Annotated in this window: 219 protein-coding genes, 27 pseudogenes and 1 other annotated feature (1 of these 247 cut by a window edge); of the genes and pseudogenes, 21 read left to right on the forward strand and 225 right to left on the reverse strand. The window is 30.2% G+C overall.

The window, feature by feature from the left end:
* Window positions 1-117: 117 nt before the first annotated feature.
* Window positions 118-474, forward strand: a complete 357-nt coding sequence (gene arsD, locus AGR56_RS01950; RefSeq protein WP_053240929.1) for an arsenite efflux transporter metallochaperone ArsD — start codon at window positions 118-120, stop codon at window positions 472-474.
* Between the two features lie 14 nt (window positions 475-488).
* Entirely contained in the window at window positions 489-2,240 is a 1,752-nt protein-coding gene (gene arsA / locus AGR56_RS01955; protein WP_053240930.1) for an arsenical pump-driving ATPase, read from the forward strand.
* Window positions 2,241-2,387: 147 nt separating this feature from the next.
* Here arsA and AGR56_RS01960 read toward each other — a convergent pair whose 3' ends face one another.
* The 24 genes and pseudogenes from AGR56_RS01960 to AGR56_RS21135 all read right to left on the reverse strand — a co-directional run bounded on the left by AGR56_RS01960 (window position 2,388) and on the right by AGR56_RS21135 (window position 18,949).
* Complete coding sequence (locus AGR56_RS01960; protein WP_053240931.1) at window positions 2,388-2,579, reverse strand: hypothetical protein; 192 nt, start codon at window positions 2,577-2,579, stop codon at window positions 2,388-2,390.
* Complete coding sequence (locus tag AGR56_RS01965) at window positions 2,536-2,838, reverse strand: GNAT family N-acetyltransferase (protein WP_053240932.1); 303 nt, start codon at window positions 2,836-2,838, stop codon at window positions 2,536-2,538. Before AGR56_RS01965 ends, AGR56_RS01960 begins: the two co-directional genes overlap by 44 nt.
* Before the next feature lie 57 nt (window positions 2,839-2,895).
* On the reverse strand, window positions 2,896-3,372 hold the full coding sequence (locus AGR56_RS01970; RefSeq protein WP_053240933.1) for a DUF3189 family protein: 477 nt from the start codon (window positions 3,370-3,372) through the stop codon (window positions 2,896-2,898).
* 82 nt (window positions 3,373-3,454) lie between these two features.
* Window positions 3,455-3,841 (reverse strand): hypothetical protein, encoded by a 387-nt coding sequence (locus tag AGR56_RS21075; protein WP_242851243.1) that lies wholly within the window; start codon window positions 3,839-3,841, stop codon window positions 3,455-3,457.
* 119 nt (window positions 3,842-3,960) lie between these two features.
* Window positions 3,961-4,749, reverse strand: a complete 789-nt coding sequence (locus AGR56_RS21080) for an FtsX-like permease family protein (RefSeq protein ID WP_242851244.1) — start codon at window positions 4,747-4,749, stop codon at window positions 3,961-3,963.
* Window positions 4,739-5,505: pseudogene (locus AGR56_RS01980) on the reverse strand (ABC transporter ATP-binding protein). Before AGR56_RS01980 ends, AGR56_RS21080 begins: the two are co-directional and overlap by 11 nt.
* Before the next feature lie 105 nt (window positions 5,506-5,610).
* Complete coding sequence (locus tag AGR56_RS21085; protein WP_242851245.1) at window positions 5,611-5,760, reverse strand: ATP-binding protein; 150 nt, start codon at window positions 5,758-5,760, stop codon at window positions 5,611-5,613.
* Window positions 5,699-6,358 (reverse strand): sensor histidine kinase, encoded by a 660-nt coding sequence (locus AGR56_RS01985; protein ID WP_242851246.1) that lies wholly within the window; start codon window positions 6,356-6,358, stop codon window positions 5,699-5,701. Before AGR56_RS01985 ends, AGR56_RS21085 begins: the two co-directional genes overlap by 62 nt.
* Window positions 6,359-6,654: 296 nt before the next feature.
* Window positions 6,655-7,336: pseudogene (locus AGR56_RS01990) on the reverse strand (response regulator transcription factor).
* 178 nt (window positions 7,337-7,514) lie between these two features.
* The gene (locus tag AGR56_RS01995) at window positions 7,515-10,910 is read right to left on the reverse strand and encodes an efflux RND transporter permease subunit (protein ID WP_242851248.1); all 3,396 of its coding nucleotides are present in this window, start codon (window positions 10,908-10,910) and stop codon (window positions 7,515-7,517) included.
* A gap of 220 nt (window positions 10,911-11,130) precedes the next feature.
* The gene (locus tag AGR56_RS02000) at window positions 11,131-12,531 is read right to left on the reverse strand and encodes an LTA synthase family protein (RefSeq protein WP_242851249.1); all 1,401 of its coding nucleotides are present in this window, start codon (window positions 12,529-12,531) and stop codon (window positions 11,131-11,133) included.
* On the reverse strand, window positions 12,524-13,030 hold the full coding sequence (locus AGR56_RS21090) for a hypothetical protein (protein ID WP_242851250.1): 507 nt from the start codon (window positions 13,028-13,030) through the stop codon (window positions 12,524-12,526). Before AGR56_RS21090 ends, AGR56_RS02000 begins: the two co-directional genes overlap by 8 nt.
* Before the next feature lie 932 nt (window positions 13,031-13,962).
* A complete protein-coding gene (locus tag AGR56_RS21095; RefSeq protein ID WP_231017411.1) occupies window positions 13,963-14,268 on the reverse strand; it encodes a hypothetical protein in 306 nt (101 codons plus the stop codon).
* 21 nt (window positions 14,269-14,289) lie between these two features.
* Window positions 14,290-14,565 carry a hypothetical protein gene (locus tag AGR56_RS21100; protein ID WP_242851251.1) on the reverse strand — a complete coding sequence of 92 codons (276 nt, stop codon included), beginning with the start codon at window positions 14,563-14,565 and terminating at the stop codon, window positions 14,290-14,292.
* Window positions 14,566-14,593: 28 nt separating this feature from the next.
* A complete protein-coding gene (locus AGR56_RS02010) occupies window positions 14,594-15,112 on the reverse strand; it encodes a GNAT family N-acetyltransferase (protein WP_053240934.1) in 519 nt (172 codons plus the stop codon).
* Window positions 15,113-15,132: 20 nt separating this feature from the next.
* Window positions 15,133-15,753 (reverse strand): O-methyltransferase, encoded by a 621-nt coding sequence (locus AGR56_RS02015; protein ID WP_053240935.1) that lies wholly within the window; start codon window positions 15,751-15,753, stop codon window positions 15,133-15,135.
* Between the two features lie 10 nt (window positions 15,754-15,763).
* A complete protein-coding gene (locus AGR56_RS21105; RefSeq protein ID WP_231017409.1) occupies window positions 15,764-16,036 on the reverse strand; it encodes a GNAT family N-acetyltransferase in 273 nt (90 codons plus the stop codon).
* Between the two features lie 13 nt (window positions 16,037-16,049).
* On the reverse strand, window positions 16,050-16,223 hold the full coding sequence (locus tag AGR56_RS21110; RefSeq protein WP_231017408.1) for a hypothetical protein: 174 nt from the start codon (window positions 16,221-16,223) through the stop codon (window positions 16,050-16,052).
* 23 nt (window positions 16,224-16,246) lie between these two features.
* Window positions 16,247-16,864 (reverse strand): NUDIX domain-containing protein, encoded by a 618-nt coding sequence (locus AGR56_RS02025; RefSeq protein WP_053240936.1) that lies wholly within the window; start codon window positions 16,862-16,864, stop codon window positions 16,247-16,249.
* 352 nt (window positions 16,865-17,216) lie between these two features.
* Window positions 17,217-17,582: a hypothetical protein gene (locus AGR56_RS21115; protein ID WP_242851253.1), complete on the reverse strand. Its 366-nt coding sequence runs from the start codon at window positions 17,580-17,582 to the stop codon at window positions 17,217-17,219.
* A gap of 29 nt (window positions 17,583-17,611) precedes the next feature.
* Complete coding sequence (locus tag AGR56_RS21120) at window positions 17,612-17,764, reverse strand: hypothetical protein (RefSeq protein WP_231017405.1); 153 nt, start codon at window positions 17,762-17,764, stop codon at window positions 17,612-17,614.
* An 8-nt stretch (window positions 17,765-17,772) separates the two neighbouring features.
* Window positions 17,773-18,183 (reverse strand): MFS transporter, encoded by a 411-nt coding sequence (locus AGR56_RS21125; protein ID WP_053240938.1) that lies wholly within the window; start codon window positions 18,181-18,183, stop codon window positions 17,773-17,775.
* The gene (locus AGR56_RS21130) at window positions 18,183-18,638 is read right to left on the reverse strand and encodes a DUF2087 domain-containing protein (protein ID WP_242851254.1); all 456 of its coding nucleotides are present in this window, start codon (window positions 18,636-18,638) and stop codon (window positions 18,183-18,185) included. The genes AGR56_RS21125 and AGR56_RS21130 overlap by 1 nt, the downstream gene beginning before the upstream one ends.
* Window positions 18,614-18,949, reverse strand: coding sequence for a hypothetical protein (locus AGR56_RS21135; protein WP_242851255.1), 336 nt, complete (start codon window positions 18,947-18,949; stop codon window positions 18,614-18,616). Before AGR56_RS21135 ends, AGR56_RS21130 begins: the two co-directional genes overlap by 25 nt.
* Window positions 18,950-19,453: 504 nt before the next feature.
* Window positions 19,454-19,514: a sequence feature (sodium ion sensor (DUF1646 type); this cis-regulatory element may regulate processes involved in with the transportation of sodium ions), on the forward strand.
* A gap of 59 nt (window positions 19,515-19,573) precedes the next feature.
* On the opposite strand from AGR56_RS21135, the gene AGR56_RS02045 reads away from it, so the two are divergent.
* From AGR56_RS02045 to AGR56_RS20620, 3 genes are all read left to right on the forward strand, one after another.
* A complete protein-coding gene (locus AGR56_RS02045; RefSeq protein ID WP_053243258.1) occupies window positions 19,574-20,749 on the forward strand; it encodes a cation:proton antiporter in 1,176 nt (391 codons plus the stop codon).
* A gap of 123 nt (window positions 20,750-20,872) precedes the next feature.
* Window positions 20,873-22,162 carry a chloride channel protein gene (locus AGR56_RS02050; RefSeq protein ID WP_242851256.1) on the forward strand — a complete coding sequence of 430 codons (1,290 nt, stop codon included), beginning with the start codon at window positions 20,873-20,875 and terminating at the stop codon, window positions 22,160-22,162.
* Between the two features lie 141 nt (window positions 22,163-22,303).
* Window positions 22,304-22,975 (forward strand): BON domain-containing protein, encoded by a 672-nt coding sequence (locus AGR56_RS20620; protein ID WP_198149901.1) that lies wholly within the window; start codon window positions 22,304-22,306, stop codon window positions 22,973-22,975.
* A gap of 161 nt (window positions 22,976-23,136) precedes the next feature.
* Here AGR56_RS20620 and AGR56_RS02060 read toward each other — a convergent pair whose 3' ends face one another.
* A complete protein-coding gene (locus AGR56_RS02060; protein ID WP_053240939.1) occupies window positions 23,137-23,427 on the reverse strand; it encodes a hypothetical protein in 291 nt (96 codons plus the stop codon).
* A gap of 118 nt (window positions 23,428-23,545) precedes the next feature.
* Window positions 23,546-24,424, reverse strand: a complete 879-nt coding sequence (locus AGR56_RS02065) for a DegV family protein (protein WP_053240940.1) — start codon at window positions 24,422-24,424, stop codon at window positions 23,546-23,548.
* 261 nt (window positions 24,425-24,685) lie between these two features.
* Between AGR56_RS02065 and AGR56_RS02070 the strand changes: the two genes are divergently transcribed.
* Complete coding sequence (locus AGR56_RS02070; RefSeq protein ID WP_053240941.1) at window positions 24,686-24,928, forward strand: hypothetical protein; 243 nt, start codon at window positions 24,686-24,688, stop codon at window positions 24,926-24,928.
* Between the two features lie 503 nt (window positions 24,929-25,431).
* On the opposite strand, the gene AGR56_RS02075 is transcribed toward AGR56_RS02070, so the two are convergent.
* The 86 genes and pseudogenes from AGR56_RS02075 to AGR56_RS02475 all read right to left on the reverse strand — a co-directional run bounded on the left by AGR56_RS02075 (window position 25,432) and on the right by AGR56_RS02475 (window position 102,591).
* Entirely contained in the window at window positions 25,432-26,139 is a 708-nt protein-coding gene (locus tag AGR56_RS02075; RefSeq protein WP_242851257.1) for a phosphatase PAP2 family protein, read from the reverse strand.
* A 505-nt stretch (window positions 26,140-26,644) separates the two neighbouring features.
* Window positions 26,645-27,309, reverse strand: a pseudogene (locus AGR56_RS02080) (NAD(P)H-dependent oxidoreductase).
* Between the two features lie 92 nt (window positions 27,310-27,401).
* Complete coding sequence (locus tag AGR56_RS02085; protein ID WP_053240942.1) at window positions 27,402-28,109, reverse strand: flavodoxin family protein; 708 nt, start codon at window positions 28,107-28,109, stop codon at window positions 27,402-27,404.
* Window positions 28,110-28,544: 435 nt separating this feature from the next.
* Window positions 28,545-30,197, reverse strand: a complete 1,653-nt coding sequence (locus AGR56_RS02090) for a peptide ABC transporter substrate-binding protein (RefSeq protein ID WP_053240943.1) — start codon at window positions 30,195-30,197, stop codon at window positions 28,545-28,547.
* Window positions 30,198-30,695: 498 nt separating this feature from the next.
* A complete protein-coding gene (locus tag AGR56_RS02095) occupies window positions 30,696-30,929 on the reverse strand; it encodes a hypothetical protein (protein WP_053240944.1) in 234 nt (77 codons plus the stop codon).
* Between the two features lie 13 nt (window positions 30,930-30,942).
* Window positions 30,943-31,668, reverse strand: coding sequence for a FliA/WhiG family RNA polymerase sigma factor (locus tag AGR56_RS02100; protein WP_053240945.1), 726 nt, complete (start codon window positions 31,666-31,668; stop codon window positions 30,943-30,945).
* 11 nt (window positions 31,669-31,679) lie between these two features.
* Entirely contained in the window at window positions 31,680-32,342 is a 663-nt protein-coding gene (locus AGR56_RS02105) for a flagellar brake domain-containing protein (protein WP_053240946.1), read from the reverse strand.
* Window positions 32,343-32,354: 12 nt separating this feature from the next.
* Window positions 32,355-33,218, reverse strand: a complete 864-nt coding sequence (locus AGR56_RS02110; RefSeq protein ID WP_053240947.1) for a MinD/ParA family protein — start codon at window positions 33,216-33,218, stop codon at window positions 32,355-32,357.
* Entirely contained in the window at window positions 33,215-34,369 is a 1,155-nt protein-coding gene (gene flhF / locus AGR56_RS02115) for a flagellar biosynthesis protein FlhF (protein WP_053240948.1), read from the reverse strand. Before flhF ends, AGR56_RS02110 begins: the two co-directional genes overlap by 4 nt.
* Window positions 34,366-36,432, reverse strand: coding sequence for a flagellar biosynthesis protein FlhA (gene flhA, locus AGR56_RS02120; protein ID WP_053240949.1), 2,067 nt, complete (start codon window positions 36,430-36,432; stop codon window positions 34,366-34,368). Before flhA ends, flhF begins: the two co-directional genes overlap by 4 nt.
* A 10-nt stretch (window positions 36,433-36,442) precedes the next feature.
* A complete protein-coding gene (locus AGR56_RS02125) occupies window positions 36,443-38,275 on the reverse strand; it encodes a fused FliR family export protein/FlhB family type III secretion system protein (protein WP_198149905.1) in 1,833 nt (610 codons plus the stop codon).
* A gap of 9 nt (window positions 38,276-38,284) precedes the next feature.
* Complete coding sequence (gene fliQ / locus AGR56_RS02130) at window positions 38,285-38,554, reverse strand: flagellar biosynthesis protein FliQ (RefSeq protein WP_053240950.1); 270 nt, start codon at window positions 38,552-38,554, stop codon at window positions 38,285-38,287.
* A gap of 5 nt (window positions 38,555-38,559) precedes the next feature.
* On the reverse strand, window positions 38,560-39,339 hold the full coding sequence (gene fliP / locus AGR56_RS02135) for a flagellar type III secretion system pore protein FliP (RefSeq protein ID WP_053240951.1): 780 nt from the start codon (window positions 39,337-39,339) through the stop codon (window positions 38,560-38,562).
* Window positions 39,340-39,394: 55 nt separating this feature from the next.
* On the reverse strand, window positions 39,395-39,697 hold the full coding sequence (locus AGR56_RS02140) for a flagellar biosynthetic protein FliO (RefSeq protein ID WP_242851258.1): 303 nt from the start codon (window positions 39,695-39,697) through the stop codon (window positions 39,395-39,397).
* A 21-nt stretch (window positions 39,698-39,718) separates the two neighbouring features.
* Window positions 39,719-40,261, reverse strand: a complete 543-nt coding sequence (locus AGR56_RS02145; protein WP_053240952.1) for a flagellar basal body-associated FliL family protein — start codon at window positions 40,259-40,261, stop codon at window positions 39,719-39,721.
* A gap of 55 nt (window positions 40,262-40,316) precedes the next feature.
* The gene (locus AGR56_RS02150; protein WP_053240953.1) at window positions 40,317-40,511 is read right to left on the reverse strand and encodes a flagellar FlbD family protein; all 195 of its coding nucleotides are present in this window, start codon (window positions 40,509-40,511) and stop codon (window positions 40,317-40,319) included.
* Between the two features lie 176 nt (window positions 40,512-40,687).
* Complete coding sequence (locus tag AGR56_RS02155) at window positions 40,688-41,929, reverse strand: flagellar hook-basal body complex protein (RefSeq protein WP_053240954.1); 1,242 nt, start codon at window positions 41,927-41,929, stop codon at window positions 40,688-40,690.
* A 108-nt stretch (window positions 41,930-42,037) separates the two neighbouring features.
* A complete protein-coding gene (locus AGR56_RS02160; protein ID WP_053240955.1) occupies window positions 42,038-42,430 on the reverse strand; it encodes a TIGR02530 family flagellar biosynthesis protein in 393 nt (130 codons plus the stop codon).
* Window positions 42,431-42,457: 27 nt separating this feature from the next.
* The gene (locus AGR56_RS02165) at window positions 42,458-43,093 is read right to left on the reverse strand and encodes a flagellar hook capping FlgD N-terminal domain-containing protein (RefSeq protein WP_053240956.1); all 636 of its coding nucleotides are present in this window, start codon (window positions 43,091-43,093) and stop codon (window positions 42,458-42,460) included.
* Between the two features lie 11 nt (window positions 43,094-43,104).
* Window positions 43,105-43,263, reverse strand: coding sequence for a hypothetical protein (locus AGR56_RS19975; RefSeq protein WP_157055641.1), 159 nt, complete (start codon window positions 43,261-43,263; stop codon window positions 43,105-43,107).
* Window positions 43,223-44,464: a flagellar hook-length control protein FliK gene (locus AGR56_RS02170; protein ID WP_053240957.1), complete on the reverse strand. Its 1,242-nt coding sequence runs from the start codon at window positions 44,462-44,464 to the stop codon at window positions 43,223-43,225. The genes AGR56_RS19975 and AGR56_RS02170 overlap by 41 nt, the downstream gene beginning before the upstream one ends.
* 111 nt (window positions 44,465-44,575) lie before the next feature.
* Entirely contained in the window at window positions 44,576-45,013 is a 438-nt protein-coding gene (gene fliJ, locus AGR56_RS02175) for a flagellar export protein FliJ (protein ID WP_053240958.1), read from the reverse strand.
* A 21-nt stretch (window positions 45,014-45,034) separates the two neighbouring features.
* Complete coding sequence (gene fliI, locus AGR56_RS02180; RefSeq protein WP_053240959.1) at window positions 45,035-46,345, reverse strand: flagellar protein export ATPase FliI; 1,311 nt, start codon at window positions 46,343-46,345, stop codon at window positions 45,035-45,037.
* Window positions 46,346-46,358: 13 nt separating this feature from the next.
* Window positions 46,359-46,871: a FliH/SctL family protein gene (locus AGR56_RS19280; RefSeq protein ID WP_242851259.1), complete on the reverse strand. Its 513-nt coding sequence runs from the start codon at window positions 46,869-46,871 to the stop codon at window positions 46,359-46,361.
* Window positions 46,831-47,133 (reverse strand): hypothetical protein, encoded by a 303-nt coding sequence (locus AGR56_RS21140; protein WP_053240961.1) that lies wholly within the window; start codon window positions 47,131-47,133, stop codon window positions 46,831-46,833. Before AGR56_RS21140 ends, AGR56_RS19280 begins: the two co-directional genes overlap by 41 nt.
* A pseudogene (fliG, locus tag AGR56_RS02195) lies at window positions 47,117-48,134 on the reverse strand (flagellar motor switch protein FliG). The gene AGR56_RS21140 and the pseudogene fliG overlap by 17 nt, the downstream one beginning before the upstream one ends.
* A gap of 5 nt (window positions 48,135-48,139) precedes the next feature.
* On the reverse strand, window positions 48,140-49,765 hold the full coding sequence (fliF, locus tag AGR56_RS02200) for a flagellar basal-body MS-ring/collar protein FliF (RefSeq protein ID WP_053243260.1): 1,626 nt from the start codon (window positions 49,763-49,765) through the stop codon (window positions 48,140-48,142).
* Between the two features lie 17 nt (window positions 49,766-49,782).
* A complete protein-coding gene (fliE, locus tag AGR56_RS02205) occupies window positions 49,783-50,109 on the reverse strand; it encodes a flagellar hook-basal body complex protein FliE (protein WP_053240962.1) in 327 nt (108 codons plus the stop codon).
* Between the two features lie 13 nt (window positions 50,110-50,122).
* Window positions 50,123-50,555, reverse strand: a pseudogene (gene flgC, locus AGR56_RS02210) (flagellar basal body rod protein FlgC).
* 27 nt (window positions 50,556-50,582) lie between these two features.
* Window positions 50,583-50,969 carry a flagellar basal body rod protein FlgB gene (gene flgB, locus AGR56_RS02215; protein WP_084757112.1) on the reverse strand — a complete coding sequence of 129 codons (387 nt, stop codon included), beginning with the start codon at window positions 50,967-50,969 and terminating at the stop codon, window positions 50,583-50,585.
* A 210-nt stretch (window positions 50,970-51,179) separates the two neighbouring features.
* A complete protein-coding gene (locus tag AGR56_RS02220; protein ID WP_053240964.1) occupies window positions 51,180-52,187 on the reverse strand; it encodes a GDP-mannose 4,6-dehydratase in 1,008 nt (335 codons plus the stop codon).
* Between the two features lie 38 nt (window positions 52,188-52,225).
* Window positions 52,226-52,534 (reverse strand): hypothetical protein, encoded by a 309-nt coding sequence (locus tag AGR56_RS02225; RefSeq protein ID WP_053240965.1) that lies wholly within the window; start codon window positions 52,532-52,534, stop codon window positions 52,226-52,228.
* Entirely contained in the window at window positions 52,535-54,301 is a 1,767-nt protein-coding gene (locus tag AGR56_RS02230) for a 6-hydroxymethylpterin diphosphokinase MptE-like protein (protein ID WP_053240966.1), read from the reverse strand. It abuts the gene before it with no gap.
* A gap of 27 nt (window positions 54,302-54,328) precedes the next feature.
* Window positions 54,329-55,342 carry an SDR family NAD(P)-dependent oxidoreductase gene (locus AGR56_RS02235; protein ID WP_053240967.1) on the reverse strand — a complete coding sequence of 338 codons (1,014 nt, stop codon included), beginning with the start codon at window positions 55,340-55,342 and terminating at the stop codon, window positions 54,329-54,331.
* A gap of 143 nt (window positions 55,343-55,485) precedes the next feature.
* On the reverse strand, window positions 55,486-56,553 hold the full coding sequence (locus tag AGR56_RS02240; RefSeq protein WP_242851260.1) for a glycosyltransferase family 2 protein: 1,068 nt from the start codon (window positions 56,551-56,553) through the stop codon (window positions 55,486-55,488).
* Between the two features lie 16 nt (window positions 56,554-56,569).
* Window positions 56,570-58,039, reverse strand: coding sequence for a glycosyltransferase (locus tag AGR56_RS02245; RefSeq protein WP_053240968.1), 1,470 nt, complete (start codon window positions 58,037-58,039; stop codon window positions 56,570-56,572).
* A gap of 28 nt (window positions 58,040-58,067) precedes the next feature.
* Window positions 58,068-59,078 carry a glycosyltransferase gene (locus AGR56_RS02250; protein WP_053240969.1) on the reverse strand — a complete coding sequence of 337 codons (1,011 nt, stop codon included), beginning with the start codon at window positions 59,076-59,078 and terminating at the stop codon, window positions 58,068-58,070.
* A 20-nt stretch (window positions 59,079-59,098) separates the two neighbouring features.
* Window positions 59,099-60,871, reverse strand: a complete 1,773-nt coding sequence (locus AGR56_RS02255) for a glycosyltransferase (RefSeq protein ID WP_053240970.1) — start codon at window positions 60,869-60,871, stop codon at window positions 59,099-59,101.
* 191 nt (window positions 60,872-61,062) lie between these two features.
* The gene (gene pseG, locus AGR56_RS02260) at window positions 61,063-62,055 is read right to left on the reverse strand and encodes a UDP-2,4-diacetamido-2,4,6-trideoxy-beta-L-altropyranose hydrolase (protein ID WP_053240971.1); all 993 of its coding nucleotides are present in this window, start codon (window positions 62,053-62,055) and stop codon (window positions 61,063-61,065) included.
* 353 nt (window positions 62,056-62,408) lie between these two features.
* A complete protein-coding gene (locus AGR56_RS02265) occupies window positions 62,409-62,777 on the reverse strand; it encodes a four helix bundle protein (protein ID WP_053240972.1) in 369 nt (122 codons plus the stop codon).
* Window positions 62,778-62,943: 166 nt separating this feature from the next.
* Window positions 62,944-63,996 (reverse strand): pseudaminic acid synthase, encoded by a 1,053-nt coding sequence (pseI, locus tag AGR56_RS02270; protein ID WP_053240973.1) that lies wholly within the window; start codon window positions 63,994-63,996, stop codon window positions 62,944-62,946.
* A 19-nt stretch (window positions 63,997-64,015) separates the two neighbouring features.
* On the reverse strand, window positions 64,016-64,957 hold the full coding sequence (locus AGR56_RS02275; protein ID WP_053240974.1) for an ATP-grasp domain-containing protein: 942 nt from the start codon (window positions 64,955-64,957) through the stop codon (window positions 64,016-64,018).
* A 430-nt stretch (window positions 64,958-65,387) separates the two neighbouring features.
* A complete protein-coding gene (locus AGR56_RS02280; protein ID WP_053243261.1) occupies window positions 65,388-66,155 on the reverse strand; it encodes a glycosyltransferase family protein in 768 nt (255 codons plus the stop codon).
* Window positions 66,156-66,297: 142 nt separating this feature from the next.
* Window positions 66,298-67,854: an AAA family ATPase gene (locus AGR56_RS02285; protein ID WP_053240975.1), complete on the reverse strand. Its 1,557-nt coding sequence runs from the start codon at window positions 67,852-67,854 to the stop codon at window positions 66,298-66,300.
* Between the two features lie 160 nt (window positions 67,855-68,014).
* Entirely contained in the window at window positions 68,015-68,698 is a 684-nt protein-coding gene (locus tag AGR56_RS02290) for an HAD-IA family hydrolase (protein WP_053240976.1), read from the reverse strand.
* 405 nt (window positions 68,699-69,103) lie between these two features.
* A complete protein-coding gene (locus tag AGR56_RS02295; protein ID WP_053240977.1) occupies window positions 69,104-69,943 on the reverse strand; it encodes a flagellin in 840 nt (279 codons plus the stop codon).
* A gap of 153 nt (window positions 69,944-70,096) precedes the next feature.
* On the reverse strand, window positions 70,097-70,381 hold the full coding sequence (locus tag AGR56_RS02300; protein ID WP_053240978.1) for a hypothetical protein: 285 nt from the start codon (window positions 70,379-70,381) through the stop codon (window positions 70,097-70,099).
* 32 nt (window positions 70,382-70,413) lie between these two features.
* The gene (locus AGR56_RS02305; protein WP_053240979.1) at window positions 70,414-71,085 is read right to left on the reverse strand and encodes a glycosyltransferase; all 672 of its coding nucleotides are present in this window, start codon (window positions 71,083-71,085) and stop codon (window positions 70,414-70,416) included.
* A gap of 59 nt (window positions 71,086-71,144) precedes the next feature.
* Window positions 71,145-71,339, reverse strand: coding sequence for a glycosyltransferase (locus AGR56_RS19285; RefSeq protein WP_242851525.1), 195 nt, complete (start codon window positions 71,337-71,339; stop codon window positions 71,145-71,147).
* Window positions 71,340-71,550: 211 nt separating this feature from the next.
* The gene (locus AGR56_RS23190) at window positions 71,551-71,871 is read right to left on the reverse strand and encodes a hypothetical protein (protein ID WP_347460372.1); all 321 of its coding nucleotides are present in this window, start codon (window positions 71,869-71,871) and stop codon (window positions 71,551-71,553) included.
* An 87-nt stretch (window positions 71,872-71,958) separates the two neighbouring features.
* Window positions 71,959-72,606: a glycosyltransferase family 2 protein gene (locus AGR56_RS23195; protein ID WP_347460373.1), complete on the reverse strand. Its 648-nt coding sequence runs from the start codon at window positions 72,604-72,606 to the stop codon at window positions 71,959-71,961.
* 95 nt (window positions 72,607-72,701) lie between these two features.
* Window positions 72,702-72,941: a hypothetical protein gene (locus AGR56_RS02315; protein WP_157055642.1), complete on the reverse strand. Its 240-nt coding sequence runs from the start codon at window positions 72,939-72,941 to the stop codon at window positions 72,702-72,704.
* 13 nt (window positions 72,942-72,954) lie between these two features.
* On the reverse strand, window positions 72,955-73,863 hold the full coding sequence (locus AGR56_RS02320; RefSeq protein ID WP_053240981.1) for a glycosyltransferase family 2 protein: 909 nt from the start codon (window positions 73,861-73,863) through the stop codon (window positions 72,955-72,957).
* A 130-nt stretch (window positions 73,864-73,993) separates the two neighbouring features.
* Window positions 73,994-74,758, reverse strand: a complete 765-nt coding sequence (locus AGR56_RS02325; protein ID WP_053240982.1) for a hypothetical protein — start codon at window positions 74,756-74,758, stop codon at window positions 73,994-73,996.
* Window positions 74,759-74,904: 146 nt separating this feature from the next.
* Window positions 74,905-75,462: a hypothetical protein gene (locus AGR56_RS02330; protein WP_053240983.1), complete on the reverse strand. Its 558-nt coding sequence runs from the start codon at window positions 75,460-75,462 to the stop codon at window positions 74,905-74,907.
* 122 nt (window positions 75,463-75,584) lie between these two features.
* Window positions 75,585-76,406 (reverse strand): flagellin, encoded by an 822-nt coding sequence (locus AGR56_RS02335; protein ID WP_053240984.1) that lies wholly within the window; start codon window positions 76,404-76,406, stop codon window positions 75,585-75,587.
* Window positions 76,407-76,536: 130 nt separating this feature from the next.
* The gene (locus tag AGR56_RS02340) at window positions 76,537-76,716 is read right to left on the reverse strand and encodes a hypothetical protein (RefSeq protein WP_053240985.1); all 180 of its coding nucleotides are present in this window, start codon (window positions 76,714-76,716) and stop codon (window positions 76,537-76,539) included.
* A gap of 234 nt (window positions 76,717-76,950) precedes the next feature.
* Window positions 76,951-77,667 (reverse strand): flagellar filament capping protein FliD, encoded by a 717-nt coding sequence (gene fliD / locus AGR56_RS02345; RefSeq protein WP_053240986.1) that lies wholly within the window; start codon window positions 77,665-77,667, stop codon window positions 76,951-76,953.
* Entirely contained in the window at window positions 77,642-79,477 is a 1,836-nt protein-coding gene (gene fliD, locus AGR56_RS02350) for a flagellar filament capping protein FliD (RefSeq protein WP_053240987.1), read from the reverse strand. The genes fliD (AGR56_RS02345) and fliD (AGR56_RS02350) overlap by 26 nt, the downstream gene beginning before the upstream one ends.
* A gap of 15 nt (window positions 79,478-79,492) precedes the next feature.
* Window positions 79,493-79,879 carry a flagellar export chaperone FliS gene (gene fliS, locus AGR56_RS02355; RefSeq protein ID WP_053240988.1) on the reverse strand — a complete coding sequence of 129 codons (387 nt, stop codon included), beginning with the start codon at window positions 79,877-79,879 and terminating at the stop codon, window positions 79,493-79,495.
* 10 nt (window positions 79,880-79,889) lie between these two features.
* Window positions 79,890-80,213: a hypothetical protein gene (locus tag AGR56_RS02360; RefSeq protein ID WP_053240989.1), complete on the reverse strand. Its 324-nt coding sequence runs from the start codon at window positions 80,211-80,213 to the stop codon at window positions 79,890-79,892.
* A gap of 22 nt (window positions 80,214-80,235) precedes the next feature.
* Entirely contained in the window at window positions 80,236-80,601 is a 366-nt protein-coding gene (locus AGR56_RS02365) for a flagellar protein FlaG (protein WP_053240990.1), read from the reverse strand.
* A gap of 13 nt (window positions 80,602-80,614) precedes the next feature.
* On the reverse strand, window positions 80,615-80,833 hold the full coding sequence (csrA, locus tag AGR56_RS02370; RefSeq protein WP_053240991.1) for a carbon storage regulator CsrA: 219 nt from the start codon (window positions 80,831-80,833) through the stop codon (window positions 80,615-80,617).
* Complete coding sequence (gene fliW, locus AGR56_RS02375) at window positions 80,805-81,263, reverse strand: flagellar assembly protein FliW (protein ID WP_053240992.1); 459 nt, start codon at window positions 81,261-81,263, stop codon at window positions 80,805-80,807. Before fliW ends, csrA begins: the two co-directional genes overlap by 29 nt.
* Window positions 81,264-81,277: 14 nt before the next feature.
* Window positions 81,278-82,264, reverse strand: a complete 987-nt coding sequence (gene flgL, locus AGR56_RS02380) for a flagellar hook-associated protein FlgL (RefSeq protein WP_053240993.1) — start codon at window positions 82,262-82,264, stop codon at window positions 81,278-81,280.
* A 27-nt stretch (window positions 82,265-82,291) separates the two neighbouring features.
* Window positions 82,292-84,178, reverse strand: a complete 1,887-nt coding sequence (gene flgK, locus AGR56_RS02385) for a flagellar hook-associated protein FlgK (protein ID WP_053240994.1) — start codon at window positions 84,176-84,178, stop codon at window positions 82,292-82,294.
* Between the two features lie 14 nt (window positions 84,179-84,192).
* The gene (locus AGR56_RS02390; RefSeq protein WP_053240995.1) at window positions 84,193-84,603 is read right to left on the reverse strand and encodes a flagellar protein FlgN; all 411 of its coding nucleotides are present in this window, start codon (window positions 84,601-84,603) and stop codon (window positions 84,193-84,195) included.
* A 2-nt stretch (window positions 84,604-84,605) separates the two neighbouring features.
* On the reverse strand, window positions 84,606-84,884 hold the full coding sequence (locus AGR56_RS02395; RefSeq protein ID WP_053240996.1) for a flagellar biosynthesis anti-sigma factor FlgM: 279 nt from the start codon (window positions 84,882-84,884) through the stop codon (window positions 84,606-84,608).
* Between the two features lie 188 nt (window positions 84,885-85,072).
* Window positions 85,073-86,365, reverse strand: coding sequence for a flagellar motor switch phosphatase FliY (fliY, locus tag AGR56_RS02400; RefSeq protein ID WP_053240997.1), 1,293 nt, complete (start codon window positions 86,363-86,365; stop codon window positions 85,073-85,075).
* Window positions 86,358-87,353: a flagellar motor switch protein FliM gene (gene fliM, locus AGR56_RS02405; RefSeq protein WP_053240998.1), complete on the reverse strand. Its 996-nt coding sequence runs from the start codon at window positions 87,351-87,353 to the stop codon at window positions 86,358-86,360. Before fliM ends, fliY begins: the two co-directional genes overlap by 8 nt.
* A gap of 25 nt (window positions 87,354-87,378) precedes the next feature.
* On the reverse strand, window positions 87,379-87,780 hold the full coding sequence (locus AGR56_RS02410) for a chemotaxis protein CheW (RefSeq protein WP_053240999.1): 402 nt from the start codon (window positions 87,778-87,780) through the stop codon (window positions 87,379-87,381).
* 39 nt (window positions 87,781-87,819) lie between these two features.
* A complete protein-coding gene (locus AGR56_RS02415) occupies window positions 87,820-88,179 on the reverse strand; it encodes a response regulator (RefSeq protein ID WP_053241000.1) in 360 nt (119 codons plus the stop codon).
* A gap of 16 nt (window positions 88,180-88,195) precedes the next feature.
* Window positions 88,196-88,799 (reverse strand): annotated as a pseudogene (locus tag AGR56_RS02420) (chemotaxis protein CheC).
* Window positions 88,800-88,811: 12 nt separating this feature from the next.
* Window positions 88,812-90,851, reverse strand: coding sequence for a chemotaxis protein CheA (locus AGR56_RS02425; RefSeq protein ID WP_053241001.1), 2,040 nt, complete (start codon window positions 90,849-90,851; stop codon window positions 88,812-88,814).
* Window positions 90,852-90,863: 12 nt separating this feature from the next.
* Window positions 90,864-91,627: pseudogene (locus AGR56_RS02430) on the reverse strand (protein-glutamate O-methyltransferase CheR).
* Between the two features lie 5 nt (window positions 91,628-91,632).
* A complete protein-coding gene (locus tag AGR56_RS02435) occupies window positions 91,633-92,676 on the reverse strand; it encodes a chemotaxis response regulator protein-glutamate methylesterase (protein WP_053241002.1) in 1,044 nt (347 codons plus the stop codon).
* Between the two features lie 11 nt (window positions 92,677-92,687).
* Window positions 92,688-93,179 (reverse strand): chemotaxis protein CheD, encoded by a 492-nt coding sequence (locus AGR56_RS02440; protein ID WP_053243262.1) that lies wholly within the window; start codon window positions 93,177-93,179, stop codon window positions 92,688-92,690.
* An 18-nt stretch (window positions 93,180-93,197) separates the two neighbouring features.
* Window positions 93,198-93,644 (reverse strand): chemotaxis protein CheW, encoded by a 447-nt coding sequence (locus AGR56_RS02445; RefSeq protein ID WP_053241003.1) that lies wholly within the window; start codon window positions 93,642-93,644, stop codon window positions 93,198-93,200.
* A gap of 14 nt (window positions 93,645-93,658) precedes the next feature.
* The gene (locus AGR56_RS21145; RefSeq protein WP_242851261.1) at window positions 93,659-94,057 is read right to left on the reverse strand and encodes a hypothetical protein; all 399 of its coding nucleotides are present in this window, start codon (window positions 94,055-94,057) and stop codon (window positions 93,659-93,661) included.
* 205 nt (window positions 94,058-94,262) lie between these two features.
* Window positions 94,263-95,102 carry a FapA family protein gene (locus AGR56_RS21150; RefSeq protein WP_242851262.1) on the reverse strand — a complete coding sequence of 280 codons (840 nt, stop codon included), beginning with the start codon at window positions 95,100-95,102 and terminating at the stop codon, window positions 94,263-94,265.
* Entirely contained in the window at window positions 95,044-95,574 is a 531-nt protein-coding gene (locus tag AGR56_RS21155) for a Jag N-terminal domain-containing protein (protein WP_242851263.1), read from the reverse strand. Before AGR56_RS21155 ends, AGR56_RS21150 begins: the two co-directional genes overlap by 59 nt.
* A 285-nt stretch (window positions 95,575-95,859) precedes the next feature.
* Entirely contained in the window at window positions 95,860-96,684 is an 825-nt protein-coding gene (locus tag AGR56_RS02455) for an aminotransferase class IV (protein WP_053241004.1), read from the reverse strand.
* Between the two features lie 21 nt (window positions 96,685-96,705).
* Window positions 96,706-97,347 (reverse strand): HAD-IB family hydrolase, encoded by a 642-nt coding sequence (locus AGR56_RS02460; RefSeq protein WP_053241005.1) that lies wholly within the window; start codon window positions 97,345-97,347, stop codon window positions 96,706-96,708.
* A 162-nt stretch (window positions 97,348-97,509) separates the two neighbouring features.
* Window positions 97,510-97,845 (reverse strand): DUF1292 domain-containing protein, encoded by a 336-nt coding sequence (locus AGR56_RS02465; RefSeq protein ID WP_053241006.1) that lies wholly within the window; start codon window positions 97,843-97,845, stop codon window positions 97,510-97,512.
* 210 nt (window positions 97,846-98,055) lie between these two features.
* Window positions 98,056-101,573: pseudogene (nifJ, locus tag AGR56_RS02470) on the reverse strand (pyruvate:ferredoxin (flavodoxin) oxidoreductase).
* 385 nt (window positions 101,574-101,958) lie between these two features.
* Entirely contained in the window at window positions 101,959-102,591 is a 633-nt protein-coding gene (locus tag AGR56_RS02475) for a CAP domain-containing protein (protein ID WP_053241007.1), read from the reverse strand.
* A gap of 127 nt (window positions 102,592-102,718) precedes the next feature.
* On the opposite strand from AGR56_RS02475, the gene rbr reads away from it, so the two are divergent.
* Window positions 102,719-103,306 (forward strand): rubrerythrin, encoded by a 588-nt coding sequence (gene rbr / locus AGR56_RS02480; protein ID WP_053241008.1) that lies wholly within the window; start codon window positions 102,719-102,721, stop codon window positions 103,304-103,306.
* A gap of 586 nt (window positions 103,307-103,892) precedes the next feature.
* On the opposite strand, the gene AGR56_RS02485 is transcribed toward rbr, so the two are convergent.
* Window positions 103,893-104,963, reverse strand: coding sequence for an undecaprenyldiphospho-muramoylpentapeptide beta-N-acetylglucosaminyltransferase (locus AGR56_RS02485; protein WP_053241009.1), 1,071 nt, complete (start codon window positions 104,961-104,963; stop codon window positions 103,893-103,895).
* A gap of 232 nt (window positions 104,964-105,195) precedes the next feature.
* On the opposite strand from AGR56_RS02485, the gene AGR56_RS02490 reads away from it, so the two are divergent.
* The gene (locus AGR56_RS02490) at window positions 105,196-105,381 is read left to right on the forward strand and encodes an alpha/beta-type small acid-soluble spore protein (protein WP_053241010.1); all 186 of its coding nucleotides are present in this window, start codon (window positions 105,196-105,198) and stop codon (window positions 105,379-105,381) included.
* A 22-nt stretch (window positions 105,382-105,403) separates the two neighbouring features.
* Here the strand turns inward: AGR56_RS02490 and recJ are convergent, their stop codons facing one another.
* From recJ to AGR56_RS02515, 5 genes and pseudogenes are all read right to left on the reverse strand, one after another.
* Window positions 105,404-107,158, reverse strand: coding sequence for a single-stranded-DNA-specific exonuclease RecJ (recJ, locus tag AGR56_RS02495; protein WP_053241011.1), 1,755 nt, complete (start codon window positions 107,156-107,158; stop codon window positions 105,404-105,406).
* 72 nt (window positions 107,159-107,230) lie between these two features.
* Window positions 107,231-108,306, reverse strand: a pseudogene (mnmA, locus tag AGR56_RS02500) (tRNA 2-thiouridine(34) synthase MnmA).
* A gap of 111 nt (window positions 108,307-108,417) precedes the next feature.
* Window positions 108,418-109,530, reverse strand: a complete 1,113-nt coding sequence (locus AGR56_RS02505) for a cysteine desulfurase family protein (RefSeq protein ID WP_053241012.1) — start codon at window positions 109,528-109,530, stop codon at window positions 108,418-108,420.
* Between the two features lie 109 nt (window positions 109,531-109,639).
* The gene (gene cysK / locus AGR56_RS02510; protein WP_053241013.1) at window positions 109,640-110,569 is read right to left on the reverse strand and encodes a cysteine synthase A; all 930 of its coding nucleotides are present in this window, start codon (window positions 110,567-110,569) and stop codon (window positions 109,640-109,642) included.
* A 100-nt stretch (window positions 110,570-110,669) separates the two neighbouring features.
* Window positions 110,670-111,113, reverse strand: a complete 444-nt coding sequence (locus tag AGR56_RS02515) for an Rrf2 family transcriptional regulator (protein WP_053241014.1) — start codon at window positions 111,111-111,113, stop codon at window positions 110,670-110,672.
* A gap of 292 nt (window positions 111,114-111,405) precedes the next feature.
* Here AGR56_RS02515 and AGR56_RS02520 point away from each other — a divergent pair, with 292 nt between their 5' ends.
* The 4 genes and pseudogenes from AGR56_RS02520 (at window position 111,406) to AGR56_RS02535 (ending at window position 115,795) form a co-directional block, all read left to right on the forward strand.
* Window positions 111,406-112,545, forward strand: a complete 1,140-nt coding sequence (locus AGR56_RS02520) for a glucose-1-phosphate adenylyltransferase (RefSeq protein WP_053241015.1) — start codon at window positions 111,406-111,408, stop codon at window positions 112,543-112,545.
* Window positions 112,546-112,561: 16 nt separating this feature from the next.
* Window positions 112,562-113,673: pseudogene (gene glgD / locus AGR56_RS02525) on the forward strand (glucose-1-phosphate adenylyltransferase subunit GlgD).
* A gap of 41 nt (window positions 113,674-113,714) precedes the next feature.
* Window positions 113,715-115,151, forward strand: a complete 1,437-nt coding sequence (glgA, locus tag AGR56_RS02530) for a glycogen synthase GlgA (RefSeq protein WP_053241016.1) — start codon at window positions 113,715-113,717, stop codon at window positions 115,149-115,151.
* Window positions 115,152-115,381: 230 nt separating this feature from the next.
* Window positions 115,382-115,795, forward strand: coding sequence for a CBM20 domain-containing protein (locus AGR56_RS02535; protein ID WP_053241017.1), 414 nt, complete (start codon window positions 115,382-115,384; stop codon window positions 115,793-115,795).
* Between the two features lie 413 nt (window positions 115,796-116,208).
* Here AGR56_RS02535 and AGR56_RS02540 read toward each other — a convergent pair whose 3' ends face one another.
* Together AGR56_RS02540 and AGR56_RS02545 are read right to left on the reverse strand one after the other, a co-directional pair.
* Window positions 116,209-118,329 (reverse strand): heavy metal translocating P-type ATPase, encoded by a 2,121-nt coding sequence (locus tag AGR56_RS02540; protein ID WP_053241018.1) that lies wholly within the window; start codon window positions 118,327-118,329, stop codon window positions 116,209-116,211.
* 20 nt (window positions 118,330-118,349) lie between these two features.
* Entirely contained in the window at window positions 118,350-118,715 is a 366-nt protein-coding gene (locus AGR56_RS02545; RefSeq protein WP_053241019.1) for a metalloregulator ArsR/SmtB family transcription factor, read from the reverse strand.
* A gap of 191 nt (window positions 118,716-118,906) precedes the next feature.
* Between AGR56_RS02545 and asnB the strand changes: the two are divergent.
* Window positions 118,907-120,746, forward strand: a pseudogene (asnB, locus tag AGR56_RS02550) (asparagine synthase (glutamine-hydrolyzing)).
* Window positions 120,747-120,970: 224 nt separating this feature from the next.
* Here the strand turns inward: asnB and AGR56_RS21160 are convergent.
* The 3 genes from AGR56_RS21160 to AGR56_RS21170 form a co-directional block, all read right to left on the reverse strand.
* On the reverse strand, window positions 120,971-121,621 hold the full coding sequence (locus AGR56_RS21160) for a penicillin-binding transpeptidase domain-containing protein (RefSeq protein WP_242851265.1): 651 nt from the start codon (window positions 121,619-121,621) through the stop codon (window positions 120,971-120,973).
* A gap of 98 nt (window positions 121,622-121,719) precedes the next feature.
* The gene (locus tag AGR56_RS21165) at window positions 121,720-123,162 is read right to left on the reverse strand and encodes a penicillin-binding transpeptidase domain-containing protein (RefSeq protein ID WP_242851266.1); all 1,443 of its coding nucleotides are present in this window, start codon (window positions 123,160-123,162) and stop codon (window positions 121,720-121,722) included.
* Window positions 123,163-123,223: 61 nt separating this feature from the next.
* Window positions 123,224-123,694: a hypothetical protein gene (locus tag AGR56_RS21170; RefSeq protein WP_242851267.1), complete on the reverse strand. Its 471-nt coding sequence runs from the start codon at window positions 123,692-123,694 to the stop codon at window positions 123,224-123,226.
* 158 nt (window positions 123,695-123,852) lie between these two features.
* Between AGR56_RS21170 and AGR56_RS02560 the strand changes: the two genes are divergently transcribed.
* From AGR56_RS02560 to AGR56_RS02570, 3 genes are read left to right on the forward strand one after another with little or no spacing between them, the layout of a single operon-like run.
* Window positions 123,853-125,058, forward strand: a complete 1,206-nt coding sequence (locus tag AGR56_RS02560) for a methyltransferase domain-containing protein (protein ID WP_053241020.1) — start codon at window positions 123,853-123,855, stop codon at window positions 125,056-125,058.
* A gap of 21 nt (window positions 125,059-125,079) precedes the next feature.
* Complete coding sequence (locus AGR56_RS02565; RefSeq protein WP_053241021.1) at window positions 125,080-126,258, forward strand: DegT/DnrJ/EryC1/StrS aminotransferase family protein; 1,179 nt, start codon at window positions 125,080-125,082, stop codon at window positions 126,256-126,258.
* Window positions 126,259-126,279: 21 nt separating this feature from the next.
* The gene (locus AGR56_RS02570; RefSeq protein WP_053241022.1) at window positions 126,280-127,401 is read left to right on the forward strand and encodes a DegT/DnrJ/EryC1/StrS family aminotransferase; all 1,122 of its coding nucleotides are present in this window, start codon (window positions 126,280-126,282) and stop codon (window positions 127,399-127,401) included.
* Window positions 127,402-127,706: 305 nt separating this feature from the next.
* Here the strand turns inward: AGR56_RS02570 and AGR56_RS02580 are convergent.
* From AGR56_RS02580 to glyA, 4 genes and pseudogenes are all read right to left on the reverse strand, one after another.
* Window positions 127,707-128,683: pseudogene (locus AGR56_RS02580) on the reverse strand (HD domain-containing protein).
* Between the two features lie 8 nt (window positions 128,684-128,691).
* Window positions 128,692-132,432: pseudogene (gene addA, locus AGR56_RS02585) on the reverse strand (helicase-exonuclease AddAB subunit AddA).
* Window positions 132,425-135,860: pseudogene (gene addB, locus AGR56_RS02590) on the reverse strand (helicase-exonuclease AddAB subunit AddB). The pseudogenes addA and addB overlap by 8 nt, the downstream one beginning before the upstream one ends.
* A gap of 246 nt (window positions 135,861-136,106) precedes the next feature.
* Entirely contained in the window at window positions 136,107-137,342 is a 1,236-nt protein-coding gene (gene glyA, locus AGR56_RS02595) for a serine hydroxymethyltransferase (protein WP_053241024.1), read from the reverse strand.
* A 146-nt stretch (window positions 137,343-137,488) separates the two neighbouring features.
* On the opposite strand from glyA, the pseudogene AGR56_RS02600 reads away from it, so the two are divergent.
* Both AGR56_RS02600 and AGR56_RS02605 read left to right on the forward strand, forming a co-directional pair.
* Window positions 137,489-138,261: pseudogene (locus AGR56_RS02600) on the forward strand (threonine/serine exporter family protein).
* Window positions 138,258-138,809 carry a threonine/serine exporter family protein gene (locus AGR56_RS02605; protein ID WP_053241025.1) on the forward strand — a complete coding sequence of 184 codons (552 nt, stop codon included), beginning with the start codon at window positions 138,258-138,260 and terminating at the stop codon, window positions 138,807-138,809. Before AGR56_RS02600 ends, AGR56_RS02605 begins: the two are co-directional and overlap by 4 nt.
* On the opposite strand, the gene AGR56_RS02610 is transcribed toward AGR56_RS02605, so the two are convergent.
* The 29 genes and pseudogenes from AGR56_RS02610 to yunB form a co-directional block, all read right to left on the reverse strand.
* Window positions 138,701-138,988, reverse strand: coding sequence for a metal-sensitive transcriptional regulator (locus AGR56_RS02610; protein ID WP_053241026.1), 288 nt, complete (start codon window positions 138,986-138,988; stop codon window positions 138,701-138,703). The genes AGR56_RS02605 and AGR56_RS02610 overlap by 109 nt on opposite strands.
* Before the next feature lie 180 nt (window positions 138,989-139,168).
* Window positions 139,169-140,959, reverse strand: coding sequence for an aspartate--tRNA ligase (gene aspS, locus AGR56_RS02615; protein ID WP_053241027.1), 1,791 nt, complete (start codon window positions 140,957-140,959; stop codon window positions 139,169-139,171).
* A 170-nt stretch (window positions 140,960-141,129) separates the two neighbouring features.
* A pseudogene (locus tag AGR56_RS02620) lies at window positions 141,130-142,568 on the reverse strand (coproporphyrinogen III oxidase).
* Between the two features lie 12 nt (window positions 142,569-142,580).
* Window positions 142,581-143,181 (reverse strand): annotated as a pseudogene (locus tag AGR56_RS02625) (MBL fold metallo-hydrolase).
* Between the two features lie 13 nt (window positions 143,182-143,194).
* Window positions 143,195-143,644: a D-aminoacyl-tRNA deacylase gene (dtd, locus tag AGR56_RS02630; RefSeq protein ID WP_053241028.1), complete on the reverse strand. Its 450-nt coding sequence runs from the start codon at window positions 143,642-143,644 to the stop codon at window positions 143,195-143,197.
* Between the two features lie 17 nt (window positions 143,645-143,661).
* Complete coding sequence (locus AGR56_RS02635; protein WP_053241029.1) at window positions 143,662-145,887, reverse strand: bifunctional (p)ppGpp synthetase/guanosine-3',5'-bis(diphosphate) 3'-pyrophosphohydrolase; 2,226 nt, start codon at window positions 145,885-145,887, stop codon at window positions 143,662-143,664.
* 117 nt (window positions 145,888-146,004) lie between these two features.
* A complete protein-coding gene (locus AGR56_RS02640) occupies window positions 146,005-146,523 on the reverse strand; it encodes an adenine phosphoribosyltransferase (RefSeq protein ID WP_053241030.1) in 519 nt (172 codons plus the stop codon).
* A 102-nt stretch (window positions 146,524-146,625) separates the two neighbouring features.
* Complete coding sequence (locus AGR56_RS02645; RefSeq protein ID WP_053241031.1) at window positions 146,626-147,504, reverse strand: DHH family phosphoesterase; 879 nt, start codon at window positions 147,502-147,504, stop codon at window positions 146,626-146,628.
* Between the two features lie 173 nt (window positions 147,505-147,677).
* Window positions 147,678-148,583, reverse strand: coding sequence for a protein translocase subunit SecF (gene secF, locus AGR56_RS02650; protein ID WP_053241032.1), 906 nt, complete (start codon window positions 148,581-148,583; stop codon window positions 147,678-147,680).
* Window positions 148,576-149,827, reverse strand: a pseudogene (gene secD / locus AGR56_RS02655) (protein translocase subunit SecD). Before secD ends, secF begins: the two are co-directional and overlap by 8 nt.
* Before the next feature lie 129 nt (window positions 149,828-149,956).
* Window positions 149,957-151,330 carry a thioether cross-link-forming SCIFF peptide maturase gene (scfB, locus tag AGR56_RS02660; protein ID WP_053241033.1) on the reverse strand — a complete coding sequence of 458 codons (1,374 nt, stop codon included), beginning with the start codon at window positions 151,328-151,330 and terminating at the stop codon, window positions 149,957-149,959.
* Between the two features lie 333 nt (window positions 151,331-151,663).
* Window positions 151,664-151,804 (reverse strand): six-cysteine ranthipeptide SCIFF, encoded by a 141-nt coding sequence (scfA, locus tag AGR56_RS02665; RefSeq protein WP_053241034.1) that lies wholly within the window; start codon window positions 151,802-151,804, stop codon window positions 151,664-151,666.
* A 90-nt stretch (window positions 151,805-151,894) separates the two neighbouring features.
* Window positions 151,895-152,263 (reverse strand): TIGR04086 family membrane protein, encoded by a 369-nt coding sequence (locus AGR56_RS02670; RefSeq protein ID WP_053241035.1) that lies wholly within the window; start codon window positions 152,261-152,263, stop codon window positions 151,895-151,897.
* A 138-nt stretch (window positions 152,264-152,401) separates the two neighbouring features.
* The gene (yajC, locus tag AGR56_RS02675; protein ID WP_053241036.1) at window positions 152,402-152,686 is read right to left on the reverse strand and encodes a preprotein translocase subunit YajC; all 285 of its coding nucleotides are present in this window, start codon (window positions 152,684-152,686) and stop codon (window positions 152,402-152,404) included.
* 206 nt (window positions 152,687-152,892) lie between these two features.
* The gene (gene tgt / locus AGR56_RS02680; RefSeq protein WP_053241037.1) at window positions 152,893-154,023 is read right to left on the reverse strand and encodes a tRNA guanosine(34) transglycosylase Tgt; all 1,131 of its coding nucleotides are present in this window, start codon (window positions 154,021-154,023) and stop codon (window positions 152,893-152,895) included.
* Window positions 154,024-154,042: 19 nt separating this feature from the next.
* Window positions 154,043-155,069, reverse strand: a pseudogene (gene queA, locus AGR56_RS02685) (tRNA preQ1(34) S-adenosylmethionine ribosyltransferase-isomerase QueA).
* A gap of 129 nt (window positions 155,070-155,198) precedes the next feature.
* Window positions 155,199-156,239, reverse strand: coding sequence for a Holliday junction branch migration DNA helicase RuvB (ruvB, locus tag AGR56_RS02690; RefSeq protein ID WP_053241038.1), 1,041 nt, complete (start codon window positions 156,237-156,239; stop codon window positions 155,199-155,201).
* 12 nt (window positions 156,240-156,251) lie between these two features.
* The gene (gene ruvA / locus AGR56_RS02695) at window positions 156,252-156,863 is read right to left on the reverse strand and encodes a Holliday junction branch migration protein RuvA (RefSeq protein ID WP_053241039.1); all 612 of its coding nucleotides are present in this window, start codon (window positions 156,861-156,863) and stop codon (window positions 156,252-156,254) included.
* Between the two features lie 88 nt (window positions 156,864-156,951).
* On the reverse strand, window positions 156,952-157,503 hold the full coding sequence (locus AGR56_RS02700; protein WP_242851268.1) for a hypothetical protein: 552 nt from the start codon (window positions 157,501-157,503) through the stop codon (window positions 156,952-156,954).
* Window positions 157,504-157,852: 349 nt separating this feature from the next.
* On the reverse strand, window positions 157,853-159,205 hold the full coding sequence (locus tag AGR56_RS02705) for an acyl-CoA reductase (RefSeq protein ID WP_053241040.1): 1,353 nt from the start codon (window positions 159,203-159,205) through the stop codon (window positions 157,853-157,855).
* 2 nt (window positions 159,206-159,207) lie between these two features.
* Complete coding sequence (locus AGR56_RS02710; protein ID WP_053241041.1) at window positions 159,208-160,356, reverse strand: acyl-protein synthetase; 1,149 nt, start codon at window positions 160,354-160,356, stop codon at window positions 159,208-159,210.
* A gap of 129 nt (window positions 160,357-160,485) precedes the next feature.
* Window positions 160,486-161,157: a DMT family transporter gene (locus AGR56_RS02715; RefSeq protein WP_242851269.1), complete on the reverse strand. Its 672-nt coding sequence runs from the start codon at window positions 161,155-161,157 to the stop codon at window positions 160,486-160,488.
* An 11-nt stretch (window positions 161,158-161,168) separates the two neighbouring features.
* Window positions 161,169-161,396, reverse strand: a complete 228-nt coding sequence (locus tag AGR56_RS21175; protein ID WP_242851270.1) for a DMT family transporter — start codon at window positions 161,394-161,396, stop codon at window positions 161,169-161,171.
* A gap of 158 nt (window positions 161,397-161,554) precedes the next feature.
* Window positions 161,555-162,297: pseudogene (locus AGR56_RS02720) on the reverse strand (YebC/PmpR family DNA-binding transcriptional regulator).
* A 98-nt stretch (window positions 162,298-162,395) separates the two neighbouring features.
* Window positions 162,396-163,040, reverse strand: coding sequence for a YigZ family protein (locus AGR56_RS02725; protein ID WP_053241042.1), 645 nt, complete (start codon window positions 163,038-163,040; stop codon window positions 162,396-162,398).
* A 16-nt stretch (window positions 163,041-163,056) separates the two neighbouring features.
* Window positions 163,057-164,459 (reverse strand): annotated as a pseudogene (locus tag AGR56_RS02730) (PLP-dependent aminotransferase family protein).
* An 8-nt stretch (window positions 164,460-164,467) separates the two neighbouring features.
* Entirely contained in the window at window positions 164,468-165,364 is an 897-nt protein-coding gene (locus AGR56_RS02735; RefSeq protein WP_053241043.1) for a nucleotidyltransferase domain-containing protein, read from the reverse strand.
* A gap of 15 nt (window positions 165,365-165,379) precedes the next feature.
* Window positions 165,380-167,175, reverse strand: a pseudogene (hflX, locus tag AGR56_RS02740) (GTPase HflX).
* Window positions 167,176-167,258: 83 nt separating this feature from the next.
* Window positions 167,259-167,924 carry a sporulation protein YunB gene (yunB, locus tag AGR56_RS02745; RefSeq protein ID WP_053241044.1) on the reverse strand — a complete coding sequence of 222 codons (666 nt, stop codon included), beginning with the start codon at window positions 167,922-167,924 and terminating at the stop codon, window positions 167,259-167,261.
* A gap of 192 nt (window positions 167,925-168,116) precedes the next feature.
* On the opposite strand from yunB, the gene AGR56_RS02750 reads away from it, so the two are divergent.
* Window positions 168,117-170,450, forward strand: coding sequence for a PBP1A family penicillin-binding protein (locus AGR56_RS02750; RefSeq protein ID WP_053241045.1), 2,334 nt, complete (start codon window positions 168,117-168,119; stop codon window positions 170,448-170,450).
* 59 nt (window positions 170,451-170,509) lie between these two features.
* Here the strand turns inward: AGR56_RS02750 and AGR56_RS02755 are convergent, their stop codons facing one another.
* The 33 genes and pseudogenes from AGR56_RS02755 to AGR56_RS02895 all read right to left on the reverse strand — a co-directional run bounded on the left by AGR56_RS02755 (window position 170,510) and on the right by AGR56_RS02895 (window position 193,990).
* Complete coding sequence (locus AGR56_RS02755; RefSeq protein WP_053241046.1) at window positions 170,510-171,085, reverse strand: stage V sporulation protein AE; 576 nt, start codon at window positions 171,083-171,085, stop codon at window positions 170,510-170,512.
* A gap of 7 nt (window positions 171,086-171,092) precedes the next feature.
* Window positions 171,093-171,452 carry a stage V sporulation protein AE gene (gene spoVAE / locus AGR56_RS02760; protein ID WP_053241047.1) on the reverse strand — a complete coding sequence of 120 codons (360 nt, stop codon included), beginning with the start codon at window positions 171,450-171,452 and terminating at the stop codon, window positions 171,093-171,095.
* Window positions 171,445-172,474, reverse strand: a pseudogene (gene spoVAD, locus AGR56_RS02765) (stage V sporulation protein AD). Before spoVAD ends, spoVAE begins: the two are co-directional and overlap by 8 nt.
* A gap of 16 nt (window positions 172,475-172,490) precedes the next feature.
* Window positions 172,491-172,937 (reverse strand): stage V sporulation protein AC, encoded by a 447-nt coding sequence (spoVAC, locus tag AGR56_RS02770; protein WP_053241048.1) that lies wholly within the window; start codon window positions 172,935-172,937, stop codon window positions 172,491-172,493.
* Between the two features lie 260 nt (window positions 172,938-173,197).
* The gene (gene sigF, locus AGR56_RS02775; protein ID WP_053241049.1) at window positions 173,198-173,956 is read right to left on the reverse strand and encodes an RNA polymerase sporulation sigma factor SigF; all 759 of its coding nucleotides are present in this window, start codon (window positions 173,954-173,956) and stop codon (window positions 173,198-173,200) included.
* Window positions 173,957-174,017: 61 nt separating this feature from the next.
* Entirely contained in the window at window positions 174,018-174,452 is a 435-nt protein-coding gene (gene spoIIAB / locus AGR56_RS02780; RefSeq protein ID WP_053241050.1) for an anti-sigma F factor, read from the reverse strand.
* 13 nt (window positions 174,453-174,465) lie between these two features.
* The gene (spoIIAA, locus tag AGR56_RS02785; RefSeq protein WP_053241051.1) at window positions 174,466-174,801 is read right to left on the reverse strand and encodes an anti-sigma F factor antagonist; all 336 of its coding nucleotides are present in this window, start codon (window positions 174,799-174,801) and stop codon (window positions 174,466-174,468) included.
* 224 nt (window positions 174,802-175,025) lie between these two features.
* Complete coding sequence (locus AGR56_RS23200; protein WP_347460375.1) at window positions 175,026-175,151, reverse strand: hypothetical protein; 126 nt, start codon at window positions 175,149-175,151, stop codon at window positions 175,026-175,028.
* Window positions 175,152-175,202: 51 nt separating this feature from the next.
* A pseudogene (locus AGR56_RS23205) lies at window positions 175,203-175,967 on the reverse strand (TaqI-like C-terminal specificity domain-containing protein); the annotation flags it as partial.
* On the reverse strand, window positions 175,895-176,269 hold the full coding sequence (locus AGR56_RS23210) for an N-6 DNA methylase (protein ID WP_347460376.1): 375 nt from the start codon (window positions 176,267-176,269) through the stop codon (window positions 175,895-175,897). The gene AGR56_RS23210 and the pseudogene AGR56_RS23205, both read right to left, overlap by 73 nt.
* The gene (locus AGR56_RS23215; protein ID WP_347460377.1) at window positions 176,266-176,784 is read right to left on the reverse strand and encodes a DNA methyltransferase; all 519 of its coding nucleotides are present in this window, start codon (window positions 176,782-176,784) and stop codon (window positions 176,266-176,268) included. Before AGR56_RS23215 ends, AGR56_RS23210 begins: the two co-directional genes overlap by 4 nt.
* Window positions 176,785-176,810: 26 nt before the next feature.
* A complete protein-coding gene (locus AGR56_RS02795; RefSeq protein ID WP_053241052.1) occupies window positions 176,811-177,446 on the reverse strand; it encodes a cyclodeaminase/cyclohydrolase family protein in 636 nt (211 codons plus the stop codon).
* Window positions 177,447-177,700: 254 nt separating this feature from the next.
* Window positions 177,701-178,267 (reverse strand): nitroreductase family protein, encoded by a 567-nt coding sequence (locus tag AGR56_RS02800; protein WP_053241053.1) that lies wholly within the window; start codon window positions 178,265-178,267, stop codon window positions 177,701-177,703.
* A 107-nt stretch (window positions 178,268-178,374) separates the two neighbouring features.
* On the reverse strand, window positions 178,375-179,283 hold the full coding sequence (locus AGR56_RS02805) for a glycosyltransferase family 2 protein (RefSeq protein ID WP_053241054.1): 909 nt from the start codon (window positions 179,281-179,283) through the stop codon (window positions 178,375-178,377).
* Window positions 179,276-180,412 carry a glycosyltransferase gene (locus tag AGR56_RS02810; RefSeq protein ID WP_331000621.1) on the reverse strand — a complete coding sequence of 379 codons (1,137 nt, stop codon included), beginning with the start codon at window positions 180,410-180,412 and terminating at the stop codon, window positions 179,276-179,278. The genes AGR56_RS02805 and AGR56_RS02810 overlap by 8 nt, the downstream gene beginning before the upstream one ends.
* Window positions 180,409-181,839, reverse strand: a complete 1,431-nt coding sequence (locus AGR56_RS02815; protein WP_053241055.1) for a flippase — start codon at window positions 181,837-181,839, stop codon at window positions 180,409-180,411. The genes AGR56_RS02810 and AGR56_RS02815 overlap by 4 nt, the downstream gene beginning before the upstream one ends.
* Before the next feature lie 44 nt (window positions 181,840-181,883).
* A complete protein-coding gene (locus AGR56_RS02820; RefSeq protein ID WP_053241056.1) occupies window positions 181,884-182,591 on the reverse strand; it encodes a WecB/TagA/CpsF family glycosyltransferase in 708 nt (235 codons plus the stop codon).
* A 39-nt stretch (window positions 182,592-182,630) separates the two neighbouring features.
* Entirely contained in the window at window positions 182,631-182,885 is a 255-nt protein-coding gene (locus AGR56_RS22530; RefSeq protein WP_278279561.1) for an acyltransferase, read from the reverse strand.
* Window positions 182,878-183,198 (reverse strand): hypothetical protein, encoded by a 321-nt coding sequence (locus AGR56_RS02830; RefSeq protein WP_053241058.1) that lies wholly within the window; start codon window positions 183,196-183,198, stop codon window positions 182,878-182,880. Before AGR56_RS02830 ends, AGR56_RS22530 begins: the two co-directional genes overlap by 8 nt.
* 21 nt (window positions 183,199-183,219) lie before the next feature.
* The gene (locus tag AGR56_RS02835; RefSeq protein WP_053241059.1) at window positions 183,220-183,870 is read right to left on the reverse strand and encodes a sugar transferase; all 651 of its coding nucleotides are present in this window, start codon (window positions 183,868-183,870) and stop codon (window positions 183,220-183,222) included.
* Between the two features lie 21 nt (window positions 183,871-183,891).
* Window positions 183,892-184,200, reverse strand: a complete 309-nt coding sequence (locus tag AGR56_RS02840; RefSeq protein WP_053241060.1) for a hypothetical protein — start codon at window positions 184,198-184,200, stop codon at window positions 183,892-183,894.
* Window positions 184,201-184,214: 14 nt separating this feature from the next.
* Window positions 184,215-184,433, reverse strand: coding sequence for an O-antigen ligase family protein (locus tag AGR56_RS02845; protein WP_053241061.1), 219 nt, complete (start codon window positions 184,431-184,433; stop codon window positions 184,215-184,217).
* Window positions 184,434-184,473: 40 nt separating this feature from the next.
* The gene (locus AGR56_RS02850) at window positions 184,474-184,812 is read right to left on the reverse strand and encodes a hypothetical protein (RefSeq protein WP_053241062.1); all 339 of its coding nucleotides are present in this window, start codon (window positions 184,810-184,812) and stop codon (window positions 184,474-184,476) included.
* A complete protein-coding gene (locus tag AGR56_RS02855) occupies window positions 184,809-185,114 on the reverse strand; it encodes a hypothetical protein (RefSeq protein ID WP_053241063.1) in 306 nt (101 codons plus the stop codon). Before AGR56_RS02855 ends, AGR56_RS02850 begins: the two co-directional genes overlap by 4 nt.
* 114 nt (window positions 185,115-185,228) lie before the next feature.
* A complete protein-coding gene (locus AGR56_RS02860; RefSeq protein WP_053241064.1) occupies window positions 185,229-186,452 on the reverse strand; it encodes a glycosyltransferase family 4 protein in 1,224 nt (407 codons plus the stop codon).
* A gap of 16 nt (window positions 186,453-186,468) precedes the next feature.
* A pseudogene (wecB, locus tag AGR56_RS02865) lies at window positions 186,469-187,523 on the reverse strand (UDP-N-acetylglucosamine 2-epimerase (non-hydrolyzing)).
* 14 nt (window positions 187,524-187,537) lie between these two features.
* Window positions 187,538-188,065 (reverse strand): glycosyltransferase, encoded by a 528-nt coding sequence (locus AGR56_RS20625; RefSeq protein WP_198149907.1) that lies wholly within the window; start codon window positions 188,063-188,065, stop codon window positions 187,538-187,540.
* Window positions 188,043-188,741 carry a hypothetical protein gene (locus AGR56_RS20630; RefSeq protein WP_198149908.1) on the reverse strand — a complete coding sequence of 233 codons (699 nt, stop codon included), beginning with the start codon at window positions 188,739-188,741 and terminating at the stop codon, window positions 188,043-188,045. Before AGR56_RS20630 ends, AGR56_RS20625 begins: the two co-directional genes overlap by 23 nt.
* On the reverse strand, window positions 188,742-188,915 hold the full coding sequence (locus tag AGR56_RS20635; protein WP_198149910.1) for a hypothetical protein: 174 nt from the start codon (window positions 188,913-188,915) through the stop codon (window positions 188,742-188,744).
* Window positions 188,916-188,973: 58 nt separating this feature from the next.
* A complete protein-coding gene (gene murJ / locus AGR56_RS02880; protein WP_053241066.1) occupies window positions 188,974-190,311 on the reverse strand; it encodes a murein biosynthesis integral membrane protein MurJ in 1,338 nt (445 codons plus the stop codon).
* Window positions 190,312-190,333: 22 nt separating this feature from the next.
* Window positions 190,334-191,920, reverse strand: a complete 1,587-nt coding sequence (locus AGR56_RS02885) for an O-antigen ligase family protein (protein ID WP_053241067.1) — start codon at window positions 191,918-191,920, stop codon at window positions 190,334-190,336.
* A 33-nt stretch (window positions 191,921-191,953) separates the two neighbouring features.
* Complete coding sequence (locus tag AGR56_RS02890) at window positions 191,954-192,694, reverse strand: acyltransferase (protein ID WP_053241068.1); 741 nt, start codon at window positions 192,692-192,694, stop codon at window positions 191,954-191,956.
* A 210-nt stretch (window positions 192,695-192,904) separates the two neighbouring features.
* Window positions 192,905-193,990: a Gfo/Idh/MocA family oxidoreductase gene (locus tag AGR56_RS02895; RefSeq protein WP_053241069.1), complete on the reverse strand. Its 1,086-nt coding sequence runs from the start codon at window positions 193,988-193,990 to the stop codon at window positions 192,905-192,907.
* A gap of 191 nt (window positions 193,991-194,181) precedes the next feature.
* Between AGR56_RS02895 and AGR56_RS02900 the strand changes: the two genes are divergently transcribed.
* On the forward strand, window positions 194,182-195,420 hold the full coding sequence (locus AGR56_RS02900; RefSeq protein WP_053241070.1) for a right-handed parallel beta-helix repeat-containing protein: 1,239 nt from the start codon (window positions 194,182-194,184) through the stop codon (window positions 195,418-195,420).
* Window positions 195,421-195,674: 254 nt separating this feature from the next.
* Entirely contained in the window at window positions 195,675-196,739 is a 1,065-nt protein-coding gene (locus AGR56_RS02905) for a glycosyltransferase family 4 protein (protein WP_053241071.1), read from the forward strand.
* Window positions 196,740-196,853: 114 nt separating this feature from the next.
* Here AGR56_RS02905 and AGR56_RS02910 read toward each other — a convergent pair whose 3' ends face one another.
* The 36 genes and pseudogenes from AGR56_RS02910 to pheT form a co-directional block, all read right to left on the reverse strand.
* Window positions 196,854-197,249, reverse strand: coding sequence for a polysaccharide biosynthesis C-terminal domain-containing protein (locus AGR56_RS02910; protein ID WP_053241072.1), 396 nt, complete (start codon window positions 197,247-197,249; stop codon window positions 196,854-196,856).
* Entirely contained in the window at window positions 197,242-198,123 is an 882-nt protein-coding gene (locus tag AGR56_RS02915) for a lipid II flippase MurJ (protein ID WP_084756843.1), read from the reverse strand. Before AGR56_RS02915 ends, AGR56_RS02910 begins: the two co-directional genes overlap by 8 nt.
* A complete protein-coding gene (locus tag AGR56_RS02920) occupies window positions 198,117-198,389 on the reverse strand; it encodes an oligosaccharide flippase family protein (protein WP_053241074.1) in 273 nt (90 codons plus the stop codon). Before AGR56_RS02920 ends, AGR56_RS02915 begins: the two co-directional genes overlap by 7 nt.
* Window positions 198,390-199,106 (reverse strand): glycosyltransferase, encoded by a 717-nt coding sequence (locus AGR56_RS02925; protein WP_053241075.1) that lies wholly within the window; start codon window positions 199,104-199,106, stop codon window positions 198,390-198,392.
* Window positions 199,087-199,329 carry a hypothetical protein gene (locus tag AGR56_RS02930; protein WP_053241076.1) on the reverse strand — a complete coding sequence of 81 codons (243 nt, stop codon included), beginning with the start codon at window positions 199,327-199,329 and terminating at the stop codon, window positions 199,087-199,089. The genes AGR56_RS02925 and AGR56_RS02930 overlap by 20 nt, the downstream gene beginning before the upstream one ends.
* A gap of 312 nt (window positions 199,330-199,641) precedes the next feature.
* Window positions 199,642-200,958, reverse strand: a complete 1,317-nt coding sequence (locus AGR56_RS02935) for a nucleotide sugar dehydrogenase (RefSeq protein WP_053241077.1) — start codon at window positions 200,956-200,958, stop codon at window positions 199,642-199,644.
* A gap of 154 nt (window positions 200,959-201,112) precedes the next feature.
* A complete protein-coding gene (locus tag AGR56_RS02940; RefSeq protein ID WP_053241078.1) occupies window positions 201,113-202,969 on the reverse strand; it encodes a nucleoside-diphosphate sugar epimerase/dehydratase in 1,857 nt (618 codons plus the stop codon).
* A gap of 130 nt (window positions 202,970-203,099) precedes the next feature.
* Entirely contained in the window at window positions 203,100-205,256 is a 2,157-nt protein-coding gene (locus AGR56_RS02945; RefSeq protein WP_053241079.1) for an N-acetylglucosaminidase, read from the reverse strand.
* Window positions 205,257-205,487: 231 nt separating this feature from the next.
* Window positions 205,488-206,389: pseudogene (galU, locus tag AGR56_RS02950) on the reverse strand (UTP--glucose-1-phosphate uridylyltransferase GalU).
* A gap of 109 nt (window positions 206,390-206,498) precedes the next feature.
* Entirely contained in the window at window positions 206,499-207,569 is a 1,071-nt protein-coding gene (locus AGR56_RS02955; protein ID WP_053241080.1) for a tetratricopeptide repeat protein, read from the reverse strand.
* Window positions 207,570-207,660: 91 nt separating this feature from the next.
* Window positions 207,661-209,391, reverse strand: a complete 1,731-nt coding sequence (locus AGR56_RS02960; protein ID WP_053241081.1) for a phospho-sugar mutase — start codon at window positions 209,389-209,391, stop codon at window positions 207,661-207,663.
* A gap of 167 nt (window positions 209,392-209,558) precedes the next feature.
* The gene (locus tag AGR56_RS02965; RefSeq protein WP_053241082.1) at window positions 209,559-210,152 is read right to left on the reverse strand and encodes a 50S ribosomal protein L25; all 594 of its coding nucleotides are present in this window, start codon (window positions 210,150-210,152) and stop codon (window positions 209,559-209,561) included.
* Between the two features lie 107 nt (window positions 210,153-210,259).
* Window positions 210,260-210,712 carry a DUF523 domain-containing protein gene (locus AGR56_RS02970; RefSeq protein ID WP_053243264.1) on the reverse strand — a complete coding sequence of 151 codons (453 nt, stop codon included), beginning with the start codon at window positions 210,710-210,712 and terminating at the stop codon, window positions 210,260-210,262.
* 25 nt (window positions 210,713-210,737) lie between these two features.
* Entirely contained in the window at window positions 210,738-213,101 is a 2,364-nt protein-coding gene (locus tag AGR56_RS02975; protein ID WP_053241083.1) for an endonuclease MutS2, read from the reverse strand.
* A 1-nt stretch (window position 213,102) separates the two neighbouring features.
* Window positions 213,103-215,455, reverse strand: a pseudogene (locus tag AGR56_RS02980) (DUF3656 domain-containing protein).
* A 138-nt stretch (window positions 215,456-215,593) separates the two neighbouring features.
* Complete coding sequence (locus AGR56_RS02985) at window positions 215,594-216,382, reverse strand: hypothetical protein (RefSeq protein ID WP_053241084.1); 789 nt, start codon at window positions 216,380-216,382, stop codon at window positions 215,594-215,596.
* Window positions 216,383-216,520: 138 nt separating this feature from the next.
* A complete protein-coding gene (locus tag AGR56_RS21185; protein ID WP_347460378.1) occupies window positions 216,521-216,859 on the reverse strand; it encodes a hypothetical protein in 339 nt (112 codons plus the stop codon).
* 56 nt (window positions 216,860-216,915) lie between these two features.
* Entirely contained in the window at window positions 216,916-217,047 is a 132-nt protein-coding gene (locus AGR56_RS22535) for a hypothetical protein (protein ID WP_278279562.1), read from the reverse strand.
* Window positions 217,048-217,096: 49 nt separating this feature from the next.
* Window positions 217,097-218,233 carry a glycosyltransferase family 4 protein gene (locus AGR56_RS02995; protein WP_242851271.1) on the reverse strand — a complete coding sequence of 379 codons (1,137 nt, stop codon included), beginning with the start codon at window positions 218,231-218,233 and terminating at the stop codon, window positions 217,097-217,099.
* Window positions 218,217-218,747 (reverse strand): LPS biosynthesis protein, encoded by a 531-nt coding sequence (locus tag AGR56_RS03000; protein ID WP_053241085.1) that lies wholly within the window; start codon window positions 218,745-218,747, stop codon window positions 218,217-218,219. The genes AGR56_RS02995 and AGR56_RS03000 overlap by 17 nt, the downstream gene beginning before the upstream one ends.
* A 114-nt stretch (window positions 218,748-218,861) precedes the next feature.
* A complete protein-coding gene (locus AGR56_RS03005; protein WP_242851272.1) occupies window positions 218,862-219,653 on the reverse strand; it encodes a glycosyltransferase in 792 nt (263 codons plus the stop codon).
* Between the two features lie 32 nt (window positions 219,654-219,685).
* The gene (locus tag AGR56_RS21190; protein ID WP_242851273.1) at window positions 219,686-220,021 is read right to left on the reverse strand and encodes a hypothetical protein; all 336 of its coding nucleotides are present in this window, start codon (window positions 220,019-220,021) and stop codon (window positions 219,686-219,688) included.
* Between the two features lie 98 nt (window positions 220,022-220,119).
* The gene (locus AGR56_RS21195; RefSeq protein WP_242851274.1) at window positions 220,120-220,572 is read right to left on the reverse strand and encodes a glycosyltransferase family 2 protein; all 453 of its coding nucleotides are present in this window, start codon (window positions 220,570-220,572) and stop codon (window positions 220,120-220,122) included.
* 138 nt (window positions 220,573-220,710) lie between these two features.
* Window positions 220,711-221,529, reverse strand: coding sequence for a glycosyltransferase (locus tag AGR56_RS03015; protein ID WP_053241087.1), 819 nt, complete (start codon window positions 221,527-221,529; stop codon window positions 220,711-220,713).
* A complete protein-coding gene (locus AGR56_RS03020; RefSeq protein WP_053241088.1) occupies window positions 221,522-222,319 on the reverse strand; it encodes a hypothetical protein in 798 nt (265 codons plus the stop codon). The genes AGR56_RS03015 and AGR56_RS03020 overlap by 8 nt, the downstream gene beginning before the upstream one ends.
* A 51-nt stretch (window positions 222,320-222,370) precedes the next feature.
* The gene (locus AGR56_RS03025; RefSeq protein ID WP_053241089.1) at window positions 222,371-223,444 is read right to left on the reverse strand and encodes a DegT/DnrJ/EryC1/StrS family aminotransferase; all 1,074 of its coding nucleotides are present in this window, start codon (window positions 223,442-223,444) and stop codon (window positions 222,371-222,373) included.
* Between the two features lie 89 nt (window positions 223,445-223,533).
* Entirely contained in the window at window positions 223,534-224,106 is a 573-nt protein-coding gene (locus tag AGR56_RS03030) for a glycosyltransferase family 2 protein (RefSeq protein WP_278279563.1), read from the reverse strand.
* A 1-nt stretch (window position 224,107) separates the two neighbouring features.
* On the reverse strand, window positions 224,108-224,254 hold the full coding sequence (locus tag AGR56_RS22540; RefSeq protein WP_278279564.1) for a glycosyltransferase: 147 nt from the start codon (window positions 224,252-224,254) through the stop codon (window positions 224,108-224,110).
* 12 nt (window positions 224,255-224,266) lie between these two features.
* Window positions 224,267-225,022: a glycosyltransferase family A protein gene (locus AGR56_RS03035; protein WP_053241090.1), complete on the reverse strand. Its 756-nt coding sequence runs from the start codon at window positions 225,020-225,022 to the stop codon at window positions 224,267-224,269.
* 109 nt (window positions 225,023-225,131) lie between these two features.
* Complete coding sequence (locus tag AGR56_RS03040; protein ID WP_053241091.1) at window positions 225,132-225,410, reverse strand: DUF3343 domain-containing protein; 279 nt, start codon at window positions 225,408-225,410, stop codon at window positions 225,132-225,134.
* Between the two features lie 18 nt (window positions 225,411-225,428).
* On the reverse strand, window positions 225,429-225,617 hold the full coding sequence (locus tag AGR56_RS03045; protein WP_157055646.1) for a hypothetical protein: 189 nt from the start codon (window positions 225,615-225,617) through the stop codon (window positions 225,429-225,431).
* A gap of 7 nt (window positions 225,618-225,624) precedes the next feature.
* Entirely contained in the window at window positions 225,625-226,524 is a 900-nt protein-coding gene (locus AGR56_RS03050; RefSeq protein ID WP_053241093.1) for a hypothetical protein, read from the reverse strand.
* 1 nt (window position 226,525) lies between these two features.
* Window positions 226,526-227,668, reverse strand: a complete 1,143-nt coding sequence (locus AGR56_RS03055) for an aminotransferase class V-fold PLP-dependent enzyme (RefSeq protein ID WP_053241094.1) — start codon at window positions 227,666-227,668, stop codon at window positions 226,526-226,528.
* 98 nt (window positions 227,669-227,766) lie between these two features.
* On the reverse strand, window positions 227,767-227,958 hold the full coding sequence (locus AGR56_RS19985; protein ID WP_157055647.1) for a hypothetical protein: 192 nt from the start codon (window positions 227,956-227,958) through the stop codon (window positions 227,767-227,769).
* A 47-nt stretch (window positions 227,959-228,005) separates the two neighbouring features.
* Window positions 228,006-228,410 (reverse strand): cell division protein ZapA, encoded by a 405-nt coding sequence (locus AGR56_RS19990; RefSeq protein WP_157055648.1) that lies wholly within the window; start codon window positions 228,408-228,410, stop codon window positions 228,006-228,008.
* A gap of 170 nt (window positions 228,411-228,580) precedes the next feature.
* Window positions 228,581-230,686, reverse strand: partial view of a phenylalanine--tRNA ligase subunit beta gene (gene pheT / locus AGR56_RS03065; RefSeq protein ID WP_053241095.1) — the 3' portion only. It continues 273 nt past the right edge of the window; only the last 2,106 of its 2,379 coding nucleotides appear in the window; the start codon falls outside the window, past its right edge; its stop codon occupies window positions 228,581-228,583.

Genomic DNA, 230,686 nt, shown 5'->3' on the forward strand with positions numbered 1-230,686 from the left:
TAGTGAAGCCATTTTAACTTCCAAAACCAACTTGTACCATAATGCTCAAAGAAAAGCATTTTGGTACAAATTAATTTTCAAATTTCAAGTGTTTTATCTTTATAAGGAGCGATAAAAATGAGTAAAATAGAAATTTTTGACCCAGCCATGTGCTGCTCTACAGGAGTATGCGGTCCTAGCATAAACAAGGAGCTTTTAAGGGTTGCTACAGTTATTAACAATATGCTTAAAAAAGGAGTTAAAGTTACTAGGCACAATCTTTCTAGTGAACCTCAGGCTTTTATAGATAACCAAAAAATAAATGAATGTTTAATGGATAAAGGTGCAGATATGCTTCCAATAACTCTTGTCGATGGTGAAATAGTAAAAGTTAAGGAATACCCAACAAATGATGAATTTGCCTCATGGTCAGGATTATCTAAGCGTGATATATCTCATTTAAGTATCAAAAAACCCAAGAAAAACTGCTGTTAGAAAGAAGGTTCATAATGTACAATTTATTTAACCCAGAAGGCATAAAACTAACTAAATATATATTTTTCACTGGAAAAGGAGGCGTTGGAAAAACCTCAACAGCTTGTGCAACAGCAGTCACACTTGCGGAACATGGCAAGAATATTCTTTTAATAAGTACAGATCCAGCTTCTAATCTACAGGATGTATTTGGTGTTGAACTTAATAATAAGGGAACAGCTATAAAAGATGTTCCTAATCTTATAGTAGTAAATCTTAATCCAGAAGAAGCAGCAAGGGAATATAGAGAAGCCGTTTTAGCTCCTTATAAAGGAAAACTTCCTGAATCTGTAATAAATAATATGGAAGAACAGCTTTCTGGCTCCTGTACTGTTGAAATAGCTGCGTTTAATGAATTTTCTACTTTTATAACTGATAAAAAAATAAATAAAAAATATGATCATGTTATATTTGATACAGCGCCAACTGGTCATACCTTAAGGATGCTGCAATTACCATCAGCCTGGAGTAATTTTATAAGTGAAAGCACACATGGAGCTTCTTGCTTAGGTCAATTATCCGGTTTGGAAGGCAAAAAAGAAATGTACAAAAATGCTGTTAAAATCCTATCAAATAGTAAAACAACTACATTAATACTAGTTTCAAGACCTGAATATTCTCCACTTAAGGAGGCTGAAAGAGCTTCTCTTGAATTAAAAGGTATAGGTATCAATAATCAACTTTTAGTCATTAATGGCGTAATGCCAACGGAAGCTAATGTTGATGAAATATCAAATAGCTTATATAACAGACAACAGCTTGCCCTTAAAAATATCTCAGAAAACTTAAAGGGTATGACCACTTATGAAATACCTTTAAGATCTTACAATGTTACAGGAATTGATAATGTAAGAATGATGCTAAAAAAGGACACTGTCGAACAAAGCAGTAATAGGCTTGATACCAAAAACTTAAAAGGTATAAAAAGTCTTATTGATGATTTGTATTCAAATAAAAAGAAAGTTATTTTTACCATGGGAAAAGGGGGTGTTGGTAAAACTACTTTAGCTGCAGCCATAGCAATTGGGCTTTCAGAAAAAGGATTAAAAGTTCACTTAGCTACAACAGATCCAGCAGCTCATTTAAAATTTGTCATAAGTGAAAGTGTTAATATAAAATCAAGTAAAATAGATGAGAAAGAGGAACTTAGGAAGTATAAAAAAGAAGTATTATCAAAGGCTAGAGAAACTATAAGTGAGGAAGATATTGCATATATAGAAGAAGATTTGCGCTCACCTTGCACACAAGAAATTGCAGTATTTAGGGCCTTTGCGAATATAGTTGATAAAGCAGAGAATGAAGTGGTGGTTATAGATACAGCACCTACCGGGCACACCTTACTACTTTTGGATTCTACTCAAAACTACAATAAAGAAATACAAAGATCCGAGGGCGATATTCCAAAATCAGTTTTAAAGCTTCTTCCTAGGCTAAGAAATAAAAATGAAACTGAAGTAGTGATAATAACCCTTCCCGAAGCAACTCCTGTATATGAGGCAGAGAGATTACAAAAAGATTTAAAAAGAGCAGGAATTAATAATAAGTGGTGGATAATAAATTCAAGCTTATTTTTTTCTAATACAAAAAGTGATTTTTTAAAGACAAAAGCTAAAAGTGAAATTAAGTGGATAAATAAAGTAAATGAAATTTCTTCTGGTAATTTTGCAGTTGTTGCTTGGAACAAAGAGGAACTTAAGGACAACAATCTAAAAAAGTTGATAAAATAATCTAATGCTTGACTTCTTCCATCATTTCACCATAAAAGATATGTAATATAATCAAATTTTTTCTATGGTGAAATGAAGGAAATTTAACTACTATTGTGAATTGTACGCTTTAGAAATACTTTGGTAGTTGATTTGCATCCAAAACAACTATTTTATTCCATACTTCTTTGCTGCAATATGCCATATATACGCTTTTGCCATATTTCTGAAATTTATCAGGCAATACTTTAAAACCGTACTTTTCATAAAAAGAAGCTCTAAATCACTGTGGAGAAAAATTACACTTTGATTTTCTTTATATACAGTTCCAATAGTTTTTTGCAAAAAGTGCTTGTCCATATCCTTTACCTCTAAACTTTTCCGGAGTAACAAATGATCCTATTCCATATGCACTGATACCTTCAATTGGCTTAAATTTAAGCAATATTATAGACGTTACTATTTCACCATTTTCCTCCAAGGCATATCTTGTCCCAAATTCGTCTTCCTTACCATTATCTAAACAATACTTTTCAAAGGTTCTATTTTTGCTCCAAACCTTATATCCAAGCTTAAAAATATAGTCTAATTCTTCCTTTTTTACTGTCCTAAAAATCATGAATTGACCCCCTAATTTATTAAATTTTTTATATTATATCACTAACCTATATAATAATTAAGAATTACTTTTTATATAATTCTTCAAATTATTTTTTACCCCTTTGACTATATTGACTATATCCATATAAGCCTGCTGAGTTCCCTTAACTACAATAGGTCTTCCAAAGCTAACCCAGTGTAGTCTTCTAGAACTAAAACCTCCTATTTTCATGAGTAAATTTACAGTTGGCATAGTATCAACTATCATAAGCTCATCCATATTAGGTTCCAAAATAGAGTACATATCCTTAATTGCTGGTATCACCAAGTCTGGTTTATACTGTCTTGCTAGTGTGTATACTTTATTTTTATGTTCATCATCACCAATATAAATAAGGTGCCCCATATCCGTTTTTGTTATCTTGTCAAAGGTAGGCATTTTTAATAGTTCCTCCTTTGTAGGGATCCTATCCATTGGTAATTTATTTATATGCATATTGGCCGCTGCGGCTGTTGAATGTGCTCCCCCAACGTCATGGTAAACAACTATCATATCTTCCACCTGCTCTATTTAAGTATTTTTTAACATAATTCTTAATATAAATAGTGTCTTACCAAACTCAAAAAATATTCGCTTACTTAAAAATTTCCTCTTCATATTTTCTTTTAGCAGCTAAGCACCCCATTAAAAGCATCAAAAAGTATAATATATAAATAAGCATTGTCTTAAAAGAAAAAACAAACTTTAAATTTGAAATTTCAATATATACTACACTCATAAGCAAGCTCAACACAAGCGGCCCAAAAAAAGCAGCACATAATTTAACTGCTATGAGCTTTTTAAACTCATTTTGGGTAATTCCTATTTTAAACAGTTTATCATATAACTTTTTCACCATGCGTATCCCAAAGGATGCCTTATAAAAAATTATAGTTGAAAAAATAATAAAGCATAAAATCACAGTAAAAGTATATGTGAAGGATATAAAATCCACTCTATTAGCCATTAGTAAAGTATCCATATTTCTATATTGTAAATTATATATGTAATTAATTCTAACATAGGATATAACCATAAAACTTAAAAATGCAAGCAAAAATGTAAGACTGCGACCCGTATCAAATATACTCTTAATACTTTTTATTTGTATATAATTTTTAAACTTGTTTTTTTAATTGCCTTATTTACAAGCCATATAAATGGATTAAAAGATAAATAAACTACAAGCATACTTATAAAAACATTTGTAACATAAAACTCCATACTTTTAGAAAATTGTGCCGACATTTTTTTATAAAGTACACATGCTATTAGTATTGCTATAAGTATTTCTAGCTTTCTATTTTTACTTTTCATTGGTATAGGCTTATTTTTATACCTTAAAATTTCTTTAGCATCAAGAAGTCTAGAAATTCTACAGACCTTATGAACTATCAATATAAATATCCAAAAAAATAATATAAGCACATTAATATAGTTTTTATATGTAATTTCGAAAGGTACATTTTTAAGTCCGCACAGCTTAATTATTGAAAGAAAAAATATTTTAGAAAATATTCTACCAAAAGAAGTGCCCCAAATAAGGGCTGTAGTAAGTAATATAGTGCTTTCTATTAAAAGCAGCCTTTCTAATTCAACTTTAGTTATTCCAAGCAAGATAAATGTTTTAAATTCACTTGTTCTCCATTTCATATAGCTATCATAGGAATATACAATAAATATGGAGATACACATCATTATGTATATGATAGAAAGCCTTACTATATCGTTTATAAAGATACTTTCATTATTTTTTAAAATATAACTATTTAAAATTACCGCAGAATATATAAAATTTATCATTATAGCAAAACCTACAGATAATATAAAACTTACATATCTAAAAAAATTAATCTTTAAACTTTTAAATAAAACCTTTTTATATTTCATCTACTTCACCACAGATTATGGCAAGACAATCTAATATTCTATTAAAAAAATCCTTTTTTCCTTCTTTTCTATAAATTTCCGTATACATTTTTCCATCCTTTATAAAAAGCACCCTTTTACAAAAACTTGCTGCATAAGAATCATGAGTTACCATTATTATAGTGCTGTTTCTATTTTCATTTACCATCTGCATATACTGCATAAATTTTGTAGCAGCCTTTGAATCCAGATTTCCTGTGGCTCATCTGCCATTATTATTTTAGGATTTGTAATAAGTGCTCTGCAAGCCGCTGCTCTCTGCTGCTGACCTCCAGATACATTATAAGGGTATTTATCTTTTTCCTCCCATATATTAAAAAACTTAAAAAGCTGCTCTACTTTATTCCTTATACCTTCTTCATCAACATTGTCTCTTATAAAAAGAGGTAAAATGGCATTTTCCTCTAAAGTCAAATCATCAATCAAGTTAAAGTCTTGAGATATTATGCCTAAGTTTTCCCTTCTAAAAATAGCCATATCATCTCTTGTAATATTGGTTATATCCTTACCCATTATCTTTACATTTCCAAGGGTTGCTTCATCTATACCACTTAATATATTTAAAAGAGTTGTTTTTCCGCTTCCTGAAGGACCCATAATTGCAGTAAACTCTCCTTCTTCAATATTTAAACTTATTCCATTTAAGGCATTATTTAAATTAATTTCAAGCCTTCCACCGTAAACCTTTGTTATATTTTCTGCTTGAAGTACGTACAAAAATTTCACATCCTTTACATAAAAAATATTATAGATATATTATAAAAAAGTTATTTAATATAACAAATCTTTTTATATTAATATTGACTTACATTTTTGTAAGTATTAAAGAATTTCCTTGGAAATATACGTGATTTTAACAGAAGTACCTTCACCAACCTCTGATTCAACTGATATTTCGTGTCCAAGATTATCAGCTATCTTTTTGCAGATATAAAGTCCTATTCCAGTTAGAATTTTCAAATTTTCTTCCATTTTCTCCTGTAAAGAATGGTTCAAAAATTCTCTTTAAGTCATATTGAGGTATTCCAACACCCTCATCTCTTATAATCATATGTGTCTTATTATCATCCCTAATTATATTAAAAAAAATATATCCTATCCTATTTATCTTAGAATATTTTATTGAATTTGAAACCACTTGATCTATTATGAAACTGCTCCATTTTTTATCTGTAAGTACTAAAGCTTTATCCATATTAAATTCAATTTTAGGGAATACATTTCCATATATAAACTGATTTTTTCTTGAATTGATTATCCTTTTAACAAGCACAACAAGATCAACTACCTCTGGCTCATAGTCTCTTGAAAATTGATCCAATCTTATTACATTCAGTACTTGATCCAAACCATTTTTTATTTTGTAATTTTCTTCTTGAAGATTTTTTATAACTTCTTTATCTACATTATCTTTTTCTCTTTGAATTATTAAATTTATTACAGAAACAGGTGTTTTCATGTTGTGAATACACTGAGAAATGAAATACTTTATATCAGAATTTCTATAATCTATTTTGCTTATTTCTTCTGCATACTTTTTATGTATCTTAAAAATGACCTCTTGGGCCATCCTTTGTTCTGGAGTCGCTGCCTCAAGATTATAATATTCTCTCTCTACTCCTCTAGTTAAATTAACATTAAATCTATAATATTTAAACCACTCCTCAGTTATAAAAATAATATATATAGAAAATACGAGAAGAAGTGGATAAAAAAGTCTGTTATATTCCTAGAAACATAAAAATAAAAAAGTATTATTCCTGAGCTTAAAAAAAAGCTTATACTATAAAAAATATTCTCCTTTAAAAAGTTTTTAATGATTTTTTTGTACATTTAAAAACTCCTAACATAATGTAATATTTACTTCTAAAAAGTTATGTAGTATCCAATGCCTCTTTTATTTTTAACAGCATTTTCTATACCTATTTCACTAAGTTTATTTTTCACCCTTGTTACATTTACAGTAAGTGTGTTATCATCTACAAAGGAAGATTCATCCCATAACTCTTCCAGTAGTTCTTCTCTAGTAACAACTTTATCTACGTTTTTTAAAAGCTTACTTATAAGCTTAAGTTCGTTTTTAGTGATATCTATAGATTTATTTTTATAGCTCATTTTAAACGTATTTTTATCTAAAGTTATACCATTAACCGTAAAAACCTGCAAACTATCCTCTGAATACTCACCATATGTCCTTCTAATGGATGCCTGAACCTTTGCAAGCAGCAGTTCAAAGCTAAATGGCTTTGTTATATAATCATCCGCCCCAATTTCAAGTCCTCTTATTTGCTCACCTTCACTGTCTCTAGCAGACATAAATATTATTGGAGCTTTTGATTCTCTTCTAAATATTCTGCACAAATTAAATCCATCATAGTAAGGCAAATTAACATCAAGAAGTACAAGATCTGGTTTTATCTTTTCAAATTCTTCCTCAACTTTTTTTGAAATCATTTATATTAAAAACTTCATAATTATACCTTGTAAGATATTCCTCTGTAAATTTACAAAGCTTTTTGTCATCCTCTATTACTAAAATTTTATACATAACTTCCTCCAATCTTGCAAACCACATTATATGCATAGTGTTTAAAATTACTAACGTCATATAATTAATATCATTTTAATTTATGTAATAAAAATTATTATATCATTAAACATAAAAAATAAGTGTATTGATAAAATACCAAATACACTTAAAAACACAATAATCATTAAATTTTATATTAATCTTTTTCAAGAATGCTATACATTACAGGAACTATTATAAGTGTAAGCATTGTAGATATCACAAGACCTCCTATAACAACTATACCAAGTCCCTGAGAAATTACCGCTCCTTCTGAAAAACCTGCTGCAAGTGGCATAAGTGCCATTATCGTTGCAATTGCTGTCATAAATATAGGTCTTATCCTTATAGAACCCGCTTCAAGCAGAGCTTCTCTTACCTTCATTCCTTTTTTCCTGTTGCTCTGCACCCTATCTAAAAGAACTATAGCATTAGTTACAACTATTCCTATAAGCATGAGCATTCCTATAAGTCCCGGAATACTTAGTGGCTCTCTTGTTATAAGTAAGGCGAATATGGCTCCTACTGCTGCAAATGGCAGTGAAAATAGTATTGCAAACGGTGCTTTAGGTTCTCCAAAGGCAAGCACCATTACTATATAAACCATGAATATTGCTACAAGCATTGCCATACCCATTTGAGAGAAGCTATCACTTATACTTTTAGAACTTCCATTTTGAGTGAAGGTAACTCCATTTGGCATTCCTTTAACTGCCTTAATTGTATCCATAGCTTTTTTAGAAGCCTCTTGAGTATCTTTTACATTTATATCCGCTGTAACTGAGGCATACTGGTTTCCATTGAGCTCAGCTACACTTACAGGTCCATCTGCTATCTTAACCTCTGCTATATCGCTTAAATTAAAATTTCCCGATGCTCCCTGAAGCTGAATTGATTTCACCTTATCTAAAGAGTTAATATCTTTAGTATCATATCCCAAGTACACATTTATATTATTTTTTCCTGATTGTATTGTAGTAACACTGTTGTAATTCATAATGCTTTGGACCATTCCAGCTGCTATCATTGGTGAAAGGCCTTCATTAGCGGCCTTAACACTATCTATAGCCACAGAAATTTCTGGTTTTTTAGCCGAAAGAGTATTGCTTACATTTGTAAGTTCCTTCACTCCTTTAAGTGCTTCTGTAGCCTTATTTGCAGCTTTTGTTATATCGTTTATGTTGTTTCCGTTTACTAGTATTTCAACATTATCCTTACCGCCACTAGTTAGACTTTGAGCAGCAACAGAAATCTTAACATCTTTATTGGACATTTCTGAAGCTTCTTTTATGATTTCATTTGCCACTTTATCATTTTTAACTCCATCCTTAAGAACTATAGTCAGTTTACCTGCATTACTCCCTTGAATAGACCCAGCTGAAGATGAACTTGAACTATTGTCTCCAATAGAACTCACTACAGTTTTAACATCTTTTCTCCCTACTAAATACTTTTCAAATTCCAAAGCTTCTTCATTGGTCTTTTCTGAGGAAGTTCCTGGAGCCATGGTTATTGTTCCATTTAGCACATTGGATGTATCAGATGGCAGGAATTGAACTCCAACACCCTTAATGAGAAAAAGTGATAACGCAAATATAATTATTGAAATCCCCATAACTGCTGCTCTATGGTTAAGTGCTCCGCTAAGCACCTTCTTATATAATCCTACTGCAGCTCCTTCTTTCTTTTCTGACTTTGGTTTTTCATTCAATATCATAAGCCTGCTCATTACAGGAACAACTGTTAATGCAACCAAAAGAGATGCTAGAATACATATTACAACTGTTAATGCGAATGGAACAAATATCTTTCCTACTATTCCGCTTATCATAGCCAGTGGTAAGAATACTGCTACGGTAGTTATTGTAGAAGAAGTTATTGCAGAGGAAACTTCATCCGTTGCTACTTGAACTACCTTGTCTTTCGGCACATCATCCTTTAAAATTCGCCTGTGAATATTCTCAATGACAACAATAGAATCATCAACTATACGTCCTACTGCTACCGCCATTCCAGAAAGAGACATTATATTTAAGGTTATTCCAAGCCTAGGAAGAAGTATTAATGCTATAAGTATTGAAAGTGGTATGGAAACTACAGCTATTATAGTTGCTCTTATATTTTTAAGGAATATAGCTATAACAACTATTGCAAAGACAGCTCCTAGAACACCTTCTCTAACCATTCCATTTACAGAATCCTTAACATACTTTGAAGAATCATTTATCTTGTTAAATTTAATTCCGCTGTTTGATTTTTGTAAATCATCAAGAGAGCTTTCTACATCCTTAGCAATATTTACGGTATTTCCATCATCAGTTTTATAAACATTCATTATTATACTATTTTTTGTATTGGATCTTATAAAATAGGTTTCATCAGCATTTCCTCTAGTTACTGTTGCTACATCTTTAAGGTAAATAACCTTAACCTGCATAGAAGAGCTTGAACTATTAGAAGCGCCACTATTTGAGCTTGAACTACTGCTTGCCTGCATTGATGTTGAAGGCGTTGAAGATGATGAACCCTTTGCTTCGCTAGTTAGTGCTTTACCATTTTGCACCTGTTCACTCATAAGCTTATCAAGCTGCTCCTGAACCTTTTGAAGTGCAGTTTGTGCACCTGATATTGTTGCCTGTGCTACTGCTTTGTCTTTAACCGATGAATTTGGATTACTTAAAATTGCCTGCTCAGATATTATTTGAGCCTGTGCTTTTTGCATTTGACTCAATATTGCAATGGCCTCTGTATTTCCTCCAACCATCTGTCCCATTTGTCCCATGCCTTGTCCAAGCTGTCCTACTGCCTGACCTAATTGTCCCATACCATGACCAAGTTGGCCAACAGCCTGTCCTAATTGAGTCATTCCACCTTGAACTTTTTGGAAAGCTTCTCCCACAACTTTTGTTTGGTTTGGAAGCACTGCTATAGGCATAGCTTTTACATCATCAACTGTATAAAGTTTTTTAGTCATTTGTATAGGAAGTGTACTATTCCCTATGTTTACATTACCTGCAGGAAAAGATATATTATTTCCCTGCAATGCAGTCTTTACATCCGAAATTGTCAGTCCATTTTCCTTAAGCTTATCATTATCTAATTTTATGTATATATCATCTTTAGAAGTTCCTTGTACATCTACACTTGATACTCCCGAAATCCCACTAAGCTTTGGTTCGATTTTATCATTAACTACTTTGGTAAGTTCATCTATATTTTTGCTGCTCTCTATAGAATATGTCATCACAGGAGCGCTTCCCATACTTATTCTCGAAATTGTTGGTTTCTTAGCGTTATCAGGAAATTTAACTTTATTGACAGCATCCTCCACATTTTTTTCTGCTTTATCCATATCAGTAGAATAATCAAATTGAGCTATTACTATAGATACATTTTCATTTGATGTAGCTCTTACATCCTGTATTCCTTTTATACCTGAAACTGATTTTTGAATTGGCCTTGATATATCATTTGCAACATCCTCTGGTGATGCTCCTGGATATATAGTTACAGCTGTTACAACCGGTATATTTATATTAGGCATAGATTCCATGTTTATAGTCTTTGCGGAATAAAGCCTCCAGCTGCAATAAGTACTATTATAAGAAATATAACAAAAATATTTTTAAGAGAAAATTTAGTTAATCTGTTCAATATTATATCCTCCATTCACATAAAACTCGTAATATATACAATTTTATATGGTTAAGAAGATTTATTAAATTTATTATGCTTAAAAAAAAGCTTACAAAGTTGTAAGCTTAAAAATAATATCAATTCTCAATATTATACTTAGGATACTCTTTAAAATAATCACTTCTTATAATTTCATCTGCTATGTCCAAGCCCTTTAAAGCCTCATTTTTCTTATCTTCACTTTCAGTACTTCCTATAAATTCACCGTTAGACCACACTGCATAACTTTCTTTCGTATTAAGCAAATTACGTCCCATAGCTGTATTTATATATTCTTTCTTATCAGCACCCATGAGATATAAAATTGTTGGCATCAAATCAACCTCTCCACCAGTCGTCTTTATTTCTTTTCCCTTTATGGAATTATCACTGCTATATATAATGAGAGGTACTTCCTTATGGTTGTCAATCATCCAGCTTTCAGCACCTTTTGTATTTTCGACCTCACTCTGATAATACTTATGAATTCCACAATGATCTCCATATATTACTACTGCAGTGTTTTCCAAAGCTCCACTCTTTTTTAAATCATCAAGAAATATACCTATTTGTTTATCTTCATAATGTACACTTTGGAGATATCCACCAAGATGTGAGCTATCAAGATCACTGCTTAGCTTAAGCTCTCTATACTGCTTAGGTAACTCAAAAGGAGCATGTCCAGACATTGTTATAACAAAATTATAATATGGATTTTCACTATTTTTAATCCTTGATTCAGACTGCTTTAAAAAACTTCCGTCGCTAAGCCCTAAGCCTATAGTTTCATTTTGATTATACTGTGAGGAATCAATACAGTTCTGGAAGCCTATAGCCTGTAATGCCGGTTTCCAATTCCAATATGAAGCTTTATCTGCATGCAGTGCTTGAGTATAATATCCTTCTCTTTTTAATATATTAGGCAGTGAATTATAGTATTTATTATCAGGATACCTAAAAAATGTACTTCCTGAAGCTACAGGATAAATTGACGTATTTGTCATAAGTTCAGCATCAGAAGTTGTTCCCTGGTTTACTTCTTCATTATAATTATTAAAATATAAACTATTTCCTAATAATTTATTTAAATTGGGAGTTATCTCCTGACCATTTACTTTTCTATTTATGACAAAGTTCTCTAGAGATTCAACTTGTATAACAAGCAGATTTTTTCCTTTAAAAATTCCACTATACTGATTATCCGGTAAATTACTTGCATTTTTCTTTTCAAACCAAGTCTTAATCTCTTGCTTATTATCATTTGTCAATTTTAATCGTTTAGAATTTTTAAAGTAATTATACGCATCTAAGTATTGATAACCTACAGGAGATAAATTACAAATTGTTATACTTGGTTTCCACTTTGCTTCAAAGAAAGTCTGTTCCTTATCATATAATTTCAAAGTATTAACCTTATAAGGAATATAAATAGTAAACCGTGCTGCAACAATAAATAATACAATGAACAATGCAATATTTCTTGGATACTCCTTATACATTTTTTTTCCTCATAATACAGTATGGTATCAATATAAAAACATCTAAAATAAACAAAATATCAGATTTATGTATTAAGGAAAAAACAGTAGAAGAAAGGTTGTCCAAATTGCCAGTTTCTCTTAAAGAATATAATGTTGGAAATGAATTGAATCCTCTGTAGTACCACACATCTATCACAAACAAAATAGATAGAACTACATTCATCACTAATAAAAACCACATATGCCCTCTATTTTTAAATAAATAAGAAAATGATACAAGTATCAATATAAAACATAAATATATGTATAAATGTGGAATTTGCATGTAAGATGTTATAATATCTTCAAAAGTTGGTCTCTCATACGACACATTTCCTATAACTAAAAGTGACTTTATAATCAATGCAATGATTGTATAATATACAAACTTACTTTTAGGCAAAAAATCAACTATTTTTTTTAATACTTTTATTAAATTTTCTTTCTTGTTAATTTGTTTAACGGTATCAATATACACTAAATCACCTCGTAGTAAACTTATCCATTGATAATTATTACAATTATATTACAAAGAGGTTACAAAAGTATTGCAAGATTGTTTCTATTGTGTTACATTTTCAAAATATAGATGAGCAACTTGAAATATTAAAATTATCACTATTAAATTCATCCTGACAAACTGGAATTTGTGAAGTAACAATGCTTCGTGGCGTTAAAAAAATCCTATAAATCTAAGGTTCAAAAATCATAAAATACTAAGATATTTCAATAACTCGCTATTGCTCAGACAGATTGAAATATCTAAGTATTTTACAATTTTTGAGCCAAGATTTATTAGAATTTTTTTAAATCGTTCCTTCAGCATTGTTACTTCACTCTCACAGTAGTGCAAGGAAAAAATTCCTCCGTACCTACGGAATTTTAGCATAAATCTTTGTAATACATTATTTAATCAGTTTATAATCATTTTCATTGTTAACAGTGTATTTTTCGTAGAGAATCGGATTATAGAATGTACATAATATTTCGTTTAAGAAGGATAATGGGCAAAGCCCAAACCTCGTATATGTGTATATTCCTTGCTTTTTCGATCTAAGTGAAGTGATGTTGACTTGGGATGGTTTAAATAAAGCTTTATAAATCTTAGATGATAAATCGTAAAAGTCTTAGAGAATTTAATCTGTTTGAGAGTATGCGAGTTATTAAATTCTCTTAGATTTTTAGGATTTATCGTCTTAGATTTATTAGCTTTATTTAATATTCCAAATCAATATCACCTCGCTAAATTCCAATTTTTCTTTCTAATTTACACCAAATTCACTTACTAATTTTTGGAACAATCCTTCAATGTTCTCCTTAAACCACCTGCAAAGCATTGTAGACCAATTAGCATACTTGCAAAGCACAGTTTTATTAGAGTTTTCTGATTCATAATACTGACTAAAATAATCAGATACAGCAGGCAGATGTAAAATCAATTACTGCATTAATAGAATCTTCTCCGCATAAAATTTGACTTATAAAATAATCGCCATGAGTATTCTTATATGTAAATTTATCAATATTAAGTTTAATATCTTTTACCTTATCTAAAAGCTTAATCCTATATTCTAAATCAATGATATTCTGCTCACTTAATGGTGAAATCCCCTCTAAAGCTTTGTGAATTTTGCCAAGTATAACCGCACTTTCTTCCATAAACCACTGGGGCGCCGTATTCATTTCTAGAACCTTACCTTTTTCAAAACTTTGCAAGTGAAAAGTATGTCCTAAATATTATCCTAAATACTTACCATCCTTAGTTTTATAAAATTTTGACACTGGAATTCCATTTTTCAATAAAACCTCATTGATTAATGGCTCTTTATCAGGATGATTCATAAATATCATTTCTATATCCTTAAATAGATACTCCTCACTTTTAGAAATAATCTTAAAACACTCTGAAGAAGCCTCTTCTAAAATAGGTTTTATCTCCTTAATCTCACCAATACCGTAATTATTATCAATTATTTTTCTTATTTCTATCATATTAAAAATTTTATTCTTCATTTTACTTTCTCCATACTTAAACTTTATATCAGTTAATCTTAAGCTCCATGCTATAAACAATATGTTTTTTCAAATTAAACTGCATTTCAATCTCATTAACCTTTTTGTATTCTAAACTTGTCCAAAATTTAATTGCTTTATGATTTTCTTTTATAACACCTATTCTTAACACTTTTGCTCCTAAATTTCTTAGCCAATTAACCAACTCTTTATGTGTTTCACTCCCCAAACCATTACCTCTTTCTTTAGGTTCAATAAGCATAAGCCCAATTATCCATGTACTTTCTATCGGAAAATTTCTTACAATGTCTATAATTCCTATAAGTTCATTTATATTATTGAATATTCCTAATACAAACTTATCTTCATGCTCTTTACCTGGTGGTAGTGCTGTGAATATTTCTTTTGCATCATCCTCTGCTGGAAGTTCGCCGCCACTAAGGATGTAATAGTCCGAACATTTTAAACACAAATCTTTAACCTTATTAGTTTCAGTTATATAAATTCTTTTAACTTCATAGTCATTTTTTAATTTTAATCTCTCCATATTAAACCTCCAATTTTATCTTAATCACAAAGCTTAGTACTTATAGCGACCCCATCCCCTATTGGAAGTATAGTTGTATAAAGTCTGTTATCTGAAAATACCTCTTTAACATATTCATCCATAGGTGTACTAAATATTTCTGGTATTCCCATGGGCTTAAAAAGAACATCATCGGCAATTATGAGCCCATTTTTACAAGTTAACTCTATGCACTTTTCTAGCATTGGTACATACAAAGCTTTATCAGAATCCTGCAAAATTATATCAAAAGGTCCCTCAACCTCATTAATTATTTTACTTGCATCACCTAATCTTAAATCCACAATATTTGATAATCCAGCTAGCTCAACATTTTTCTTAGTAGTCTCATAAAGTCCCTTGTCATACTCAATCGATATAAGCCTCCCACCTGTCTCCCTTAAGGCCTGCGCTATCCAAATAGTAGAATATCCAAGACATGTACCAAATTCCATTACTTTTTTAGCCTGCATTGATCTAATTAATAAGCCCAAAAATCTACCAGTTTCCAAGCCTATAGATGGCCTAATATCATTTCTTTTTTCTTCCTGCTTACAAATTTCCTCTAATTGTTTATTATCAAAATCAATAAAACTATCAATATATTCTGTTATCTTATTCATAAAATCACCTTCATATTTCTTTTTTCATAATAACCGCTGGAAGTTCCTTTCCTTCCCAATTTAACTTAATATCTTTAAACTTAACAAAGCCATTTGAACTCCAAAATTTAAGCACATTAGCATCATAATTTATAACTACATCTATCCTCATAGTTTCACTTTCAAGTGATTTTGCATACTTTTCTAAAGCCCCATATATCAGCTTGCCAATTCCTTTACTTTTATAATCACTTTTTAATATTAATATAGACAAATACGTTTCTTTTTCAACTTTAAAATCCAATGCTCCAGCTACTTTATTTGATTTTTTTCATATCTTCTAATTCTTTAACAACCCAATTACTATCTATTTTATCTTTTCCAATATGGTTTATTAAGAATTTTTTATTAGAGTTATATACCTGTGCAATTTCATAAACATCTTCAGTATGAGTTAACTCAACTTTAAATTTCTCTGTCTCAAAAATCATGCATTGTTCACTCACCTTCTTATCTAATATTTTTGCGCCTCTTCAAACACTCTCCTATAGTACTCCTCACCATGAGGGACAAACTGATTCTTAAAAAGTTTTTTATGAATATCGCTTCTACTTCCAGTACTATCAACTTCGAAGCCATCAGCTTGTACGCTTTCTACTTCATCATTAAGTAATTTTATAAGTTCTTTAAGCTCTATTTGAACAAGTCCTACAACCTCATCAAGCTGTAAAATATAATTTTCAAGCTTTTCATTACTCATATAAAAATAAATGTGACAATGTTCTCTGTCCATATATGTTTTGCCATCATACTCTTCTTTATAAACTACAGCAGGAATAAGCTTGCTGAATTTCACATCAATTCCAAGTTCCTCCTTAAGCTCTCTTACTCCATCCTCTAAGCTTTCTCCACTTACAAGATGCCCTGCTGAACTTGTATCATACAAATTAGGCGAAGTGTCTTTTAACGGATGTCTTTTTTGAAACAAAAGAAATTTCTTATCATTTTCTTTTTTTATAACAAAACATTGAAAAGTTCTGTGCCAATATCCATTTTTGTGAACATTCTTTCTCAAAGCTTTTCCAATTAATTTTTCATTTTCATCAAATACATCTAAATATTCATCCACTATGTAATTACCCCCTTAAATTATAGATAAACAACATGAAACTTTAAAATTGCAAGTTCCATGTTTATCCTGACAAACTGGAAGTTGATTCAGAGCACAGAGTACAAAGTGCAGAGTACAGTGAAGGTGGATTTACCTTTCGTTTCTCTCAGGTAAATCTTAGAACTTAATAGTGTCAGCTACGCTGAGCACTATATTTTAAGCGCTTTGCGTGCATTAAGTTTAAGATTTTTTGTAGCGACAGCGGAGAAAAATCATCCTTCACTGAACTCTGTCCTCTGTACTTTGTACTCTGAGTTAAATTCCAGTTTATCGAGATGAATTTAGTATTAGTCCTCTCAACCTTTCAGCTTGTTTACCTATATATGCTTTCTGGTTCATAAGCTTCCTTTACTGCCTTAATTATGAATACTCCTGTTACTAAAGCATTTAACATAACAATTATAAACAGTATGTAATAATACTTAAATTTATCTAGGAGAACTCCATATAAAATTGATCCTAATGGTATTGCCCCTTGTGATAACATTCCAAGCAGTGAAAAAAATCTTGAACGCATGCTATTTGGAACCAGCTTCTGAAGATTTGTACTAATTGGCGTATTTACAAAAGCATTAAACATTCCTATAGCCGAAAATGTGCATATAAGAATGCAAAACAGTAAAAGAGAACGTCCTCCAACTAATTTAATTGCCTTAGGAAAAACTACAATTGATAACATAACTAACACTGTTGTTTCTCCTATTAAACCTAGTTACTTATAAACTTAATAACAGATATATTATCACGTGCAAATGTCTTTAAGGTTATTTTCTCATTTTTACGATTCTTGCACTTATAAATCATAAACATAGACAATACACCAGATATAACAAACGATGCTCCATTTATTAAAAACACCATTTTTATACCTAAAAGCCCATAAATAATTCATCTTCCTCAAGTAATTCACCTATAATTGCGCTAGAAGCTGCTCCAAATACACTGTCCATAATTGATACGAATATTTGAACAAAAAATAAAATATAAATACTCATATTTCCGCTTAAAGCCAAAGATGCCAGCAAACATATTAAAATGCCTCTTCCAAAATCAGACACAATCATTATCTTCCTTCTGTCTTTCCTATCTCCAAGTATTCCTGCAAAAGGCGATATTACGAGATTCGGCACTAATACAAACACTGAAAATATTCCCATAAGCATGCCAGAATGAGTCAAATCAAGAATAAAAAGAGGAAGGGCTATCTGCTGCACCCCAGTTCCTATGAGCGATATAAATCTTCCACCCAAATATAATGTAAAATTTCTTTTATTACTCATTAATCCTTCACCCAATATTCACTACAGTCATCTTTTCTGTCCATAAAACCATATTCTATAAGCGCTCTTCTAATAGAAACATAATCATCATATATTCTTTTAAGTACCAGATTAACTTGCTTTTCATTATATTTCTCTCCGCTTTTAAAATTCTGTAAAATATATCTTAATACTACTATTTTCTTCTTTTCTTTAGATGGGAATTCCTTAAGATGACCTTCCTTATCAAAATAGTTTTTAATAATTTTATCCTCTTCACTTTCAGTTATAGCAAAACGTTCGTCTGTCATATTTGCAGTCTTGTGCACGGTTATCAATTCCTCCTTTTTATCCTGTTTTAGATTTTCTTTTTCATCTTTAATAATACCCATAATTGCTAAAAACACCTTTGCTTGCTTTTCTTTTTCCCTAAGTTTAAACCTATAGTTTCTTATAGTTGACTGACTTCCACCCATTTTTTCTGATATTTCTTTATCAGAAAATTATTTTTATAGTAAGCTAAATATTCACTTTGTATATCAGTAAGCCCTGTATAAGCTTTATTCATATTTATAAGATAGTCAAAAACTGAACCATGTTCTTTTACTATATGAAGTTTCATATATTTTTCAGCCTCATAAAAATCATCACCACTTTTGTAAATCACTCCCTTTTCAAAACTCTCTCCACATATAATGCATGTATAAATTTCCTTTTTGTCATCATAAATGTAGCCTCTTTTAATATCCTCTATAGGTGAATTCCAAAACACTTCTGAAACATCCACAAACTGTTCCTCCTTAATTTCAAATTATTACTATGTAAACATTATATCTTTTTGTTTATGTATAAGTCAACGCTTTTTATTTTTGTTTATTTTTTAAAGTACAACACAAAGTATATTGAATGATAAATTGTTTAAATAATGCACTATAAAGATTCACGCCAAAATTCCGTAGGAACGGAGGAATTTTTTCCTTGCACTACCGTGGGAGTGAAGTAAGAATGCTGAAGGAACGATTTAAAAAAATTCTAATAAATCTTGGTTCAAAAATTGTAAAATACTTAGATATTTCAATCTGTCTGAACGTATGCGAGTATAAACATACGCGGGGTTTGGGCTTTGCCCATTATCCTTCTAGAACCCAAAGCAACCACTTTTTTTAAATAATCACTTAGATTTATAGGATTTTTTTAACGTGACGAAGCATTGTTACTTCACTTTTTGTTGATATTTTACGATTAATCTGTTAATATAATAATAAAATCAATATTTTTTCACTGATTTTTCGGTTGGGCAAATTTACTTTTTATTTGCTTTCAAGAGAATTGAATTTCTGGGGTGGGAAATTCCAAAAAGGAATTTCCTGCCCTTTTTGCATACAAAAATTTAAAGGAGGATGATTTGTTTATGGAAAAGATCTATCTCGATATAGCTCTAATCTTAATCTTTACTAAAATAGGCTCTATAATAAGCTTGCATTTCAAAATGCCTGGTGTGCTTGGTGAACTTATAGCAGGTGTACTTTTGGGACCATTTGTTTTAAACCTTATTCAACCAAACAGCAGCATAACACTTTTATCTAATTTGGGAGTTATAATGCTAATGTTTCTCGCAGGATTAGAAACAAATCTTGAAGAATTAAAAAAAGCTGGAAAAAGCTCTTTTGTAATTGCATGTCTTGGAGTGCTGGTTCCTCTAATACTCGGAACTGCATCAGCTTACGCATTCTTTAATAACTTTTGGGAAAACCTATTTGTTGGGGTAATATTAACAGCAACCAGCGTAAGTATTTCAGTTCAAACCCTCACTGAACTTGGAAAACTTAATACAAGATCCGGTATAAATATACTTGGTGCTGCTGTGATAGATGATGTTTTAGGTCTTATTTTAATATCTGTAATACTTGCAACAGCGGACTCATCGGGAGGAGGAAACACATCTCTTATAGCTACCTTTGTGAAAATAGCAATATTCTGCATAGCATGTATTTTATCGCTAGTATTTTTGCCAAAATATATAGACAAAATCACTCAAAAGTTTAAACCTCAAAGTGGATTGGCTCTTATAGCTATTGCATTTGCTCTCATATGCGCCTTTGCAGCAGAGGAACTTGGAATAGCAGCTATAACTGGTGCATATATATTTGGCTTAGTATTATCTCCTATAAGACATAAAGAATATATAGAAAAAAGAATAAAAGTAATTTCAGGATCATTTTTATCCCCTATCTTCTTTGCTTCTGTTGGTATATCTGCGAGTATAAAAGGGGTAAATACAGAAGTAATACTTATAACATTAGTTATGTTTATAATTGCAGTTATAGGAAAAGTACTCGGCTGTGGTCTTGGAGCAAGGCTTTTTAAAATGTCACGAAGCGAAGCTATTCAAGTTGGTGTTGGCATGATTTCAAGAGGTGAAGTTGCAATCATAACTGCAAATATAGGACTTAATAAGCATATAATATCCGAGGAAATATTTCTTCCAACAATTGTTGTTGTAATACTCTCAACTATAGTAACTCCAATACTTCTTAAAATATCTTACTCACGAAAAACAGACAAGTTAATTGACAAAGCAGTTTGACAAATGAATACTTTCATTTCATAATTTAAAGTAATAACACTTAACCAAAGAGGTGATTACTTTTATGAAATCTTTAAAAAGGCTTACTATTTACGAGTCAATTTTTGTTGGAAGTGCTTTAAAATGGACATTGCTTTCAATAATCATAGGCCTAATAGTAGGCTCTTTTACTACTATATTTATAAAACTGATAAATATAGCGTTAAATTTACAAGCCAATTTCAATATTACTATCTATTTTTACCATTAGCTCTCTTTTTAAGCAGCTTTATAATAATAAAATTAGCTCCTGACGCCAAAGGTCATGGAACTGAAAAAGCAATTGAAAGTGTCAATCGTAACAAAGGAAATATGAAGATTGCTGTAGTACCAGTAAAACTTTTAACCACATTTATAACAATAATTTTTGGAGGTTCTGTTGGTCTTGAAGGCCCTGCCACTCAAATTGGAGGTGCTATATCATCTTTTTTAGGCAACATCACAAAAATGGACATAATGGATAAAAGAAGACTTGTGGTATGCGGAATAAGTTCAGGTTTTGTATCCGTATTTAATGCTCCTGTTGGTGCTGCTATATTTGCCTGCGAAGTTTTATACATAGGCAAATTATCTTATATATCGCTTTTACCCTCCCTTATATCGTCCTTTGTAAGCTACTACGTTGGCTTGTATATGGGAAATAAGCCTTTAATTTTCAGAATAAAGTATGTACCTAAAAATCAGATTAATTCTTTCATAAACATATGTATATTTGGAATAGCAACTGGATTTTTAGCTATATTATTTATTAAAATCGTTAAATATATAGAACATATTTTTAAAAAAATAAAAATTTATTCACCATTAAAAGGTATTATAGGCGGTATCATAATAATATCAATGGTTTATATAACAAATTCCTTTACCTCTCTTGGAATAGGAGATGAAACTATAAGTAAAATCGTGTTAGGAACAAAAACTGGTAATTTTTCATTTATAACCAAATCTCTAACAACAGCTTTAACTTTAGGCTCCGGAGGCAGCGGCGGCATTCTTACCCCTATGCTTTTCATAGGTTCCTCATTTGGCAATACTTGGGCTCAAATATTGGGCTTAAATATAGCTTTCTATTCTGCAATAGGTATGGCTGCATTTTTAGCTGCATGTTCAAATGTACCCATAGCATCTATAATAATCGCTATGGAGTTATTTGGAAATGATGTTGGAATATATGCAGCAATAGCAATTGGAATAAGTTATATAGTTGTTGGACACCAAAGTATTTATCCAACTCAATTTGTTATGTCATCAAAAACTCCTTCACTTAAAATAAAGACAAATATTGAAGTAAAAGATGTTAGTGAAACAAATTTAATTTCAAAAAAGCATATAATGTCTTCACTTCTTAAAAAGAAAAATAATTTTTTCCATTAGTTTATTATTTTTACATATTCTTAATTATTTTAGATTTATAATTTTATATTCCATATAAGAATTACTTTAAATAATATAATATTTTAAATTATGTACAAACTAATAGTAACAAAATAATTTAATTGAAAGAAGGCGTTTTTGATGACTTCTTATGATGATTCAATATCTACTTCAATTAAGAATAATATTATAAAAGAAATGGAAGATACCGCAAATGATATTCATGTAACAACAAGAAATGGTTGTGTAATTTTAACAGGAGTTGCTAATGTATTGTATGAAAAATTAAAATGTGAAGAAATTGCAAAAAAAGTTCAAGGAGTTAAAAAAATAGAAAATGACATTGCAATAACTACAGATGGAACTGTTACAGATAAAGAACTTACTCAAGAATTAAATAGCAATTTAAAAAACGTCCCTAATAGTAATAAGTTTCTAGGTATAACAGGAAAAGTAAACGGTGGATCAGCGATGTTAATAGGTGAAATAGAAAACGAAAAATACAAAAAGGAAGCATTAATGGTTGCTTGTAAAACTTACGGAATAAAAGACGTTGTCAATAATATCGATGTTAGTGGAACTAGTGAAGATATAAACCTGAACAATACTATCTATCAAAAACTAGTAGAAAATAGAATCAATATATCAGACATAGTCTATACTGTAAAAAGAAATAATGTTATCTTAAATGGTTTTGCAACAAACGAAAGAGAGATAGCTTATATAGTTGACCTTATTGAAAGCATTGAAACAGTAAAACACGTTGAAAATCACTTAAAACCTCGCCCATGGAAAACTGGAATTAAAGACTAAAACAATTATAGAGTAAAGAGTATAGTTATAGATAATTTTCTGTTATCACAGAAAACCTAAAAATAAATGCAAATTTTAATAATATTACAGTATTTTTTTACTTTCAAAGACTTATTTGATACAAGCAAGATAAATCTTTGCTCTGCTCTTTACTCTAATTTTTATCTGCATTCTAAAGCTTTTGGCACAATAAAAATATGATATTTAACAAGCGAGTTTTTTACAAACGCATTTTTATTTTGTGTTACATCATTTACTTCTTTTAAATTTTTAGCTGCGAAAAATATAGTTCCACCTTTTCTATTATATACTCCTCCACCAATCATATATTTTTGAGAAGAAATATTACAATTTCTAACTTTAGTTTTTATACTACTTTTTTCAGATTCACTATTTTTATTTTCGTCCTTACCCTTATAGCTTAATCTAACAAATATATTATTTTCATCCATATTAATTCCTCCATTTATAGTAAGACCGCTATTAACTTACCTATTTTACAAATAAAAAGAACAAATGTTCCCTATATTTGTATTATAGTGAACATTTGTTCGATAGTCAATATATTTTTTATATTATTTTCCTTCCCTTATTTGAAAAAAAACAAAGTGAAAGCATTCCAGGACCAACATGAGAACCAATTACAGGACCAACATGATTTATAATTACCTCTTTTATTCCAAGTTCACTTTTAATAATATCCTTTAGATACTCTGCATCAGAAAGGCAATCTCCATGGCTTATTCCAACCACCATATTTTCAAAATCATTTCCTCTTTCCTTAAGTTTATCTTCCAAGAACCTAATAGCTTTCTTTCTGCCTCTAATATTAACAGTATTTATAAGTTCACCATTTTCATTTATGAAAACTATAGGTTTTATGTTAAGCAAAGTTCCAACAACAGCTTTTGACATAGATAACCTTCCTCCTCTTCTTAGATGGAAAAGATTCTCTACTACAAACCAATGATTCATATTATTACAATTCTCTTTTGCCCAACTTATTATATCCGCACCAGTTTTACCACTCTTCAAAGCTTTCCAAGCATAATAATTTACTAATCCTTCACCAATACTTGCACATTTAGTATCAATTATTTTTATACTTGCATTAGGATATTCATCTAAAATCTGCATTCTTGCTATTTCTGCACTATTAAATGTACCACTCAAAGTAGAATCAAATGCCAAATATACAATTTCCTTATTTTTTTCAACAAGTTTCTTAAACTTTTCATAAAACCTATATGAATTTATCTGAGATGTGGAAGGTTTTTCACCTTTTCTCATAGCATCATAAAATTCTTCGTATTTAAGTGTTTTTCCAAAGTCATCTTCATATTCATTACCTTTAAAATGACACATGAGCCCAATAGCTTCAACCTCGCTTTTTTCAATGAACTCTAAAGGCAAATCACAACTTGAATCAACCAAAAGTACTGTTTCCATAAAACACTCTCCCTTAAATTAAGTGACTTCAATATAATATCATAAATCACATTATATCACATTAGAAGCCATATATAGTTAAATCGTATAGAATTTTTATTTTTAAATTATTACATAAAAATGTATTTTATGTAAACTTAGTATTAGGTAAATATTCTTCAACATACATAAAATACTTATATCATTTTTGTTAAATTTGATTTATACTATTGTTAGTTAATATGGACAAGTATTGTGCTAATTATTGGAGGGTGCTAAAATATGAATTCAAAAGACGTGATGAAATACATAGAAAGTGAATATTTAATAATAAATACTACAAATTGTGAAGTTTGTGGTGGTGAATATAGAGCTGTTGGACAAGGTATAGCTTTTATAGATAATGAGCCTTATGATATTTGTGAATGTGAATGTTCAAATTGTGGTCATAAAAAAACTTTCGAGTTTCCTGCTCCTTTTTTAATTGATAAATACGATAAATCTAAAAATAATTCTTTAAATTAAGCGTACTGTACCAAAATAAAAAACTATTTAGTGCTATTTTGAGTATCTTTTATCTTCCCTTAAAAGGAGCCGTTGCACTAAATATAAATATTGTGAAGAAAAATAAGTGAAAGGTTTTAACTCGTCTTGTTCGCTAAAAGACTAACTTTTTCACTAATGAATATAAAATATTACTTGTAAAACTTTGGAGCTTACATTTTCAAGTTTCAGAGTGATTTATCTTTATATAGTGAAACCACTGCAAAACTTAAACTATATATGTTCCAAAATACCAATTTTTAAGGGATTATGGTACATATATAGTTTGTAGTTGAGCTGGTTTCACTATATATAATCCAGCAGCTAAAAGTAAACATACGCGAGGTTTGGACTTTAGCCCATTATCCTTCTTTAACTTAAAGTTTTTGAAATTTTTGACTAAGATTTATAAAATATATTTGTTTTCTACAAATATATCTTAAATCTCTTAATGATATATGTTGTTCCGATTGTCACCCATAGTATTATAATGAAATATCTAAAAATTCAAATACTTTTAAATTAGGTAATATTGCTTTTAAACCTAATTCTAAAATTAAACCTCCTATTGATGCAATAAAAACTTTTATTACATTCTGAATATATGATGCTTTTTCCCTAAATCTTACAAATTTACTTTCTATCAAATATCCTACAAAAAATCCAGTAATTGAGCCAAACTGCTTGTATAAATCTAAATTTCCGTAATTTATTGTAATTATGCATACTATAACTACTAATACTAATAGGCCATAAATATTTCCAGCACCATCTTTAAAATCAAAAATTCTATTTACTACCGCCATGGATAAAAATCCAATTACAAAACCAAAAAACACATCAACAGGTCTATGCACTCCTAAATAAAGTCTAGATAAGGCTACACCGAGTATCATTATAGTTCCAACAATATAAATCCAACGTTTCTGTATATTTTTCATAAGATTTGTCCAAAAAACAGATGCATTCTGTGTATGTCCACTTGGAAATGAATATCCTCCTGCAGTTTCAAGCCTCAATGATCTTATGCCGCTTGTCCCTATTGGTCTTGGAACTTTAAATATATTTTTTACAAGCCCATTAATTGAATTACTAAAAAGACTTGCAAAACCAAGTTTGTATCCTAAATTTTTATTAATGCATAAGTAAATAATTAATATTGCTCCGATAGAAAAATATTGCTCTCCTGTCATTGTTATTAGTTCTGCAAGTTTGTCTAAAAATGGATTAGAAACTGCTGTAAAAATTTTATTATTATTATATTAAAATTCGCTGTTAAAATGTTTGCTATCAAATATTAATCCTCCTAATTTTAGAATCAATATTATTATAATACTTTATGGTTAATATTTATAGATAGACAACTTGAAAGGTTAAAATAACTAATACCAAATTAATCCTGTTAAACTGGAATTTGTAAATCAGAGTAGAAAGTAGGGAGTACAGAGTAGAGTGAATGTAGATTTACCTTTCGTTTCACTTAGGTAAACCTTAAAACTTAATAGTGTCAGCTGCGCTGAACATTATGTTTTACGCCATGCGCGAGCATTAAGTTTTCAGATTTTTCGCAGCGTTAGCAGAGAAAAATCATCCTTCACTGTACTCCGTACTCTGTTCTCTGTTACAAATTTTGATTTGTTAGGATAAACTTGGAATTTATTATTTTAAAGCTCCAAGTTACTCATCTATAATATACGTTTATCTTGTAGCCATTTCTCTTATTGCCATTTTATCTACCATCTTGTCAATTTCCTTAAACGCCCTATCTACTGCCTCACTCTTTCCAACGGATGGCATATCAACACCTTCCACTAAAAGTTTTTCAAATTTATCTATGCCTATAAATTTAAAAATATCATGAAGGTAATTAACTCCGTGATCTATTTTCCATGACATTATTCTAGGATATACTCCACCTGAAGACTGAATATAAAGCATTTTTCTTTCTTTATCGTCTAACAAGCCCTTAACTTCTTCTGAAGTAACCTTAATTACTTTATTATCTTGCATTATGCAATCAATATACATTTTTAATCTTGCTGGAAAAAGAGAACTCCACATAGGTGCAGCAATAATATACACATCGGCGCTTATAAATTGATTGCAAAGTTGATTTATCCTGTCTACAGCTTTCTTATCCTCCTCTGAAAGAGCATCATAATCACTTCCAGAAACAATTTCACCTCTTTTTTTAAATACCTATAATTAAGTTCTGGTATGTATTCATTACATATATCCAGTTCTTCGACCTCATATTCTGGATACTTTCTAATAAATGTTTTTATAAATTGCCTTCCTACAAATTTACTTGTTGACATTTCTTCTGGTTTTGTATTTACAGGTATATATAATAATTTTTTCATTAAAAACACCTCCATATGAGATATTTTTTCTTATAAATTTAAAATTATTCTCTCTTCATCCTCATAGGTTAATTAATTTGTAAAAGAATTAATTAACATGGCTTTTTGCCATCAAGCCAACCATTATTTTTCCAATAACTATAATCCGTTTTATTCCAGGTATTATTTCTTTGAGAGACTCTCATTAAATAAAAAATCATTTTTGTAAAAAAACTTGGATTTCTTTTACTTGACGCCGTAACCATCTTGGTAACTTTTACTCCAATTTTACGCAATTGACTTTTAATTTTCCTTTTTTTCTCTAACTTAACATCTTCCCAACCCATAGCTCCAACATTAACTCCATAGGAATATACTTTATTAATTCCCATATAAACTAAATTTTTTTTCATAGCTTTATTTGTATCTCTCGTGCCAGCCCTTGCCGCTGTAGCTACAACCACTGCTACCTTATGAAACATTTGTTGATTAAGCCTATGAGGTATCCATCTGTATGCTAAATGATCTAAAAATGCTTTCATTTGCCCACTCATATTACACACATAAACTGGGGATGCCAATATAATTAAATCTGATTTATCTAGAAATTCTGTAATTGGATGCATTTCCTTATAATGCTGGCAAGTCTCTTCACCATTTAAGAAACAAGAAAAACAACTATTACAAAAATGAGGCATGTCCTTTGGCAGAAAGAATTCTGTTATATTAATATCTTCACTTTTCAAGCTTTCAAGCAAAACTTTTACACAATTATAAGTACTTCCTTTGTGCATAGTACCATAAATGACAGTTACTCTCATACTCTATACTCTTTTTACTTAAATCAATCTTAATATTATTCTTACTTTGATAAAATTATTACCTTTAATTTCAATCTATTTCTTAGGCTGCATTTAGAAAATGTTGATATAAAAATAGCTGCTTCAAATATAAAGCAGCTATTTTTGTAATTATAAGGGATATATAACATTTAATTATTGAATTCTAAGCTCCATATTATTATGAGAGCTAATTTATTGTTCATGAATCATATGGGCTTCGCCCAAACCTCCATATTATTATGAGAGCTAATTTATTGTTCATGAATCATATGGGCTTCGCCCAAACCTCCATATTATTATGAGAACTAATTTATTGTTCATGAATCATATGGGCTTCGCCCAAACCTCCATATTATTATGAGAGCTAATTTATTGTTCATGAATCATATGGGCTTCGCCCAAACCTCCATATGTTTACTTTTGTACATAAGCTTTTGTGAAGTATAGAACATCCATTGGAGTTCTGTATGTGCCTTTTACATAACTCTTGATACAAGAAACAACATTATATTCATATAAAGGTACAACTGGCATGTCATTCATTAGAATATCTTCTGCCTGATGCATTTCATCAAATCTCTTCGTAGTATCTGTTTCAGCTTTAGCTTTTGCTATGAGTTTATCGTATGCTGGGTTGCTGTAGCCTGTAACATTGTTTCCACTACTAGTTACCCACATATCCAAGAAAGTCATTGGATCAGCATAATCTGCACTCCAACCATTTCTCGCCATACCAGTATATGTGTGTTTAGTTGTTTCATCGAGTTGAACTTTTCTTTCAACAGCTCTAAGAGTGATATTGATATTTAAATTTTTCTTAAGCATATCTTGAATTGCCTCAGCAATACTTTTATGAAGATCACCAGTATTATATGTTAACTCAATAGTAGGGAACCCTTTACCATCTGTGTAACCAGCTTCTGATAATAACTTCTTAGCCTGTGTTGTATCTGCTTTTGTTGAGTAATAATCTTTTTGTTTAAAATCTTTTCCATTGCTTTCAACCATACCTCTAGGCACAAAGCTTGTTGATGGATATTGACCTGATTTTGTTACACTCTTAACTAAAGCTTCTCTATCAATTGCTAGTGAAATTGCCTTTCTAACTTTAGCATCATTCATTGCTTTAGCAACTGCTGGATCAAGTTTAGCTTTTGGATCTAAGTTAAAACTATAATAGTAAGTTCCTATATTAACATAAGTTTTTGCTTTTCCCTGCTTCAAAAGTGAAGGAGTTTGTTCTGTTGGTGGTGTATCAATTATATCAATTTGCCCTGATTGATATGCCGACATATAACTTGTCGCATCATCTAAAACTGTATAAGTTAACTTATCAAGTTTAATTTGAGATTTATTCCAATAATATGGATTTTTTACAAATTCTAATTTATCTTTTTGTTTCCAATTCTTCATCTTAAAAGCGCCATTAGAAACATATGTTGAACCATTTAATGCCCAATCCTTTGGATGTGCAGTTACAACATCTTTTCTTACTGGCATATAAGTTTGGAAAGCCAATAATGATAAGAAATATGGTGTTGAACTTTCAAGCTGAACATCAAGAGTATAATCATCTGTTGCTTTTACTCCAACTTGATCAGCTGAAACCTTACCTCCATTATATGCCTCACCATTTTTTAAATAATAAAGTTGATATGCATAATCAGATGCTGTTTCTGGCGCTAATGCTCTCTTCCATGCATACTCAAAATCCTTTGCAGTTACAGCTTTACCATCTGACCACTTTGCATCTTTTCTCAAGTGAAATACATAGTGTTTTCCATCTGATGATATATCCCAACTTTTTGCTACTCCTGGATATGCTTTATTATTTGCATCAACATCTGTAAGACCTTCAAAAGCATTGGCTATTACAGTTCCTCCTTCAACAGAACTATTTAATCCTGGATCTATTGTTTTAGGATTTGCACCTAAATTATACCTTATGATTTGTTCTGCACTTTTTGTGTTTGATTTACTTGCATTTCCACATCCAGCTAATAGTGAAGATACTAATAAAGTAGACATGGCAATAGCTATAATTCTTGATTTTTTACTTTTCAACATTTAATTGCCCCCTTATATTTTTTAATATATTGAAACTTACTATGTACGTAATCACTTAAAAACTGAAATCTGGAAACATAAATAGTTTGAGTTTCATCTATAGTGTTAACAACTCTAACCTCAATTTATACATTTCTTATAATATGTACTATGGATAAACAACTCAGAGTAGAGTGTTAGTGAAAAAAATCATCCTTCACTCTACTCTCTACTCTCTACTCTCTACTCTGTTACAAATTCTAATTTAATAGGATAAATTTGGTGCTTATAATTTCTATGTTTCAAGTTGTTCGTCCATATAGATAAACAAGTTGAAAAGTAAAAATTAGTAATAGTAATTTTTACCATAAGCAATAGATTTGATTTGAGCTATGTTGAGATTGAATTTTTCCATAAATCTGTGATATTATTGTCTACCACAACATCTATTTTTTATGTATTTCATGGTTACTTTTATTTATATTATCGTCAGTAAAATTTTTTCCTTAGTTTTTAAATTTAACTTTTTATTGACTCAATTTCTTCCTTTAAGCTTTCTATTTCTTTCTGTAATTCAAATATTGTTTCTCCAAATTCCTTCCTTAATTCACCAATTTCAAAATTATAATCTTCTGAATTAGGAGATATTCTGTCTAATTTTTCCTCAAATAAATCTTTATTATCTCTTTTTATAACTCTAATATTTATAAATATTAAAATTAATCCAATTGCAAGCAAAATAACTATAGACATTAAGTCACCTCAATTATTCATATTTCAGTACTTTGAGTTGCTTTCTAAGATGCATTATTGCTCTAGTATGCAGCTGACATACTCTTGATTCTGAAACTCCAAGAATACTTCCTATTTGCTTTAATGTAAGTCCATCATAATAATATAATGATAACACCGTCTTATCCTTTTCATTAATTAAATCAAGGGCTTTTGTAAGATACTCTATTTCTTCCTTTTCTTCAAGAGACCTTTCAGGGCTTGGACTCTTTTTGTCCTCAATAGTTCCTATGAGCGGCATATCATCATCTTCTGAAAATATTAAATCCTCAAGTGACATTACAGATATGTAGTTTATGTAACTTTCAACCTCAATAACATCCTTTACCTCAACACCTAAACCAGATGCTATCTCAAAATATGTAGGTTCTCTTAAAAGTTCTTTTTGAAGTTTTTCAACTATAAAATTATATTTATTTAACTTGTCCATAGCTCCTTTAGAAATAGGACTATTTTTCCTTAGTTCATCAATCATTGCTCCTTTTATTCTTATAGACGCATAGGTTGAAAATTTCATACCTTTACTTTCATCAAACTTATTAAGTGCATCTATAAGCCCTATCATACCATACCCAACTAAATCCTCGTAATCAATATATTTACTCTTTCCAACTATTACTCTAGATGCTATATATTTGACTAACGGTATATACTTCTTAATCATTTCCTCTCTACCATCTAAAACACCGATTATTGCCATATAAGTCCCCCCTACCTTTTTTTCATGTGTTCCCTCATAATATCGAAAGTATACAAGATTACATTTTCTCTCTGACTGCCATCAATTTCATGAAATTTAAAGCCACATACATAGGTTCCACTTTGATTTTTAATGCACCTTACACATGTACAAGGAACAAGTATATTCTTATCATGAAGTTGTAAGTAAATAATAATAATGTCATTTTTATCAAGTTTTTCATTAATTGTAATTCTTGCACCGCCGCCACTTAAATCAAGCATTGTCCCTTCTGAAAATTCTTCAAGATGCTTCAAAGAGTGATTCAATAATGCCTTGGTGATCTTTTCCTTGCCTATGACTTTGTACTTTACTTCCTTTACAATTTCAACTCTAAAATTCTTTCTTCTTTGTATTTTTCTTATTTTGTCCTCAGTAGGTACAGATATTAATATCAATGGTATCTTATCTTTTTTTCTTCCAATTACTACTGAATAAAAAGAATAAATATTTTTGTCATCACTATAAATAACCTCAACATTATCCCCGGTTATAAGACTTGCATAACTGCCACTAGCTACAGGTAAACTTATAGCTATATACTTATCCGTTATATCCTGTACATTACTTTTGTAAACATCCTTTTCCCATATAATTTCACATTTGTCATTAATATTAATAGATGAATTAGACATAAACACAACTCCTTATGAAAAAATGCTGAAAAACTTTTTAAACAACCCCTCAATTCCCTTACCTGATTTTCCATAAGTATTTCCTATTATTTTTTTTGCTATATTCTCAATATCTTTAGTCGCATTACAGTTTGGTTTTCCAATAACAAAAGGTTCTTGGTTTCTAACAGCTAACACCAAATTACTATCCTCATAAACACTTCCTAAAAATTCGATGTCCACCTTGATAAATTTCCTTACAACCTTCTGAAATTTGTTAAATGTATCAATTCCTTCCTTATGATTTAATACCCTGTTTACTATTATTTTAGCACTTGTCTTTATATTAAAATGTACCACAGCTTTGAATAAACTATAAGCATCTGTCAATGAAGTTGGTTCTGGTGTTGTAACTATAACAAGGTCATCTGAGCATGCAATAAAACCAAGTATACTTCTATTAACTCCTGCTCCTGTATCCATTATTATATAGTCCAAATCATTTAAACTTGAAATTTTTTTAAGGAAATTATCTATTTGAAATTTAGATAATTCGCTTAATTTTGTAATCCCAGTGCCACCCGGTAAAAGCTTTACACCAAATGGACCTTCTGCTATAACTTCCTCAACAGTCTTATCATTATATATTATATCAAATATATTATATTTTGGTAAGAACCCCATAAGAACATCATCATTACCCATACCAATATCTGCATCAAAAATTAGTACCTTTTTTCCCATTTTTTGAAGTGCTATAGATAAATTCACCACCATATTGCTTTTGCCTACTCCACCTTTTCCAGATGTAACAGTAATAACCTTAGGTTTATTATAATTTATATTTTCTTCTTTTTCCATAGCCATAAATCTAAGCTTTTGTGCCTGATCCATCATATACTATCCTCTCCCAATATAATACTACTAAGTTTTTCTATTGATAACTTTTTTATATCATCAGGCACATTTTGACCAATTGTAAAGTAACTAACAGGTTTACCTGCATAATTTATTATATTTATAATCGAACCATAAGTTGTAGTTTCATCTAACTTTGTTATAATTACATTTTTATAGTTTAATTTTCTATACCCCTTAACAATAGCTTCAATATCTTTATCTTTAGTAGTACAGCTAATTACAAGGCTTATATTTTGAGTCCCTGTCTTTTCTACAAAAGCTCTAAGCTCTGATATTTGCATTTCATTTTTACTACTTCTTCCTGTAGTATCAACAAGTATCACATCACAATAACTCATACTCTTTATGGCTTCGTCCATTTCCTTAAGTGTAATTACAACTCTAAATGGTATTCCCATAATATCAGCATATGTCTTAAGCTGTTCAACGGCTCCTATCCTATAAGTATCTACAGTTATAAGTCCAACTTTTTTCTTTTCTATAAGTGCAAATCTTCCTGCAAGCTTTGCTATAGTCGTGGTCTTTCCAACACCTGTTGGTCCTACAAGTGCAATGATACCATTCTCCTCAATATCACATATACTAATATTATTTTTTATAGTCTTTTTAATACTATCTTCGTCATATTCACCATTTAAATCTGATAACATTTTTTCTATACACCTATCATTTATATCCATGGCTCTAAATTCATTTTTGATTTTATCAGTTAAAGAATCACCGTGAGATTTTTCATTTGAAAGACTGCTAATAAGCTCTTTCATTTCCTTCATTTCTTTTAAAATTTCTTTTTCACTATTTTTTTGTATACTCGGGACTTCTGGACTTTTTCTTACATAGTTATTCTCTGATAATAAAGCTTTACTTGAATGCTTCTCCATAGCTTTTTTTAATGCTTTTATACTCTCTTCCATACTAGAAGACTCTATATTACTTTCATAATCATCATATTTTTGAGACTTATCAACACCAGCTGTAACTTCTATAAGCTTTTTAGAAAAAAAACCAAAAATTCCACCTTTTTTTATTTTCCTACTGCTTATTATTACAGCATTGGATCCAAGATCTAACTTTATCTTATTTAAAGCTTCATTCATATCGTTAACTATATATTTCTTTATTATCATTGTAACCTTACAACTCCCTCAGTCTTTATTTCAATTTCATTTGGAATCTCATTTAACGATATAATGCTTACATTTGGGAATACCATTTCTGTAAGTTTTCTAAAAGCAGGTCTTATTTTAGGAGATACTAAAATAACTGGCTGCCCATCATTGAAATTAACTGAATCGATAGTATCTTTAACCGACCTAAGAATCTTGGTTGTGCTATCAGGATCAATAGCTGGGAAAGATCCTTTAACTGATTTCTGAATATTATTAGCAATAAGATTTTCTATATCTGGTGATAAAGTTACAACTGTTACACTGTTACTATCATCAATTATTCCATTGCAGATTGTTCTTCCAAGTGCCATTCTCACATACTCTGTCAAAACTTCTGTATCTTTGGTTGTTCTAGAATTATCCGCAAGGTTTTCCATTATGGTAACCATATCTTTAATTGGCACTTTTTCCTTAAGTAAATTTTGAAGAACTTTTTGAAGTTCACCTATAGTCATAAGATCAGGTATAAGCTCCTCCACAACAGCTGAATACTTTTCTTTCATAGAATCTACTATATCCTTTACTTCCTGTCTTCCAAGAAGTTCATATGAATGTGCTTTTACTGTTTCTGTAAGATGAGTAATCATAACAGTTACAGGATCAACAACTGTAAGTCCTTTTATTTCAGCCTCTTCTCTTTGATCCTTATTAATCCATATAGCTGGAAGTCCAAAAGTTGGCTCTGTAGTTTTTATTCCAGGTATATCGGAATTTTCACCTGTTGGATCCATACAAAGAAGCATGTTAGGCATTAACTCTCCCTTTGCTACAACCGTACCTCTTATTTTAAATATATATTCATTTGTATTAAGCTGCAAATTATCTCTTATTCTTATTGGCTGAACAACAATACCCATTTCAATTGCACATTGCCTTCTAACAGACGCAATTCTTTGAAATAGATCACCTCCTGAACTTTCATCTGCAAGTGGTATTAGTCCATAACCTATTTCTACATCCATAGGTTCAACTGAAATAAGCTTCATTACATTTTCAGGTTCCTTACTTTGGGTTTCAATGTTCTTTTTAGTTTCGCTTTCAATAGCAGCCATTTGCTTACCTAAATCATCTTTATACAAAATAAATGCAGATACCCCCACTGCAGCAGCCAAAATAATAAATACAGCATGTGGAAAGCCAGGTATCATTGCCATTACAAGTAAAACAGCTGATGCCATCCCAAGCACTTTAGGAAAAGCAGTTAATTGGCTAATAAGGTTATTTCCAAGGTTTTCACCATTTTTAGATTTAGTAACAATTATACCAGTTGATATTGAAATAAGTAACGCTGGGATCTGGCTTACAAGACCATCTCCAATAGTAAGCTTTATATAATCCTGTGCTGCTTGAGCTATTGGTAGATTTCTCATAAGTACCCCAATTATTATGCCTCCTAAACTATTGATTGCAACTATTACAATTGACGCAATCGCATCACCTTTTACAAACTTAGACGCACCATCCATAGATCCAAAAAAATCCGCCTCAAGTTGCAAATCCCTTCTTTTCTTCTTAGCTTCTTCCTCAGTTATTAGTCCTGAATTTAAATCAGCATCTATAGTCATCTGCTTTCCAGGCATAGCATCCAATGTAAATCTTGCAGCTACTTCTGCAACTCTTCCAGAACCATTAGTTATTACAATAAATTGAACTACTATTATTATAAGGAATATTACTATACCAACAACATAATTTCCTCCTATAACTAAACTACCGAAGGTGTTTATTATATCACCCGCATATCCATCAGTAAGTATAAGTCTTGTCGATGACATATTAAGTGCGATTCTAAAAAGGGTAGTAATAAGTAGCAATGTTGGAAACACTGAAAACTGAAGCACTTCAGTTGTAAACATCGAAACAAGTATTATTATAACAGAGGCTGATATATTTATCGCAATAAAAACATCTAATAAAGCTGCTGGCATAGGAATAATTAACATTAACACTATTCCTACAATAGCCAAAGATACTATAATATCAATATTATCTTTTATATTTAACTTTCTACCTTCTTCCAACATTATCCTCCTATCTTTTCTTTTTTAATTTATATACAAAAGCAAGAATTTCGGCAACAGCTTGATATATATCGACTGGTATTGCCTCATCTATATCAACTTTTGAAAATATAAGTCTAGCAAGAGGTTTATTTTCTATAATTGGAACATTGTTTTCACTTGCAATTTCTTTTATCTTAAGTGCAGTTCTATCTACACCTTTAGCAACAACCATAGGTGCCTTATCCACACCTTTCTCGTATTTAAGAGCTACAGCAACGTGAGTAGGATTTGTAATTACAACAGTAGCATCAGGTACCTTGTTCATCATAGTTCTAGAAATAATCTCTTTCATTCTCTGTTTTCTTTTACCCTTAACTTCTGGATCTCCTTCATCCTGCTTAAATTCATCTTTTATTTCCTGCTTAGTCATTTTCATATCATTTTTAAATTGACGTTTTTGATACGCAAAATCAACTATAGCAATTGTAAGCATTACTAAACTTATGCGCTTAAATATATCAACTACATATGATAGATAAGCATGAGGAATATAATTTACAACTAAATTATTAAGCTGTACAATATCTCCATAATTACTCATCAAAAATTGATATCCAACAATTCCAACTATAAAAACCACGAACATATCTTTAATAAGCTCAACTAATGTTCTCATAGAAAACATTCTTTTAAATCCTGCGGCTGGATTTATTTTTTCAAACTTAGGCTTCAAAGGTTCCATTGTATGCATAAAACCTACTTGAATTATATTTCCAGCAACACCTAAAATCATTATTGGTAAAATAAAAATTAAAATCACTTTAAAAAAGTTTATTATTGAAAATGCAAATACATTTTTCAAACCAACCTCAGTTAAATTAGGCTTTAAATAATTTTGTAAAAATTCATACATTATATCCTTAAGATATCCAAATAAGGTATCACCAAATACTGACAATATAATTGTAATGGTTATAAGTGTAATTGCAAGCGGTACCTCTTTACTTCTAGGTACTTGACCTTTTTCTTTTGCTTTTCCAAGTTTTCTAGGAGTAGCTTGCTCTGTTTTATCCGAATCTGCAAATATAATTGCAGCTGGAATAAGCTTATAAAATCCTTTATAAATATCAGGTAACGAATTAAAGGATGAAACCATAAATTTTATTATAACTGGCAATGTAAGCATAACACATACTAATCCAAGCAATATTTTTATAGGAACTCCTAAAATCATTACATTTAACTGCGGAACAGTTCTAGACATAAGTCCTAAAACTAAATCTGTAATTAAAAGGACAAGTATAACCGGTAGTGCTATTTTTAAACCTATAACAAAAAATTGTGTAAAAACATTAAAGGAAGTCATGACACTTTGAGAATTTACTACAAAAGTTCCAAGCTTAACAGCAGCAAAACTATTAACTAATTCTTTTATGAGCATAATATGTCCATCAATGGTAAAATAAAAAACAATTGAAAACATATAAAAAAGTCTCTCAAATAATGAAGCATTAGTTTGCGTTGTAGGATCATAAGATGACATCATTGAGAATCCTATCTGAAAATCAAGAAGCTGTCCTCCAATTCTTGCACCTATAAAGGTTAAATTTGCAAAAAAACCAAGTATAAGTCCTGTCATAACCTCACATACACATTGCCAAACATATAAAATACCATTATTAAGGGCCGTAGCATTTGATAAATTTATGTATGGAATAACACAAAAGGAAATCGCCAATGAAATCATTATTTTTGCTATATTAGGAAAACTTTTAGGAAATATAACTTCAAGTGCAATAAAAAACGATAGTATTCTTAAAAATATAAGAAACAATGATGTTAAATAAGTAATATCCACCATTTATCACACCTAACTTGTTATATTTGAAATCATATCAAATATTCTGCTCATAAATCCCGTCATCATGTGAAGCATCCAACTTCCAGTCATAAATCCAACTAAGACTATAGCCAAAAGCTTAGGTAAAAATGTAAGAGTTTGTTCTTGAATTTGAGTTGTTGCTTGAAATATACTTATTATAAGGCCTACTACTACTGATACTATAAGTGCTGGTGCACAAATCATAAGCCCTGTTGATACCGCATCCTTCATTACTGTTATTATCATATTTTCCGTCATCTATATCACCTCGCAAAACTCAGTACAAGTGACTTAACTACCATATACCATCCATCTACCATTACAAACAAAAGGAGTTTAAATGGCATTGATACCATAGCTGGTGGAAGCATCATCATTCCCATTGACATAAGGATACTTGCTACTACAAGGTCTATTATAAGAAAAGGTATATACAGTAAAAATCCAATTGTAAATGCAGTCTTAAGCTCACTTATAATAAAAGCTGGAATAACTATATGCATAGGCATATTTACTGCAGTGTATTTACCTTTAGACTTGTCCAATTCAATAAATAAATTTGAATCTTTCTTATAAGTATTTTTAAGCATAAACTGCCTTAATGGTTTTTTAATTCTCGTATACGCCTCTTGTTGTGTTATTTGTTTATTTAAATATGGTTGTATAGCATCTTTATTCATAGTATTATACGTTGGCATCATTATAAACATAGTAAGAAATAAAGCCAACCCTACAAGCACTTGATTAGGTGGAGATTGCTGTGTACCCATAGCATTTCTCAAGAATCCAAAAACAACTATTATTCTAGTAAAACTTGTCATCATTACAATTATAGACGGCAGCAAAGTTAAAACTGTAAGTACTAGAAGAAGTTTTATATCATCAACTAGATCACTTGGATTACTGGAACTATTATCGATAGAAATACCTACTTTAGGCACATTTAAAGTTTGCGAAGTTGTTGGCGCTGCATAAATTTTATTTCCAAAATAAAAAGCGCATATAAAAAACACCATTAAAACTATCATTTTTTTCTTTTTCATAGCTAATCTTCCTTTTTCATCCCAAGCTTATTCTTAATATCTTTAAAAAACTCATCTAAACTTTTATACTGTGGTATTTTTTCACTTTTTCAATGGCGCTTAATTCTTCACCATCAATCTCCATTAAAATTTCTGTTTTAGAAGTAGTACTAGACATAATATATCCCTTTGAGCCAATTTTAATAACCAAAAGACTTGTATCCTTTGAAAGAGACGTCTTTTCTAGTACTTTAATATATTTTTCATTTTGCATACCCTGAAATTTACTGCCCCCATATTTTAGTGAAACATAAATTAACAGTATAATCATGGGAAAAAATATTATAAATTTTATTATCATCCCTGCTGTATCTATCATACAACACCATCCTAATAGTATTTATTGAATAACTAAATTACTAAAATATATATTTGAAATCTTCCCATTTTTTAAATGCATATTAACTTTATCAAGAATTTCTTTTTTTATTTCTTCTACCTTTTTTTGATCAGCAAAATCTGCTGCAGCTTTACTTCTTAAAACTCCTACTATTTCAGCCTGCAGTATTGGCGTTTTTACGGCATTTTTATCTTCCAATTCAGACTTTAATTTTTTATTAACATTACCATCATATCCTAATGCAACACTAACCTTTATAAATTTTTCAGTATCTTTATCTGATAAATTAGTTGTAATATCATCAAAACTATAAGTTTGTTCATCTACATCTACTGTAGTAATACTTCCAGAACTGGTTTGTTGTACTTGATTTGTATCTACATTTGTATTATTAGTAGTACTTCCACCTTTTTTTGAAAATACAAAAAAGTACAATATTCCAAATACTAATAATACTATTATTACAGCAATTAAGAATATAATTATGATTTTTGAACCCTTCCCATTTTTTTTAGCCTCATCGTTCTTTTTATCGTCAGCCATTCTTAATTCATCCCCTTTATATCATAAATAACAATATATGTATAAATAAAGGTCCCTATTTAAAGGTCCCTTTAAATATTTGTTTTTTAAACATTATCACCTTATCTATAACCTCATCTACAGTTTCTTCAACAATGTACTTATTTCCATTTACAAGTGTAATTACTGTTTCTGGTACTTCTTCAATTTTCTCTATTTGACTATCATTGAGTACAAAGTCTTTTCCATTCATCCCCCTAAGTTTTATCATAGCCTCACTCCTTTAATAAATTTTATAGTTTTCAATGTATATTTCTAAAGATAAACCACCTTGAAACTTAAAATTTATTTGTACCAAAATGCCGTCTTCTGGGCATTTTGGTGCACATAAATTTCAATAGTTGAAGCAGTTTATCTATATACATTGAAAACCAGAAATTGTATCAATTATTTTACGAGATTAACCAAACTCTGCAAAATTTCATCACCAGTACTTATACTTTTTCCATTAGCTTGAAATGCTCTTGATGCAACTATCATATTAGTAAATTCTTTTGCAAGATCAACATTTGACTCTTCAAGAGCTCCTCCTTGTATAGTAGGATAGCCTGACGAATTATCGTGCGCTGCTATAGACTTATTATATGCATCTTGCCCTTTAATATCATTTGCCGCACCAGACCTTAAAATTGCCGCTCCTGAATTTGGAGAAACGCTAAGCAAATTTGAACCATCCTTAGTAAGTCCCTCAGGATTCTTAAATGTAGCCATAGCAATCTGTCCAAGAGCTGCAGTAGTATTATCATCCAATACTGCTGTTATTATTCCATCTTGTCCTATAGAAAAGCTCTTTACCTTTACACTCTTAACATGTGTACCATTGGCATCATGATAAATTTTCTTAACTGAATCTGGTACTCTTAAAGTATGAAGATTGCTGCCATCTGCTCTCAAATCAGGATCTTCTGTATCTACAAAAGCAACATCTCCAGCCGCAATATATGAAGATTCTCCATTTGTAGTAACTGCAGATGCTCTAGAAATAACTACTGAATTTGCACCATCTAAAGTAGTTACACCATCTGCTGTAATAACTGAAGAATCTGTCGAAACATTTCCAGTACTTTCGCCTTGATTCTTTGATATACTAACTACATCTGCGTAATAACCCGAACCAATTTCATTTCTTCCAATCATTGAATATCCAAGAACTCTATGTCCATCAGATGTAAGAAGGTTGCCTTGATCATCGAGTTGAAAACTACCATCCCTTGTATATGAAACAGCTGTTCCAGTTGGCACTGTGGTTATAGAATGATTATTCGTGTCAACCTTAATGCAGTCATCCTCATTAAACATAGTCTGACCATTTGCAACCATAAAGTACGAACCTTCACCAGTAATAGCAGCATCAAGATTTCTACCTGTTGGATTTAATGATCCTTTTGAAATATCAGTAGAAATGCTTGAGACCTGAGTACCAAGTGTAACCTGCTTCGCATTTGTACCTCCTGAATTTCTAGTTGCTGATGTAGCATCACTAATAGTTTCACTAAAGGTATCCGAATAATTAACAGATTGAGATTTATAAGCAGTTGTACTTGAATTTGCAATATTACTACCAGTTACATTTAATTTATCTTGACTTGTGCTCATTCCACTGATACCAGCACTAAATAATCCTAACATAAAACTACCTCCAAAATTATTTTTGTAGTTTACCTCCTGCTTCCGTCATTCCACAGTTTAAGCTTCCTCATTTAAACTCATATTTCTATGGTTTTATTTAGGTCCAGCTTACAATAAAACTACACTATCTATATTTGTAAATACATTTCCTGTTCTGCTATTTTTATCAACAGCAGTTATTATTGTTCTATTTTTTATACTTGCTATAAGTGCAACATCCTTATACAATATAAGGCAATCTTTAGCACCTTTTTCATCTGCGTCATTTATTCCTTTATTTATTTTTTTCATATCAACTTCATTAAATTCAATATTTCTTGATTTAATTCTTGCAGCAGCATGATTAGAAATGCTAAATCCTGCATTTTTACCTAAATTGTCATCTAATATCTTTTCAAATGTTGTATCTGATTTTTTAGAATTATATTTTGTGAAATTATTAGAGCTATTAGAAATACTCTCTACATTAATTAATTTTCCATTAACAACTCTATATACCATAAGTTATCACCTATCAATATCTTAAAATTAGCTTTTTTGAATTTCACCTGTATCTACAATGTTAACAGCTATACCACTTGCACTATCTACATCTGAATAATCAAATGTCATAACCTTATTAATTGGAACATCTTCATATACAGGCTGTCCAGTTGTTGGATCTGTAACTACTTTTCCATCTGAATCAACCTTCTCTTTTTTTTCAGTAAGATATACAGGTTTTCCATCTTTAATTACAGGATTTCCTTTATCATCAAGCTTTTCTTGATAGATTTGATTGCCATTTTGGTCAAGCAAATCTACATAAACCTTCATACTGTCACCATTTCTTGTGACTTTTTCAACAATACCTCTATAAGGATTTCCATCACTATCTGCTGATTTCATGGTTACCACTTTTCCTATAAGAGATGATGCTCCATTAAATGTCATTGTTCTATTTAAATTAAGCATCTGCTCCACACTTGAAAATTGAGCCATCTGAGCTACAAATTGTGTTGCATCCTGGCTGTTATCAGGACTTTGATTTGCCATCTCAGCTGTAAGTATTCTTACAAAAGCATCTTGATCTAAAGTATTAGACGTTTTTCTAGTACTGCTACTACTGCCTGAAGCTATTTTACTAGTATCAATAGTATTCAAATCATTAAATGAATTTGACATATTTTCACCTCTTAAGCTAATATATTTACTTTTCCTTCATTCAAATCTATGTTGTTAGATTCATTTTTAATTTCAGCCACATTCTCCTTATTGCTATTGCCCTTATTTTGTTCTCTTGCATCATTTTCATTATTTTTTTCGCTGCTGCCCCCCCAAATAAGTAGTATCATCGTATATATTTACAGAAAACGCTTGAATTTTTATATTTTGATTGTTTAAACTATTATTTATATCTCCAAGACTTGAATTTAAAAGAGCATAAGTTTCCTTATTCTCAGCGGAAATACTTGCTTTCATAATGTTATTTTCCATTGAAAGTCTTATTACAACTTCCCCAAGTTCTTTAGGATTTATTTTTACTGTAAGTTCTTTAATGTTGTTATTTTGCATATATGTTACTGACTTCACAATATCAGCTGCAAAATTGTTCTTATTTATTACTTGAACTTCACCTTTTAGCGCTTGAGTGCTTGTATTGCTTATGGTTGAAAATTGATTCATAAATGTAGTCATCTTTGACATTTTACTATCACTTTTATCCTGTGATAATAACTTCTTTAAAAATTCATCTTCGTTTTTACTTGTATCATCGTTTTTTTCATAATTTTGAGAAGCCTTGCTCTCATCATCGATATCAAGACTATCTTGAAAATTTTCATTTACAGCATTACTTTTAGTATCTCCTATATTGTCGTTTGAAGTACTAATCTTAGCTTTTTCTACACTTTTTTGTTGTATTTCAGAATTTGCAATAGGTTTATTGCTTGATTGGCTTACTAAATTAGAAATATTACTGCTTTTATCTACTTTTACTACTTCATCTTTATTTAACTTTGATTTTAAAACGTCAATTATATTGTTTATAAGCTTGTCATGTTCATTTGACGCTGTATCGTTATTTATCTTAGAAGTTAAAAAACTTACAAAGTCACTACTGCTTTTTCCTTTGAATAAATCTTGAAGTTTAGAAGCAATATCAAGTATATCCTTTTGAAAATCCTGTGAAATGTTTAATTTTTCAAGTTGACTCTTTAGTTTAGTAAAATCAATTGAATTGCCATCATAGCAATTTAGTACAGCAGTAAGTATAGCTTGCACATTAGTTTGTTCACCTGTAGTATCATCCTTACATTTATCTACATCAGAATCGATTTTAGCTTCAGAATTCTTATCACTAACTTTATTTTTAGCTTTATCACTTGAAACATTTTTATTTGAATTTTTTTCTTGCACATTTTTATTTGAATTTATATCACTTGGCTCAGTGCTACTTGAATTTGCATCACTTGAGTTGACGTTATTTAAATTAGCATCATTTGAATTATCATTGTCTGCACTTGTAGTATTCTTATTAATAGAATAACTCTTCAAGTAGCTATCAAACTGTTAGGTTTAGTATCACTTGCAGATGAACTTTTAGAGCTGCTATTATTTACATTTACTAAATTAATAATTTTTGAAGCATAAATACCTTCCAATTTCTCACCCCCTTTCAAGTTTTCTTATGTATCCGTATAGAGCAAGTTCATCATTAAACTTCTGCTCTACCAATTTAGTTTCTAACTCAAATTTATCTTTTTGTTTTTCCTTTAAAGTTTCAACAGTTTTTCTCTCAATTTGCTTTTCTACAAGCTCTTTTCTTTTTTGTTCAAGCATTTCATTCTTTTTATATAATTCAATTTTTGTTTCATCTATACAAGAAACTAGTGAATTAAGATAATTATGGGTGATTTTTTGTTCGATAACAGTGCCAAACATCATAGTTTCACTATATTTCCTATAATTATCATTTAATAAATTAAGTTTTTCTTCCACCTGCAATTTTTCTTCTTGTGCTTTCTTAAATACAATTTTACTTTGTTCTTCTTTTTGAAATTTTAAATCTAAAAGCTTTTGAAGTCTAAAATTGAATTTTCCCATGCCAGCCCTCTTTTCATAAGATTAGCTTGTAAACATATTTTTTAAATTCTCTATACTTTCCTCAATAGGTGCCTTTTCATTTATTCCCTGCTTTAAATAAGCATTTATCTTATCATTATATGCAATTGCTGCATCGACCTTTTTGTTACTTCCTCTAGCATATGCACCTATGTTTATTAAGTCTTCATTATTCTTATAGGTTGCAAGTAAATCCCTTGCAATACCTGCTGCATTTTTATGCTCATCATCTGCAATTTCAGACATAAGTCTACTAACACTTTTTAAAACATCTATAGCAGGATAATGATTTTTAGCAGCTATATCCCTTGAAAGAATAATATGTCCATCCAGTATACCTCTTACCGCATCCGCTATAGGCTCATTAAAATCATCTCCATCAACAAGCACTGTATAAAATGCTGTTATGGAACCTTTATCAGACATTCCAGACCTTTCCATAAGTCTTGGGAGCTTAGCAAATACGGACGGAGTATACCCTTTTGTAGCTGGAGGTTCACCAATAGCTAGTCCAACTTCTCTTTGTGCCATGGCAAATCTAGTTACAGAATCCATCATGAGTATTACTTTTTTACCTTTATCACGAAAATACTCAGCAATAGCTGTTGCAGTAAAAGCACCTTTTAGTCTAACAAGAGCAGGTTTATCAGAGGTTGCACAAACAATGACAGATCTTTTCATACCTTCTTCACCAAGATCTTTTTCAATAAAGTCACGTACTTCTCTTCCTCTTTCGCCTATAAGTGCAATTACATTTACATCAGCTTTGGCTTCTCTTGCTATCATACCAAGGGTTGTACTTTTACCAACACCACTTCCTGCAAAAATACCTATTCTTTGCCCCTCACCGCAAGTTAAAAAACCGTCTATAGCTCTTACTCCAGTTGCGATTATACTCTTAATTCTTCTTCTTTTTAAAGGATCTGGTGGCTCTTTATCAAGTCTATAAAATACACCCTTATTAAACTCCTCACCAGTCATTGAATTTCCAAGTCCATCTAAAACCTTACCTAAAAGTTCCGAAGAACACTTAACGCTTAATGGTCTACCTGTAGGAACAACCCTGCATCCAGGGGATATTCCTACAAGTTCACCGAGAGGCATAAGTATTACACTCTGTTCCTTAAAACCTACAACTTCGCATGGGATAGCTCTATTTTTTTCATTGTAAATTACACATACTTCTTCTACAAATGCTTTAATGCCTTCTACTTCAATAGTAAGACCTATAACTTTATTAACAACGCCTTCTGTATATTCTGTATTGCATTCAGAAATCTCTTTAGTCAAAGCATCAAAATCAATATAAATCATGTAATCCCCCATACTATTCTGATTTCAATATTATTTCTTTAATTTTATCAATAGCATCATCTGCATTAACCTCAACTTTGCCATTATCCTTTTCAATAACTGCAGAGCCATCATTTCTTTCATTATCTTCAATAACAAAAATTTCTCCATTATAAGGGAGCTCATTTTTCCATGTTGAAATATTATTTTTAACATTTTTTACATATTTATCATTGCATTTTACTATTATAGTTTTAGCATCTTTAGAAAGTTTTATTGCCTCATATACCATATTATCTATAGCATCACTTCTTTTAATTCTTTCCTTTATAACCTTAGATGCTATTTCAACAATAAGCCTTTTTATCTCAATTTCTTTACTTTCATAATACTTTTCGCACTCATATCTTGCACTTTTTACAATATTCGAAGCATTTTGCTGTGCAAGGGATTTTAAATTTTCAATTTCCATTTTTCCCTTTACGACAGTTTCATTATAAGCATTTTCATAACCTTTTTTTTCTTCCTTCATTGAGTCCTCTTTCATAAGCTTCTTTATATGCATTTTCTTCAATAATCCTCGAATCATCTATAGCAGCTTTTCTAATATTTTCAGCTTCTAACTTTGCCTGTTTTATTATAGAAGTCGCTATATTCTCATATTGTTCATATTGAAACCTTTTCTCAGCGTTCTTTATAGAGGACTTTTCTTCTTTTTCTGGAATTTTTATATCCTCTACAGCTATGACTTGATGCTTATCTTGCTGAACAACCCTTAGATTATCTATAACTCTAGACGATAATAGCATCTTCTCCACCTCTCGAAACTATTATTTCTCCAGCATCTTCAAGTCTTCTTATAACACTAACTATCTTCTGTTGTGCTTTTTCAACATCCACAAGTCTTACTGGTCCAAGGAATTCCAAGTCTTCTTTTAAAGCAGCTGCAGCTCTCTTTGATTGATTTTTATAAATCGCATTTGAAACATCTTCTGAGCATCCTTTAAGCGCCATACCAAGATCCTTTGTATCAATTTCTCTAAGAACTCTTTGAATTGATGCATCATCAAGAGTAACAATATCTTCAAATACAAACATAGACTCATTGACCTTCTCTGCAAGTTCTGGATCTTCTCTTTCAAGTCCTTCTCTGATATTCTTTTCTGTTGTTCTATCAACCTGATTTAATATATCAACAAGAGTTTGAACACCACCAATAACAGTAACATCAGACCTTACAACAGATGACAATTTGCTATTCAAAACTTTTTCTATTTCTTTTATAACCATAGGAGAAGTATTACTCATAGTAGCAAGCCTAAATGCGACATCACCTTGAACTTCTTCTGGAAGCGCGGACAAAATTTGTCCAGCTTTATTAGCCTGTAAATAACATAATACAAGTGCAATTGTTTGAGGATGTTCATTGGTTATTACATTTAATAATTGATGTGCATCAGCTTTTCTTGCAATTGCAAAAAGGTCTATATTGCTCTGTAGCTTCAGCTACCTGGTCTAAAATTTCCATAGCCTTTTGTGGTCCTAAAGCTTTTGAAAGTAAATCTCTTGCATAATCAATGCCACCTTCAAGAATATAATCCTTAGCCTTATTCATATCTATAAATTCTTTGAGTATATCTTGCTTTACTTCTGATTTAACGGAAGTTATATTTGCTATTTCATAAGTTATTCTTTGGATTTCTCTTTCAGGAAGTTTTTTTATTATTTTAGCTGAAGCCTCCGGGCCAAGGGTGATAAATAGTATGGCCGCCTTTTGAACCCCAGTTAGCTTTACTTCTTTACTAGCCAAAACTATCACCTCTCATCACTGGCAAGCCAAGCCTTTATTATATCTACAACTTGTTCAGGTTTGTTTGCCGCATATTTTTTAATTTCATTTTCAACATGAGAATTTTCATCTTCTCTCTCAAAATTAATAGGTGCAAATTTCTGCTTATTCTCTTTAACAGCCTCATCATCAACAACAACGTCAATACTTTGAGTCTCATCTTCTTCTGCCTCTGCTTCAGCCGCAAGAAGTTTAGCAGCTCTTCTCTTTTTAATTAAACGAACACCTAATACTATAAGTGCAGCAAGCACAACTGCTGAAGCTATACCTATAGCAATATACATTTTTTGATTTTTAGCAGCTTGTTCTTCAGCTTTCATCTCATCTAACGCCTTTTGAGCAGCCTTTTGAGCGCTGTTATCAAATGACATACCTTCAACACTTATAGAATCTCCTCTTTTAGTGTCAAAGCCAACAGCATTTCCAACAATATTAGATACCTTATCTTGAGTATTAGCATCTACATTTCCATCCACTAAAACAGATATAGTCAACCTTTTAACATCTCCTGGCGATTTTACTGTTTTAGTTTTTTCACTGCTAACATCATAGTTTTTTGTAGAATCGGTACTCGTAGAAGTATTATTTCCACCATTAGTAATGGTATTTGAATTATTGTTATTTGTTGGACTTCCAGATGCAGCATTTGTGCCAGAGCTTGAATTACTAGTATTATGTTCACTTACAACTACTGGATTTTTTGTATCCTTTTGATCTGTAGGATTATTGTAATATGTCTCAGAGTCAGTTTGTGAAGCATCAAAATTAAGCTCAACATTTACCTTTACCTTTACTTTGCCTTTACCATATGCATCTTCAAGAACATCAAGAGCTTTTTTCTCATAATATTCATCTTTCTGCTGTTCTACTTTATTCCTGTCCTCAGCTGTTTCTGAACTATCACTACCGTCATCACTTTTAAATAAATCTTTACTTAAAAGATTCATTTTATCATCAATAACTTGAATATTTTCCTTTGGAAGATTGCTTACGCTGCCTGACACAAGGCTAACAATTGCCATAACCTGACTTTTACTCAAATCAGATGAGCCTGTCTTCATTTTAATAGTCACAGAAGCAGTTGCTTTTGTCGAATCTTTAACAAAAACAGAATCTTTGGGCATAACAAGAGTAACCCTTGCATCATCAACTCCATCTAAACTCTTTATTGTTTTTTCGAGTTCTCCTTGAAGTGCTCTTTGGTACTCAACATTAAACTCAGCATCTGTAGTTCCAAATTTACTATTAGAAGCGTCAAAAAGTTCAAACCCTTTACTTCCATTTGTTAAAGTAGAAGTCAATTGCAATCTTAAATTATCAACTTTATCCTTAGGAACATAAATAGTATTAGTGCTTGAATCCTCCTTATGTGCTACCTTTAATGTATCTAATTTGGATATAACTGTAGCAGCATCATTTGAATCCAGCTTTGAAAATAAAACTCCATATTTAGTAGTTGTTTTCGACATAATTAGTAAAGACAATGCAGCTAAAATTCCTACTATTAAGATTATAAATGCCACCTTTTTCTTTTTGCTCAATGCCTTCCATTTACTAAATAAGCCTTTAAAAAAATTCAACAGTTTATTCATTACAAGCACTCCCAACTCTATAACTGCATTTTACTAAGCTCCTGATATGAGTCAACTAATTTGTTTCTCACTTGGATAGCCAACTCTAATGACAGCTGAGCTTCTTCAGTTGAAAGCATTACTTGGTGAACATCTACATCGTCACCCTCAACAAACTGTTTTGAAATTTCCTGAGCACTGACCTGTTTATCATTAACCGAAGACAACTTATCTTCAAGTACTTGTGCAAAATCAACATTATTATTCTCACTATTAGCATCGCTACCATTTAAATTAACTTGACTACTTTGTCCAGTTTGAAGAACATTTTTTACATTGTCCGGTATAAATTCATCTACTCTCATAAATTAATTCTCCTTATTTACCAATTTCTAAAGCTTTTGTAAACATACCCTTTTCATCATTTATAGCCGTTACATTTGCCTCATATGCCCTTGTAGAAGCCATCATATCCGCCATTTCTGTCAATATATTGACATTAGGCATTTCAACATATCCCTGCGCATTAGCATCTGGATTACCTGGATCATATTTTTCCTCAAATGGAGATTGATCCTCAACTATTTGAGTAGGTTTAACCCCTAATAATTTTTTTTCATATTTGCCGGTTTGAGAATTAAACACATTTTCAAAATTCTCCTCAAAAGTAGCAATTTTTTCTCCTATATGGTCCACCATCTTCAGTTCTTGTTGTCGAAATATTAGCTATATTAGATGATATTGTGTCCATTCTCAATCTTTCTGCTGAAAGACCACTTGAGCTTATATTAAATGAATTAAAAGCACCCATTGCGTTAACTCCCTCCTATTAAATTAACTACTTTCCATTAATAACATTGCCAGTCATGCTAATTCTTCTGCTAATTTCACTTGTTAGCGCATAATATTTCAAAGTATTTTGAGCTTCATTTGTCATTTCCGTATCAATATCTACATTATTTCCATCCTCGTTCATGCTGGTGGTATTATCTGTTTTTACTTCTATACCCCCATACTCTGCACCATCATTTATGTGTCTTGAATCAGTTCTTATCATTTCAAGATTATCCACAGAATCTTTCAAATTATCCTCAAAAGTAACATAAGATCTCTTATATCCTTTTGTATTTATATTTGCTAGATTGTTAGATATTACATTTTGTCTCTCAGATGATGCATCAAGTCCTTTTTTCAAAAGTTCATATGTAAATTGACTTTGTGACATACCACTTATATCCACTTTCTCAATACCTCCCTATATTTATTTAACCATTAACCACCCATTAAATATTATTTGACAATAAATTTAAAAATCCTTCTAAAAATGAGAAAAATCTTTATCTAATATGTTTTTTGTAATAAATTGTCCTTAAATTCATATATGCATTATATTATACTATTATTTAGTAATATTTTCAAATATTCTACAGACATTTTATGTTAAATTTTGACCAAATTTTTTAATCCATTGTTCGGTTTCAATTATACCTTTTTCAAGTGAATATTTTGGCTGCCAGCCTAAAATTTGTTTTGCTTTTAAATAATTACACTTTAGCTTCAATATCTCACTTTGAGGATGAATATGTTCCACAAAATTAACTGGCACCCTATTTTGTGATATAAGATTAGAAAGTTCTTTTATAGAAATATCCCTTCCAGTTCCAGCATTTATTATCTCACCATTTACAGCGCTTTTATATCCAGAAAGTACAACAAAATCTGCACAATCCTTTACATATAAAAAATCCCTAGTTTGTTCCCCTGTGCCATATATATTTATAGGAACACCAGAAATGGAATTCTTTATAAATATAGATATTACTCCTCCTTCACCTCCTGTCTTTTGAAATGGTCCATATGTGTTAAAAGGTCTTATTACAACTGTAGGTAATTTATACGCATTATAATATGAAAGGACCATATTTTCTGCTGCTATTTTACTTCCCCCATAGGGTGACACAGGTTTAACAGCATGTGTTTCATCTATTCCATTCTCATCAGACATATTATAAACCATGCATGTGCTCATAAAGACAACTTTACAAGGGTAAGTGTTTTGTTTTACATCAGATTTCCAATTTAACCCTTTCATTATTCCTTTTTCACCAAACATTTGTTTTTTAGCTTTTTCTAATATTTTAAAAGTTCCAACCGTATCATTAAAAAAGGTTTTCTGAGGATCATCTATGCTATCTTGAACATTTATAGATGCAGCAAGGTGATATATTATATCGTATTTTTCTTTAAATAAACTGTCTAAATCACAGTCATTTATTATATCCCCTTTAACAAATTTAACCTTGTTTCTATCAAATTCCTTTATGTTTTCAATTCTTCCATTTGAAAGATTATCGAATATAGTTACATTATGACCATCCTCAACAAGTTTTTTGACAACCCATCTTCCAATGAATCCAGCGCCACCAGTAACAAGTATCTTCAATCAAATCAGCCTCCTCTCCTTAGTTAGTGGATAGTACTTTAATTTAGTTTAGAACTTGTCTTAAAATCTTCAAGCAATTTATACTTTAAGATATCCGCCGCCTCTACAAATTGAGATTTTTTAAGGCAGTCATTTATTTTTTTTAGTGAATAGGAAATTCTTTTTGAATCTAAATTTAATTCTACTTTGTTTTGTACTGAATAATCAGCAATTTCATTTATTTCATTTATAGCACTCTTCAAAACATTAACAGCTTCATCAAAATTTGAAATTATAAACATTGTCCATGAATCATTTAGCTTTAAAACAACATTGTTAATTTTATTCTGTAGGTAACCCTCTTCCAATTAAGAATGCACCTCTTCCTGAATATTATTTAGCATTATATAACATTTATCAAGTACATATAAATACACATTGAGTTTTCTTTCCAAATAAGATTTTGGAGTCAAAAATTCTATGTTTTCTACAGAAAATTTTAAAACCTCCCTATAAAAACCTATTTGATTAAGTTTATCTTCAAAATCCCTTATATATTTTTCTTTAGTACTTATTATATGATCACTTTCAATTATATTTATCGTACTTTCACAAATAATTATAATATTATTAAGTGTATTTTTTAATTCTTTTAAAAAATATTTTATAAATTCACTATTTATATTCTCATAAATGGCATTATTATGCAAGTACTTTATAGTATTATTAAAGTTTTTTTCTGGCAATATAGAAAGTTTTTCATCATAATAATCATCGAAATTTATGTTTTTCGCACCTTTTATGTTCAATCCATCTTCCGAGCCATTAAAAAATTCTGTATTTGGATTTAATGCTATTATTCTTTCCATAACATCTCGCATGGAAATAAATGATGGTTTAGTATACACATACTCACCCTTATTATTTTTAACTTTTATGTATTCACTAGAACTTTCAAATTTCTCATTACTTATTTCATAATGAGAAACTGCGCCTTCAGCATAATTCTTATTTCTACTATAACATAGATCCTGACCCAAAAAAATAATAGGATTACAGCCTAATTTAGCCAAGTTTTCTGCCATGACATTAGCAATAGAATTTCCACTAAATTTTCCATATGTATCCCAATCAAAGCGTTTACTTACATATAAATCCATATTAGTTTGATTCATAGCAAACTTGTATTTTCCCGTATACTCTAGTACTTTATCGTACACTTGAAGAGAATAAAATAAATTCACATCTTTATTTAGTACAAGATTTTCAAAAAGCTTTCCTTCTGATTCATTACCATCCATCGCTCCTGCTATATGAGCTTTTATTCCATTGGATTCCAAAATCGTTATTCCAGTTCCAACTGAAACAATTAAAACATTTTCTTTGATCTCTCTTAACTTCTTTATATGGTAGGACAAAGAAGGTCCTGCGGCACAAATTACAGCTGGCACATCCTTAAATATTCCATCTAAGGCTTTAACTGGGCAAGTATCCCCTATGTAATTTAAATTTTTCGCATAATTCTTATACCAAACCTTATCGCTTAAATTAATTGACCTAATATTTGAAATATATCTGTTTAATTTTAATCTCAAACTTTCTATTATTCTTTTATAGAGTGGATAATATATAGCTTTATACATAGGTGAAATTACAAGCTTTATTTTAAGGCTTTTTAATTTGTTTATTACATTGTCGAGTAAATTCATTATTTGTGTTAAATCTTTACCTACGTATATTCCTATATCATAAGGACTATTAATCATGAAATCAATGTTTACATTTTCAATCATAACCCTAAATATATCCTCATCAGGTTCAACAATTATATAAGTCCTTTCTTCATCCTTTTCCAGCATTTTTTTTAGTTCATAACCAAGCCCAAATCCAAAAATAAATATAATATCAGCTTCTTCACTAAAGGCAGTATCACTTATACAATCTGCCATTTCCATTGGATCTACCTTACTGTAAATTCTATACTTTCTTCCTTTATATAATTTCACTATATTAGAATTACCATTTAAGCTACTTTCAATATATGCACTTTTATTATGTAAGGTTATCATCTTATTATATAAAATTTCATCTATAATTTTTATGTATTTCAAATTTTCATCGTATATTTTACTCACAGTATCACCTCGCACAAGTTCATCAATTTATAACAGTTTATTTTCTCTTAAAATTTTTCTCACTTCATCTTTTTCAATTGGCTTAATGTCATTTGAATTGTAGCTTCCAATTTTAGCACTTTTAAATTTGCTATAATAATTTTTTATGCTTTCATAGTAAGTTGGCAAAACCGCATACATATTTCCCAAATCAAATGCAAATTCTGATTCTTCCCTAGTCATAAGTTCCTCATATTTTCTCTCTCCAGCTCTCAAACCTATGGTTATAATATTCACGTCTTCTTTTTTTATATTTAATTTATTAGCAGTCTCCTCAATTATAACTTCAGCGAGATCATACAGCTTTATAACAGGCATTTTTAATACAAAAGCTTCTCCACCTTTAGCATTTTCTCCTACTCTCATAATAAGTTCAACAGCTTGACTTAAAGTCATCATAAACCTAGTCATTTTAGGGTCAGTTATGGTAATTCTTTTATTTTCTTCTATTTGCTTTTTAAAAAGCGGTATTACAGACCCTCTTGAACCCATGACATTTCCAAATCTTACAACTGCAAACTTAGTCTTTACTGCACCCTTGCTATAATTTGCTGCTTGTACAAGTTTTTCCGCCAAAAGCTTTGTAGCGCCATATGAGTTAGCTGGATTAATTGCCTTATCAGAACTAGTAAATATCACATTTTCTACATTATGGTATGCTCCTGCCTTAATTACATTCTCCATCCCTATTATATTTGTTTTTATAGCTTCATCTGGATTATACTCACAAGCAGGTACATGCTTCATTGCAGCAAGGTTAAAAATAACATCTATGTCATTAGACGCCCTTTCAACTCTTTCATAATCTCTTACATCCCCAATTAAAAATCTAAATTTGCTTCTATCTGTTATTTCATTTTGCATTACAAACTGCTTATATTCATCTCTACTAAAAATTCTGATAACCTTTGGGTTTTGTTTTATAATCTCATTAACAAGACCTCTTCCTATGGTACCAGTTCCCCCAATTATCAAAATTTTTTTATCTGTATAGTATCCCAAAATCTCAGTACCTCCATTATTGCCACATTCTATTATAAAAATACTCTTAAGAATATTTTAATAAATTTTCTCTTAATTCTCTCCATGTAAATTTAACATCTTCAAAATTTATATTATCTTTTTTACTACCTAATAAACTTAAATTATAATTTGCATCCATAATAATTAGGAAAATATAATAATGCCTTTTTTAAAAAATCTTTGCTGCTAATAAAATCTTTTTTTAACATATATAATGCCCCAATATTATTCAACGCGGCACCATGGTTCTTCTTTAACCCTATAGTTTTCAAAAAATTATCTATGGATAAGTCTATCTTCCTATTTTTTATGTAGTATAATCCAAGCAAAAAATATATATTATAGTATTCATAATTTTTACTAAGCTCTTTTAACTTCTTGAAGCCTTCATCGTAATTTCCAAATCTAAACATCATAAAAACAAAATCACATACATTAATATACTTAGGAAGGTTTCTTTTATTAATAGCATCTTCTATAAAATTAATATTGTACTGTTTTAAAATTGCCTTTTCACCAATTTTCATATTTTCCAAATTAGAAGACAAACTGCTATTTCTTCTTCTAACTTTAATTAATGGCTTATCAATATAACAAAAACCACCTACTTGAGCTATTCTAAGCCACAAATCCCAATCTTCAGCATAAGTTAATTTTTCATTAAACTTACATGCTTTATAAAAAGATTCTTTTTTTAAAATCACACCACTAGTCGATATATAATTTCTTAAAAATTCGTATCCTAAAATTTCTTGCGGTTCAGTTTGTATTCCCCTCATCTCTTCACTTATTATATTATCATTTTCATCTATTTGAACATAACTACAATATGACATTACATATTTATCATTAAATTTGGCATTTAGTTTATTAAGTTTTCTTTGAGACTCCTCAATTAAATTTGGCAGTGCTAAATCATCTGAATCTAAAAACATCACATAATCACCATTTGACCTATCAACAGCATAATTTCTACAAAATGAGACGCCCATATTAATCTTAAAATCAAATATTTTTATCATATTATTAGACTTTCTCAATTCATGTAAAATTTTTAGTGTATCATCTGAACTACTGTCATTAATTAATATTATTTCAATTGGTAAAACACTTTGTTGTAATATACTATAAACTGTTTCTTGAATAAATCTTTCACAATTATAGCACGGTATTATAACTGAAATTTTCATTTTATCATTCCTTAAATTATAGTTCTAATAAATATTTCACATAATTATTTACTGAACATTGCTGTCTTATTATTTCTTTGTTAATAGCTCCATATATATGCAACAAATTTTTATTCCCATATACATACGAAATTATTTTTTCCGCAGTCTCTATATCTCTTTTATTTATAACAAATCCATTTATTTCGTTTTTTACAAATAAATCTACTCCACTAACATTTGTAACAATTGGAATCACTCCATTCCCCATAGCTTCTAGCATAGAAATACTTGTGCCTTCATAATCTGAAAGATTTAAATATATATCAAGTTTACTCCAAAAATCATTCATTTTATAATGTGGGATAAGTCCATATAATTTTACTTTATGTTTTAAATTTTGCTTTATAATAAATTCACTAATTATACTATAATATGGGCCAACGCCAGCTATATGAATTTCATAATTCACCTTTTTCAATTCCAATTTTTCAATTAACTTTAATAAATAATCACATCTTTTCTGTTCCTTAACTAGCCTACCTGCAAATCCAATTTTAATAGGTTCTTTCTCATATGAGTAAACCTTTTTTATATTATTAAGCTCTACAGGAGATGTTCTGCTAGATATATCGTTTTTTCTTTCAGGTAAACATTTTATTAAACTGCTTTCTATTTCTTGACTTACACATACAAACTTACTAATTATTTTACTGTACATATCATTTTGATAATATGTCATAAATATATCTCCATGTAAAACTGATATTATCCTTACTTGGTCAGTATACATTTCCTTTAAAATATATGATATTTGTAAAATTTCAAATGAATCATTATTTATAATTGTACAAGGTAAATATTTTGCTAGCTCATTACAAGCATTAATTAATGCATCAAAGTAATCAATTTTATCAAAATTTAAATTTATAATTTTATTATTAGTATAAGCATTCTTAATTTCTGAAGTTATACTCGGTTTTAAGTTAACTAAGTACGAGCTTTTATTAAGGTTTTTTATTCCTCTATTTACTGTAATTGACCAGTTTTCTATGCCTCCAAGTATAAGTCCACGAGGCAATGTAATCAATATATTACAACAGCTATCCTTAAGCTGCATTTTTTCATAACTCATTTCAGTTAAAGATGGCTCTAATGTATTTTTTAATCTTTTAGTAATTTCCGACATATTAGCTTTTAGCATATACTTCATTAATTTATTTATTTCAATATAATTTTTTTCTTTTACCAAACCGCAACTATTTAATTGACTGGATATTTCGTCATAAAACATACTTGCAATTACTATTAAATATTCATCTATATTAATTTCACTTAAAATACTAGGAGATTTCACTTTTATACCACAAAAAAAGGTTTCAAACTTGATATCGTTATTATCTATAAAAAAAACTATTTTGAAGTTAAAATTTTTTAATATTTCATATGCCCTTTCTCCTGATTTAGAGGCTCCAAAAATTAATATTTTTTTGTCACTATACATCATAATAAGTATATCCTCTCCACATTAACATTTAAAATGCTAAATAATCGATCAAATTATTGTATTTCACACTTTTTAAGTATTTTACTATGCTAAACCTTCCTGGCTCTGAAGCAACAACCACCTTAATATTTTTACTGCTATTTATAACTTCATATGGTGACCTTACTGTCATATTAAAAATCGTTGTATTCCATTTTTCTTCCGCTCCATCAACAAATCCACTAATTTGAAATCCATTTTCTTTAAATATATTATATAAATTCTTTCCTAGTCCTCCAGCACCCCATATATAAATCTCACGATCATCACTCTTAAATAAATTTTTAATTTCTTCCTTTTTTATTTCATAAAGTACTTTATATACTTCCAGCGTACTAGTAGAACATACAGATTTATCACTCACACGAATTTCACACAAAACTTCATTGATATTAGTTATTTTATATCCTTTCTTATTTAACTCATAAAATAATTTATAATCTTCCCCTATTCTAAAATTACCATATCCATATTTTTTTATAACTTCAGCTCTTGCCATTATAGATGAATTAATCAAACAGCAGTACCAATATAGTTTTTCATGCATATCTTTCTCTGTTAAAATACTGTTATTTTGTTTTTCTATATAGTTCTTACAATATTTATACCTTTCACTATTTTTATTATCGCAAAAATATTCACTTAATGATCCTACAATACAAATATCTTTATTTTTATCTAAAAAATCTTTTTGCTTCTCAAATCTTTTTTTATCATATTTATCATCTGAATCAACTCTTGCAATATATTTTCCTATAACTTTTTTAAGCCCATAATTTGAAGCTTTACCAACCCCAACATTTTTTGAAAGCTTATAGTACTTTATTCTTGAGTCTTGAAAGCTTTTTATAACTGCTTCTGTTCCATCCGTTGACCCATCATCCACAATTATAAACTCAAACGCATCAAAGGTTTGAGTTAAAATACTTTCAATAGTTTCCGAAATATATTCTTCGGAGTTATATGTACACATTAACACTGATAGTTCAACATCATTCAAATAAATCACTCCATAAAATTTTACAAGCTTTCAAACACATTTACCAAATCCCCCGTAAGTGCTTGTCTATTATACTTTTGAATTTTACTATCATCAAACTCATTATAGGTTTTATTTTCTTTCCATAAATTATAACAATCTAAAATATATTTTTTCATACCTGATATATCATTATATTCAAAGTTTTTGCCACATTTTGTTTCATTTAGCAAGCCTTCAATTACACTACCTTGTGGAGATAAAGCTAATATATCTTTTTTTAATCTTAAATATTCAAATATTTTTCCAGTATATACTCTTTTAACCTTTTCATCATTTCCAACAACTAATAAAAGCAAATTCGCCTTATTTGCATTAATCAAACTTTCTATATGCGGAACATAGGATTTTATTTTCACTAAATTGTATATATCTAATTCATTAATTTTAGTTTGAATTTCACTTTGAACTTTTCCAACAAACTCTATATCCAATTCCTCTTTTTTTATTTTACATTCCCTAAGCAATTCATTAACAGCTGTAATAAATGAATATGGTGTTATTTCCAAATAAAAAGATCCATTTGAAATTATCGTAAATTTATCATTGTATTCCTTTTTATTGCTCATAAAATAAAAATCTTCTTCATCAAATCCGTTAGTGATATTAACAACTTTTTCTTTAGGTATTTTAAAATTACAAATATAATTTTCTACTGCCATTGGGGTAACCGTAACTACTCTATCTGCACAATTTAATATGCTTTTTTCTAATTCTCTTTCAAATTCAAACCTTATATCATTTTCATCTCTATTTGAATAGGGATTGTATGTCCATTCATCCCTAAAATCTGCCACCCATGGTATATAATTATACTTGTTCTTTAGATAATAGCCAGCTATATGTGAAGAACAAGGTGCAGACGTTGTATATATCATATCAATATTATTAAAATCAATGACCTGTTCTATTTTTTCCATTACAGAATTTACCCACGATATACAGGTATCTGGTGTTAATATTTCTTTTCTATTCATACAATTGTTTACTTTAATATAATTTACAAATTCATTCATTAACTCATCGCTATCTATTAACCCATATAATAAATTTACAATTTGCTGAATCTGGCTTTTACTTAATCTCTCAGAATTGAAGTATTCATCATCTATTCTAATTATTTGCATGTCATTCGGTATTTCATCCACCAGTGTTTTGTCCTCACCATCTTGAAAAAAGTTCCTTCCACAAGTAATTACTATAGGCTTCCAACCATATTTATTTAGATATCTTACAAACTTCAAAGTTCTTTGAACACCAGGTCCTCCAATTGGTGGAAATATATATGAAATTATTAATACTCTTTTTTTATGATTTATATGATTTTTATTTTTTACATTACTGTTATCTTTACCATATATAAGACTAAATTCATTTCTATATTCTTTTTTAAATTTTCTATCAATTTTAATATTTTTATAATTATCTATATCACAAGCTTTTTCCAGACAATAAGCTTTTTTATATGTTATGTCACTTGGATCAATATAAAAGAAAATGTAAATATCATTTATACCATAATTTTTTAATTGTACTGATATTGGTCCATAATACATACTTGCAATTATAATATTAAAATTTGGATAGTCAATCAATACTTTAGGATTAATTACCTCTACGTCGCAAAATTTTTTTCCTACTTTATTTACATCATTATCACTAAAATAGCATATTTCATATTTATCCTTAAGGACATTATAAGCAATTTCGCCTAAACGCGATGCACCAAATACTATTGCTTTTTTTCTCTCCATATTACAATTTTCAACCCCTTTGTAATCTATTATAACAGAATATTGGTGAAATATTAAAAAAATACACAAATTTCAAAAACTGAAACTTGTGTATTAAATTAATTTATCGAAATTAGTTTTTATCTGTAATTTCAAACTCTTATACAATATAGTTAATTATCGGTATTATTAGCTATATCTTGACAATTATTTCATACCATATCCAAAATTCTTTCAACTATCCTTAAGGTTCCTTTTCCATCTATAAGTTTACTAGACTTTTCTGAAATTTCTTTCCGCATACTATAATTTTTATTTAACAAATTTATTTCACTTAAGATCTTCTCTTTATTTATGTCATCATGCCATCCTAAGTTTTTTATAATTTTAAGCTCATCAAATTTATCTGCAACTCTATCTTGATTTTCTGCGATTGTTATAGAAAGCGATGGGATTCCAACTGCGCAAAGTTCATACAGCGTTGTTCCTGCCGCTGATATGCATATATCACATTTTTCCATTAGAGATTTCATATCAGCATTGTAATACAAAAGCATATTAGAATATTTTTCATAGCTTTTAAGTTTACTGACATAATCCTCATTGAAAGCAGGACCTATAACAACATGAAAATTGTACTGTTGATCCTTCACATAATAAAGCATTTTAAGTGTTACCAAAAATGGATCCGAACCACCTAAAGTAATCATTATATCTTTTGCTTTTCTTTTTATTAATTTATGTCTCAAATTTATAAATTCATACCTGAGTATAGTATACTTGCAGCCTAAAAGAAATTGCGTTTTAGAAGCTAAATCATAAGTTAAATCCTCAGCATTTATGTTTTGATTTATAACAATATCGACATTTTTAAAAGAATACAAGCCCATATCGTCTATGTATATTGTTTTTTTAAATATTTTTTTAGTTGCTGAAAAATATTCATCATCTACATCATAACTATCAGTTATAAGTATATCTCCTTTTAACTTGATTAAATCCTCTAAAAAACTTTTTTCTCCCACTATATTAATTTTAAAACCTGACACTTGAACTTTATGTATACCTTCAGAATATTTATTTCCATTTCTACATACGTATTCTACATCAAAATATCTTTTTAATTCTTTAGCAAGGGTGAGTGTCCTCATAATATGGCCCATACCTATGCTGCTGCCGCCATCAGCTCTAATTAAAATTTTCAATTTTCTATCCCCTTTTTATTATACGAGTGAAGGGTTTTAACTCGCCTTGCTCGTTAAAAAACTAACTTTTTCGCTGAAGCGAAAAGTGAAGGGTTTAACTTTGCTTCGCTCGTTAAAGGTGAATTATTTTTATCTGCGATAAAATGCTATGGTTGATTTTTCCTCCGCCTTGCTGCGGAAAATCTTCAAATTTAACTATTTCAAATTTAACTGCGTTAAATTATCCACTTTAATTTTAGGTCTTTTCAAATTTAACTGCGTTAAATTTAATCTACTTTAATTTTAGAACTTTCAAATTTTAACTACGTTAAATTTTCCTATGTTAAACTTATCTATGTTAAATTTTTCTGATTTTAAGTTCTATTAGCATTTTCTAAATTTTTCTCACATGTTTGTATAGAAGATACTATCATCCTTAAAATAGAATTGCATTTTTTGCGAATATAATCAACTTCTTTTATTTTCTGCCCTTCACTAACTTCAATGAGTTCTAACCAATACAAGGTTTCATTGCATTCCTTTAATGCAATGCGAAACTTGTGAATAAAATCATTTTTACTTTCTGCATACTTCGCTTCTCTAATATTAGCTTCAATGCTAGTAGCAGCTCTAAAAAATTGCTTTGACAAAACATATTCATTCTTAGCCGAAAGATATTTATACACATTAATAGATTCTAAAGCAACATTAAAACTTTCTTTCAATAAAGCAGATTTTTCCACAATACTCACCTCATAATTATAAATACTACCTAAATTATAACCACGGGATTTATTTTTAATCTTATAATTTATTTTTCGTAGTAAAACGTAGAAAAATACACCTTAACTTTTGGCTTTAGCCTAAAAAGTTCACCTTTGACGTGCAAAGCATCGTCAAACCCTTCATCTATTCTATCAATTTCCAATTGATAGGAGTACCTTTTTTTATGTCAGTCCTCGCTTCCTTGCCAATAATATCATTAATATATTTCGTTTTAAGTCCAAAGGCTGGTCTTATGCTTCTGACATTTTCATTTGTAAATTTTTCGCCTTTTTTTATGTCCTTTACAATAAACAATGACCTTGAGTGCTGTCTGCTGTTTTTTTGTTTTTCAGTGAGTTCATAGGTCACAGTTCCAAGTGCTTTTTCAACTTCTCTTATACTTTTAACCATTGCCTCAAATTCAGAAGGTTCCATTGAAAAAGCAGAATCTGGACCACCATCACTTCTATTTAATGTAAAATGCTTCTCTATAACAGATGCTTCAAGAGCTACTGCTGCTGTAGAAACAGAATATCCCATTGTATGATCTGAAAGCCCTATGCTGCAGTTAAAGGTTTCCTTCATATTAGGAATTGTTTTAAGATTAATATCTTCTAAAGGTGTTGGATAGGAACTGCTGCATTTTAATAAAATAACATTTTCGTTATTCATTCTTTTGCAGGCTTTAAGTGCCTCATGAATTTCTCCTATTTCAGCGATTCCAGTCGACATTATAATGGGTTTACCTTTTGATGCAACATACTCAACAAATGGTATATCTGTAAGCTCAAAAGAAGCTATTTTGTATGCTGGAACATTCATTTCTTCTAAAAAATCTACTGCGCTATTATCAAAGGGTGATGAAAAACATATAATTCCCTCTTCTTCTGCTATCTTTTTAAGTTTTGGCTGCCAATCCCATGGAGTATATGCTGTTTCGTAAAGTTTATGTAATGTAGTTCCATCCCATATTGTACCTTGCTTTATCTGAAAATATTCATTATCTGAATCCAATGTTATGGTATCAGGAGTGTAGGTTTGAAGTTTTATAGCATCTGCTCCTGCTTTTTTAGCAGCTTTAATTATTTTTACTGCCCTATCAAAGCTCTGATTGTGATTTGCTGACATTTCAGCTATTATAAATGTTCTTTGATTTTCGCCAACTTTTATACCGTTTATATCTATAACCTTATTCATGCTTCCTCCTCAGTTAACTCTATAAGTATATTCCTTCATCATATCTAAGCATTGTAATTTCCTCAAAGTTATCAATTGGCTCTATATGAGCTTCTTCTTTCATCTTATTAAAATATAATCCATAATCACCACCGGCTTTAAAGGTAAGTGGTGCCCCTCCACCAAATCGAGGATTAATTTCTATAAAGTATACCTCACCTTTCTCATTCAATATGCACTGCATGGTCAAAGGTCCCATGAGGTTTTCATTTACACATTCTTTTTTAAGCTTCTCACATAATTCATTTACCTTTTTAATTATTATTTTATTTTTAACAGTTCTTGTTTTAGAAACTTCACCAGCTCTAACTTCTAATCTTTCTCTTGGAATTGCAAAAATAACACTGCCTTTTAAATCACAAAGAACATCTACAGTAAATTCTGTGCCTTCAATAAATTCCTGTACTATTGCATTTTCCACATATTCTAAAAAGAAGTCCAGCTCTTTTTGGTTTTTTATTTTAAATACACTTTGACTTCCCATACCATTAAAAGGCTTTATTATAAGAGGAAATTTCACATCATAAGGTATATTATTTTTTAAATATGTATTGGGACACTCTATATTATTTTTCTTAAAGAATTCGTATGTTTTCCATTTATCATTGCAAATTTCAATAATGCCTTTACCGCTTAAAATTAATTTTGTTCCTTTTGCTTCAAAGCATGTTCTATAATCGCAAAGCATTGAAAATTCTTTTTCATAAAGCGGCACAAGAAAATCCACTTTCTCTTTTTCACATATATTTAAAATTTGCTCTATGTACCCTTCTTCGCTAAATTTCTTTACCTTGTAAAATTTATCTACAAAGTATCTGGCTGGTGCCATTTCAGATGCATCTGTGCCTATAATTTTACAGCTATTTTTAAGCCACTTAATGAGCTGTACTCTCTTACCTATAGCTGTTAAAAGTATATTCATATCAATCTCCTCTCTGTATGTGTACGACTTGAAACATAGAAATTGCAAATACCAAACTTATACTAATAAATTAAAACTTGTAAAACAGAGTGAAGGGTTTTAACTCGCCCTGTTCATTAAAAAACTAACTTTTTCACTTATGTGAAAAGTGAAGGGTTTGACATAGCTTTGCTTGTCAAAGGTGAAAGGTTTTTGCCACAGCAAAAAGTTAAGGAATATTTCTCCGCTTCACTACGAAAAATAAATAATTTAAATAAGTTAAAGATTTTTCCACAGTAAAACGGAGGAAAATCACCCTTAACTTTTTATCGAAGGTAAAAAAGTTAACCTTTTATGTGCACAGCATCGTAAAACCCTTCACTGCAGTCCTCTACAAATTCTAATTTATCAAGATTAACTTGAAATTTATAATTTTCAAATTGTAGTCTGTTCATTTACAAACCTTTTTTTGTTTTACGTCGGAATTAATTAATGCAAGCTCTTTGTTGTTATCCAAAAATTTAATTACATCTTTTGAAGATACAAATTCATCTTTAAAGTGATTATATATTTCACTAATCAGTTTAAAATCATCTTCAGTGTCAACACATAATCTGTAATTTTTTTTATAAAAGCTGCTTCCTTTAACATATCCTATTTTAAATCTATCAGGATTTCTATACATATAAAGAGTTACGTGTTCCTTATACATATCTATTTCTTCTTTTGAAATGCCTTTATAATTTTCATGAACAGCATAATATGCCTTATTAAGTGCAGCTTTAGAAAACACCTCTACATCAAAGCCTCTTACAAAAGTTTCTGGAACATCCAGCCTTACGTAATCATAATCATTACATATAAAATTAGTCACTACATTATCTAATATAACAGCGTCAATTAAAGGACAATCTCCTGTAACCCTTATTATTATACCATCCTTCTCTTTATTATATATGTCTGCTGCTTCTTTATATCTTTCAAGCACATCAGCCTCTGAACCTCTAAATACCTTATAGTTATATTGTTCACATTTATCCACCAGTACTTCTTCTTTTTCGGATATTGATGTAGCTAAAACTATATCATCTATATATTTTGATTTTTTTAGTCTATCCAGTACAGTAATTATCATTGGTTTATCAAGAACTTTCTTTATAACTTTACCAGGAAGTCTTTCTGAGCCCATTCTTGCTTGAACAATACATGTTATTTTTATAGTAATCACCCCATTTTTAATCAGTGCACAATTCACAGTTAGGTTATATTCTACACACAAATAAAAAACGGGAACTACATAGTTGAATTAACAACCCTCTATTCCCGCCTTATTTAAGTTATCGTATAAAATTAGTTTTCGTTTATACCCATACCATAAATATTTCTTTATTATTTAACTTCACGCTAGAATTTTTATACTGTTTATTCTTATTAAAATTATAGATAAGTAAATATCCTTTATCTAAATTTTGAATTTCCAAATAATCATAAAGCTGCTGTAATCCTTTTTTATGATATTCTTCTCCATGCCATATTTTAAGTTCTATAACATATTTATTTTTACCATAAGTAACAACTACATCTAATCTCTTTTCCTGGGAAATTTGAACTTCTTTAAAATCAAAACCTATTCCATTTATAATTGGCTTTAAAAATGCTAGGAAAATAAGTCTACCTTCTCGTTCTAAAAAGCTTGTGTTAATTTCTGAATATTGTTCTTTAATAAATTGCTGAAATTTTAGAAGTATCTTTTGTAAATCAAGCGCATCATTGTCTATAATAAAATTATCTCTAAAATTATAATTGCTCATTTTTACCTTTGCCTCAATTTTAGAAATCATATAGTTATAAATTATTTGTTCATAAATTCTATTGTGAATAGCAACTTTATTATCATCTTCTTTAAATACTCCATAAATTGTTCCTATATTAATAGTAGGATTTAAATTATTATAAACTCTTACTTCACCGTCTATAACAATACTATAAACTTCCCCATATAAATCGCTATTATTCTCTAGGTTCTTTACCAAATCATCAAATAAAGTATTATTTTCCTTCAAAATACACTTAACTGCTTCATCAATATGATGAGTAGTCCATGATTTTTCTTCAGGCTTCAGTATCCTTTCATCTATAATCTGGCATAATCTACTTACTAAAAATGGGTATCCGTTAGTATAATAATAAAGTTTATTTGCAATTTCATCATAGTTCATAGTAATATTTCTTTCCTCATTATACTGATGAAGCATAGATTCAATTTCTTTAGGTTTAAAGCTCAAATCCACTTCAAAATTTACCGCAATATTCCAAGGGCTGTTGTATTTCCTTTCTTCCCTTGGCCTAAGCTTTAATTTTAAATTTTTAACATCATAAACTCCTGTTAATATGACACTTTTAAAAGTATAATCCAAATCATCTCTTGAAAGTAAAAATTTATTTCTAAGCATGCCTAAAAAACTTAAAAATAATTGATTATTACTGCTTTTATCAACCTCATCAATAAAAAGAATTACTTCCTTTTCCGAATTCACTACAAATTCTGTAATAGCCTCAGAAACATCTTCTAAATTCCTTGAATTTTTACTCATGAGTTTTATTTCTTCTGATTTCCCTTTATCTGTAAATCTTAATGCTTTTGAAAATACATCTAAAATTCTGCTACTAAATATCTCCTCGTCCTTAAAAATTAGGTCACCTAAGCCTTCAAAACTGGTTCGAATAATTAAATATTTATTTTTAAGTCTCCTATATAATTGAGATAATATGGTGGTCTTTCCATACTGCCTTGGTCTATTTATTATAAAATATTCCCCTCTATCAATCATACTTTTAACTTGATTTACCTTACCAGTAACATCTACCATAAAATCTTTTTCTGGAATACAAACACCAGTTGTATTAAATCGTTTCATCTTATTCACCTCAATGCAAGACAAATAGAGAAATAAAAAACAATTCTCAATTTAAGAATTGTTTTTTTATTTTCTTATTATTAGTATATCATGAAATTTATATTCCATACAGTCTTTTATTAGTTAAAAATGGAAAGTGGAGAATTGAGAGTTATGGTTGCTATTTTTTTAAATGCAAAAGTTGAATTATATTTATTAATTCTTTTAAATTATTTATTGTAAAGTCAGCTTCATAGCCTTTCTCTTCTTTAAGTTTCATATTGTCACCAAATTCTCTTATAATTCGTACAGTAAAAAAGCCAACCTTTCTTGCACCAATAAAATCTTTAGTTGGATTATCTCCTACGTATATGGCTTCTTGCGGCTCACATTTAAAATATTTAAGCATTTTTTTATAGGAATATTCATGTGGCTTCCAATACATTCTTCCAAAATCATCGGTCACAATTATCTTATCAAAGTAATTTTCTACTCCTAAGCACTTTATTTTATTCCACTGCACAGACGCTTTTCCATCAGTTATCAGTCCCAGTTTATAATTATATCTCAATTTTTCTAAAATATAATATGCGTCATCATATAAATTAAGTTTACACTTAGCATTTCTATATATAAAAACCAAGTCATTCATCGCTTCAATAAATCCACATTTTTCACACAGCACATTAAAAATCTTACCCCTGCCATATTCATTTAAAATGTTCAGCATTTTGCTTTGCAATTCCTTGCTATCAATTAAATATTTATGTGATAAGTATTCTGCTACTGCTTTAAATCCATTCTGTACAAACTGAAATTCATTATACAATGTATCATCTAGGTCAAATACAATTAATTTTATCATATATAAAGTTCCTCACAAAAAGTAAATTAATAAAAGAGCACTCTCTGTAATACATAGCGTTTTGGCGTTAACCAATTACCATTTTAAAGCTAATAAGAGTACTCTTCGTAATATTTAGTTATCAATAATTTCCTTAGTATTTTTATGTTGCCAGCAGAGTGCTTTCTTTGGGGTATAGAAGGATAATGGGCAGAGCCCAAACCTCGTATCCTTAGCTAGCATCAATTCTTAGTATTTCTGTGTTGCCAACAGAGTGTTTATTTATGGTTATAGAAGGATAATGGGCAGAGCCCAAACCTCGTATATGATTATACTTTTTTTTTCTAAGCTTTATATCTTAATTTACAGAGCAATTGTTCTATAGTTCTAGAAGGATAATGGGCGAAGCCCAAACCTCGTATATGATTACTTTACGTTTTGGAGTATTTCAAGAACTTGTTGTGGAAATTTATTCGTTTGAGCCATCATAGCTGTTCCTGCTTGAACTATAATGCTTGTTTTAGAATACTCCATCATCTCACCAGCTACATCCACATCCATTATACTGCTATCGCCAGACTCAGTTTCATTGCTTATCTCCGATGCATTTGAGATAGTTGAATTTAACCTGTTCTGCAGCGCACCATATTTTCCTCTAGCTCTATCAACAGTATCCAAAGCAGAATCCACAAGATTAATAGCTTTTTCACACCCCTCTTCAGTTGTAATATCTACACTACTTAAGGGATTTCCACTTCCATCCTTAATGCTAGCTGCTTGAAGATCAAAGGTTGGTATATCAATATTTTCTCCTACATTGCTACCAACCATACATTTAAAACTCCCACTTGGATCAGTTAATAAGTTTACATCATTTAGGTTAGTGCTTTTTGCTAAATGATCCGCTTCTTTTATAAGATTACTTACTTCTAATTGTGAATCACTTCTATTTTGAGTATTGTATGTTCCATTTTTATTTTGAACTGCTAAATCTCTAATTCTCTGTAATATTGAACTAATTCCATCCAAAGCACTATCTGTAGTTTGAATAAGACTTACAGCATCTTGAGAATTTGAATTAGCCCTCTGAAGGCTTCTAATTTGCATAGTAAAATTTTCATCTCTTGACAATGCATAAGGATCATCACCTGCGGTACTAATCCTTAAGCCAGAAGATATATGTGCCATTGCCTTAGTTTGCTCCGCAAGGGCGGATTTATACCTTGTAAAAATATTGAAAGATGCCATATTATGACCTACTATCATTATAATCAACTCCAAAAAATAATTATCAATTATTTAAGTTATCGTATATAACTCACTTAACTTTAGGTTTTGCTTTTAAAATTAACTTTGATAATCATTTGAAAAATCAAATTAGATTTCACCTTTATAAAACTTTAAAAGATGAATAATTTTTTAAAGCAAATTTACAATTTTCAATATTACAATTGCTTTTTTAACATCATAGGAACTTACTAAAAATGCCTCTTTTAACACATCATACTTTGCTTGTTCAACAAAAAAAATATTTTGTCCATAATCTAAAATATATTGTTTAATTTCTTTATCTATTGCCTGCAGAGAATTTGTATTAATTTTAGAATTTTTATTCACATATGCTTTAAAAGTATCGAACCATATTCCCATAACTACATATTCAATAACAGGTCTTAATATACTATAAAGCCTTTCCTTTTTCATATTATTTAAATATTCTCTGCAAAAAGTGTTATTTATATCAAAATAACTTGACTTATTTTTTTATTAGAAAATGACTCTGGATTATCACGATAATAATACAGCGTTTTTTCTACTATACCAACTTTCTTTATTCTACAATATAATCTATTTAAAAAATCAACATCTTCAAGCTTCATTTTAGGGATAAACTTTATTTGGGAATTAATAATAAGGTTTCGTTTATATAATTTTGACCATAAAAAGCCACAGGTTATAAACATTTTAACTCTATTATCAAAAGATACTTCTCCTTCCATGCTTTTATTCCAAAGCATCATTTCCTTATTTTTACGTTCACTAAAATATCCACATTCCACAATGTCGTAATCATCTTCGATTGCTTTCTCATATATACATTCATACATTTCTGGTTTAACATAATCATCACTATCAGCAAATGCTAAGTATTCTCCTGACGCATATTCAAGACCAATATTTCTCGCTCCACCAGGCCCCTGATTTTCTTCTAGCTTAATAATAATTACTCTATCTGAATTCTCTTTTTCGAATTTATATAGTATTTCTAAGCTATTATCAGTCGAACAATCATCGACAAAAATAAACTCTATTTCTTTCAAGGTTTGTACAGCTAATGAAGCTGTCATTTCTTCTAAATATTTTGCTGAATTATAAACCGGAATAATTACAGATACCTTACATTTCATATCCATTTCTCCCCTATAAACTTCTTTACTTATATATCAAAATTTTGTTTATTTTTTATTTAAATATATATCATCATCAATATACCTGCTATCGCATTGTTAAATAAAAGAACACTTTCTCCAGTTGATATTTTTATCCCTTGATTACATCCCTTAGGAAATCCAAGGTTTTTATCATTAAATACATTTATTATGTCATCCTGATTTTTGAGCCATTCTTTTGTACCATCATTAGAGCAATTATCAACTACTATTAACTCATAAGTACCTTTTTTGTATTACTTCTAATGCTTTCTATACATTGTTTTGTATATTTAAGTTTATTATATGTTAATATTACAATGCTAGTAATCATATTGATTTCCCCTAAAGTTGAATTTAACCTATTTTATTCCTCATTTATAATATATTTATTATCGAAATTTATACAATTTTCTTTAATATAAAAACAAGGCTTGCGCCTTGTTACTGTGATTTTAATACTTTTAATCTATTTAATGCCAATACATAATTACCACATCTTTTATAATACTTTACTGCCTCATTAACTATTCCTAAACATTCATATATTACACCAATATTATAATCTGCTAAATAAGAATTTACACCTTCAATTTTACATTCATTAGAATTTTTACACTCCCCAAACTTAGCCACAGCTTCTCTAAATCTTGCATTATTCATATAAATAAGTGCCATAACAAAATTAAAATCAGCTACCTTTTTATATACATTTTCATACTTTGATAATTCTAAAGCTTTCTTATATTTTTTTAGGTTAATCAACGCATAGCCATAGCTTTCAATTAAATCTTCAGCATACTCATAGCTTTTATTTATGCTAAGTTCTAAAGCTTTTTCAAAATTTTTATTTCAGCAGATAAATAATCTTTTTTCCATAAAAAATGTCTTTCCAAGCTGATAAAATAAATAGCTATCCTCAGGCTTTTTTAAAATAGCTTTTTGCAGTAACTCTTTGTTTCTCACAATTTTATTTGTATTATTAATAATATGTTTTTCATAGCCAATATGATTTGCTATTATATCTACATTTACAGTACTATAGTTTTCTTCATTTTTAGAAACTATTTGTTCATGTATAATTCCATCATATTTAAAATATTTTTTATTAAAAAGTCTATTTACTCTTTCAAAAAGCCTCTTTTTACCACTTGAATCTTTAAAACTATTTATTCTTTTTATTCTTCCAACTAGCTTTTCATTTGAATTTATAAATTTTCCTATAGATTTTCCATCAAAAAAATTTACTGCTTCATCTGCATCTAAGACTAAGACCCAATCGTTTTTTGCTTTTTCTATAGAATAATTTCTTGCAGCCGCAAAATCATCACACCATTTAAAATTAAATACTTTATCAGTATATTCTTTTGCAATTTCTACAGTTTCATCCGTAGAACCTGTATCAACTATTATTATTTCATCTACTTTATCTTTAATATTCTTTAAGCAATTCTCTAAATTCTGCTCCTCATTCTTTACTATCATACATAAAGATACCATATTTATCTCCTAAATTTTAAAAAATATTTATTAACTTCTTCATTATTACTACTACATCTATCATCAGTGTGCAAACTTTACAATATATTTTTATTCTAATTACCAACTAATTTATTAAGTTGATCTAATATTTCAATTCTATTATTATCCATCAAATATTTTCTAAACTCGTCTACACCTTCATGAATAAAATTATTTGGATCAAAAATGCTTTCCATAAAACAGTTTATTGCCTTAATCTCCTCCTTCAATTCAACATAACATTTTGCCATCATAAATTTAGGTTTAAAGGTTCCCATACCCAGCATCGATACAAATTCTTTAGTTTCTCCCATTTCTATACATTTTTCAAAATTTTCTACAGCTTTTTTGTATTTCTTTTGTAAAAAAATAGCACCAAGACTTTATATATTGTAAATCAACATATCCTTTATATTTATTATCTGTTAGCAAATTACTTGCAAGCATAATACAATCATCATATTTTTTAAGGTTAATAAGGCATTCACATATCCTCTTAGCCATATCTATTTCATATAACGTAAGTCCTGTAGGATCTCCCCTTTTTAAAATATCATTTGCCTTGAAAAAATATTCAAGAGCCTTTTTATAATTACCAGCAACTTCATAAGATGCTCCTATATTATATCTAACAAAAGGATCATTAGGATTGTCTTTCAGCTGCTTTCTAAGTATTTTTAAATTTCTTTTAGCTTTTTCTCTATCCTTTATAACATTTCCTAAATATCCATAGTGAATAATTTGGGCTATACTACTATCTATCCCATTTCCATTTATTTGATCATCTTTCACATTTAATTGTTCATGTATTCTTCCAAAGTATTTATACCCTCTATTATTTTTAAAAAGTTTAAGATATACTGATGAGTAGACTACATTACTAGTATTTAATATATTATAAAGCGGTATCCTGTATGATTCTGATTTTGCCTTTTCCAATATATTTCTCACTTTATCTACATTACATAGCAATTTTTCATCTGCATCCAGCATAAGTATCCAGTCACCCTTTGCAGCTTCAATTGAAATATTTCTGGCTTTTGAAAAATCATCTTCCCATTTATAATCTATAAGTTTTATATTGCTATTATTAAATTCTCCAATTATTTTTTTAGTTTTATCCGTAGAACCTGTATCAACTATTATAGCCTCATCCGCTAATTTCATTGCATTTTCAAGGCACATTTTTATATATTTTTCTTCATTTTTAACTATCATACAAAGACTAATTTTCATATTAAGCCTCCAATTTACTTGATATTTTATATATCGGCTTTATAATTATATTCTTTAAATATTTACATAAATAAAAATGGCTATAGCATTTTTTACCATAGCAATTTCTAATTCTAATTACTTTTATCTATTATTTATCACACAAATCAATTAACTTCTTATTTAATAATTCAGTAAATTTTTTAGTTCCATTTTTATTTAAATGAGACACATTATAAAAATCTTTATCTGAAAAAACATTGGAAGCAAAGTAATCAAAAACTTCTATGTCAAATTCTTCTTTTATTTTATTCATAATATTTTCATATTCTTTTTTAATCCTATTAGAAAAATTTAAATAGTAGTATTTACTGGTAGGGCAAATTACAATAATCGGAGTAATATTGTACAATTTCAATAGTAAAATATACTCTCGAATAATACCAACATTCTCCTTCACAGTCTCTGGATAATCTTTATCACAATCATGCTCTACTATCCATTTGTTTTTTTCAATTATCTTTTCATCCATAACTTGGCTTATCATATTATTCCACCAGGTATCCTTATTGCCCTTAAAAAAATTATGAAATACAATATTATAATCCTTTTTAAATATTTTCGATGCCACTCGTTCAAATTTAATATAGTTCTCTACCATATCCTTGGCAAACGGATGATTTCTAGTTTTCTTAAAAAAAGGATAATAATTATATACCCTATTCTTTAAGTTACTTTTTGAAAGATCATATTCAAAGCTATAGTAGCTCATTCCTATTACAGCAAATTTAACATTATGTGCCATTTTCTTATTGTCTAATATCAATCTAGCCCATTGGTAATCATAAAATAAATCTTGACTTGAAACAGCTGCATTTATTACATTATAACTTAACTGCGATACATCTATTCCCACTTCTGCATAAGATAAACCTGTTATAAATCCATCAATAGGCTTTTTACAATTAAAATAATAATAATATGCTCTAAAAACTTCATAATCAGAGTAGTGTTTTAGATAATCATTAATATTAATAACTACTTTTTTTTTCTAAGTTACAATTAAAGTAGTCTGATATTATTAAATAATCGTAATTTTACAAAAGAGAGCTCACTTCTTGTAAATATAGGAATATTCTTTATATATTTTCCTTGCATCTCATTATCATTGCTAATAAAAGCAACTATTCTGCATTTTTTTAAATCTACTAATTTTTCAATGTTTATGGATAATTCATTTACACCAGTTACTACAGCGTTTTTAACTCCTGTTATTTTAAAAATATAGCTGTCCAAATCATTATAAAATTTTTCAAACCTTGGAACTAAACGATTTATAAATATATCTTTAATTGAATTATCCTCATTTAATTCATAACCAGAAATTATGCTTTCAAAGCAGGAAGCCAATCCATTAAGACTGTCTGTTATATTATCATTTGGATATTGTGATAAAATAGCTTTAATATTACTATTCAACTCTACTAAATTACTTATTAATAAATTAATATTATTTATAGCTTTTGTTGAATAAATGTTATGTTCCAATTCTTTATTTGTTATATTTAATATAATACTCATATTATTAGCAATCATTTCAAGTTTAAAAAATATATCCATATCACTATATTACTCCCTTATTTCTAGCCATATAAAATTCTTTTATCCGCCATATTAAATGTACTTTCCTTTATAATAAAAGGCCCTTTTGCAAAAGCAAAGAACCTTTTATAAACCTTGAATTATTGTAATAATTTAAGAACTGACTGTGGATTCTGATTAGCTTGTGCAAGCATTGACTGAGCTGCTTGTTGAAGAACATTCTCTTTAGAGTAGTTCATCATTTCTTTAGCCATATCTGTATCAGTTATAGCTGCACTAGCTGAAGTTAAGTTTTGATCTTCAATTGAAAGATTGTTAATTGTATGAGTAAGTCTGTTTTGAACAGCTCCAACATATGATCTTGCAGTTGAAACTGTATCAATTGCAGCTTGAATTGTACTCATAGAAGTAGTTGCAGCTGAATTTGAACTAACATCTAATGCATTTACAGCTAAAGTAGTTGCATCTGATTTAACACTATCAAGAGTAATTGCCATTGAATCATAACCATTAGATGTTGCTCCAACCTGAAATGTTAATGCTCCACTAGCTGACAATAAATTTTGATTGTTGAAGTTTGTTGACTGAGCAATATGATCTATTTCACCTGCAAGTTGATCAATTTCAGATTTTACAGCGGATCTATCTATAGTTACATTAGTATCATTAGCTGCTTGAGTTGCAAGTTCATTCATTCTCTGAAGTATTGACTGAGTTTCATTTAATCCACCTTCAGCAGTCTGTAATAAAGATATACCATCTTGAGCATTGCTTTGAGCTTTATCAAGACCGTTTATTTGTGACTGCATTTTTTGTGAAATTGTAAGTCCTGCTGCATCATCTGCTGCCTTGTTTATTCTCAAACCCGAACTTAATTTCTCCATTGAGTCAGATGCACTCTTAGAATTTTTGTTTAAATAGTTTAATGAACTAATTCCTGGTAAATTGTGATTAATTATCATTTTAAATTCCTCCTTGAATTTGCATTGGGAATCCTTTCCCAAAATTAATTTTTTTATTTTTATAAGGTTTTAAATCTCATGGCCACTTAATTTTAAACCTTATTAATTGCTTATACTATTTTATCGTTGGTCATATATAATACTTTATAGTTTTTAATAAATTTTTTTCATTAAAAAATAGAGAATTTCCAGAAAAACCATTATAGTATTTTTTTCTAATAAATTTATCTTTACTTATATCTTCAAGTTTTTCTTTTATGTCCTTCATGTTTTTCACAGTAAGTTCTTTTATTTTAACATCTAATTCCATAATATCTGTATTTTTTAGTTCTTTAGCTACATCATCTTTTGTATAAGCTTGAGGATTTTCTTTAAAAATTTCAAATTATTTTTTTTCTATCTTCTAATAAACCATTTATCTTATCAAAATCCCCACTGTTAAAGCAATTCAGAATATCTAAAGTTTTTTGCCTAAACTTCGCTATCAGAGTTTTAGTATCTTCCATGGTATATTACTTCCTTTCAATATTTAACGGAATTATATTCATGAAGAACTACTGCTTAGCATTGAAGACAAATAACTTTGCTGACTACTTAACTGAGAAAGTATAGATTGTAAAGTACTAAACTTCGTATTATACATTTTAGCATCATTCGTCATTTTAGTTTTGAAATCAGTAACAGCCTGTGCTTCATTTTTTAGCTCATTGTATAAAGTATTTTTAGTTTCAGAAAGTGTATTTGGCATTCCTGCTTTCGTCAAAAGAAGGCCTTGGTTTCCATTTTTATCAACATAAGTTCCTGCATATTTTTGCTCTATATCACTAAGTCTTTGAAATATGCCCTCTTCGCTGTTTCTTTGAGTCATTGCCTTACTCACAGCTTGACTATCTGTTGTAGTGTCTAAACCTAAAACTCCAGTGTAACTTGGATAACTAGATGAAGTTTGGGTAAATAAACTTACTACCTGCTGAGGATTGTTTTGCAGTGCTGTCGTAAGTTTTTTTACATCAAGGGTTAGCTTTCCACCTTGGGTTGGATCATCAGATGTAGATAATCCAACGCTTGCCATTGTAAGACCATTTCCACTTACAGGAGTATAAAAAGCTGATCTCATGGCACTCAGCATACCTGTAAGTTCACTGTCGTTTGCCAAAAGCCCCTGCTGAGCTTTTTGATTCCACGCTGTAATTTGACTGTCAGTCATCTGTGATTCTTGAGAAGAAGTTAACGGACTATAACTGTAGTCTTTTTTTTTCATTTGTAACAGATTGAATTCCATCAATTAAATTATTATAAGCATTGACAAAGCTTTGAATTTTATCTACAACAGAAGATACATCTTGGTTTACATTTATAGTAACTGGACTGCCATCCGCAATATTGCTAGTAAAATTATATGCAACACCATCAATTGTAAACTTATTTGAAGAATTTGTTATTTCTGTTGCTTCAGTATCTCCAGGTTCCATTATTTTAAATGTTCCATCAGTTCCAGCAGTTCCAGTTGAGGTGCCACTTGAAGTTTGTGATACACTAGTAGTCCCTGCTGCCAACCCAAAAGCATTATTAAAAAAGCTCTGAGCTTCACTTCCATCAGCATAACTTATGCTCATAGCTGTGCTTCCAGTTTCTAAAGCACTAATTTTGCCCGTTGAAGCATCATAGCTAAATAATGAACCTGTTAAGGATGACAAATCACTCATAAGAGATCCAATTGATTTACTGGTGTCTACTGTATAGCTTAAGCTTTTTCCATTAAAATCAAAAGTTAACGTACTCCCATTTATTAGCCCTAAATTTGTAGCCGAAATTGCAGTTGAAGCTGATGCTACTGAATCTTTAGTAGGGTTCTCAACAATACTGCTGCCAGTCACGCTAGTTGATCCATCTGCAGATTTTATATTAGTAGTGCCTGCTGTCATTCCAAAGGCATCGTTAAAAAATGCTTGAGCACTGCTGCCATCAGAATATGATATATTAACGCTTTTGCCCGTAGCTGCTTTAGCAGTAATATTACCTGTTGACGCATTGTAGCTAAAAGTATCCCCTGTTAAAGATGTCAAATCGCTCATAAGAGTTGTAACAGATTTGCTGGTATCCACTGTATAAGTTTTAGTTACACCATCTACTTGAAAGGACAATATATCCCCATTTGTCAACTTTAAACTTGTATCTGATATTTTATCTGAAGCTGCTGCGGCTGTACTTTTTATAACACCACTGCCATCTATTCTAGCAGTATTGGCTGTAGCCACAGTTCCACTACTTGTTGTTATTCCAAAACTAGAGAAAAAATCAGCACCATCACTTACATTTTGTATATTTACATTTTGATCTTTCCCAGTGCTTTGTGTTGAAATACTAAATTTTCCGGTAAGCTCACTATAATTAAAATTAAGACCAGTCAAAGATGTTAAATCCTGCATAACACTGCCGATTGACGAACTTGACTTTAGGTCATAACTCATAGCTTTTCCATTAATAGAAAATGAAATAGTGCCATCCTTAACCCCCATTGTTGATATTGCATCAGAAGCTGAAGCTGTTTTACCGCTTGTATTTTTCAATGCACTACTGCCTATGCTTGCAACTGTTGCTAATGTTGCTGAAGTAACAGTATAATTTCCTGTTTTCGCAGTATTTAGAGAAGATACACTAAGTGCATTTGTATTTGATGACGTTGCTGCATTCACAGAAAAGCTATTTGGTGAAAGTACATAATCACTAGACAATACATCAAAATATTTACTGCTAAAGCTTTGAAGATTTGTAATTATAGATCTATACCTATCCTGCATCCATTGTGACTGCTGTTGTTTTGCAAGCAAGCTGTTAAGTTTAATAACATCTGATGCCATTGATTCGTTAACCATGCTGTTAACATCAATTCCAGACATTTGAGAAACTAAGCTTTGCGAATAAGAGCTTGACGACGATGAACTGCCGCTTTTACTTGTACCACTCGTTGATGAATACTTTGAAGACGTTGTATCTGTTCCAGCTAAATCATTTGAACTATACCCAACTGCATATGGATTTGTTGTTGTACTAGAAACTGTTGTACTCATATATTTATCACTCCTTTATCTCGCTTTTATAGAAGCTTTGTAAGCTTCATTCCAGGTATCTTTCACTTCCTCTATAATAGGAATGGTTTTATCCAATAAAGATAAATCCTTTTTTATGTTTGCATTAACTAGACTGTCTACTATGAATTTGTAAACAGATAATAGGCTAGCTCCCCACTCTCCCGCCTGCGTTAAATCAAGAGTTACAATCAACTCATAAAATATATTCTGAGTCTTCTTTAGGTTTTCATTACACTTTTGGTAATTTTTATCAGCCAAGGCTTGTCTGCCTATCTTAGCAAACTTAACAGCACCATCCAGCAGCATTAATAGTAATTGATCCTTTGAAGCAAAGTTTACGCTATTTTGTTTGTATTGGTTATAAGCATTTTTAGCATACATTATAGAACCTCTACCTCCTAATATCTAAATAATTTCCTTTTTCTAAAGCTCCACTTGAAGAGTTGTCTTTATTTAGTTCTGCATCCACAACAACTTTGTTACTCTTAACTGCTGTTATCACTATCTTATTATTCTTTGATCTATTCTTTGGTATTATAAATTCTTTATCGTCTTCATTGTCATTATTTCTATTGTTTTTTTTATGCTGCTTATTTCCATTGTACTTCTTTACAGACTGCACTTCACCTTTTGGATGTACTCTGTGTTCTTCAGTAGATTGATTAATTCTTTCCCTTATTTCCATATCAACCTTATTTAATATGTCTTCCAACATTATAGTACCTCCTCACAGCAAATTAAGCTTTTTTGTTTACAATGAGCCCAGCCATTTCACAAAATTGAGCTACCATATCCAAAATCTTTTTCGATGGTATCTCATTTATGACTTCTTTTGTATTATTGTCAACTACCTTCATAATTGTTATATATTTAAAATTTTCATCCTGCTCGTATTCCATATGAACATCTTTATCCTTTAAAAGATCATTTACCACTTTTACTGCTTTTTTTACATCATTTTCACTTATAGGTTTATCTGCAAAACTTTTATCCTGTGAAACACTGCTTTGTGAACCAATTTGTATATTTACATTATTACTTACTAAGTTGTTATCGACATTATATAGATTTTGTCCTCCATGACTTATAGCTTCAACATCCATATTTTTAACACCTCTACTTATTTTTTATATCCTTCAATATAGTACTATCAATTGAAATTGATTTTTTATTTTCTTCGATAACTTCTTTATACAACTCCTTTCTTAAAATCTTTATATCTCTTGGAGCATTAATAGCTAATTTAACTGAACCATCATCAATTTTAACAACAACAATTTCTACATTATCACCTATAAGAATAGATTCATCTTTTTTTCTTGTAATAACCAGCATTTTTATTCCTCCTTAAAAGAGGGTATTTTATAGAGTACTTTTCATTATCTAATATTAATTGTTCCCCTATTTTTTCTTTAATATTTATTAAAATAGGTGCTTTTAAATTTGTAGTTATTTTTTTTATATCACTATTAACGCATACTGTAGTTAAAACAACTATATCTGATTTGTCTTTTATCTTTAAGCCTTCAATTTCATTATCTTCCAGTTTAAATTCATAATCTTTCATTGCATAGAAAGGTGAAACTAAAATCAATCCTATTTCCATATTTTCAATGGAATGAAGCATACTAAAAACATTATTTTCTTCCATGGGAAATATTATAAATTTTTTTAAATTTTCAAAGCCGGGTAAACCCTTATTAAACGTTATTACATCATTTTCTTCGTACTCCCTAACACCGTGATATTTAGTATACAATTTCATCTTCTACACCTCTATTATAGATAATCTATCAATGTGTGCTGTAATATTTTAGCGCTTGTTTGAAGTGAAGCTAAATAGGTTGTTTGAGCTTGAGCATACTGCATTGTTATTTGTGCATAATCGACATCATTAGTGCTTGCCAAAACCTGTGTCAAACTTGTATTTTCACTTTCATTTTCACTGCTAGCACTTTTCATTCTGTTTTCAAGTGCACCAACTTCAGTACGAATACCAGATGCATTGCTTATGGCATCCTTTATATCACTAAGATCACTGCCTATTAGGCTTGAAACATCCCCTGAATCCAAATGCGTTGTTATATTACTTAAAATAGTTCTTAAATCTTTAGATACGCCAGCATCATTCTTAAATTCCATTACATCTGACGCCGTAAAATTATAGTTAATTGAAACACCATCAGAAATTTCAACAGAAAGTTTTGCTTTTATCATTCCAAGCTGATTTGTTTCATCAGAAGTAGGTGCAGCTCCAGCTGGCATTTTTGTTACTCCATCCTTATTGGCATAGCTCAATTGTTGATTTCCCTTTGCATCTGTAGTAACAAGGGTAGGCTTATCTGTACCACGATTTCCTCCAAATATATATTTTCCATCATAAGTTGTATTTAGTATTTGAGATACTTGATTTATATTAGAATTTATTTCATCCTTAATAGCCTGTTGTTGTTCAGCCCCATATGCTGGATCACCAGTTGAAACTAAAAGCTCATTTATTCTTTGAAGTACACTATTTATTTGTCCTAAACTAGTATCTGTTACACTTAACCATTGATTTGTATTATTTATATTAGTATTGTACTGCTTATTCTTTATAACTTCATTGTTTATTTGCATAATTCTTGCTGCACCTAGAGGATTATCCGATGCTTTATTTATGAGAGTTCCACTTCCCATTTGGTTTTGATAAACTCCCATATTTTCAAGATTATTACCTAAATCATAAAGAAAATTATTTGAAAGCATACTATTTGTTACTCGCATATATTGTCACCTCCATGTTAATTTACATTATTTTTTGAGATTGTTAACTACAACGTCCAGCAGCTCATCTACAGTAGCAATGACCTTTGCATTTGCCTGATAAGCATGATTAAATTGTATTAAATTAGTCATTTCTTCATCAAGCGAAACACCTGACACTGAATCTCTTGACTGCTGAAGGCTTTGAAGCTGCAGTTTTGAATTTTTAAGCGTTGTGCTTGCCTCATTTACCTTTGTTCCTAAATTAGTTACTATATTTGTAAAGTAATCAGAAACAGTATTACCACCTGCATAATTCTGTACTGTATTAACACCATTACTGTCAACTCCAAGAGGCTGATTAAGCCCAGAAGCGCTAAACAAATTATCTCTTGTTGTATCTGGCAAAATTCCTTGAATATTAATTAATTTATTTGCAAGGTCAGCTACTGCCTGAGCCCTTTTTCCGTCTGTATTACCATCTGTTGTATTATCGCTTTCATCTTGATTTCCAACATCGCTGAGTCTTGTTTTTATTTTCATAGGATCATCGGCTATTTCTTTATTTATAGAAATATTTCCAGCAGTTATATCCTTTTCAGCTGCTAATGCAGCATCCAAATTTGCACCAGATAATTCTGATTTACCATTTGAATCAACAGTATACTTAGCTACATCACTATTAACAAAAAACGGTAGTGTATCACTTGCAGAACTTGCACTTGTACTGCCGCTTTCTACAGTATTAACAGTTAACGCAACTGCTTTAGCTACTTTATTCAAATAATCAGTATAATTATCGATATCATTTTGAACAGATGAGGTTCCCTTAAGTGTTCCATTTGTAGATTTGAACAAGTTCAGTGCACTAGAATCACTAGTTAAATTTATAGGATGATTAGAATCTTGTCCGCTTGCGATGGTGTTGCCATTTGAGTCCACAGATAATCCTATTGCATTTCCATCCTTATCTGCCCAAAGCACTCTATTAGTTTGAATTTGATTTAATTGATCTTGGGTTAATCCACTTACATAAACATCTACTCTATTTTTTTCGCTTGTTTTATCTCCGTTTCTATAATATGTTAAATCATAAACCGGATTGCCGCTACTATCAGTCTTAACTGTACCATCAGCATTTTTAACTTCTTGAATATTATTAACATATGAAAATCTAACTTCTTTATCGCTGTCCTTAACCTGTACTAAAGACGTGCCCGAAAGCTGACTTCCATTGCTAGCAGTTACATCAACCCCATATAATTTTTTGTCGTCTACATTGATGTTAAAATATTCACTTAAAGAATTGAGAAGAGAATCTCTTTCATCCATGAGATCATTTGGTTCAACACCTGAAGCTTTAACATTAATTATTTGCTTGTTTAAATCATCAATTTTATCCAAGGTAGAATTAATATTTGAAACTTCGCTGTCGATTTCGCTATTACAATTTGCCTTTAAATCCTGTAATTTTTTATAAGTAGAATTAAGCTGATCTGTAAGTGCTTCAGTTTGACTAACAACAAGCCCTCTAGTTGTTTCAGTTTGGGGGTTTACAGCAAGGTTGTGCCAATTAGTAAAAAAATTAGAAAGTAAACTTGCCATTCCTGTATCAGTAGGCTCATTCATTACGTTCTGCAATTCTCCTAAATAATTGTTTATAGCTTTATTTGTTCCTTCTGCACTTGTTTGATTTCTAACTTGGTAATCAAGAAAACCATCTTTAATTCTCGTTATGTCTGAAACTTCTACTCCTCTTCCTGCCGGCTGTCCTGCATGCACCTCAGTATCAAATAAAGCCTGCATTTCTGCCCTTTGTCTTGTGTACCCATCTGTATTTGCATTTGAAATATTATGCGAGGTTACATCTAAAGCAGCCTGTTGTGCTATTAAACCTAGTCTTGATATATCAAGAGTTGAAAATAATCCTGCCATACTCTTGCTCCTTTCTATTTACTTATTTTTCCATATCCATTATACGTTTTAACATTTTTGTTTTGGCCAAATAGATTAAGCATCTTATTAGCAAATAATAATCCTTGCTTAATTAAAAATTGATTTACAGTGTTTTGACTTTTAACCTTCTCGACAAATTGAACCATGTCATTAAAATTTTTGTTTAAAGCGTCATCATTAATTTCTTCTACAAAAACTCTTATAGGTTTATCTCCTTCAAGTTTTCGCCGCTGAACTTCAACCTTTGCGACTTCAACATTAGCAGTTTCTATCTTCTTAACAATATCTTCAAGTCCAAATATATTTTTTTCAAGATAAAGTTCATGTTGTTTTTCTAAAAGCATTAACAAAGTATTTAAGGCTTCAATCTCCTTAAGTATCAATTCATTTAGTGCTTCTTTCATTTTTAAACCTCTCTTCCCTTAAAGTAATCTACAATCTTTTGTGCAACCAATTTAGAATTTCTATTATAGGTACCATTTTGAACTTGACTTTTTATTAATTTAACTTTTGTAGAATCATTACCGATTTCGAAATTTGAACATAAGCTGCTAAGCATTTTACCAGCTTCTGAAATCTCTATCCTGTCTTCTGCAGGAGCATTATTAGTCTTTCTAATGCTAGCATTATAAGTATTATAAATCATATTTACTTTATTATCTGCACCTACATTATTTACTTTCATAAATACACACTTCCTATCAAACTATAGACTTCACATGTTAATACAAACATTTGAACTTACCTTCAGTAGTACAAACCTTATACTACCTCCCCTGTTTCTATTATCGTAAATTGAAAAATAAAGTTTATATTTGATAACCAAAATAACCGGCGAATATATCTGCCGGTTATTTTATGAATGATCAATGCCTATTTTTTTCCTAAGCTCTTTATTTTTTCTTCATTGCTAACAATACTTGTAATCCTTACGCCAAAGTTTTCATCAACAACAACAACCTCACCATAGGCAACTCTTTTACCATTTACAAGTATTTCAACTGGCTCTTCAGCAAGCTTATCAAGCTCAATTAAAGAACCTGTTCCTAAATTAAGTATATCCTTTATATTCTTCTTTGCCCTACCCAAAACAACTGAAATGTCAAGTGGCACGTCAAGTATAAGATCTATATTTTTAGGCATATCCTTGGATGCCGATGGCCCAAAGGATTGAAATGATGCCTTGTTAACTTCAACTGGTGGCTGCTGCTGATACTGCTGTGGCATTTGCTGATATTGTGGTATAGCCTGCTGGTACTGCGGCGGCATTTGTTGATATTGATACTGCGGCATAGCCTCTTGATTTTGCTGCATCGGTTGCTGATACTGTGGTGCAGCCTGTTGATACTGCGTTTGCCCAGGATTATTATACTCTGGATTTGAATTTTGCGGCTGCACATTGTTTTGAACTTCATTAGATTTAGGCTGCTCTACTTTAGTGCCTTCTTCTTTTGGAGCTTCTCCGCCTCCCATCATTATGCCTATCATTTTTCTTGCTGTTTCCATTGGAAGTATTTGCATAATTTGACTATCAACAAGATCTCCTATTGTCATTTTAAATGCTACTTCTACCACATTTTCATCATCTTTTATGGTATCTGTTAAAGGATCAGTATCATTATCCCATATTTTAGATGTAGGAGGAGATATATTTACCTCTCTTAAAAGCATAGTAGCCATAGAAGTTGCTGCTGAACCTATCATTTGATTCATTGCCTCAGACACAGCGCTAAGTTCTATTTCGGATAAAGTCTGATTTGTTACCTTTCCGTCTCCACCCATCATAAGATTAGCAATAACAGCGGCATCTGTAACCTTCATAACAAGAAGGTTTTCTCCGGCTATTCCACTTATGTATTTTACATCCAATGCTACATTAGGAACCTCAAAATTATTTTTTAATGTTCTTAATGTTGTAATGCTTACAACAGGTGTAGTTATATTAACTTGCTGACTTATTATGGTGGATAATGCTGTTGAAGCAGATCCCATAGAAATATTTCCTATTTCACCAAGTAAGTCTTTTTCTATATCGGTTAAAATTTCATCACTATTATTCGTATCATTACCCTCATTTGTCTCTGGCGGCTGTCCTGAGTCAGAATTACTCCCGTCTCCATTCAAAAGAGAGTCTATCTCTTCCTGTGAAAGAAATCCATCACTCATAATTTTCCACATCCTTATCTATAATATCTAATATCTTAACTCCCATATTTTTGCCTATAATTCCAGGCGCTCCTATATAATGAATTTTATCATATATAAATATAGAAATTGGACTGTTGCACTTATTATCCAATGTTATTACATCTCCAACAGATAATTTCAAAAAATCTTCCACAGTTATATTTGTAAAACCTAGTTTAGCTGTTAAAGGAACATCAACTATATCTAATCTACTTCTTAGCTTTTCCCTTGATTCTTTTACAATTTCCTCATTATTCTCTTGATACCAATATTGAACTATAAGTTTATCAAGAACCTTCTCTATACTTAAATACGGTATGCACATATTTATAAAGTTGTGACTATTACCCATATCAGCTGAAAAAGTTATAAGAGCAACAGGTTCATGCGGAGCCAATGTTTGATTAAGTGCCGGGTTTGTTTCAAGTGTTTCTATCTCTGGCTCAACATTTACTACATCACTCCACGCTAATTTTAGATTATCAATTAACCCTTGATTTATTTTCATAATAATATTTTTATCTATATCTGTTATCTCTCGAGTTTGGTATTTTCCACTACCCGCACCTCCAAGAAGTACATCCAGTATTTGATATACAAGTTGGGGAGGCATTTCAAATAAAACAGATCCACTGAGCGGTGGCATTTTAAATATCGTCAAAAAAGTAGGATTTGGAACAGAATGAATAAATTCTTCATAAGTTATTTGCTCAACAGACTCTATATTTATTTTTACATTGCTTCTTACTTGCGCGGTAAGATAATTTGATATTATTCTAGCATAATTATCATGTATAAGTTCAAGGGTTCTCATGTGTTCCTTGGTGAACTTTTGAGGACTTGTAAAATCATATAGCTTTACTTTCTGCTTCTCTTCGTCTTTTGAAATTTCATCTGGTTGAAGTTCTCCAGAGGACAGGGCAGATAACAGAGCATCTATCTCACTTTGTGACAAAACGTCTGCCATAATTTTCCCTCATTTCTTCTCATTACTAATTTCTAATTAATTTATCAATATCTATAAGTGTAACTATTCTGTCTTTAAAATTTATTATACCCTTAACATACTCTTTATTACTACCACTGTCTAAACTTTCAATAATGCCTTCGTCTATATCAAGAACTTCATCAACTTGATTAACTGATATTCCAACAAGTTCTTCTTCTAATTTAAGTATTATAGTACTCTCTTGCTCATCATCAGATTTTTCTACATCAAGAAGAAGATTTATGTCTAAAAGCGAAAGTACACTTCCTCTTATATTTATAAGTCCTTTTACATATTCTGGAGCTTTGGGGACTTTAGTAACCATCATGCTCTCCCCTATAGTTTGAACTTTTGATGTTTCAACAGCAAATTGCTCATCATTCAGTTTAAAAATAACTATTTGCACCGTAATCACCTCCAACTAATTTAATAAATGAGCTGTATATTAACCCAAAGCCTTTTTTATAGCTTCAAGGACTCTATCTGCTTGAAATGGCTTTACTATGAAGTCTCTTGCTCCAGCCTTTATAGCATCCATAACCATAGTTTGCTGTCCCATCGCTGAACACATTATTATTCTTGCTGCTGGATCAAATGCCTTTATTGCCTTTACGGCTTCTATTCCATCCATATCTGGCATAGTTATATCCATAGTTACTACATCAGGTTTTTCAGTTTTATAAATTTCAACTGCTTTTAATCCATTACTAGCTTCACCAACCACCTCAAATCCATTTTTTTGAAGTATATCCTTTATCATCATTCTCATAAATGCGGCGTCATCAACAATTAATACTTTTGCCATTTTTCAAACCTCCATATTAATTTATTCCTAAACTATTAAGTATTTTTTCTAATGAACCGGGCATTGGTATATAATAAAAATGCCCACTAATGTTTTTTTCTTTATCCTGTAAAAATACGGTTTCTAAATCAAGTACATTGTCATCATATTGACCTGATTCTATAAATGTAGTTGAAAGCATTGCTCCAAGCATATCATAAGTAACTGCTGGTACGGAAGGAGTAATGACAAGATTTGTAAGCTTAAATATTGCATTCATATATGAACCAGATATTATATTACCTATTTCACAAAGTACAGAACTTGACATATCATTTAATTTATCATATTTTTCACCCGTAAGTGATTCGACTATTCCTAATGCAGTATCTTTATCAAAAACGAATAGTATATTACCTGGAGCATCTCCCAAAACTCTAACTATAACTCCAACTGCTAATTTTTCATCGCCTATTTCATCAAACAATTCACTCATACGTATGATATTTACTGCTGGAACTGTCATATCAATTTTTTTTGCTTAAAAGTTGGGATAGCGCTGTTGCTGCATTACCAGCTCCAATGTTACTTACTTCTTTAAGTGCATCTAACTGCACTGGCGACAAATTAGAATAGTCCATTAAAAGCACCTCCTAAACTAGTGCGGCAACATCAAGTATTAATGTTACAAGTCCATCTCCAAGAATAGTCGCTCCAATATATTCTTTAAGCATTTTCAAAGTTTTACCAAGAGGCTTAATAACGATGTCCTGCTGACCCATAAGCGAATCTACAAGAAGTCCTGCCATTTTCTCTCCCACTTTAACAATTACAATATAAACTTTTTTATTATCTGATTTTGGAAGATTCAATTTTTCATTTACTCTTATTATTGGAAGTACATTTCCTCTATATATAATAACTTCTTTATTATTAGTTTTCTTTATTTGACTTTCATCATAATCTATAACACTATCTATTGCATTTAAAGATATTGCAAGATTCTCTGAACCAACCTTCACTAAAAGTGCTGTTATTATTTGAAGAGTTAACGGAAGTTTTATAGTAAATGTAGTACCTTTTCCCTGTTGAGTACTCATATCAACAGTTCCACCAAGTGCTGAAATTTTAGTTTTTACAACATCCATTCCAACTCCTCTTCCTGAAATGTCAGTTACTACATCATTTGTACTAAAGCCTTGATCAAATATGAGATTGACAATTTCATTCTCACTCATATTTTCGGTATTTATTCCTCTTTCTTCTGCTTTTTCCCTTACTTTTTCAGCATCTATGCCGTTACCATCATCTTGAACCTTTATAACAGCTTTAGTTCCCTCTTGATATGCTACAAGCTTTATTTTTCCAACTGGATCTTTTCCCCTTGCTATCCTCTCTTCTTTTGAGTCTTCTATTCCATGATCTGCTGAATTTCTTATTAAATGTATTAGAGGTTCTCCAATTTCATCAATTACAGTTCTATCAAGTTCAGTATCCTGTCCTTCAATTATAAGTTCCATTTCCTTGTTTAATTCAACAGAAAGATCCCTTACAAGCCTTGGAAATCTATTAAACACAGTATCAAGAGGAAGCATTCTTATTTTCATTACTAAATCTTGAAGATCATTTGTAGTTCTTGCTACTTGTTCTAGTGTTTCATTAAGTTCTGTAAGTTTATAATTCTGGCTTATTTGTTCAAGTCTTGTTCTATTTATAACAAGCTCTGAAACCATATTTAAGAACTTATCCAATCTTTCAAGATCAACTCTCACAGATTGATGCATTTTCTTATGTGGAGCATCTCCAGATTTACTTTTTACTTTTTCAGCTTTTTTCTTAACAGCATTTTTCTTTGGTTCTTCTTTCTTCTTAGCTTCTTCTTTTGGTTTTCCTTCTATATAACTTACCTTAACATCTTCAAGCGTTAACTGCTTTATATCTATACTGTCAATTTCCGATATTTCCTGTAATATTTCTCTTACTTCATTATCATTTTTATGAGTCAAATAAACAAGATTTATCTCAAACTCAAAGTTTTCTGCTTCAAGATCTTCTGTACCTGGAATAGATTTTGTAATTTCTCCCCATTCCTCAAGATTTTTAAATATTAAAAAAGCTCTTGCGGATTTTAACAATGTAGATTTGCTTAAATTAATATCAATTGAAAAAGCATTATATCCTTTTTCAATAGCTTGTCTTATAACATTTGCATCATATTCGTTAAGACTTATTTTTTGTGAAGCATTACTATTTTGATCAGCGTTAGAATCACTCACCTTATTTTGATTTGCTTTTTCACTGCCTACTGCTGCACCCTTTTGCGATATTGATTCAAGCTTAGTTATAATATCATCCACTGGAACTTCTTGTTCTTCGCCATTTTCGATATTATCAACCATTTGTTCAAGAGTATCAAGACATTTAAATAATACAGTTACAACCTGCTTGGTTACTTTTAGCTCGCCATCTCTAAACTCTGATAAAACATCTTCCATCTTATGAGTTAACGCAGCCATGGTGTTGTATCCCATAGTTGCCGCCATTCCCTTTATTGTATGAGCAACTCTAAATATTTCATTTAGCTTGTCCACATTATCTGGCTCCTGTTCTAATTGTAGAAGAGCTTCGTTTAGTGTCTGCAAGTTGTCTTTAGATTCCTCCAAAAACATAGACAAATATTGAGATGTATCCATAATTTCCCCTCCTTACAGCTTCCTATATATAAAAGTAGAAGCTTTTTCAAATCCATACTCCTTGTAATTGTAAATGCTTTCTGTTGCACCAACAAAAAGCAGACCACCTTTTTTAATGAGGTGCTAAATTTTTTATAAATCTTTTCCTTTATATCTTGATTAAAATATATAACAACATTTCTGCACACTATTATATCAAAATCACCTTCATATGAATCTAATATTAAATCATGCCTTTTATATGTTATCATATTTTTAATATTTTCATCGACGATATATTTATCGCCCACATTTCGAAAATATTTATGCAAATCTTGCTTTTCTACATTTTTTATTTCAGATTCTATGTATTCACCTTTTTTAGCTTTGTTTAAAATGGTTGTGTCAATATCAGTAGCAATTATACTGCATTTACTACTATATCCAAGTTTATTTACTATAATAGCAATAGAATATGGCTCAGCACCTATTGAGCAGGCTGCACTCCATATTTTAATATGATTGTTTTTAAGAGTCATATTTCTTATTTCTTTTTCAAATTCTTTAAAAATTTCTGGATTTCTAAAAAACTCTGTAACGTTTATTGTTATAAAATCCAAAAACTTTTGCCTCTGCATTTCATTATCCTTTAAAATTCCTACATACTCATCTATGGACTTTGCACCAACTCTTGATATAAGACTAAGTATCCTTCTATGAAGTTGATTTTCTTTATACGCAAACAAATCAATTCCAAATTCTTTTAAAGCCCACTTTTTAAAATCAACTAAATCCATTGAAGCTACCTCCTAAAACCGGTTGTTATTCTTATAATTTCATTTGCAATATTATCTATTGGAGCAACTATATCAACTTTACCAGTTTCATATGCAGCCTTTGGCATACCATAAATAACGCATGTGGATTCTGATTCTGATAAAGTTATTCCTCCATTATCTTTAATGATTTTAGTTCCATTAGCACCATCTCTTCCCATACCGGTTAAAACTGCACTTACAAGATGTGAACCAAATACCTTTGAAGCTGATATAAAAAGTTTGTCAACAGCTGGTCTCACTCCCCATATTGGAGGTTCCTTATTAAGAGTTATTTTGCCACTGTTTCCTATTTCCATATGGCATCCTCCTGGAGCAATATAAACAACATTATTTTCATAAACTTCATTATCTTCGGCTTCCTTTACATGTATACTGCTATTGTCATTAAGCCTTTCAGCAAATGCCTTTGTAAACCCAACTGGCATGTGCTGTACTACAAATATTGGCACGCCTATATTTTGTGGAAATTTTGTTATAACCTTATACAATGCCTTGGGTCCACCCGTTGATGCACCTATAACTACAGCTTGTATCTTAATATTATTATCTATTATTTTTCTTTCGGACCTACTTTCTATAGGCTTGTGCTCATATGAATCTAATTTTCTAGAAGCTGCTACCTTAACTTTTTCTATTAGTTGTTTTTGTATATCCATAATTTCAGATGTCATGCCCCCTGATGGTTTAGCAATAAAATCAAATGCCCCATAGTGCAAACATTCCATAGTAAGTGTTGTATTCCTATGTGACAAACTACTTATAACAATTGTAGGTATTGAACTATTCATTCTTTTCATTTCTTTTAAAGTTTCAATCCCCCCCATAATTGGCATTTCTATATCAAGAGTTATCACATCCGGTTTTTCTATTTGTATTTTGTTAATTAAATCTTTTCCATTATAAGCAGTTTTAATGACTTCAATATTAGCATCACTATTTAGCATGTCTGATATAAACTTTCTCATAAGTGCTGAATCGTCTGCAACTATTACTTTTATCTTTTCCATAGCATCCTCCATTAAATTTCTTTAATACCCAATCCTACAGTTCTTATTTGTACAGCACCATTAGATGTATCAAAAATCATAGTTCGTCCCTTATTTCCACCTACATCTTCCCCTAATATTGGTATTTTCATTTTCTCAAGTGCCTTTTTTACTGCTATACCATTTCTATTTCCTATATCCATATTCATTTTTTTATCTGAAAAATTAAACATAGATGCTCCACCTGCTATTTTAGCTTTCATATTGCCTAATTCTCCGCCATTTTCCACCATCTTTTTTACCAGTATTGGTATACTTAGATCAGCAAATTTATACGGATTAGTAACTTTACTAAATTGAGTACTATCTGGAAGCATAATATGTGCTAATCCACCCAACTTATTTTTTGCATCATATACAGTTATGCCAATACAAGATCCCAATCCCACTGTTATAATCTTTCCAGGTGAAAATGAAATATTGAGGTCTGCTATTCCAACCCTCACTTCTACAATACTTTCCATATCGCTAACCAAACTACTTTACAGCAGTTTCTTTTCCTCTTCAGATAATATTTGTGCCATATTAAGAAAAATAATAATCTTATTATCCATTTTAATAAGTCCTTCCAAATATCTTTTTGAAATTCCAGACACAACTTCAGGTGGTTCTTCTACATTGTCACTACTTACATCTTTAACTTCTGAAACTAAATCTACAATAACTCCTATTTTTCCATTTTCATATTTTACTACTATTAGTTTTGAATTTGAAGTTATTTTACTATTTTCTATATTAAACCTTTTAGAAAGTGATATAACAGGAAGCACTTTTCCTTCATAATTAATTACCCCATCAACAAATTCTGGTACATCAGGAAGCTTAGTTGTAGGTTCATATCCTAATATTCTTTCAACTTCCATAATATCTGTTGCATAATATTCACCATTTACACTAAATATTAAGATTTTAAGTTCTTTATTGTCCATATTGTATTATCCTCCTACAATAATAATTTATCCACTATAAGATCGTCTTTCTGATCTACATAAACGTGTATATTTTTACTAGGATTATCAATAGTAACCTCTTTATTTCCCACTGCAAATATAGTATTAGGGTAAGCTATCTCAGCATATATATGGCCGTTTATATCAACACTTATTCTTGTTATTACTCCACCAATACTACCAACAACCCCACATTTAATTTGGTTTTTAGCTCTAAGCTGCCCTCCTCTTGTCACTGCATTTTTATTTATAAATTCAATACTATCGTTTGATGTAATATTAGATATATATTCTCCTTTACCTGTAATATAAATATTTCCAGAACTTTCGATTTTACATTCTTGAATATATGGAATATCTATATCCGATGGTATAGACAATATAGACTTCAAATTTTTAACTTCTTCTTCAGCACTCTCCGATATAATTCTAAGCTCGTTAACATTTCTAATACAAAGAGGAGCAATTCCTATTAATTTTTCAATAAATAATTTTTCAAATTTATTATTAGCATCATTTACAAGTGAAATATAACTTTTGCACAGTTTAGTTATATTTTTAAACTTACTCTCAATAAGTATTTTAATAATTTCTCCATCAGAGGAAAAATTTATTTTTAGTATTATATTTTTTTATTTGATAAACTGCTTCTACTAATTCATTTATATTATTTTTTAAATCATCTAAAATTTCAATTTTAGATAAAACCTCAACGTCTTCTCCCCCACTATAAACCTGGGACAATATAGCATTCTTACCGATTGTTACATTTCCCTTCGCTTTAATAATAGCGCCCTCCACATTGCCATTAACAATGATATCATTTCCAGATTCTACACTCATTCCTTCAAGTACACTGCCTCTAATATTCACTGCTCCAACAAATTTAATATTTCCAGTTTTTAAATCAACATTAGAATTCACTTCATGAATATCTACTATAAAAAATCTATTTCCTTTAAAGGAGGCTTTTCCACTTTTAAGTGCTATCACTTTATTAGCTTCTATTTTGCAATTTTCATCACAGGCAATACTAATCCTCTTACCAGACTTCTTTTTTATTTCTTTACCATATACATCTTTGCCATTTTTTCCTTCTCTTCCATCATGTTTAATAGCTATTACTGTTCCTTTATCTATAGCATCTACAAATCCAATGCTTTTAAAGTCAATATTACCATTTTCATTTTCTTTAAATTTTAGATTTCCATTCATATTCACTTTAAATTCTATGCTATCATTTTCATCATTTTCAACTTCTATTCCCTTTGCAACAAGCATTCTATCTACATCTCTCCCAGAAACACACCTCTTTATATTTCCTTCTAAAATACCGTATACAATTTTATTTTTATTAAGTTCATTTTTAAGTTCATTTTCAGTGTAAAAAAGGCGGCTTTTCCTGCTTAAGTATCTCAGCTTCAAGCAGGATTTCATTGCTTTCTGGACTATCTTTCAACTTAAATTCATTTTTATTTATATAATTTATATCAACGTAAACTTCAAGATTATCAGGAGTAATAGATATATTTAATTTCCTTGTTGGTTTCTCAACTTCATCAAATTTAACCTTTATGTTCATAGAACTGTTTATTTCCTTTTTTCCAAAGGCTTGAACACCATCAATTGTTACAAATATATTTTGTGGAATTATTATTTTAGCAAAACTTCCTTTTTCCTTTGGATCAGTTACAATAATTTTGCCATCAATTACACAAACAGTACCATCTACGCTTTTTTCATTACTTTTATCTTCAAACTCTACTGCAATCCGTGCTTTTTTCTTAAAAAAGCTATTTTTTTCTTCCAGTATTTCATATTTAATATCGCTTTTTCTTATGTTTAATTCACTACATGCCTTATTTATACATTCCTCAACTGTTGATCCATGAAATATTTCTCTTTTCATAAAAAATACACTCCCATGAAATTATTTCTATATAAATTATATCACATAATTATCAGAAACTTACCTTTTTTACATAATACACTTATTTTTTATCGTAAAATTTTACAAATACTTTATATTTTTTTACTTTTTTATCAGCATATTACTTTACTTCTCATTTAAGCCAGTATACTAATATAGATAAGCAATCCAGAATCCAAAAATTGTAAGTTCAAAGTTTATCCTCACAAATCAAAATTTAATTTAGAGTAGATAGTAGTGCGAATTAAAACTGTAAGTAATAATTTATGAAAACTGACTTACATATTGTTCAAGGTAATTATCATAGGATTTGTGAATTTCTTTTATAACTGAATTATTAGAAGAATCAAAACATATAGTATCAACTTTATTAATAGGAAGTACTTTTGGTGATGTACCAGAAATAAATAGTCCATCCATATATTTTATGTTTTCATAATTAACACGTTCTTCTTTAATTTTATATCCACATTCTAAAACTACTTTTATAATTATATCTCTTGTTATCCCTGGCAAAACATCTTCTACAGGTGATGTATAAATGCAGTCTCCTTTAACCATAAATATATTGGATTTGCTGCCCTCTGTTATGTTTCCATTTCTATCAACTAATATAGCTTCAAATACCCTTTTATTTTTTATGGCTTTATCTGTACCTTCTCTAAAGCTAACATCCATAATTTTAGCATTAGGATTTTTTCTCTCACCTTTAAATAGTATAGTAGCTACTCCCTCTTTATAATCTTTTTCACTAGGATAATGATGTTTAATAAAGTAACAGTAAAAATTACATTCATTATTATAAAAGTTAAATACCACCTTAATATTTCCAAACTGAACTTTATTTATTTCAGTAAGCCTCAATATTGAGTCCTTTAATTTTTCATTATTAAATGGCAGCTTTAAATTAGATATATTTGCAGAATTAATCATCCTATAAATGTGTTTTTCAAAAAATAACGGTATACCCTTATATATTCTTATAACTTCATATAAAGATTTACCCTTTGAAATAAAATTTCCATCAAACTCATTTGAGCCTTTTATATCCTCATTAAATATATAGTAATCATTTTCAATTATTTCCATTTAAATTCCCCCAAGCTTACTTTATTTCCATTTAACAATTTCAATATTATCATCTTTCTTTTTAGGATTAACAAGATAAGGATGACCTACTAATTTAAACAAAGGCAAATCTGATAGAGAGTCAGAATACATGTATGATGCTTTAAAATCAACATTAATTTTTTCTTCTTTTAAAACTTCCATTAATCTTTTTACCTTTTCTTCTCCTTTACAATTTTCACCTATAATTTTTTTTCTGTACTTTCCATCCTCACGGGTAAACCTAGTTCCTATAACTTTATCAACTTCTTTTAAATTATAAAATTCATTTAAATAAAATTCTGCGGATGCAGATATAAGAAATATTTTATATCCTTCACTTTTTAGCTTCTTCATTGTATTTATAGCATCAACATACAGTATATGCGAAAGCCTTTTATGATAGAATTCCTTAACATACTCTTTCATCTTATTTTCATCTACGCCATCAATAAACGATATAAAGTTTTCCTTTGCAGTTTTTGCTGTAAAAATTCCTATTGAAAATAGAAAAGCCGAAATGACATTCTTAGGTAAATATATAACAAGCTTAGGTTTCTTTTTTATCATAAACAAATAAAACTCTAATAAAGTTTCTCTCTTTGTAAGAGTATAATCAACATCAAATATAGCAAGTTTTTCCATAAGATTATCTCCATATTTATTATATATTTTTTAAAAAAGTCGATGCAAAATGCATCGACCTTAAAATAACTCTATATAAAAGAATCTATTACATTTTTATCTAATAAAAATTCTTATATAGAAAAGGATTAAAACCATTAATAGTTAAGCTACAGTACTACTTTACTTTGAAACAATGCTTTCATAATATTTAGAAGCAGCTTCAAATTCGTTGTCATCAGGGATTACAAGTTCTCCTTCTTCCCCTTCAACTTTAAATAAGTACACTGAATCATTTTGAGGATTTTGAACTAATACAAATTCTTTATCTTCATACACAAAACCGTCTACAATTTCACAAGAAATTGAATTTCCGTTTTCATCCTCAAGTTCAACCATCATTGGCTCATGTTCACCACAATCGCATCCGCAGTCACAATCATGATGATGTTCTTCATGCTCATGTTCCTCTCCGCAGCAACCGCAGTCACATGTATTTAGGTTTTCTTTTTCATCCATATATATTGCCTCCTTTTCTCACTAAAGATATATAACTTTAAATTTAAAGCTGCATATCTTTATGTTATAATTCTAACCTTATTTTATTAATTTTAAAAGGGGGTTTTTTAAAATATTTTAATTTATTTCTACAATACATTAATATATTCTACAAATATTTTAAAATTAATTTCACTACATAATATAAAAAAGGCTAAACGCCCTTTTTTATTATTGATTAGCTAATTTCTTATATCCTTCAAGTCTCTCTTTTGCATCTTTTTCTGTCTTAGCATATAATTCATCAGCTTTATCAGGGAATACTTTCTTTAATGAAGCATATCTAACTTCTCCAAGTAAGAATTCCTTAAAGTTTCCTGTTGGTTCTTTTGAATCAAGAACGAATGGATTCTTTCCTTCTTCTTTTAATAATGGGTTATATCTGTAAAGTGCCCAATATCCACAATCTACAGCTTTTTTCTGTTCTAACTGACTGCAGCCCATTCCTGCTTTTAATCCATGATTAATACATGGTGAATATCCTATTATAAGTGATGGACCATGATAGTTTTCTGCTTCTTTTAAAGCTTTTAATAACTGATTCTTATCTGAACCCATAGCTACTTGAGCAACATATACATAACCATAGCTCATAGCCATCATTCCAAGATCCTTCTTCTTTGTCTTCTTACCTGAAGCTGCAAATTGAGCTATAGCAGAAGATGGAGTTGCTTTTGATGATTGTCCACCTGTATTAGAATATACTTCTGTATCGAATACAAATATGTTTACATCTTCTCCGCTTGCAAGAACATGGTCAACACCGCCGTATCCTATATCGTAAGCCCAGCCGTCTCCACCAAATATCCATTGAGATCTCTTAACTAGGTAATCTTTATTTGTATATAATTCTGCAAGAGCTGCGTTTGAATCTTTTTCTTTTTCAAGTAAAGGTAATAATTTATCTACAACTGCTCTTGAAGCTTCTCCGTTTTCTTTGTTTTCAATCCAATCTTGAAGTGCTGCTTTAAGTTCTGCACTAACTCCAGAATTGATTGCTTCAGCAGCAAGATCTGCCATTCTTTCTCTTAATTGTTTAACTCCAAGAAGCATTCCAAGTCCGTATTCAGCATTATCTTCAAATAATGAGTTAGCCCATGCTGGTCCTTGTCCATTTTCATTAGTTGTATATGGCATTGAAGGAGCACTACATCCCCAAATTGATGTACAACCTGTAGCATTAGCTACCATCATTCTATCTCCATATAATTGAGTTATAAGTTTAGCGTAAGATGCTTCTCCACATCCTGCACAAGCTCCATTGAACTCAAGAAGTGGCTTTTCAAATTGGCTTCCTTTAACTGTATATTTGTTTGCAATTTCCTTCTTTTCTGGAAGACTTACTCCATAATCAAAGTATTTTGCAGCATCATATTGAGTTTCAGCTGGCTTCATAACTAAAGCTTTTTCTTTAGCTGGGCAAGCCTGAGCACAATTTCCGCATCCTGTACAATCAAGTGGGCTTATAACTATTGAGAAACTTAATTCTTCAGTTGATTTAACTCCCATTGCTTTCTTAAATTTCATTCCTTCTGGAGCCTTTTTAACTTCTGCTTCAGTTGCAAGAACTGGTCTTATTACTGCATGAGGACAAACAAATGAACACTGATTACATTCGATACATTTATCTGCATCCCATTCAGGAATGTTTATTGCAATTCCTCTCTTTTCATAAGCTGCTGTTCCAACAGGATATGTTCCATCTTCTTTTCCTGTAAATGCGCTTACTGGAAGTTTGTCTCCTTCTTGTCTATTCATTGGTTCAAGTATGTCAGTTATGAACTTAGGCTTTGGTGCTTCATCCTTAACTTCATCTTTTGCATCAGCCCATGCTGCTGGAACATCTATTTTAACAATAGCTCCAACACCTTGATCTATTGCAGCGTTGTTCATATCAACAACTTTTTGACCTTTTTTACCGTAATTTGTTACAACTGCGTCTTTTAAGTATTTAACAGCATCTTCTACTGGGATGATGTTTGCAATTTTAAAGAAAGCAGCTTGACAAATCATGTTTACTCTTCCGCCAAGACCTATTGCTTGAGCAATCTTTATAGCATTTAATGTATAGAAATGAATATTATTCTTAGCAATATATCTTTTCATTGAAGCTGGAAGTTTTTCTTCTAATTCTTCTGGACTCCAGATTGTATTAAGTAAGAAATTTCCGCCTTTTTTAAGTCCTGCAAGAACATCATACTTATGAACATAACTTTGGTTATGACAAGCAATAAAGTCTGCTTTATCAACTAAATATGGTGATTTTATTTGCTTTTTACCAAATCTTAAATGTGATACTGTTATACCGCCTGATTTCTTTGAATCATAAGCAAAGTATCCTTGAGCATACATTTCTGTATGGTCTCCTATGATTTTTATAGCACTCTTGTTTGCACCAACAGTACCATCTGAACCAAGACCCCAGAACTTACATGTTTTAGTTCCTTCTGGTGTTGTATCTATTTCAATTTCTGGAACTGGAAGAGATGTATTTGTAACATCATCAACTATACCTATAGTAAATCCATCTTTTGGTGCAGCTGCTTTTAAGTTTTCAAACACTGAATAAATGTGAACTGGTAATGTATCTTTTGAACCAAGTCCGTATCTTCCTCCAACTATAACTGGTCTTGTTTCTGCATTGTAGAATGCTTTAACAACATCAAGATATAATGGCTCAGCTTGAGAACCAGGTTCTTTTTGTTCTATCAAGAACAGCAATTTTTTTTAACTGTTTTTGGTATATATTTCAAGAAATGTTCAACAGAGAAAGGTCTATAAAGATGTATTTTTAATACTCCTACTTTTTCTCCTTTAGCTCTTAAATAATCAATAGTTTCTTCTACAGTATCACAAACAGAACCCATAGCTATGATTACTCTATCAGCATCTTCTGCTCCATAGTAGTTGAATAAGTGATATTCTCTACCAGTGATTTTGCTTATTTCTCCCATGTAATGTTCAACCATTTCAGGAATTGCATCGTAGAATTTATTTTGAGCTTCTTTTCCTTGGAAGTAAACATCTGAACCTTCATTGCTTCCTCTTTGAACTGGATGATCTGGATTTAATGCATTTCTTCTAAATTCATTAACAGCATCCATGTCTAGTAATCCTCTTAAATCTTCATAGTCCATTACTTCAATTTTTTGAATTTCATGTGAAGTTCTGAATCCATCAAAGAAGTTTATAAAAGGAACTCTTCCCTTTATAGCTGTTAAGTGGGCTACTGCTGATAAATCCATAACTTCTTGTACACTTCCTTCAGCAAGAAGAGCACAACCAGTTTGTCTAGCAGCCATAACATCCTGATGATCTCCATATATATTTAAAGAATGAGTAGCTAATGCTCTAGCACTAACATGAAATACTCCAGGTAAAAGTTCTCCTGCGATTTTATACATGTTTGGTATCATTAAAAGCATACCCTGTGAAGCTGTGTATGTAGTTGTTAAAGCTCCTGCTTGAAGTGAACCATGAACTGCACCAGCAGCTCCTGCTTCTGATTGCATTTCCATTATTTTAACTTTTTGTCCAAAGAGATTTAATCTTCCTTGAGTTGCCCATTCATCTACATGTTCTGCCATTGGTGATGATGGAGTAATAGGATAAATTGCTGCAACATCAGTAAATGCATATGATATATGAGCTGCGGCAGTATTACCATCCATAGTTTTCATTTTTTTCATACTTGTTTACCCCTTCCTTTAAATACAAAATATTTTTATATTAGGAATTATAGCAAAATAATTTGCCTATAAAACTTACCAGAGTTTGTTACATTTTTAACTATACTATAAAAAATTTTTAAGCAAAACTAATTTTTAAATAATTATTCCACATAAATCTAAAAAATCTTTGCTTATCTTCTTTATTTACAATCTTTCTCACTTTTGCTTTTTTAGAATGAATGTAAACAAATGAATAATTTATTAACCCAGTTAATTATAATACTACTTTATCCAAAAAGTTTCAACAAAATTATTAAAGCATTTTAATTATATACTACTTTGAAAACCATTTCAAGTTTTTCCACTATATATTGCAGCTGCTGCGCTTTTGATTTAAAGCCTTTTATTGCTTTATAAATACTTGAGTCCAATATATCTGTCCGCTTGAACTTTTGACCATACCAACACCTATTTGATTATACTGTTTTCCTAAAATATTAGCTCTATGACCAGGTGAATTCATCCAACCATTCATAACTGAAGATGGTGTAGTATATCCATAGGCTATGTTTTCTCCCGCTGCAGAATAAACTATTCCATATTTTCCTATTAGTGAAAATGTAGATCCAAAGGTAGGTGAGTTATGTGAAAAATAATTTTTATCTGACATATCCTGTGACTTAACCCTGGCTACTCTTGAAAGTTCCCAATTTAATTTCAAAGGTGCAAGCCCAACTTTACTTCTTTCCACATTAACAAGTCTTGCCACTTCACTTTCCTGGGATTGAGTGGTTCTTATATCTGGCAGCTTTATTGTTTGACCAGTAATTATCATATTAGGATCTGCTATTTTAGGATTTAATGCAACTATTTCAGATACCCCAGTTTGATTTTTCACTGCTATTTTCCACAATGTATCCCCTGCTTTGATAACATAAGTATAGGTCTTTTCCTGTATTTTTGCATATGCACTCATTTGCATCGAGAGCATAAACACCACTGATAAAATTAATACTTGTTTAAAATATTTTTTCATAATACTTTTCTTCCTCCCTAAAATTTTTATATATTTATTTTTAGGAATTTTGGAAATACTATACCTATAAAATTGTTATAGTACAACTTTTTATTATATTGAATAAAAAAAAATTGGAGGCTTTAAAATGAAAAGTTTAGTAAATTCAAAAACTGCTGAAAATCTTGCAAAAGCTTTTGCTGGAGAATCTCAGGCAAGAAATAGGTATACAATATATGCTAGGGCTGCTGAAAAAGAAGGTTATAATCAAATTTATTCTATATTTATAGAAACCGCAGAAAACGAAAGAGCTCATGCCAAGGTTTTCTTTGATTTTTTAGTTCAAGGTCTTGGAAAATCTCAAATAAAAGTAGATACGGAATATCCAATAGGATATGGAAACACAGAACAAAATTTACAATATGCTGCTGAAGGAGAAAAAGAGGAATGGGGCACAGCTTATCCTTCCTTTGCAAAAATTGCTAATGAAGAAGGATATCCCGAAATAGAAGCTGCTTTTAATAATATAGTTTCAATAGAGAAAAGCCACGAAAAAAGGTTTTTAGATTTCAAAAATAGACTTTCAGAAAAAACTATATATAATAGGAAGGAACAGACTTATTGGAAATGTAAAAATTGCGGATTTATATATTTAGGAACAACTGCTCCAACTATATGTCCTGTTTGCAAATATCCTCAAGGTTACTTTGAAATAGCCAATGATTATGAAAAATAAAAACACTTTGAAGTTTTAGATTGAGCAAAATATTGGGATACAATTTAACTAAGGTACATGGAGCTGTCGCACTAAAAAATTATTCAAACGTAATCTAAAAATATTGCGAACTAAAATAAGTGAAGGGTTTTAACTCACTTAGCTCGTTAAAAGACTAACTTTTTTCACTTATGTGAAAAGTGAAGGGTTTGACGATGCTTTGCACGTTAAAGGTGAACTTTTTGGCTAAAGCCAAAAGTTAAGGTGATTTTTCTTCCGCTTTGCTGCGGAAAAATTATTAATTTAAATCAAAGATTTTCCGTAGATAAGCGGAGGAAAATCATCATTAGCTTTTTACTAAAGGTAAAAAAGTTCACCTTTTAACGAGCAGCGCAAGTTAAAACCCTTCACCCTTAGCTTTTTCGCCTTCTTTTCAGGCGAAAAAGTTAACTATTACTTCGCAATATTTTTAAATTACATATTAAATAATTATTAGTGCGACAGCTCCCTTAATTTTTTAAATTACTTGTAAAACATTAAAAATGTATATTTTAAAAATTTCATATAGTTCCATCATATAACGTTTTCTGTTATACAACACATAATATTATCTTTTATACTTATTTATTAGTCCAATTATGTTATCAACTGCATCTCTTGCAGTACTTGAATTCATTTTATCTATATAATTTTTTCTATTTATATACAATTCACTTATTTTATTTTTAAGAGTTTCTGCATTTAAATTTTCTTCTTGTATTACAATACTATATCCAGCTTTTTTAAATGAAGCTGCATTTAATATTTGATCACCCCTGCTTGATTTTTTAGATAATGGTATCAATATATTAGGTTTTTTAAGCGCTAAAAGTTCAAAAATCACATTGGCACCTGCCCTTGATATAACAATATCTGCTGCTTGCATAAGATGTGGTAATTCATCAGATACGTAATCAAACTGCTTATACCCATTTAATTTTAGTAAATTGTTATCAATATTATTCTTGCCACAAATATGAATTACATCATATACTTTTAATAGTTCCTTTAAAATTCCACGAACTTGATCATTGATTACCTTTGATCCTAGGCTTCCTCCTATTACTAAAATAACGGCTTTGTCACCTTTAAATCCACATATGTGAAGTCCATTAGCTTTATTCCCATTAAATAGTTCTTGTCTTATAGGAGTACCAGTTAAAATGGCTTTATCTCCTTTTATATTTTTAATTGATTCTGGAAATGTAACACATACCTTGTCGCAATAAGGTGCAGCTATCTTATTTGCAAGCCCTGGAGTGATATCAGATTCATGAGCAACTACTGGCACATGGCAAAAATGAGCTGCCATAACAACTGGCACGGACACAAATCCTCCCTTGGAAAATACTATATTAGGTTTTTCTTTTTTCATTATTGTTATAGACTGAAAAACTCCTTTAATTACCTTAAAAGGATCCGTAAAGTTTTTTAAATCAAAATATCTTCTTAGTTTTCCGCTAGATATAGCATGGTATTTTATATTTTCTTTTTTAACAATTCCCCTCTCTATACCATCTTTAGTCCCTATATACTGGACTTCATAATCAAGCTTTTTTAGTTCTGGAACTAAAGCTAAATTTGGAGTAACATGGCCAGCCGAACCTCCACCTGTCATTATAATTTTAAATTTACTCATAAAAAAATCCTCCCTTATAAATTACATAAAACATTTTATCACAATTATAGATACATTGCCTTAAAATCAAATTTAAAATTCCACAATATTACATAAGGCAGTTATTTTATACTTTAAATAGTTAATTGTCCATTAACTAATGTAAGCTTCCTTTTTTGTCTTAACCTCACTATTATATTGTTTTAAATATGGGTTAAACTATTATTACAAAACTAGAAAGGAGGCGAAAAACATGTCAAACAAGCATTTAGTTCCAGAGGCTAGAGAAGGTTTAGATCATCTTAAAATGGAAACTGCCCAAGAATTAGATGTTCCACTAAGTGAAGGATATAATGGAGACCTTACTTCTAGACAGTGTGGTTCTGTTGGAGGAGAGATGGTCAAAAAAATGGTTGCAGATTATGAATCAAAATTATAATAAATAGCGTACAGCAAGTAATTTATTTACGAGCTGTACGCTCACTATGATTTCTAAAATTTTTAATAACTAATTGAACGGTTTTATTATTCATAAACTCATTAGTTTCTACATTAAAAGTTATATCAAGCTTTACACTGCCGGAATAAGACGAATAAAGCTTTTTAAGTTCATTTTCTCCATATCCATCTATAATAACTTTTTCAAATTCATAGATACCATTAAAATATATAGCATTGAGTATTCTTCCCGAATTTGACTTTATTTTTAACTTAAGCACATTTTTATTCTTGCCTATTACATTAGCATTTATTATATTAACAGCTTTGTCCGCAAAAATGGGCTTTGGATTCCCTTTTCCAAACGGTTCTAATGTCTTTATCTCCTCTGAAAGTCCAAGTGATATATAGTCGATATGAAGCTGCATATCTATATGAACCTTAGGAATTATATCCTCATCGCTTAAAGTACAATTTGCATTAAGTTTAGTTCTTAACTTATCAACTATATCTAAATTTTCAAGTGAAAGACCTGCTGCCATTGGATGTCCCCCAAATTTTTCAATTAAGCCTCTACACTCAACTAATCCTTCAAACATGTTATATTCTTCAATTGACCTACCGGAGCCTTTAATACCTTCATTTGCATCTGTAAATATTATAGTAGGAACATTATATTTTTCTTTAATTCTTCCTGCAATTATTCCAGCAACACTTTCATGTATATCCTTTAAATATATTACAAGAACTTTATCCATTGAAAAGTGCAGTTTTTCTATGACCTCTTCAGCTTTTTGTACTCCTAAGTTTGTTATTTCCTGTCTTTCCACATTAAATTCATGAAGCTCTTTTGCAAATTCGACTGCCTCTTTTTCATCTTTACATAAAAGTAATTTTAAAGCTATTTTTGCGTGTTTAAGCCTTCCCACAGCATTAATTGTAGGTCCTATGACGAATCCAAGTGAATAAACATTTATTTCCTTATCGCCTAATCCAACTTCATTAATAAGAGCCTTCAATCCTATGTTTTTAGTGTTATTTATAAGCTCAAGTCCCTTTTTTACAATTATCCTATTTTCGTCTATAATATCTACAACATCACATACTGTAGCAATAGCTGCATATTCCAAAAAACTATAGCTTTGGCATATGTCAATATTCATGATTTCATATAGAACCTGTATAAACTTAAAAATAACTCCTGCGCCACATAACTTATTAAATGGGTATTTACAATCCTCCTGTTTAGGATTTACAACTGCATCAGCATTGGGCACCACAAAACTCTTTTTCCCATTTTCTTCTACAAACGGAACATCATGATGATCGGTTATAACAACCTTCATTCCAAACTTTTTAGCCATTTCCATTTGCTTTATTGCTGCAATTCCATTATCACAAGTTATGATTACATCAAAATTATTATCTTTAGCATATAAAATTATATTTTCATTAATTCCATATCCTTCTGTAATTCTATCAGGAATATAGTAGCTCACTTTATTAGTAAATTTAGATATAGCTTCATAAAGCATATATGTGCTCATAATCCCATCAACATCGTAATCTCCTACTATTAATATGCTTTGGCTATCTTCTACTGCATCCTTTATTATAAAAGCTCCCTTTTTAATATCTTTCATCAACTTAGCATTATAGAGCATGTTTAAAGATGGATTTATAAAACGCATTTCATCGCTTTTATTATATATTCCTCTATTTAATAATATTCTTGTTAATACTTCACTAATTCCAAATTCTTTTGATAATTTATTTATATTTGCTTTTACATTTCTAAGAAGCCACTTTTTCCAAGTAAATCACACACCCTGCTAAAATCACTTATGGTCTTAAACAATTTCATCTATAATTCCACCACCAACTAAAAGATCTCCTTTATAAAATACAGCAGACTGTCCTTTAGTTATAGCTCTTTGAGGAATTTCAAATTTAATCTTTACTCTTCCATTCTCTATAGGACTTATTATGGCTTTTGATGTTTTTGCATTATACCTTATTTTAGCGTCTACTTCCATAGGTTCTTCTAATTTATCAAAAGGTATAAAATTATTATTCTTTGTTATAAGTTCATCCTTAAAAATATCCTTTTCATCACCAAGAACAACTTCATTTTTGTCTGCTTTTATATCTGTTACAAATATTCTCTTACCCGCTGATATTCCAAGTCCCTTTCTTTGTCCTATGGTATAATAAGCTATTCCTTTGTGTTTGCCTATAAAGTTTCCTTTTTCATCTACAAAATTTCCTTCTCTTATATCATTTGGACACTGTCTTTTGATAAAACCACCATGGTCATCATCTGGAACAAAACATATTTCTTCACTGTCCCTTTTATTAAACACATTAAGTCCTATTTCCTTTGCAATCTCCCTTATATGCTCCTTTTCATAATCTCCACATGGCATTAGTGTATGCTCAAGTTGATATTGAGTCATATTATACATAACATAAGTTTGATCTTTTTTATCATCAACAGATTTTCTTATTACATACCTTCCGTTTTCTTTTGAAATTTTGCAGTAATGACCTGTAGCAACATAATCGGCACCTAAACTTTGAGCTTTTTTAAGAAGAGCATCAAACTTTATATATTTATTACATGCAATACAAGGATTAGGAGTTCTGCCCTTTAAATAATCATCTACAAAATAATCAATTACTTTATCTTTAAATACTTCTGTAAAATTCATTACATAAAATGGTATTTCAAGTTTATAGGCTACTCTTCTAGCGTCTTCAACAGCTGAAATTGAGCAGCAGCCTCCTTCTTTTTCATTATAAAAAGCATCGTCTGGAGTTAACTTCATAGTTATTCCTATAACATCATATCCTTGCTTTTTTAGCAAATAAGCCGCTACAGAACTATCAACCCTCCGCTCATTCCTATAACAACTTTTTTATTCATACATTATCACCATTACCTTATCTTTTTTATATAATTTTAATTAGTAAATCGCTATTTATTTTCATAAAATATCGATGTTTCTACGAATTTTGTGAAAAAGAAATAGCTGATTTACTTTAAAATTTCGCATAATTTATTTAGGGTATAATTAATATCCTCTTCTGTTGTAAATTTTCCTATTGTAAATCTTATTGAACTTTTTGCATCATCTCTCGAAAGCCCAATAGCTGTAAGTACATGTGAAGGTTCTATTGCCCCAGCAGAACATGCACTCCCAAGTGAAGCACAAATACCTGCCATATCCAAGTTTATTAAAATACCCTCTCCATCTTTTCCATTAAAACATAAATTTATATTATTTGAAAGTCTTTTTTCATCCCTAGGCCCATTTAATTTTACATTTGGAATTTTAAGAACTTCATTTATAAAAATATCTCTCAATCTTTTTTGCCTTTCAACTTCTTTTTCAAAATCACTATATACTATTTCAAACGCCTTAGCAATTCCAACTATATATGGTATATTTTCAGTTCCACTTCTTCTTCCTCTTTGCTGCTGTCCACCGTAAATCAAATTACTTATTTGGGTTCCTCTTTTAATATAAAGTATTCCTATTCCTTTTGGTGCATAAATTTTATGTCCTGAAACTGACATTAAATCCACATTCATTTGGTTTACATCAAGCTTAATATGCCCTGCTGCCTGAACTGCATCCGTATGAAATATAATATTTTTTTCCTTAAGGATTTTTCCTATTTCATTAATAGGTTCAATTGTACCTATCTCATTGTTTGCTGCCATAATAGATACTAATATAGTTTCATCTTTTATACTTCCTTTTAAATCATCTATAGACACTAGCCCTTCTGAATTTACAGGAAGGTATGTAATTTCGAACCCTTGGCTTTCTAAAAACTTACAAGCACTAAGTATAGCATGATGTTCTATAGAAGTTGTTATTATATGTTTCCCCTTATTTTTGTTTGCCATAGCTGTACCAATCAGTGCCCAATTATCGCTTTCTGTGCCACCACTAGTAAAAAATACTTCTTCATTTTTACAATTTAAAATTGTTGCAATAGTATTTTTAGCTTCATCTAACGCAATTTTGCTTTTCATTGAAAAAGAATAAGCGGAAGACGGATTACCATAGAATTCGCTAAAATATGGTTTCATCTCTTCAACAACCTCATCAAGAACCATAGTAGTTGCTGAATAATCCATATAGACATGCCTTTTCACATTATCACCCTTTTCACTAATTTAATTAAAGCGCAGTGACTTTTGCACTGCGCTTTAAAATACACCATTTATATAATTATACTACAAAACATTAATCAAATACAGGCATTGATAAATATCTTTGACCGCTGTCTGGAAGAATAACAACTATATTTTTATCTGAAAATTCAGGTCTACTTGCAACAATTTTTCCTGCATACAAAGCAGCACCAGCTGATATACCTGCAAGTATTCCCTCTGTAACAACTAATTCTTTAGTTGCTGCAAATGCTTCTTCATTTTTTATTGTAATTATTTCATCCACAAGACTTCTATCAAAAACTTTTGGAACAAATCCGGCGCCTATTCCTTGTATTTTATGAGGACCTGATTTTCCTCCTGAAAGTACAGGTGAATCAAATGGTTCCACAGCAATAATTTTAATATTTGGATTTTTCTCTTTTAAAGTTCTTGCAATTCCTGTAATAGTTCCACCTGTTCCTACTCCTGCAACTACAGCATCAACTTTTCCATCTGTATCTTCCCATATTTCTTCTCCAGTAGTAACCTTATGAATAGCTGGATTTGAAGGATTATCAAATTGTTGAGGTATAAAAGAATTTGAATTTTCCTTAGCTAACTCCTCTGCCTTTTTAATAGCGCCCTTCATTCCTTCTACTCCTGGTGTTAATACTAGCTCAGCACCGTATGCTTTAAGAAGCTTTCTTCTTTCAATACTCATAGTCTCAGGCATTGTAAGTATAAGTCTATATCCCTTAGCAGCAGAGATTAAAGCTAATCCAACTCCTGTGTTTCCACTTGTAGGTTCTATTATAACCGTATCTTTATTTATTTTACCTTTATCTTCAGCATCTTTAATCATAGAATATGCAATTCTATCTTTTATGCTTCCAGATGGATTAAAATATTCAACTTTTCCAAGTATATTTCCATTAAATCCTTCTTTTTCTTTATAGTTTTTCAATTGAACTAAAGGTGTTTTTCCTATAGTTTCAATAATGTTATTATAAATTTTACTCATTTAAGCCACCCCACTATTTTTTATTTATAAACTAATATTAAGCATACATTTTTGCTAGGATTTATAGTATATATTAATTGCAAAAATCAAACTATTCAGTCTAGATATAATACATATAATTTGAATTTATTAGATTATTATAATTAATCACCAAATCCTCAAGTGTGATAGAATCTACTATTTCACTTATAGCATTATTCAAACGATCCCATATGTTATTTCTTATACAGCTATCAAGCTTATCTTCATTAACAACTTGATTATCATCTCTTTCAACAACAACAAGATCTCCTTCAAGTGCTCTTAAAACATTACCTACAGTTATTTCATTCATACTTTTTGCAAGCACATAACCACCCTGGGAACCCTTTCTTCCTTTTACAAGTCCTTCTTTCCTAAGAGAGGAAAAAATTTGTTCCAAATAACCTTCTGAAATATTCTGTCTTTGTGATATACTTTTAAGTGTAACACTATCATTTATTGAATTAACAGCCAAATCTACCATAGCCTTTAATCCGTATCTTCCTTTTGTTGATATTTTCATAATAAACACACCCATTTTTTAGTTTTTCTATATATTTAGTATGTTTTAATAATATAACTTAATTTACTAATTGTCAAGTATTCACAGAAAAATACTTTAATTGAATAACAATATATAGTATTATTTACTCATTTACCATAAATATTCATATCACACATAATATTGATTTATTTTAAAACTTTTGCATTAATATTTCTGTTTAGCCATTCTCTTTTTCAAGAAAATATTGTAAAATAGAAATGTAGTTCAGTTCTTATTTTATTTTTTTATACAAAAGTAGGGAGGGATATTCTTGTTAAAAAAGGAAGTTATAGCAATGATTTTAGCTGGTGGACAAGGTAGTCGTCTGGGCATACTTACCAGAAAAACTGCTAAACCAGCTGTTCCATTTGGAGGAAAATATAAAATTATTGATTTTACATTAAGTAATTGTTCAAATTCTGGAATTGATACAGTTGGCGTTTTAACTCAATACAGACCTTTAGAACTAAACGCTCACATAGGTATAGGAAGCCCTTGGGATCTTGATAGAAACGACGGGGGAGTTAGTCTTCTTCCTCCTTATATGAAAGAAACTGGTGGAAATTGGTATAAAGGAACAGCAAATGCAATTTATCAAAACAGGCACTTTGTAAACTCTTTTTCACCTGAATATGTAGTAATATTATCAGGGGATCATATTTACAAAATGGATTATTCTAAAATGCTGGACTACCATAAAGAAAAAAAAGCAGATGCAACCATAGCCGTAATCGAAGTACCTATAGAAGAAGCTAGCAGATTTGGCATTATGAATACAGATGAAGATAATGAAATATACGAATTTGAAGAAAAACCAAAAAAACCGAAAAGTAACCTAGCTTCAATGGGAATATATATTTTTAATTGGAAGCTTCTTGAAAAATACTTGCAACAAGATGAAGATGATGAAAAGTCTAGTAACGACTTTGGAAAAAATATAATTCCAAACATGTTAAATGATAAAAGGTCATTATATGCTTATCATTTTGATGGTTATTGGAAGGATGTTGGAACAATAGATAGTTTGTGGCAAGCAAACATGGATTTATTAAATGATAATAATGAACTAAACATATATGATCCAGCCTGGAAAATATATTCTGTTAATCCTACACGTCCACCTCAATATATTGGCTGCGATTCAGATGTAAAAGGTTCTTTAATAGTTGAAGGCTGTGTAGTCTTGGGTGCTGTTCATAATTCAGTACTATTTCCAAATGTACATGTAGGTAATAATTCTATTATTAAAGATTCAGTTATTATGCCAAATGTAAATATCGGTGATAACGTAATAATTAAAAAAGCTATTATCGGATGCAATTCTAAAGTATCAGATAATTGCAAAATTGGTGATGGGGAAAAAATTACCGTTATAGGCGAAGATAAGAAAATAAAAGAAGACTTAATCTGATAAATGAGGTGGAAAAATGTTAAATGATTATATGTCAATTTTAACTTTAAGTGAAGATGATGCATCTATAAAAGTACTTACGAAAAAAGGCCTTTGGCTTCAATTCCAGTAGCTGGAAGATACAGAATCATAGATTTTGTTCTTTCAAATCTTGTAAACTCGGGAATAAGAAATGTAGGAATACTAACTGAAGGGAACTCAAGATCGCTTATTGACCACCTTGGTTCTGGCAAGCCTTGGGACCTTGATAGAAAATTAAATGGTCTTTTTGTATTTAGTTTTGGTGGAGTAAACTCATATCTCAGTGATATTGAAATGCTAAAAAATAATATGGAGTATATATACAGAAGTAAGCAATCAAAAATTATAATCTCTTCATCCTTTATGATATGTAATATTAACTATGAGAAAGCGGCAAAATTCCATGAAGAATCTGGCAGCGACATTACTATAATATACAAAAAAATCACTGACGGTAAAACGCACTTTCTAAATCGTAACATTCTTAATTTGAATGAAAATTCTGAAGTTTTGGGTATAGGTAAAAATATAGGTACAGAAAATAATCAAAACATATCCATGGAAATGTTTATAATGGATAAAAGTTTGTTAATAAACATATTAAATTCTTGCATAAAAACAGGTTTCTGGTCTACAATTTCTGAGTGGATTTATAGAAATTGCAACAATCTAAATATCAATGGGTATGAATTTAAAGGTTACTTAAAGTGCATCGATTCAATTCAATCTTACTACGAAGCTAATATGGACATGCTGAGCCTTGATATAAACAAAGAACTTTTTTTTAGTAATGGTCTTATATACACTAAGGTAATGGATGAAGCTCCTACAAAATACTTTAACGGCTCATATGTATGTAATTCACTTATAGCTAATGGTTCCTTGATTCAAGGATTTGTAACAAATAGCATAATATCAAGAAGAGTAATAATTCATAAAGGTGCAAAAGTTAGAAACTGCATTATAATGCAAAATTGTGAGATAAAGGAAAACGCTAAACTTACAAATGTAATAATAGATAAAAATGTTCTAATTGAAGAAGGTAAAGAATTAAAAGGTGATAAGGAATACCCTGTTGTTATTGAAAAACGTTCTCTTTACCAATAATTATAAACATGATGTAAAAATATTATAATGGAGATGATTATTTGAAAGTACTATTTGCTGCTTCAGAAAGTTTTCCTTTTTTGAAAACTGGAGGACTTGGTGATGTCGCCTATGCTCTTCCAAAGGCTCTTAGAAAGTTAGGTATAGATGCAAGGGTTATAATCCCTAAATATTCAGACATTCCAGAAAATTTCAAATATAATACTCATCATATTGCAAGTTTTAACGTTCCTGTTGGATGGAGAAGTCAATATGGTGGACTAGAGTACTATGAATATGATGGTATACCATTTTATTTCATAGATAATGATTACTACTTTAAAAGAGCTGGATGCTATGGGTATTATGATGATGGTGAAAGATTTGCTTATTTCTCCAGAGCAATTTTACAAGCTATAACTTATATGGGAGATTTCAATCCTGACGTAATCCACTGCAACGATTGGCAAACATCAATGATACCAGTTTTATTAAAGGAGCACTACAGAGATTATTCAAACTACAATCACATAAAAACAATTTATACTATACACAATTTAAAGTATCAAGGAGTTTTTGATAAAAGCGTTCTAAATGAGCTTTTATGCTTAAATGAAGGATATTTTAATGAAAATTGCTTAAAGTTTTATGATGGCGTTTCATATATGAAAGGTGGTTTGCTATTTGCCGATAAAATTTCAACTGTAAGCAATACTTATGCTCAGGAAATAAAAACTCCATATTACGGTGAACATCTTCATGGTATAATGCAAACAAGATCTAACGATTTATGGGGCATAGTAAATGGAATAGACTATGATTTAATGAATCCTAGCACAGATAGAAATTTATTTTTTAATTTTGATTTAAACAGCCTTTATAATAAAACCAAAAACAAAACTGAACTCCAAAAAATGCTTAATCTCCCATCTAGCGAAGGAACTCCTTTAATAGGAATTGTGTCTAGGCTTGTAGACCAAAAAGGATTTGATTTAATTGCTTGCGTCCTTGAAGAATTACTTCAAGATGGAATACAGCTTGTAGTACTCGGTACAGGTGAAAGGAAATATGAGGATATGTTTAAATACTTCGCATGGAAATATCCAGATAAACTATCTGCAAATATATATTTTGACAGCAGTCTTGCTCAAAAAATATATGCAGCTTCTGATATGTTCCTTATGCCATCATTATTTGAGCCATGTGGAATAGGACAGCTTATAGCTTTAAGATATGGCAGCCTCCCTATTGTTCGTGAAACTGGTGGTCTAAAAGATACTGTTCAACCATTTAATCCTTGCAATGGAGAAGGTAATGGTTTTTCATTTACTAATTACAATGCTTATGATATGCTTCATGTAATTAGAAATGCTGAATATTTTTATTATAACGAAAAGGATAATTGGACAAAACTTGTTAAAAGAGCAATGAGTGAAAATAACAGTTGGGATAATTCGGCTAAAACTTATATAAATCTATATAATTCAGTACTTTATTAAAATAATACTATGTTTCAAAAGGATATTCATAAAATTTTTATATAAATTATATTGTAAGGAGATTGAGGATATGAAAAAAAAGTAATGTAAAAAAATCGACTTCAACAAAAACTAGTTCTACTGCCCATATAAATACTAGCATAAAAAAAGCTACTGAAACTTCTATTGTTAAATCTTCTTCTACTGGAAATAAAAATATTTTAGAAGCTAAGGAAACAAGCACAATAACATTGACTAAACCTTCAACCGAGACTCCTAAGGATATTAACTGCGAAACAAAAGAACAATGTGAAACAAATAAAAAATCCGAAGACAAGAAAGTTGAAGAATCCACAGTTGATTTTACTTTTAAAGTAAACAACAAAACATCATACTTCGGTGAAGAATTATATGTATGTGGAAATATTAAGGAACTTGGAAATTGGGATATCAAAAATGCCTTTAATCTGACTACTGATGAAAATTTATATCCAAGCTGGAAAGGAACTATTGCACTACCTATAGATACTTATATTGAATTTAAATTTGTATCTGTAGGAAATGATGGAACAAATGAAAACATAATTTGGGAAGACGGAGAAAATAGAGCTGCTACTATAACAAAAGACTCTGATAAATACGAAAGTGACTGGAACACAAAATAACATTTAATTTTATTAAATGAAGGGTTTTAACTCGCCATACTCGTTAAAAAACTAACTTTTTCACTTATGTGAAAAGTGAAGGGTTTGACATAGCTTTGCTTGTCAAAGGTGAAGGTTTTTGCCACAGCAAAAGGTTAAGGATATACACATATTGGCGTTTGGGCATAGCCCATGTGATTCATGAACAAAATGTTAGGCAATTTCTATATTCCGCCTTGCTACAGAAAAATTATTAACTTAAGTTAAAGATTTTCCGCAGTAAAACGGAGAAAAATCATCCTTAACTTTTTATCGAAGGTAAAAAAGTTCACCTTTTACGTGCACAGCATCGTAAAACCCTTCACCTTTCGCACAGCGAAAGCCTTAGTCTTTTAACGAACGAAGCAAGTTAAAACCCTTCACTTAAACCATATCTAATTTGCTCTTAATACTCTAAGTGAATTAACTACTGCTATGAGTGCTACTCCTGTATCAGCAAATACAGCTTCCCATATATTGGCATATCCAAGTGCTCCCAAAGTAAGAACTACAAGTTTTATTCCTATTGCAAATATAATATTTTGCCATACAACTTTGTTTGTCTTTTTAGCTATCTTTATAGCAGTATATATTTTATGAAGTTCATCATTCATTATTACAACATCTGAAGCCTCTACTGCTGCATCTGAACCAACGCTCCCCATTGATATTCCAACATCTGCCCTTGCAAGAACTGGCGCATCGTTTATACCATCTCCTACAAAAGCAATTCTAGAATCAGTTTTTTTACTGTACATATCTTCTATCTTTTGAACTTTATCCTGAGGTAAAAGTTCAGCAAAAACTTCGTCTATACCTATCTTATTTGCTACTATAGAAGCCGGTTTTTTATTATCTCCTGTAAGCATTACAGTTTTAACTCCAATAGCTTTTAATTCCTTAACAGCCTGTACAGCGTCTTTCTTTATATTATCTGAAATAACAATATATCCTGCATATACACCATCAACAGATGCATGCACAATAGTTCCAAAAACTTCATTTAAATCAATTTTAGAAACTTCTACTTTATTCTGTTCCATGAAATTAGCATTTCCAATACAAGCAGTTTTTCCAAAAATTTCAGCTTGTACTCCAAATCCAGATACTTCTTTATAATTTGAAATAATATCTTTTTTAATATCATCCTTATATGCACCACGTATTGAAATTGCTATAGGGTGATTTGAAAAGACTTCAGCATACGCTGCATATTTTAAAACTTCTTCATCAGAAAATCCATTATAAGCTTGAATTTTGTTGACATTAAATTTTCCTTCAGTAAGCGTTCCTGTCTTATCAAACACTACAGTATTTATATTTTTTAAAGCTTCAATATAATTTCCGCCTTTAACTAAAATACCTTGCTTTGAAGCACTTCCAATTCCTCCAAAAAAGCTTAACGGTACAGATAATATGATTGCACATGGACATGATGCTACAAGAAATACAAGTGCTCTATAAATCCAATTTGAAAATACTGCATTTTTTAGAACTAGTGGTGGTACAATTGCTAGAAATAAGGCAATACAAACTACTGCTGGTGTATAATATCTTGCAAATTTTGTTATAAATTTTTCAGTAACAGCCTTTTTAGAAGATGCATTCTCAACTAAATCAAGTATTTTTGATACTGTAGACTCTTTAAATTCCTTAGTAACTTCTATTTTTAAAAGTCCTTCTTTGTTTATAGAACCAGAAAAAACTTCACTGTTGATTTTCGCCTTCCTAGGAACAGATTCACCAGTTACAGCCGATGTATCAAGCATTGACTCTCCTTCTATAACAGTTCCATCCAATGGAACTTTCTCACCAGGCTTTACAAGTATTGTGTTTCCAACAGCAACTTCCTCTGGATTGACCCTATTAACATTCTCACCTTCTATAAGATTTGCAAAATCTGGTTTTATGTCCATAAGTGCCGATATAGATTTTCTAGATTTTTCAACTGCCGCATCTTGAAGAAACTCTCCTATTTGATAAAAAATCATAACAGAAACTGCTTCTGGATACTCTTTTATGGCAAAAGCTCCTATAGTAGCAACTACCATTAAAAAATTCTCATCAAATATTTGTCCTTTTCCTATATTTTTTATAGACCTTATTAAAACGTCTCCTCCAACAATAATATAGCTTATAACATAAAGGATTAAATCTATGGTTTTAGGAAATTTAAAAATATACGCTGCTATAAAGATTACAACTCCTACTGCAAACCTTATGATGTCAGCCTTACTTGTCTCTTCTTCCTCATGGTCATCCTTTGACATATCATTCAAATTAATAACCTTTACTTCGTCTTCGATACTTTTTACTATTCCTATTATTTTATTTTCTGTTACCTCAGCGTCACTTTTCTTATACATCTGTATTGTAAGCTTTTTTGTAACAAAATCTAAATTTACAGTCTCTATTTCTTCAAGTTCATTTACTTTGTTTTCTATTTTAGCTGCACAATTAGCACAGCAAAGCCCTTCGAGATAAAATTGCTTTTTTAGCGCACTACCACTTTCCATCTTTACCACTCCTAGCTTTGTTATTTTTCTCTTATATGCATAATTCCCATGTTAAATATACCTTTTATATGCTCATCATCTAGTGAATAATATACGACCTTTCCCTCTCTCCTATACTTAACCAGCTTAGCTTGCCTTAATATCTTTAATTGATGTGATATAGCAGACTGCTTCATGTTTAAAAGACAAGTTATGTCGCACACACACATTTCAGAATTAAATAATGCACATATTATTTTTATTCTTGTACTATCTCCAAAAATTTTAAATAAATCTGATAAATCACTAAGCTCTTCGTCTTCTGGCATAATCTCTTTTACTTTTTTTATAACATCAACGTGAATAACATTATTTTCACATTTAAGTGCATTTTCTTCTTCACTCATATGCTAACAACTCCTTATTGGTGAAATAATCATTCTAATGAACATATGAACATTTATTCATGTGTTCATATATAATATATCACCTTTGTCATTAAAAAACAATATAAAATTTATGTTTTTGTATCAAATTTTGAGAAAAAAAACATAATATAATTTATAAACTATATTATAAAAGAATGGTGATATAAGTTATGTGTGGTATTGCAGGATTTGTCAACTTTCAAAAAAATCTAACTGGATATAATAAAGTAATAGAACTTATGACTGACACTTTAAAAAAAAGAGGACCAGATTCTCATGGTTATTATATATCTAAAAACGCACTTCTTGGACATAGACGTCTTATAGTAGTAGACCCTAAAGGCGGAAACCAACCTATGATAAAATTGCACAATGGTAAAAAGTACATTATAGTCTATAATGGTGAACTTTATAACACAGAGGACGTAAGAAAACTTCTAATAAAAGCAGGCTATACTTTTGACTCTTATTCAGATACTGAGGTTTTATTAACTGCTTATATACATTGGGGAAAAGATTGTTTAAAACACATAAATGGAATTTTTGCATTTGGAGTTTACTCGGAAAATGATGAAAAAACTTTTTCTTGCCAGAGACCCACTTGGTGTAAAACCTTTATTTTATACCTTAAAAGATCACAATCTTATATTTGGTTCAGAAATAAAAACCCTTCTTGCAAATCCTTTGGTTGAACCAGTACTTACAGAGGAAGGACTTACTGAAATTTTTGCTTTAGGACCTGCAAGAAACCTTGGCAGTGGAGTTTTAAAGGATATATATGACGTTCCACCTGCTAACTATCTTGAATTTACCCCCCATTCCTTAGAGCTTCATGAATACTGGGAACTTACTTGCTATGATCATACGGAAAATGTTGAGGAAACGGCTGATCACATTAGAAGTATATTAGTTGATGCGATAAAAAGACAACTTTACGCTGATGTGCCAGTTTGCACTTTTTTATCAGGTGGTCTTGATTCCAGTATAATATCTGCCGTGGCAGCAAAAGAATTTAAAAAGCAAGGCAAAACTTTAAACACCTATTCCATAGATTATAAAGATAATGATTTGTATTTTAAAAATGATAATTTTGTAATAACCCCTGATAGTGTATGGGCTGAAAAAGTTCATCAGTTTATTGGAAGTAATCATCACAAGATAATAAACAACAATGCTGATTTAGCTCACGCTTTAAAGGAAGCAGTTGAAGCAAATGATATTCCAGGAATGGCGGATATAGATTCTTCTCTATATTTATTCTGCAAAGGTGTCAGAAAAGACAATATAGTTGCGCTATCCGGTGAATGTGCCGATGAAATATTTGGAGGATACCCTTGGTTTGTAAGAAAAGAAATGTTGGAAGCTAAAACTTTTCCTTGGTCAAGGTTTGTAAAAGAAAGAAGCAGTCTACTTTCTCCTGAATTTAAATCAATAAATCTTCAAGAATTCGTAGATAAAAAGTATAAAGAAAATTTAAAAAATGTGCCTTATCTTGACACCGATACCCCTTATGCACGAAAAATGAGGGAACTTGTATATTTAAATATAAAATGGTTTATGATAACGCTACTTACAAGAAAAGATAGAATGAGTATGGCTAATAGTCTTGAAGTTAGAGTTCCTTTTGCAGACTATAGACTAGTTGAATATGCTTATAATATTCCACCCGAGATGAGATTTTATGGTAATAGGGAAAAGGGCATATTGAGAAAAGCGGCTGAAGGTATACTCCCTCAAGATGTAATTGAAAGAAAAAAGAGTCCATATCCAAAGACCTTTGATCCTGGATATACTTCTATAGTTCAAAACTGGCTTAAAGAAATCATAAATGATAAAACCTCACCTATTTTAGATATAATAGATTTAAAAAATGTTAAAGAACTTGTTGAAACTGGAGGAACTTCATACAAAACTCCATGGTTTGGTCAGCTTATGAAAGGTCCTCAACTCATTGCCTATTTGATACAGCTAAATATTTGGCTTAAAGAATACAAGGTAAAACTTATTTAGATGATACCTGAAAGGCTAAAATTGTAAAATACTTAGATATTTCAATTGTCTGAGCATTCTTTCAGCGAGTAAACATGCACGGGGCATGGGCTAATATATATATGCGTAATACAAGTTAAAGAAGGATAATGGGATTATATCCCAAACCTCGTGTATGATCGTTATCCTTCTATACCCTGAGCAGGTACTCGCTTAAATTCACCACTTAGATTTATAGAATTTTTTTAACGCGACGAAGCATTGTTACTTTGCATACTGTCTACTTCTGGCTTTGCAGTTGTGCTTCCAATAACGTCCTCTGGTACACCCGTCATTTTCTCCACATTTTTAAAATACGATTCATATATTGCTCTAGCCACATTAGTTATTTGATTACCAAAACCTCCATCATATATTACAGTAGCAACTGCTATTTTAGGATTTTCTACGGGTGCAAAACCTACATAAACAGCGTAGGATGATCTTCTTATCTTCTCTTGAAAATTAAGTTCAAAAGCATCTGCAGTACCTGTTTTGCCTGCTGTAGTAAATGGTAATCCATCAAATTTGCCTGCAGCAGTACCTTCACTATTAACAAGTGCCATCCCCTCTTTTACCTTATCAAGAGTGTACTTACTAATATGAGTATCTTTTATAACTTGAGGATCACATTTAAATACTACACTTTTAGTGACAGGATCTGCTATTTCATCAACCAAATGCACTTTAAGCCTTTTACCCCCATTAGCTATTGTCGCAATGTAATTTGCAAGCTGTACCATGGTATAATTATCATATCCCTGCCCAATAGCTGCATTATGAATATTATATGGAGTAGCTCCAGAACTAATAGCATGTTCTACAACAGATTTAGCTCCACTCATTATAGCCGTCATGCTGCTATCTGAAATTGTAATACCACTGCTTTGTGCAAATTTACTTAAAACGTCAGAAAACTCTTTCTTATCAAATTTAGCATTTATAACATAGTCTCTTATTTTTGCTTTATCTCTGATTTTAAACTCGCAATAGAACTATTATCAGAACTATTAGTATGTAAATCTATTGATTGAGCTTTTTTATCATAGGCTTTATTCTTAAGATCATTCATTATTTCCCATGCTGCTTGTTGACCAAGGTTACTTCTTGTACTATAGGTATTAAAAGTCTGACCAAAATTCTCTTTAATCTCAATTCCAGTTGATGGATTGACTTCAGAATTTGGCTGTACTCCAAGCCCAAATTCCCATGCATACTTGGCTAGTATATCATATCCAGAAGCTTTCCTAAGCAATTCTGATACTGTCATAAAATATGGATTACTTGATTTTGCTATAGCATGAACTAAATCAAGTGTTCCAAGAGCTCCATCAGATTTAGTAAAGTCTCTTTTATCATTATTTCCATCATCGTAGTGTCCATTATCTTCAATTGTAAAAGAAGGATCTATTGTTTTAGTTTCAAGTCCAGCTATTGCAGTAAGCATTTTAAAAGTTGACCCTGGAGGAGTGAGTCCCATAGTAGGATAATCATACATTGGTTTTGGAAGATAATCATAAGGGTCTGTTCTTTTTCCTGTAGTCTTATCTACTGGAAACAATGTATCTATAAGATCGCTTGGAATCTTTAAATTCTTTATTTGATCTTCTACGGTTGGAAAATTTTTTTTCTTAACAGCATCGGAAATTCCATTTGGATCAGCAAAATCATTTGGGTTAAAGTTTGGTGACTGTGCGAGTGCTATAACACCACCAGTATTAACATCTATGGCTACTGCTGCTCCCCTCGTTGCATTTCCTGTGTAAGATCCATTTGTACCATTCCCCGGACTTTCCCTCAAATTCTGCATTGATTTTTCAAGTGCTTGCTCAGCAGTATATTGAACATCAGCATTTAAAGTAGTCTTTATATTTTGGCCCGCGTAAGAATCTTTACTTGCAAACTCATTTATTACTCTTCCACTTTTATCCACCTCTACAACCCTTCCTCCAGCAGTTCCCTTTAATCTATCTTCTTCTGCTGATTCAAGCCCGGATATTCCTATAAGATCAGAACTTACATCATATCCTCTTTCTGTGTACGAATCACTTTCATCATCGCTCGATGTAGATATTTTACCAATGTACCCAATAGCATTTGAAGCAAGCTTTTCATAAGGGTAATATCTTATAGGTTTTTCCTCAACATTTATTCCCGGAAGTTCATTTAATTTCTGGAGGAAGGTTATAGCTGTTTCCTTTTTTATATTGCTTGCAATATCAACAGGTTTATATCCAGAATAACTTTGCATTTGAACGGAATCTTTTTCAACCATAAATTTTCTTGTATCTTCCAAAGTACATTTTTTATTTACAGTTTTTCCATCTATAGTGAAACTATAAGAGTTAGGAATTTTATACGTTTTTTTAAGTTTGTCAAAAACATATTTAGCTGACACTTTCAAAGTATATTTATTTACATTAGATTGCTGGGCCTTAGTAAGTTTATTCCATTTTATATCACCATATAAAATTTTTTATTATGTTTGCTTTAATTCCCCTTTTACTTAAAAAACTTATTTTATCTGCCTTTACTTCATCTTCATCTGTTGTATTAAAATCAAAATAATAATCTGGTGTTACTTTAATTGGGAAATCGTCGTTTTTATTTTCCCCACACCTATTTAAAAGATAAAATACCTTTGCAATTGTAGTATAAAAGCTTTTTTCATTCGTATCCGTTTCCATGTAGGTTATATTATAGCTTTGATTGTTTGTTGCCAACTTTCTACCTTTTGAATCTGTTATTTCTCCCCTTGCAGCAGTTTCTTTTATAAATTTATGAGATTTTGTATTAGCCTGAGATTTGTATTCATCAGCTCGGACAACTTGAAGTATTACTAATTTTACACATATAGTAATAGCTACAATAAACACAATAAAAGTTAAAGCAGTAAACCTATTAAAAAAACTTTTTTTCTTATCCTTCATATGATTTTCTCCTATACACATCTTACATAAAATTTTGTTTAACCAAATATATACATATATTTATAATATACCACTTTTTAACCATTATTGGTAAAATAATTAATTTTATTTTTTCCTTGCACATTACGTTACGTTATGTGGTATTATACTTTATAGAGGTGAAAAACTTGAAAGAAGTATTTTATACTACAGGTGAATTTGCAAAAAAATCAGGTATTACTTTGAGAACACTTAGATACTATGATAAAATAAACTTACTTAAGCCATCATCGCATAATTCTTCTGGTCACAGATTATATTCAAAACATGATTTTCCTAAACTTCAAAAGATATTGACATTAAAATTTATAGGATTATCTCTTGATGAAATAAAAAATATAATGACTTCCGATGTCTACGATGAAAACTTAAGACGATCTCTTGAAATTCAAAAAGAGATAATGAAAAGAAAGGTTCACCACATAAATACTGTTATAAGTTCTATAGATGAAACCTTAGATATGCTGGACAATGAAAATGACTTTAACTGGCATAAATTTATAAACATAATTAACGTAGTTAATGAAGATAAAAAATGGCTTCTTCAATATGAAAATGCCTCAAATCTTAGAGCAAGAATAAAAATACATGAGCTTTACAGTACAAACAAGTATGGATGGATGAGCTGGTTTTTTGATGAGCTTACAATAAAACCGAAATCAAAAATACTTGAGGTCGGCTGTGGAGATGGTTCTTTATGGCTAAAAAACATAGAAAAAGTTCCAGGTGATTTAGAATTGACTTTAACAGACTTTTCAAGCGGAATGATTAAAGATGCTAAAAATAACCTTAAAGCTTTTAAGGGAAAGATTAAATTTAAGGTGGTAGATGTTCAAAACATTCCTTTTGACAACGCTACCTTTGATATAGTAATTGCAAATCACATGCTGTATCACGTTCCTGATAAAGAAAAAGCTCTTTCTGAAATATTTAGAGTTCTAAAAACTGGCGGTCAATTTTATGCTTCCACAGTTGGCAAAAGACATTTGCATGAAATGAGAGAAATTGCTGCAAAATTTGATCCTTCACTTTTATACTGCAAAAGCTGGGATGCTACTCAAAGCTTTCAACTAGAAAATGGTAATGAACTTATAAAAAATTGGTTTAAAGAAGCACAAATTAAACGTTATAAAGATAGTTTAGTTGTAACTAAGGCAGAACCTCTCGCAGAATATATTTTTTCCTTGCCTGAAATTAAAAGCTTACTTACAGATAAAAGAAAAATAATTAATTTCTTAAACTTTTTAAAAAACGAAATAGCTAGTACCAATGGAATTCATATCACAAAAGATACAGGATTCTTTAAAACAATAAAAAAATCTTAATTTGAAAGGAAGATAATCAATATGAAGAGTAATAACATTCCATTTTCACCACCGGATATAACAGATAAAGAAATAGCAGAGGTTGTAAAAGTACTTGAATCAGGTTGGATTACATCTGGGCCAAGAGTTGCAGAATTCGAAAAAAAGATTGCAGAGTACTGTGAAACAGAAAAAGCAGTTGCAGTTGCAAGTGATACTGCTGGAATGGAACTTGTACTAAAAGTAATGGATATAAAAGAAGGTGATGAGGTTATTACAACGCCTTACACTTATGCTTCAACTTCAAACGTAATATGTCATAGGGGAATAAAACCTACATATGTCGATGTTGCAAAGGACAGTTTTTTAATTGATATAAATAAAATAGAAGCAGCTATAACTCCAAAAACAAAAGCCATATTATCAGTTGATATAGCTGGTCTTCCTGTAGACTATGACGCAATAAGAGCTTTGCTAAAAAAAATTAATAGAGAGGATATTATTTTAATATCTGATTCCGCTCATGCCTTTGGTGCAAAATATAAGGGAAGAAAAGTTGGAAGTCAGGCTGATTTTCACATTTTTTCTTTCCATGCAGTAAAAAATTTGACCACTGCTGAAGGTGGTGCTGTAACATTTAATAATAATCATTTTCACGGCTTTGATGACCTTTACAAGGTATTTAAATACACTGCTTTAAATGGTCAAACAAAGGATGCTCTTGCAAAAACTAAGCTTGGTGCTTGGCAATATGACATTTTAACTGACGGCATGAAATGTAATATGACCGATATTCAGGCTGCTATAGGTCTTGTTCAACTTACACGTTATGAAGAAATGTTAAAGCATAGAGCAGCTTTAGTTGATTTATATGATAAAGCTTTAAGTGCTAAGCCTTGGGCTATTGTTCCATTTAAAAAAGACGCTGCATGTGAAACCTCTTATCATTTGTATTTACTTAGAATAAAAGATTTTACAGAAGAAAAGCGTAATAAAGTAATAGAAATGCTTGCTGAAATAGGAGTTCCTACTAATGTTCACTATACCCCTATTCCAATGTTTACTTATTACAAGTCAATTGGGTATTCTATTTCTGATTATCCAAATACATTTGATCAATACAAAAATGAAATTACTCTTCCTTTATATTCTACACTCTCACTTGAAACTGCAGAATATATTATAGGTGAAGTAATAAAAGCTGTTGAAAAAATAAAATAATTTAAAAGGAGTTTTATAACTATGAAAGTAGGATTTTATACGTCAAAAAGAGAATATGCCGAGAAACAAAATGAATTTGATACTGCTATTCATGATGTTCTAAAAGATGGAATATCAACCTTAGGACAGCAAGTAAAAGATTTTGAATCAGCTGTTAAAGAATTTACAGGTGCGAAACATGCAATTGGTGTTGCCTCAGGTACAGATGCCTTAGTTTTAACTTCTGACATACTTGGTTTTAAAGATGGAAAAGAAGTCATAACTTCACCATTTACCTTCCTTGCCTCTGCTTCATGTATTGCAAGACACGGTGGTAAACCTGTATTTGTAGATATAGATGAGGATACTATATGTATTGATGCTAATAAAATAGAGGAAAAAATAACTAAGAACACTGTTGGTATTCTTCCTATCCACCTTTTCAGTCAAGTATCTGATATGGATAAAATAATGGAAATTGCTTCAACCCATAATTTAAAAGTACTTGAAGATGCTGCTGAAGCATTTGGAATGAGATGGCAAGGAAAAGGAACTTCCATGAAGCACTCAGGAACTATAGGAGATTTTGGAGTATTTTCTTTCTTCCCAACAAAAACACTTGGCTGCTATGGCGATGGTGGCATGATTGTAACTAACGATGATAAATTAGCTGAGCTTGCTAAACAATATAGAGTTCATGGAGCTTCAAAAAAATATCACTATGATAATTTGGGCTATAACTCAAGATTAGATACAATTCAAGCTGCTATACTTCTTGTAAAAATAAAGTATATAAAAGATGCTATAAATAAAAGAGCAAAAATTGCTGATGTTTATAAAGAAAGACTTTCTGAATGCGAGCATATAAGATTCCCTAAAATTAAAGGAAACCAATCTCCTGTTTATTATGTATTTAATATATTAACAGACAAAAGAGATGAACTCGCTTCTTTCCTTAAAGAAAATGAGATTGGAACCAGCGTATATTATCCAATGCCTCTTCATCTTCAAAAATGTTTTGATTACCTCGGATATAAGAAAGGAGATTTTCCTATAGCTGAAAAAGTTTCAAAGGAAATTCTTGCACTTCCTATCTATCCTGAACTTACTTTAGATGAAGTAAACTATGTATGCGATAAAATACTTGAATTCTTCAAAAAATAAAGATGAGCGAAGGGTTTTTAACTTCGCTCTGCTCGTTAAAAGACTAACTTTTTTCACTTACATTACAAGTGAAGGGTTTGACATAGCTTCGCTTGTCAAAAGTGAACTTTTTCGGCTAAAGCCAAAAGTTAAGGTGATTTTTCTTCCGCTTTGCTGCGGAAAAATAATTAAGTTAAAGATTTTTCCGTAGTAACACATAGGAAAATTAACCTTAACCTTTTTACCGAAGGTAAAATCCTTCACTTTTTTCGCACAGCGAAAAAATTAGTCTTTTAACGAACATTGTGAGTTAAAACCCTTCACTATTATTTCTTGTCAAATTTCGATTTATATATTCTCCTCTTATCAAGAGACCATACTGGATCTGACATAGCTCCAGGTTCAGTATTTTCAAGAGCCTTCTGCATATCAAACATAGATGCATCCATATCATCAAGATGATGAAGCACCTCAGCTTCAGGGAACATTGGCTTTTTAGGGCTTCCATAATCTGCCTCATAATGATGTGATAAAACCATATGTTCAAGCATCATTGAAATTTCTTTATCTGCCCCAACCTTTTCAGCCGCCTTTTTTACCTTCTCAACTCCAAGAATTATGTGTCCTAAAAGCTGCCCTTCCGTACTATAATCAGTTACTATTCCGAGCTCTGAGGATATCATTTCTTCAAGCTTAGCCATATCATGAAGTATTACTCCTGCAAATATTAAATCACTGTTCAAAAACGTGTATACTTCACAAATTTTTTCTCCTGCTTTAAGCATAGTAGTTGTATGATATAATAATCCAGCCCTCACTGAATGGTGATTTTTTTAGCTGCTGGCCAATACATCAATTTATCTCCAGCTTCATCAATAACTTGAAATACAATATTTTTTATATCATCATTTTTGATTTTATCAGTATATTCAAGTATAAGTCCATACATATCGTCAGAGGTATATGGTGCTGATGGAACAAAATCAGATATTTGGACGTTATCTTCCTGAACTGCTTCTCTTATTTTATCAACCTTAAGTTGAAGATTATTTTGCCATTCAATCACTGCTGCCCTTACCTTAACTAAAGCATTAGCAGCATATTTATTTTCATCTTCTCCTTGAACATCCCACAGTTTTCCGTTAATATCTCCTGTTTTATCTCCAAAAGTAATATCAAGATATTTTTTATTATTAGAAGAAACTCTACACTCTACAGATTTTATTATAAAAAATCCTTCAATTCTATTACCAGATTTAAATTGATTTATTGTCTTTTTTTCCAAAAATACTCCTCCAATCATAAAGTCAATTATTGCATTTTTACAGTCACTCCATTATAAAACAAATATAGATACTTTTCTTTAACCTTAATACCTGTTATAGTCTCAAGTGCAGCACTATAGTAATCTATTTGTACTCTATATCGCTCTTTTATGGCATCTACTTTATCGTCCTTAACATAATCAGTCTTATAATCTAAAAGTACAATTCCATCATCTTCCTCAAAGTACAAATCAATTATACCTTGAACAATTATATCTTCATTTTCATATAAACTTTTTTCTAAATCATTATATATATCTGTACTTTTAAATCTAATCTGAAATGGAAACTCCTTATATACATTAAGTGCATTAGTAATTCTTTTTCCTATATCGCTATTCAAAAATGCAAGTATCTTTTTAGCACTTACAGTTTCCGCTTGTTTATCAGTTATTATTTCACTTAATACCATATTGTCAATTTGCATTTTTATATTTTCTATATTTATTTTACCACTATCAGAACAAAAATTTAAATGCTGCATTACAGAATGAAATACTGTACCCTTTTCTGCGGCTGTAAGTCCTCTAATTTCCTCCAGAAATTTCGGTTTTTTAGAAAGTGCTGGCATAAACATCCTTGTTCCATACTCATCATGTTCCAAGAATTGTCTTTTCAATTCTGTAACAGAAAGCAGTGAAGGAAGCTTAGATGCCTTCATATATTTATATTTGTAGCTAAGTCTTCTTTCTATTTCGCCGGAATGACTACTTTCATATGGAGAATTTCTGATTTTCTCAAGCTCACTATAAAACAAATCCATCTTATCTAAGCTTTCGCTTTCCTCTTTATGCCATAATTCTATGACTTCCTGTCTCTTTAAAAATGATATATCCCATTTGGATTCATCCTCAATTAACTTGCCATTTTCTGTTTCCTCACCTATAAGCTCTCTTAAAGTTGAAGCATCTTTATGCCTTATAATTGAAGTACATATCCAATCTAGATAGCTTTTTGCTTTGATTACTACATCCTCTGAAATTTTTTCACCACTGCTATTAATTGCACTTGCCCATTTTAAAGCAGCTTTTTCAATACTAGGCACTAGTCCAGTTATTATGAGTTTTTCTTTTGCTCTAGTAAAAGCAACATAAAGTATTCTCATTTCTTCCGATAATGTTTCCAATTTTATTTTATTTTTTATTGCTTCCTTCATAAGAGTCCCATATGAAACTCTTTTTTCCAAATCAACATAATCTGGGCCAAAACCAAGTTCATTATGAAAAAGTATAGCTTTATTCATATCCATTAAATTAAAATTCTTACCTGTACCAGATACAAACACTATAGGGAACTCAAGTCCCTTACTTTTGTGTATACTCATTATTCTAACAACATCTTCATTTTCTCCAAGTATCTTTGCGCTGCCCATATCACCGCTGCTTACTTTGATTTTATTTATAAAGTTTATAAAATTAAATAATCCCTTATAACTGGTTTCATTATAAATTTTAGCCTTTTGAAAAAGCAATCTCAAGTTTGCCTGCCTCTGCATTCCTCCTTTTACTGCTCCTACATATCCATAATACCCGGTTTCAGTATACAAATGCCATATAAATTCATCTATAGGCATATGCAGCGATTCTTTTCTCCACCTGTTTAGTTTCTCAATAAAGTAGAACATTTTTATACAAAGTTTGTTTTTATTTTCCTCACCGCATTTTTTCATGCCATTTTTAAACTTTTCATAAAAAGTATCTCCTTCAAAACACTTTATATCTATTAACTCTTCAACTGAAAATCCACCTATAGGTGACTTCAACACCGACGCAAATGGAATATCCTGCATTGGGTTATCTATCACTTGTAAAAAAGAAAGCATAGTTTTTATTTCTGAACTTTCAAAATAACCCGAATTTGAATCGGCAAATACAGGTATACCCATTTTTTTAAGTTCATCATAGAAAACCCCCGACCACTTTTTAGTTGAACGAAGAAGTATAACTATATCTTTATATTGGGCTTTTCTGTAGCCTTCACTTTCCTTATCAAATACATAAAAATTTTTATTTTCATCATCATTTTGCGTCATATCAAGTATTCTTTTTCCAACTACTCTAGCTTCAAGCATTATATCAGAAATATCTTCTTCCTCTTCTACTTCTGTTTCTTCTTTATTTTTTTCAACAACATAAAGTTCTATATTGTTATTTGTCCCTTCGCTTTCTGAATCTAAATCTTTATACTTAGCACCAGGATTTAAAAACTCCGAACTAGTATAATTCATTTCTCCTACAGTTAATGACATTATCTGCTTAAAGATAAAATTAACGCCATCTAGTATTTCCTTTCTGCTTCTAAAATTCTTATAAAGAAGTATCTTTCTGTTTTTAGCTTTTTCACCTTTTTCATAGGTATTATACTTTTCAAGGAACAATTTTGGATTTGCCTTTCTAAATCTATAAATGCTCTGTTTAACATCTCCAACCATGAATAGGTTAGGGTTATCTGTATACTTTCTTGATATTGTTCCCATTATTACTTCCTGTACAAGGTTACTGTCCTGATATTCATCTATTAATATTTCGTCATATTTTTCCCTTATTTCAAGAGCTGCCTTAGAAGGCTTTATATTATTTTCCTCATCTTTTTCAGTTAAAATTTCAAGGCACATATGCTCAAAATCATTAAAATCTATTATATTTTTTCTACTTTTATTTAATTTATATTTTTCATTAAACTCAATTACAAGCTCTCCAAGCGCCTTCATAAGTGGATATAGCTCATTCATTTCATTTTTTATTGAAATTTCGTTCTTTGATGTTATATTCACAGCTATATCACTTAGCTTTTTCTTTACGCTATCTCTTACATCTTTAACTAGTTTTTGTTTTTCCTTATTTACGTCTTTGCCGCATCTTTTTAAAGTTTTAAAAGAGACATCATTTAGAGCTTTATAAAGCTTATTGTAATCACTGCAGCTCATTATAATGTCATCAAGCATATCAGCATCCTCTTTATAGTTTTCAATATAGTTTTCAAGTGTTGGCTCATTTTCTATTATTCTTAGAGCATTAACGATTGATTCTTTCATTCCAATCAGTTGTATGTTTATACTATTAAGCAAAACTTTTGCCCATTCTGAATTTCCAAACTCAAAGTTTTCATCTATATTAAATTTTTCTACCATAGAATTAATCCATTCATATGGCCAAGGATTACTCATGGCAAAGTTGTACAAACTCATTACAGTTTCAAACAAGGCAGAATCATCTCTATTATTGCAATAACTTTCTAAAAGTCTTAAAAACGTTTGAATCTCCATTTTTTTGTACTTCTAAATACTTTTCTTCAAATAATGCATCAAGGGTTTCACTCTTCAAAAGAACCATTTCTGTTTCATCGCCAACTCTAAAGTCTGGATCTATGTCTATATAGTGAAAATTGTTTTTATTACATCCAAGCAAAAAGAGTGTATAGTCGTTATTTTCGCCTTATTTAAAAGTGCAAACTGTCTTTGAATTGTTTTAGAATTAGGATTTTTATAAAGTTTTTCTGATATTGCCTTTCCTATTCTTTCTCTCATTTCTGATGCCGCTGCATTTGTAAAAGTAACTACTAAAAGTCTATCTATATCAACAGGATTCTCTTCATCGGTTATAATCCTTATTATTCTTTCAACAAGCACAGCAGTTTTTCCCGAACCCGCAGCCGCTGCTACAAGCAGATTAGAGTCTCTTGAATTTATGGCTTCAAGCTGCTCATCTGTCCACATGTTCTTACTCATCTTCCTCCCCTCCTTTTTCATTTTCAATAAGCTTCCAAACCTCATCATCTTTTTTATCTTCTATATATCTGTAATTATTGTCTTCAAAATTCATATCAAATCTACAAATTGATGAATAAATGCAATATTCACAAGGAGTGTTTTCCTTCTTTTTGTAAGGATTTATTTTTATATTTCCATTTATAAGTTTATTGCAATTTTCCATTATTATATTTCTCACATGCCTCATTAAAAGATCAAATTGATTATCACTAATAGCTGAAGATTTTCCCAAATTTCCATCTTTCTTTATTGATGCCGGTATAATAACAGAATTCCCTTCCATTTCTTTATCCATTTCTTTTATTATATCTGGATCTGAAAGTAAAAGTCCTTTCATTTTAAAACTTTTTAGTATTTCTTCTCTTATTTCTTCATCTGTCATATTCTTTTTATCTTTTATAACAGGATTATCCATTTTTAAATAAAGTGCTCCTGCTGGAAATGTATTTTCTCCTTCATTTTCCATTATCGCATCAAGGTATAGTAAAAGCTGAATTTCAAGACCATAATATACATCGGATAACTTAAAAATCTTGTTTCCAGATTTATAATCTATAATTCTTATATAGGTTTTATCATCCTTTTCAAGCATATCTATCCTATCAATTCTGCCTGTCAAGACCACTTTCCTTCCATTTTCAATCTCAACTATTATAGGTGGATAATTACCTCCATTTTCAAAGGAAACCTCATAACCTACTGGTTCAAAATTCCCCCTTTTGAAATGCTCTGTAACTATTTCAGAAGTTTTTAATAAAACTTTTTTAATTCTCCCTGTAAAATAAGCATTCTTAGGAGAGCTGCTGAATATTGAATTAACATTATTACCTATTTCTTTATCAACAATATCAGTTATAAGCTTTTTTCTAATTCCTTCATCTATATCTTCCCACTTCATATTGCTTTTCTTTATTTCTATGCAGAATTCATCTATTACTTTGTGCATAAAAGATCCAATATCCGGCGCCGTCAAATTAAACAGCTTTCTTTCCTTAAGCTTCAATCCATATTGAACATAATATGCAAATGGACATGATATATATTTTTCAAACCTAGATACACTCATTTTAGGATCTGTTCCATAAAGTTTCTCTGCTTTTTCTCTACTTATAGAATCAACCTGATTTGTATAGAACATTCCAGAGAAAATATTTTCAGAAGTACTCGCCCATTTTTCATTTTTTGAATAGAATCTATACACATCCCTCCAAAGTTCGCTTTTATAGTTATCATCAATATTTTTTCTAAAAGCAGACACCATTTCATTAAAAGTTGGCACTTCAGAAGATATTAAATTCATATTTTTTTCATCGTCTTCATTTTCTAGAATATCGCTTTCCATATCTATTAATGAGAATAAAGTCTTTAGCCTATTTATCACCATAGATGGTCTTAGAGATTTCCCCTCAATATCTGCCATTGGGTAACTTACAATTAGATGATCTGAGCAATTAGTAAGTGTTGTATACACTAAAAATTGTTCTTCAAAAGCTCTTGTTTTTGTATCCTTTGCAAGTTCAACTCCTTTTTCTAAAAGTATACCTCTATCATTATCTGTAAGTATACCTTCTTCAATACCTGCTGACGGAAAAATCCCATCATTTACACCAACTATAAATAAATTTTTAATACAGTGGCTTTTTAAACGGCTCACACTTCCAACTATTACTTGATCCACTGAGGAAGGTATAAGTCCCATCTCATGTTCTTTAATACCCATTAGAAGTATCTTAGAAAACTTCTCAAGGTTTACCTTCTCGTCACCCATAACCTCCACAATTTGATCCATGAGTCCCATTATCACATTCCAAATTTGGCTGTAGATATTGGCAAGTACTTGCTTTCCTTCTTCTTTAAATTCATCTACAAGCCTTTCAACTTTTTCTGGTACATTTATTTCATATAGGAATTCAAATAAAGCACTGCATATTTCAGATGCAGTATTTTTTCTCATTATTTTCTCTCTAAATTTTTTAAACGGCTCAATTATCCTCTGTCTTATATCATTAACTCTAACTAGTTTTTCTTTATCCTCTTCTGAAATCTCTTCATTAAAACTATTGCCATAAATATTATAATCCCACTTACCTTCCAAAACCCATTTTTTTCTGCCTTTTATTCCTGCAGCGAGTACATAGTTTTCTATTAAATCTATATCCTCTGTTTCTATGTTTGAAAAACCAGATTTAAGATACCTAAATACAGCTTCATAAGACCAATTTTTAATAAATACCTCCATTATAGAATTTACTAAGACTACCAGATTATTATCTTCTATACTTCTTCTTTGATCTATAAAATATGGTATTCCATATTCCTTAAAAATAACTGAAATTATCTTCTCATAACTATCAAGATTGCCTGTAACCACAGCAATATCATTTAATCTGTAATTTTTGTCCCTACAAAGAGATATTATCTCTCTTGCAACACTTTCTAGTTCAGAAAAACTATTAGTTGAATTACATATCTTTATTTTAGTTGTTTTTTCTTTAAATATTTCATAAGGAAAAGCATATAAATTATTTTCAAGAAATGCTAGTTCTTTATTTTCCCTAAACCTATAAAACGGTTTTTCATTGAGAAATACAGGTTTTTCAAGTTTTATATTGTTTTCAGAAGCTATTTTAATTATTCTATTTTCTGTAGCTTCCGTTATTAAAAAAACATCCGATCCCGTGAACTTTTTTTCTCCATCCATGCATAAAGTAATATTCACCCTTGAGCACTTTTTTACAAGTTTTTCTATTATGCTATATTGCTGCACCGTAAAACTGGAAAATTCATCTATCCATACTTCACCCCCATTAAAGGCATTCGTGTAATCAATCTTTTCTTTTAGTAGAGTGAGATCATCATCTGGATCTATGTAATTTTTTTGTATAAGGTTATCGAACTCTTTGTAAATAAAGCTTAAATCATAAAGCTTATTTTTAAGCTCTGTATTGTCTATTTTATTTAATGCATCAATTAATATATCTGGAGTAACTTCATATTTTTTAAATTCACTTATACTTTCTGAGACAGTATCTACAAAGCCTTGCTTTCGAGCCGCTGCACTAAATGTTTTGAGTTCATCTTTATGCTCATCCATTATATGATATATAAGCATGTTTCTTCCTGCAGGGTCTAAGTGCTTTCTAGTTACTCCCCCAACTTCATTAAATACTTTATACGCTAATCTTTTAAAGCTAAGTACCTTTACTCTAAGAGCTGCTCTTTCACCTATAACATTCAATATATTTTTTCAGATTGAAATGAGAATTGTTCCGGTACAATGAAAATAAGAGGCTTATCGCTCCATCATTTACTCTCTTATTTATACTTTCTATACAAAATTGGCTTTTTCCGCTGCCGGCTCTTCCATAGATAAATCTCAAGCTCATGAGCAACACACCCCTTATCAGTTCACAATGCACAATTCACAGTTCACAATGAAGGATGATTTTCTTCCGTTTCACTACAGAAAATCTAAAACTTATAACTAACACGAAATTGAGATAAAGCCCTATTAGTTCGTTCAGCCAGCTGAACATCACATTGTGTTTTTATATAATTTTAGATTTATCTGACGAGAGGAAGATAAATCATCCTTCATTGTGCATCGTGAAATGTGAATTGTGCATTATTTTTTACTTGTATATTGGAAATTTATTACAAAGTTCTGTAACTTTGCTTCTTAAATCACTTAAATCCTTATCTCTATTATCAATAGCATAATTTATAAAATAAGCTATCTGCTTCATTTCTTCTTCTTTAAATCCTCTTGTTGTAACAGCTGGGGTTCCTATTCTTATCCCACTTGTTATAAAAGGACTCTTTGTTTCAAAAGGTATTGTATTTTTATTTGCAGTAATTCCTATAGAATCAAGAAGATGTTCTGCATCTTTTCCTGTAATATCTTTATTAGTTAAATCTACAAGTATAAGATGATTGTCTGTACCTCCTGAAACTAATCTGAAACCATATTTTTTAAGTTCATCAGAAAGCACTTTAGCATTCTTAACTATTTGATTTGAATAATCTTTAAAATCATCTTTTAAAGCTTCACCAAAACATACTGCTTTAGCTGCAATTATATGCATTAAAGGTCCTCCCTGCATTCCTGGGAAGATAGTCTTATCTATAGCTTTAGCATACTTTTCCTTACAAAGTATTGCTCCGCCTCTAGGTCCTCTTAAAGTCTTATGTGTAGTTGTTGTAACAAAATCTGCATATGGAACTGGTGATGGATGAAGTCCTGCTGCTACAAGTCCAGCAATATGAGCCATGTCGACCATTAAATAAGCTCCTACTTCATCACATACTTCTCTAAATTTGGCAAAATCAATAGTTCTTGGATATGCACTTGCTCCCGCAACTATAATCTTTGGTTTGCATTCAAGTGCTTTTTTTCTCAATTCTTCATAATCAATTTGTTCTGTTTCCTTACTAACCCCATATGATACAACATTAAAAAGTTTTCCAGAAAAATTAACAGGACTTCCATGTGTTAAATGACCACCGTGACTCAAGTCCATTCCCATTATTGTATCTCCTGGCTGAAGAACAGCGAAATAAACCCCCATATTTGCTTGTGAACCTGAATGAGGTTGAACATTAACGTGTTCTGCACCAAAAAGCTTTTTAAGTCTATCCTTTGCAAGATCTTCAACCTTATCTACAACATAGCATCCGCCATAATATCTTTTTCCTGGATACCCTTCAGCATACTTGTTTGTTAAAAATGATCCCATAGCTTCCATAACTGCTTTACTTGTAAAGTTTTCAGATGCTATAAGTTCTATATTATTCTCTTGTCTTTCATGTTCTTCATTTATTATTGAATAAACTTCAGAATCTCCATTTTTTATACTTTCAAAATCCATTTTGTAGGCCCCCTGGTTCTATTAATTTTAATGATTAAATATAACTTTAATTATGTGTAAATTATATAACAAAATATTATGGAATTCAAATAAAAGTTTATGTTATAATGGTTTCTGTATTTGTCTTTAGAAAGGTATGAATATTTATGCAAGAAAACAAAGTTTTAAACCTAGCAGCACATGCTGGTAAAATAATACTTGAAAATGGGGCTGAAACCTACAGAGTTGAAGAAACCATGGTGAAAATTTGTACAGCCTTTGATATAAAGGATGCTGATAGTTTTGTAACCCCTACAGGTATAATGCTTTCCATTACATGTAACAATGGTGAAATAGTCTCTGCTGTAAGACGAGTTCAAAGCAGAACTGTAAATTTAGAAAAAATATCAAAAATAAATAATTTATCTAGAACAATACAAAAAAGCAGATTATCTATAGATGACGTTGAAAAAGAGTTAAAAGTAATTGAAAGTGATAAGAGTTATTCAAATCTTACAATGATTTTTTTTGCTGGCATAGGCGCAGCTTTTTTCACTCTTATTTTTGGCGGAGGTTTGACTGATTTTTTGTGTCATTAATTATAGGTTTTTTAATAAAATATGTTTCAATTGTTTTTTCAAAAATAAATCTAAACGATTTTTTCGTTAACATTATAGGCGGCTCTATTTCAGCTCTCACAGCCTTAATTTTTTATAAGTTAGGAGTAATACATTCCGTTGACAAAAGCATAATAGGTTCTATAATGCTTTTAGTTCCTGGACTTGCTATTACAAATGCCGTTAGGGATACTATAGCTGGAGACCTTGTATCTGGAGTTACACGTGGTCTTGAGGCATTTCTCACTGCTGTCGGAATTGCTGTCGGTACTGGTATTGTATTTAAAATTTGGATTGCTTTCTTTGGAGGAATAAACATATGATATTGAATTCTATTTATGCAACTATGGCATCCTTTGCTTTTGCCGTATTGTATCACATAAAAGGTAAGGCCATGATTTTTTCAGCTATAGGTGGTGGTTTGGGATGGTTTGTATATCTTATATCAATTCATTACAACAACTCTGTAACTGTATCTTTATTTGCTGCATCTATAACTGTCTCTATATATTCAGAGGCAATGGCTAGAATACTTAAGAAACCAGTTACTGTTTTTATATTATGTGGAATAATACCTTTAGTACCTGGAAATGGAATGTACTACACAATGTATGAAACCATAAGTGGTAATCTTACAAAGGCAGCTCACTGGGGATTTCAGACCTTTATGTATGCTGGCTCCATAGCTGTTGCCATAGTCTTTGTTTCATCGATAACAAAAATTAATAAAATTAAGAAAGGTATTACTAAAAAGATAGTAATTTATTTTACAAACATCATAAGAGTAGAAATAAGGTCATCGACCTTTTTTTCTCTATCATCATCTTCAATAAGGCATATATTATCGTATGACACACAATTTTTAGCATAGCTTTTAAGCATAAGTCCACCTATTTTATTTACTGCTGCTCTAACAGCTGCAATTTGTACAACTACATCTTTGCAAGAGGCTCCATTTTCAATCATCTTCTCTATACCTTTTACTTGCCCCTCAATTTTTCTAAGCCTTATTATTAAATCCCTTTTATTTTTTTCTTCTTTACTTTCCAAAAAATTCACTCTCCAAAAATATTATTTATAAAATCAGTGCACAATGCACAGTAGCTGAACATCATTAAGTTTTAAGATTTATCTGACGTAGGAAAGATAAATCATCCTTAACTGTGAACTGTGCATTGTGCACTAAAAAAATATTACTTATAAAACTTTAATAATAACAATCTAAAACTTCTACTGCTTTTCTTCTTCTTTAGTTATGTTGATTCCAAGTTCGCAAAGCTGTTTTTCGTCTACTACATTTGGTGCTTCAGTTAATGGGCAATATGCATTTTGATTTTTAGGGAAGGTTATTACATCCTTTATATTTTCAGTTCCAGCAAGGAACATTATCATTCTATCAAAGCCATATGCTAAACCTGCGTGTGGTGGTGGTCCAAACTTAAAGGCCTCAAGAAGGAATCCAAATCTTTCCCATGCACTTTCTTTTGTAAATCCAAGGACTTTAAACATTCTTTCTTGAAGTGCCGTATCATGTATTCTTACACTTCCTCCTCCAAGCTCTTCTCCATTTAAAACTATATCGTAAGCCTTAGCTCTAACTCTTCCAGGATCACTTTCAAGATATTGAATATCTTCATCCATAGGCATAGTGAATGGATGATGCTCAGCCTGAAATCTTCCCTCTTCTTCATTATAAGATAACAATGGGAATTCTGTAACCCATACAAATCTAAATTCTTTGTTATCCTTTAAAAGATCAAGTTCTTTGCACATATGAAGTCTAAGTGCACCTAAAGCTTGAAGAACTACAGAATCTTTATCTGCAACAATTAAGATTAAATCTCCAACTTTAGCGTCTATTGATTTCAATATAGCATTTAATTCATCTTCCTTTAGAAATTTTGCTATAGGTGATTTTATTTCATCTTCTTTATAAGCTATCCATGCAAGCCCCTTTGCCTTATAAGTCTTTACAAATTCGCCAAGCCTATCTATCTGCTTTCTGCCCATTCCAGCAGAGTTTGGAACTTTAATAGCTCTAACACTTCCACCTACTTCTATTGCAGATTTAAATACTTTAAAATCAGAACTTTCAATAGCTTTTGTTATATCATTTATTTCCATGCCAAACCTTAAATCTGGTTTATCTGAGCCATACTTTTCCATAGCAACTTTCCATGGCATTCTTTCTATTGGAAGCTTAACATCAACTCCTGCAACCTCTTTGAATACCCTTTTTATAAGTTCTTCATTTACTGCAATTACATCATCTTCCTCAACAAAGGAAAGTTCCATATCAACTTGAGTAAATTCTGGCTGTCTATTTGCTCTTAGATCTTCATCTCTGAAACATTTTACTATTTGAAAATATTTATCGTATCCAGATACCATTAAAAGCTGCTTAAATAACTGTGGAGATTGAGGAAGTGCATAAAACTTTCCTGGAAAATTTCTACTTGGAACTAAATAATCTCTTGCTCCTTCAGGTGTGCTTTTAGTAAGCATAGGTGTTTCCATTTCTAAGAATCCTTTTTCATCAAGGAACTCTCTAATTACTTTGGCAGTTTTATGTCTTATTTTAAATATCCTCTGCATATCTGGTCTTCTAAGATCAAGATATCTGTATTTAAGTCTTATACTTTCAGCAGCATCTAAGTCTTCTTTTATGTATATTGGTGGAGTTTCACTTTCAGATAATATTTTTACGTTTTCTCCTTGAAGTTCTACCATACCTGTTGGCATGTTTTCATTTGGTGATTCTCTTTTAACAATTTTACCTGTAACAGCAATGCAGTATTCACTTTTAACAAGGTCTGCTTTTTTAAAAGCTTCACTATTAATTTCTTCTCCAAATACAACTTGAAGTATTCCTTCTCTATCCCTTAAATCAACAAAAACAAGCCCTCCGAGATTTCTCTTTCTTTGAACCCATCCCATAACAGTCTCTACATTTCCAATATGGCTTTCTCTAAGATCACCGCACATGGTAGTTCTCTTTAGTCCTCTTAAAGATTCTCCCATTTATTATTCCTCCTAAAAATTTAGTTATTTAGGCATCTGAAATAAAATAACAATTCCATATTGCGAAATAATTTTGTGTAATACGAGGAAACTGGTTCCGTTAATACTAAGTAGTCTTAGCGGATTCAGTTGACGAAATATTACGCAAAATTAGCCGCTAGATGGACTTGTTATTTTTTTGAAGATGCCTTATATAAGGTTTCAAGAAATTTTATCTTTCCATCAACCTTTTCTTCGATTCTTCTAGTGTATTCTCTTACATCCTTCAAATTACCATATCTCTCTATTCTATTGGTATCTCTAAATATTATCTTTGATACCCCATTGGAGCCTATAGCTATTATTATTTGCTTATCTTCTATCATTTCAACATTGTATATACATTCTTTTCCATCAATGGAGTAACCAACATTTTCAAGATTTCCAACCATATTTTTTTGCCTATACATATAGTAAGGCTTCATATTCAAGGTATAAGCACAATCTAAAGTTGTATCATGCATGTCGTTTAACTCATTTTGATCTGGAAGCTTCATTTTTACATTATTAAGCACATTTTCAAACATTTTAGAGCCTCGTTTAAGTGCAAGCCCATGAACAGTAATGCTTTCAGGCCTTAATTTTATTATCTCGCTGCAGGTGTTTTTAACTTTTAAAGTATTTTCACCTGGAAGTCCTATAATAATATCCATATTAATATTATCAAATCCTACTTTTCTTGACAAATTAAACTTATCAATTACGTCCTTTGCCGAGTGGTTTCTTCCTATTAGCTTTAAGGTATCATCATTCATAGTTTGAGGATTTATACTTATCCTGTTTACCCCATATTTCTTCATTGATATAAGTTTTTCATAAGTTATACTATCTGTCTTCCACATTCGACAGTAAATTCTTTTACCTTAGTCTTAAGCAAATTGTCATATATACTTTTCATAACATATTCAAACTGATTATTATCTACAGACGTAGGCGTTCCCCCACCAAAATATATGCTTTCAATAGTGAGACCTTTCTTATGTATAAAATCTGCTGTTTTTTCTATTTCGTATATCATAGCCTCAAGGTAGCCATCTACAAGCCCCCTACAGTTTGCTATAGTATCCGATATAAAAGAACAATAAAGACACCTTGTTGGACAAAACGGCATACCAATATAAATGCTGACGGTTCTTACATCATCATTTACAATTTTTTTCTCTCTTTTAGCAACTTCTATACACAATTTAGTTTTATTTTCTTTTGTTAAACTATGATGTTTAAAATAATTTATTATCTCTTTATCTGTCTTTTTTTCTTCCATAAGATTTAAAGCTATTTTACTAGGTCGTATACCTATTAAGGTTCCCCATGGAAGCATTTTTCCTGTAAGTTTTGTAAAATACTTAAAAACTGCAATTTTCACATTAGATTTATCCTTTAATTCCTTATGAAACTTATAACTTTCAACTTTCTCACTAGAAGTTATATAAACTGAATTTTCTTCGACTCTTACACTATAGTTCCAATCATTTGAGTCAATTAACTCTATAGAATCAAAAAATAAATTTGATATGTGATAGACATCATATGAATAGAGATCATTATTTAGTTTAATTTTTATCATTATACAGCCTGCTTCCTACAAAAACGGATTTGATCGTCTTTCAAATCCTATTGTTGTTTCTGAACCATGCCCTGGATAAACCTTTATATTATCATCAAGCTTCATAAGCTTATTTTTAATGCTACTTATTATGGCAGCATAATCCCCTCCAGGGAAATCTGTTCTTCCAACTGAATTATTAAATAAAGTATCACCAGAAAACAAACTGTTTTCTATGAGATAGCACATTCCACCTGGTGTATGTCCTGGAGTTTCTATACACTTTACATTTTTGCTTCCAAACTTTAAAACATCGCCGTCCTTAATAAACTTGTTTGCATTTTCATTCTTTTCGCCAAACATATACTCTTCTTTTTCTATAAGTTCAGAATCTTTTTTTTGACATATATACATCAACTGCATATTTACTTCTAAACTCAGCCACAGCAGCAGTATGATCCGCATGACCATGAGTAAGAATTATAAAATTAAGATGAGAACCGGTTTTGTTAAATTCATCTAAAAGCCTCTCAGCATCATCTCCAGGATCTATTATTATGCTTTCATTAGTAATTTCATCTATAACAATATAGCAATTAGTCATGTAACTTCCTGCAGGTATTATACCTATCTTCATTATAATCCCCTCCTTAAAAAGCCTTTTTGCTATCTATAATAATAGTTACAGGGCCATCATTTTCAATAGAGACCTTCATATCTGCTCCAAATATTCCAGTTTCCACCTTGTCTATTTCATCTTTGCACTGGTTAACAAATTCATCATAAAGCTTTTTCGCTTCTTCTCCATTTAGTGCACTCATAAAGTTAGGTCTTCTACCTCTTCTACAATCTCCATAAAGTGTAAATTGAGATATTATAAGAAGTTCTCCACTTACATCTTTTAAGGATTTATTCATTTTATCCTTTTCATCCTCAAAAATTCTAAGGTTTACTATTTTGTCCTTTAGGTATTTTATATCTTCTTCAGAATCATCCTTGGTTATTCCAAGGAGAACATTAAGACCTTTTTCTACTTTTCCAACAACTTTCCCGTCAACTTCAACCGACGAAAAATTTACTCTTTGAATAACTGCTCTCACAAATATCACCTCAAACCCTAACTATTTGTTCTATACACATCAGTTATGCCATTTAATTTTTTTATCTTCTTCATTAATATAGCAAGGTGCTCAACATCCTGTATTTTCATTTTTACATTTACAAAAGCAGAATTATTTTTTGAAGTTTTTGCATTAATTGAATCCATAGATATATTCATAGCAGTTATAACTTCAACTACATCTGCTAAAAGTCCCTGTCTATCATCGCCTCTTATTTCAAGCTCTGCTATATAACTTTCATTCTTTGCTTTTCCCCAATTTACTTCTATAATCCTTGAACTATCCTCTTTTATAAGGTTATTCATATTTGAGCAGTCCGTTCTATGAACAGATACTCCTCTTCCTTTAGTTATGTATCCTATGATAGCGTCTCCAGGCACAGGATTGCAACATTTTGCAAATCTAACTAAAACATCAGAAACTCCTTTTACAGTTATGCCAAGTTTTTGTGAAGCTCCAACTTCTTTTCTATTTCTGTTATCTTTATTTATTTGTTCCTTTACATCTTTTAGTATCTCTTCATTTGAAGCTTTATTAGGATCTTTTCTAGATTTATCATAAATTTCCTTAAATCTGTCAATTATCATAGCAGCTGTTACAGAGCCAATTCCAACATTGGCGTATATATCCACAATAGAATTCATATTATACTTCTTAAGTATTATATCAAGTATTTCTCCCTTAGCCATTTCTCCAAAGTTAAACTCACGCTTCTTAGCCTCTTTTTCAAGCATTTCTTTCCCCTTGGCAATGTTCTCATCTCTTTTAGCCTTTTTAAACCACGCTCTTATTTTGCTCTTAGCTTGATTACTTGTAACATATGTAAGCCATTCTATATTTGGTCCTTTAGGAAGTGATGTTGTAAGTATTTCTACTATCTCTCCTGTTTTTAGTTTATAATCAAGTGGAACTATTTTTCCATTTATTTTTGCGCCTACGCACTTATTTCCAACATCTGTATGTATTTTATATGCAAAATCAACTGGGGTAGCATTATATGGCAAGTTTATAACTTTTCCATTAGGTGTAAAAACAAATACCTCATCTGAAAACAAGTCTATTTTAAAGTTCTCCATAAATTCTTCAGCATTTGGAGTTTCTCTCTGCCAATCAAGCATTTCTCTTATCCATGTGAGTTTTGTGTCACTGCTTTCCCCTTCTTTAGCACTTGACTGAGGAGTTTCAACTATTCCCTCTTTGTACTTCCAATGAGCTGCTATACCATATTCAGCTGTCTTATGCATATCGTGAGTTCTTATTTGAATTTCAAATGGCTTTCCTTCTGGACCTATTACTGTGGAATGAAGTGATTGATACATATTAGGCTTTGGCATGGCAATATAATCTTTAAATCGTCCAGGCATAGGCTTATACATTGTATGAACTATTCCTAAAGCTGCATAACAGTCCTTAACCGTATTGACTAGTATCCTTACTGCAGTCAAATCAAAAATCTGATCTATAGTCTTACTTTTATTAACCATTTTTCTATATATACTATAAAAATGCTTCGGTCTACCATCTATATCAGATTCTATTCCCGATTTAGCTAAATTTTCTTTAAGCTGCTCTAAAATTTTTTTTGTGTATTCTTCCCTTTCTACCCTTTTTTCAGCAATAGCTTCTACTAATGAGTAATATTCTTCTGGTTTTAAATATCTAAAGGATAAATCTTCAAGTTCCCATTTTATTTTTGACATACCAAGTCTATGAGCAAGAGGGGCATATATATCAAGAGTTTCTTTAGCCTTTTGTTTTTGCTTTTGTACAGCTTTATATTTGAGGGTACGCATATTATGAAGTCTGTCTGCAAGCTTAATTATTATTACCCTTATGTCCTTTGCCATTGCAAGAAGCATTTTTCTAACATTATCAGCTTGCTGTTCCTCTTTGGTTTTATAAGTTATCTTTTCAAGTTTAGTAACTCCTTCAACTAAATCAGCAACCTCTTTGCTAAATATGTTGGCTATATCCTCATAACTATAGTTTGTATCTTCTATAACATCATGAAGAATTCCCGCTGTTATAGTACTTGTATCCATGCCCATTTCCGCTAATATGCATGCTACATCAACAGGATGATTTATATATGGCTCACCTGATTCTCTTTTTTGGGTTTCATGCGCTTTAAGAGCAAAATCATATGCCTTTGTGACAAAATTTTTATCTACATTGTTACAATTTTGATTTATTTTTTCTATCAAATCGGATAACTCTGCCATCTATCATACTCTCCTAAAATCAAAGGCTGGTCAAAAAACCAGCCACCTATTTTCTAATATTATATACATTAGTATACATTCTAATTTATTACTTGTAAAGTTATTAATACAATATATTTAAACATTATATTTAACTAATGACATTACATCGTAATTTTTTAATTTATCTCTTCCCTTTAAATCTGTAAGCTCTATAACAAACTCAATTCCTACAAGTTCTGCGCCTAACTTTTCGATCAATTTTGCAACTGCTTCAATTGTTCCACCTGTGGCCAATAAATCATCCACTATAACAACCTTCTGACCTTGTTTTATAGCATCCTTATGTATCTCTAAAGAATCTTTTCCATACTCAAGATCGTATTCTACTGCTACTGTTTCACATGGAAGCTTTCCCTTTTTTCTTACAGGAACAAATGATGCTTCAATTTTATATGCTAGTGGAGCTCCAAATATAAATCCTCTAGCTTCTGGTCCAACTACTACATCAACATTTTTATCTTTAATATATTCTGCCAACGAATCTATGGTATATTTATATGCTTCTTTGTCATCTATTAAAGTTGTAATATCCTTAAAACTTATTCCTTCTTTAGGAAAACCCTCTATAATTCTTATTTTACTTTTTAAATCCATCAAACTTCCCCCTTAGACATTTTTATAAATATATCCTTAACACTATTTAATTTTAATATGTATAATATCATAATTACAATATATATATATGCAAACAATTTATTAATAAACATTAGCAATACGCTGTTTACCATTAACTTCATTATTTAAATACTTTGCTATCTGAAGTGCTCTATAACTATCAGAGGTGGTAAATAGTTCAACAGCAATTTTAGCATTGTCCATTCTTCCAACAGCATTTAAAGTTGGTTCAACAGAAGTAGAAATAATTTTTATAGCTGCATAGTCTATTTTTTTTATGCCCTTTAATTTTATTAATGCGTTTATTCCATAATTATTAGTAGTTACTAATCTTTTTAGACCTTCTTCAATCAATATTTTATTTTCATTATAAGGCCTTTGCGTCTTTGATATTACTCCAACAGCAACTAAATCTAAGTACTTATTGATACACTTCATGTCATAATAAGTGGAAATTGCCTGACATAGCTTAAAAACAATTCCGCATCCAACTAACTCTTTAAATGGATATTTACATCCGTCTTGATTGGGATTAACTATAAGCACATTGTTAATTTTTTTGTGCTGCATATGATAATCAACAATGATAACATCAATGCCAAGCTTTTCGCACAAACAAATTCCATCTTCCGAATTTGTTCCACATCCTATGGCTAAAAGCAAATCAGCTCCAAGATACTTTATACTATTATTTATATATTGCGGACTAATTTCAAAATTCTCACTAAAGTGATCTGGTATAAAATATTCCACATCAGCATTTAAATATTTTAATACAAGCATAATTATAGACATGCTTATTATACTATCTACATCATAATATCCATATAAAACAATCTTTTCTCTATTATTAATGGCTCTAACTATTCTTTTTAATGTATGATCCATTCCTTTAAGTAGAAATGGATTATACATTTTATCCACTTCAAAGTAATGTAAAATCTCTTCTGCTTTTTCCATTTTTATTCCTCCGAATTTGTAGAAAACAAATATATTATAATGTATTTCGGAACATTTTACAAATACTTTTTTAAAACTTATTTAACTTTTATATTAATAAAAAAGCCCATTAATAGCATATTTTTTGCCAAATCAGTTTTATACAAATAAAAAAACAGCTTTAAGCTGTTTTTTTATTTTGAAACCGCCACTTTTCTAAGTGCTTTTTTCTTATCAGATCTATTCTTAAATATTACCCATAAAGGACTTGCTATAAATATAGAAGAATAACATCCAGATATAATTCCAACTAACAATGGTTCTGTAAATTCTCTTATAGAAGGAACAAAAATATGCACCGAAGTAACTGCTATAACTACTGTCAAAACAGTATATATTGATCTTGTCATTGTTTGAGTAATACTTGTATTGGCAAGTTCAGCATTAGTCATTCTTCTACTCTTTCTCTGATTTTCCCTTATTCTATCGAATACAACTATAGTATCATTTATAGAATAACCTATTATTGTAAGCATACCTGCTATAAATGGCGAATTAACAGGCCTATTGAAAACAGAATAAAAAGCAAGAGTAATAAGCACATCATGAAGAAGTGAAATTAATGCAGCTGCACCAAATTTAAATTCAAATCTCCATCCTATATATAAAAGCATAAAAATATTTGCAACTATCAAAGCGTACATTGCCTTTTTTTCAAGTTCTTTTCCTACAGATCCGCTGATTCTTTCAGTAGAAGTTGGTGCTTTTGTTTTTAAATTATATTTTTTCTTCACATCATTAAACACTTGTGTTTGCTGCGCATCTGTCATCTGACCACTTTTAATTTCTACACCTTTGTTTCCATCAATTTTAGTTACAGTACCATCACTAACATATTTATTTACTATTTTTTGTACATCATCTTTGCTAAAAGCCTTGCCAATGTTAATCTGTATATCATTTCCTCCAGCAAAATCCATACCAAAGTTGAGGGGAGCGCCTGTGGTTGAAGTTCTGTATGCCATAAAACCAAATCCTAATATTATTATGGATAAAGATATTGCGAACCAAATTTTAGTACGTTCAATAATTTTAAGCATTGTTATCCCCCCTTAGATTTACTCCAAAGTGTGAAGCCTTATTTATAAGTCCAACATTAATAGCCCAACTTATTAAATGTTTTGACACAACAATTGCAGTAAACATACTTATAAGAGTACCTATGACAAGTGTAAGTGCAAAACCTTTTACGGAACCACTTCCAAGAGCATAAAGTACAACACCTGCAATAATTGTAGTGACATTTGAATCAACTATTGAAGACATCGCTCTATGGAATCCTGCTTCAAAAGCTGACCGAACAGACTTACCAAGCTTAAGTTCTTCTTTAAATCTTTCAAATATAAGTACATTAGCATCTACAGCCATACCTATAGTAAGAATAAGTCCTGCAATACCAGAAAGGGTAAGTGTAGCCTTTATAGTTACAAATACAAATAACACAAGCACTGTAAATAGAACCAAAGCTAGATCTGCCATAAGACCCGGCATTCTGTATACAAGAATCATGAAGAAAAATATCACTGCTATAGCAACTCCCCCTGCAAATATACTTTTAGGGAGTGCATCTGCTCCAAGAGATGCTCCTACAGTTTGTGATTGCACTACCTTAAGCTTTACTGGCAGTGCACCAGATTTTATTATATCAGCTCTGCTTTTTGCCTCTTCAAGACTCGCACTTCCTTCTATAATTGCCTGACCATTTGTTATTACTGCATCTACAGTAGGATCTGTAAGCTTCTGATCATCCATGTAAATCGTTATTTTTTGTCCTAAATACTTTTGAGTGGCTGCCGCAAACTTTTTTTGTTCCTGAAGGTTTAAGTTCCAAGCTTATAGTAGGCTTTTGAGTATCCTGGCTTATATATGCACTAGCATCCTTTACATCATCACCTGTAAGTATAACTTTACTATTTGGATCTTTAAAAGTTAATTTTCCAGTTTTTCCTATAAGATTTATAACCTCATCTTTGTCAAACTTTCCTGGAACATCTATTCTTATTTTATTATTTCCCTCTTTTGTAACTGAAGTTTCACTAACTCCAAGCTTATTAATTCTAAGATTTATAAGCTCTATAGTTTTTTCTATTGCCGTGTTATCAGCTTTCCCTTGAATTTCCTCTACAACAGAAACCCCGCCCTGTAAATCAAGACCTTTATTTAACATTTGATTAAAAGATTTTACTCTGTAATCACCAACATTAAGACCGAAAGCTCCAACATAAGCTAAAATTCCTATTACTAATACACTAAGTATAAGCAATATCGCACTTTTCTTCTTCATGTTTATCCCCCTTCATTAGGTAAATATAATTATGTGACATAAGTTCTTCAATTATTAATCTAAACTAGTATTTTACAACTATTTACATACTTTTTAATTATACTTCTTATGTTAAATGCAGTCAATACATTATATATTCTGTTCTTCCATAATTTTAGATTTTAATGCAATTGCACATTCTATTCTTTTTTTCTGCATTTTACATCCTAATTCATAAGGTATATGCATGTCCTTATTAAAGTTATAGTTATTAGCCTGACACCCTCCGCTGCAGTAAAATCTAGCCCAACATTCCATACACTTAGGCTTTTTGTATATATTAGCCTCTTTAAACTCATTTGAAATCTTTGTATCTAAATTATCTTCAAATACTGTTCCCATTATAAATTCCTTATTACCTACAAATTGATGGCATGGATAAATATCTCCAGATGGTGTTATTGCCACATATTCATGACCAGCACCGCATCCAGAAATTCTTTTATAAACGCAAGGTCCTCCATTTATATTTATGTTAAAATGATAAAACTTAAACTCTTTTCCTTCCTTATGATTTTTGAGCATTTCGTTATATAGCTTATCATATTGTTCAAAAATTTGTGGAAGGTCTTCCTCTCTTAAAGATAATGGATGTTGCTCAGGTAAAACTACAGGCTCTACGGATATTTCATCAAATCCCTCTTCTGCAAGATGTTTTATATCCTCAAAGAAATCAGTGTTATTCCTAGTAAATGTTCCTCTTGCATAGTATTGTTTTGACTTATCTCTCATATTAACCATCTTTTTAATTTTAGGAAGAATAGAATCATAACATCCACTTCCGTCAACTCTTACTCTTACTTTATCGTTTACTTCTTTCCTTCCATCTATACTCAACACAATGTTTCCCATATTTTTATCAAGATAATCCATTATTTCATCTGTCAAAAGAGTTGCATTAGTAGTCATTGTAAATCTTATGTTCTTATTTTCTTCTCTTTCTCTTACTTTAGCGTATTCTACTATTTCTTTAACAACATCAAATGCCATAAGTGGTTCTCCACCAAACAAATCCACTTCTATATTCTTTCTTGGTCCGCTATGTTTAATTACAAAATCTATAGCTTTTTTTCCTACTTCAGCAGACATTATTTCTCTACAGCCTTTGTATTCTCCTTCATCTGCAAAACAATACTTACATCTCAAATTACAATCATGTGCTATATTTAAACATAATGCTTTTATAAATGATGGACCCTGTGATATTTTACCTGCTATATTATCATATAAATCCTTAGAATAAAGATTTTCATCTTTTATAAGTTCCTGTATTTCATCATAAGCTTCTGAAATTTGGTTTTCATCATACTTATCCTTTAATCTATTTATTAATTCATTTTTTGTTTTAAATCCGTCTTCATCAAGCATATCATAAACTAAACTGTCAACTAAATGAATAGAACCAGAATTAACATCTATTACGTACATGTCATTATCTTGAATAAATTTATGTATTAATGCCAATTTATTTTCCTCCTAATAACTTTTATTTTATCTGTAACAAATGAAAATTGAAAGGACTAAAAGCCCTTTCAATCCTTACAACCTTTTACATTATGAAAATATATAATAAATTTTAAGTATAGATAAACCGCTTCAACTATTGAAATTTATGTGCACCAAAATGCCCAGAAGACGGCATTTTGTTACAAATAAATTTCAAGTTTCAAGGTGGTTTATCTTTAGTTAAAACACCTAAAACTTAAAAATTGATCACCTCAAAACATCACATATTAAGATATCATAAGTTAATCGAACTTAATGTTCTAAGTAGTTTGTCCTCATCTTAAATAAAAATTATTTACTTTCACAAGCTAAATTTGCAACAGTACATGAAGTTTTACATGCTGATTGACATGAATTTGCACACTCTCTGCATCCAGGTTTTTTTAAACTTTCCCTTATGTTAGATTTATTAATACTTTTTATATGTTTCATTTATAATTCCTCCATTCATAAAGTTTTCCGTATGATTATAACATAATTTGCACTTTAAATAAAGTATTGCTAATTAATCTTAAATAAATGTTAAATATTAATACCAAGCATTCCAGAAAGAGTACCAACTAAAACTGCTAAAATAACCCTTATAAAATCTCTAACTTCAAGTTTACTACTTGAACCACATATTATGGATACAATATAAAAAATAACAATATAAAGAATGCCTACCAAAAGTCCATTAAGCCATCCTTTTTCACCAGATTTCTTAGAAGCATAAATAGCACCATACATTATACTTATAAGTGTAGAAACCATAATTACCATATTTGTTATGCCATCTGAGAAATGAATCTTAGTTGATATAAAAGCAAATATTAGAATTACAATAAGCGTAATTACAAATGCCCTTAAAACTCCAAGTGATGCTGAAACACATATTTTTACATTGTCCACTAATAAAACACCCCCTGTCCAATTAATAGAAACAGATTTTTATATGTTTCTAAAGATAAACCACTCTGAAATTTGAAACGGTTTATCTATAATATTATTTATGTAGACAAGAGATTTTTTATTACTAAAGATTATATTCTATTTAGTCTCCTCAGCTTTTTTAGTTAATACATTTCCTATTGCGCTTTTCTGAACTTTTAACCTAGTTTTGTCTGGACCACTTTGAATAACTAAATAATTGTCCTGTATATTTACAATCTTACCTAATATTCCTCCACGTGTAACAACTTCATCATTTATTCTAAGTGAATCCATCATTTGCTTAAATTTCTTTTTTCTCCTAGATTCCGGAACCCACAAAGCTAAATAAAAAATTCCAAGTATAACTACAAAATAGATAATTGTCATTGCTGTTGCTGACATAATATCACTCCTTTTTATTATATAATTATTTATCTCTTTAATAAAATTCAATAGGACTAACATATTGAATTTTATTAAAGATTAAAGTTTCATAAGCTAATATTTAAGAGTTACCATAACGAAATTTAAGTTATACATGCTTCAAAAACAACATATTTAAGACATTATGATGCATACATAACTTAATAATTGAGTCGGCAATCCTATTAAGCTCTGCCATTCCAAAGTCTCAATTTTTCTTCTTTAAATTCCTCAAAATAATCTCCATCAATAGCATCTCTTATATCCTTCATAAGTTTGTTATAAAAATAGAGATTATGTAAAACACAAAGTCTCATTGCAAGCATTTCTTTTGCCTTAAACAAATGTCTTATATATGCCCTTGTGTATCTTCTGCATGTTGGACAATCACAACCTTCATCTATAGGTGAATCATCAAGCTCATACTTAGCATTATTTAAATTTATCTTTCCATACTTAGTAAATACATGTGCATGCCTTCCATTTCTAGCTGGTAAAACACAATCAAAAAAGTCTACCCCTCTTGACACTGCCTCAAGTATATTACTTGGAAGACCAACCCCCATAAGGTATATAGGCTTATCCTGTGGAAGGTATGGAACAACGGAATCTATTATTCTATACATCTCTTCATGAGTTTCTCCAACCGCAAGACCACCTATAGCATAGCCATCAAGATTCATTTTAGCTATTTCCTTCGCATGCTCTATTCTTATGTCATCATAAACTCCACCTTGATTTATTCCAAATAACATCTGTTTTTTATTTATAGTATCTTCAAGTGAATTAAGTCTATCCATTTCATTTTTACATCTAACAAGCCACCTTGTTGTTCTCTCAACAGATTTTATAACATAATCTTTAGGTGAAGGATTTTTTATACACTCATCAAATGCCATGGCAATCGTGGATCCAAGATTACTTTGAATTCTCATACTTTCTTCAGGTCCCATAAAAATCTTTCTTCCATCTATATGAGAATTAAAGTAAACTCCTTCTTCCTTAATTTTTCTTATATTCGCAAGTGAAAATACTTGAAAACCACCAGAATCTGTGAGAATAGGCTTATTCCAATCCATAAACTTGTGAAGTCCACCAAGTTTTTTTACAATTTCATCTCCAGGTCTTAAACTCAAATGATATGTATTAGAAAGTTCTACCTGACATCCTATTTTTTCCAAATCTTCTGATGATACAGCTCCCTTAATGGCAGCTAAAGTTCCTACATTCATAAAAACAGGTGTTTCTATAACTCCATGAGGCGTTATAAATTCTCCTCTTCTTACTTTTCCTGTTTTTTTCAAAAGTTTATACAACTTTTTCTTCCTCCTCAAGCTATTTTATAAACATAGCATCCCCAAAACTAAAAAATCTATATCTTTCTTTAACAGCTTTTTCATAAGCATTAAGTATTATTTCTCTTGTACTAAGTGCACTTACAAGCATTATTAAAGTAGATTCAGGTAAATGAAAATTAGTTATAAGGGCATCGACAATCTTATATTTATATCCTGGATAAATATAAATATCTGTCCAACCAGATTGTTCTCTAACTCTTCCATCTTCACTTGCTATTGTTTCCAAAGTTCTTGTTGATGTTGTGCCAACTGAAATTACTCTTCCACCATTTTTCTTAGTTGCATTTATAATGTCTGCACTTTCCTTTGATAAAATATAATATTCTGAATGCATATGGTGTTCTTCAATCCTATCAACTTTTACAGGTCTAAATGTACCTAGACCAACATGAAGAGTTAAAAATACAATTTTTATTCCTTTATCTTGTATTTTATTTAATAATTCCTCTGTAAAATGCAGTCCTGCAGTAGGTGCAGCCGCTGAGCCTTCATTTTTAGAATAAACTGTTTGATACTGTTCTTTATCCTCTAATTTTTCAGTTATATATGGTGGAAGTGGCATTTCACCAAGTCTATCAAGAATTTCCTCAAAAATTCCTTCATAATGAAATTCTATAACTCTATTTCCATCATCACTTATTTTTTTTACCTCAGCTTCTAAACTTCCATCTCCAAATGTGAAAACCGTTCCTACCTTTGCTCTTCTACCAGGTTTAACAAGTGTTTCCCAATTATCTCCTTCAAGCCTTTTAAGAAGCAAAAAATTCGATTCTCCCACCTGTTTCCTTTTTAGAGCCTATTAATCTTGCTGGCATAACCCTAGTATCATTTAATACCATGCAATCTCCTGGATTCAAATAGTCTATTATATCCTTAAAAATTTTATGTTCAATCTCTCCTGTTTTTTTATCAAGTACCATAAGCCTACATTCATCTCTTACACTTGATGGATGCTGGGCAATTAACTCCTTTGGTAAATAATAATCAAAATCCTTTAATTCCAAAGTTCAAACTTCCTTTCATTCATATGTAAAGATAAACCCCCTGAAACTTAAAATTTAATTGTACCAAGATGCCACGCATTAAGGCATTTTAGGTACTTAAATTTTGATAGTTGAAGTGGTTTATTAATATTAATTTTTTTCTTTATCAAATACTGAACATTGTCTTCCATCAATATTCTTTATATAAGGTTTATTTAAATGTTTATATGCCTTTTCAGTTGCAACCCTTCCTCTAGGAGTTCTAACAATAAACCCCTTCTGCAAAAGATATGGTTCATATACATCTTCAATTGTATCCAGTTCTTCACCTATAAAATAAGCTAGGGTTTCTATGCCAACAGGTCCTCCATTAAAATTATCTACTACTGCTTCAATTATCTTATTATCAATACTATCAAAGCCTTCTTTATCAACCTCTAAAAGTTCAAGAGCCTTTTTTGAAGATTCCAAATCTATAATACCTTTACCTTTAACCTCAGAGTAATCCCTTACTCTTTTTAAAAGCCTATTTGCTATTCTAGGCGTTCCTCTTGAACGTCTTGATATCTCATAAGCAGCTTCTTCCTTAATTTCAATATTTAAAATTGAAGAAGATCTCATTATAATCTCCTTAAGTTCTTCACTGGTATAGAACTCCATAGGACATAATACTCCAAACCTGTCTCTTAAAGGAGATGTTAAAAGTCCAACCCTAGTAGTAGCTCCTATTAATGTAAATTTAGGCAAGTCTAATCTTATTGATTTAGCAGCAGCACCTTTTCCTAGTATTATATCAAGAGCATAATCCTCCATTGCTGGATAAAGTATTTCCTCAACACTTCTATTAAGCCTATGTATTTCATCTATAAAAAGCACATCAAATTCAGAAAGACCTGTAAGTATTGCCGCTAAATCTCCAGCTCTTTCAATAGCAGGTCCTGACGTAATTTTAAGATTTCCTCCCATTTCTCTGGCTATTATATTAGCTAAGGTTGTCTTTCCAAGACCAGGTGGACCATACAACAAAACATGGTCTAATGCCTCTTTTCTTTTTCTTGCAGCTGTGACAAATATATTCATTTTTTCTTTTACTTTATCCTGACCTATGTATTCTTCTAAATTTTGAGGTCTTAAACTATGTTCAGAAGAATCTTCACCCAAATTTAATGCTGTCAGAATTCTATCTTCCATAATTAATCACCATCAATTCATTAGAAATTTCAAACAGCCTTTAATAATATTTTCTATACTTTCATTCTTGTCCACCATATTAACAGCTTTATCCGCCTCTTTTTCAGAATATCCCAGTGAAATAAGTGCAAGTTTGGCATCCGAAATTTTCTTATTCTTATCAAATTCTTCGCTATTGTAATTTTCATTATCTTTATCCAAGTTCTCTATATCCATTTCCTGTGAACTTATTTTATCTTTCAACTCAAGAATTATTCTTTGTGCCATCTTCTTGCCTATACCGGGAGCTTTAACAAGCATCTTTTCATCCTTCATTATAATTGAATATTTAAGCTTATCAACACTACATATTGATAAAAGCGATAATGATGCTTTTGCTCCAACTCCATTTATAGTTATAAGTTTATTAAACATTTCAAGCTCTGACTCCGTCACAAATCCATAAAGACCTATAAAATCTTCCCTCACTATTTGCATAAGATAAATAAGTGTATCCTCACCAATTTTTGGCATATTAGCCATAGTATTGCCCGACGTAAATATTTTATACCCTATTCCGTTATTTTCTACAATTATGTAATCTTTATTTATACCTACAAATTTTCCTTTTATATATTCGTACACGTTCAACACATCCTTTTTACATGAACTAAAAAACAATCCTGCGAAAATTCATGCTTATGTAATGCAATAGCAAAAGAAAACCTACAGACTAATCATAGCCTGCAAGTTTTTTAGCATCATTTTTAGATCCAAAAACCAATAAGCCTTTTTTAAGCTGCAAAATAGTTTCTGCTTTTAAATCACTTACCTTTTTATATGCAACAACATTAGTATCCTGAAGTTTGCCACCACTATCTACCTTATATACATGTATAAGATTATCATTTTTACTTGGCATCAATACAAAAACCCCATCAACTTCAGGATTATTTATATAATTATTTTTTATAACTTCAACTTTCCTATCATTGTCCCATATTACAGTATATCCCTGTTTTTCATAACTATCAGCAAGTTCTTCTCTGGACATATTTTGTTTGTTTTCATGCTTAGCATTCGTCTCTTCACTAAATTTTAAGACACTATTTTTTGTTTCATCATTAGGATTAAATGTAACATTAAACTCTTCCTTTAATATTACAAATGAATCACCAACGCCTTTATTACTATTTCCAGTTGAAACATACTTTGACTTTTTAACTTGCTTTTTACCTGTTATTTCACTTATAATATTTCCTATTTTACCTTTTCCATATGACAACTTTTGAGCTATATTATTTCTATATCCGACACAAAAAAAAAAGTAGAAAAAACAACAAATAAAATTATACATACAATTGCAATTTTTTACGTAATGTCATACTATCCCTCCTCTTTATTGGATAGTATTGACATTTTTTTATTTTTATTCATCATCAATATATTTTTATAAATAACATTCTAAATAGCTTTATCTATATAGTGAAACATTGCACTCTGGTGTATATTATATATCAACTATATATAAAATTGCAACACAATATATTTTATGTAAAATAAAGTTCACACTTTTTCTATAGATGTACAACTTGGAATTTATAATTTTAAAATTCCAAGTTGCTCATCCATAATTAAACTTGCCTACTTACTAGTAAGGTCATATCATAAAGATTATGAATACCATCATGAGATGTTCCAGGATAGTGCAATGTCATATATCCAGGTCTAGTAACTGCACTAACACCAAGCAAAGTCATTTTTTCAATAAATTCTTGATTATCTCCACTATACCCCATAGTTTGAAGATAATCTGCAATGTTTTCTTTTACATATTTATACACTTCATTATCATTCGAGTATGGACATACAAAAACAAATCTATAAAAGCATCTATTTATATCTTCTTTATCGGGCATATCCTTAGTCAATATTACAGTGTAATCAGCATTGTAGGATGAATATAATTTTGCATTATCTTCCCTTAAGCTATGTTTAATCATACAGTATTGTCTATCTTGAATTGTCTTAATAGAATTCCAAGCATTTAAGTATAGCTTTGGCACAGTGTTTGTCATTTCTCTTAAATTATCTGAAAGCTTCTGTGAAAATTCCTCTAAGTTTATATTTTCATTTACAAATACTATTCTAGGAGATAAGCACGCCTTTTGCTCCCAACATACAATATCTTTAGCAATAGCGTTAGTGCATTTTAATATATCCTCTGCTCTATCAATGACCTCAAAACTAATTTTAGCGCCATGCATTATTATGTGTTTATTATATTTCGAGCATAAATTTGCCATTATTTCACTTGATCTTTCTCCACCCCAATGTATGACACAATCGCTTTTACTTACTATATTTTCGTATATATTTTCTTCTTTACTATCGAAATAAACAATTGAAAGTCTATCTTTTACAGTTGAATCAATTTCACATAAACTTTTATAAAATGCATATGAAAAATAAGGTTCGTCTCCTGATACCTTAACTAAGTTTACACTTTTAGATAATAAACCCATTGCAATGCTCATAATAACAACTACAAATGCATTACCAGATATATTGTGAAAAATCAATCCTCTTGGCTGCCTATGTGCATACCCATAACTGGTTTTTATCCATTTATCCATTATGTTTAAATCGCCTAATTCCTCTTCAATAGTTTTTTCTATGTTTTCTTTAAGCAGCATCCTCATGTTGTTTTGCATTTCATATTCTATAAGTTGAACACTCTGATTAGTTATTTTAGATAATATTTCTGCACTTCTCCTTGAATATTCCCTATCAAGCCACTTTTTCGCACATTTATCAAGTAAATCAATTGTGGACTCAGTATCGGTTTCATGAATCATTGTCCTATTTTTATTAAGCCTTTCTATTTCTTTTAAAACATCCTGTTTCTTTGACATATTTAACTCTAATTTTAAGCCATTAAAATTTTTACTTACTACTTCACTACCACATTCATAATTAATTTTCACTTTTATTCCCCCCCTACATTAAGAGTTGCACCACAGCCTTTTGCCTCAGAGCCTTTAACTCTTCCAAGTATTTTAATGACCATCCCTTCTCTTCCGCATTCTGGGCATCTGTCATTTGAAACTATTTCTGCAAGATCATCTACAAGTACAGAAGCACCAGCAAAGGATGATGTACCGTAAGCATTTAGCATTTGTAATAGACCCTTGTCATGAACATTATGAAGTGGCTTTAAAGTTTTTACATCCCTTATAATAACTCTTCCCCATTTAGGAATATGGAAAAGGTAACTTTTAAATTTAGGAGAATAATGACCTGTTATTGGGAAACTATTTTCAGTAAAGGAATACGTATCAACAAAATTTTCCTGTGGAATACCTAAAAATTCTGAAACTTCCTCTACAAATCTCCACCTTTCTATTTTACTTCCGGTAGATATACTTCCTTTTTTTCCATCCCATCCACCACCTCCTGTGTGCACTAAAGCTTTCGCTCCGAGTTTTACCGGCTTCATGTATTTTTTAAGATATTGGACTGCATTGTAAATAAGTATTGTAGATCCCCTTAATGCGAGGTGGTCATTTTTGCCATCATGTGTTTTTATAAAATTTTCAAAAGCATCAACATCAATTTTAAACTCTTCCTCATAAGGTTTAAGTAAAAATACTGGCTTGTATTTGAAATCAAACATATCCATAAGTATACCAAGTATGTTTCCTATATAGGATTCAGTTGGCTTGTCCATTATTCTTATACTTTTATAGTGTTTCATATCATATGGTGTAGGATAAAAGACACAGTTATAATCACAATATGGATCAAGTATTTCATTATCAAGTGCAAATACTTCCTTTAACTTGTTGATGTCCTCATTCCTTCTACCAACTATACTTGGATCTCCACTAGTGCTGCTTGAAACTGTCCATTTATCAAGTTTATCAGGAGATATTCTTAAAAGATCATAAAACATATTGGCAGATTTTTTAAAAACAGTCGTAACTAAAAATGGAACTTTTTCTATACTGCTCTCATCTGAAATATCTACTTTAGGATTATAATTTTGACTTTCGCATATTACTTTATACGCTTTACATTTCTCGTACTGGTCAACAATGTTTTCTTTAAAATCACATAAAAAATCTAAATTAGCCATAAGACAATCCTCCATATCTAAATTATACAATTTATTACATCACCTAAATATTACAACTGATATTTTAAAATGTAAAATTCTATAATTACATACTAAATTGACCTTATAGCATATTATTTAACATATACTTCATTTATTATCATTTATTGTAATTTTAGACTCGTCAGTATAATTAATTTTTATTTGAGATATAATAATTCCTAAAAACATTAATATGCACCCTACTGCAGCTTTATCCTCAAGTCTTTCATCTAAAATTAGAAATCCACCTACAGCAGCAAACACAGACTCAAGACTAAGTATAATTGATGCACTAGTTGGTTCCACACCTTTTTGACCTATAATTTGTAAAGTATACGCTATGCCAACAGAGAAAACTCCGCCATATATAATTGGAACTGAAGAGCTCAATATATTTTGAGCATTTACTCTCTCCGTAATAAAAGAAATTATTATACTTACAAATGAGCAAGTAAAATACTGAAGAAATGCAAGTTTTAATGAATCTACTTTTTGGATACATAATCTATAAACAAAATATGAAGTGCAAAGAAAAAAGCACTTGCAAATACCAAAAAAGTCGCTTTGAGATACAGAGAATTTCTTATTTACGCACAAAAAATATAAACCAACAGCTGCAACTAAAGCTCCTATTATAGAATTAATTTTTATTTTACTTTTTGATATTGCTATTCCTATTATAGGAACAATTACTATATATAAATCTGTAATAAAACCAGCTTTTCCTGCTTCTGTATGTATTAAACCTACTTGCTGAAAAGATGAACCAGCAAAAATCAAAATTCCCGCAATTATTCCATAAATAAGTAAGTGCTTCTACTAGCAACTTTTTCTTTATTAGTGCTTTTGCCTTGAAAAATTATCATAGGCAATAATGAAATTGCTCCAAGTCCAAATCTTATACCATTATAAGCAAATGGTTCTATATATTTCATGCCAACTCTTTGAAAAGCAAACGCAAACCCCCATATCAAAGCAGCAAGTATAAGAAACATATGGTATTTATATTTTTTTATCATTTTTATCCCCCCATTTATTTATAAGATTTTATTTTATACAAGCGCTATTTTTACACTTATTTAAAACAACGTCATTCGTAAATAAAAAAACACTTTCAGAAAATATATGTATGAATATATTTTATGAAAGCATTTAATAGAATTTTATTTTATAAAAACTATTCTTCAAAATCATCAGGGAATTCAGCATTATGCCAAACATCCTGAACATCATCATTATCTTCAAGTTTATCAACTAATTTTTTGAACTCTTTCTGCATCTTCCATTGATAAGTTTACTGTGTTATCAGGTATCATAGTTATTTCTGCAGATTCAAACTCAAAATTTTCTTTTTCAAGTGCTTCTCTTACACTTGAAAAATCTTCTTGAGAAGTAGTAATTACAAAAACTTCCTCTTCAGCTGCAAAATCTTCAGCTCCAAATTCTAACACTTTCATCATGAGCTCATCTTCGTCCATACCGTCCTGCCTCTGCATTACTATCTGACCTTTTCTTTGAAACATCCATGAAACACAGCCATTAGCTCCTAAGTTTCCACCATTCTATCGAATAAACACCTTACATCACTTGCACTTCTATTTTTATTATCAGTTAAAACATTAACAAGTATAGCAACTCCAGCTGGTCCATATCCCTCATACATTATTTCCTCATAAGTTACACCTTCCATGTCACCTGAACCTTTTTTTATTGCTTTTGTTATTGTATCCATAGGCATATTAGCTGCTTTAGCCTTAGCTATACAATCTCTTAATTTTGAATTTCCGTCAGGATTAGCTCCACCTGTTTTAACGGCAACAGCTATTTCCTTACCTAATTTTGTAAATATTTTTCCTCTTTTAGCATCGATCTTACCTTTTTTTAGCTTGAATATTATGCCACTTTTGAATGTCCTGACATACTTTTTTCCTCCTAACGCACATCTATATATTACAAATATGTATAACATATTCACAGTCACGATTAATATTATAACACAAATATAGTTTTAAGTTCAATTATTCCATTACCAATCTATTCTTTGCTTTAAAGTAATATTTTTCTTCTTCAATTTTGAATTCACATTTTCCAGAGCAAAGCTCTAGTAAATCTCTTTTTATAGCTTCTAAATATTGGGTTTCGCAAATAAATACTATTTTAACTTTATCTGTATATTCTATATTTTCAATATGCCAATTCTTAATGGAAAAGTGATATTGAATTTTTCCAAGAAGTTCATAACTTGTAATTATGTTAATTGCTGAACCTTTAACTCTTTCTACTATTCCACTATTATTTACTGCTTCCGAGGCTCCTTTTGAATATGCTCTAACAAGTCCTCCCGTTCCTAAAAGTATTCCACCAAAATATCTTGTTACGACTATTGCTGTATCTGTTATACCGTTCTTCTTGATAACATCTAAAACTGGAACCCCTGCTGTGCCCTGTGGCTCTCCATCATCAGTACACTTTTGTATAAGCATATTTTCTCCAACTATATATGCATATACGTTATGTGTAGCGTCCTTGTGCTCACTTTTTATTTTATTTACAAACTCTTTTGCCGCTTCTTCTGTTTCAACGCGTTTTGCATGACCAATAAAAATAGATTTTCTTTCTTCAAATTGTACGCAGGATTCTTTTATTATCGTAAAATAACTCATATTAATCTACACTCCACTATAAAATATCATTTATTACATTAATGCCTTTTAATATTTTACCTTCATCAGTTTTAGAAAATCCAACTTTAAAATACTTTAATCCATCATCATTATTTTTATAAAAAAATACACCTGGAGTTATTAAAACTTTTTCTTGTCTGCATTTATAAAACAAATCAGTACAATTTAAATTTATCTTATCGTTTATCTTTAAATAAAAAGTAAAACCTCCACCTGGGTCATTAACTTCTACCTTGTCCCCAAGTATATTCTGTAGTTTATCATGCATATAGTAGTATCTGTTTTTAAATAAACTATTTATTTTGCTTATATAGCTTCTCCAGTATCCATTTTTAATATATAAATCTAAAGCTCTTTGCATAAGACTTGATGTAGATATATCCGTAGTCATCTTTGAATTTTCTATCTGCTCTACAAGCAAATCTGGCATTATTAAATACCCTATTCTGATTCCTGGAAGAAATATTTTTGAAAAACTTTTAATATATATTACCCTATCTTTAGTATCTAAACTTTTAAAACTTACATATCCAAAATTATCTTTATATTGAATTTCTGAGAGATAATCATCCTCAATAATATAAAAATCATATTTATCTGCTAATTTTAGTATTTCCTTCTTTTTTTCAGTACTATAAGATATACCAGTTGGATTTTGAAAATAAGTCATGGTATAAAAGCACTTTATATAATTCTTTTTAAGTATTTTTTCAAATTGATTTAGATCTATACCATCATCATTTAAGTCAATTTCAAAAAAATATTAGCTCTTCTCCATTTAAATACAGATAAAGCTCCACTATAAGTAGGCTTCTCAACAGCAACATTATCATTTATATTGACAATTGCTTTAGATATTATATCTATACCCTGCTGTGCCCCTGATACTATAATTATTTTATCCTCATCAATTGCTCCATCCCATAGGTATTTACTTATACTGTTTCTAAGTCCTTCATATCCTAATGTCTCTTGATAAACAAGCGCATTAAGCCCATCTCTTGTTAAGACCTCATTTACCACGCTTTTAAAGTTTTGAATAGGGAAATATTCTCCACATGGATTTTCCTCTGCAAAATCTATATACATATCTGATTTTTTCTTATCCATTTTTTTAAACAAATCAGAATAATCTTTTTTCAATTTTATATATGCATCTTTTGTTTTAGCGTAAGTTCCACTTCCCATTTTTATATATGCATATCCTTCATTTTTAAGTTTTCTGTATGCACTTATTATAGTATCGTTGTTCACATTAAGCGCCTTTGCAAGTACTCTTATTGTTGGAAGCCTTTCTTCATTTCTTATTTTTCCATTATCAATAAGTGATTTTATATGTCTTGAAATTTGAATATATTTTGGAATTTCTTCTTCAAAATTCATATTATACTTTTCCATAAGTTCACCTATATATAATACACATTTTCATTTATCAAACATACATTGCTTTTCAATTTGTATTCCCTGCTTTTTTTCTTTATTATGTTAAGCTCCCAAAGTTTATTTAAAATTTCTTCTGAATTTATATCAAATCCCTTAAAGAGAGGATCACTATTTATATCCTCTTCACTTAAAAAGCAATCTTTTTTTCTCATGTAATCAATTAGTATGTCAGATATTTCCTTAATATTTGAATTAATCATTGTTTCTATATAATTAATTGTACCTTTAATAGCTTCTTCTATATTTTCTTTTTCAAACAATAGTGCATCAATGCACTTTTTAAACTTTTCATCAGCATTTGTAAGCATACTTACTGCATCATTATTTATCATATATCCGGAATAATTCACATAGAGTTTTGAAAACTCACCTATACATTTAAAAACTTCACAATAAGCAGTGTATATACTTCCACTTATAAGGCTTTTTTTACAATTATCCATACTTTTAATAGCCTTTCCTAAATAAACCACGTTCCACTTTTTTCTATCAATGTCAGGATAATATCTTCCACTATCATACCTTGCGGTTATTTCCATATCCTTTGAAAAAACAAGCTTTGAAGAAGCAAATATTCTATGGAAAAACCCCCCTTTAAGGTCACTTTCATTGAGCATTAAAAATTTACTTTTTCCTATAAGTTTTATATGAACTGAAATATCATTTTCTTCTGTATAAATATTTTTTATAACCTTAAGCTCTTCATCTACTATTACAAAAAAATCTATATCAGACCCATCCCATAGATCTCCCGATATCATACTTCCAAATACCATTACTGCAAGAACACTTTTATTTGACTTCAGTTTGTCAATTGTGGATAAATATGCTTTTTGATATTGTAAAATAGTTTTTTCCATAGCACAAATCACTCCTTAAAAATCACCAATCATATACTCTTTGCACTTGTTGTAGGTTTTCTCATCAACTATTACCTTTAGATAAGTACCATTTTCTTTAAACTCTTCAACTTCAACATTAGAATTTTTATGTATATATGCTACAAGCTTCTGATTATCGTAAGGAATTAAATACTCTACTTCCTTTGCTTTGCTTGAAATCTTAGCCTCAATTTCACTCAATAATTCATTTATATTTATTTTTTCTTTAGCTGAAATTTCAACAACATCATATTCTGCACAGTAACTTCTTAATTCGTTTATTTTTTCATCTGTAACTTTATCTATTTTATTAAGTGCAATGATCATATTTTTGTTTATTGCCCCAAGCTCTTCAAGCACACTATTTACTGCATTAATTTGGGCTATTGCTGTCTCTGACGAGCTATCTATAACATGAATAAGTAAATCAGCATATATAGTTTCCTCAAGTGTAGATTTAAAAGATTCTACAAGGCTATGTGGAAGTTTTCTTATAAAGCCAACTGTATCAGTAAGTGCTACTAATCTATTATTTCTAAGTCGTATAGCTCTTGTAGTTACATCTAAAGTTGCAAATAGCATATTTGCTTCAAAAACACTTTCCTTGCTTGAATATTCCTTCGGTGCTGCAATTTCGCAAATCAAATTTCTAAGTGTAGACTTGCCCGCATTTGTATATCCTACAAGTGATACTTGAGGTAAATTGCCCGAATTTCTTTTTTCTCTTTGAATTTCCCTTGTTTTACCAATTCTTTTAAGTTCTTTTTCAAGGTCATATAACCTTTCCCTTATATGCCTTTTATCTGTCTCTAATTTTTTTTCTCCAGGTCCTCTTGTTCCTATTCCTCCACCAGTTCTAGAAAGTACACTTCCCAATCCCTGAAGTCTAGGAATTCTATATTTTAATTGTGCCAGCTCAACCTGTATTTTTGCTTCTTTGCTCTTAGCCCTTCTTGCAAATATATCCAATATTAAAGTAGTTCTATCTATTACCTTTACTCCTATATTCTCCTCTAAATTTCTCACCTGTGACCCTGAAAGCTCATCATCGAATATAACTACATTAGCCCTTTTAACCTGCCTCAAAAGAGCTATTTCATCAACTTTTCCTTTTCCTATATAGTATGCACTATCAATCTTATCTCTTTTCTGCATAACATTAGCAACAGGCTCTACATTACAAGATTTTGCAAGCTCAGATAATTCTTTAATACTTTCTTCGCTATCTACACCTACAAGTATAGCTCTTTCAACATTTTCTTCCTTTACTTCGTCTATTTTCTTTAGTGCATCTTCTAAATAATCAACCTTATTCAGATAATTAAATTCAAGAATTTCTTCTAATTTTATAGGCCCTATTTCTTCTGAAGTCAATATATCATTTTCAATACTGCAAAATCCCAAGCAGAAGCCAGTTATATTTCTATCTAAGACTCCTATTGAAACTATGCAGTCTAATCTTAATTTTAATAATGCTGACATATCTACAGCAGAAGTTTAGGATTACCATTGGGGTGCGTATGTATCACTTTTATGCCAGAGAGTTTTTTATCTCTAACATCCACTAATGGCATTTCAACAGTAGTACTGTCACCAATAGAAACACTTACTACCTTTCCCTTTCTATTTATTGCTACACTTATTTCTCTATCAATAAAATTAGAAATTTCACTCATTAACTTTATAATCTCAAAGGTTATAATATTTGATTTTGGAACCTCCATATCATATATCTTTTCAAGCTCCTTTAAAATAGAAGTTCTAACTCCTTCACTATTTCCTAATACCATAACATTAACCTCTTTTCATCAATATTTTATGGCTTTGTAAATTCCATATAATTGTATACTAGAAACTCATTATTGTAAACATCTTACTTATCCTTTTCTGGAAGCTTAAACCCTGCATCTTTTAAGTCAAGTTGAAACGCAGAATCCGGCACTTTTCCAACAATTACAGTTTCAGATATTGGTATTTGATTTTTAATCTCTATATCATTATAATCAGTTGGAATAATAATTCTCACCTTAGTTCTAACATTTACATATATACTAAGCTTTGTTTGGTTAATTCCAGCACTTTCAAATACTGACCTATACCTAGTTTCAATATTGCCTATAGGCTCCATTTTTATAGTGACCTTAGGTCCAAAATATGAAAACAAATTATTTTTAAAAATATAGCTTATCGGAAGTTTTACCCCTAATTCACCCATTCTTTTTATATTGTTTTGGATATCTAGAGAAACATCGCAAGCAACCTTATTCATTTTAAGAGTATTTGCTCTAATAAGAGAAATGTTTCCATAATCATCTTTTTCTACTTTAATTATATCATCATAATTTAAATTATTACTATAATTACTTATTAAAACTTCATTTATAATTGAAATTACTTTCTCACGTATCTCAATGTCACCAGCTGCCAATACAGTAGGGGTCACTACTTTATCAAGAGCATATAGGAATATATTGAATATTATTAGTATAAATGTAAATATTATTAATATCCATATTTTATTTTTTCTTATTATTAATATTTATCACCTTCTAAAATTCTAATTTACAATCTACTTTAAACCTATTGTTTTTTACATTATAATAATATGTATAAATCAAATTTATTATTATTATAATAGGATTTTATGTAGATTATGTATAAATATGGATTTATTAATTCTTTATTATATGCTATAATTATTCAACATAGTGATTACATAAGGAGGAAATTTATGTCCGGAAATGTTAAAACAAAAAAAACAGGGAATATAAAATCAAAAAATAAAAAAAAGCGTTTTAGGATTTTAAAAACTATACTTCTTTTATTGTTTTTTATACTTCTATTAACTTCTGTAGCAACTGCTGGATTTGCTTTTGCAACAATTAAAGCAGCCCCAGCCTTAGATGTTGATGGAACTATATTAAATCTTGACCAACCTTCTGAATTATATGACGATAAAGGAAATGAAATGGATACAGTAATAACAAGTCAAAAAAGATTTGTCATTTCAATGAATGAAATACCAAGTAATTTGGCAAATGCCTTTGTCAGCATAGAGGACGAAAGATTTTATAAACATAAGGGTATAGATTTAAAAAGAATTGCAGGCGCATTTTATAATGATATTAAATCAAAAGTTCACAAACAAAATAACATTCAAGGTGCATCCACAATAACTCAACAGCTTATAAAAAGTAGGATGTTTCTTACTTCATCGCTTGAAAATAGGTTATCCTTAAAGAGAAAAATTCAAGAGGCTTACCTTTCTTTAAAGCTTGAAAAGGTCTTAACAAAAAAGCAAATATTAGAAGCTTATATGAATACTATATTTTTAGGTGGTCAAGCTAATGGAGTAGAAGCAGCTGCAGAACAATACTTTAGTAAGGACGCTAAAGATTTGAATCTGATAGAATGTGCCTTTATTGCAGGTTTAGCACAAAGTCCATCTGCATATTATCCTTTTTCACCTACTGCAGCTAAAAATCATAACATATATTTAAATAGAACCAAACTTGTGTTATTTAAAATGAAAGACAATAATTACATAACCAATTCTCAATATCAAAATGCATTAAACGATTTGAATAATAATAAATTAAACTTAGCTGCTCAAAAAATATCTAATAAATATACTTATGAATGGTTTTCACTTCCTGCAGTTAATGAGGTCAAAAAAGATTTAAAATCACAATATCACTATACAGATGAAGAGGTGGATAGCCTACTTCGTGATGGGAATCTTAAGATATATACTACTATGGATACTAATTTAGAAAATTCTGTTCGAGATACACTTAATAATACAAGTTATTTACGTTGGAAATCCAAAGCAGATAAAAATGGAATAATTCAGCCTGAAGCCTCTGCTGTTGTTTATGACTATCGTACTGGAGAAGTAAAAGCAATGGTAGGTGGAAGAGGCGAGCAACCTCCTACTTCTTATAACAGAGCTTATTCAAATAACTATTTAAAACCGACAGGTTCCAGCATTAAACCACTTACTGTTTATGCTCCTGCTATCGATCTTAAAATTGCAACAGCTCAATCTACCGTAGCTGATTCTCCTCTTTCAGAGGAATTACAAAAAAAGTATGGAGGCTATAATCCTACTGATGTAGAGACACCAACAAATGCACCAATGACTATAAGAGATGCATTAAAAATATCTTCTAATTTAGTTGCAGTTAAATTAGAAGATAAGATAGGTCTTGATAACGGAGCTGCTTACGCTGAAAAATTTGGTTTAAGTCTTAACCAGACGGATAAATCAAGTATAGCTGCTATGTCTTTAGGTGAAATCCATGGTACAAATACACTTACTATGGCCGCTGCCTATGGTGTATTTGGAAATAATGGTCTATATAGTACTCCAAGACTTTATACAAAGGTTGTTGATAAAAAAGGAAATATTCTTCTTCAAAGCAATTATTCAACACGTAAGGTTATTTCACCACAGGCTGCTTATGTTATGTATAATCTGCTTGGAGCTCCAATGAGCGATAATGGAACGGGTACTAATGCTAGAGCTGAACTTGGGGATATGCCAGCAGGCGGTAAAACAGGTTCAACTACAGATTTCAGAATAATATGGTTTTGCGGACTTACACCATATTATTCTGCAGCAGTATGGGTTGGAAATGATGATAATTCTTCACCTAATGTTTATAGTAACGATGTGGCTGGTATTTGGGGACAAATAATGGCCATCGCTAATAAAGGCAAACCAATTAAAGATATAGTTATGCCTAGTGGTGTTTCACAGGTAGGCAACGATGTGTTTATTGACGGTACTCAACCTTCAAACTTAACACCAGATGATACTGCTACCCAGAAACAAAACAATACTAATAATGAAAGCGCACCAACTGTTAATAATAATAATAATCAAAACTCAACTTTACCTCAAAACAATAATAACGTACCGTCTAACACAAATGGTGATAGTAATACTACTGCACCTGGAAATAACACTAATCCTTCTAACAGCACAAATAATAGTGGTAACAATTCTTCAAATGATGACAATACAGGTAATGACACCTCAAATAATCAAATTAAACATTAAAAATACATCTAGGATGAAGATAATACAATAAACTCTTCATTCTAGATGTATTTTTATAATTAATTAAATATTTTATTTTTTCTATTGTCATATTTACTTATAATTATATTTATAGCTTTAGTTAAAATAAAACATTCACTTTCTATATCATCGTTGCACCTCATTTTTCCTGGATCTCCTACTCCAATCACATAATTAACACTTGAAGGATTTATAGTGTTAACTGTATCTCCTATTAGTACCTTTGACATAGTTATATTTCCATGTTTATCTACAGAGTTTTCAGATATCTTACCATCTCTATTAATTGAACAATTTACTTTTATACCACTGGCGTTTTTCGTGTTAGAAGCAACGGCTATTATTCCCATCACATCAATTTCTCTGCTTTTAATCAAATAGTCTATAACTTTTTCGCCATTGCCCCTTCCTGTGTCTCCTCTATCATCTGCCATAACTATTACGGGGTCATTCTTTACACATTCAATAAGTCTTACCATTTCATTACCTGTAATTTTTGTAGGATTTCCGCTTGATATAGATAAGGTTCTACATCCTGTTTTAGCAGCTGCTCTTTCAATAACCTTTTGAGCTATTGAATCACCATCTGTTACAATTATGACCTTTCTATTCAATTGCGCTTCATCCCTTCGTCTTTGAATTAAATATTAAAGCCATGATATATCCAAAAAATATCGATGCGGTTATTCCTCCAGCTGTTCCTTTTATTCCGCCCGTAAATGCACCTATAAGTCCACTTGATTTTACTTCCTTTATAGCAGATTTTGCAAGTGCATTTCCAAATCCAGGCAGCGGTACTGTGGCACCTGCTTTTCCGTATTTAATTAAAAAATCGTATACATTAAAAGCGCCAAGTATTACTCCTAAGGTCACAAGACTCACAAGAATTATTCCTGGGGTAATTGAGGTTTTATCTATTATTATTTGAACAATTAAGCACATTGCGCCCCCTACTAAAAAAGACATTATGTAATCAGTCATTTGTAGCACCTCCGAATTCTATGGAAACAGCATGAGCAATTCCTGGTATTGATTCTCCTTGAAGGTTTGATGTTGTACTCATCAAAGCTCCTGTAGAAATTAAAAGTACTTTTTTATATTTACCTTTAAGCATATTTTTATATATATACCCGCAATCTACAACTGCTGAACAACCACAACCGCTTCCTCCTGAATTTGTATTTTGCTTTTCACAATCATAAATTTTCTCACCACAATCCATGTAAATACTGCTTATATCATAGCCATATTCCTTTTTCAAAAGTTCCTGAGTTATTTGTCTTCCAACCTTACCAAGATCTCCTGTAGCAATAAGATCATAGTATGATGGTTTTCTTCCTGTATCCTTAAAATGCTGTTTTATCGTATCAACTGCTGCTGGTGCCATAGCCTCTCCCATACTATCTGGACTGCTTACACCATAATCTTTTACTTTTCCTGTTGTTGCATAAGTAACGCATGGAAAATTCCCATTTTTACTAAGCAGCATAGCTCCCGCTCCTGTTACTGTCCATTGGGAATTTGGCTTTCTTTGAGAACCAAATTCAAGAGGATATCTAAATTGTCTTTCAGATGAAGAAAAATGAGATGAGGTTGCTGCAATAACATGATCCGCGAACTCACCTTCTATTGCCATTGCTGCTATGCCAAGTGATTCTGTCATAGTAGAGCATGCGCCATAAAGTCCGTAAAAAGGTATTTCAAGTTCTCTTGCAGCGAAATTTGAAGAAGATAATTGATTTAAAAGATCTCCTGCAAATAAAAAAGTCTATATCCTTTTCTGTAAGCTTTGCCCTTTTTATAACTTCGGTTATAACATTATATACCATACTACTTTCAGCTTTTTCAAAACTCTTTTCACCATTCATATCATCATTAAGTATAATATCAAAATAATCCTTAAGCGGTCCATCACCTTCTTTAGGCCCTACTATAGACACAGTTTTTATTATTTTAGGCTTCGTATCAAACCTAACTGTTTGACTTCCTACTCTTTTACTCATGCTTCAATCACCTACCTTACAAAAAATAATATAATATTCCTACGATGACAGAAGAACCTATTCCATAGACAAGAACTGGACCTGCTATGGTAAACATTTTGGCTGCAACTCCAAACACAAATCCTTCTTTTTTAAATTCAATTGCAGGCGCTACAACAGAATTTGCAAAACCAGTTATAGGTACAATGCTTCCTGCTCCCGCAACATTAGCTATTTTATCATATACTCCTATACCAGTTAAAAAAGCGCCAATAAAAACCATTGCTATCGTTGTATAATTTGCACCCATTTCCTTGGGTAAACCAAACCTCATAAAAATATTAGAAATAAATTGACCAACATCACATATTAATCCCCCGATTATAAAGGCATTAATGCAATTTTTCACAATTTTAGGCTTAGGTTTTGAATTTTGAGATAAAGTTTTAAAGTCTTTTTTTACCTTTTCCTCGCTCACTTTCATAAGCTTCACTCCTTAAATTTACTTAATAAATTTTTTATTAATAGCTTAACTTTATTATGCGTATAATAATTTTATCCATACATGACTTTTTATAAATATAGATAGAAAACGTAAAACTTGAAAATTATAAATTTTAAGTCCTTAACTGTGAATTGTGCACTGTTACAAATTCTAATTTATAAAAATACACTTGACATATGCAATTTCCATATTTCAAGCTGTCTATATATACAAAAAAAGACACACTTTTTTAAGTGCATCTACTTAATTAATTTTTCTTTCATTAATTTTAATACTCTTTTCTCAATTCTTGAAACCTGGACTTGACTTATGCCAAGCATCTTTGCGACCTGTATCTGTGTTTTATCCTTAAAATATCTTAATATTATTATTTGGCGGGATTTAGGATCCAAATTATTTATAGCCTCTTTTAAGACTATTTTATCTATAACCTCTGTATCTTCATCTACAGTTTTACTTATTTTATCAATTAAAAGCACTGGAGAACCATCATCTTGATGTACTACATCATATAAATATTGAGTATTTACTGTAGACTCTGTAGCGAAAACAATTTCTTCAGTATTTATTCCTGAAAATTCGGACAATTCTTCTATAGTAGGTTCTCTGTTCAATTTCTTAACTAATTTTTCTCTATCATAATGCAGTTTTCTTGCTGTATTCTTTACACTTCTACTAACCTTAATTAGCCCATCATCTCTTAAAAACCTTTTAATCTCACCCATAATCATTGGAACTGCATAAGTTGAAAACTTAACATTGTATTTACTTTCAAAATTATTTACAGCTTTTACAAGTCCCATACATCCTATTTGAAATATATCATCGTATTCATACCCTCTATTTAAGAATTTTCTGCTTATCGCCGAAACAAGTGGAAGATTATTTTTTATTAATTTATCTAAAGCTTCTTTACTTCCTTCTTTTGCATATTTTATTAGCTTTCTATTATCATCGTAGTTATATTCTTCCTTCTTGAGAACATTTTCACTTTCCATAAATTACGGATTTCCCGCTTTTTCCCTCCTCCTAGCCATAATGGCAGTTAAGTAACTACTTTTATTTTTTAACTGAATAGAATATTTTTTTCATTGAGACCTTTGTACCATTTTTATATTCAGATTCCACCTTAATATTATCCATAAAACTTTCCATAATAGTGAAGCCCATTCCAGACCTTTCTAAGTCAGGTCTAGATGTATACAATGGTTCTCTAGCTTTTTCTATGTCAGCAATTCCTATACCTTTATCTATAATCTCAACTGTAAACTCGTTACCATCTATAGATGCCATGATTTGTACTATTCCTTCTTCATTGCCTTCATAACCATGAATAATAGCATTAGTAACAGCTTCTGATACAGCAGTTTTAACATCTTCAATTTCATCAATCGTTGGATCAAGTTGAGATACAAATGCTGCTACCGTAACTCTTGCAAAACCTTCATTTTCAGATTTAGCTAAAAATTCTAGCTTCATTTTATTATTAGACATTAAAATCCCCCCATTAAAAACTTTCAACAGCTTCTTTAAGACTGCTATAAACTTCTATTATTTTGTATATACCTGATAGTTCGAAGACTTTCTTTATAGACTTATTGACATTTGCAATGCATAAGTTAGAATTAAGCAATTTCAACTTTTTATATCTACCTATAATAACTCCAATTCCAGAGCTGTCCATAAAAGTAACATTTGAAAAATCTAAAATTACTTTTTTGCATCCTCCTCTTTCTATCCTATCGTCTATTTTATTTCTAACTTCATCAGAACTATGATGGTCTAATTCACCTATAATAGCTATTATTAGCTTATCATTTTTAATTTCAAATTCCAAATTCATATAAAGCATCCCCTCAAAATTTATTCTTTATATGTATTCTGCAATTCATTATGTTTTCCTTTATTTATTATAAATGTTTTATATTTCAATTATTGACACATTGCATATATAATATTCACTAAAATAATTATATTTTTAAGTTTACTTATAAAATTTCCAAAATACAACATAAAACAGCATGATTACAGTTAAACCATGCTGTTAATAAATCTTATTTTACTAATTTATTCTTTATTAACGCCGTTTTCAATTATATGCACTTCAGTCTCTGTAAAGTTAAACACTTTATACATATTTTCTTCCGTATAATTACCATTAAAATTACTCATAGCTGGTATATATAATTTCATAATTGTATTTGGGTAATATTCATACAAATCATTTCCAAGTTTTTTAGCAAATGTCTTGAAATAAAATTCATATACCTTACTATTTAGTATATATAATAAATAGTCATAAGTAAAATGAATTTTATCTTTTAGTATAAGTGAGTATATATCTGCACTAAAATAACTTCCATAATCAAGTGCAAATCTATTACTTGAAGATTTAAATGGGAAAACTATTTTTTCGTTTTCAAATATACCTCTATTTCTTCCCCATTGAAGTTCATACCAATTTCTTATTCCTTTTATGCATTCTCTTCTCAGTAATAATTTTTCCTTAAAATTACTTAAATGCTTTAATGCATTAGGATATGCTTCTATATTTTTAATTCCATCAGTATATATAATATATTTATTCTCAGCTTCTACATAATTTTTTCTTATAACCTTGCTTTTAATCCACCGTCTAATAAGTTCTCTTTCTATATACTCATTTTCTATGGTTTCATTATCAACTATAAATGCCTTGTCACAACCAGTTATTACTCCCTGAAAGCTATCACATATGTCATATAGTCTACTGCAGCTGCCTTGCTCGATTTTCCTTATTATATTCTTTTCATCATCATTTATAAGTATCCACCCGCTATCATCGAGAGAAGATTGTTTTACTAAAAATTCATTTATGTTGTTTGTACCATTCGAAAAAATAGAATCATAAAAATGCTTCTTATTATTACCCTTAACATAACAAGGTTTTATTACCTTTATATAATTATTACTCGAACATTTTTTTTCATTAAAAAAATCATTATTGGATCTATTCCGACATTTTTGAATGGTCTTATGCCATAGAAATCTACAATTTTATATATAGAAGAAAACTGTTTTAAAATTTTTCTTAGCTTTTCACCGCTTAAGGCCTCTAAAAAATACCTAGAAGTTATAAATCCTAATTTTCCATTTTCTTTAATAGATTCTATGGACTTTTGAAAAAAGCAATAAGATATATCTCCCTTATCCTTATATGTACAGTACAACCTTTTTAAACTTAAAGAATAATCTTTATCCATAGCTTTAAGTCCAATATAAGGTGGATTGCTTAAAAATATGTCGTATTTATCATCTATTTTCTCAATCAAAAAAGTCTTTTCTTAAAAAAGTTATTTGTAAAACATAATGACTCACAAAACAAGTCTAAAACTAGTATCTTTATTGCCGTTTCATCTATATCAAAGCCAAATAAATTATTTTTAACTATGTGATAATTTAAGTTTGCCTCATCTAAGCTTAAGTTGTTTTTTTTGTTTATCTCATGTAAATTTTGTCTATAAATTTCTCTTAAATATTTAAAAGCTGGAAGTATGATATTACCACTTCCACACGCGGGATCAACTATTTTTATGAACGGATTCTCTATTATATCTTCATATTTTATAGTATTTTTAACTATATATTCTGCAATTTGGGGAGGCGTGTATACAACCCCTTTTTCTCTATTTAATGATATATATTCATAGTAAATATTTGAAAATTCATCATCTATGCTATATTTTTGTCTTACAGTATTTATTTTTAAAAGCTTATCTTCAAGGTTATTGGAATTTTCAATTGTATCATACAATTTATAAATTTCACTCACAAAATTTTGCTGCATATTGCCTCCATCCTAAAAATGTGAACTTAAATACTTTCATATATAAATCTCATAATTTTACTCTTCCATTCCTCGCCCTTAGCACTTAAATCCATGCATTTTTTATCCATATCATGTTTTAGCTTCTCATCTTTTATATAGTTTAAATTAACTTTAACATTAAGAATACAGCTTTCCAGAGAAGCTTGTACCAAGACTGCTGCAACACCCGCATCAGATATTAAATTTTTATTTCCATAATTACATGCAGTCCATATTATAGGATACAATTTATAAACATTTTCCGCTACTATCATTGGAATTTTAGCTGCCTCTTTAGTACAGTTTTCTATGGCTAGTTTTCTTGCAATTTTTTGTTCTTCATTTTCTTTAGGTAATTTATAAGAATTCATAAGTTTTAAAAAAGCTTCCGCATCTTTATCAATATACAATGTAAAAAATTTTATAAGTTCGTTCGACTCCTCTAAACTACGCTTTATGAGTTCTTTAATTTCATCTGAATAATTCTCATATGCTTTTTTTCCTACTGTAAGATTAAATACCATGCTATTTAACGCAGCCGAAATAGCTGACACAAGTGCAGCACCGCCACCACCTCCTGGTGCTGGTGCTGCAGATGCAAGCTTACTTAAAAACTCTTCAACTGTTAAGTTTTGCATCATTTTATTTTCTTCCTTTCTTTTAGTGCTAAATCACTGTTTTGTAATTTCAATAAATTTATTATACAATCAATAAATTCATTAATCAACTTAGCAAAACATAATGGTTTTAGCATATTCTAAATAAGATTTCAGAAAGCATTGAACCTCTGAAACTTAGATATGTTTCCAGCGAAACCAACTCAACTAAATTCAAGAGAACTTTATCAGCTCTTGAATTTAATTAGATTCTTTCTAAATTATATAATGATAATTTATTATCTAGTTATAGCAAAATGCTTTTTGTCACTATAATCCATACTCCAATAATTTTTATAGACATGGTCACGTAAGTCCTTAGGTTCATTGTGAGATTTTGATTCTGCAAACTCACCAACTGGTGTTACTGCTACAACAGAATACTTTTCTGGTATCCTAAGTGAAGTTTTCACCTTATTTTCATCTAGTGAAGCTATCCAGCAAGTTCCATATCCTTCGTTTGCCGCTGCAAGTATAAAATGTTCCATAGCTATTGCGCTATCCACTAGATAATACTCTTTTCCATTTATTTTTCCAGAATCCTCTGGATCACCAACAACAACCGCAACTATCGGAGCCTCTTTTAAAGCTTCTGCTGCTTCACCAGTGTCATTTAAAACACATTCAGCTATCTCATTTTTCTTTTGCTCATCATCTACTATTATAAAGCTATATGAAGTTTTATTTTTCCATGAAGGAGACATCATAGCCGCGTTTATTATATTATTTAATTTTCCATCAGGAATTGGCGTATTTTTAAATTTTTTTATACTAGTTCTCTTTTTTATAACTTCATAAAAATCCATAAAAAATCACACTCCTTACATATAGAGTGTTCAAAAACTAGGTTTTTATTCATTGGTTTTGTTATAAATAAATGCTCCCTTTTATACTTATTTAAACCATAGCCTATTCATTTAATAAAATAGCTTATTTCCTTCAAATCAACCAAATTTATGTCCGCTTTAAACCCACAAATTAAGTTCTTTATAAGCTGCTTAGGTTCTTTTCTTATTATAATTCTTCCAATTGCTTCAATAAAAATATAAATTGAAAACACAAGCTTTTGAATTGCATTAGAATTTCTTTTTATAAAAACAACTCTATTTCTATTTAGAAAATAATAACTAAGCCCACCAAACTTAGAAATTGTAGCTGAACCTTTATGATAAACCTTACTTTCATATACACATAACAACTTGTATCCATTTTTTTGTGCTCTAATACAAAATTCTGTTTCTTCAAAAAACAAAAAATAATTTTCAGGTATTAAACCTATTTTCTCAAAAACCTCTCTTTTACATACAAAGCAGGCTCCTCCAAGAAAATCAACAGTGCTATTTCCCTTATTTGAATTATCATAGGTCACTCCCATACCTATGCGTTTAGTAAGACCTGTATACAAACTTATATTAGCACCTGCACACTGTACTTTACTTTTATCCTTATATTCGCATATGCATGGTCCTGCAATTCCCACACATTTATTTGCATTTAGCACCTTAACTATTTTAGACAAAAAATCTTCCTCTACAACTACATCATTGTTTAAAACACATATGTAATCTGCTCCATTATCTAAAGCATATTTTATCCCTATGTTGTTTCCATTGGCATATCCAAGGTTTTGATCAGCTCTTATTATTTTGTATTCACTAAACTTAAGCTTAAGCGAATTGTAGCAATCTATAGCTTCCGAATTATCTACAACTACTATCTCATAATTACTATAATGTATATTTTTTAAGCTTTTGATACATTCTAAAGTATCATTAATTGTATTATAATTTAGTATTATAATAAAAACTTTAGGTTCATTCATATATATCATTTTCCTTTATATCTATTATTTTGCTGTGAAGTTTTTTAACTATAATGTCCCAATCATAATTCTCCCTACAAAACTTTTCTGTTGCATAAGATGCCTGAGATAAATTTTTGCTTTCAATTAATTTATTAATGCCGTCAGTAAGTGCTGAAATGTCACCTACTTCTATTAAAATTCCATTATCACCATTTACAATTTCATCTGCTATACCTACATTAGTAGAAATAATAACATCACCCATAGCTCCAGCTTCAATAAGTGCTATTCCGACACTTTCAAATTTAGAAGTAAGGCAAAATATTTTAGCCTTCCTGTATTCATTATAAAGTTCTTTTCTATCATATATTGGTCCTTTAAATATTACTTTTTTCTTAAGATATTCATACCTCTTAAAATAGTTATCTATTTCCTCTTCAAACTTTTCTTCTATAGGTCCTACAAAAACAAGTTTCCAATTTCCAAGCTTATTTTCATCTATATTAGCAAAAGCGTCCATTAACATTTTAGAATTCTTTTCAGGACTTCCTATTCTGCCAACACTCAAAATTATATCTTCTTTATCATCAAATTTAGCTTTAAGTTTGACTTCTCCCCTATCAAAATCCAAACCATTAGATATGTTTAATAATTTTGTTTTATGCAACCTTAATTCACTTTTAAGCTCGTTAAATATTTCTTTTTTTTCTACACCTATAATATCTACTCTTTTTAAAAATACATTTAATATCTGCCTCTGTACCATATTCATTTTCTTAATTTTATCTACAAGAACCTTTGTACAGTCTAACTTTAAAAATATGATTCCATTTTTATTAAACATTTTATATATAAAGGCATAAAATACAGAATTCAAAGTCATATGGAATATTTGAAGTACATCTATTATATGAGCATTTTTTTTTACATACAAGTATATATCCTTAAAGTGACCATGCTCTTTTTTTATAAAGTCAATTTTTAGTCCCTTAACTTCATCTTTTAAATATGGATATTCTCCATTTTTATAAGTTGCTACAAACGCATCATATCCGTATAGTTTATTTAATTTATATGCAATCATTCCAACATCCTTTGTCAAATGTACATTTTCTGTTTTTGGATATAAAACACAATATCTCATCATACACCATTCTTTCTAAGTAAGAAATCCTTTATTTCATCTAAAGTGATATATTTAAATAAGAACACTGAAGCTAAATAAACTAAAGCACTAGCTATTATATTTATTATAGCATTAACCATAAAAATTTTTAATTCCACAGTTACAATGCACATCGCAATACATGGTATTAATATTCTTAAAATATACTTTAATGAAGAAACCTTAACAACACTGGATGAATACTTCCTCATTAAATAAAGATTTATAACCTCTGAAATAACGGTTATAAACGCAGCAACATTCATTCCATATACAGGTGTCAAAATAAGATTCATTATTAAATTAAAAAACGAGGAAACCGTAACAGCTTTTAAATACTTCTTTTCCATATTCCAAGCGTTAAGTCCATATCCATATATTTCCCTTATAAAAAGAATTAATATGTATATTAAAAGTATAGAAAAAGGAGCATATGCTTCAGCATAACTTTCACCAAAGAAAATAAGCATAATATCCTTTGAAAGTATGAGGCCACCCAAAACAAGAGGCATAACTACTGCTATAATAATCTTTGAGGTTTTATCTACTATTTTATTCAAGGATTTTGTATCTTTATTGTTATAATAGCTAATAAAAAGTGGGAATACAACTGTAAAGATCATAGTCTCCACATTCATTAAAAAATTAATAATGTAATAAGCAGAGGAATAAATACCTGCTTCAGTATTTCCTCTAGTAAATTCTATTATAATTTTATCTACATTTCCATTTATCATAGCTAAAATGCCAGACACTAAGAATGGAAAACCAAAATTAACATAGTTATTTACTTTTTCTCTGTTTAAATTAATTTTAAGCTTAAATTTCAACTTTAAAAAATAAATATATAATTGATACACACTTCCAAGAACTAAAGCTATAAATGTAAATAACGGTATATAATAAATTTGGCTTTTACTTTTTAAAAAAACATATATTAAAATAAAAGGTATAATATTTTTTATTATATTATACACTGCATTGTACTTCATTTCTTGAATTCCATTATATACCCAATCTATATTCATGCCTGCTGGAATCAGCGTAATTCCATATACTAGTAACAGCACTCTTAAGGAACTATTTTTCTCATTAATACCAAATAGCTCATAAATAAAAAATATTATTATAGCTACAAGAATAATAAGTATTGCTCTAAATGCAAAGGTATCCCCTACAATATAAGGTGTATTATCTTTATCCTTTGCAATTTCTCTTGTCCCATAAGTTTGAAGTCCAAACAAAACAAACATAGTTAAATACGTCATTATCGCTTGAACCGTTGTAATATCTCCAAACGCAGACTTTCCTATTATTTTTGCATAATGAGTTCCCGTAAAAAAAACCATAACTTGAGCTAATAAATTAGATACGCTTACAAACAAAAAATTCTTAGCTACTTTATTCATTTCTACCTTCCTCTTAAGCATATTTAAAAATACTAACTATGCTTTTATTTATTTATTAAGACTTTAATTAAGAAAACAGGTATCGCACCTAATCTTTTTATCCTATATGGCTCTTTAATAACCCTATAAAGCCATTCAAGTCCTAATTTAATCATCCATTTTGGTGCTCTTTTTAAAACTCCTGCGAAAATATCAAAACTTCCACCGACGCCCATATAAATACTGCACGGAAGTTCATCCATGTACTTAACTATAAACCTTTCTTGTCTTGGACTTCCCATAGCAACAAAAATAGCATACGGCTTAGATGCTTTTATATCTTCAATAATATCGTCGCAATTATCTAAATCAAAAAAACCATTGCGAAAACCTGCTATTTTTAACTCGGGATATTTTTTTTGTATATTTTGTACGCAAGCTTCAAGTATTTCCTGCTTTGTTCCAACAAGATATATACCCTTATTTTCAGCTTCGCACTTTTTTATTATTTCTTCCATAACTTCTATACCCGCAATTTTTTCCTTGACAGGCTTACCTATGAGTTTAGAGGCAAGTACAACACCCACACCATCAGGTATTATTATAGAATTTTTATTTGTAAAATTATCAAATAAGAATTTGCTATTAAGACCATTATAAAGCACCTCTGGATTTCCAGAAATTATATTAACTTTATTCATATTGCTAATATCTCTTAGCAGCCTATTTTTTGTGTCACTGTATATTTCATAACCAAGTATATTTACAGACATAATCAGTCCTCCATATGAGATTTACAATCCCTCTAAAATTCAACCTTCAAGTTTCTTTATAAATTTTGCTGGAACACCTGCTGCAACAGTATAATCAGGAATATCCTTAGTTACTACTGCACCTGCACCTACTACCGCACACTTACCTATAGTTATACCGCATAAAATAGTAGCATTCGTACCTATAAATGCTCCTTCTTTTACTAAAACTTTAGCTTGCTTTCTCCTATAGAATTTGCTAATCATTCTTTTGCCAACATCTTGATGGGTAATTATACTTACTCCTTCAGACACAACAGAATCTTTTTCCAAGAAAAATTTCATCAGCAAGATCAAGAAAAACTTTTCTGCCTATAAAGCAATTATCACCAATATGCAACTTAGTATATTGGCGATATGTATTATCAAGTATTAAACCTCTTTTAATATTAGCATTTAAAGCAATGTGTACCCCAAACTTTTGCATGGAGAACGCCAGAAAGCGTTCACTACAATTTTCAATATATCTATTTATAACATAATCTCCTAAAATCTTAGCTTTAAATTTAATTATAAATATATTAATGCATAAAATTAATTTAATTACACTCTTAATAAGCTTTTTCACTGGTTCAACCCTCTTTATAGATTAAAATGCTCCTTCATGCTTAAATACAGATACAAATGTCTTAAGTAAAATTTTGAAATCATAAATCACTGAAAAATTTTTAATATAGGTTAAATCATAAAAAATAGTTTTTCCAAGTTCAATTTCTCCTCTTCCGCTGACTTGTGCTAAACCTGTGATGCCAGGCACAACCATAAGTCTTTGTTTATAATTTTCTGGATAAAATTTAACCACATCTGGTATTTCTGGTCTTGGTCCAACTAAACTCATATTTCCAATTAGAACATTAAAAAGCTGAGGTAATTCATCAAGGCTAGTCTTTCTTAAAAAGCCTCCAACTTTTGTTATTCTATTATCGCTTTTACTTTGAAATACAAACTTACCTAAGTTTTCAGGATCTATATCTAGGGCTCTTTTTTTTTCTGCATTCACTATCATAGTTCTAAATTTATATATTTTAAATTCTCTACCATTTATTCCAACTCTAACTTGCTTAAATACTGCTGGTCCCTTTGAATCTAATTTTATAGCAATAAACAAGATTAAAAGTATAGGACTTAGTATTACTATACCAATTAAAGAAAGAATAAAATCAAAAAATCTTTTTATTATAAAGTGGACTTTTTTATTTTTAATATCTTTTATAGGATCTATTACAATATCATTATCCATCTAATAACCTACTCCCTTATATTATAAATTTCTCTCTCTTAGATATGCCGCTTCTGATAAAGCTAAAAGTACCCAGAAAAAAGTAGCTACTTTGGGAACGAAAAATAAATTGTCTACAGTATTCATTACTAAAAATGCAATTGTCGCTGCTAAAAAACCAGTAAAAAAATATTTAAAGAACTTATCATTTGTCATATCTATAAACCTTTTTACATGAATAATCGCTAATATTATTATAGAGATAAAATTAACTATTCCAATTATTCCAAGTTCACTAAATACTTTAAGATACGAATTGTGAACTGGAAAATGACTGTATCCATATTCCAAATAAGGATATCGCTTCACATATTCATCATATCTTGTAACATAGTTCCATTTCCAACACCGAGTATAGGGTGGTCCTTAATCATCTTTAAAGCTATTTTCCACAATTTAATTCTTGTAATATTTTGAGAATTGCTAGCTATATTTAAAATTCTCTCTCGAACTTTAGAATTAAAAAAGCCAAATAAAAATACTGGCACTAAAACAATAAGCATTTTTAATGAATAAAAAAACAATAGGCAAATTAACCCTACCCCAATCCCAACATATGAACTTCTAGAAAAAAGTGAAGACTATATTAAAAACATAGCTAATGTAAACAACCCATATAAACTTTTTTGAGCTTATTTTTTCATATATCATCATCATAATAACAGGAAAAATAGCTATAACCATGAATGCTGCAAGACTATTTGGATTATCTAATGTTGATGGTATCTTAACTTTAGTATAATCAAAGCCAGTTTTAAACTCTTTAGCAACACCTTTTCCACCAGTAATATATTGATATATTCCGACAACAGCAACAACTGCTGCACTGCAGTACAACGCTGCTATTATTTTTTTTATATAACCTTTTTCATTAAGTTTAAATTTAATTGTGTAAAAAATCATAACATAGGAAAAAACCTTATAGCTTCATTTAACGCAATTGATTTATCTTTAGAATACGATACTGATATACACATTATAACTACAAAAATTAAGAGAGCTAAACATAAGGCATCTTTAAAAAACATAATTAAGTCCATTATAGCTTTTTCTCTTGTACTTTTTATTATAAAGCATAATAAATTATATAATATTAATATTCCAAAGAACAACATTTCTATTTTATCTACTTTAAAGTTATTTATGGGCAATATAAATAAATATATGCACATAATTCCGAGCATTAATTTTTCCAAGAGCTTCATAAAAATCACCATCTCTTATTATTACCATTTTAGGCTTAATAAAATCAATTTTAAATTATGCATTACAAAATATTAACATTCTGTAATGCATAATGTTTTATCATTATAAATAAATCATTTATCTAAATCCAAAAGTATCTTTTCCATCTTTTTAGTTATATTAACTCTTGAGTAATTTTCAATAGCATATTTTCTTCCATTTTTACCTAGTTTGTCTCTAAGCTCAGGATTTTCATATAATTTTAAAATTGCATCTGCCATTTTTTTAGAATTTTCTGGTTCTACTACTATACCTGCATTAGCTGACTTTATAAGTCTTTCTGCTTCACCCTCAGCTGATAACACTATAGCTGTTTCGGATGAAAGAGTCTCAAATATCTTAGAAGGAAGAGCTCCTTTGAAAATATCAAGTTTTTTAAGAGGTATAATAGCAGCATCCATAGAAGCAACTATTTTAGGCATATTCTTCTTAGGTTGAAGACCTATAAACTTAACATTATTTAGTCCCTTTTCTTGAACCATATTTATAAGCTTTGGTTTTTCAGGTCCTTCTCCCACAAATACAAATTGTATATTTCCATAATCCTTTAATATTTCTGCAGCATTAATAATAACTTCAAGTCCTTGCGCAAGACCATGTATTCCGGCATAGCAAACTGCAAATTTATCTTTAATGCCCCACTCTTCTCTAAGCTTTTCATCTCTGTTTTCTGGTTTAAATAACTCTGTATCTATTCCATTGGTTATAACATGAACTTTATTCTTATCAAAACCTCTAGATACTATATTATCTACTATTCCCTGAGTTTGACCAGTTACTGCAGCTGCTTTTCTATAACAAAATTCTTCAAGTTTTGTTGATAAGCTTATAAGCATCTTGTTATGAAGCATATCTAATTTAACAGCTGATTCTGGCCATAAATCTGACACATTAAATATGAACTTAGCCTTTTTCTTCTTTGCTATACGATATCCTGACCAGCCAAGAAATAATGGCGGAGACTCTACTATTACCACATCTTGATCTCCAACATTTTTAGCACCTGTAAACATGGACGAAAAAGTAAAAGATAAATAATTTCTAAGTCTTTTAACAAAGGTTTTTTCCTTAGACGTATATATACTTGTTCTTACAATGCTTATTCCATCTATTTCTTCCTCAACTAGCTTTTTTCCTTTATAGCCATCAAATATTTCACCCTTAGGATAGTTTGGCATCGCTGTAAGTATAGTAACCTCATGTCCAAATTTTTTTAAATGCTTTGCCATCTCAAAAATTCTATTTTGTGGCGCTCCAACTTCCGGTGGACAATATTGAGTTAAAAACAATATTTTCATTCTTTCACTCCCCGAATTAATAACGATCTAGTATATCTAATATTTTTTTTGCTGCTGTTCCATCTCCAAATATTTCTTCTTGCTCATTTGTTGGATTAAAACTATTAATTCCATTTATAATTTCATTTTTATCCGTTCCAGTAAGTCTATTCCATCCATTTTCAACAGTTTCAACCCATTCTGTTTCATCTCTCATTGTAATACATGGCTTATGCATGAAGAATGCTTCTTTTTGAACTCCACCACTATCTGTTACTATTTTACATGAGTGCATTTCTAAAGCTATCATGTCAATTGGTCCAACAGGTTCAACAACCTTTATATTACCACTAAAAGCCAAACCGTAATCTTGTATATACTTATGAGTTCTTGGATGAAGTGGAAGCACTATTTTTTTACCACTCTCATTTAATGCTTCAACTATGTTTTTCAATCTCTTAGGATCATTAGTATTCTCTGCTCTATGTACTGTTGTAAGAATATATTCATTATCATTTAAATCTAGTTTTTCTAAAACCTCAGAATTTTCCTTAGCCAATTTTCCAATTCGAATAACTGAATCATACATTACATCTCCAACATTGTAGACACCTTTTTCAATGCCTTCTTTTTTAAGATTTTTTTCAGCTGTAACTGTTGGAACAAAAAGATATTTTGAAATATGATCAGTAAGTATTCTATTTTGTTCTTCCGGCATATTCATATTAAAGCTTCTAAGTCCAGCTTCTACATGAGCTACAGGAATAAGAAGTTTGCTTGCACATAAAGCACCTGCTAAGGTTGAATTAGTATCTCCGTATACTAAAACTAAATCAGGTCTTTCTTTTTCGTAAATTTCTTCCAACTTTATAAGCATAGTTCCTGTTTGCTTTCCATGATTTCCAGAACCAACACCTAAATTATAATCTGGTTTTGGTATTCGTAATTCTTCGAAAAAATTTTTGACATATTTTCATCATAATGCTGTCCAGTGTGTACCAGTATTTCTTCATGCTTTTGCCTGATTACATTAGAAACAGCAGCGGCCTTCATAAATTGTGGCCTTGCCCCTACTACCGTCAATATTTTCATCTGATTCACTCCTATCAATCTTTCATAAGCCTTAGCATTTTATCAACAACTGAAGATATATAAAATTCTTCATGTACTCTCTTGTATCCATTTCTTTCAATTTTCTCTCTATAATTTTTATCATCAATTAACTTTTTGATACCTTCTGTAAGTTCATCTACATTTTTTTCATTAACCAAAACTCCTGAGTTGTCACCTAAAAGTTCTGGTATACCACCGGTATATGTTGAAACAGCTGGAATATTGTACGCCATTGCTTCCATAAGCGAAACAGGTATCCCTTCTTTTTCACCATCACTAGTAACTATGCTTGGAAGTGCCACGCAATCAACCTCACCATTTAAATATAGCCTAAGCAAATCATCATGAGCTATTTTACCACAAATTTTAACACAATCATCAAGCTTCATTTTTGTTATGTATTCATTAAGTTCTTTCTCTAAAGGTCCACTTCCATAAAAACTACATTTTATACTATAACCCATTTTTTTCAGATGTTCAATTGCCTCAATTAAATATTTATGACCTTTTTTTCTCAACAAAATTAGCAGGAGTAACTATATAAAAATAGTCTCTTTTCTTTTTAGGCTTTATTTCTGCATCTGTAATTTGAACTCCAACATGAATTTTATGACATTTTTTCTTATTATCCTCACCTATAAAACCAATCATCTCCTCAAATCCAGGATCATCTATAACTCTTATGAACTTAGCTGTTTCAGCTTTTTTTCTAAGCATATTATTTTCAGCTATATCCCATCTATGAGAAGTAAAACTATATGGAACTCCGGACATATATGATGCAATAAACGCCGTCGTCGATGGAGTTGAAGCCCAATGTGCATGAATATGCTCAATATTATTCTTTATAACAAAATCACTAGCAACGAGTCCCTTACTAATTAGGAGCAAATTCTTTAAAGTCTTAAGTACACTTCCCGAATGCACAAATATATTTCCAAGTAGATTAAAATATTTTAAAGGGTGTCTAAAGAATATAGGCACAGCACTAAGAATAACCTTAACACTAATAAGCGGAACATATTTAGTATGTTCAGCCACTTGTCTTATTTCTTCTCCTTTTGATAAATTATGATTAGGTCTTAAAGGCATAACAAGCACTTCATTACCCTTATTCATCATTTCTATAATTTCTGGTGGAATAAATTGTTCCCCATCGCCATAAGGAGTTTGTGCTGTAATATACAATATTTTCATTTAATTCACCTCTGACTTATCAGATTTTTTTATTTTATTAATTACAATATCCGCAATTACTCCAATTTCTTTTATTTTTAAGATATAAGAAACCAAAATAAATATACACAAGCCAGAACCACATATAACTACAAGTTTTAATAAAACAATTATAGTTGAATCTAGGCCTACCAATAAATATGTATTTAAAACTTTTATATACAAACCCATTATAGTACATGCTAAACAAGTCTTAAAAAAAAGTTATAATTCCAGATTTTATACTGAATTTTCCTATTTTATACCTAAGTTGATAAATAAGTAAAAAGCAACAAATATATGTTGAAATTGAATTAGCAAGTCCAAGCCCAGTAAGTCCCATAAATTTTATACATACGAATATTAATATAACATTTATAATCATACCAATAGCACTATTAATCATGGGTGTTTTGGTATCTTTAAAGGAATAATAAGCTTTGCAAATAAAATCCCTAAGACCATATGCCAGCAATCCAAGCGAATAGGTTAAAAGCAAGCTTCCTGTTGCGATTGTAGCTGTTCTATTGAATTTTCCTCTTTCAAATAATATATATATAATACTATTGGCTTCTAACATTATAATTACCGTAATAGGAATTATTAACACCAGTAAAATATTTACATACTTTTTAAGTGTAACTTTTAAATTTGTCAAATCATTTTCAACGGTTTGTTTAGACATCATAGGATATATTACAGTTGAAATTGCAACTACAAATACATCAACAAAAAGCGTAAACACCCTATAGGAATATGTTAACGCAGTTAAGCTTCCGGAACTATAATTGGTAGCAACAGCTCTCTCTACCATACTATTTATTTGCTGCCCACTTACGCCTATTATAACTGGTACTATCATCCACTCCATACGTCTTAACGCTTTATCCTTAAAATCCACAAAAAAACTGTATTTAAATCCAACTTTTCTTATGGCAAATAGCTGCGGCACTATTTGCATAAATGTTGCTGCAAATGTTGCTATGGTAAGCCCCATTACCCCAAGTCTATCACCAAATATAAAAAGATATACTATGGTAATAGCATTTAGTGGTATTGAAACTAATGAAGGGATAGTAAAACTGTTTTCCGACTGCAGCACTCCGTTGAAAATATATATAACTGCATTAAAAATTAACGTTGGAACTAGTATTACGGTCAGCACTTCAGTTAAACTTTCTTGGCTTCCCTTAAAACCTGGATTTAAAATGTGTACAATTGGTTTATTAAAAATGATACAAATTATAGATATCAAACCTGTTGCTAAAACAAAAAAGTTAAGAACGTTATTTGCAAATTTATTTGCAGACTCCTTACTTTCTTGAAGTTTCTCATTATATAAAGGAATAAGTGTTGTTGTAATTGCCGTTCCAATAGTCATAAATATAATCATAGGAACATTAGATGCTGCAACATAAGCATCTAACTCTTTATTAGCACCAAATTTTGATGCAGTTATCATATCCCTTAAAAGTCCTAATGCTCTGGCAAACAATGTAAAAAAGGCAATAATTGTAACACTTTTAATAATGCTGCTACTTTTTTTCTTCATTCAACAAATTCCTTTCGTATAACTATATGTTTCTTTTCTCGTCAATACATGATATACATAATCCATAAAGCAGCCAATGAGGCAAAAAGTATGTTACTGAACTTGGTGAAAAACTTCCGAATATAAATCCACCTAAAGCTAAAAATAAAGATAATGAAATATATTTTTGAGCATTGTCTCCATTTTTATATGAAGTATAAAGCCTTTTAAGTAAATATGCATAAAACACAAGATATAAAACAAAAAATAAAACTCCAAAATCTCCAAACAATTCTATAAACCATCCATGAGGATCGTAAGTTTTATGAGTATTGTTTGCTTTTTCCACATAATAAGATGAATTTCCAACTCCAACACCTAATAAATGTTTTTGTTTTATAACTGCGTTAATAATATCATAAGCAACAGTTATTCTCTCATTTACAGAATCAGCCTTACCTATTCCCGTACCTTTTTCAATATCCTTAAGTGCAGTTGCGCTATTAGCTACTTTTTGTCTATAATCGTTTTTAGCGCTTAGCACGGATGAATAATTGTAAGCGACAAAAAATAATATAATAAATATAATTGGAAAAACTAATATTTTGGGTTTCTTCTCCAAAATCAAGAAAATGCCATATATCACAACAAACGCCAGCATAATAGGCACTCCATATTTACCAAATTTAGAAGATACTACTGTAACTGCACTTGCTATTGTAACAATACCAAAGCCAGCTGTAAAAATAAAAGATTTATTCTTCTTATTATATAAAATAACAACTGAATAAACTGCTAAAATTAACATTAATACAGAGTAGTTAGTTCTTGATGCAGTTAATACTAGTACAACAAAACTTATAAATCCTGCTACAACAGAAAAAATTTGTGCTTTCCTGTTTTTAACAAAATAACTTATTGTAAGTAAAAAGGGAATTCCAATAGTTAAAAAGGTTCCAAAATTATTTGTATTAAAGAAAAAGGCTATAGGTCTACTTCTTAATTCAACCAAAGTCTGTTTTTGAATCTTATATTGTTTATATACATCATAATAATGTTGAACTGGTAACTGCTTTGCAAGTAAAATTTCAAACAAACCTACAATCACGGACACTAAAACCATAAATCCAAAAACTTTTATAGTTCTATTTAAACTATTGCCAACTGCATGGTAAATTACTATATCAAATACAAATGCAAACATCATTAAATATATAGCAATGTATTTAATATTTGCACTTCTACTTGCAGACCAAGTCACACTTAAACAAATATATACAAACCAAATAGCAAAAAACAATGCAATTTTTTTATCTATATTTCTCACTATTTTTTCTCTGTTTTGAATAAATTTAAAAATTGAAACCACTGTAGTTATTACTAAGAACACATGAAAAACATATAATTTTGAAGTGTGTATATAGTATGTATAATCCATAACTGATGTAATTATAAGTGTATACACTAGATTTTCATACATTTCTTCAGGATTTGTTATTAAAATTACAATTGCAGAACAAACTACAAATATACTTCCCGTTACATAAGTACCACTTATTAATGCATTAGCTATACTAAATATCAGTAAAACAACTAAGTAAATATAATTTTTTTTATGTATTGCAAGCATTTTTTTCCTCCCAAATGACGTTCTATGAAGCGCTTATTGATTTTTTAAAAGTTGGTCTAAAGGAACATTTTTAAAATACTTTGCTGGGTTACCTGCAACAATGCTTTCCTTCTTTACATCCTTAGTAACTACACTGCCTGCAGCAACAAACCCATCATTTTCTATAACCTTACCAGGAAGTATAGTTGCCTGAGCTCCAATCCTTCCACCTTTTTTTACTGTTACCCCTTTAAAGTGATTGTATCTCTCTTTAGAGCGTGCAGCATAATTATCATTAGAAGTAACAACTCCAGGTGCTATAAATACATAATCTTCAATTTGTGAATAAGCAGTAATATATACATTTGTCTCTATTTTACAGTTTGAACCTACTGTACAATAGTTTTCAATAGCTGCTCCTCTACCTATTATTGTTTTAACGCCGATTGTTACATTTTCTCTTACAGTTGCTAAATCAGCTACCAATGTATTTTCTCCTATTTTACAGCCACAGTATATTACCACACCCGCACCTATTAAGCATCCATTTTCAATAATGCATGGTTCATATTTTTTTTCTTCCTTAAAGATACTATTTACTGATCTCATCGGTTCTTTTCCTATAACTGTATTATCATCTATTCTAACATTATCACCAACATTGCTTCCATTGTGTATAACAACATTATTACCAATAAGACAATTCTTGCCTATTACCACATCATCTTCTATTACAGCAAAATGACCAACCTTAGTATTTCCACCTATACTGCTTTTGTCTGAAATATAATTCATAAAATTACCTCTATTCACTTTTAATATTTCGTGAAAAATTACATGTATAAAACTATTGTAAAATCATTTTACTTGCTAACTTATACATGCATATTATCTCTTTTTCAATCTATATTTTAAATATACACTCAAGTTAACTTTCCACTTACAACCTTACACATGTAATTCAACCAAAACCCATTACATATAATGCTAAAAATTCAAACTTAATTATTTCATATCCAATGTTGAAAAATCTTCAATAGGAAATTTCACTGGCATTTTTGTAAGTGCTGATTTGTAAGCACCCAGTATAATTGACATACCCTTTTTACCCTCTTCGCCACTAACAAGAGGTTCCCTATTATTATTAATAGCATCTATCATGTCCCTAAATAAAGGTGTATGCCCAAAACCATATACTGAATCAGGATCACCAGCCTGTGCTTTTAATATATCATCTTCACTATCCTTGCCATCTTCAAATCTCCATGTTTCAATCCTATTGACAGCAAGTCCTCCTATAACAACCGTTCCTTTTTCACCAAATATACTTAGTGTTTCTTCTAAATTTTTTGGATAAACGCATGCGCTTCCTTCTATTATTCCTATAGCCTTGTTTTTAAATCTAATTAAAACTGCTCCAAAATCTTCTGCCTCTATATCTCTTATAAAATTATCACACTCAGCATATACGCTTTCGACTTCACTTCCTACCATCCATTGAAGCAAATCTATGTTGTGTATGCATTGATTCATTAATGTTCCACCATCAAGCTTCCATGTACCTCTCCAGGGTGCTTGTTTATAGTAGTCCATATTTCTATTCCAAAGTATTCTAGCTGTTCCATTTATTATATTGCCAAATCTTCCTTCATCTAGCGCCTTTTTTAGCTGCTGAATTGGCTTATTAAACCTATTTTGATGACTTACACATAATTTTACGTTATTGCTTTTTGAAACCTTAATCATTTCGTCTGCATCTTTTATTGAAAGAGCCATAGGCTTTTCACATATAACATTCTTCTTATTATTCATACAATATATTGCAATCTCTGGATGATATCCGCTTTCAGTTGCAATTGTAACAACATCTATATTTTCTTTATCAAGCATTTCCTTGTAGTCAGTATATACCTTTATATTTACATCCAAATCAATTTTATCTTTATATTCTTTAGCCTTACCTTCGGCTTTTTCTTTTACTATATCACATACTGCAACAAGTTCAGCCTCATCTTTATTATTTACAAGAGCTTCCACATGCTTATATGAAATTCTCCCGCATCCAATGATTGCAAACTTTAGTTTTTTCATAAATATTCACCTCAAAATCTAAGTATTTAAAGATATCTAATGCTTATTATAATACAACATCATTTTTTTGTCATTAAAATAATATTTATTGTAACCAAATTTTATTAATTAAATTTTAAATTTCCTGTATTATGTTGTATAATTGTACATGCTTATTGTCTATTTTAATTGAATTGAAAGGAATTGAGCTTATGAGAAATAAAAATAAACTATTTTTACTTTTGCTTTCAACAACATTAGTGTTTATATTAACAGCATTCTCTGGCAAAACAAAGGTATACGCCAGAACATATTATGTTTCACCAAATGGATTTGATTGTGATTGGTCACAAGCCACTAGTGACACAGGAAATATAGACAATCCATTAAAAACACTAAAAAATGCAATTTACCATTATATGAAACCTGGTGATACTTTAATAATTAGAGCAGGTACATATCGTGAAAGAATCGATATTTATGGAAATGGTTCTCCTACTGCTTGGTATACTATAAAAAATTATCCAAATGAAACAGTAACTTTATATGCTGATGGAGATGACACAGAAATGGGAAATGGATTGGTTTTCCATAATTCATCTTATTGGAATATATCAGGTTTAAACATAACAAATTATACAGGCTCTGGGGTATGGCTAAATGGAGAAGGCGGAGATAATGTAAACCATATAAATTTAAGCAATTTAAATATATATGGCATTAATGGTCCACAAACAGGCAACAATGGAACAGAAGGTATTTTTGCTGATGGGAATGCTTCTTATTGTACAATTGAAAATTCTAAAATTCACGATATAAGTTTGCCTGCAAATAGATTTGATAGAGATCATGGAATATACATTGGTTATGGCGTAAAACATATCATAATAGATGGAAATGAAATTTATAATAATATAGGTTCTGGTATACAATTTTATGGTGAACCTAATGGTGGAAGTTATTGTACTATCTCAAACAATAAAATATATAATAATCATGCTTATGGTCTTACAATTTTCACAAACGCTCAGCATAATTTTATATATAGAAATTCTTTTTATGGTAATAAAAATTACGATGTTAGATTAGAAGAAAATTCAAATAGCAATGTATTAAAAAATAATGTATTTGGCTCAATAAACAGTGAGTATAATGTCGTAATGATGAATAGCTCAGACAATAATACCTTTAGCAATAATTGTTATGCCAAAACTAATGGTTTAGTTATATATGCCCACAACACAAGCATGGATTTCAACACTTGGCAAAAAAATTATTTTCAAGACTTAGGTGGAAACAAACTCACAACAATCTCTAGAACAAATGACGTATTAAACGTTCAAAATGAAGAAATATCAAAGCGATTAGAATTTAACAATTTTAATCAAACAAACAACTTTGTTTCCTCAAACAAAAACTTGGAGTATAAAATTCAACAACACTATAGATAAAAATTCTCTAAATAGTAGTACTGTATGGATAGAAGATGCTTTAGGCAATGTATTTAATACAAACTTGCAATTATCCAATGATGAAAAAACTGTTGTAGTTTCACCTAATAACAATTATACTAGTAATGCTGTATATTGCTTATATATAAGTAATTTAAAATCTACAAACGGCAAAACTTTAACTCCTTTAAAAATGTCATTTTAACATACTAAATACATAGTTTTATATTTAAATACTTTAAGGTGGTAATCAGATGAAAATATGCTATATTGCAAATTCAGCTAGTTCTCATACTGTAAAATGGGTAAATTACTTTGCATCTCTTGGAAATGATGTCCATGTAATATCTCACTCAAACGTCCCTATTAAAGGTGCAAAGGTTCATTATATAAATTATAGCTTAAAAAACTATCCTTTAATGGTACATAAGGTTCACAAGTTAATTAAAAATATAAATCCAGATATACTACACGCACATCAGGTTAATACCTGTGGTCTTTACGCTGTCTCCCTAAAGGGTTATAAAACAATAGTATCTGCTTGGGGCTCTGACATTTTAGTTGCACCAAATAAATCATTTATTATGAAAAAAATTGTACAGTATGTAATAAAGCATTCTTATTTTATCACATCAGATTCTCATTATATGTCTAAAGCAATAATTAAGCTTGGTGGGAATAAATCTAAAATACTTACATTCCCTATGGGAGTTGAAACTTCATTAACTAACTATAAACATATATATAGCACAAGCAAAAGTAAAATAAATGTATTAAGTTATAGAAGGTTAGAAAAAATTTACAATATAGATATAATAATTAAAGGATTTTCTAAAATCTTAAAAAAGCACGATAATATATATCTAAATATCGCAGCTTCAGGAAGTGAATTTAATTCTCTATTGACCTTAGTAAAATCATTAAAAATAGAGAATCATGTTAAATTTTGGGGAGCTTTTAATTCTAATGATTTAGGAAACTTAATTACTGCAAATGATATTTTTATTTCAATTCCCTCATCTGATTCCACATCTGTAAGTTTACTTGAAAGTATGTGTTGCGGTGTTTTCCCTATAGTTTCAAACTTACCTGCAAATCTAGAATGGATAGAAGACAAAAAAAATGGTTTGGTAATAAATTCGATAAATGAGGTTGAGGTAGAAAAAGCTTTAAATTGGTGCATTGAAAATTTTTCCAAATTTCCTATAATCGCTGAAAAAAATATTGAACTTATACATAAAAAAGCTCTATGGAAAAACAACTCTAAAATCATATTAAATTTATATAATGATATATATTCTAAGGGGTCGTCACACTAAATATAAAAAATTACGAACTAATTAAAGTGAAGGTTTTAACTTCGCTTTGCACGTTAAAACCCTTCACTATTATGATTGCTTCGCAATTTTTTTAGTGCGACAACCCCAATACGTTTATTTTTTTCTCTTCATATTAACTAAAAATTTAATTTCATTAACCTTAAATGAAACCATCAAAATATAATATATTGCCAAACCACAACCTGCAGAAATGATTATTTTAAATGATAATCCAATAGTATTATCTCCTATAAAATTCAAAGCTTTATAATATGTAAAATATGTTATACCAGCCATGGCAATTCCTGAAATAATAACTTTAAGTATAACCGATACCATTGGAAGCAACTTGACATTTTCAAGCTTATGTCTTAACTCTGCAAGCATTATTATACTTGAAATCATAGTAGAAAAAACAACTGCTATAGCAAGACCTCTAACACCAAATTTAGGTGCAAAAACAAAAATAAATACTATATTTAAAGTTATTATAATAAAGCCATTAATCATAGGTGTTATTGTATCTTTTGTTGAAAAAAAATACTTTACCTAATATATCTATAAGTGAATACCCTATAGAACTCAAGGCTAAAATTCTTAAACAATCTGCTGTAATAACCGCTGATTTAGCATCAAATTTTCCATGTAAAAGAAGTAATTTCACCAGTGGCATACTTAAAATCATCATTAAAAAAGCAAGTGGTATTACAACAACAGATACTATATTCACAGACTTAACAAAGAAAGAATTAAACTCTTCTCTACTTCTGTTGGAAAATTTATCTGTAAGCATAGGATATAAAACAGTCGTAACAGATGATATAAATACTTGATTTATAATTGTGCTTATTTTATTGGCATAATCAATTACAGATATGCTGCCCGCCGCAAAACTAGAGGCAAATCTTCTGTCTACCATAGTGTTAATCTGAGAAGCCGCTGTGGTTATTAAAATTGGCACTGCCATTTTAAACATAAGTTTCACATGCTCATCTTTAAAATTTATTATAAATTTTTTATACTGATAATTTTTTATAAAAGGCTGCTGAACTAACATTTGCATTATAGAGCCTATAAGCACTGATACTATAGCTGAAATTATTCCAAATTTATAAAAAACAACTATTCCAATAATAATAACAATATTAGCAGTTATACCTGTTAAGGCTGGTTGAATAAATACACCATAAGACTGCAAATATCCAGTATAAATACCGCTAATACCTAAAAATAATATTGTAGGCATCACAATTCTTGTCATTGTTACAGCTTGGGCAAAATCATTTCCCTTAAAACCTACTGCAAATAGCTTAATTAATACAGGTGAAATTAAAATTCCAACAATAGAAAGTACGATACATAATAAAGATACTATGTTTACAATATTGGTAAAAAACTCATCAGACCTTTTTTGTCATTTTTAATATTAGAAAATACTGGTATAAATGTTGTAACTATAGCAGCAGAAACAGCACTAAACAACACATTAGGCATTGTAGTTGCTATTTTATATATATCCGACTCCCTAGTTGCTCCAAACTTAACAGCTATAAGCAGCTCTCTTGCAAAACCAGTTATCTTGCTTAATACCAACATAACCGTAATTATAGCACTATATTTAAAAACATTTTTTGTCTTTGAGTTAACCATTTAGTCCTCCATATATTTTCCTTCAATGCCCAAAATATTATCATAAAGCTTTAATAACTCTTTTTTTTCATCATCCCAACTATAGTACTTTTTAACTCTTTCAATACCGTTTTTGCCAATCTCTTTCATCACCTGTTTATTTTCCATTAAATATTTTATCTTCTTATATATTTCTTTAGGATCCTGTGGATCTACAAATTCGGCTGCATCTTGAAATTTTTCTCTCCAATATGGAAAATCTGACATCAAAATTGGCATACCGCACGCCATATATTCAAAAGCCTTTATTGGTAAACTCTTTAAATAATTCTTCACCGGATAAAGAGTGCATATACCTATATCTGCTGCTTTCATATAAGAATACACTTCATTGAGTGGTTTAAAGCCTATGTACTTTGTATACTTCCATCCATCTGATTTTTCACATTCAGTTTTATAATCACTACTATCCCACTTTCCTAAAAGCCAAAATTCAACTTCACCATTAAAATATGCAACTGAATCAACAATTTCCTTTATTCCTCTTATCTTCATAAGTCCACCTGCATATATTACCACATACTTTTTCCCTTTTCTGGATACAGGAAGTGACTTTTCTATCATATTAACTATAGGATAATTTCTAAGCAAAGCTTTTTTTCTAACTTTAAACTTTTCAAGAATTTCAGGTGTAACCGATATTATTCCGTCAAAAAGTTTAGAAATACTTTTTTTCAAAAAGATTAAACATGCCAGATATTATTTTTCTAAGGAATTTAATTTTAATCCAATCTTTAGCCAATATTTGAGATGGTACATCCTCATGCACATCATAGACAACTTTCTTTCCAAAAATTTTTAAAAATATTCCTACAATAATGAGTTCAGGATCATGAAAATGATATAAATCAGCATTAACCTTAAGTGCCTTAAAAAGAGCTTCCATAGTCTTAATAAACATTCTATACATCCTGTTATTTTTTTACTTAATTGGATTATATTAACTTTACTGTTCACATAACTTTTATCGCTTGTAACAATAAAATATACATCGTACCCCTCATTTGCTAGAGTGACACATTCCTTTTGGAATATTCTCACGTCTGCCGATGAATGAACAGTAGATATGTGGCATATTTTATATGTCATATTCTATACCTCCGGAGTATTTAATGTTTAAATATTTATCTCAAGGTATAATCTTTTTCATAGATTACACAAATTGCACAAAGTAAAATTTACCTTGTGCAACTTAAATATTGTATACGTAAAATTACAGCTTATTGATTTTATTTCTATTATTCTTAACATCCTTAGTTGCATTTCTTGTATCATATAAAAGTTTAGCTTCAGCAACCACTTTTTCATAATCATAATCGCTGTGATCAGTAGTTATAACCACGATGTCCGCATTCCTTATTTCACTTTTCCAATCTACAGATTTATATTCTACACCGTTGTGTTTAAATGAACTTACATATGGATCATTATAAATTACTTCTGCTCCATTTTTGAGTAAGTTATCTATTACTTTAAGTGCAGGTGATTCTCTCATATCATCTATATCCTTTTTATATGCTACTCCCATTAAAAGTACTTTTGAACCATTAAGTGCTTTTTTAGCTCCATTTAATACTTTCATTACATTTTCAACCACAAATTCAGGCATACAATCATTAATTATTCCTGATGTTTCGATTAATTTAGTATGAAAATCATATTCTTTTGCCTTCCATTCAAGATAAAATGGATCAAGTGGTATGCAATGTCCTCCAAGACCTGGACCTGGATAAAAGGGCATAAAACCATAAGGCTTTGTTTTAGCTGCATCTATGACTTCCCAAACATCTATACCCATTTTATTACATAACATAGCCATTTCATTAGCCAAAGCTATATTTATATTTCTAAATGTATTTTCAAGTATTTTTTCCATTTCTGCCACTGCTGGAGAAGATACCTCTTTAACATCACTTTCAAGAACACTTCTATATAACATTGCAGCAACTTCAGTACATTCAGCAGTACATCCACCAACTACCTTAGGTGTATTTTTAGTTTTAAATTGTTTATTACCAGGGTCTACTCTTTCAGGTGAAAATGCAAGAAAGAAATCAACTCCGCATTTTAATCCGCTTTCCTCAAGTATTGGTTTACAAACCTCCTCAGTTGTTCCAGGATATGTTGTACTCTCTAAAACTACTAGCATTCCCTTGTGTAAATACTTTGCTACACTCCTTGTAGAACTTTCAACATATGATAAATCAGGTTGCTTATACAAATCAAGTGGTGTAGGAACACAAATGCAAACAGTATCAACTTCCTTTACAAAGCTAAAATCTGTAGTAGCTTTAAGTATTCCATTATTAACCAAATTCTTAAGCTCATTATCAATTATATCTCCAATATAGTTTTTGCCTGCATTAACCATTTCAACTTTTTGTGACTGAACATCGAAGCCAATTACCTTATATCCAGCCTTTGCCTTTTCTACAGCGAGTGGAAGTCCAACATATCCTAACCCTACAACACCCAATTTAGCTGTTTTATTTTTAAGCTTTTCTATTAATTCATCCTTATATTGTGACAATTTTTATACCTCCAAACATATTTATGCTCTTATCTAACTAGTGATAAAATACATTAATTATTAAATTTTATATTATATTAATAACATCTTTGACTAATAACTGTACATAGAACACCATTAAATTATAATACAATGTCAAATTTTTGTCACCATATTATTGATTTTTCTTTCTTTTGTACGTAGGAACTTTTTCTGCCATAATTTCATATATTTTTTCTTTATTATTTTCTTTTAGCACTTCTTTAAAATCTTCAATTGAACTCTCAATAAAATTCATATCAATATCCATAGGTTTTTCAACATGTATTTTTTCATGTTCTGTACTTGTAAGTGCAACTTCACTCATTAAAAGTTCCTCATAAAGTTTTTCTCCCGGTCTAAGACCTGTAAACTCTATTTTTATATCTTCTCCTGGGTTAAAACCTGATAAAGTTATTAAATCTTTTGCAAGATCTACTATTTTTACTGGTTTACCCATATCAAGTACAAATATCTCTCCACCTTTTGCCATAGCACCAGCTTGAATAACAAGTTGAGCTGCTTCTGGTATAGTCATAAAAAATCTATTGATTTCTGGATGAGTTACTGTAACTGGACCCCCGTGTGCAATTTGTTTCTTAAATAGAGGAATTACTGAACCATTACTTCCTAAGACATTTCCAAATCTAACTGCAACAAATTCAGTTTTGCTAACTCTATCAAAAGCTTGAACCATAAGTTCGCAAAATCTTTTTGTTGCTCCCATTATATTGGTAGGATTTACTGCCTTATCTGTGCTTATTTGAACAAATTTTTTAACATTATATTCATCACAGCATTTTAACACATTAAAAGTTCCAAGTACATTATTTTTAATAGCCTCCATTGGATTTACTTCCATTAAAGGAACGTGTTTGTGAGCTGCTGCGTGAAAAACTACATCAGGTTTAAATTTTTCAAATATCTCGTCAAGTCTCTTTTTATCTCTTATTGAAGCAATTATTACCTCTTTATTTAATTTAGGGCAAGTATAATTTAATTCCATCTGAAGATCATATGCATTATTTTCATATATGTCTAAAATCACAAGAGTAGCAGGATTAAACTTAGATATTTGTCTGCATAATTCTGAACCTATGGAGCCACCTCCACCGGTAACTAAAATATTTTTTCCTTTTATATACTTTTCTATATTTTCTGTATTTAACTTAACCTCATCTCTCCCAAGTAAATCTTCAATACTTACATCCCTTATTTTTCTCATATTAAACTTTCCATCTATTATGTCGCTTATGCTTGGAAAAGTTCTAAGCTTGCACTTAGTATTTTTGCATATATTAAAGATTTCCTTTCTATCCTTCTCAGGTGCCGATGGCATAGCTACTATAATTTCTCCAATTGAATTTTCTTCACAAAACTTCTCTATGTCATTTCTAGTGCCAACTACTTTCACGCCATATATAAGTCTTCCCAATTTTTCATCATCATCATCTATAAGTCCAATGATATCATAATTTAACTTTTTGCTCCTTTTAATCTCTTTAATAAGCGTCGCTGCAGCATCACCAGCTCCAATTATAAGCAATCTTATTCTATTCTCACTGATGCACTCTCTATTTTTCTTACTTTCATACGATGCTCTATAGGCAAATCTAGTTCCTCCTAAAAGTATTATACAAAGCATCCAAAAAATAACATGAACTGTATATGGAAATCTATAAAATACAGTTTGAGTAATCTTCATATGACTTAATATATAGCTGTAAACAATAAACACTATATTAGTCAAAGACACTGAATAAACTATAGATAGAAGTTCGTCTATGGACGCATACTTCCACATATTATTATAAAGATTAAAAATCCTATTAAATATGATCATAAAAACAATTACTGGAACTATAGATACCTTAAATAACTTTATATACCTAGTATCCACCATAAAATCATATTTAAGCAGTAACGCTATATATAGGGACATTGTAACCATTATAATATCACTTATAACAAAAAATCTATTTTCCTTACGCATATACACACTTCCTTAATCTTTGTTGACAAATTTAATTTTACACTATTTTTAAAATTATTCAATGTTTTTTATGCTAAAAATAAAATCCACTTATAACAAAGTGGATTTTATTATGCATCATTAAGTAAATTTACTTATAAATAGGAAGATCAAAAATCAATTTTGCTGTCGGACAAAGATCATATAATGATTTAATATTATATATTTGATTAATTGCCCATTTTACATCTGTTGCATATTGATGGGATGGATTATTAGGATTCCACCTCATCTTATATAAAGTATCCTGATTATACTGAGGATTATTTATATATGAACTTGATACAAATTTAGCTCCACCTTTAATTGCAGCGTCAACAGAAAACCACCCTTGGTTGTAAGCATATTGTGAACCATAATAGTCTGCATTTTCATCATATGCCCCAATTCCAAACATATTATATACTGTTTCTCCATTTACCACAATTCCAGTTGCAAGATTTGACGTTCCATTTCCCGTTTCAAGTAAAGCATGCGAAACTAAATACATAGGATTTATATTGCTGTCAGCTGCAGCCTGCAAAAATACGGCTCCTTTATTTTCAAGCACGCCTTTGCCCTTAAGTACATTATTTATATCATCAGCTGAAATTCCATCATAATATGTTAATTTTAAAAACTCAAATCGCCCAAAAGGATCATTTATATAGTTTGCTGGATCTAAATATTTAAGAATAGTATTACTATCAGCAGCTACCCATTGTCCATTTGAATTTTCATATACTGCCTGCTGATTAAGCTCCATATTTAGAACCTGCTGTAAAGTATAATTATAATTAGTTTGTGTGTACTGAGTATTTGCACCTGCCTTTGGCTGAACAAATTCCGTAAAACAATAATAATTATCGTAACTTCCAAGTCCCTGAGCATTTTGTATGTTCCCCTGTGTATTTGCTTCTTTAACCCATACTGATATTCTATACTTACCTGAAGCAAAAGGTGGATTTACTGAAATTTCATAAGAATCACTTCCACTTACTGCGGAAGTATATCCATTAGTAGCATCAGTCCATGTATTACTTGAGGCTGGTGATACTAATACCCTATATTGTGCATTAGCTAATTGTGGGGCACTAACATTTAATTTAAGCGTATCACCCTCTATCAATGATGATGGGGTTGCAGTAACATTAAGTGTAGGACTACAAACTTTTTCCAAAACATAGTAGCTATCGTAATTTCCTAATCCTTGACTATTAGATATCCTACCAACAGTTCCAGCATTTTTAACCCATACTGATATTTTATATTTTCCAGAGCTTAATGTCTTGCTTAATTTAGTAGCATAATAATTATCTCCATCAACTGATGAAGTATATCCACCAGTAACATCTTCCCAACTGCCACTTGAATCATTTATAAAAACTCTATATTGCACTTTCTCACTTACATTTGACAATAGTTTTATATTAGGATTTGATCCTATCGTCATGTTATCAACTTGTGCATCTTTAATTTGAGGAACAGGACTGATACATTGCTTAAAGCAATAGTAATTATCGTAATTTCCTAATCCCAAACTATTGGTATACATTCCATCTCTTTCATACCTTTTAACCCATACTGATATTCTGTAATCACCATAATCATTAAACTTACCAATATTAATATTAAATGGCGTATTTCCATCAACAGGTGAAGAATATCCATTACTCTTGTCTATCCATTCATTAGTGTTTAGTTTATTAACTAGTACTCTATACTGTACTTTTCCAGTAATATCACTTTGGACTGTTAAATTAACATCATCATCCTGATAAACCTGCGAAGGTAAACTTTCAACGGTTACTTTAGGATTGCATATTTCATCAAAAGCATAATAATCATCATAACTTCCTAGTCCAAGTGAATTATTAATAGTACCTGTAGTTCCAGCAGCTTTTACCCAAACAGAAATTTTATACTTGCCAACAGCTAAATTATTTACATTAACATCATATTCTTGGCTTCCAGAGACAGGGGTTGAATATCCATTAAATATATCTTTCCAACTTCCAGTATCATATGAATATATCAAAAATCTATATTGTACGCTGGAAGAAGTGTTAGATACCACTCCTAGTTTCAATGCATCATTCTGAAATACCTGATTCGAACTTCTAGTCACAGAAACAATTTTAGGATTACTAGTATTGGCTTGTCCTGTTTGTGAGCTGGTTGCTGCTTGTACATTTTGTTGCAATGCTATAATTATAAAAGCAAATACAACTACAATTACTACCTTCCTTAATCTGCTAATATCATTCACCTCCCTTCACAAAAGGACAGGATTACGTATACATTATAGCATATCGTAGCATTTTATAAAATATTAACTAATAATTTTTATATTATTTAAATAAATTACATTTTATAATCCTTAATTAGTGTTTTTTTGAATTTATTGCTAAAGGCTAAGAATTTACCAATAAAAAAAAAAAAAAAATTGTATCAAAACTGACATCTATTTTATTTTGATACAATTCTTTAATTAATAAGCCTATTTTATATCCTTTTTAAAAAATTTTTCAAATTTGCTATTATTTTTTAAGCTATTTAAATAGTTAGCAAAATTATCTTTTAGTTCATCCCTTTTTAATGCATATTCAACAGTTGCTTCTAAAAATCCAAGCTTATCTCCAACATCATATCTTCTTCCCTCAAAAGCATATGCATACATTGCTTCAGACTGCATTAAAGTTCTAAGAGCATCTGTAAGTTGTATTTCTCCTCCTTTACCTGGTTTTGTATTAGATAATATATTAAATATTTCAGGTGTTATTATGTACCTACCCAAAATAGCTATATCTGATGGAGCCTCTTCCACTTTAGGTTTTTCAACTAAATCTTTTACTTTGTAAACATTTCCATCTATATGCATTCCACTTATAACACCATATTTATAGACTTCTTTATGTTCTACCTTTTGAACTCCTAATATAGTTGTTTTATATTCATCATAGCAATCTATAAGCTGTTTTAAACATGGCTTCTCTGCATCTACAACATCATCGCCAAGCATAACTGCAAACGGCTCATTACCTACAAAAGTCTTTGCACAATTAATTGCATGTCCAAGTCCCCTAGCTCTTTTTGCCTTATATAATAAATTTCTGCCATATTTGATATATCCTTAACTAATTTTAACAAGTTTTCTTTTCCATGGCTTTCAAGTTCGTTTTCAAGCTCTACTGATTTATCGAAGTGATCTTCTATTGCCCTTTTATTTCTTCCAGTTATTATAAGTATTTCTTCTATTCCAGAAGCTACAGCCTCCTCTATTATATATTGTATAGTAGGTTTATCCACTATTGGTAACATTTCTTTTGGTTGTGCCTTTGTTGCTGGCAAAAATCTTGTTCCCAAACCTGCTGCTGGTATAATAGCTTTTTTAACTTTCATAATTGCATACTCCCTTCGAATATTAATATGAAACAAATAATTTATGCAGTTATTTGCTTCTTTAAATTATTATATCATTTTATGACAATGAAAAGTTAGTTTTATTTGCTTAATCAAACATTGCACTTAATTCTTTAACTACATCATCATCTGGTTTCATCTTTTTTGCTATTTCATAGTGCAATCTGGCCTGCTCTTTATCCCCTTTATTTAAATAGCACATAACTAAATTAGTGCAAATCTCTATAGATTTTGTAGCCTCAAAAGCCTTTCTAAGATATGATATAGCCTTATCAAAATCATTAAGTGCTGCATAATTAACCCCAAGTTCATTAAAAATCTCAACTATGTTATTATCAAGAGCTAAAGCCTCATTTAAATAATATATAGCCTTTTCATAATTTCCAAGTATTCTATATGTCATACCTATATAATAAAACAAAATAGCATCATCTTGAAATTCATCAATTAATTTGACAAACATCTTAAGTGCATCTTTAGGTTTCTCATATATAATTTCCTTAGCTTTTTCATAATTTCTTACATCTTCAACGGAATGTTTAAATTTTGAGATTTTCTCATCTACTTTTCCACCGTATTCTATGTAAGTATTAATAGAATACCATGCACCTTCATAATCTTTGTTTTCATTCTTTATAAATGCCTCATACAAATATGGGCTTGCATAATTTTCAATTTTTTTGGCTTCATCTATAATAGATAATTCTTCCTCTTTAAATTCAGCTTTTTTGTCTCTTATGGTTTCACTTAAGGCTATTAGCTTATCAAAATTTTCTTTAGTTTTTTCAACTGTCATAAGCCCCTTAAGCATTATATATGCATCTTCATATTTTTCATTTTTCACTTCATCTAATATTATGCCCTTGATATATTTAGTAAATTCTTCAAGGTTTTCATTCAATATTTTTGTATATAAATTATTAAACTTAAAAGCTTTATCACCGCCTAACACATAAAACATGCCCTCCACAAAAAAGGACAGTGGAATATCCTTAAATTTTTCTCTATTTTTAACTTTATCTATTACCCTTTCAGCTCTTAAAGGAAAATACTTATTTTCTGATGACTTTACTTTAAATATTTTATAAACACTTTCACTTTTAAACTCAAGGAATATTAGCTTTGAAACTTTTTCTTTAAATTCTTGTTCTATACTCATTAATACACCACCATATCTCTAATTTTAAAATGGAAGGTGATTTTCACCTTCCATTTTAAATAATATACTATATCAAAACTATTTTTTCAATTTATTTAGTAGCTTCATCAATAATATTCATTATAGTTTCAGAAAATTGACGGCTTTTTTTATCAGCATCATCCAAACTCTTTCCCACAACGGCCATATAAATTTTCATCTTAGGTTCTGTTCCTGAAGGTCTTACAACAAACCACGATCCATCTTCAAGAACGAACTTAAGCACATTAGATACTGGTAGTTTTATTTCACTTTCACTATTATTAATAAGATTTTTTTCAATTCTAAGTTTATAATCAAATTTTTTAACTATCTTAACATTATCCACCACTTCAATTTTAGAATGTCTTAAATGTTCAATTGCTTTTTTGATTTTTTCTTGTCCTTCTTTTCCAGTAAGCTCCTTGGAAACTAATGTTTCTTTATAAAAACCGTATTTTTCATAAAGAGAATTAAGTGCATCATAAAGATTCATGCCCTTTTTCTTATAATATAATGCCATTTCGCATATAAGCACTGCCCCAATTACTGCATCTTTATCTCTTACAAAAGTCCCAGCAAGGCAACCGTAGCTTTCTTCAAATCCAAACAAGTATGTATTGGATCCTGTGCTTTCAAATTCTTTTATTTTTTCGCCTATATATTTAAAACCAGTTAGCACATCTATAAGTTTCACTCCATAATGTTCAGCTATTTTAGCAGCCATTTCTGATGTAACTATAGTTTTTATAACAGCTCCATTATTAGGAAGTTTATTAAGTTCTTTTAAAGATGATATTATATAATGAGTCAAAAGCACCCCAGTCTGATTTCCAGTTAAAACTTTATACTCACCACTTCCATCCTTTGCAACAACTCCTATTCTATCACAGTCAGGATCTGTTCCAAATATAACATCTGGCTCTATAGATTTCGCCATATCTAAAGCTATGTTAAAAACGGAAGACTGTTCTGGATTTGGATATGGAGCTGTAGGAAAGTTTCCATCCGGTAACTCTTGCTCTTTTACTACTGATAAATTTTCATATCCAAGTTCTTTTAATGCTCTTCTTACCGGTATATTACCCGAACCATGTATAGGTGTGTATATTATTTTAAGCTCTTTTGCATAATCTTTCACCAAATCTTTTCTTATCGTAAGTTCTTTTACTTTATCAATATAAACTCTATCTACTTCTTCTCCTATGATATTTAAAAGTCCTTTATTCTTAGCTTCTTCTAAATCCATAGTTTTAACACTAGATAAGCCCTCCAAAGCTTGTATGCATGAAAATATTTCCTCTGCCCCAGCATCAGTGAACTGGTTTCCATCTTCATTATAAACTTTATAGCCATTATACTGCTTTGGATTATGTGAAGCTGTAACAACAACCCCTGCTTTACTTCCAAAATGCCTTACAGTAAACGACAACATAGGAGTTGGTCTCAACGAATCAAAAAGATAAGTTTTTATGCCATTAGCACATAGAACAGCTGCTGTTGTCTCCGCAAATTCCCTTGACATTATTCTAGAATCATGTGCTATGCTTACTGAAATTTCTCCTGTATAATGCTTATGAAGATAATCAGCTAAACCTTGAGTTGCTTTGCCAACAGTATATACATTCATTCTATTGCTTCCCATACCAATTACTCCTCTAAGTCCACCTGTGCCAAAGTCCAATTCCTTATAAAATCTATCCTCTATTTCTTTTTCTTCCTTAATACTTCTCAATTCATTTTTCCCATTTTCATCAACATATTTAGAATCCAACCATAAATTGTATTTTTCTTTATAAGTCATATTATTCCCTCCTAAAGATTTGCTATAAATATATATAGATATTTTATCTAGATACATTATTATACTAATAAAAAAAAAAAATTTTTTAAATTATTTTATGGTAAAAAATTTAAAAATTTGTAAATAAAAATCAGTGGAATTCATCTTTTATAGAATTCCACTGATTTTTAATCATTAATAGAATCATTATCCTCTAATTCAACATCACCATAATTTTTTCCTGAGTCACTAACTGATAAGAGAATAGTATCTAATTCATCTACTACTGCTATTTCCTTTGAAAACTCAAAATCACATACTCTTAAGCTATCCCCTGAAGTCATATTGGAAATATCAAAAACCACGTTATTAGGTAAGTTATCTCCTGTACATTTTACCTTTATACTATTTTTAAACTTTTGAGTTACACAACCCTTCGATTTTATTGCATCTTCTCCCTCAAAAATCACAGGGATTTCACTTACAATCTTACCGCTGCCATTTAAATCTTCAAGGTCAATATGAATTAATTTATGATTAACGGGTTCTCTTTGAATTTCCTTTATTAATCCCTTATAATTTTCTCCATTTAAAGCTATGTTTAAAAATCCATGCTCACCTGTAATGCTTATTCTATTATTAAGTTCAGCCTCATCAACGTCGAACATTATATTTCCAACATTTTTACTATACAACACTCCTGGAATTTTACCTGAACTTCTTTCCTTTCTACTTACAGATCTTCCATGTTTATTTCTAATTTCTGCTTTTAAATTTTCCATATAAATGCCTCCTTATTCATGTATTATTGGCATTTATTCGGATTTTTATACACCTTAACACCAGAGTACAGATGACAGAGTGCAAATTGCAGTGAAGTTAAAACCCTTCACCGTCCTCTGTATTCTGCCTCTGTTATTACTTCTATTCCATTTTCTAAAAGAAGCTGCGCGGTCACACCATTGCCAGTTATTTTATTTCCACTAAAAGTACCATCATATATTCTTCCGCATCCACAAGAAGGGCTTTTAGCCTTAAGAATTGCCTTTTCACTGCCTACCATTTTTGCAATATTTAAAACTTCATTGGCACCTTTTACAAACTCAACCGTTTTATCTTCTCCAGCTTTATTAATAACCATTGCATTACCTTGCAGAACATCTTTTCCATCTCCCCCTACAATTTCACAAGCTTTTCTTGGAGTCTCAAGTCCTCCAAGTTGTTCAGGACATACTGGCAGAACCTCGCCATCTTTTAAAAGCTGCATTATCTTTTCATCAGCACTGCTGTCACCAGAATATCTGCAATTTATGCCGCATAAACAAGCCGAAACCAATAATATTTTTTTATCCAAGTTCTACACCACCTTACTTAAGCTCTACAACAGTAACACCTGTTCCGCCTTCACCATAATTTCCAAGCCTATAATTTCTTACATGTGGATGATTTTTAAGCATGTCAGTTATTGCATTTCTAAGTGCACCTGTACCTTTACCATGAATAACCGTGACTTCATTAAGCCCTGCCATGCATGCCTCATCAAGATACTTGTCAGCACTGTACATTGCTTCCTCTGCATCCATGCCTCTTAAATCCACTGATGTAGCCACAGCCCTTAAATTCAATTTTGCTTCTCTGCGCTTTATGGTCTTATCTTTTTTGCCACCTTCATTTTTGCCTTTTCTCAAATCCTCAAGTTTAACGTTTATCTTCATAATTCCAGCCTGAATTTGAACTTCATTTTTGCTATCAGGCTGGGATATAACTGTTCCTTTCATGTTTAAAGAAGGTATAAATACCTCCTCACCTTCTTTTACTTTTTTAAGTCCTTCACCCTTAAGTTCATTTTTTCTAGCTAGCTTTTCCTCTGCAGCATCAAGATTTTCTCTAAGTCTTCTCCTTGAATTTTCAAGTTCTCTTCTAGCTTCAGAAGAATAACCCATTTTTTCAAGTTCTCTCATATCCTTAAGTATTGCATCTGCCTCTTCTTTTGCTTCAGCTATGATTCTTTTTGCCTCTCTTCTGCCTTCCATTAGAGCCTTTTCCCTTGTATCCTTTATAGAATAAAGTTTTTCTTCATATTTAAACTTAAGCTCCTCTGCTTCGTTCTTATACATCTCAGCTGTTCTTGAATTTTCCTCAGCTTTAACGGTTTTTTCCTGCAAATCTTGTATTAGATCTTCAAATTTTAGAGAATCTTTTGATATTCCCTCTCTGGCATTATTAATTATGTACTCTGCAAGACCAAGCCTTTTAGAAATTTCAAAAGCATTTGATTTCCCTGGTATTCCCATAAGAAGTCTATATGTAGGCCTTAAAGTTTCAACATCAAACTCTACAGATGCATTTTCAACTCCTTCAGTTTTAAGGGCATAAGCCTTAAGTTCACTATAATGTGTTGTAGCTACTAATCTTGAACCTCTTTTTCTTAAATCCTCAAGTATTGAAACTGCAAGAGCTGCACCTTCTGTTGGATCAGTTCCTGCACCAAGTTCATCAAACAAGACAAGTGATTTATCGTCTGCATTATTTATAATTTCCACTATATTTTTCATATGAGAGGAAAAAGTAGATAAACTTTGTTCTATACTTTGTTCGTCACCTATATCCGCATAAACTTCTTCAAAAAAGCTAATTGTAGAGTTTTCTTTTGCAGGAATCATAATTCCACTTAAAGCCATGAGTTCTAAAAGTCCAACTGTTTTTAACGTAACGGTCTTTCCACCTGTATTTGGTCCTGTTATGACAATAGAATTAGATTCCCTACCAAGGTATATGCTTAAAGGTACTACTTTTTCTGGATCTATAAGAGGATGCCTTCCATAAACTATATCTATAACTCCGCTATCATTTATATGAGGTGCAACTCCATTAATACTACTAGCATATTTAGCCTTTGCAAATATAAAATCAAGTTCTGTTACAATTCTTTCATTATTTTTAACCGTAACTATACTTCCATACACTTTTGCTGAAAGCTCTCTTAAAATCCTCTCAATTTCTGCTTTTTCTTTAAGCATTAATTCTTTTATTTCATTATTTAAATTTACAAGTCCCATTGGCTCTATAAATAATGTAGCACCACTTGAACTTTGATCATGGACAAGCCCTGGAACCTGAGCTTTACATTCAGCTTTTATAGGAATTACATATCTATCATTTCTTATGGTATATAAATTTTCCTGAAGATAAGCTGAATAGTTTCTAAGCATAGAATTAACTTTGTCTTTAACAGATGAATTTTTATCCTTAAGAGATCTTCTTATACTGTATAAAGCTGGACTTGCTTTATCAGAAATCTCTTCTTCATCTATTATGGCATTGAATATAGCATCTTCTATAGCTTTAAGAGAGACTATTCCCTCGCATATATCTTCAATAACCCTGTGCTGTTCCTCCCCTTCCTTATGGCTTATATACTCTTTAAATCGCCTTCCACACCTTAACATATTTGCAATTCTAATTAGCTGACTTGGCATTAATGAAAATCCTTTTTCTGCCATAGCTACAGCTTCTCTTACATCATAGGCACCTTCAAAAGGAGGTGTTCCTTTTTTCATAGTAAGTGATAAAGCTTCCTTTGTTTCTTCCATATGCTCTTTAACTTCATATAAGTTGCTGTAAGGTCTAAGTTCATCTACAATTTCTTTAGCAGAACTTGTCATTGTATAAGTTTTAATTTTTTCTTTTATTTTGTAATACTCAAGAACTCTGAGTGATTTCTCGTTCAATTTATTCAACTCCTCTTTTATAGCTGCCTCTCGTATAATTCTTCATTTCAATATAGTTTTCTTTCTTTTTAATAAATCCAAGTACTTTTTTAACCTCTTCTTCGCTTTCATCAATAAAATCTATTCTAAGAGAATCAACACCCATATTTTTTATCTCCTCGATTTTATCTAAAAGATTCAATGGTATCGGATTATATATATGGCTTCTGCAATATTTATCAGTAAGCACATTAAAAGGAACTCCCTTTCTATCTTTCAAAACATACTTCCCATTTAAACATGCCCCTATACATTGCCTATCAGAGCATTTGCCCCCAAAGGTACTGCCAATAGGACAATATTCGCTCACCATAGTTTCAATCTTACCATAAACAAGCAATTGAGTTTCCACCAACCTTTTTTCACTTATACTTTTTATTTCTTGCCTTGAAAGTTCAGTACTTATGCATATTCCCATTAAATCTTTATAAAAGCAAGCAGCCCAAGCATTAAATATATTAAGTTTATAATCTCCAATAATATTTATCCTACTACCATATTTCTTTATTATACCTGCGTTTGCTGTCACTATTCCTTTTATATTATCTATATTTTCATCTATTAATTTACATACATCAATAAATTCGTTCTTTATTATATTGGGGATTTTTAAGTATAAGTTTGCATGTTTCCTAGCATTATATAAATTCAAATTTTTAGGTGACTTTTTAGAAAACATATCAATAATTATATCTTTAAAGCCCATTTTAATAGCCGCATTAAATTGATTTTCAAAGCATATTCCAATCATAAATTCTGGCAACTTATCTTTTCCCTTGCTAACTTCATTATTGAAGTCTATCTTATCTTTTGTTTTTCGCTTAAATTTTTCTGCTATAGATTTCTGAAGTCTTTCAACTAATTCTCTCCTGGCCGAATTTATATAGGATATTGGTAAAAAACCTTCCTCGTAATTTTCAAATTTTATATCTTTCACTTCAAATGGTGTATTACCAGTTTTTTCTTAAGTTTTCTTCAAGCTTTTCTCTTGTTATTGGTTTTCTCTGTGCTTTTTCTACGTTTTCCCCAAAATATTCTACATATATTTCTTTATTTAAAACAGCTCTTAAATGCATTGGTGTTGATAACTTAAAGGCTACTACTACATTCATATCAATTTTCTTTTTATATTTATCTTCATAACTTCCTGATAGTTCGGTTAAAAACTTTTCATCAGAAGTCTTATATATGATATCACCCTTTTTATAAAATTCTGGATACAATCTAACTTTATCTTTTTCTTTTGCCTCCAAAACCTCTTTCCCATTTTTCGTTATTTTGCTTACTACTGCACCTTTGTCTCCAGCTCTTATGCCGTCCTTTAAATTAATTTCTTCCTCTAACAGCACATTACCATCATTCAAAACCTTTCCTAATCTTATTCCTGTATTTTTAGGAAAATTATACGCCATCATATTACTTCCTATATTTCCAAACAGGTATGCTTTTGAAAACCCTTCTCTATTAAATAGCTTTAAAAGCTTTCTTTCTTCAGCTTCAGCATTGTATTTTTTACCTGAATATACACTGTCTATTGCCTTACGATAAGCTGATACAACTCCAGCAACATATTCTGGTTTTTTCATCCTACCTTCAATCTTGAGAGATGATGTTCCAGAACTTATTATGGCCTCTATATCTTTTAAATTACATATATCTTTAGTACTTAAAAAATACCCTTTCTTGCTTTCCATAGTATTTTCATTTATAAGAGTATATGGAAGTCTACAAGGTTGTGCACATCTGCCCCTATTTCCACTTCTCCCACCTATTACAGAGCTCATCAGACATTGACCAGAATAACATACACAAAGAGCTCCATGAATAAACATTTCAGTTTCAATATTTAGGTCTTTTGATATGTACTTTATTTCTTTTAAACTAAGCTCTCTTGAAAGTACTATTCTTTTGAAGCCTAATTCCTTATAATAAAGAGCTCCCTCAGCATTGTGTATTGTCATTTGAGTGGAAGCATGAATTTCAAAGTCACCAAAATTTTTCTTTATAAGTGCTGCAACCCCAACATCCTGTACTATGAGTGCATCCACTCCTATTTTATATAAAAATTTTATGTAATCCATAACATCTTTCATTTCATCCTGCTTTATTAAAGTGTTTACAGTTACATAAATTTTAACTCCATATACATGACAATAATCCACTATTTTTTCCATATCTGCATCGGTAAAATTTGATGCATATGCTCTTGCAGAAAATCTACTTCCACCTAAATAAATAGCATCTGCACCATTTTGAACAGCTGCATAAATGCTTTCCACTCCTCCTGCTGGCGCTAATAGTTCAACTTTTTTCATAGGAATCCTCCTGTTCAATTTCATTTATACATTTAATTATACATAAAGTTAGAATTAATACAAATGTTTAATATGAAAAGTAAAAAACTGCCATATTAATTTCTTAATGGCAGTAAAGTTTTTATTATTTAATTTTTATTATTCATTACCTAAATCTTCTTCTAAGTATTCTTGTGTACTTTCTCCATCATCATCTTGTTCATCGTCATCTTCATTTCCAAAGAAATCTTCCTTTTGTGGAGGATCAAATATATCAAATGGAAATTTTAAATTGTTAAAATACTCGCATGGATCTTCAGAAATTTCTTCGCATTTTTTAGGTTTACAGAAACCAGTAGAAGGAACAACTAAATTTACAAGTCTAAATAATTTAATGATAGTAAATAATCCTATAGTTACATTAACAGAATTAGGCACAGGCGCATTATCTCCACTGGTGATAGGTATTGTATATCCAAGCGTTGCTTCCAGAGGATATGAACTTGCCTCAACAAGAACAAATGGTGCTACTTGAAGATTTGAAAATCCACCAAAATCACTATAAACATTGACATCAGTTCCAGTAGAACCAAATAAACTAACCTTTTTGTTAAATAAGCTTCTTGCAGGAACATTAGCTCCTATTGGATTTCCACTTCCATCTCTAAACTGCAATTCATATTGAAACGAAAATTTCAATTCAATATCATAATATCCTCTTCTAAGTAAATTAGGAGATTTATTTACTAAAAAAATCCCACCAATACGAAAAGTATTTGGAACTATAATAACTGCTGCTGCGTTGTTAGGTGGATTAATTGGTTCTTCCGGGGCTAATGCACTATATGCCAATTTTTCAATACAATCTTGCTGTCTACATTGATCATACACTTTGTTTGCAATAATACATTCATCTTTTGTTTTTTCTGTGTAAGAACACTTTGACATTATTCATTTCCCTCCTTACATAAGCTTATAGTAAACATGCTTATAGCATGATATTTAATCTTATATTCATATATTATGATTGTAAAAAAAATATGTGCTTAATTTAGCACTAAGAATAAACATCTTTAATTAAAAACTTTACTTGCAAATATTTTTTAAATAGAGTATTTTTTCTTTACTCATTTCTCCTACCTTTTTTATTGGAGTCCCCTCATACAATGAATAAGGTTCCGTAATAGTATTTACCTTTACAAGACTGTTAGGTCCTATAAAGGTTCCTTCACTCAAAGTTACTCCTGGAAGTATTACACAATTAGCCCCTATTACGGAAAACTTTTTTATCGTTATTGGTGCAGAATATACATTTTTAAATTCATCAGGAACAGTAGAATTAGTTAAATAGGAATTAGTATAATCATCTGAACTCATTAATATTTTCGTTCCTTGAGATATACTCGTAAAATCATCCATCTTCAAAAGCCCATCTCCAGTTATCCCTACAAAATTTTTTATATGAACATTATTTCCTATTTTTATACCTTTTTTGCTACAATAAATACAAAATCATCTATAATTACGTTATTTCCTATTTCTATATTGCCAGCGTGTATTATCCTTGCGCTCTTATATATTTTTACATTTTTACCTATAGCTTTAAATTTCATACTATTCCTCCTTTCTAAAAAACTTGTATTTCCCTTATCCTGCATATAATTACAAATATCTTTTTAATACCTGTATTCTTCTATTTATTTGATTTGTTGTATCAAACACTTTCATAAATTTACTTCTTCCATTTTCAGATAAGGTATATAGTTCTTTCATATTAGTTGCATAGTAAATTATCTTAGACACTATATCATCTAGATTCCTTTTTACAATTACTATCTCCTTGCGATCTACAAAATCTCTATTTAAATTCAATAAATCTGTTGAAAATACAGCCGTGCCACATAAAGCTGCCTGAACGCAACATCCTGTTGGAAATCCATCAAATTCACCGTCTAATCTTGCAAAAGGTATATTAGGACTTAAAATTATATCCATACCAGGGTAAAAGCTAACAAAAAAATCTTTTGCTTTATATCCATAGAAAGTAATATTTCCTCCTAGTGCTGATACATCAATATCTCCTCTATTAAATCCTCCTACCACATGAAATCTAAATTTATCGGATATATTCTTAAGTCTCTTACACACTTCTATGAAAGTATCATATCCTTTATCCACCCCTCTTTCAGAATATTTTCCTCCAACAAAACAAATATCAAAGGTACTTTTATCCCTTCCATACTGTTTCTTTCTCTGCGTATTAACTCTAAAATATTCTGAATCATCCACAATACCATAAATATAATCAATTTTATCCGGTGAGATAAGCTTATTATCGACAATATGCCTATACACTATTTCTTGAGTTACAATTACACTTTTAAAAACATTTGAAGAAAATATTCTTCTAAGCTTATTATCACAAACTGCATCATTTAAATGCAGCCCACCTCCAGGATAAAGTGTAAATAAAAATGGTGTATTTTCTCTTTCAAAATATGGCACGAGAAAATAAGCACTATTTAAAAACATAGTATAGAAAAGAGAACACTTAGGCATTACATATGGATTAAATTGTTTTACTCTTCCAGCAAACTGCGGATAAATTCTCACATATTCATTATATGCGCTCAAAAATCCAGCTCCAATTAATGCAGAATAAACCTCACAGTTAGGAAACATTGACATATAGTAATTAAATTCTGTTATTCTGAAATTACTTACGATGCTCGGGAAAAAATCATCTATTACAACTAATTTTTTTTCTCTCATATTCTCACCATCATTTTTTAACCTCATTTATTTTATATTTCATCTTATAAAGCTTCTCAAGTTTTAATATTTTGTCTTTATTCATATTCTTTACTTTTCTTATAGGTGTACCCACATATAAGGAAAATGGTTCTGTAATAGTATTACTTTCAATAAGACTGTTAGCCCCAATAAAAGTTCCTTCGCTTAAAATAGCTCCCGGCATAATAACACTGTTAGATCCAACTATAGAAAATTTACCAAGTCTAACAGGAGCTGAAAAGTATTCAAAATATTTATCATCCTTAAAATAATAATTACTAGTAAAAACTCTTGTACCACTTGCTATCCCACTAAAATCCTCCATTACAAATTCTTCATTTCCTGTTATACTGATAAAGCTGGTTATATGAATATTGCTGCCTATTTTAACGCTTTTATTAGCACATATAAATGCAAAATCATCTATTATAACATCGTCTCCAATTTCAATATTCTCTGGGTGTATTATTATAGCTTTTTCATATATGGTTACGTTTTTTCCTTTTTTCTTAAATTCCATAACCTTCCCCTTCTATAAATAAATGCAATAAAATTTAAAGTTTAATTGTACCAAGATACCTTATACACTAAGATATCTATGGTACACATAAATTTCAATAAAATAGATTTGTTATTAAATTGCTTTTATTTTAATTTCATTAATCCTACGACAGATTTTACTTTTGTTTTCTATAAATTCCTTATTATACTTATATCCAAGAAAACTATTGTATTTATCTATACAATTTAAAGTAGTATTTAGCTGCTCAAATTCTGATCTACCACTCCAAGTACCAGAATCTAATATAGGATGAACAGACGCTGACTGCGGCAGATAACCTATTAATCCATATTGTGATACAACTATATTTATCATCCAATCATAAACAAGCATGTCATAAAGTGAATTATCTATATTTCTGATGACACTTGCCCTGTACATGCAGCCCGAAAAATTTTGAATAAAGTTATTTTTTACCAAGTCAGAAGTATTAAAAAGTAAATACATAACATTATCAGGAAATTGTTGTATTGGTATATTTAAATTATTAGGAAATGCAGCAATAATTTTGTTAAAAACCATTGAGCATTCTGGATGATTTATTAAAAAATCCATTTGAAGTTTTAACTTCATATCACTACTCCAATAATCATCGCCCTCCAAAACAGCTATAAAATCTCCGCTGCACTTGCTAAAAGCGCTTTTGTAATTCTTAGTTATACCTAAATTTTGAGGGTTACTAAATATTTTTAATTTATCTCCAAATATAGCCTTATATCGACTAACTATATTTACCGTATTATCCGTCGAAGAATCATCAGCCACTATAATTTCATAATCATAGAAAAATTTTTGCATTCGCACACTTTCAATTGCTTTTTCAATGTGTTTTTCATGGTTATAGGTTATTATTAATATACTCAATTTATAACTCATATTATCACCCTATAGTAAATTTATATCATTTTTAATTTCTTTAGTAGTGGCCAGTATTGCTTAAAACATTCAATTGAAGTTATTATAGGTATAAGAGGTTTAACTAGTAAAGTCCACTCAGAATAAAAGCGAGAATAAAAATCTGCAGGAACAACACTTATACTGTAGCCATAATCTACTAAAATCAAAGATTCCAATAAGATTTTTATTCTTATTTCTTGTGACATAGTATTTTGTGATTCGTGTATTCTAAAATAGCTTAAAGTATCACTCATATACACAAAGTTTCCAGTTAAAAGTAAAGATATCCATGTAGCTATATCAACTAATGCATAAAATTGTCTGCCATTTAACAATCCAAACTTACTTACATCTCTTTTTCTAAATAAAACTGTAGTAGGTTCCCCTATAAAATTCCCTTGCAGAATTAATTTTCCTATAGCATGGAGCCCAGCTATAGTTGATTCATATTTGCTATCGGTTTTGTTACGTCAATATCTGCTAGCAAATTCCCATTCTTATCTATAATTCCCCTATGCGAAGTCACTAGTTTAATATTTTCATATATATAAAAACATTGAATCATTTTCTCTATTTTATATCTATCAAATATATCATCATCATTTAAATAATTAATGAATTCACCATTGGCTAAACTATAGCATTTGTGCATATTAATTAATCCACGTTCACCCAATTGCCCTCCGTTGAAAAAATACTTAATATTTTTATATACTTTCATATATTTTTCTACGATATTTTTTGTGCGATAATCTGTACTATCATCACATATTATTATTTCAATATTTGCATAACTTTGACTTAATGCACTTATAAGAGATAACTCAAAATATTGTGGTCTATTATGAGTAGCTATAAGCACACTTACAAGAGGATTATTATCCATACATTTATCACCTTTTCATCCTTGAATTTCAAAAATATTCCTTTATGAAATTATTCTTATAGTTATATGTTATGCTAGTAGATTTTTATAATTTACAATATTAAATAAAAAAGGATACATAATATCCTTTTTAATATTCTAGTCCCCACTTTTAGACTTACCATTAAATTCTTGTAACTGCTTTTCATACGATGCTTTACTAGCTAAAAAATAATCATTATACTTGTAACGTAAGAATTTATTATAGTCATCACAAGACTTTATAATTGATTTTATTTTATCCTCTCCACTTTTTCCATTCCATGCCCCATTACTGTGAATTCTATAAACAGAAGTAACCTCTGGTAAATATGCTATAGGTCCTTTTTGAGATATTGCAATATTAAACATCCAATCATACACTTCCATATCAAAAAGCACTGGGTCTAACCTTTTTATAACCTCATTTCTGTAGATACATGATGAAAAATTTCCAATTAAATTTGATCTTATCAAATCCTCAGTTCTTATAGTTATATATTTAAAATTATTACAGGAATACGTTTTTCTAGATACATTGCTATCCATATCATACATTACGTACCTATTAAGTGCTCCCGAATATTCTTTATGAGAATCTAAAAAATCAGTTTGTATTTGAAGTTTATACGGAGATACCCAATAATCATCACCTTCTAAAAGAGCAATGTATTCTCCACTGCACGCCTTAAATCCTCTTTCATAATTTTTAGTTATTCCTACATTTTTTTTATTATCTAATATCTTTATTTTTTCTGGATACATGCCTTTATAATGTTTTATAACCTCTAAAGTTGAATCCTTAGAACAGTCATCAGTTACAACAATTTCAAATTTATAACTAGTAACTTGCATAAAAATGCTTTCAATAGCCTGCTTTACAAACTCAGAATTGTTATAGGTTATAAGAAGTACACTTACCTTTATATTTTCATTCATTTTTTATCACCTTATATTTCATATATTTATCACTATTTAATGTATGCACAACAAAATCACAATATTTATCATGACTCCAAAATTCATCATGTGATTTAGATAGTTTGTATTTTGTATAAGGATTGTTTAACTTAGAATATATATTCCAGGTTAAATGAATAAACTTATTGACTTTAGTTTTTGCCCATCTTTTTCCTAAAACATTATAACAATAATCTAACATTACAGAGTCTCTAAATTTTAACTTTTTATCATTCATATACTTTAAAAATTTTCTTAAATCTTCTGTTTTCATAAATAATAGATGAGCACCTGTGGGACACTCAATATAATCATGGCATATATTTATGGGCTTTGGTATCCAATTTACTGCATCTTTAAATTGCCTCAAGGGTAAATTATCACTTATAAGATCTACACCACAGACTAAAACTTCACTATGCCTGTTTAAAATATTTCTTTCTTCATCTAACCATTCTAAAGAGTTACCTTTTATATCTCCATCTGTTATAACTATATTCTTGTATTTATGCAAATCAATTAAATCCGCTTGAAAAAACTCTTCCACAGCATTATTACTTATATTATCCATGAATTCTATATACATAGAAATTTGCTTTGTATTTAAAAGGCTCATTAAATAGGGTTTTATTTTGTTTTCTGTATTTATACTTTTATTTTCAATTATAAAAAATTCAAGTTCATTGCTACATTTAAGCAAAAAATCTAGCGATTCCTTTATAATTTCAACATTATAGTAAACTAAAACGATACAAGGTATTTTCTTCAACTTTTATTACCCTCCATAAAACATTAAAATCAATCCGTATCAAATCTATTTTTATATATTTTTATTTACTATATCTACTATAGTTTTAAGTTCCTTAATTTCAATAGAATCATAAAAAGGCAAACAGAGAATTCTCCTAGATACATCATTTGCTACTGGTACATTTGCATTATCTCTGACATATGATAAAGTGCTCAAACTTGGATAAAAATATCTCCTTGGATTTATATTTTCTCTTGAAAGCATTTTCATCACTCTAATTACACATTCCTCACTATTTAGTATAATTGGAAAGTAACTATAATTAAGCGAAGATTTTTCATTGTGTTTTTGAAAAATTATATTACCTTTTAAATGATTCATATAATATTCATATACTTTTCTTCTATTATCAATTATTTTATCTATATCATCTAAAATACATAAACCCATTGCAGCCTCTAATTCATTCATTTTTGCATTTATTCCAAGCTCACTTATACTATTTACTCCATCTATGCCAAAATTAATCATGAGGCAAGCTTTTTTATAAAGTTCATCATCCTTAATTACAAGTGCGCCACCTTCTATAGTATGAAAAATTTTAGTAGCATGAAAACTCATTATAGAGATATCACCATAATTTAGTATACTTTTATTTTTATATTTAACACCAAAAGCATGAGCAGCATCATATATAACTTTAATCCCATAATTTTTGGCAATTTTATCTATATATTCTACCTCGCATCCATTTCCAAATACATGAACTGGAACAATCCCTGACACCTTTGGTGTTATATTCTTTTCTATTGATTTTTCATCTATATTTAAAGTTTCACTATTAATATCGACAAACTTAGGGTTTAATCCTTCCCATACCTGACTACTTACAGTAGCTACAAATGTAAAAGGTGTTGTTATTACATCTCCTGTAAGTTTTAAAAGCTTATATGCTATTTGCAGCGCCAATGTTCCATTTTGAACTAGCAATATATTTTTAACTCCAAGATAATCTCCTAATTCCTTTTGAAGCTTTTTTAAAAATTGACCATTGTTTGTTACTACACCACCGCTAAAGATCCTTTTTAAATAGACATTGTATTTATCAAGTGAAGGAATATAAGTTTTAGTTACATTAATCATATTCTCATCTCTCCTTACACATCCCATACTTACATGTTATGCATAAGTATACTTACATTTTACAAATATATATTAATATTCATTAAATATTACATCATATTTTGCTCCCCATTTTTTTCAAATTTATCTCTATTCATGTTAAGAAGCTTTAAGTAATCATATCTGAAAAAAGATACTCCACCATAATGATATATAAAAGTATCTCTACATAACACAAGTTTATAACCAGCCCTCCTAATTCTTAAGGAATAATCATCATCTTCATAATTTCCAGGTGAAAATCTCTCATCTAAAAGACCTATTTTATTAATCACTTCTCTTTTAAAAAAGAAGCAAAATCCTACAAGCTTACTTCTGTTTTCCCATTTACTTGGATTAGATATATTGTATTTTTTACACCACTTTATCATGTCATTTATTGAATCATATCTTAAATTTATACTTTGTTTATTAGAACATTTATTTGTAATCGGTCCTACAGCTCCTATGTTTTTACTACTATATAAACATTTTCTCAAATTTTTAAGCCAATTAGGAGTTACAATAACATCATTATTCAATAAAAGAATATCATTACCACATGCTGCTCTTATCCCTTGATTGCATCCTATTGGAAATCCAAAATTTTCATTATTATATATTACTTTTATATCCCTTTGCATACTAAGCCAAATTTTTTGTGCCATCAGTAGAATTATTATCAACTACTATTATTTCATAATCTTTTTCAGTATATTTTCTTATACTCTCTATACAGTTTTTAGAGTATTTTAATCCATTATAGGTTAAAATAATTATGCTTGTCTTCATAGCATTCACCTTCTATACTGTTACAATACTCAAATTATTGTTGCAATTTATCTTTTTTGTAATTCTATATAAATCCTTAGCCCCTATTTTCCATGTATGGTCTGATAGTTCTTTATGCTTTACATAAACATAGTTATATCTATTACCAGAATATACATTCATATTAGCTTTTATACAGTCATTTACAAAACTTGAATCCTCAGCTAAATTTAGATCTCTGAATCTAACTTTTTCAAATACTTTTCTTTTTACAATAAAAGTTGAACCTGCAATATAAGGAGTATATTTATTATTGTATACTGCATTCATTATTCCTATAGAATTATACTTTTCATAGTAAATAAAATATGAAGCTTTACCTACAATGTCAACATCAACATATCTAAAAGTATTTACAGCATCTAGAATATAATTTTCACCATAATAATCATCATCATCAATTTTAGCTATATAACTATATTTTGAAACTTCTACACCATAATTCATACAATATCCAAGGCTTATATTTTCATCAAGCTGATATACCTTAATATTTTCATATTTCCTGGCCTCTTTAATGTAGTCATCTATATTCAACTCATTATTGTTAAGTATTATTATTAATTCTTTATTTTCATAATTGCATCTTAAATAATTCATAAATATATTTTTTATATACTTTATTTTATTAGTTGGAACTATTATAGAAACACCTGGCTTGGTACAATATTGAAATTTTTTACGCAAATCCAAAATACATCTTTTTTCATCTTCTATCTTAAATATCATCTTCTATCACTTCTCATCATTAAAATGTCTTATATACCTTAACTAGTATACATTATACGTAATTTTAAAAAATTGTTACAAAAAAAGATGGTACTTAACCATCTTTAATCTAATAAACTTTTTCATAATCTTTTTTTCCTTTATAATTTGTTATTTTATATATACCTCTTATTTTTATCCCGCTGTTTTTTATCTCATCCATTATTGTATCCATATATTTTTCCTTAAATCTAATACTATGAGTACATGAAGTAGAAATTTTACATGGAGTTTGAATTATCTTAGTTGTTATTCCCTTTTTACCTAATATTCCATATAAATAAATTGCATGATTTTGAGATTTAAAAACCGCTAGATATTCATTCTCTAAAACTTTTGTTTCACGCAATATACCAGCCCCTTAAATTTATAACGATTTTCTTATCCATGTCCATTCCTTTATTATGGCTACATCACAGTTGCTCTTCAATATATTTATATGCTTTTCACCTACTAATGTATATACTATTTTTATTCCATTTTTATACAAATCATTAACAAATGTGTAGTATACATTTTTAAGGTATGCTATTCTGTTTATTTTGTTCTCATCCAAGTACAATTTAGCATAACATTTTTTCATTTTTTACAGTTATTTTTGCGTAAAACTTACCGTAACTTGTTGAAAACTTGTACAGACTATTAGGATCTTCATTTTCTTTAAAACGCTTAGGACACATTTTGAAAATTGGTACACATTTACTGCTTACATGGTTTCGGCTATTTTTTTCATATTCGTTTATTCCTCTTAATCTGCTATTTTCAATATTCAATTTTATACTATAGTTTTTATACATTTCCTTATACCCTATACTTCTAAATTGTTCAATATATTCACCATTTACTATTCTATCAATATTATTAACATTGTTTTTTTTAGCTATTTCAACTATTTCTTTTTCTATATTTGAATAAAGTTTCTTATATTTGTTATCTGAGAAATCTACGTAATGTATGAATGCATACTGCTGAAAATCTTTTTCATCTTTTTCAAAACTTATTATAGCGGTTGCATAAGTAGCCTTATTTTGAAGCATCTTTAAAACATATGTTTTTTCACTTAATATTATATTCATTAAATCTGGATTTAAATTTTGTATTCCTTTTAAGTAACTTTCCTTCTCATCCGATTTTTCTATAACTTCACAACTAATCTTAGGACCTTCCTTAGGTAATACTTTGGTTTTTGAATCAGAATTACTACTATTACTATTATTATTAATTTTATTTTGTGATACATTTTCACCTTTGATATTAGCAGCAACTCTACTGCTGGTCCCACTATATATGTCCTTTATTTTATTTAGAAAACTTCTCAATTCTTTTCCTGCTTTATAATCACTGATACTCATATTACTATCTATGCTTTCTTTGTAAAATTCTAATGCTTTTTTTACAATTTCTTCATATGTCATACCAGTTTTAATCCCATAATCCCTTATCCATTCCTCCATATCTTTCATATTAATCTATCCCTCCATGAATTTCATCTAAGGCTTTTACAACTTGTTCTATTTCCTCAAAAGTGTTAAAGTATCCTAGACTTATCCTTACAGTTCCCTTATTTTTAGTTCCAATAACCTCATGTACTAAAGGAGCACAATGGTATCCATTTCTAACTCCTATACCTTTTGAGTTAAGCATAGCCGCAGTGTCAGAACTATCTATACCATCTATATTAAATGAAACAACGGCACTTCTATCTTCCATATTTTCTTTTCCATACAAAATTATATAATCCCTAAGTTTCAATTCTTTTAAAAGTGCTTCAGTAAGTTCAAATTCATGTTTTTTTATATTTTGTATTCCAGTTTCTTTTATAAATTTAACGCCAGCGTACAAGCCTGCAATACCTGGAGTATTCAATGTCCCACTTTCAAACTTATCTGGAAGAAACTCTGGCTGACGCATTGAATAAGAATTGCTGCCAGTTCCTCCACTTTTAAACTCTGAAACCTTTAAACCTTCTTTTATATACAATACTCCTGTACCTTGTGGTCCCAAAAGTCCTTTATGTCCTGGAAGTGCCATAATATCTATATTGCATTTATCTACATCTATATCTATAGTTCCTGCACTTTGAGAGACATCAACCATAAAAATTATTCCATGTTTCTTTGCAATTTCTCCTATTCTTTCTATATCTTGAATACTTCCAGTTACATTTGAAACGTGATTTACTACAATCATTTTTGTGCTTGACCTTATTTGCCCTTCTATGTTTTTAGGATTTACAAAACCATACTTATCAGCCCCAACTATACTGCTTTTTACAGATTTTTTCCTAAGATAATTTATAGGTCTAAGTACAGAATTATGCTCCATAACAGTAGTAATTACATGATCTCCTCTTTTGAGTATACCTTTTATCCCTATATTAAGTCCTTCTGTAGCATTTGATGTAAAAATTATATCAAATAAATTTGGTACATTAAATAGTTTAGCAATTTCTTCCCTTGTGTCCATTACTTTTTTAGCCGCCTTAACAGCCATATCGTATGAACCTCTTCCTGGATTTGCAGCATAATTTTTCATACATTCTATAACTGCTTCATAAACCGTATCTGGTTTTGGAAAAGTAGTTGCAGCATTATCAAGATATATCATAATAACCCACCTAAAATAATTATTCATTCTATCTTATGAAAATAATATCAACATTAACACCAAAAAATAAAAAACCTACTCATTTGAATAGGCTTTTATCATTTTGCATTTTCCTTTAGACTTTCAGCAATTTGTTTTCTTGTCTTTGCTAAATCTATTTGATTTTCAAGGTACTTATTTTCTAAATCTATAACCTTATACTTTAAACTATGTATTGTAAACTTAAGATCCTTATTTTCCCTAGAAACTTTATCATACATACCCTTGTACTTCTTTATTTCGTTTTCCATAATTGCAAGCTGTTCTGTAAGTTCTTCTACTTGTGTATCTTTTCCTTTTAAACCTTAAGTTCCTTGACCTCAGTCAAAAGTTCATTTTTTTCATTATTAGACTTTAACAACTTTTCATTTAGTTTATTATATTCAATCTGATTTTTTTTCTTTATTTGTCCAATTTCATCTCTTGCTTTTTGAAGCTCGATTTTCAAATCACTTTCTCGCTTCTTATAAATTTCAATTTTGTCAATTAATTCATCATTTTCATAGCCAGTCTTAAACATATCATCTGCCACATTCAGTGCAGTCAAAATAGCAGCATCTGCTGTACTTAACTTTTCATTATTTTCTATTATATTTTTAATTTTCTTATCAACATATTTTTCTACTGTCCTTAAGTACTCTTCTTTTTCTTCTCCTCTTAAACAATATTCCATACCATTTATTTTTATGGTAATTAAATTCATATATAACACCTTCAATTCTATATATAGTTAAACTCTTTACTTAGTACATGAAACTTAACTTTTTAAAAACTATATATCTGAAAAGTCTTTTATAACTATTTTAACACATAATTAAGTATTGGAAAATAAGAAAGTGAAAGTAATTTTATAACACTTTCACTTTCTTATTATTATCTTAATTCTGCACCAATTAAATGTTCAAGAGTATTTACAATTTTATTGTGAACTTTTTCAACTTCTTTTTCTGTAAGTGTTTTATTTTCATCTCTATAAGTAATCGAGTATGCTACACTCTTTTTACCTTCTGGAACTTGTTTCCCCTTATAAACATCAAAGAGCTTATAACTTTCAAGTATGCTGCTGCCTTGTCTTTTTATTATATCTTCAATTTGCTGCACTAATATATTTTCATCAACAAGAACTGCTATATCCCTTGTTACAGCTGGAAATTTAGGAATTGGCTTGTATTCTTTAGTGATTGATGTATTTTCTATGAGTTCGTCAAGATTCATCTCTGCTATATAACATCTTTCCTCAACACCATAGTTTTCAGCTACATCTGGATGTATTTCTCCCATAATACCAAGACATTTATTTTTAAGCATAACTGAAGCAGTTTTACCTGGATGGAAAGTTGGATTTTCACTTTCTCTAACATATGATACATTTTCTATTCCAAGTATTTCTAGCAAATTCTCAATTACACCTTTTAGATCAAAATAATCTACGTTTCCGTACATACCTACAGTTATCACATTTTTTTCTTCTGGAATTTTACATTCATTTGAAGCTGGTATGTAAACTTTTCCAATTTCAAACAATCTTGCAAATTCATTACTTCTGCTGTAATTTCTCTGAAGAGCTTCCATCATTGAGTGAAGAGTAGTAGTTCTCATTACACTAAAATCTTCTCCTAATGGATTTCTTATTTTAACAACATTTCTAAGCTCACTATCTTTTGGAATAAGAATTTTATCAAAAACTTTAGGGCTTATAAATGAATAACTTATAGATTCATTTAGTCCTGAAGCAAGTAAACTTTCAACAACCATATCTTTTATTATTTGCTTCCTACTTTTTCCCATCCTTATACTTGGTGACTGTATAACTGTAGAATCAATGACATTATAACCATGTATTCTAGCAACTTCTTCTGCAATATCTTCTCTTATATTTATGTCACTTCTAAAAGTTCTAGACAGTACCTTAAGTATATCACCATTTATTTCAGTATCAAGTTCTAATCTATCTAAATATCCCTTCATCTCTTCTTTAGAAAGTTTTGTTCCTAAAAATTCATTTATCCATTTATAATCTACTTCAACATAGTGTTCTGTAATCTTTTCAGGATATATATCTGTAACGCCTTCTGCAATTTCTCCTGCGTTAAGTTCCTGTATTAAATTACATGCTCTATTTAAAGCTTCTTCACAAAGATTAGGATCAAGGTCTTTTTCATATCTTCCAGATGCTTCAGTTCTAAGTGCTAATTTTTGAGAAGATACTCTTATATTAGTTCCATCAAAGTTAGCTGATTCAAATATTATTTCATTTGTATCTTCTGTTACCTCTGAGTTTAAACCTCCCATTATTCCAGCAATAGCAACACTTTTATCTCCATTTTTTATCATAAGCTGATTTTTACTTAAAGTTCTTTCAGTTCCATCTAAAGTTGTAAACTTTTCTCCTTCTTTAGCTCTTTCAACTACTATCTTATTTGAACTTATCATTCTCTTATCAAAAGCATGCATTGGCTGACCAAGCTCAATCATAACAAAATTAGTTATATCAACTATATTGTTTATTGGTCTTACACCTGCAAGAGTAAGTCTTTCCTGCATCCATGCTGGTGAAGGCTCTATTTTTATATTTTTAACAACACGTGCCATATATCTCTTGCAAAGTTTATCCTTAACTTCAACAGTTAATTTATCTTTAATATTATTTTCTGCTGTTTCATTAAAATCAAATTTAGGTTTTCTATATTTAATATTAAGTGTTGCTGCTGTTTCTCTAGCCATACCAATTATGCTTAAGCAATCTGGTCTGTTCGAAGTTATTTCAAAATCTAAAACAGGATTGTCAAGTCCCAGAACATCTTTTATATCTTTTCCTACTTTTGTATCTTTATCTAAAATCATAAGACCATGTACTGGATTTTCTTCTGTCACCCCTATTTCTTCTGCTGAACACATCATTCCATTAGATACTATTCCTCTTAATTTACCCTTTTTTATTTTAACTCCTCCAGGAAGTGTTGAACCATGAAGAGCCAC

Source organism: Clostridium sp. DMHC 10 (assembly GCF_001270375.1).
Classification (GTDB): Bacteria; Bacillota; Clostridia; order Clostridiales; family Clostridiaceae; genus Clostridium_S; species Clostridium_S guangxiense.

Coding starts and splice junctions, on each gene's coding strand:
- AGR56_RS02835 (WP_053241059.1), bottom strand. CDS start 183,870: ATGGATAATGATATTGTAATAGATCCTATAAAAGATATTAAAAATAAA.
- AGR56_RS20630 (WP_198149908.1), bottom strand. CDS start 188,741: ATGAAAATATTGTATATTACAGCACAAACTCCTTATGGCGATGGGGAA.
- AGR56_RS02160 (WP_053240955.1), bottom strand. CDS start 42,430: ATGGTATATAGAGTTGTTAATGGAAAATTAATTAATGTAGAGAGTATT.
- AGR56_RS02415 (WP_053241000.1), bottom strand. CDS start 88,179: ATGGCAAAAGTATTAATTGTTGATGACGCCGCATTTATGAGAATGATG.
- AGR56_RS02955 (WP_053241080.1), bottom strand. CDS start 207,569: ATGAGTATAGAACAAGAATTTAAAGAAAAAGTTTCAAAGCTAATATTC.
- AGR56_RS21110 (WP_231017408.1), bottom strand. CDS start 16,223: ATGATTTTTGAGACAGAGAAATTTAAAGTTGAGTTAACTCATACTGAA.
- AGR56_RS20620 (WP_198149901.1), top strand. CDS start 22,304: ATGACTTCTTATGATGATTCAATATCTACTTCAATTAAGAATAATATT.
- AGR56_RS02640 (WP_053241030.1), bottom strand. CDS start 146,523: ATGGATTTAAAAAGTAAAATAAGAATTATAGAGGGTTTTCCTAAAGAA.
- AGR56_RS02060 (WP_053240939.1), bottom strand. CDS start 23,427: ATGGATGAAAATAATATATTTGTTAGATTAAGCTATAAGGGTAAGGAC.
- AGR56_RS02075 (WP_242851257.1), bottom strand. CDS start 26,139: ATGACAGGAGAGCAATATTTTTCTATCGGAGCAATATTAATTATTTAC.
- AGR56_RS02360 (WP_053240989.1), bottom strand. CDS start 80,213: ATGTTGGAAGACATATTAAATAAGGTTGATATGGAAATAAGGGAAAGA.
- AGR56_RS02795 (WP_053241052.1), bottom strand. CDS start 177,446: ATGATGCAAAACTTAACAGTTGAAGAGTTTTTAAGTAAGCTTGCATCT.
- AGR56_RS03015 (WP_053241087.1), bottom strand. CDS start 221,529: ATGAATGAAAATATAAAGGTAAGTGTACTTCTTATAACCTATAACAAT.
- aspS (WP_053241027.1), bottom strand. CDS start 140,959: ATGGGAGAATCTTTAAGAGGACTAAAGAGAACTACCATGTGCGGTGAT.
- AGR56_RS02245 (WP_053240968.1), bottom strand. CDS start 58,039: ATGATGTATAGTGACAAAAAAATATTAATTTTTGGAGCCTCTAAATCA.
- AGR56_RS03000 (WP_053241085.1), bottom strand. CDS start 218,747: ATGGAATTTAAGAAAAAAGGAAAAAACGTAACCATATATGAAAAAGCT.
- AGR56_RS02390 (WP_053240995.1), bottom strand. CDS start 84,603: ATGAAAGAAGCACTAAATGAATTGATACTTAAGGAGATTGAAGCCTTA.
- AGR56_RS21140 (WP_053240961.1), bottom strand. CDS start 47,133: ATGCTATTATCGTCTAGAGTTATAGATAATCTAAGGGTTGTTCAGCAA.
- AGR56_RS02435 (WP_053241002.1), bottom strand. CDS start 92,676: ATGGAAAAGATAAAAGTAATAGTTGCAGACGATTCAGCACTTATGAGA.
- AGR56_RS02465 (WP_053241006.1), bottom strand. CDS start 97,845: ATGGATGAAAAAGAAAACCTAAATACATGTGACTGCGGTTGCTGCGGA.
- fliM (WP_053240998.1), bottom strand. CDS start 87,353: ATGGCAGACGTTTTGTCACAAAGTGAGATAGATGCTCTGTTATCTGCC.
- AGR56_RS19975 (WP_157055641.1), bottom strand. CDS start 43,263: ATGATACTACTTATTTGGGGGGGCAGCAGCGAAAAAAATAATGAAAAT.
- AGR56_RS22540 (WP_278279564.1), bottom strand. CDS start 224,254: ATGAAGACAAGCATAATTATTTTAACCTATAATGGATTAAAATACTCT.
- flgB (WP_084757112.1), bottom strand. CDS start 50,969: ATGTCACAAAGTCAATTTACATATGAACTTTTGAAAAAAGGACTTGAT.
- csrA (WP_053240991.1), bottom strand. CDS start 80,833: ATGCTGGTTATTACAAGAAAAAAAGATGAATCTATTCTTATAGGTGAT.
- AGR56_RS23200 (WP_347460375.1), bottom strand. CDS start 175,151: ATGAAATTATATATACCAGCTATGAGTAATTTTAATGGTAATTATACG.
- AGR56_RS02125 (WP_198149905.1), bottom strand. CDS start 38,275: ATGGTGGATATTACTTATTTAACATCATTGTTTCTTATATTTTTAAGA.
- AGR56_RS02905 (WP_053241071.1), top strand. CDS start 195,675: ATGAAAATATGCTATATTGCAAATTCAGCTAGTTCTCATACTGTAAAA.
- fliQ (WP_053240950.1), bottom strand. CDS start 38,554: ATGACGGAAAATATGATAATAACAGTAATGAAGGATGCGGTATCAACA.
- AGR56_RS01970 (WP_053240933.1), bottom strand. CDS start 3,372: ATGATAGTTGTTTACCATGACGTTGGGGGAGCACATTCAACAGCCGCA.
- spoIIAA (WP_053241051.1), bottom strand. CDS start 174,801: ATGAATTTGGAATTTGAAATTAAAAATGATAAGCTAATAATAGCTATT.
- AGR56_RS02140 (WP_242851258.1), bottom strand. CDS start 39,697: ATGATAGATACAGCAGGGATGATAATAAAATTTATAATATTTTTTCCC.
- AGR56_RS02800 (WP_053241053.1), bottom strand. CDS start 178,267: ATGGATTTTTATGAAGTTATAAAAAAGAGAACTAGTATAAAAAAATTT.
- AGR56_RS02285 (WP_053240975.1), bottom strand. CDS start 67,854: ATGAAACGATTTAATACAACTGGTGTTTGTATTCCAGAAAAAGATTTT.
- AGR56_RS01960 (WP_053240931.1), bottom strand. CDS start 2,579: ATGGACAAGCACTTTTTGCAAAAAACTATTGGAACTGTATATAAAGAA.
- AGR56_RS02540 (WP_053241018.1), bottom strand. CDS start 118,329: ATGGAAAGTGGTAGTGCGCTAAAAAAGCAATTTTATCTCGAAGGGCTT.
- arsA (WP_053240930.1), top strand. CDS start 489: ATGTACAATTTATTTAACCCAGAAGGCATAAAACTAACTAAATATATA.
- AGR56_RS02110 (WP_053240947.1), bottom strand. CDS start 33,218: ATGATGGATCAGGCACAAAAGCTTAGATTTATGGCTATGGAAAAAGAA.
- AGR56_RS02000 (WP_242851249.1), bottom strand. CDS start 12,531: ATGTATAAGGAGTATCCAAGAAATATTGCATTGTTCATTGTATTATTT.
- scfA (WP_053241034.1), bottom strand. CDS start 151,804: ATGAAACATATAAAAAGTATTAATAAATCTAACATAAGGGAAAGTTTA.
- AGR56_RS02895 (WP_053241069.1), bottom strand. CDS start 193,990: ATGAAAAAACTAAAGTTTGCAATCATTGGATGCGGGAGAATTTCATAT.
- AGR56_RS02735 (WP_053241043.1), bottom strand. CDS start 165,364: ATGGAAAAAACTATTTTACAATATCAAAAAGCATATTTATCCACAATT.
- AGR56_RS21160 (WP_242851265.1), bottom strand. CDS start 121,621: ATGACGGCTATAATGAGTGGAGCTAAATCTGTTGTAGAACATGCTATT.
- AGR56_RS02805 (WP_053241054.1), bottom strand. CDS start 179,283: ATGAATGAACCTAAAGTTTTTATTATAATACTAAATTATAATACAATT.
- murJ (WP_053241066.1), bottom strand. CDS start 190,311: ATGAAGAAAAAAAGTAGCAGCATTATTAAAAGTGTTACAATTATTGCC.
- AGR56_RS02710 (WP_053241041.1), bottom strand. CDS start 160,356: ATGGCTAATTTAGATTTTTTATGTGATTTTAAAGAAAACATTGTTGAC.
- AGR56_RS02885 (WP_053241067.1), bottom strand. CDS start 191,920: ATGCTTGCAATACATAAAAAAAATTATATTTACTTAGTTGTTTTACTG.
- AGR56_RS02155 (WP_053240954.1), bottom strand. CDS start 41,929: ATGTTAGGATTATTTAGTGCTGGTATCAGTGGAATGAGCACAAGTCAA.
- AGR56_RS02940 (WP_053241078.1), bottom strand. CDS start 202,969: ATGCGTAAGGAAAATAGATTTTTTGTTATAAGTGATATTATAATGGTT.
- AGR56_RS01965 (WP_053240932.1), bottom strand. CDS start 2,838: ATGATTTTTAGGACAGTAAAAAAGGAAGAATTAGACTATATTTTTAAG.
- fliD (WP_053240987.1), bottom strand. CDS start 79,477: ATGAGTACAACAGTTTCTAGTACAACAACAAATCCATATGCAGTTGGG.
- AGR56_RS02815 (WP_053241055.1), bottom strand. CDS start 181,839: ATGAATAAAGTAGCTAAGAATTTTTTGTTTGTAAGCGTATCTAATTTA.
- AGR56_RS02570 (WP_053241022.1), top strand. CDS start 126,280: ATGAAAGTAGGATTTTATACGTCAAAAAGAGAATATGCCGAGAAACAA.
- AGR56_RS02490 (WP_053241010.1), top strand. CDS start 105,196: ATGTCAAACAAGCATTTAGTTCCAGAGGCTAGAGAAGGTTTAGATCAT.
- AGR56_RS03055 (WP_053241094.1), bottom strand. CDS start 227,668: ATGATATATCTTGATAATGCTGCAACTACTTTTCCAAAACCAGATACG.
- AGR56_RS19990 (WP_157055648.1), bottom strand. CDS start 228,410: ATGAATTTAATTACCATAAAAATAAATGGTATGGAATATTGTTTAAGA.
- fliJ (WP_053240958.1), bottom strand. CDS start 45,013: ATGGGAAAATTCAATTTTAGACTTCAAAAGCTTTTAGATTTAAAATTT.
- fliE (WP_053240962.1), bottom strand. CDS start 50,109: ATGAGAGTAGATGAATTTATACCGGACAATGTAAAAAATGTTCTTCAA.
- AGR56_RS02340 (WP_053240985.1), bottom strand. CDS start 76,716: ATGGAATTAGATGTTAAAATAAAAGAACTTACTGTGAAAAACATGAAG.
- ruvB (WP_053241038.1), bottom strand. CDS start 156,239: ATGGAAGATAGAATTCTGACAGCATTAAATTTGGGTGAAGATTCTTCT.
- AGR56_RS21175 (WP_242851270.1), bottom strand. CDS start 161,396: ATGATAAAAAAATATAAATACCATATGTTTCTTATACTTGCTGCTTTG.
- AGR56_RS02460 (WP_053241005.1), bottom strand. CDS start 97,347: ATGGAAAAACTTGCTATATTTGATGTTGATTATACTCTTACAAAGAGA.
- pseI (WP_053240973.1), bottom strand. CDS start 63,996: ATGAATAAGGTTATAGATATAAACGGTATAAAAGTTGGCGAAAATCAA.
- AGR56_RS02320 (WP_053240981.1), bottom strand. CDS start 73,863: ATGAAAATTAGTCTTTGTATGATAGTTAAAAATGAAGAAAAATATATA.
- AGR56_RS03050 (WP_053241093.1), bottom strand. CDS start 226,524: ATGAAAGATATGGAGGAATGGATAAGGGATTATGGGATTAAAACTGGT.
- AGR56_RS19985 (WP_157055647.1), bottom strand. CDS start 227,958: ATGGAAAACGAAATAAAGAAGTACAAGGGTATGTATGATAAAGTTTCT.
- AGR56_RS02295 (WP_053240977.1), bottom strand. CDS start 69,943: ATGATAGTAGGTCATAATATGGCATCTTTCAATATTTTTACAAGGTAT.
- AGR56_RS02930 (WP_053241076.1), bottom strand. CDS start 199,329: ATGTTTATTAAGACTATGGAAGCTCTTTTTAAGGCACTTAAGGTTAAT.
- AGR56_RS02985 (WP_053241084.1), bottom strand. CDS start 216,382: ATGTCAAAGTGTTCTTACACAGAAAAAACAAAAGATGAATGTATTATT.
- AGR56_RS02900 (WP_053241070.1), top strand. CDS start 194,182: ATGAGAAATAAAAATAAACTATTTTTACTTTTGCTTTCAACAACATTA.
- AGR56_RS02920 (WP_053241074.1), bottom strand. CDS start 198,389: ATGGTTAACTCAAAGACAAAAAATGTTTTTAAATATAGTGCTATAATT.
- yajC (WP_053241036.1), bottom strand. CDS start 152,686: ATGTCAGCAACAGCAATGACAATTATCTATTTTGTAGTTATACTTGGA.
- AGR56_RS03035 (WP_053241090.1), bottom strand. CDS start 225,022: ATGATATTTAAGATAGAAGATGAAAAAAGATGTATTTTGGATTTGCGT.
- AGR56_RS01985 (WP_242851246.1), bottom strand. CDS start 6,358: ATGGCCCAAGAGGTCATTTTTAAGATACATAAAAAGTATGCAGAAGAA.
- AGR56_RS02455 (WP_053241004.1), bottom strand. CDS start 96,684: ATGGAAATAATTGAAAATGATTACTATATATTTAATGAGGATATAAAA.
- AGR56_RS02890 (WP_053241068.1), bottom strand. CDS start 192,694: ATGAATTATATTTCAGACAAAAGCAGTATAGGTGGAAATACTAAGGTT.
- AGR56_RS02090 (WP_053240943.1), bottom strand. CDS start 30,197: ATGTTGAAAAGTAAAAAATCAAGAATTATAGCTATTGCCATGTCTACT.
- AGR56_RS21115 (WP_242851253.1), bottom strand. CDS start 17,582: ATGTTATCAATTGTAGTTTTTCCTAAGGCAATTAAATTAGTTGGAGGA.
- AGR56_RS02565 (WP_053241021.1), top strand. CDS start 125,080: ATGAAGAGTAATAACATTCCATTTTCACCACCGGATATAACAGATAAA.
- AGR56_RS03030 (WP_278279563.1), bottom strand. CDS start 224,106: ATGCAAAGGGATATAAAAGTAATATATAATAATGAAAATTTTGGATTT.
- AGR56_RS02725 (WP_053241042.1), bottom strand. CDS start 163,040: ATGAGTTATTTTACGATAATAAAAGAATCCTGCGTACAATTTGAAGAA.
- AGR56_RS02485 (WP_053241009.1), bottom strand. CDS start 104,963: ATGAGTAAATTTAAAATTATAATGACAGGTGGAGGTTCGGCTGGCCAT.
- AGR56_RS02100 (WP_053240945.1), bottom strand. CDS start 31,668: ATGGCAATAATCGGTGTTTTAGATGGTAGAGAGGAAATGATTAAGAAG.
- AGR56_RS21080 (WP_242851244.1), bottom strand. CDS start 4,749: ATGAAATATAAAAAGGTTTTATTTAAAAGTTTAAAGATTAATTTTTTT.
- fliF (WP_053243260.1), bottom strand. CDS start 49,765: ATGAATAAACTGTTGAATTTTTTTAAAGGCTTATTTAGTAAATGGAAG.
- AGR56_RS02095 (WP_053240944.1), bottom strand. CDS start 30,929: ATGTCTATAGTTATTTTGCTTGCAATTGGATTAATTTTAATATTTATA.
- flhF (WP_053240948.1), bottom strand. CDS start 34,369: ATGATAATAAAGAAATATATAGTTAACGATATGAATGAAGCTTTAAAT.
- AGR56_RS02085 (WP_053240942.1), bottom strand. CDS start 28,109: ATGAGAGTAACTGTCATTTATGGTACTATGCACAAAGGAAGTACTTAT.
- flgK (WP_053240994.1), bottom strand. CDS start 84,178: ATGGCAGGATTATTTTCAACTCTTGATATATCAAGACTAGGTTTAATA.
- AGR56_RS21150 (WP_242851262.1), bottom strand. CDS start 95,102: ATGAAATCCTGCTTGAAGCTGAGATACTTAAGCAGGAAAAGCCGCCTT.
- spoVAC (WP_053241048.1), bottom strand. CDS start 172,937: ATGAAAGTGAGCGAGGAAAAGGTAAAAAAAGACTTTAAAACTTTATCT.
- fliD (WP_053240986.1), bottom strand. CDS start 77,667: ATGAAAAAAAAAGACTACAGTTATAGTCCGTTAACTTCTTCTCAAGAA.
- AGR56_RS02855 (WP_053241063.1), bottom strand. CDS start 185,114: ATGAAGCTCTTGGAAAAATTAATGCTCGGAATTATGTGCATATATTTA.
- AGR56_RS02335 (WP_053240984.1), bottom strand. CDS start 76,406: ATGATAATTAATCACAATTTACCAGGAATTAGTTCATTAAACTATTTA.
- spoVAE (WP_053241047.1), bottom strand. CDS start 171,452: ATGACTGATTACATAATGTCTTTTTTAGTAGGGGGCGCAATGTGCTTA.
- AGR56_RS02820 (WP_053241056.1), bottom strand. CDS start 182,591: ATGTCTGTAAATATACTTGGTTATGAAATATACAGTGACACAAAAAAT.
- AGR56_RS02065 (WP_053240940.1), bottom strand. CDS start 24,424: ATGGAAACAGTACTTTTGGTTGATTCAAGTTGTGATTTGCCTTTAGAG.
- AGR56_RS02635 (WP_053241029.1), bottom strand. CDS start 145,887: ATGGCAGAGTTATCCGATTTGATAGAAAAAATAAATCAAAATTGTAAC.
- AGR56_RS02275 (WP_053240974.1), bottom strand. CDS start 64,957: ATGAATATACTTTTAACAGCTATAGGTAAGAGAGTACAGCTCATTAAG.
- AGR56_RS02290 (WP_053240976.1), bottom strand. CDS start 68,698: ATGATAAAATTAATTGTATTTGACCTAGATGATACATTGTATAATGAA.
- flgL (WP_053240993.1), bottom strand. CDS start 82,264: ATGCGAGTAACAAATAGTATGCTTTCAAATAATTTTCTTTATGATTTA.
- AGR56_RS02010 (WP_053240934.1), bottom strand. CDS start 15,112: ATGGAGAGATTAAAATTAAAAAATGACTATGAAGTTAAAAGAATTTAT.
- AGR56_RS19280 (WP_242851259.1), bottom strand. CDS start 46,871: ATGAAAGAGGACTCAATGAAGGAAGAAAAAAAAGGTTATGAAAATGCT.
- AGR56_RS21075 (WP_242851243.1), bottom strand. CDS start 3,841: ATGGATACTTTACTAATGGCTAATAGAGTGGATTTTATATCCTTCACA.
- AGR56_RS02965 (WP_053241082.1), bottom strand. CDS start 210,152: ATGGAAAATTTAAAAGCAGAAATTAGAAATAAACATGGAAGATCTGTA.
- AGR56_RS02475 (WP_053241007.1), bottom strand. CDS start 102,591: ATGAAAAAATATTTTAAACAAGTATTAATTTTATCAGTGGTGTTTATG.
- AGR56_RS02515 (WP_053241014.1), bottom strand. CDS start 111,113: ATGAAAATATCAACAAAAGGAAGATACGGATTAAAGGCTATGGTAGAT.
- spoIIAB (WP_053241050.1), bottom strand. CDS start 174,452: ATGTCTAATAATAAAATGAAGCTAGAATTTTTAGCTAAATCTGAAAAT.
- AGR56_RS01995 (WP_242851248.1), bottom strand. CDS start 10,910: ATGGAATCTATGCCTAATATAAATATACCGGTTGTAACAGCTGTAACT.
- AGR56_RS02545 (WP_053241019.1), bottom strand. CDS start 118,715: ATGAGTGAAGAAGAAAATGCACTTAAATGTGAAAATAATGTTATTCAC.
- AGR56_RS02750 (WP_053241045.1), top strand. CDS start 168,117: ATGTCCGGAAATGTTAAAACAAAAAAAACAGGGAATATAAAATCAAAA.
- AGR56_RS02445 (WP_053241003.1), bottom strand. CDS start 93,644: ATGGACAATAAAGAACTTAAAATCTTAATATTTAGTGTAAATGGTGAA.
- AGR56_RS02645 (WP_053241031.1), bottom strand. CDS start 147,504: ATGGAAAAAGCAGAAGAGATTTTACATTACTTTGAAGTGGATAAAATG.
- sigF (WP_053241049.1), bottom strand. CDS start 173,956: ATGGAAAGTGAAAATGTTCTCAAGAAGGAAGAATATAACTACGATGAT.
- AGR56_RS02315 (WP_157055642.1), bottom strand. CDS start 72,941: ATGGGAGAAACTAAAGAATTTGTATCGATGCTGGGTATGGGAACCTTT.
- fliS (WP_053240988.1), bottom strand. CDS start 79,879: ATGTATGCTAAAAATGCTTATAACCAATACAAACAAAATAGCGTAAAC.
- fliP (WP_053240951.1), bottom strand. CDS start 39,339: ATGAAAAAGAAAAAAATGATAGTTTTAATGGTGTTTTTTATATGCGCT.
- AGR56_RS21100 (WP_242851251.1), bottom strand. CDS start 14,565: ATGAAGAATAAAATTTTTAATATGATAGAAATAAGAAAAATAATTGAT.
- AGR56_RS02300 (WP_053240978.1), bottom strand. CDS start 70,381: ATGAAAAAGGAAAGGCTTTATAGTATATTAAGACCTGTTATTGAATAT.
- AGR56_RS21130 (WP_242851254.1), bottom strand. CDS start 18,638: ATGGGTGGAAGTCAGTCAACTATAAGAAACTATAGGTTTAAACTTAGG.
- AGR56_RS02505 (WP_053241012.1), bottom strand. CDS start 109,530: ATGGATTATTCAGCAACTACTATGGTTCTTGATGAGGTTGTTGAAGAG.
- AGR56_RS21120 (WP_231017405.1), bottom strand. CDS start 17,764: ATGGTGTTTTTAATAAATGGAGCATCGTTTGTTATATCTGGTGTATTG.
- AGR56_RS02305 (WP_053240979.1), bottom strand. CDS start 71,085: ATGAAATGTAAGGTATCTGTAATTATTCCGGTTTATAATTCAGCAAAA.
- AGR56_RS02045 (WP_053243258.1), top strand. CDS start 19,574: ATGGAAAAGATCTATCTCGATATAGCTCTAATCTTAATCTTTACTAAA.
- AGR56_RS21085 (WP_242851245.1), bottom strand. CDS start 5,760: ATGGAAGAAAATTTGAAAATTCTAACTGGAATAGGACTTTATATCTGC.
- AGR56_RS22535 (WP_278279562.1), bottom strand. CDS start 217,047: ATGAAATTTAAAGCTATAGGTAAAAATGTAAAAATATATAAGAGCGCA.
- AGR56_RS02605 (WP_053241025.1), top strand. CDS start 138,258: ATGATATTGAATTCTATTTATGCAACTATGGCATCCTTTGCTTTTGCC.
- AGR56_RS21125 (WP_053240938.1), bottom strand. CDS start 18,183: ATGAGTAATAAAAGAAATTTTACATTATATTTGGGTGGAAGATTTATA.
- AGR56_RS02015 (WP_053240935.1), bottom strand. CDS start 15,753: ATGAATAAGATAACAGAATATATTGATAGTTTTATTGATTTTGATAAT.
- AGR56_RS21170 (WP_242851267.1), bottom strand. CDS start 123,694: ATGAAGGATAAGAAAAAAAGTTTTTTTAATAGGTTTACTGCTTTAACT.
- rbr (WP_053241008.1), top strand. CDS start 102,719: ATGAAAAGTTTAGTAAATTCAAAAACTGCTGAAAATCTTGCAAAAGCT.
- AGR56_RS02910 (WP_053241072.1), bottom strand. CDS start 197,249: ATGATTAATGGCTTTATTATAATAACTTTAAATATAGTATTTATTTTT.
- secF (WP_053241032.1), bottom strand. CDS start 148,583: ATGCTTAAAATTATTGAACGTACTAAAATTTGGTTCGCAATATCTTTA.
- AGR56_RS21195 (WP_242851274.1), bottom strand. CDS start 220,572: ATGGATAATAATCCTCTTGTAAGTGTGCTTATAGCTACTCATAATAGA.
- AGR56_RS02440 (WP_053243262.1), bottom strand. CDS start 93,179: ATGGAAAGTATTGTAGAAGTGAGGGTTGGAATAGCAGACCTCAATATT.
- glyA (WP_053241024.1), bottom strand. CDS start 137,342: ATGGATTTTGAAAGTATAAAAAATGGAGATTCTGAAGTTTATTCAATA.
- AGR56_RS21155 (WP_242851263.1), bottom strand. CDS start 95,574: ATGAAAAGAGAAATATTTCATGGATCAACAGTTGAGGAATGTATAAAT.
- AGR56_RS02365 (WP_053240990.1), bottom strand. CDS start 80,601: ATGGATGTTGAAGCTATAAGTCATGGAGGACAAAATCTATATAATGTC.
- AGR56_RS02960 (WP_053241081.1), bottom strand. CDS start 209,391: ATGACTTATAAAGAAAAATACAATTTATGGTTGGATTCTAAATATGTT.
- AGR56_RS02145 (WP_053240952.1), bottom strand. CDS start 40,261: ATGGCTGACGATAAAAAGAACGATGAGGCTAAAAAAAATGGGAAGGGT.
- fliI (WP_053240959.1), bottom strand. CDS start 46,345: ATGATTTATATTGATTTTGATGCTTTGACTAAAGAGATTTCTGAATGC.
- AGR56_RS02810 (WP_331000621.1), bottom strand. CDS start 180,412: ATGATGAGATATTGTGTTTTATATCCAAAAACAGAAAATGTACATTTG.
- AGR56_RS02165 (WP_053240956.1), bottom strand. CDS start 43,093: ATGTCAAATTCATTTAATGATTTGAATACTATTGATACTAGTAAAATA.
- AGR56_RS02050 (WP_242851256.1), top strand. CDS start 20,873: ATGGACATTGCTTTCAATAATCATAGGCCTAATAGTAGGCTCTTTTAC.
- AGR56_RS02105 (WP_053240946.1), bottom strand. CDS start 32,342: ATGTCTAATTCATCTATTAATATTAATGACAAATGTGAAATTATATGG.
- AGR56_RS02330 (WP_053240983.1), bottom strand. CDS start 75,462: ATGGATATATTTTTTAAACTTGAAATGATTGCTAATAATATGAGTATT.
- fliW (WP_053240992.1), bottom strand. CDS start 81,263: ATGAAATTGTATACTAAATATCACGGTGTTAGGGAGTACGAAGAAAAT.
- AGR56_RS02860 (WP_053241064.1), bottom strand. CDS start 186,452: ATGAAAATATTGTTTTTAACTCAATATTGTCCACCGGAAGTTGGAGCG.
- AGR56_RS02425 (WP_053241001.1), bottom strand. CDS start 90,851: ATGGATACATCTCAATATTTGTCTATGTTTTTGGAGGAATCTAAAGAC.
- AGR56_RS02995 (WP_242851271.1), bottom strand. CDS start 218,233: ATGAGGTTAAAAAATGATGGTGAGAATATGAGAGAAAAAAAATTAGTT.
- cysK (WP_053241013.1), bottom strand. CDS start 110,569: ATGAGTAAAATTTATAATAACATTATTGAAACTATAGGAAAAACACCT.
- AGR56_RS02150 (WP_053240953.1), bottom strand. CDS start 40,511: ATGATAAAACTTAGGGGGATGAATGGAAAAGACTTTGTACTCAATGAT.
- AGR56_RS02070 (WP_053240941.1), top strand. CDS start 24,686: ATGAATTCAAAAGACGTGATGAAATACATAGAAAGTGAATATTTAATA.
- AGR56_RS02240 (WP_242851260.1), bottom strand. CDS start 56,553: ATGAAAATTTCAGTTATAATACCGTGCTATAATTGTGAAAGATTTATT.
- AGR56_RS23215 (WP_347460377.1), bottom strand. CDS start 176,784: ATGCAGCAAAATTTTGTGAGTGAAATTTATAAATTGTATGATACAATT.
- AGR56_RS02850 (WP_053241062.1), bottom strand. CDS start 184,812: ATGATTTTTTACACAATTAAATTTAAACTTAATGAAAAAGGTTATATA.
- fliY (WP_053240997.1), bottom strand. CDS start 86,365: ATGAGTGATGGATTTCTTTCACAGGAAGAGATAGACTCTCTTTTGAAT.
- arsD (WP_053240929.1), top strand. CDS start 118: ATGAGTAAAATAGAAATTTTTGACCCAGCCATGTGCTGCTCTACAGGA.
- AGR56_RS02255 (WP_053240970.1), bottom strand. CDS start 60,871: ATGGAGAGAAAAAAAGCAATAGTATTTGGTGCATCGCGTTTAGGCGAA.
- AGR56_RS03025 (WP_053241089.1), bottom strand. CDS start 223,444: ATGATTAATGTAACTAAAACTTATATTCCTTCACTTGATAAATACAAT.
- AGR56_RS02395 (WP_053240996.1), bottom strand. CDS start 84,884: ATGAAAGTAAATAATGTAGGTGCAGATAATAAAGTAAATATGATTTAT.
- AGR56_RS23195 (WP_347460373.1), bottom strand. CDS start 72,606: ATGGTATCTTTATGTATGATAGTAAAGAATGAGGAGCAGAATTTAGAG.